The sequence below is a fragment of the Acinetobacter sp. P1(2023) genome (assembly GCF_028367635.1).
In the GTDB taxonomy this organism is placed as follows: Bacteria; Pseudomonadota; Gammaproteobacteria; order Pseudomonadales; family Moraxellaceae; genus Acinetobacter; species Acinetobacter pittii_E.
The window spans coordinates 57,672-288,357 of sequence record NZ_JAQNDD010000004.1 but is presented as its reverse complement, the minus strand read 5'-3'; the positions used below and the strand labels follow the sequence as shown (position 1 = coordinate 288,357).

At 37.4% G+C, this 230,686-nt stretch carries 224 protein-coding genes and 2 pseudogenes (1 of these 226 running past the window's edge); 132 read left to right on the top strand and 94 right to left on the bottom strand.

The window, feature by feature from the left end; all coding sequences use genetic code 11:
- Nucleotides 1-121: 121 nt before the first annotated feature.
- Nucleotides 122-1,006, bottom strand: coding sequence for a LysR family transcriptional regulator (locus POD11_RS08405; protein WP_262456920.1), 885 nt, complete (start codon nt 1,004-1,006; stop codon nt 122-124).
- Nucleotides 1,007-1,095: 89 nt separating this feature from the next.
- On the opposite strand from POD11_RS08405, the gene POD11_RS08400 reads away from it, so the two are divergent.
- Nucleotides 1,096-1,533 carry a PACE efflux transporter gene (locus POD11_RS08400; RefSeq protein WP_032053744.1) on the top strand — a complete coding sequence of 146 codons (438 nt, stop codon included), beginning with the start codon at nt 1,096-1,098 and terminating at the stop codon, nt 1,531-1,533.
- 60 nt (nt 1,534-1,593) lie between these two features.
- Here the strand turns inward: POD11_RS08400 and POD11_RS08395 are convergent, their stop codons facing one another.
- From POD11_RS08395 to POD11_RS08385, 3 genes are all read right to left on the bottom strand, one after another.
- Complete coding sequence (locus tag POD11_RS08395; protein WP_016141254.1) at nt 1,594-3,009, bottom strand: purine-cytosine permease family protein; 1,416 nt, start codon at nt 3,007-3,009, stop codon at nt 1,594-1,596.
- 238 nt (nt 3,010-3,247) lie between these two features.
- Nucleotides 3,248-3,712 (bottom strand): hypothetical protein, encoded by a 465-nt coding sequence (locus POD11_RS08390; RefSeq protein ID WP_262456919.1) that lies wholly within the window; start codon nt 3,710-3,712, stop codon nt 3,248-3,250.
- A 231-nt stretch (nt 3,713-3,943) separates the two neighbouring features.
- Nucleotides 3,944-4,873, bottom strand: a complete 930-nt coding sequence (locus POD11_RS08385; protein ID WP_262456918.1) for a DMT family transporter — start codon at nt 4,871-4,873, stop codon at nt 3,944-3,946.
- Nucleotides 4,874-4,967: 94 nt separating this feature from the next.
- Between POD11_RS08385 and POD11_RS08380 the strand changes: the two genes are divergently transcribed.
- Nucleotides 4,968-5,819 carry a LysR family transcriptional regulator gene (locus POD11_RS08380; RefSeq protein WP_239970390.1) on the top strand — a complete coding sequence of 284 codons (852 nt, stop codon included), beginning with the start codon at nt 4,968-4,970 and terminating at the stop codon, nt 5,817-5,819.
- Between the two features lie 64 nt (nt 5,820-5,883).
- On the opposite strand, the gene POD11_RS08375 is transcribed toward POD11_RS08380, so the two are convergent.
- The 7 genes from POD11_RS08375 to POD11_RS08345 form a co-directional block, all read right to left on the bottom strand.
- Nucleotides 5,884-6,510, bottom strand: coding sequence for a sterol desaturase family protein (locus tag POD11_RS08375; protein WP_262456917.1), 627 nt, complete (start codon nt 6,508-6,510; stop codon nt 5,884-5,886).
- A 103-nt stretch (nt 6,511-6,613) separates the two neighbouring features.
- Nucleotides 6,614-7,612, bottom strand: a complete 999-nt coding sequence (locus tag POD11_RS08370; protein ID WP_262456916.1) for an AraC family transcriptional regulator — start codon at nt 7,610-7,612, stop codon at nt 6,614-6,616.
- An 83-nt stretch (nt 7,613-7,695) separates the two neighbouring features.
- Nucleotides 7,696-7,875, bottom strand: coding sequence for a hypothetical protein (locus POD11_RS08365; protein ID WP_224991743.1), 180 nt, complete (start codon nt 7,873-7,875; stop codon nt 7,696-7,698).
- 564 nt (nt 7,876-8,439) lie between these two features.
- Entirely contained in the window at nt 8,440-9,459 is a 1,020-nt protein-coding gene (locus POD11_RS08360) for a fimbrial protein (RefSeq protein ID WP_262456915.1), read from the bottom strand.
- Complete coding sequence (locus POD11_RS08355) at nt 9,456-11,912, bottom strand: fimbria/pilus outer membrane usher protein (protein ID WP_262456998.1); 2,457 nt, start codon at nt 11,910-11,912, stop codon at nt 9,456-9,458. The genes POD11_RS08360 and POD11_RS08355 overlap by 4 nt, the downstream gene beginning before the upstream one ends.
- A gap of 140 nt (nt 11,913-12,052) precedes the next feature.
- On the bottom strand, nt 12,053-12,799 hold the full coding sequence (locus POD11_RS08350) for a fimbrial biogenesis chaperone (RefSeq protein ID WP_262456914.1): 747 nt from the start codon (nt 12,797-12,799) through the stop codon (nt 12,053-12,055).
- A 73-nt stretch (nt 12,800-12,872) separates the two neighbouring features.
- The gene (locus tag POD11_RS08345; protein ID WP_425306144.1) at nt 12,873-13,409 is read right to left on the bottom strand and encodes a fimbrial protein; all 537 of its coding nucleotides are present in this window, start codon (nt 13,407-13,409) and stop codon (nt 12,873-12,875) included.
- Between the two features lie 447 nt (nt 13,410-13,856).
- On the opposite strand from POD11_RS08345, the gene POD11_RS08340 reads away from it, so the two are divergent.
- Both POD11_RS08340 and POD11_RS08335 read left to right on the top strand, forming a co-directional pair.
- Nucleotides 13,857-14,207, top strand: a complete 351-nt coding sequence (locus POD11_RS08340; RefSeq protein WP_016141244.1) for a hypothetical protein — start codon at nt 13,857-13,859, stop codon at nt 14,205-14,207.
- Between the two features lie 63 nt (nt 14,208-14,270).
- Nucleotides 14,271-14,483 (top strand): hypothetical protein, encoded by a 213-nt coding sequence (locus POD11_RS08335; RefSeq protein ID WP_262456913.1) that lies wholly within the window; start codon nt 14,271-14,273, stop codon nt 14,481-14,483.
- A 49-nt stretch (nt 14,484-14,532) separates the two neighbouring features.
- Here POD11_RS08335 and bioB read toward each other — a convergent pair whose 3' ends face one another.
- Nucleotides 14,533-15,522, bottom strand: coding sequence for a biotin synthase BioB (gene bioB / locus POD11_RS08330; RefSeq protein WP_005069622.1), 990 nt, complete (start codon nt 15,520-15,522; stop codon nt 14,533-14,535).
- An 87-nt stretch (nt 15,523-15,609) separates the two neighbouring features.
- Nucleotides 15,610-16,710 (bottom strand): tRNA epoxyqueuosine(34) reductase QueG, encoded by a 1,101-nt coding sequence (queG, locus tag POD11_RS08325; protein WP_262456997.1) that lies wholly within the window; start codon nt 16,708-16,710, stop codon nt 15,610-15,612.
- A 26-nt stretch (nt 16,711-16,736) separates the two neighbouring features.
- Between queG and POD11_RS08320 the strand changes: the two genes are divergently transcribed.
- Entirely contained in the window at nt 16,737-18,197 is a 1,461-nt protein-coding gene (locus POD11_RS08320) for an NAD(P)H-hydrate dehydratase (RefSeq protein WP_262456912.1), read from the top strand.
- A 4-nt stretch (nt 18,198-18,201) separates the two neighbouring features.
- Here the strand turns inward: POD11_RS08320 and ruvC are convergent, their stop codons facing one another.
- Entirely contained in the window at nt 18,202-18,747 is a 546-nt protein-coding gene (gene ruvC, locus POD11_RS08315; protein WP_002121356.1) for a crossover junction endodeoxyribonuclease RuvC, read from the bottom strand.
- Between the two features lie 197 nt (nt 18,748-18,944).
- Between ruvC and POD11_RS08310 the strand changes: the two genes are divergently transcribed.
- Nucleotides 18,945-19,538: a helix-turn-helix domain-containing protein gene (locus POD11_RS08310; RefSeq protein WP_016141240.1), complete on the top strand. Its 594-nt coding sequence runs from the start codon at nt 18,945-18,947 to the stop codon at nt 19,536-19,538.
- Nucleotides 19,535-20,080, top strand: a complete 546-nt coding sequence (locus POD11_RS08305; protein WP_239968378.1) for a GNAT family N-acetyltransferase — start codon at nt 19,535-19,537, stop codon at nt 20,078-20,080. Before POD11_RS08310 ends, POD11_RS08305 begins: the two co-directional genes overlap by 4 nt.
- Nucleotides 20,081-20,159: 79 nt before the next feature.
- Here POD11_RS08305 and blaOXA read toward each other — a convergent pair whose 3' ends face one another.
- The gene (blaOXA, locus tag POD11_RS08300) at nt 20,160-20,981 is read right to left on the bottom strand and encodes an OXA-213 family carbapenem-hydrolyzing class D beta-lactamase (protein ID WP_262456911.1); all 822 of its coding nucleotides are present in this window, start codon (nt 20,979-20,981) and stop codon (nt 20,160-20,162) included.
- 393 nt (nt 20,982-21,374) lie between these two features.
- Between blaOXA and POD11_RS08295 the strand changes: the two genes are divergently transcribed.
- Entirely contained in the window at nt 21,375-21,941 is a 567-nt protein-coding gene (locus POD11_RS08295) for an FxsA family protein (protein ID WP_262456910.1), read from the top strand.
- Between the two features lie 66 nt (nt 21,942-22,007).
- On the opposite strand, the gene POD11_RS08290 is transcribed toward POD11_RS08295, so the two are convergent.
- Nucleotides 22,008-22,202 carry a hypothetical protein gene (locus tag POD11_RS08290; RefSeq protein ID WP_262456909.1) on the bottom strand — a complete coding sequence of 65 codons (195 nt, stop codon included), beginning with the start codon at nt 22,200-22,202 and terminating at the stop codon, nt 22,008-22,010.
- Nucleotides 22,203-22,461: 259 nt separating this feature from the next.
- On the opposite strand from POD11_RS08290, the gene POD11_RS08285 reads away from it, so the two are divergent.
- Nucleotides 22,462-22,710 carry a hypothetical protein gene (locus POD11_RS08285; RefSeq protein ID WP_002121448.1) on the top strand — a complete coding sequence of 83 codons (249 nt, stop codon included), beginning with the start codon at nt 22,462-22,464 and terminating at the stop codon, nt 22,708-22,710.
- Between the two features lie 125 nt (nt 22,711-22,835).
- On the opposite strand, the gene metK is transcribed toward POD11_RS08285, so the two are convergent.
- The gene (gene metK, locus POD11_RS08280) at nt 22,836-24,002 is read right to left on the bottom strand and encodes a methionine adenosyltransferase (protein ID WP_016141235.1); all 1,167 of its coding nucleotides are present in this window, start codon (nt 24,000-24,002) and stop codon (nt 22,836-22,838) included.
- Nucleotides 24,003-24,538: 536 nt separating this feature from the next.
- On the opposite strand from metK, the gene tkt reads away from it, so the two are divergent.
- The gene (gene tkt / locus POD11_RS08275; protein WP_262456908.1) at nt 24,539-26,527 is read left to right on the top strand and encodes a transketolase; all 1,989 of its coding nucleotides are present in this window, start codon (nt 24,539-24,541) and stop codon (nt 26,525-26,527) included.
- 55 nt (nt 26,528-26,582) lie between these two features.
- Here the strand turns inward: tkt and POD11_RS08270 are convergent, their stop codons facing one another.
- A complete protein-coding gene (locus POD11_RS08270) occupies nt 26,583-26,990 on the bottom strand; it encodes an OsmC family protein (RefSeq protein ID WP_262456907.1) in 408 nt (135 codons plus the stop codon).
- Nucleotides 26,991-27,205: 215 nt separating this feature from the next.
- Between POD11_RS08270 and POD11_RS08265 the strand changes: the two genes are divergently transcribed.
- Nucleotides 27,206-27,796: a YceI family protein gene (locus POD11_RS08265; RefSeq protein ID WP_262456906.1), complete on the top strand. Its 591-nt coding sequence runs from the start codon at nt 27,206-27,208 to the stop codon at nt 27,794-27,796.
- 48 nt (nt 27,797-27,844) lie between these two features.
- Here the strand turns inward: POD11_RS08265 and POD11_RS08260 are convergent, their stop codons facing one another.
- Complete coding sequence (locus tag POD11_RS08260) at nt 27,845-28,435, bottom strand: lecithin retinol acyltransferase family protein (protein ID WP_224991757.1); 591 nt, start codon at nt 28,433-28,435, stop codon at nt 27,845-27,847.
- A 193-nt stretch (nt 28,436-28,628) separates the two neighbouring features.
- On the opposite strand from POD11_RS08260, the gene POD11_RS08255 reads away from it, so the two are divergent.
- Nucleotides 28,629-29,375, top strand: coding sequence for a phosphodiester glycosidase family protein (locus tag POD11_RS08255; RefSeq protein WP_262456905.1), 747 nt, complete (start codon nt 28,629-28,631; stop codon nt 29,373-29,375).
- Between the two features lie 40 nt (nt 29,376-29,415).
- Here POD11_RS08255 and POD11_RS08250 read toward each other — a convergent pair whose 3' ends face one another.
- The 4 genes from POD11_RS08250 to putA all read right to left on the bottom strand — a co-directional run bounded on the left by POD11_RS08250 (nt 29,416) and on the right by putA (nt 35,417).
- Nucleotides 29,416-29,646, bottom strand: coding sequence for a hypothetical protein (locus POD11_RS08250; RefSeq protein WP_005069589.1), 231 nt, complete (start codon nt 29,644-29,646; stop codon nt 29,416-29,418).
- Between the two features lie 248 nt (nt 29,647-29,894).
- Nucleotides 29,895-30,980: a tRNA (uridine(54)-C5)-methyltransferase TrmA gene (trmA, locus tag POD11_RS08245; RefSeq protein ID WP_262456904.1), complete on the bottom strand. Its 1,086-nt coding sequence runs from the start codon at nt 30,978-30,980 to the stop codon at nt 29,895-29,897.
- Between the two features lie 106 nt (nt 30,981-31,086).
- Nucleotides 31,087-31,560, bottom strand: coding sequence for a GrpB family protein (locus tag POD11_RS08240; protein ID WP_262456903.1), 474 nt, complete (start codon nt 31,558-31,560; stop codon nt 31,087-31,089).
- Nucleotides 31,561-31,664: 104 nt separating this feature from the next.
- Nucleotides 31,665-35,417 (bottom strand): trifunctional transcriptional regulator/proline dehydrogenase/L-glutamate gamma-semialdehyde dehydrogenase, encoded by a 3,753-nt coding sequence (putA, locus tag POD11_RS08235; RefSeq protein ID WP_262456902.1) that lies wholly within the window; start codon nt 35,415-35,417, stop codon nt 31,665-31,667.
- 124 nt (nt 35,418-35,541) lie between these two features.
- Between putA and POD11_RS08230 the strand changes: the two genes are divergently transcribed.
- The gene (locus POD11_RS08230) at nt 35,542-36,030 is read left to right on the top strand and encodes an Lrp/AsnC ligand binding domain-containing protein (RefSeq protein WP_004792785.1); all 489 of its coding nucleotides are present in this window, start codon (nt 35,542-35,544) and stop codon (nt 36,028-36,030) included.
- Nucleotides 36,031-36,063: 33 nt separating this feature from the next.
- Here the strand turns inward: POD11_RS08230 and putP are convergent, their stop codons facing one another.
- The 14 genes from putP to POD11_RS08160 all read right to left on the bottom strand — a co-directional run bounded on the left by putP (nt 36,064) and on the right by POD11_RS08160 (nt 49,644).
- Entirely contained in the window at nt 36,064-37,554 is a 1,491-nt protein-coding gene (gene putP, locus POD11_RS08225; protein WP_239968357.1) for a sodium/proline symporter PutP, read from the bottom strand.
- Nucleotides 37,555-37,954: 400 nt separating this feature from the next.
- On the bottom strand, nt 37,955-38,662 hold the full coding sequence (locus tag POD11_RS08220; RefSeq protein ID WP_262445576.1) for an SIR2 family NAD-dependent protein deacylase: 708 nt from the start codon (nt 38,660-38,662) through the stop codon (nt 37,955-37,957).
- Nucleotides 38,663-38,752: 90 nt separating this feature from the next.
- Nucleotides 38,753-39,127, bottom strand: a complete 375-nt coding sequence (gene gcvH, locus POD11_RS08215; RefSeq protein ID WP_016145072.1) for a glycine cleavage system protein GcvH — start codon at nt 39,125-39,127, stop codon at nt 38,753-38,755.
- Between the two features lie 37 nt (nt 39,128-39,164).
- Complete coding sequence (locus POD11_RS08210) at nt 39,165-40,190, bottom strand: AraC family transcriptional regulator (RefSeq protein ID WP_016141223.1); 1,026 nt, start codon at nt 40,188-40,190, stop codon at nt 39,165-39,167.
- Between the two features lie 108 nt (nt 40,191-40,298).
- Nucleotides 40,299-40,739 carry a MaoC family dehydratase gene (locus POD11_RS08205; protein WP_002121358.1) on the bottom strand — a complete coding sequence of 147 codons (441 nt, stop codon included), beginning with the start codon at nt 40,737-40,739 and terminating at the stop codon, nt 40,299-40,301.
- Nucleotides 40,739-42,586, bottom strand: coding sequence for an ABC transporter ATP-binding protein (locus tag POD11_RS08200; protein ID WP_262456901.1), 1,848 nt, complete (start codon nt 42,584-42,586; stop codon nt 40,739-40,741). Before POD11_RS08200 ends, POD11_RS08205 begins: the two co-directional genes overlap by 1 nt.
- A gap of 364 nt (nt 42,587-42,950) precedes the next feature.
- Complete coding sequence (locus tag POD11_RS08195; protein WP_262456900.1) at nt 42,951-43,487, bottom strand: DUF2058 domain-containing protein; 537 nt, start codon at nt 43,485-43,487, stop codon at nt 42,951-42,953.
- 3 nt (nt 43,488-43,490) lie between these two features.
- The gene (locus POD11_RS08190) at nt 43,491-44,171 is read right to left on the bottom strand and encodes a YoaK family protein (protein ID WP_262456899.1); all 681 of its coding nucleotides are present in this window, start codon (nt 44,169-44,171) and stop codon (nt 43,491-43,493) included.
- 5 nt (nt 44,172-44,176) lie between these two features.
- Nucleotides 44,177-45,379 (bottom strand): serine/threonine transporter SstT, encoded by a 1,203-nt coding sequence (gene sstT / locus POD11_RS08185; RefSeq protein WP_239968349.1) that lies wholly within the window; start codon nt 45,377-45,379, stop codon nt 44,177-44,179.
- 408 nt (nt 45,380-45,787) lie between these two features.
- Entirely contained in the window at nt 45,788-46,099 is a 312-nt protein-coding gene (locus tag POD11_RS08180) for an ArsR/SmtB family transcription factor (RefSeq protein WP_002121379.1), read from the bottom strand.
- A 468-nt stretch (nt 46,100-46,567) separates the two neighbouring features.
- Entirely contained in the window at nt 46,568-47,131 is a 564-nt protein-coding gene (locus tag POD11_RS08175) for a TetR/AcrR family transcriptional regulator (protein ID WP_002121343.1), read from the bottom strand.
- Nucleotides 47,132-47,473: 342 nt separating this feature from the next.
- Entirely contained in the window at nt 47,474-48,637 is a 1,164-nt protein-coding gene (locus POD11_RS08170; RefSeq protein WP_262456898.1) for a ribosomal protein uL16 3-hydroxylase, read from the bottom strand.
- A 30-nt stretch (nt 48,638-48,667) separates the two neighbouring features.
- Complete coding sequence (locus POD11_RS08165) at nt 48,668-49,261, bottom strand: Maf family protein (RefSeq protein ID WP_262456996.1); 594 nt, start codon at nt 49,259-49,261, stop codon at nt 48,668-48,670.
- Nucleotides 49,261-49,644, bottom strand: a complete 384-nt coding sequence (locus POD11_RS08160) for a DUF2237 family protein (RefSeq protein ID WP_002121396.1) — start codon at nt 49,642-49,644, stop codon at nt 49,261-49,263. The genes POD11_RS08165 and POD11_RS08160 overlap by 1 nt, the downstream gene beginning before the upstream one ends.
- A gap of 138 nt (nt 49,645-49,782) precedes the next feature.
- On the opposite strand from POD11_RS08160, the gene POD11_RS08155 reads away from it, so the two are divergent.
- The 3 genes from POD11_RS08155 (at nt 49,783) to fba (ending at nt 52,498) form a co-directional block, all read left to right on the top strand.
- A complete protein-coding gene (locus POD11_RS08155; RefSeq protein ID WP_262456897.1) occupies nt 49,783-50,970 on the top strand; it encodes a phosphoglycerate kinase in 1,188 nt (395 codons plus the stop codon).
- A gap of 123 nt (nt 50,971-51,093) precedes the next feature.
- The gene (locus POD11_RS08150; RefSeq protein WP_262456896.1) at nt 51,094-51,339 is read left to right on the top strand and encodes a hypothetical protein; all 246 of its coding nucleotides are present in this window, start codon (nt 51,094-51,096) and stop codon (nt 51,337-51,339) included.
- A gap of 121 nt (nt 51,340-51,460) precedes the next feature.
- A complete protein-coding gene (fba, locus tag POD11_RS08145; RefSeq protein WP_004702014.1) occupies nt 51,461-52,498 on the top strand; it encodes a class II fructose-bisphosphate aldolase in 1,038 nt (345 codons plus the stop codon).
- A gap of 119 nt (nt 52,499-52,617) precedes the next feature.
- Here fba and POD11_RS08140 read toward each other — a convergent pair whose 3' ends face one another.
- Together POD11_RS08140 and POD11_RS08135 are read right to left on the bottom strand one after the other, a co-directional pair.
- A complete protein-coding gene (locus POD11_RS08140) occupies nt 52,618-53,928 on the bottom strand; it encodes a peptidylprolyl isomerase (protein WP_262456895.1) in 1,311 nt (436 codons plus the stop codon).
- Nucleotides 53,928-56,363 (bottom strand): LPS-assembly protein LptD, encoded by a 2,436-nt coding sequence (locus POD11_RS08135; protein ID WP_262456894.1) that lies wholly within the window; start codon nt 56,361-56,363, stop codon nt 53,928-53,930. Before POD11_RS08135 ends, POD11_RS08140 begins: the two co-directional genes overlap by 1 nt.
- Before the next feature lie 120 nt (nt 56,364-56,483).
- Between POD11_RS08135 and POD11_RS08130 the strand changes: the two genes are divergently transcribed.
- The 28 genes from POD11_RS08130 to pyrF all read left to right on the top strand — a co-directional run bounded on the left by POD11_RS08130 (nt 56,484) and on the right by pyrF (nt 78,538).
- A complete protein-coding gene (locus POD11_RS08130) occupies nt 56,484-57,497 on the top strand; it encodes an aminoglycoside phosphotransferase family protein (RefSeq protein ID WP_262456893.1) in 1,014 nt (337 codons plus the stop codon).
- Complete coding sequence (murU, locus tag POD11_RS08125; RefSeq protein ID WP_262456892.1) at nt 57,497-58,186, top strand: N-acetylmuramate alpha-1-phosphate uridylyltransferase MurU; 690 nt, start codon at nt 57,497-57,499, stop codon at nt 58,184-58,186. The genes POD11_RS08130 and murU overlap by 1 nt, the downstream gene beginning before the upstream one ends.
- Nucleotides 58,187-58,271: 85 nt before the next feature.
- Nucleotides 58,272-58,904 (top strand): 16S rRNA (guanine(527)-N(7))-methyltransferase RsmG, encoded by a 633-nt coding sequence (gene rsmG, locus POD11_RS08120; protein ID WP_224991771.1) that lies wholly within the window; start codon nt 58,272-58,274, stop codon nt 58,902-58,904.
- A gap of 21 nt (nt 58,905-58,925) precedes the next feature.
- The gene (locus POD11_RS08115) at nt 58,926-59,708 is read left to right on the top strand and encodes a ParA family protein (protein ID WP_002121458.1); all 783 of its coding nucleotides are present in this window, start codon (nt 58,926-58,928) and stop codon (nt 59,706-59,708) included.
- On the top strand, nt 59,705-60,592 hold the full coding sequence (locus tag POD11_RS08110; RefSeq protein WP_016141206.1) for a ParB/RepB/Spo0J family partition protein: 888 nt from the start codon (nt 59,705-59,707) through the stop codon (nt 60,590-60,592). Before POD11_RS08115 ends, POD11_RS08110 begins: the two co-directional genes overlap by 4 nt.
- Before the next feature lie 50 nt (nt 60,593-60,642).
- Nucleotides 60,643-61,278, top strand: a complete 636-nt coding sequence (locus POD11_RS08105) for a MotA/TolQ/ExbB proton channel family protein (protein WP_016141205.1) — start codon at nt 60,643-60,645, stop codon at nt 61,276-61,278.
- A gap of 15 nt (nt 61,279-61,293) precedes the next feature.
- Nucleotides 61,294-61,722: an ExbD/TolR family protein gene (locus POD11_RS08100; protein ID WP_016141204.1), complete on the top strand. Its 429-nt coding sequence runs from the start codon at nt 61,294-61,296 to the stop codon at nt 61,720-61,722.
- A complete protein-coding gene (gene msbA, locus POD11_RS08095; protein WP_262456891.1) occupies nt 61,719-63,446 on the top strand; it encodes a lipid A export permease/ATP-binding protein MsbA in 1,728 nt (575 codons plus the stop codon). The genes POD11_RS08100 and msbA overlap by 4 nt, the downstream gene beginning before the upstream one ends.
- Nucleotides 63,447-63,448: 2 nt before the next feature.
- The gene (gene lpxK, locus POD11_RS08090) at nt 63,449-64,459 is read left to right on the top strand and encodes a tetraacyldisaccharide 4'-kinase (RefSeq protein ID WP_262456890.1); all 1,011 of its coding nucleotides are present in this window, start codon (nt 63,449-63,451) and stop codon (nt 64,457-64,459) included.
- Nucleotides 64,460-64,468: 9 nt separating this feature from the next.
- Nucleotides 64,469-65,230 carry a 3-deoxy-manno-octulosonate cytidylyltransferase gene (kdsB, locus tag POD11_RS08085; RefSeq protein ID WP_016141201.1) on the top strand — a complete coding sequence of 254 codons (762 nt, stop codon included), beginning with the start codon at nt 64,469-64,471 and terminating at the stop codon, nt 65,228-65,230.
- A 13-nt stretch (nt 65,231-65,243) separates the two neighbouring features.
- Nucleotides 65,244-66,224 (top strand): DNA polymerase III subunit delta', encoded by a 981-nt coding sequence (locus POD11_RS08080; RefSeq protein ID WP_239968336.1) that lies wholly within the window; start codon nt 65,244-65,246, stop codon nt 66,222-66,224.
- 10 nt (nt 66,225-66,234) lie between these two features.
- On the top strand, nt 66,235-66,576 hold the full coding sequence (locus POD11_RS08075; protein ID WP_025470317.1) for a PilZ domain-containing protein: 342 nt from the start codon (nt 66,235-66,237) through the stop codon (nt 66,574-66,576).
- A gap of 17 nt (nt 66,577-66,593) precedes the next feature.
- Entirely contained in the window at nt 66,594-67,367 is a 774-nt protein-coding gene (locus POD11_RS08070; protein ID WP_224991778.1) for a TatD family hydrolase, read from the top strand.
- Nucleotides 67,368-67,403: 36 nt separating this feature from the next.
- Nucleotides 67,404-68,012, top strand: a complete 609-nt coding sequence (locus POD11_RS08065) for a TetR/AcrR family transcriptional regulator (protein WP_016141197.1) — start codon at nt 67,404-67,406, stop codon at nt 68,010-68,012.
- Between the two features lie 6 nt (nt 68,013-68,018).
- Nucleotides 68,019-68,570, top strand: coding sequence for a type II secretion system protein (locus POD11_RS08060; protein WP_239976061.1), 552 nt, complete (start codon nt 68,019-68,021; stop codon nt 68,568-68,570).
- Nucleotides 68,560-68,940, top strand: coding sequence for a type II secretion system minor pseudopilin GspI (gspI, locus tag POD11_RS08055; RefSeq protein ID WP_005069533.1), 381 nt, complete (start codon nt 68,560-68,562; stop codon nt 68,938-68,940). The genes POD11_RS08060 and gspI overlap by 11 nt, the downstream gene beginning before the upstream one ends.
- Entirely contained in the window at nt 68,940-69,641 is a 702-nt protein-coding gene (gspJ, locus tag POD11_RS08050; protein WP_262456889.1) for a type II secretion system minor pseudopilin GspJ, read from the top strand. The genes gspI and gspJ overlap by 1 nt, the downstream gene beginning before the upstream one ends.
- 1 nt (nt 69,642) lies before the next feature.
- Nucleotides 69,643-70,602: a type II secretion system minor pseudopilin GspK gene (gspK, locus tag POD11_RS08045; RefSeq protein WP_262456888.1), complete on the top strand. Its 960-nt coding sequence runs from the start codon at nt 69,643-69,645 to the stop codon at nt 70,600-70,602.
- 228 nt (nt 70,603-70,830) lie between these two features.
- Nucleotides 70,831-71,427, top strand: a complete 597-nt coding sequence (locus POD11_RS08040) for a 6-pyruvoyl trahydropterin synthase family protein (RefSeq protein WP_016141192.1) — start codon at nt 70,831-70,833, stop codon at nt 71,425-71,427.
- 52 nt (nt 71,428-71,479) lie between these two features.
- Nucleotides 71,480-72,193, top strand: a complete 714-nt coding sequence (gene ung, locus POD11_RS08035) for a uracil-DNA glycosylase (protein ID WP_016141191.1) — start codon at nt 71,480-71,482, stop codon at nt 72,191-72,193.
- Nucleotides 72,190-73,314: an enoyl-CoA hydratase/isomerase family protein gene (locus POD11_RS08030; RefSeq protein WP_080649467.1), complete on the top strand. Its 1,125-nt coding sequence runs from the start codon at nt 72,190-72,192 to the stop codon at nt 73,312-73,314. The genes ung and POD11_RS08030 overlap by 4 nt, the downstream gene beginning before the upstream one ends.
- A gap of 4 nt (nt 73,315-73,318) precedes the next feature.
- Complete coding sequence (gene tadA / locus POD11_RS08025) at nt 73,319-73,822, top strand: tRNA adenosine(34) deaminase TadA (RefSeq protein WP_224991782.1); 504 nt, start codon at nt 73,319-73,321, stop codon at nt 73,820-73,822.
- A gap of 70 nt (nt 73,823-73,892) precedes the next feature.
- Nucleotides 73,893-74,333: an SRPBCC family protein gene (locus POD11_RS08020; protein ID WP_239968327.1), complete on the top strand. Its 441-nt coding sequence runs from the start codon at nt 73,893-73,895 to the stop codon at nt 74,331-74,333.
- A 10-nt stretch (nt 74,334-74,343) separates the two neighbouring features.
- Nucleotides 74,344-75,024 carry a (d)CMP kinase gene (gene cmk / locus POD11_RS08015; protein WP_016141187.1) on the top strand — a complete coding sequence of 227 codons (681 nt, stop codon included), beginning with the start codon at nt 74,344-74,346 and terminating at the stop codon, nt 75,022-75,024.
- 111 nt (nt 75,025-75,135) lie between these two features.
- Nucleotides 75,136-76,809, top strand: coding sequence for a 30S ribosomal protein S1 (rpsA, locus tag POD11_RS08010; RefSeq protein WP_002121348.1), 1,674 nt, complete (start codon nt 75,136-75,138; stop codon nt 76,807-76,809).
- A 156-nt stretch (nt 76,810-76,965) separates the two neighbouring features.
- Entirely contained in the window at nt 76,966-77,268 is a 303-nt protein-coding gene (locus tag POD11_RS08005; RefSeq protein WP_002121337.1) for an integration host factor subunit beta, read from the top strand.
- A 25-nt stretch (nt 77,269-77,293) separates the two neighbouring features.
- The gene (locus POD11_RS08000; RefSeq protein ID WP_016141186.1) at nt 77,294-77,659 is read left to right on the top strand and encodes a lipopolysaccharide assembly protein LapA domain-containing protein; all 366 of its coding nucleotides are present in this window, start codon (nt 77,294-77,296) and stop codon (nt 77,657-77,659) included.
- Between the two features lie 180 nt (nt 77,660-77,839).
- Nucleotides 77,840-78,538, top strand: coding sequence for an orotidine-5'-phosphate decarboxylase (gene pyrF, locus POD11_RS07995; protein ID WP_262456995.1), 699 nt, complete (start codon nt 77,840-77,842; stop codon nt 78,536-78,538).
- Here the strand turns inward: pyrF and POD11_RS07990 are convergent.
- A complete protein-coding gene (locus POD11_RS07990; RefSeq protein WP_239968323.1) occupies nt 78,535-79,446 on the bottom strand; it encodes a lysine exporter LysO family protein in 912 nt (303 codons plus the stop codon). The genes pyrF and POD11_RS07990 overlap by 4 nt on opposite strands.
- A gap of 46 nt (nt 79,447-79,492) precedes the next feature.
- Nucleotides 79,493-81,040, bottom strand: coding sequence for a flavin-containing monooxygenase (locus POD11_RS07985; RefSeq protein WP_262456887.1), 1,548 nt, complete (start codon nt 81,038-81,040; stop codon nt 79,493-79,495).
- 121 nt (nt 81,041-81,161) lie between these two features.
- On the opposite strand from POD11_RS07985, the gene POD11_RS07980 reads away from it, so the two are divergent.
- From POD11_RS07980 to POD11_RS07970, 3 genes are all read left to right on the top strand, one after another.
- The gene (locus tag POD11_RS07980) at nt 81,162-82,184 is read left to right on the top strand and encodes an AraC family transcriptional regulator (RefSeq protein WP_262456886.1); all 1,023 of its coding nucleotides are present in this window, start codon (nt 81,162-81,164) and stop codon (nt 82,182-82,184) included.
- Nucleotides 82,185-82,261: 77 nt separating this feature from the next.
- Nucleotides 82,262-83,404, top strand: coding sequence for a cell division protein ZapE (gene zapE, locus POD11_RS07975; protein WP_057076148.1), 1,143 nt, complete (start codon nt 82,262-82,264; stop codon nt 83,402-83,404).
- A 367-nt stretch (nt 83,405-83,771) separates the two neighbouring features.
- Nucleotides 83,772-85,937, top strand: a complete 2,166-nt coding sequence (locus tag POD11_RS07970) for a malate synthase G (protein ID WP_262456885.1) — start codon at nt 83,772-83,774, stop codon at nt 85,935-85,937.
- Between the two features lie 69 nt (nt 85,938-86,006).
- Here the strand turns inward: POD11_RS07970 and POD11_RS07965 are convergent, their stop codons facing one another.
- The 6 genes and pseudogenes from POD11_RS07965 to POD11_RS07940 form a co-directional block, all read right to left on the bottom strand.
- The gene (locus POD11_RS07965) at nt 86,007-86,420 is read right to left on the bottom strand and encodes an ExbD/TolR family protein (RefSeq protein ID WP_262456884.1); all 414 of its coding nucleotides are present in this window, start codon (nt 86,418-86,420) and stop codon (nt 86,007-86,009) included.
- Between the two features lie 18 nt (nt 86,421-86,438).
- The gene (locus tag POD11_RS07960) at nt 86,439-86,861 is read right to left on the bottom strand and encodes an ExbD/TolR family protein (protein WP_262456883.1); all 423 of its coding nucleotides are present in this window, start codon (nt 86,859-86,861) and stop codon (nt 86,439-86,441) included.
- Nucleotides 86,862-86,876: 15 nt separating this feature from the next.
- Nucleotides 86,877-87,758 carry a MotA/TolQ/ExbB proton channel family protein gene (locus tag POD11_RS07955; protein ID WP_262456882.1) on the bottom strand — a complete coding sequence of 294 codons (882 nt, stop codon included), beginning with the start codon at nt 87,756-87,758 and terminating at the stop codon, nt 86,877-86,879.
- A 40-nt stretch (nt 87,759-87,798) separates the two neighbouring features.
- The gene (locus POD11_RS07950) at nt 87,799-88,515 is read right to left on the bottom strand and encodes an energy transducer TonB (RefSeq protein ID WP_262456881.1); all 717 of its coding nucleotides are present in this window, start codon (nt 88,513-88,515) and stop codon (nt 87,799-87,801) included.
- 109 nt (nt 88,516-88,624) lie between these two features.
- Nucleotides 88,625-91,339, bottom strand: a complete 2,715-nt coding sequence (locus POD11_RS07945; protein ID WP_262456880.1) for a TonB-dependent receptor — start codon at nt 91,337-91,339, stop codon at nt 88,625-88,627.
- A gap of 547 nt (nt 91,340-91,886) precedes the next feature.
- Nucleotides 91,887-91,955: pseudogene (locus POD11_RS07940) on the bottom strand (hypothetical protein); the annotation flags it as partial.
- Between the two features lie 159 nt (nt 91,956-92,114).
- On the opposite strand from POD11_RS07940, the gene POD11_RS07935 reads away from it, so the two are divergent.
- The 7 genes from POD11_RS07935 to POD11_RS07905 all read left to right on the top strand — a co-directional run bounded on the left by POD11_RS07935 (nt 92,115) and on the right by POD11_RS07905 (nt 102,392).
- The gene (locus POD11_RS07935) at nt 92,115-93,905 is read left to right on the top strand and encodes an ABC transporter substrate-binding protein (protein ID WP_262456879.1); all 1,791 of its coding nucleotides are present in this window, start codon (nt 92,115-92,117) and stop codon (nt 93,903-93,905) included.
- Between the two features lie 15 nt (nt 93,906-93,920).
- Nucleotides 93,921-95,744, top strand: a complete 1,824-nt coding sequence (locus POD11_RS07930) for an ABC transporter substrate-binding protein (protein WP_262456878.1) — start codon at nt 93,921-93,923, stop codon at nt 95,742-95,744.
- On the top strand, nt 95,745-97,778 hold the full coding sequence (locus POD11_RS07925) for a M3 family metallopeptidase (RefSeq protein ID WP_262456877.1): 2,034 nt from the start codon (nt 95,745-95,747) through the stop codon (nt 97,776-97,778).
- 12 nt (nt 97,779-97,790) lie between these two features.
- Nucleotides 97,791-98,729, top strand: a complete 939-nt coding sequence (locus POD11_RS07920; RefSeq protein WP_005304778.1) for an ABC transporter permease — start codon at nt 97,791-97,793, stop codon at nt 98,727-98,729.
- Between the two features lie 7 nt (nt 98,730-98,736).
- A complete protein-coding gene (locus POD11_RS07915) occupies nt 98,737-99,879 on the top strand; it encodes an ABC transporter permease (protein WP_262456876.1) in 1,143 nt (380 codons plus the stop codon).
- Nucleotides 99,880-99,891: 12 nt separating this feature from the next.
- Nucleotides 99,892-101,625: an ABC transporter ATP-binding protein gene (locus POD11_RS07910; RefSeq protein ID WP_262456875.1), complete on the top strand. Its 1,734-nt coding sequence runs from the start codon at nt 99,892-99,894 to the stop codon at nt 101,623-101,625.
- A 107-nt stretch (nt 101,626-101,732) separates the two neighbouring features.
- Nucleotides 101,733-102,392 (top strand): SOS response-associated peptidase, encoded by a 660-nt coding sequence (locus POD11_RS07905; RefSeq protein WP_262456874.1) that lies wholly within the window; start codon nt 101,733-101,735, stop codon nt 102,390-102,392.
- Nucleotides 102,393-102,450: 58 nt separating this feature from the next.
- Here the strand turns inward: POD11_RS07905 and POD11_RS07900 are convergent, their stop codons facing one another.
- The gene (locus POD11_RS07900; protein WP_016141167.1) at nt 102,451-102,819 is read right to left on the bottom strand and encodes a hypothetical protein; all 369 of its coding nucleotides are present in this window, start codon (nt 102,817-102,819) and stop codon (nt 102,451-102,453) included.
- A 297-nt stretch (nt 102,820-103,116) separates the two neighbouring features.
- On the opposite strand from POD11_RS07900, the gene POD11_RS07895 reads away from it, so the two are divergent.
- Nucleotides 103,117-103,974 (top strand): 3'(2'),5'-bisphosphate nucleotidase CysQ family protein, encoded by an 858-nt coding sequence (locus tag POD11_RS07895; RefSeq protein WP_262456873.1) that lies wholly within the window; start codon nt 103,117-103,119, stop codon nt 103,972-103,974.
- A 57-nt stretch (nt 103,975-104,031) separates the two neighbouring features.
- Nucleotides 104,032-104,766 carry a histidine phosphatase family protein gene (locus POD11_RS07890; protein ID WP_016141165.1) on the top strand — a complete coding sequence of 245 codons (735 nt, stop codon included), beginning with the start codon at nt 104,032-104,034 and terminating at the stop codon, nt 104,764-104,766.
- A 57-nt stretch (nt 104,767-104,823) separates the two neighbouring features.
- Here POD11_RS07890 and rpsT read toward each other — a convergent pair whose 3' ends face one another.
- Nucleotides 104,824-105,090: a 30S ribosomal protein S20 gene (gene rpsT / locus POD11_RS07885; RefSeq protein ID WP_002117906.1), complete on the bottom strand. Its 267-nt coding sequence runs from the start codon at nt 105,088-105,090 to the stop codon at nt 104,824-104,826.
- 212 nt (nt 105,091-105,302) lie between these two features.
- On the opposite strand from rpsT, the gene POD11_RS07880 reads away from it, so the two are divergent.
- From POD11_RS07880 to POD11_RS07845, 8 genes are all read left to right on the top strand, one after another.
- The gene (locus POD11_RS07880; protein ID WP_262456872.1) at nt 105,303-105,968 is read left to right on the top strand and encodes an NAD(P)H-binding protein; all 666 of its coding nucleotides are present in this window, start codon (nt 105,303-105,305) and stop codon (nt 105,966-105,968) included.
- 12 nt (nt 105,969-105,980) lie between these two features.
- Complete coding sequence (gene rraA, locus POD11_RS07875; RefSeq protein WP_262456871.1) at nt 105,981-106,487, top strand: ribonuclease E activity regulator RraA; 507 nt, start codon at nt 105,981-105,983, stop codon at nt 106,485-106,487.
- A 21-nt stretch (nt 106,488-106,508) separates the two neighbouring features.
- Nucleotides 106,509-107,291 carry a glutathione S-transferase N-terminal domain-containing protein gene (locus POD11_RS07870; RefSeq protein WP_262456870.1) on the top strand — a complete coding sequence of 261 codons (783 nt, stop codon included), beginning with the start codon at nt 106,509-106,511 and terminating at the stop codon, nt 107,289-107,291.
- 144 nt (nt 107,292-107,435) lie between these two features.
- Nucleotides 107,436-108,368, top strand: coding sequence for a Dyp-type peroxidase (locus tag POD11_RS07865; RefSeq protein WP_262456994.1), 933 nt, complete (start codon nt 107,436-107,438; stop codon nt 108,366-108,368).
- A gap of 86 nt (nt 108,369-108,454) precedes the next feature.
- Nucleotides 108,455-108,811: a hypothetical protein gene (locus tag POD11_RS07860; protein ID WP_262456869.1), complete on the top strand. Its 357-nt coding sequence runs from the start codon at nt 108,455-108,457 to the stop codon at nt 108,809-108,811.
- Between the two features lie 134 nt (nt 108,812-108,945).
- Nucleotides 108,946-112,407, top strand: coding sequence for a transcription-repair coupling factor (gene mfd / locus POD11_RS07855; protein ID WP_262456868.1), 3,462 nt, complete (start codon nt 108,946-108,948; stop codon nt 112,405-112,407).
- Nucleotides 112,408-112,608: 201 nt separating this feature from the next.
- Nucleotides 112,609-113,043, top strand: a complete 435-nt coding sequence (locus tag POD11_RS07850; protein WP_002117900.1) for an HIT domain-containing protein — start codon at nt 112,609-112,611, stop codon at nt 113,041-113,043.
- A 56-nt stretch (nt 113,044-113,099) separates the two neighbouring features.
- The gene (locus POD11_RS07845; RefSeq protein ID WP_262456867.1) at nt 113,100-114,566 is read left to right on the top strand and encodes an adenylate/guanylate cyclase domain-containing protein; all 1,467 of its coding nucleotides are present in this window, start codon (nt 113,100-113,102) and stop codon (nt 114,564-114,566) included.
- 53 nt (nt 114,567-114,619) lie between these two features.
- Here the strand turns inward: POD11_RS07845 and fdx are convergent, their stop codons facing one another.
- The 8 genes from fdx to POD11_RS07805 form a co-directional block, all read right to left on the bottom strand.
- Nucleotides 114,620-114,958 (bottom strand): ISC system 2Fe-2S type ferredoxin, encoded by a 339-nt coding sequence (gene fdx / locus POD11_RS07840; protein WP_009387062.1) that lies wholly within the window; start codon nt 114,956-114,958, stop codon nt 114,620-114,622.
- Nucleotides 114,959-114,975: 17 nt separating this feature from the next.
- The gene (gene hscA, locus POD11_RS07835; protein WP_016141157.1) at nt 114,976-116,835 is read right to left on the bottom strand and encodes a Fe-S protein assembly chaperone HscA; all 1,860 of its coding nucleotides are present in this window, start codon (nt 116,833-116,835) and stop codon (nt 114,976-114,978) included.
- 37 nt (nt 116,836-116,872) lie between these two features.
- Nucleotides 116,873-117,391, bottom strand: a complete 519-nt coding sequence (gene hscB, locus POD11_RS07830; protein ID WP_005076214.1) for a Fe-S protein assembly co-chaperone HscB — start codon at nt 117,389-117,391, stop codon at nt 116,873-116,875.
- 88 nt (nt 117,392-117,479) lie between these two features.
- Nucleotides 117,480-117,800 (bottom strand): iron-sulfur cluster assembly protein IscA, encoded by a 321-nt coding sequence (iscA, locus tag POD11_RS07825; protein ID WP_016141156.1) that lies wholly within the window; start codon nt 117,798-117,800, stop codon nt 117,480-117,482.
- 30 nt (nt 117,801-117,830) lie between these two features.
- Nucleotides 117,831-118,217: a Fe-S cluster assembly scaffold IscU gene (gene iscU, locus POD11_RS07820; RefSeq protein WP_002117907.1), complete on the bottom strand. Its 387-nt coding sequence runs from the start codon at nt 118,215-118,217 to the stop codon at nt 117,831-117,833.
- Between the two features lie 67 nt (nt 118,218-118,284).
- On the bottom strand, nt 118,285-119,502 hold the full coding sequence (locus POD11_RS07815) for an IscS subfamily cysteine desulfurase (RefSeq protein WP_016141155.1): 1,218 nt from the start codon (nt 119,500-119,502) through the stop codon (nt 118,285-118,287).
- A gap of 1 nt (nt 119,503) precedes the next feature.
- Complete coding sequence (locus POD11_RS07810) at nt 119,504-119,977, bottom strand: Rrf2 family transcriptional regulator (protein ID WP_002117915.1); 474 nt, start codon at nt 119,975-119,977, stop codon at nt 119,504-119,506.
- A 109-nt stretch (nt 119,978-120,086) separates the two neighbouring features.
- Nucleotides 120,087-120,734 (bottom strand): hypothetical protein, encoded by a 648-nt coding sequence (locus POD11_RS07805; protein ID WP_262456866.1) that lies wholly within the window; start codon nt 120,732-120,734, stop codon nt 120,087-120,089.
- Between the two features lie 208 nt (nt 120,735-120,942).
- Between POD11_RS07805 and POD11_RS07800 the strand changes: the two genes are divergently transcribed.
- From POD11_RS07800 to POD11_RS07790, 3 genes are all read left to right on the top strand, one after another.
- Nucleotides 120,943-121,398 (top strand): phasin family protein, encoded by a 456-nt coding sequence (locus POD11_RS07800; protein WP_016141153.1) that lies wholly within the window; start codon nt 120,943-120,945, stop codon nt 121,396-121,398.
- A 169-nt stretch (nt 121,399-121,567) separates the two neighbouring features.
- On the top strand, nt 121,568-121,840 hold the full coding sequence (locus POD11_RS07795; RefSeq protein WP_001043034.1) for an HU family DNA-binding protein: 273 nt from the start codon (nt 121,568-121,570) through the stop codon (nt 121,838-121,840).
- A gap of 131 nt (nt 121,841-121,971) precedes the next feature.
- Nucleotides 121,972-123,837, top strand: coding sequence for a SurA N-terminal domain-containing protein (locus POD11_RS07790; protein ID WP_262456865.1), 1,866 nt, complete (start codon nt 121,972-121,974; stop codon nt 123,835-123,837).
- Nucleotides 123,838-123,886: 49 nt separating this feature from the next.
- On the opposite strand, the gene POD11_RS07785 is transcribed toward POD11_RS07790, so the two are convergent.
- Nucleotides 123,887-124,831: an AraC family transcriptional regulator gene (locus POD11_RS07785; RefSeq protein WP_442866959.1), complete on the bottom strand. Its 945-nt coding sequence runs from the start codon at nt 124,829-124,831 to the stop codon at nt 123,887-123,889.
- A gap of 189 nt (nt 124,832-125,020) precedes the next feature.
- Between POD11_RS07785 and POD11_RS07780 the strand changes: the two genes are divergently transcribed.
- Entirely contained in the window at nt 125,021-126,244 is a 1,224-nt protein-coding gene (locus POD11_RS07780; RefSeq protein ID WP_239968644.1) for an alkane 1-monooxygenase, read from the top strand.
- A gap of 113 nt (nt 126,245-126,357) precedes the next feature.
- Here the strand turns inward: POD11_RS07780 and POD11_RS07775 are convergent, their stop codons facing one another.
- The 4 genes from POD11_RS07775 to POD11_RS07760 all read right to left on the bottom strand — a co-directional run bounded on the left by POD11_RS07775 (nt 126,358) and on the right by POD11_RS07760 (nt 131,008).
- Nucleotides 126,358-127,563 (bottom strand): acyl-CoA dehydrogenase family protein, encoded by a 1,206-nt coding sequence (locus POD11_RS07775; RefSeq protein WP_262456863.1) that lies wholly within the window; start codon nt 127,561-127,563, stop codon nt 126,358-126,360.
- Nucleotides 127,564-127,586: 23 nt separating this feature from the next.
- A complete protein-coding gene (locus tag POD11_RS07770; RefSeq protein WP_262456993.1) occupies nt 127,587-128,870 on the bottom strand; it encodes an acyl-CoA dehydrogenase family protein in 1,284 nt (427 codons plus the stop codon).
- Nucleotides 128,871-129,099: 229 nt separating this feature from the next.
- Complete coding sequence (locus POD11_RS07765) at nt 129,100-130,473, bottom strand: ABC1 kinase family protein (protein ID WP_016145145.1); 1,374 nt, start codon at nt 130,471-130,473, stop codon at nt 129,100-129,102.
- A gap of 232 nt (nt 130,474-130,705) precedes the next feature.
- Nucleotides 130,706-131,008 carry a hypothetical protein gene (locus tag POD11_RS07760; protein ID WP_262456862.1) on the bottom strand — a complete coding sequence of 101 codons (303 nt, stop codon included), beginning with the start codon at nt 131,006-131,008 and terminating at the stop codon, nt 130,706-130,708.
- 190 nt (nt 131,009-131,198) lie between these two features.
- Here POD11_RS07760 and ybaK point away from each other — a divergent pair, with 190 nt between their 5' ends.
- From ybaK to POD11_RS07715, 9 genes are all read left to right on the top strand, one after another.
- The gene (ybaK, locus tag POD11_RS07755) at nt 131,199-131,666 is read left to right on the top strand and encodes a Cys-tRNA(Pro) deacylase (RefSeq protein ID WP_016141145.1); all 468 of its coding nucleotides are present in this window, start codon (nt 131,199-131,201) and stop codon (nt 131,664-131,666) included.
- A 157-nt stretch (nt 131,667-131,823) separates the two neighbouring features.
- On the top strand, nt 131,824-134,055 hold the full coding sequence (locus tag POD11_RS07750; protein WP_262456861.1) for a TonB-dependent receptor: 2,232 nt from the start codon (nt 131,824-131,826) through the stop codon (nt 134,053-134,055).
- A 564-nt stretch (nt 134,056-134,619) separates the two neighbouring features.
- Nucleotides 134,620-136,767, top strand: a complete 2,148-nt coding sequence (gene mtlD, locus POD11_RS07745; protein WP_262456860.1) for a bifunctional mannitol-1-phosphate dehydrogenase/phosphatase — start codon at nt 134,620-134,622, stop codon at nt 136,765-136,767.
- A gap of 103 nt (nt 136,768-136,870) precedes the next feature.
- On the top strand, nt 136,871-137,497 hold the full coding sequence (locus POD11_RS07740) for a 2'-5' RNA ligase family protein (RefSeq protein WP_262456859.1): 627 nt from the start codon (nt 136,871-136,873) through the stop codon (nt 137,495-137,497).
- Entirely contained in the window at nt 137,485-138,003 is a 519-nt protein-coding gene (cobU, locus tag POD11_RS07735) for a bifunctional adenosylcobinamide kinase/adenosylcobinamide-phosphate guanylyltransferase (RefSeq protein ID WP_262456858.1), read from the top strand. Before POD11_RS07740 ends, cobU begins: the two co-directional genes overlap by 13 nt.
- Before the next feature lies 1 nt (nt 138,004).
- Nucleotides 138,005-139,066: a nicotinate-nucleotide--dimethylbenzimidazole phosphoribosyltransferase gene (gene cobT / locus POD11_RS07730; protein ID WP_262456857.1), complete on the top strand. Its 1,062-nt coding sequence runs from the start codon at nt 138,005-138,007 to the stop codon at nt 139,064-139,066.
- A complete protein-coding gene (locus POD11_RS07725) occupies nt 139,053-139,652 on the top strand; it encodes a histidine phosphatase family protein (protein WP_262456856.1) in 600 nt (199 codons plus the stop codon). The genes cobT and POD11_RS07725 overlap by 14 nt, the downstream gene beginning before the upstream one ends.
- Nucleotides 139,653-139,776: 124 nt before the next feature.
- Complete coding sequence (locus POD11_RS07720; protein WP_262456855.1) at nt 139,777-141,345, top strand: histidine-type phosphatase; 1,569 nt, start codon at nt 139,777-139,779, stop codon at nt 141,343-141,345.
- 106 nt (nt 141,346-141,451) lie between these two features.
- Entirely contained in the window at nt 141,452-142,195 is a 744-nt protein-coding gene (locus tag POD11_RS07715) for an adenosylcobinamide-GDP ribazoletransferase (RefSeq protein ID WP_262456854.1), read from the top strand.
- Nucleotides 142,196-142,266: 71 nt separating this feature from the next.
- Here the strand turns inward: POD11_RS07715 and POD11_RS07710 are convergent, their stop codons facing one another.
- Nucleotides 142,267-143,376 (bottom strand): 3-deoxy-7-phosphoheptulonate synthase, encoded by a 1,110-nt coding sequence (locus POD11_RS07710; RefSeq protein ID WP_271740980.1) that lies wholly within the window; start codon nt 143,374-143,376, stop codon nt 142,267-142,269.
- A gap of 96 nt (nt 143,377-143,472) precedes the next feature.
- Nucleotides 143,473-144,360, bottom strand: a complete 888-nt coding sequence (locus POD11_RS07705; protein WP_239968656.1) for a sulfite exporter TauE/SafE family protein — start codon at nt 144,358-144,360, stop codon at nt 143,473-143,475.
- A 61-nt stretch (nt 144,361-144,421) separates the two neighbouring features.
- Here POD11_RS07705 and POD11_RS07700 point away from each other — a divergent pair.
- Nucleotides 144,422-144,537 (top strand): annotated as a pseudogene (locus POD11_RS07700) (hypothetical protein).
- Here POD11_RS07700 and POD11_RS07695 read toward each other — a convergent pair.
- From POD11_RS07695 to POD11_RS07680, 4 genes are all read right to left on the bottom strand, one after another.
- The gene (locus tag POD11_RS07695) at nt 144,512-144,793 is read right to left on the bottom strand and encodes a DUF1634 domain-containing protein (RefSeq protein ID WP_239968658.1); all 282 of its coding nucleotides are present in this window, start codon (nt 144,791-144,793) and stop codon (nt 144,512-144,514) included. The pseudogene POD11_RS07700 and the gene POD11_RS07695 sit on opposite strands and share 26 nt — an antisense overlap.
- A complete protein-coding gene (locus POD11_RS07690; protein ID WP_239968660.1) occupies nt 144,790-146,346 on the bottom strand; it encodes a PepSY-associated TM helix domain-containing protein in 1,557 nt (518 codons plus the stop codon). Before POD11_RS07690 ends, POD11_RS07695 begins: the two co-directional genes overlap by 4 nt.
- Nucleotides 146,339-146,638: a hypothetical protein gene (locus POD11_RS07685; RefSeq protein WP_239968662.1), complete on the bottom strand. Its 300-nt coding sequence runs from the start codon at nt 146,636-146,638 to the stop codon at nt 146,339-146,341. Before POD11_RS07685 ends, POD11_RS07690 begins: the two co-directional genes overlap by 8 nt.
- 66 nt (nt 146,639-146,704) lie before the next feature.
- Entirely contained in the window at nt 146,705-148,840 is a 2,136-nt protein-coding gene (locus POD11_RS07680) for a TonB-dependent siderophore receptor (RefSeq protein ID WP_262456853.1), read from the bottom strand.
- A gap of 222 nt (nt 148,841-149,062) precedes the next feature.
- Between POD11_RS07680 and lpxB the strand changes: the two genes are divergently transcribed.
- Nucleotides 149,063-150,238, top strand: a complete 1,176-nt coding sequence (gene lpxB, locus POD11_RS07675; protein WP_239968666.1) for a lipid-A-disaccharide synthase — start codon at nt 149,063-149,065, stop codon at nt 150,236-150,238.
- A gap of 31 nt (nt 150,239-150,269) precedes the next feature.
- Here lpxB and POD11_RS07670 read toward each other — a convergent pair whose 3' ends face one another.
- Complete coding sequence (locus POD11_RS07670) at nt 150,270-151,139, bottom strand: DUF2797 domain-containing protein (protein WP_016141130.1); 870 nt, start codon at nt 151,137-151,139, stop codon at nt 150,270-150,272.
- A gap of 39 nt (nt 151,140-151,178) precedes the next feature.
- Between POD11_RS07670 and POD11_RS07665 the strand changes: the two genes are divergently transcribed.
- On the top strand, nt 151,179-151,640 hold the full coding sequence (locus POD11_RS07665; protein ID WP_239968669.1) for a DUF6231 family protein: 462 nt from the start codon (nt 151,179-151,181) through the stop codon (nt 151,638-151,640).
- Between the two features lie 99 nt (nt 151,641-151,739).
- Complete coding sequence (locus POD11_RS07660; protein WP_239968671.1) at nt 151,740-152,330, top strand: YidB family protein; 591 nt, start codon at nt 151,740-151,742, stop codon at nt 152,328-152,330.
- Between the two features lie 112 nt (nt 152,331-152,442).
- Here the strand turns inward: POD11_RS07660 and POD11_RS07655 are convergent, their stop codons facing one another.
- The 4 genes from POD11_RS07655 to POD11_RS07640 form a co-directional block, all read right to left on the bottom strand.
- A complete protein-coding gene (locus tag POD11_RS07655) occupies nt 152,443-153,549 on the bottom strand; it encodes a porin (RefSeq protein ID WP_239968673.1) in 1,107 nt (368 codons plus the stop codon).
- Nucleotides 153,550-153,804: 255 nt separating this feature from the next.
- The gene (locus POD11_RS07650; protein WP_016141126.1) at nt 153,805-154,218 is read right to left on the bottom strand and encodes an HIT family protein; all 414 of its coding nucleotides are present in this window, start codon (nt 154,216-154,218) and stop codon (nt 153,805-153,807) included.
- 17 nt (nt 154,219-154,235) lie between these two features.
- A complete protein-coding gene (locus tag POD11_RS07645; RefSeq protein ID WP_002122146.1) occupies nt 154,236-154,505 on the bottom strand; it encodes a YARHG domain-containing protein in 270 nt (89 codons plus the stop codon).
- Nucleotides 154,506-154,804: 299 nt separating this feature from the next.
- Nucleotides 154,805-155,890: an alpha/beta fold hydrolase gene (locus POD11_RS07640; protein ID WP_262456852.1), complete on the bottom strand. Its 1,086-nt coding sequence runs from the start codon at nt 155,888-155,890 to the stop codon at nt 154,805-154,807.
- A gap of 135 nt (nt 155,891-156,025) precedes the next feature.
- Between POD11_RS07640 and POD11_RS07635 the strand changes: the two genes are divergently transcribed.
- From POD11_RS07635 to POD11_RS07615, 5 genes are all read left to right on the top strand, one after another.
- The gene (locus tag POD11_RS07635; protein ID WP_262456851.1) at nt 156,026-157,213 is read left to right on the top strand and encodes an O-succinylhomoserine sulfhydrylase; all 1,188 of its coding nucleotides are present in this window, start codon (nt 156,026-156,028) and stop codon (nt 157,211-157,213) included.
- Nucleotides 157,214-157,400: 187 nt separating this feature from the next.
- Nucleotides 157,401-157,637 carry a hypothetical protein gene (locus tag POD11_RS07630; protein WP_239968679.1) on the top strand — a complete coding sequence of 79 codons (237 nt, stop codon included), beginning with the start codon at nt 157,401-157,403 and terminating at the stop codon, nt 157,635-157,637.
- A gap of 258 nt (nt 157,638-157,895) precedes the next feature.
- Nucleotides 157,896-158,225 carry a YbaB/EbfC family nucleoid-associated protein gene (locus POD11_RS07625; protein WP_016141121.1) on the top strand — a complete coding sequence of 110 codons (330 nt, stop codon included), beginning with the start codon at nt 157,896-157,898 and terminating at the stop codon, nt 158,223-158,225.
- A gap of 9 nt (nt 158,226-158,234) precedes the next feature.
- Nucleotides 158,235-158,831, top strand: coding sequence for a recombination mediator RecR (gene recR, locus POD11_RS07620; protein ID WP_032054989.1), 597 nt, complete (start codon nt 158,235-158,237; stop codon nt 158,829-158,831).
- A gap of 330 nt (nt 158,832-159,161) precedes the next feature.
- On the top strand, nt 159,162-160,286 hold the full coding sequence (locus tag POD11_RS07615; protein ID WP_262456850.1) for a ribonuclease D: 1,125 nt from the start codon (nt 159,162-159,164) through the stop codon (nt 160,284-160,286).
- 435 nt (nt 160,287-160,721) lie between these two features.
- Here the strand turns inward: POD11_RS07615 and POD11_RS07610 are convergent, their stop codons facing one another.
- Nucleotides 160,722-161,396 (bottom strand): FMN-dependent NADH-azoreductase, encoded by a 675-nt coding sequence (locus POD11_RS07610; RefSeq protein ID WP_262456849.1) that lies wholly within the window; start codon nt 161,394-161,396, stop codon nt 160,722-160,724.
- 117 nt (nt 161,397-161,513) lie between these two features.
- On the opposite strand from POD11_RS07610, the gene POD11_RS07605 reads away from it, so the two are divergent.
- The 3 genes from POD11_RS07605 to POD11_RS07595 all read left to right on the top strand — a co-directional run bounded on the left by POD11_RS07605 (nt 161,514) and on the right by POD11_RS07595 (nt 163,245).
- A complete protein-coding gene (locus tag POD11_RS07605) occupies nt 161,514-162,365 on the top strand; it encodes a LysR family transcriptional regulator (protein WP_262456848.1) in 852 nt (283 codons plus the stop codon).
- 97 nt (nt 162,366-162,462) lie between these two features.
- The gene (locus POD11_RS07600) at nt 162,463-162,729 is read left to right on the top strand and encodes a hypothetical protein (RefSeq protein WP_016141117.1); all 267 of its coding nucleotides are present in this window, start codon (nt 162,463-162,465) and stop codon (nt 162,727-162,729) included.
- A gap of 180 nt (nt 162,730-162,909) precedes the next feature.
- A complete protein-coding gene (locus POD11_RS07595; protein ID WP_262456847.1) occupies nt 162,910-163,245 on the top strand; it encodes a hypothetical protein in 336 nt (111 codons plus the stop codon).
- A 71-nt stretch (nt 163,246-163,316) separates the two neighbouring features.
- Here the strand turns inward: POD11_RS07595 and POD11_RS07590 are convergent, their stop codons facing one another.
- Nucleotides 163,317-163,481: a hypothetical protein gene (locus POD11_RS07590; RefSeq protein ID WP_016141115.1), complete on the bottom strand. Its 165-nt coding sequence runs from the start codon at nt 163,479-163,481 to the stop codon at nt 163,317-163,319.
- Nucleotides 163,482-163,945: 464 nt separating this feature from the next.
- Between POD11_RS07590 and POD11_RS07585 the strand changes: the two genes are divergently transcribed.
- The 8 genes from POD11_RS07585 to POD11_RS07550 all read left to right on the top strand — a co-directional run bounded on the left by POD11_RS07585 (nt 163,946) and on the right by POD11_RS07550 (nt 171,362).
- Nucleotides 163,946-164,251: a YcgL domain-containing protein gene (locus tag POD11_RS07585; protein ID WP_016141114.1), complete on the top strand. Its 306-nt coding sequence runs from the start codon at nt 163,946-163,948 to the stop codon at nt 164,249-164,251.
- Nucleotides 164,244-164,630, top strand: a complete 387-nt coding sequence (locus POD11_RS07580) for a hypothetical protein (RefSeq protein WP_025470307.1) — start codon at nt 164,244-164,246, stop codon at nt 164,628-164,630. The genes POD11_RS07585 and POD11_RS07580 overlap by 8 nt, the downstream gene beginning before the upstream one ends.
- 29 nt (nt 164,631-164,659) lie before the next feature.
- Entirely contained in the window at nt 164,660-165,511 is an 852-nt protein-coding gene (locus POD11_RS07575) for an AAA family ATPase (RefSeq protein ID WP_005069362.1), read from the top strand.
- A 15-nt stretch (nt 165,512-165,526) separates the two neighbouring features.
- Entirely contained in the window at nt 165,527-166,714 is a 1,188-nt protein-coding gene (locus POD11_RS07570; RefSeq protein ID WP_262456846.1) for a vWA domain-containing protein, read from the top strand.
- Between the two features lie 37 nt (nt 166,715-166,751).
- The gene (gene trpB, locus POD11_RS07565; protein WP_262456845.1) at nt 166,752-167,957 is read left to right on the top strand and encodes a tryptophan synthase subunit beta; all 1,206 of its coding nucleotides are present in this window, start codon (nt 166,752-166,754) and stop codon (nt 167,955-167,957) included.
- Nucleotides 167,958-168,193: 236 nt separating this feature from the next.
- Nucleotides 168,194-169,201, top strand: coding sequence for a 50S ribosomal protein L3 N(5)-glutamine methyltransferase (gene prmB / locus POD11_RS07560; protein WP_016141110.1), 1,008 nt, complete (start codon nt 168,194-168,196; stop codon nt 169,199-169,201).
- Between the two features lie 12 nt (nt 169,202-169,213).
- The gene (aroC, locus tag POD11_RS07555; protein WP_262456844.1) at nt 169,214-170,305 is read left to right on the top strand and encodes a chorismate synthase; all 1,092 of its coding nucleotides are present in this window, start codon (nt 169,214-169,216) and stop codon (nt 170,303-170,305) included.
- A gap of 331 nt (nt 170,306-170,636) precedes the next feature.
- Nucleotides 170,637-171,362 carry a hypothetical protein gene (locus tag POD11_RS07550; protein WP_262456843.1) on the top strand — a complete coding sequence of 242 codons (726 nt, stop codon included), beginning with the start codon at nt 170,637-170,639 and terminating at the stop codon, nt 171,360-171,362.
- A 186-nt stretch (nt 171,363-171,548) separates the two neighbouring features.
- Here POD11_RS07550 and POD11_RS07545 read toward each other — a convergent pair whose 3' ends face one another.
- Nucleotides 171,549-172,778, bottom strand: coding sequence for a GGDEF domain-containing protein (locus tag POD11_RS07545; protein WP_016141107.1), 1,230 nt, complete (start codon nt 172,776-172,778; stop codon nt 171,549-171,551).
- A gap of 320 nt (nt 172,779-173,098) precedes the next feature.
- On the opposite strand from POD11_RS07545, the gene POD11_RS07540 reads away from it, so the two are divergent.
- Nucleotides 173,099-173,851: a TenA family transcriptional regulator gene (locus POD11_RS07540; RefSeq protein WP_016141106.1), complete on the top strand. Its 753-nt coding sequence runs from the start codon at nt 173,099-173,101 to the stop codon at nt 173,849-173,851.
- A gap of 48 nt (nt 173,852-173,899) precedes the next feature.
- Here the strand turns inward: POD11_RS07540 and POD11_RS07535 are convergent, their stop codons facing one another.
- Nucleotides 173,900-175,039, bottom strand: a complete 1,140-nt coding sequence (locus tag POD11_RS07535; protein ID WP_031948247.1) for a hypothetical protein — start codon at nt 175,037-175,039, stop codon at nt 173,900-173,902.
- 156 nt (nt 175,040-175,195) lie between these two features.
- Nucleotides 175,196-176,182, bottom strand: a complete 987-nt coding sequence (gene lipA, locus POD11_RS07530) for a lipoyl synthase (protein ID WP_016141104.1) — start codon at nt 176,180-176,182, stop codon at nt 175,196-175,198.
- A gap of 361 nt (nt 176,183-176,543) precedes the next feature.
- Here lipA and POD11_RS07525 point away from each other — a divergent pair, with 361 nt between their 5' ends.
- From POD11_RS07525 to POD11_RS07500, 6 genes are read left to right on the top strand one after another with little or no spacing between them, the layout of a single operon-like run.
- Nucleotides 176,544-177,506 (top strand): thiamine pyrophosphate-dependent dehydrogenase E1 component subunit alpha, encoded by a 963-nt coding sequence (locus POD11_RS07525; RefSeq protein ID WP_031948248.1) that lies wholly within the window; start codon nt 176,544-176,546, stop codon nt 177,504-177,506.
- A 13-nt stretch (nt 177,507-177,519) separates the two neighbouring features.
- Nucleotides 177,520-178,539, top strand: a complete 1,020-nt coding sequence (locus POD11_RS07520; protein ID WP_001133051.1) for an alpha-ketoacid dehydrogenase subunit beta — start codon at nt 177,520-177,522, stop codon at nt 178,537-178,539.
- Nucleotide 178,540: 1 nt separating this feature from the next.
- Nucleotides 178,541-180,079, top strand: coding sequence for a 2-oxo acid dehydrogenase subunit E2 (locus POD11_RS07515; RefSeq protein WP_262456842.1), 1,539 nt, complete (start codon nt 178,541-178,543; stop codon nt 180,077-180,079).
- A 10-nt stretch (nt 180,080-180,089) separates the two neighbouring features.
- Nucleotides 180,090-181,493 (top strand): dihydrolipoyl dehydrogenase, encoded by a 1,404-nt coding sequence (gene lpdA, locus POD11_RS07510; protein ID WP_262456841.1) that lies wholly within the window; start codon nt 180,090-180,092, stop codon nt 181,491-181,493.
- Nucleotides 181,494-181,519: 26 nt separating this feature from the next.
- The gene (locus POD11_RS07505) at nt 181,520-182,305 is read left to right on the top strand and encodes an acetoin reductase (RefSeq protein WP_262456840.1); all 786 of its coding nucleotides are present in this window, start codon (nt 181,520-181,522) and stop codon (nt 182,303-182,305) included.
- 29 nt (nt 182,306-182,334) lie between these two features.
- Nucleotides 182,335-183,393: a 2,3-butanediol dehydrogenase gene (locus POD11_RS07500; RefSeq protein WP_262456839.1), complete on the top strand. Its 1,059-nt coding sequence runs from the start codon at nt 182,335-182,337 to the stop codon at nt 183,391-183,393.
- A 48-nt stretch (nt 183,394-183,441) separates the two neighbouring features.
- Here the strand turns inward: POD11_RS07500 and POD11_RS07495 are convergent, their stop codons facing one another.
- The gene (locus POD11_RS07495) at nt 183,442-184,353 is read right to left on the bottom strand and encodes a bestrophin family protein (RefSeq protein WP_000637009.1); all 912 of its coding nucleotides are present in this window, start codon (nt 184,351-184,353) and stop codon (nt 183,442-183,444) included.
- 69 nt (nt 184,354-184,422) lie between these two features.
- A complete protein-coding gene (locus tag POD11_RS07490) occupies nt 184,423-185,694 on the bottom strand; it encodes a sigma-54 interaction domain-containing protein (RefSeq protein WP_262456838.1) in 1,272 nt (423 codons plus the stop codon).
- Nucleotides 185,695-185,885: 191 nt separating this feature from the next.
- On the opposite strand from POD11_RS07490, the gene POD11_RS07485 reads away from it, so the two are divergent.
- The 4 genes from POD11_RS07485 to POD11_RS07465 all read left to right on the top strand — a co-directional run bounded on the left by POD11_RS07485 (nt 185,886) and on the right by POD11_RS07465 (nt 190,385).
- Entirely contained in the window at nt 185,886-186,581 is a 696-nt protein-coding gene (locus POD11_RS07485) for an MBL fold metallo-hydrolase (RefSeq protein WP_262456837.1), read from the top strand.
- A 9-nt stretch (nt 186,582-186,590) separates the two neighbouring features.
- Nucleotides 186,591-188,246 carry a TIGR01244 family sulfur transferase gene (locus POD11_RS07475; RefSeq protein WP_334311809.1) on the top strand — a complete coding sequence of 552 codons (1,656 nt, stop codon included), beginning with the start codon at nt 186,591-186,593 and terminating at the stop codon, nt 188,244-188,246.
- A 233-nt stretch (nt 188,247-188,479) separates the two neighbouring features.
- Complete coding sequence (locus tag POD11_RS07470) at nt 188,480-189,271, top strand: sulfite exporter TauE/SafE family protein (RefSeq protein WP_262456836.1); 792 nt, start codon at nt 188,480-188,482, stop codon at nt 189,269-189,271.
- Between the two features lie 109 nt (nt 189,272-189,380).
- A complete protein-coding gene (locus tag POD11_RS07465; protein WP_262456835.1) occupies nt 189,381-190,385 on the top strand; it encodes a homoserine dehydrogenase in 1,005 nt (334 codons plus the stop codon).
- Between the two features lie 30 nt (nt 190,386-190,415).
- Here POD11_RS07465 and POD11_RS07460 read toward each other — a convergent pair whose 3' ends face one another.
- On the bottom strand, nt 190,416-191,333 hold the full coding sequence (locus POD11_RS07460; protein WP_016141093.1) for a DMT family transporter: 918 nt from the start codon (nt 191,331-191,333) through the stop codon (nt 190,416-190,418).
- A 166-nt stretch (nt 191,334-191,499) separates the two neighbouring features.
- Between POD11_RS07460 and POD11_RS07455 the strand changes: the two genes are divergently transcribed.
- Nucleotides 191,500-192,354, top strand: a complete 855-nt coding sequence (locus POD11_RS07455) for a helix-turn-helix domain-containing protein (RefSeq protein WP_262456834.1) — start codon at nt 191,500-191,502, stop codon at nt 192,352-192,354.
- A gap of 5 nt (nt 192,355-192,359) precedes the next feature.
- Here POD11_RS07455 and POD11_RS07450 read toward each other — a convergent pair whose 3' ends face one another.
- On the bottom strand, nt 192,360-192,746 hold the full coding sequence (locus POD11_RS07450; RefSeq protein WP_262456833.1) for a winged helix-turn-helix transcriptional regulator: 387 nt from the start codon (nt 192,744-192,746) through the stop codon (nt 192,360-192,362).
- Nucleotides 192,747-192,841: 95 nt separating this feature from the next.
- Here POD11_RS07450 and POD11_RS07445 point away from each other — a divergent pair, with 95 nt between their 5' ends.
- Complete coding sequence (locus tag POD11_RS07445) at nt 192,842-193,450, top strand: FMN-dependent NADH-azoreductase (protein WP_262456832.1); 609 nt, start codon at nt 192,842-192,844, stop codon at nt 193,448-193,450.
- Nucleotides 193,451-193,527: 77 nt separating this feature from the next.
- Here the strand turns inward: POD11_RS07445 and chrA are convergent, their stop codons facing one another.
- Entirely contained in the window at nt 193,528-194,877 is a 1,350-nt protein-coding gene (chrA, locus tag POD11_RS07440; RefSeq protein WP_262456831.1) for a chromate efflux transporter, read from the bottom strand.
- A 242-nt stretch (nt 194,878-195,119) separates the two neighbouring features.
- On the opposite strand from chrA, the gene POD11_RS07435 reads away from it, so the two are divergent.
- The 8 genes from POD11_RS07435 to POD11_RS07400 are packed head-to-tail and all read left to right on the top strand — an operon-like array spanning nt 195,120 to nt 202,331.
- On the top strand, nt 195,120-195,863 hold the full coding sequence (locus POD11_RS07435; protein WP_144730384.1) for a GntR family transcriptional regulator: 744 nt from the start codon (nt 195,120-195,122) through the stop codon (nt 195,861-195,863).
- A gap of 28 nt (nt 195,864-195,891) precedes the next feature.
- Nucleotides 195,892-197,625 (top strand): fumarate reductase/succinate dehydrogenase flavoprotein subunit, encoded by a 1,734-nt coding sequence (locus tag POD11_RS07430; protein ID WP_262456830.1) that lies wholly within the window; start codon nt 195,892-195,894, stop codon nt 197,623-197,625.
- 20 nt (nt 197,626-197,645) lie between these two features.
- Complete coding sequence (locus POD11_RS07425) at nt 197,646-197,891, top strand: 4Fe-4S dicluster domain-containing protein (RefSeq protein WP_000864073.1); 246 nt, start codon at nt 197,646-197,648, stop codon at nt 197,889-197,891.
- Between the two features lie 19 nt (nt 197,892-197,910).
- Entirely contained in the window at nt 197,911-199,341 is a 1,431-nt protein-coding gene (locus tag POD11_RS07420; RefSeq protein ID WP_262456829.1) for an ABC transporter substrate-binding protein, read from the top strand.
- A 34-nt stretch (nt 199,342-199,375) separates the two neighbouring features.
- Nucleotides 199,376-200,230, top strand: coding sequence for an ABC transporter permease (locus POD11_RS07415; protein ID WP_262456828.1), 855 nt, complete (start codon nt 199,376-199,378; stop codon nt 200,228-200,230).
- Between the two features lies 1 nt (nt 200,231).
- Nucleotides 200,232-201,071 (top strand): ABC transporter ATP-binding protein, encoded by an 840-nt coding sequence (locus tag POD11_RS07410; protein ID WP_262456827.1) that lies wholly within the window; start codon nt 200,232-200,234, stop codon nt 201,069-201,071.
- Nucleotides 201,068-202,066 carry a HEAT repeat domain-containing protein gene (locus tag POD11_RS07405; RefSeq protein WP_262456826.1) on the top strand — a complete coding sequence of 333 codons (999 nt, stop codon included), beginning with the start codon at nt 201,068-201,070 and terminating at the stop codon, nt 202,064-202,066. Before POD11_RS07410 ends, POD11_RS07405 begins: the two co-directional genes overlap by 4 nt.
- A complete protein-coding gene (locus POD11_RS07400) occupies nt 202,050-202,331 on the top strand; it encodes a DUF971 domain-containing protein (RefSeq protein ID WP_262456825.1) in 282 nt (93 codons plus the stop codon). The genes POD11_RS07405 and POD11_RS07400 overlap by 17 nt, the downstream gene beginning before the upstream one ends.
- Nucleotides 202,332-202,370: 39 nt before the next feature.
- Here the strand turns inward: POD11_RS07400 and POD11_RS07395 are convergent, their stop codons facing one another.
- A complete protein-coding gene (locus tag POD11_RS07395) occupies nt 202,371-203,657 on the bottom strand; it encodes an MFS transporter (protein ID WP_262456824.1) in 1,287 nt (428 codons plus the stop codon).
- A gap of 516 nt (nt 203,658-204,173) precedes the next feature.
- Between POD11_RS07395 and POD11_RS07390 the strand changes: the two genes are divergently transcribed.
- Nucleotides 204,174-206,375, top strand: coding sequence for a TonB-dependent siderophore receptor (locus POD11_RS07390; RefSeq protein WP_262456823.1), 2,202 nt, complete (start codon nt 204,174-204,176; stop codon nt 206,373-206,375).
- A 54-nt stretch (nt 206,376-206,429) separates the two neighbouring features.
- Here the strand turns inward: POD11_RS07390 and POD11_RS07385 are convergent, their stop codons facing one another.
- Nucleotides 206,430-207,848 carry an aspartate ammonia-lyase gene (locus POD11_RS07385; protein WP_262456822.1) on the bottom strand — a complete coding sequence of 473 codons (1,419 nt, stop codon included), beginning with the start codon at nt 207,846-207,848 and terminating at the stop codon, nt 206,430-206,432.
- A gap of 414 nt (nt 207,849-208,262) precedes the next feature.
- Between POD11_RS07385 and POD11_RS07380 the strand changes: the two genes are divergently transcribed.
- The 4 genes from POD11_RS07380 to POD11_RS07365 all read left to right on the top strand — a co-directional run bounded on the left by POD11_RS07380 (nt 208,263) and on the right by POD11_RS07365 (nt 211,334).
- Nucleotides 208,263-208,445 carry a hypothetical protein gene (locus POD11_RS07380; RefSeq protein ID WP_016141085.1) on the top strand — a complete coding sequence of 61 codons (183 nt, stop codon included), beginning with the start codon at nt 208,263-208,265 and terminating at the stop codon, nt 208,443-208,445.
- 110 nt (nt 208,446-208,555) lie between these two features.
- Nucleotides 208,556-208,777, top strand: coding sequence for a hypothetical protein (locus POD11_RS07375; RefSeq protein ID WP_080649678.1), 222 nt, complete (start codon nt 208,556-208,558; stop codon nt 208,775-208,777).
- A gap of 536 nt (nt 208,778-209,313) precedes the next feature.
- On the top strand, nt 209,314-210,207 hold the full coding sequence (locus tag POD11_RS07370; protein ID WP_002113716.1) for a LysR substrate-binding domain-containing protein: 894 nt from the start codon (nt 209,314-209,316) through the stop codon (nt 210,205-210,207).
- Nucleotides 210,208-210,440: 233 nt separating this feature from the next.
- Nucleotides 210,441-211,334, top strand: a complete 894-nt coding sequence (locus tag POD11_RS07365) for a LysR family transcriptional regulator (protein WP_003651675.1) — start codon at nt 210,441-210,443, stop codon at nt 211,332-211,334.
- Nucleotides 211,335-211,384: 50 nt separating this feature from the next.
- Here the strand turns inward: POD11_RS07365 and POD11_RS07360 are convergent, their stop codons facing one another.
- The 6 genes from POD11_RS07360 to POD11_RS07335 form a co-directional block, all read right to left on the bottom strand.
- The gene (locus POD11_RS07360; RefSeq protein ID WP_262456821.1) at nt 211,385-212,557 is read right to left on the bottom strand and encodes a thiolase family protein; all 1,173 of its coding nucleotides are present in this window, start codon (nt 212,555-212,557) and stop codon (nt 211,385-211,387) included.
- 65 nt (nt 212,558-212,622) lie between these two features.
- Nucleotides 212,623-214,032, bottom strand: coding sequence for a short-chain fatty acid transporter (locus POD11_RS07355; RefSeq protein WP_046813340.1), 1,410 nt, complete (start codon nt 214,030-214,032; stop codon nt 212,623-212,625).
- Between the two features lie 116 nt (nt 214,033-214,148).
- Nucleotides 214,149-214,790 (bottom strand): 3-oxoacid CoA-transferase subunit B, encoded by a 642-nt coding sequence (locus POD11_RS07350; RefSeq protein ID WP_224991854.1) that lies wholly within the window; start codon nt 214,788-214,790, stop codon nt 214,149-214,151.
- Between the two features lies 1 nt (nt 214,791).
- The gene (locus POD11_RS07345) at nt 214,792-215,496 is read right to left on the bottom strand and encodes a CoA transferase subunit A (protein WP_262456820.1); all 705 of its coding nucleotides are present in this window, start codon (nt 215,494-215,496) and stop codon (nt 214,792-214,794) included.
- 246 nt (nt 215,497-215,742) lie between these two features.
- Nucleotides 215,743-216,624, bottom strand: coding sequence for a LysR family transcriptional regulator (locus POD11_RS07340; RefSeq protein ID WP_016145217.1), 882 nt, complete (start codon nt 216,622-216,624; stop codon nt 215,743-215,745).
- Nucleotides 216,625-216,740: 116 nt separating this feature from the next.
- Nucleotides 216,741-217,127, bottom strand: a complete 387-nt coding sequence (locus tag POD11_RS07335; protein ID WP_262456819.1) for a hypothetical protein — start codon at nt 217,125-217,127, stop codon at nt 216,741-216,743.
- Between the two features lie 152 nt (nt 217,128-217,279).
- Between POD11_RS07335 and POD11_RS07330 the strand changes: the two genes are divergently transcribed.
- The 4 genes from POD11_RS07330 to POD11_RS07315 all read left to right on the top strand — a co-directional run bounded on the left by POD11_RS07330 (nt 217,280) and on the right by POD11_RS07315 (nt 221,716).
- Nucleotides 217,280-217,696: a hypothetical protein gene (locus tag POD11_RS07330; protein ID WP_016145219.1), complete on the top strand. Its 417-nt coding sequence runs from the start codon at nt 217,280-217,282 to the stop codon at nt 217,694-217,696.
- A gap of 466 nt (nt 217,697-218,162) precedes the next feature.
- On the top strand, nt 218,163-219,584 hold the full coding sequence (locus POD11_RS07325) for a GntP family permease (RefSeq protein WP_174732120.1): 1,422 nt from the start codon (nt 218,163-218,165) through the stop codon (nt 219,582-219,584).
- Nucleotides 219,585-219,617: 33 nt separating this feature from the next.
- Entirely contained in the window at nt 219,618-220,403 is a 786-nt protein-coding gene (locus tag POD11_RS07320; RefSeq protein ID WP_262456818.1) for a 3-hydroxybutyrate dehydrogenase, read from the top strand.
- Between the two features lie 326 nt (nt 220,404-220,729).
- A complete protein-coding gene (locus tag POD11_RS07315; protein WP_262438005.1) occupies nt 220,730-221,716 on the top strand; it encodes an AraC family transcriptional regulator in 987 nt (328 codons plus the stop codon).
- 63 nt (nt 221,717-221,779) lie between these two features.
- Here POD11_RS07315 and POD11_RS07310 read toward each other — a convergent pair whose 3' ends face one another.
- A complete protein-coding gene (locus tag POD11_RS07310) occupies nt 221,780-223,123 on the bottom strand; it encodes an MFS transporter (protein WP_262456817.1) in 1,344 nt (447 codons plus the stop codon).
- A 329-nt stretch (nt 223,124-223,452) separates the two neighbouring features.
- Here POD11_RS07310 and POD11_RS07305 point away from each other — a divergent pair, with 329 nt between their 5' ends.
- From POD11_RS07305 to POD11_RS07285, 5 genes are read left to right on the top strand one after another with little or no spacing between them, the layout of a single operon-like run.
- Nucleotides 223,453-224,703 carry a dienelactone hydrolase family protein gene (locus POD11_RS07305; RefSeq protein WP_262456816.1) on the top strand — a complete coding sequence of 417 codons (1,251 nt, stop codon included), beginning with the start codon at nt 223,453-223,455 and terminating at the stop codon, nt 224,701-224,703.
- Nucleotides 224,704-224,715: 12 nt separating this feature from the next.
- Nucleotides 224,716-225,501, top strand: coding sequence for an SDR family oxidoreductase (locus POD11_RS07300; RefSeq protein WP_262456815.1), 786 nt, complete (start codon nt 224,716-224,718; stop codon nt 225,499-225,501).
- A gap of 43 nt (nt 225,502-225,544) precedes the next feature.
- Entirely contained in the window at nt 225,545-226,783 is a 1,239-nt protein-coding gene (locus tag POD11_RS07295) for a styrene monooxygenase/indole monooxygenase family protein (RefSeq protein WP_262456814.1), read from the top strand.
- Between the two features lie 28 nt (nt 226,784-226,811).
- Nucleotides 226,812-227,342 carry a flavin reductase family protein gene (locus POD11_RS07290; RefSeq protein ID WP_262456813.1) on the top strand — a complete coding sequence of 177 codons (531 nt, stop codon included), beginning with the start codon at nt 226,812-226,814 and terminating at the stop codon, nt 227,340-227,342.
- A 53-nt stretch (nt 227,343-227,395) separates the two neighbouring features.
- A complete protein-coding gene (locus tag POD11_RS07285) occupies nt 227,396-228,343 on the top strand; it encodes a SphA family protein (protein ID WP_262456812.1) in 948 nt (315 codons plus the stop codon).
- 55 nt (nt 228,344-228,398) lie between these two features.
- On the opposite strand, the gene POD11_RS07280 is transcribed toward POD11_RS07285, so the two are convergent.
- Complete coding sequence (locus POD11_RS07280; protein ID WP_262456811.1) at nt 228,399-229,457, bottom strand: AraC family transcriptional regulator; 1,059 nt, start codon at nt 229,455-229,457, stop codon at nt 228,399-228,401.
- Nucleotides 229,458-229,911: 454 nt separating this feature from the next.
- A protein-coding gene (gene antC / locus POD11_RS07275; protein ID WP_262456810.1) for an anthranilate 1,2-dioxygenase electron transfer component AntC crosses the window boundary here: on the bottom strand, nt 229,912-230,686 show its 3' portion. It continues 260 nt past the right edge of the window; only the last 775 of its 1,035 coding nucleotides appear in the window; the start codon falls outside the window, past its right edge; it ends in the stop codon at nt 229,912-229,914.

Genomic DNA, 230,686 nt, shown 5'->3' with positions numbered 1-230,686 from the left:
GCTTTTAACAATAGTGGTAAAAATAGTACAGAGTAATAAGCTCAAACTTTAAAAAAATAGATTTAGCAAGAATTGACCTCATAAAAATACCTATAAGTTTTTATGATTCACATATGAAAATTTATAAATTTTCTTGAATAATTTGAATTAGCTCGCGAGCTGCTTTAGATAAAGGGCGATCTTGAAGCCAAATTAAATAGATTGATAGGGGTAAATGATTTTTTGTATTTTTAAAATCTAAAAGCACTAAATAACCTTGATCGATTTTTTCTTGTACTAGAGATAAAGGAAAATTTCCCCAGCCAAGTCCTGCTTCAACCATATTAATTGCTGTTTGTAGACTATTCGTTTTCCAGTACATTGCACCAATAATTGAACGGGGATCTGTCATTTCATGTTCACTACTCGCCACAACAATTTGTCTAATATTGATTAACTCCTCAATAGAAAACTGCTTTGATTTTTCTTGTAGAAGAGTATGGCTAGACGAAATAGTAGCCACTACTGTTTCAGTCATTACCAATTGTAGATTCTCACGCATTTTTATATTGAGGTCTGAACCTGCTAAGCAAAGACTAATTTGCTCTGTATAAAGTAAATTAACGATGTCATCTTGAGGCCCAGTAATAACTTCTATATTCAGCAAGGGAAATTTATCAGCTAACTTTTTTATTGAATTAAATAATAATTTGGTATTTACGTCTGAGACCACACCAATCCGCAATTTACTTTCAAGTCCTAAAGAAAGTTCATGGGCGTGAGTACTAAATAGCCTAAGTTGTTCAGATATAATTCGTGCTTGAGGTTCCAAAGCTAATGCTGTGGCGGTTGGAATGACCTTACGAGGGGTACGCTCAAATAAGGTGTAACCCAATTCTGCCTCTAAATTAGCTACGGCCATACTTACTGCTGAGGGTACCCGATTTAGTTTACGGGCGGCTGCAGAGAAAGAACCTGTATCGAGTACGGTAATAAATAATTCAATATTTTCACTGTTAAAATTCATTTTGATATCAGTTGAACTGAAAGCTATTAACTTTATATATGATTTTGACTGAAATTAAAATATAAAGAATTAAGCAGAGTTTGTTGATTATGCAAGGTATAAAGCGTCGAATTGTATATGTATCTTCTTACGAAGTAATCGGAATGATTATTTCATCAGTAGGGTTAGCGATTTTGGCAGGTGATAGTGTTGAACATACAGGACCACTTTCTGTCATGATTACGACCATCGCTGTAACTTGGAACTTTATCTACAATATTTTATATGAGAAGTGGGAAGCCAAACAAAGCAGTAATGTCCGTACAGTTAAGCGTAGAGTGGGACATGCTATTGGTTTCCAACTTACCTTAGTCTTATTTTTGATCCCTCTTATTTCTTGGTGGATGGATATTTCTCTGGTTGCTGCTTTTTGGTTAGATGTGGCCTTTATTATCATTATTCCTATCTACACTTTTATATTTAATTGGAGCTTTGATAAGTTATTTGGATTGCCCATTTCGGCACAAGCCAAAGCTCTACAAGAATAGTCGCCAAATCACATTAATAAGCTATCAAGGTGATCAACTTTGATAGCTTATCTAGTTTAATTATTTGATTTGATCAATCACTAATTGTTTTGAAAATTTGATTTGAGCTTTTTTGGCGAAAATATAGTAAATCAAGGCAGTAGAGATAAGGCCTACTAGCCACGATAAATCGATTCCTCCTAACATTGCCGCAATTTGACCTGTATAGAATTTACTATCAATAAATGGCAGTTGAATCAAAATACCTAAAAAGTAGCAGGTAATCCCAATCCGATTCCAACGGCCATACTTGCCATTTGGATCATAGAGCGCATCTACATCACATTCTTCTTTAGAGATAAAGTAATAATCAACAAGATTAATGGCGCTCCATGGAATAAAAAAGGTAAGTAAAAATAAAATAAATGCTTTAAAAGCAGTTAAAAAAGTATGCTCACCTATAATTGCAATAAAGGTTGAAATTACAACCATAGCAAGGACTATGAGTAATCTGGTTATTTTTGAGATTTGATTCGTCGATTTGAAACTATTCCAAACCGTAGCAATACACATAAAACTACCATAGGCGTTTAAGGTCGTCAGAGTAACTTTTCCAAAAGCAATACTAAAATATAAAAAGGTAACAACTAGGGCAATTGGATTCATACCAACAACATATTGAACTTCATTTCCAACAAAATTGCCGTTTGCAACCTGAGCGATCAAAACACCTAAGCTCATAGAAATTTGTGAGCCAATTAAAGAACCTAAGCCGACAGCCCAAAAAACACGAGATGAAGATGTTTTAGTTGGAAGATAACGAGAATAATCTGCAACATATGGTCCAAAAGAGATTTGCCAAGAAGCAGAAAGTGAAACTGCTAACAAAAATGAAGACCAACTGAAATGACGTACGGCTAAGAGTTCAGAAAAATCAGAAAGTGCTAAGATTTGAGTCAGAATAATCACAAAAGCGATCAAACCAATAATACTAGCTACTTTGCCTACCAAATGAATTAAACGGTATCCAATCGTTGCGAATAAAATAATTAAACTTGCATAAATTAAGATGCCAGTTGTATTACTGACATGTGCTAGATGTGCAATTGCTTTACCGGCTAATACCTCTCCAGTTGCGGTAAAACCAATATACATGAGGCAAACGAGTATGATTGGAATACATGCACCATATACCCCAAATTGCACACGACTTGAAATCATTTGAGGGAGGCCAAGTTTAGGTCCTTGGGCAGCATGTAGCGCCATGACGGCAGCACCAAAACATTGTCCTACTAATAAACCAATAATAGACCAAAAAACATCTCCACCTAAAACAACGGCAAGAGCACCTGTCACAATGGCCGTGATTTGTAAGTTGGCACCGAACCATAGGGTGAATTGAGCAAAAACACCTCCATGTCTTTCATTTTCTGGAATAAAATCAATGCTTCGATTTTCTATGAAACTATTATTAGATTTCCCAGCCGATGAGTCCATTACACTCTCCTTATCCTTTAAGAGTCACTCTATTCTTATTTATTCATATCTGTATAATCAAATATACACATGTATATACAAGTAATTTAAAAAAGAATCAAACATTTTTTAAAGTTTGAGCAATTAAAATCGACTTAAATTATTCATAGTTAAAAGAAAAATATTCGTTTGAGATTATTTTTTAAATTTAAATAATAAAAAAACAATATATAAAAAGCCCTCTCTAGAGGGCTCAATTTTATACATTTGCATCTAAAACCAGCTGAAAATAAGTAGGTAGTTCAGAAAATTGTACCAGTTGGGTTTTATCTTCTTGTTTAAAATAATATTGATAATTTGGAGTTTCTAAATGGTTATCTAGATATTGGGTTGCATCAGTAAATTGTGCTTTTGCAATAGGCTTATCTTTTTTGCATTTAATAATAACGGGGTTTACAGAGTTTAGTTTTACAGGAACACCATTTTCAAATTTAGCAGTTTCAATTAATAAGGAAATTTTGAAATCTCCGAAGGTTACACAAAAGTGTCCTCCATTTTCTGTCTTAATTTCTCGGTCAGAAAAAAGATCCTTAAATAAATTCTTTAGAGATTCTCTATGTTTATCTAAGGCAACTTGAAATTCATGATCTCGTTGCTCGATCTTTTCTTGCTCTTCTTGTAGCAATTTTGCTTGCTTTTCAATTGTTGTAAAATCCAGCTTCATTTTAATATCTCCTTTGGTTGTTTTAAAACTATATATGGCAATCCTTTATTAAGTTTTAAAGAAACATACAGTATTTGTTACAACGGAATAATTAAGATGAGCTTTTGTATAAATCATTACCAAGGTAAGAATATATTTGAAAATATAAGAACTTAAAGAGATTATTGTTGTTTTATATTTGAAAATGCTGCTACATATTAATGATAGATTTTTAATGTAGCAGCATTTTTCTTATTTTGTACAGTGTTTAGCCATAAGTGGAGTAGTTTTAATTTTTAAAAAACCTCCACTACTCATTACACCAAGCATCACCAAAGCTGTTCCTACTAACTGCCAGATATTGAGGGACTGTCCAGTAAGTAGAGCGATTATCATACTGAACACAGGCACAAAGTTAAAAAAGACAGAAGCGCGACCAGCACCTAACTTTTGTATGCCATTAAACCAGAATAAATAAGCAATCATGGTTGAGCAGATCACGACATATCCCATCGCTAAATGTGCATTTACAGGTGCAGAGGCAATGGCTAAAAGAGGATCTTCAAATGTCATACTCAACAAAACCAGTGTTATTGCTCCAAACATCATAGAAAAAGTTGTTGTTTCTAGTGGGGTAGCATTCTTTACATAACGACGAGACAGCACATTTGCGAGACAGAATCCAAATGCGCCCAATAATATAAATAGATCTCCAATGTCTATTTTTAGGTGAAGTAAAGTTGTTATATGGCCCTGACTAATCACAAGTAAAACGCCACTTAAGCCGAATAAAACGCCTAAAAATTTACTAGTAGTCAGTTTTTCACCATCTAACATGATTGTCATTAATAGGGTCATTAATGGTGTAGTTGCCATAATTAGAGCCCCGTTCACGGCAGATGTCGTTTGCAATCCATAAAAACAGCCTATATTGAAGCCTGCAATTCCGATTATCCCTATAATCAGATAGATCACTAGATTCTGTTTTAAGGCTGTCCATCTAAGCTGTCCCGTTATTGAAAAAATTATAAGCAAACTTAGACTTGCAATCGAAAATCGTTCAGATGCAGCAGATAACGGAGGCATATGTTGAATAATATAAGACATTGCATTAAATGCTGAACCCCAAAAAAACATTGTTAAGACAATACCAGCATAGGCATAAGCCACCGTTCTGTTCATGGACAGGCTCCCATTAAGAAAGGTTTTATTCTGGGCAATTACATAAAGGTGTACAATTCCATATAAATACACTTCTAATGTGAAAATTTGCACAATGATTGATTGGGAAAATTTACACTACTTTTCAGTTTTTACCGAAGAAAAGTCATTGTCTGCGGCTGCACGAAAATTGGGAGTAGACCATGCCACTGTGTCTAGAAGAATTGCTCAGCTAGAACAGAATTTAAAACTCAAATTAGTTGATCGTAGACCGCGTACTTACATTCTAACTCCTGATGGCGAACGACTTGCACAGGTGGTCGCTCGTATGATGGAAGAAACTTTTTCTATCGAACGTTTAACCCAGGCGGGCCAGCAAGAAGTCATGGGAAGTGTTTCTATTAGTATGCCTCCCTTAACTGCAGCGCATCTGATCATGCCTCATCTGGGTAAATTTTATCGTGATTATCCGCAATTAAAATTGCGGGTGCTCGGCGACGTCCATTATGTTTCTTTGCAACATAGTGAAGCTGATATTGCGGTAAGGTTCGGACGTCCTAAAGATGAGAATTTAGTAGCGCGTAAAGTTGGTGAAATTCCTTTTGGAATATATGCGGGGCCAAATTATTTAGCTTCAACAGAGCCTGAAAATTACGAATGGATTAGTGTGGAAGTCGGAGGAGTACATGGTCAAAAACAGCAGAAGCTAAAGGAACATTTAAACTATAAAGACCCAATAATGGTTACTAATCATCCTGAGCTACAGTGGAGAGCTGCATGTGGCGAAGTCGGGTTAGCGGTTTTACCTGATTTTTTAGGCGCATTTAGCAATTTGGTTAGATTGCAAGATGATTATCCAATGAGTGCTGAAATCTGGTTAGTTACACACGAAGATTTACGACATAGTCCTGCTATACGAGTCGTATTAGATTTTCTTATGTCTTGCTTTGAGCCTTTTAAAGTCTAATCTGTGAACTATTTATTTATATAAAAGCTGCTGGAGTCCACAGCTTTTATATTGGGATAAATTTTCAAGCCAGACTGACTTCTATTCCTTTACGTAAATTAGATTGGTCCTGATTGGAGTTTAAATCAATCTTGGCATACGATTTGGCAAATATGCGTCGAGCAGCAAAATTAATCGGTTTTTCTAACAGCTTTGGTAATTTGATACCTAAGAGATTAGTTTCAGTCTGAGATACTTCAGTAGTGACCCGAGTTCCCATAATATAGTCAAACCAAGGTTTGGTAACACACCAGTTAGCATTTTGATTGCTTGTCATATGATGATCATAGTGCCAAGGAATACGTTTTTTTGCATATTCAGGGTCTAAATGAGCCTTTGAATGTACACGCCAATAATTCCACAAACCATAATAAAGCCCAGCTGTAAAAAAGGGTGCTACAGGTAAAAAAATAGTGGCGGCCCCAGCTAACCCAAGCAAAGCGGTTTTTTCGTTATACATTTCAGCATTTTTAAACATTGATTCAGCATAACCTTCATCTTGAAAGCCATTTAAACGAGCGCGCTTATGATGCGCAATATGGGTGAAAAATGGACTATTACGGTACTGACTTGGATATTCATGTAACCAAACTTTATGAAAGTACCATTCAAGACCATTTGCAACGAAAATACCTACAGGGAACCCGAGCATATTGACTACTTCTCATCAATTACAATTTAAAGCCATTGTAAAAGAAGGGAGATTTATCTCTTTGACCTAATAGGCAATAGAGTAATTGCCTTTAGAATCAATTTTACTGTTTCTGTTTGCGCTGGCGATATGCGCTTGGAGTTTCACCAGTCCAACGTTTAAAAGCCCGTGTAAATGCCGAGGGTTCAGAAAAACCAGTTAAATAAACAATCTGATCAATAGTTTCTTGCGTATGCGCAAGCAAGCGTCTAGCAAGCTTTTCTCGATGTTGGTTTAAAATTTTCTCGTAATTGGTGTTTATTGCTTGTAAATCAGCACGTAGGGTACGTGGGTTACGATTTAATTTCTCAGCAATAAATGTTTGATCGAATTCCCCCGATTCGAGTAACCCAGTGCTGAGTAAGCGCTCAATCGCATAAACAAGTTGATGTTTTTCTAAAGTTGATAGTTGTTGTTCAGCAATTGTTTCATGAATTTTTAATAATTCTGGTTCAGCTGCTGGTGATGTTTTATTTAATAATGCGCTAGGAAAAATTATAGCACCTTGTTTTTGATTTAAAATTACCGGGCAATTCCAAGCTTCTTGATAACTGTTAGCTGAAGCACCTTGTTGATACGGTAAGGTAATTTGACTAGGTCTAAACTCATCATTTGTAATATATTTAAAAAAATTAAGAAAAATACCAATTCCACATTCAAGGTAATGTCTTACAGGATGTTCAAAACCAACCAAAGTTGCTATATCTTTTTCAATAGTTAAAGAAAGGTGAAAGACATCGGTTAGAAGGGCCTGATACTTTAAAGCACGTTGTAAACCTTCACCAAAAGTAGAACTGCTTAAAAATAAATACTCAATAACTAATCCTCTGAAAGCAGGCATTTGGCTACCTACATGTAAGCCAATATCTGGGTCTTTACTTATTTGTTCAGCAGCTGTCCAGAACCTCTCTTGAGTAGAGTTATTTCTACGAATATTTTTATCTGGCGGTTGATTGGGTAAATTAACGCTTGCGAATATAGAAGCGGCATCTAACCCCATCTGTTGCATAGTCTGATAGGTCATCCATAAAAAAATTCCAGCATCAGAAGAACTTTTTGACATATTTTTATAGTAATTACCCAGTAAATTATAGGATGCATTCAACCATGATTTTATGGTTAATACGATATCTTTAGAATTTATAATTAAGCATCAGGAAAGATACCTGCATCTTCACGTGCTTGCTTTAAAGCTAGTATAAAAGATAGCAATAAAAGTAGACCTATGAAGAACAGAAAAAAATCAATTTTACTAATTGCACACCCTATGCTGAAGGCTCCTAGACTTAATAAAATAATACATAATATTTTCCAAAAAATGAGCATGTTACGTTCTAGTGAAAAGCCTAAGATCTTGTTTGTAATTGAAGGGGATTTCTAAATTTATTTATGTTTTTTTTCTTATAAATTATGTAATTCTTTATAATTATTATAAACATTAATTTTTAATATTTGGATTTAAGTTGTTGAAATTATATTAAATATTTTTAATCCACTTAAAAGCGGATCTTTTAAATTTTCTTAAAATTAAGTTTATATTAATTAATAGAATGATAATTCTTTAGAAACACTATAGAATAGCTATTTTGAAATTAAATATACTTTTTAAATTTATTTAAAACAATGGCTTATTTTAATTTTTTAACTCTTTAATAAAAAAAAGACTTGATTTTTGAGCTAGATTTTGGAATTATAGTCAGGCAAATTGTGATCTATTTCCCACAATTTGTATTTCAGGTTAAGTGGTTATCACTAATGCTCATTTGCTATTTTCGCTTATGAGCATTTTTTTATGGAATTTTTTAATATTACTACAAAGTATTAAAAAGTTAAAAATTTAAGTTTTTAGAAACCTCTAATTTTTACTTTAATAAATGGTATAGGGATGAATTAATCATATTGAATAGTCACCGTTGCTGTTGCGGTAACTATACCTGCGCTTACATTAGTTGCTGTTTGGTAGTAACGAGCCGTTAAGGGAATATCATATTCTATAGTTTGGTTAGAATTGACTGTGCCTATATTTTGTTTGGCTGTTTTTTGAATGGGGCTGTTAGCGCCATTCATATTCCATAGCAGTTCTACACCCACACCATTGGCTTTGTTTGAATTTGCAGCACTATTATTAATGACCTGATTATTGGTGGGGTCAGAGTTATAATCAAAACTTAAGCTGATCGTGTTGCTCGTAGCTATACCAGAATTATTCTCGCCGCCATTACATAAAATGGATAAGTTAAAACTCTGTTCACCTTGTGTTGAACCAATCGCTTTAAAACCTGACTTCATAACATTAGGAAGTTGCACAGGAGTATCTATTCCATTTTGAATTTCACATGATGAGGATGCGATTAGAATAGGGGCATTACTTAATACGGTAGTGGTTAGAAATGGGCGATTCTGTTGCCCCGATACATAATAAGTACTGTAACGGCCTGCTACTAAGGCGCCTGAACCTGTTGTCATCGCGGTTTTAATCACCTCCATAACAAAATACCCTGGAGAAAGCGTATAGGCTGTATTGGGTGTTAATGTACGTCTATATGGATAATATCCAGAAAAATCTGAAGCATCTGCAGCTTCACGATAAAGACGAATACCAATACCGGGAATATTGGTTGCATAGATATTATTACCTATTGAACTAATTGGATAGTTTAAGGGGAGAGCTGCAATAATTTGATCACTCGCACGACTACACGTTGCACTTGAGTTATTTGGAGAGATTGAAAAAGTATTCCTTTGTAATATAGTTCCTATAGGATCTGTCGGTTTTACAACGATTTTACCAATGTTCATTGGAATATCGACAGTGGTAAATCCTTTACTTAAAGTACAATTTGCATTTGTATGGTTATAAGCAAATAGACTCACCGCTAAAAATCCAATTTTTTTTAAAATATTATTCATTTACAGACTGCCTTTGTCATAATAATTGGTTGGTTGTTATGCTTTATTTGATCGGTTATATCGTATTCAAGTTCGCATTTTTCTGTACTCTTATCTCCCCATTTCACATATAAACGGTCATGGTTTAAGGGTGTTCTTAAATAAATACGACTGCCTTGTGCGACAATACCTATTACTTCGTTATTCTGGTTATATACCTGTGCGGCAAAAGGTAGATGTGAACCATCTAATGTTGTTGTACTAATAAAAAGTGCATAACCTTTTTTTGTTGTGAATTGAACTTTAGTGATTGAGCCCGCATAAGGTGCGATACGTAAGCTACTTTCAGCTAGCTCAACTTGTGTAGACATATTTTGTGGGTCAAGGCTAATGTCATTCATACGGTAGGGTGTAACATACGGAATAACGGCATACCCTTTTTTGTTAATGCTTAGCCCTGGCATATTCCCGACTTGTGCTCCTGTCGCATCTGGCGCGTAAACTAATACCATTGTTTGAGCTTGGTCTGTTCCAAATAGTAGTCCTTGGGAGTGTGCAACGATATTGCCACTTAAGTTAAGCATTTCTTGTTGATAGGAGTCGGCATAACTTATTGAAGCGCCTATGGTTGTGTAGTTTGTTTTATAGTTACCATTAATATTGAGATTCGTTTGCCCCTGATCTTGACTAGAAATTGATGCGCCGTAGTTCAAACGACTTCCCGTAAACCCGCTTAAGCTTAAAATTTGGCTATCTTCACTTAGAACACTATTCAAATTTAAAGAGGTTTTCTTAAAATCTAATGGAAAGGATAGGGACGCTAGGTATTGAGTATCTTGGCCAGCCCGTCCATCAGCTTGGGTAATTTCACTATTAATTGCAGATAAACTATAAGTTAAATCTTTAAATTGATTGCTATAACCTAATTGAAACTGCTTATTAGGAGTAGATTGATTCCAATAATTTGTCCACGAGCCTACTAAATAGAAATTTCCCCACTGATTTGGAAGGGCCTGATTCAAAGTAAGCTGGAATTCACTTTTTTGTTTGCCTACTGAAAAACTATCAATATTTTGTTGTTGTAAGTCTCGAATTAAAATTGCATTACGCAATTTGAGATAGTTTTCTGTTGAATAACGATAAGTTGCTAATGTTAAATTGGTATGCGTTGGAGAAAATAGCTTACTGTAACTTAAACGATAACTTTGCCCTGCCATTTTAGGCAGTTGAGCAAATTCGGCATTTGAGTGAGTAACATCAAAAGAAATAGCTCCAATTGGTGTTGAAAAAGCTGTACCTAATAATACAGAGAAATATTGTTGTGTTCCTTGAGCTGAACTATAAGCCGTGAGGTAATTATTAATTCCTCGTTGATATTTACCCTGGATTAACCATGGAGTTAATTTAACGTTTGAATCGCGAAATTGTCCTAAAGTGAGTGAATATCGACTCATTTGCGGGCGCAGCATTTCAATGACAGAAGCATAGGGAATAGCGAATTTCTGAATTACGCCATTAGATTCAATTACCGAAACTTGTAGCTCGCCTCCAAATCCTGTTGGATAGAGATCATTAATTTCAAAGTTTCCAGGCGGTACTGTTGTCTGATAGATTAAGTTACCTTGTTGTCTAACCTCGACTTTTGCATTGGTTTTTGCATAACCTCGGATTCTTGGAGCATAACCCACCATACTATTTGGAAGCATTCGGTCATCACTTGAAATATTTACGCCGCGATAGGGTAAGGAGTCGATAAAATCACTATTAGTAAAATAATCTCCTAAGGTCACAACACCATGAATTTGGGGAAAGGCCTTTTGTACATATGTATTTGTTGATGTATAAGAAGAATTATTGGATTGAGAGCTGGACTGGCTTTGCCATTTCCATTGTCCATTATGGCGAAACTGCCAACTTGCTAAATTCGCTCCAAGATTTGTTCCCATAAAAGCATATGTATTTTCACGCTGTTCATTCACTATTCGATATGCTGTTGCGTTATAAGTTAAAAAAGCCGCGTTAATACCGCGATCCCACAAGTGTGGATCGATATAGCCCTGCGCATTTTTTTCTAAGACTGCTTGCGGAATTGAAATATCAAGTCTTAAACGGGAACTATCAAATAAATAAAAAGCATTATCTATCCATGAAGCGAGAGCTTTGCACGAAGCCGATGAAGTAGAAGCTTTTTGACTCAAAACATCAGCTTTTACACCATATTCAAATAACATGGCTTCTGTAAAACATGTTTCAGCATTTGTGTTGGGAGTTAGGGCATTAAATTGCATGCGCCGCTTACCTAGCCATTGACCATTAACATAGACATCTAAGCTGTATTCACCAGGTAAGATCGGGTTTCCGTATTTGAAGCGAGCTATATCAATTTTTTGTGCGTTACCGACTAAGAAATTACTATCAAATTCGGCTTTTGAGAAATGTGAAACATCAGTATTGTTTTCAGCATATGCAGCCACAGACATGAATAACGTAATACTTGATACGATGTAACAAGTAAAAGGGCTTTTTAAACATATATAAGGTATAAACCATTTAGACATAGTTTTAGAGCCTATTCATGATAGGTAGTTAAATTTTCTTAAGTAATACAGTGAGGTTAGAACTTTATTTGGTGCTCAACTCGTCCACCGTAATCATTGATATATACAAAACTCATATCTGCTAAGTTTTTATTTTTTAGTTTTATTTTATCCTCTGAAAAAGGGGCAATCATTATACCTTGCTGTAATAAGTCTGTTTTATGACCTTCACTTGTTTGAAAAATTGAAGTAATAGTGAGGAAAAACGGCGTAGGATTTTTTATTGCTATATATTGATCATTTATTTTCCATTCGACTTTGTCACTGAGTTGATCAATATTTTCTTTTAGGTCTATAGGACGATAAAAGAATTTAATTCTTGAGCGAACAGCAAGTTGCAAAAAATTATTAGAGGTAGAAGTGGCTTGGTCTTTTTGTTGAGTTTTCCCTTCCGGTTTAGGAGGTATATCTAAAACATTAAGCCAAAAAATCGATTCTTGTTGCTGGCTAAGTTGAGATGAGGTTGGTAAAGCTGTAATTCTTAAGGTTTGTCCCTTAGTTGCTTCTACCCGCGAAATCGGTGGTGTAATAATGAAGGGGACATTTGCTTCATCGGGTGTTGACTTGGCATTTCCATCATCAATCCATGCTTGGACAAGAGACGGGGCAGTACCGTTATTACTCAGTTGTAATGTCATTTCACGTGCATTTGAAGGATAAATGACACGTGTACCATGTAAAACAATTTCAGCATGACCTGTAGTAGTTAGTACTGCCTGTAGGCAAACTAATCCCCAAAAAAATTTACGACCACGAAAAAGCATGAGTCATATTCTCAATAATAAATAATAGGTAGGAGATAGCTTCTATTCATGAATAGAAGCTTCAATTTTAATTTTATTGATAAATAATCGTGTATTTTACTTGCGATGTTACCGTACCAGCAGTAGAAGCACCTGTAGCATAATATTCAGCATAATAGTTAAGGTCAGCACTACCACCTGCTGAAACATTTACCCATTGTGAATTAGTCTGTGTTTCATTGGTGCTTGTAGCAAGTACAGGAATCACAGCATTATTACTGCCAAGTAATTGAATATTCACATTTGTTGCTGCACCAGAGGTGGCTTGGTTTAATAACCGACCTGTATTAAAGTCAACGGTAGCACCGGGTTCAAAATAAGTTGCAACCTTACCTGCAGCGGCACAGTTCGTTAAGTTAATTTGAAAAGGCGTACGACCAGCCACATCACCTGCATTCTTTAAGGTTTGAGATGAAACGGTAGGTAAATTGATTGTTAAATTTTTATCTCCAGTATCAATAGTACAAGTATTATCCGTAACAAGACCATTAATAGTAATTGTGCCATCTGCAGCTTGTGCATTTGCTATATTTAAGAGAGAAACAGCCGCCATAAAAATAAATTTTTTCATAAAATCCCCAGAATAGCCCTTTAAAATAAAATCCATTACTTTTCAGTAAGTTTATTCTGATTAAGTAAGGCAAAGGAAATATATCATTTTTCAATCAAAAAACAAGAAAAACATTATATTTATATATATTTTGATCAATTAATTTTTATTAAGAGCGAATGGGTGAGATATTTTTTATCATTTGGTAAAATAATTAACTACTATTTCATTAAAATAAAAATTAAAAACTTAAAATATTTAAGTGATTGTATTTTATTAAATTAATTTAAATTTAAAATATTTTTTTATTATAAAATTGCTAAATATGGTGTTAAGTTATTGTTTTTAAATATTAAATTTATTTTTTATTTAACTTGTGAAATAATTTATTTTTTTAAGAATTTTTTAAGATTCAATTCCTACTGTTTTAGTTGTAATTTAATAAAAGATAATCTGGAGTTCAGTTCCATGAATAGTATGAAGTATAGCTATAAACCTAATTACTTTTTCTTTGCTCATAAATTAGTTTTATTTTTAAAGGATTATCTCATTAAGCATCCGACGGAACAGCAAACAACCTTTAACTTGCAAACGATTTATGACATCTTTAGTCATGATCTTGCTTCGAGTACGACGAACCTTGAAGGTATTTTAAATATTGCAGATGAATATGTCTTTGAAACAGAAGATGGCTTACTTCCACTAATCAGTAAGCATTCAGTCAATCTCAAAAATCATGTGCTTTCTTTAGAATTTTCACCTCAAGCTTTGGCAAGTCTATTGTCGGGGCGTTCGTTGGTAAATCCTAAAGCAGCTTAGATTTTCTTTTAAGGTAGAGTGAACTCATATAAAATTCATAAAATTTATTTTTAAGAGTTATTTATGAGTAAAGACTTTAAAGCTTTAACTTATATTGCGGATGATAATATATCAGATACAGTAACTTGGCTCTTACACCATCAAGATGTTTTTGATTCTTTTAATTTTGATGTGTTGAGTCAAGAGTTCACAGTAACGCATGCGGCAGGCAGGGATATTATTCGAGTCGGAACTTTCCTGAATGCCACTTACGGGATATTAGTAACTTCTATATAAATGAAAAAAGCCCTGAATGATCAGGGCTTTTAAATTTTTAAGTGTTAAGTTAAGCACTCATTGCATCTACTGATAAATCGGCAACCGTTGGTTTTGGTTTTTCAGCAGTTAAACCTAATTTATTAAATAACGCTTGGTCTTTACCTTCACCAGCATTTGGTGTGGTCAGCAATTTATCGCCAGAGAATAATGAGTTTGCACCAGCCATAAATGCTAAGGCTTGGTCTGAATCACTTAATGATTCGCGCCCTGCAGAGAGACGGATATAACTATGTGGCATGATAATACGTGCAACAGCAATAGTACGGATCCATTCAATGACATCAAGCTTTTCAACATCGGCTAAAGGCGTTCCTTCAATAGGAACAAGCATGTTGATTGGCACAGATTCAGGGTGAATTGGTAGGGTAGCGAGTTCATGTAATAAACCAATTCGGTCTTCACGACTTTCGCCTAAACCTACAATACCGCCACTACAAACTTTCATACCAGCTTGACGAACATAATCAAGTGTATTTAAACGATCATCAAAAGTACGGGTACTAATGATGTGAGAATAATACTCGCGAGATGTATCTAGATTGTGGTTGTAATAATCTAAACCAGCAACTTTTAGGCGTTCTGCTTGAGATTGGTTAAGCATACCTAAAGTCATACAGGTTTCCATACCCAATGCTTTGACTTCGCGTACCATTTCTAAAACATAAGGCATATCGCGCTCATGTGGGTTACGCCAAGCAGCACCCATACAAAAACGTGAAGAACCTGAATCTTTGGCAGCTTTCGCTTCACTAATCACTTTTTCAACAGCAATACGTTTTTCTGCTTCTAATTTTGATTCGTAATGTGCCGATTGTGAGCAGTATTTGCAATCTTCAGGACATTTACCCGTTTTAATAGATAAAAGGGTACTGACCTGAATCGAATTGGCAGTGAAGTGCTCACGATGTACTTGCTGAGCCTTGAAAACTAAATCCAAAAAAGGTTGTTCATATAAAGCTTGGATTTCTTCACGATTCCAATCATTACGTAGAGTCATTGTCATATCCATGATGATGGCATTAATTCACTACACATAATCATACAGAATTCGTATTAAAGCTATAGGGCAAAAAACATCATTTTTTTAATTTGATGGCTGAACTTGGCTGAGTTGTTGTTCAATTGCCCAATCAATATGCACATTGACAATTTCGTCATGTAAATTCTTGCCATTTTGTAGCTGATCTACAATTTCTTTTGAATAAGGTGCGTTGCCTAAACCGATGGCAATATTACGTTTAAATGATTGATAACCTGTTCGGCGAATAGGGCTACCTTCTGTATTGGCTAAAAAAGTGGCTTCATCCCACTGCCAGATATCAAGCAGACTAATATGATCTAATCCATGTCTAGGGTTGAAATCGGTAATAGAAGCTTTTTTTGCAAAGCTGTTCCATGGGCAGATTAACTGACAGTCATCACAACCAAAAATTCGATTACCAATGCCTGCACGTAACTCTTCAGCAATAATTCCTTTATATTCGATAGTTAAGTATGCAATACAACGTCTGGCATCTAGCATATAAGGCTCGACAATCGCTTGTGTCGGGCAAATATCGATACACGCGCTACAAGAACCACAATGTGCTGTTGCCGGTGCGTCAAAAGGTAAGTCAAGGGATGTAAATAGCTCGCCTAATACAAAAAAAGACCCTGATTTTTTATGAATAAGTAAAGTATGTTTGCCTGTCCACCCCATTCCAGCACTTTCAGCTAATGATTTTTCAAAAATAGGCGCTGAGTCTGCAAAAGGACGAGATTCAAAATCTCCGACTTTTTCACGAATCCTTGTAGCTAAGGTTTTCAATCTACCACGCATGACTTTATGGTAGTCACGGCCACGTGCATAACGGGCGATAATGGCCGAGTTTGGTTCGAAAGGTACATATCGGGGTTTTGGAGATTCCACAAGATAATTCATACGGACACAAATAATACTTTTTGTGCCAGGAACTAATAATTTTGGATCAGCTCGCTTTTCTAGATTTTCTTCTAAATAGGTCATGTCTGCATGATAACCACGTTCTAGATACTCCAAAAAACGTGGCATTTGCTCTTGAGCATCTGGTTTGGCAATGACACAATCAGCAAAACCTAATTCTAATGCTTGAGCTTTGATCCATGCTTTTAATTCATGCGGATCAAGTTGTTGCACTGCAATGCGTGATGTGTCGGAAGATGTCATAAACCAAAATGCAAGAGGATAATAATATGCAGGCGGTAGTTTACCATAGCGATGATATTCGAGCATGGGAGCAGCGTTGGTTTGCTGCACAAAACTCTTCATTAGGGTTAATGCAACAAGCAGCTTGGTCAATTGCTCAGCAGCTTATTGAACTTTTTAAAGATCAGACTATCCCTAATATTGCTGTTTGGTGTGGACAGGGCAATAACGCGGGTGATGGTTACTTTATAGCAAGTTACCTTAAACAAGCTGGATTTCAGGTTGAAATATTTGCGGCTCAATTGGGCGAGTCAAATGATTTACATTGTGCAGCGCAATTCGCTAAAGAAATGAAAGTCCAAATTCATTCAAACTTTGATGTGGAAAGAACATTCGATTGCCATATTGATGCGTTATTTGGCATAGGGTTAAATCGCGAATTAAATAGTGATTGGCAACAAGCGATTCAAAAGTTTAATAAACAAGTAGGCCTAAAAATTTCGATTGATATACCGAGTGGTTTACAAGCAAATACAGGACAAGTCTTACCTTTCGCAGTGAGAGCTGATCATACCTTTACCGTTTTGGGGCTTAAAGCAGGATTATTCACAGGACTAGGTAAAGAATATGTTGGAAAAATTCATTTAATTAATCTAATTCCTATAGACCACGAGTTGAAACCTGTGGCTTATTTGGCTCCCACAAATATTAAACTTCCTCAGCGTATGGCATTCGGGCATAAGGGAAGTTACGGGCATATTTTAGTGATTGGTGGACATGAGCAAATGGGTGGAGCAGTCATTATGGCTGCTGAAGCTGCCTTTTATGCGGGTGCAGGAAAAGTGACGGTGGTTTGTCATCGTAATCATCATCAAGCTATTTTGTCGCGGGCGCCTAATATTATGCTTCGTGATATTAATAGTTTAAATGAAAACAATATTAAAGATATTTTATCTCAGGTCGATGCAGTATGTTTTGGAATGGGGTTAGGGCGTGATGAGTGGGCTAACCAAATCTATCAGCAATGGTTTAATTTGTTAAATCAAAGTACACACCTAGAAACTGTTTTAGATGCTGATGCTTTGTGGTTTCTAGCAAAACAACCTGAAAAATTGGGTGCGCATATTTATGCGACGCCTCATCCGGGAGAAGCTGCTACCTTACTTGGTTCTTCTACAGCGCAAATTGAAAATGACCGCATTGCTGCAATTTATGCATTACAACAAAAATATGCAGGCCAGTGGGTACTTAAAGGTGCAGGTAGCCTAATTTTAGAGAATAACTTGTATATTTGTACACAAGGTAATGCTGGAATGGGAACGGGTGGAATGGGTGATGTGTTAGCAGGAATGATTGCAAGCCTAAAAGCCCAGTTCCACCAAGATATTGCGTTACATGAGATTGTTACCCTTCATGCCCAAGCAGGAGATCTTTTAGCTAAAAATGGTATGCGTGGCTTGCAGGCTTTTGAAATGAATCAGGCAATTACTCAAGTGGTAAACCAATAAATTTTTAACGTCTGCGACTGCTAGAGCGGCTTCGCCCACGTGCCATACCACCTAAGGCATTTAAAACAGACAGTTTACTCATACTTCCCGATGCATGAGCATGGCAAATAGCGGCAGCAAGAGCATCGGCTGCATCGGATTGAGGCTTAATCGTCAAATTAAGTAATCGCATGACCATCATTTGAACTTGCTCTTTATCGGCAGCACCATAACCAACCACAGATTGTTTAATTTGACGTGCAGTATATTCTGCAACTTGTAAATCTAAATTAACTAATGCGGCTATGGCAGCACCACGAGCTTGCCCCAGTTTTAAGGCAGAGTCTGGGTTTTGAGCCATAAAGACTTGCTCAACCGCAGCTTCAGTAGGGCCATGAAATTTCACAATGCGCTCAACGCCAGCAAAAATACGTTTTAAGCGTTCTGGCATTTCTTGAGTTTCTGTTCGGATTGTACCGGCATCAACAAAACGCAGTTTGCTACCATCTTTTTCAATGATTCCATAACCTGTTAAGCGTGAACCTGGGTCAATTCCAATAATCAATGCCATGTGAAGACTTATATAAGTAATTTAGAGAGTATTGTTACATAGCCAAAACGGTTATGCATGAGTAATTTAAAGAAAGCCGTGATGAATGGTTATTTTTCGGTTTTTATCTTACCCATCTATATTGTTTAAAATCATTTGATGTAATTCTATTTTAATGGAATACTTATCTATAATTTTGGAATTTACGTCTATGGTAGATGGAAGATATAAATATACGCATTGCGCAGCAAGTACGTGAACTACGTCTAGCGCGTGGATATACGCTAGATGTTCTTGCTACCCGATGTCAGGTAAGCCGTTCTGCAATTTCACTCATTGAAAGAGGTGAGGCAAGTCCAACAGCGGTTGTCCTTGAAAAACTGGCAAATGGTTTAGAGGTTCCTTTAACTCAGCTATTCGCCACCTCACAAAATAATCAGTCACCACAACCTATAGTTCGACGTATTCAACAATCAGAATGGAAAGACCCTGAAACAGGATATATTCGCCGTCAAGTCTCTCCTCCAAATTGGAAGTCTCCATTTCAAATTGTTGAAATTGAATTTCCAGCTCATGCCCGAATTACTTATGAAATTAATGAAACCTATAATGTTGTACAGCAACAGCTTTGGGTAGTTGAAGGGCAAATTGATATTCAATTAGGTGAAGCTTGTTATGCTTTAAGTAAAGGGGATTGCTTAGCAATGCAACTCAACCAACCTGTTATATACACTAATAATTCAGCTCAAATCGCTCGCTATATCTTAGTCGTCTCTAGTCAACTCGTATCTGCCGTTAAGGAATCTTTATGATCTATTCCCTCAATTCTAATTTTCGTTTAATTGATTGTAATGAAGCAGAACATGCAGCGGCTATATTAGAGATACTGAATGAGGCAATTATTAATTCTACAGCACTGTATGATTATGTACCGCGCTCAATTGATTCAATGAAAACATGGTTTTCAGTCAAAAGAGAACATGGTTTTCCAGTGATTGGTATTGTGGATGAGACAAGCAAGTTATTGGGTTTTGCGAGTTGGGGAACCTTTAGAGCTTTTCCTGCCTATAAATATACTGTTGAACATAGTATTTATATTCATCATGAACATCGTGGCAGCGGATTAAGCAAAATTCTAATGCAAGAATTGATTAAGCGCGCTCAAGAGGCCGATCTACATGTATTGATAGGTTGTATCGATGCAACCAACCAAGCGAGTATCGGTTTACATGAAAAAATGGGCTTTATCCATGCAGGTACTTTTAAGCAAGTAGGTTTTAAATTTGGCCAATGGTTAGATGCTGCTTTCTATCAGTTAAATTTAAATACACCACATACGCCAGTTGACGGATAAATAATAAGGTTTTCAAATTTCAAGTTTTAAAATAACCCAGCTTATAAGGATGAGTATAAGCTGGGCTATAAAGTTCAAATTATAAAATACCTAGCTGTTCTAATCCTTTATAAGCAATTTCTTTTCGAATAGAACTAGGTGTTCCTTTTTTCATTTCTAAATTGAGTGAGAACGCTACAATTTCTCCTTGTGGTTGAACGACCCAGCCTGTTAACCAGCCCACTTGAGGCTCCACATCCCATCCCCAACCGCTTTTAGCGTAAATTTTACGTCCGTTTTTTTCTTCTACGAACACCATAGATTGAACTTGTTCTTGTACATTTTTGCTAAAGGGAAGAGTTTTATGTGCTAATTCATAAGCAAACTGTGCTTCCTGTTGAGGCGTAATTTTGAGTGGACCTACAAGCCAAAAATCATCTACTTTTGAACCAATATCAGCATTACCGAAACCAATACGCTTGACCTCTTTAGACATAAGATCAAGGCCAATTCGTCGAGCTAGTTCTTGATACACAGGAATAGCAGAAGCTTTCATGGCTTCACCTAGAGTCATATCCTTTTCCCAATCAGGAAATAAACGCTTTTGTCCATCCCATTTAAACACTTCAGTTGTTGTTGCTTTATGATGTTCAAGACCAATTAAAGCATTTAGCATTTTAAAGGTAGATGCAGGGACATATTCGGTTGATGCCCTTTTTAGATGATTGCCATAAAGTTCCTCTGTATTTCCGCGCTTAATAACCAAAACACCTGTGGTCTGTGCTTGATCAAACAGAGATTTTATTTCTTTTGAATTTTGATGAGTAGAAATAGCGTGTATTTGCTGCTGTTGTACTGTATTGAAAGAACATGCTGACAAAAATATGGTACTAATGGCAAAGAAAAGAGCTTGTTTAATCATAAGGCTATGTTGGTTTAAAAGTATTATTCTTTAATTTAACTTGAATAGCGGTGCTTTTAGATAGAGAAAGTGTAAGCTATTTGCGTGAGTCGTCACTTAAATATCATTTTTTAATCCTTTAAAAGCCATACATATTCAAAAAAGCTAAGACTTTTTATTTGACTAAAAACTGATTGTGAGAGAGCTATACTGTTTAAATAGAGTAAAAAAATTAAAATCTGATAAAAGTCGCACTTGATAAACCAGATAGAGCACTCATTAATAATAAAGCATGTTTGTTTTTATCGAGTTAAAATCAAATGTACTCTAGTATTGCAGACTCTGGCTGATTCGATAGGGTTGGGGCAAATAAAACTGCAATGAATTTTCTTTTTGAGATAGATAAAGTTTTACATGAATTTACTTCTTATTGTAGTTCTGGGCGCGATTGTTGAAATTGCCGTATGGATTGGCGTAGCACAGTTCATCAGTGGATGGTATGTGTTCTTTTGGTTCATTTTTGCTTTCTTTATTGGTTTGGGGCTTATTCGCAGAAGTACTGCTGGTATCATGCCTCAATTACAACAAATGCAAATGACAGGCCAGCTTGGTAATGATCCGGCAGTAACTAAAAAACTTGCTTATGCTTTTGCAGGTTTCTTATTAATGTTGCCAGGTCTTGTTTCTGATGTGTTAGCTGTTTTAATTCTGATCCCTGGTGTTCAAACTGCTTTCCGTAATATAGCAATGAAAACTCTTGCAAAGCGCCAACAAGCTATGATGGAAAAAATGATGGGTAGTATGGGCGGTAATATGGGCGGACAAAACCCATTTGCTGATTTAATGCGCCAAATGCAAGATATGCAGAATCAACAAGGTGGAAGTAGTCAAGGTCAATACCGTGATTCAAGCATTATTGATGGTGAAGCTAGAGAAGTTACTCCAGATCATAAGAAAATTGAACATAAAAATAAGGACTAATAGTTACCTTATTTAAAGGCCTAAACCTCCAGAGTTTAGGCCTTTTTTATTTTAAGTAGATATATATTATTTATTTAGAGACTCTTCAGTCCCGCTAAGATCTTTTTGAGCCAATTCAGTTTGCTCTTGTTGTGGTTTTGTTGGAGGTTGATATTTGTTGGAAGCTAAGGCAGTTTGCTTATTTTCTGATTGTTGATAACCTCGACTTCTGTTGGCTCTTTCGCGAAAGCCACCTTTATTAATGAGCTTTGTATGTGACATGCATTTGCCTCAAATGTGAGATTATTCGCTTATTTTAACAAATTAGACAAAATATCAAAATAAGAAAAATAGTCCTATAAAAATAATATTTAACTTATATTTTTGTTTTTATGAAATATTTTTTAATTGACTCAATTGTTCATCTAGATTGAATTATCTTTTCATTTCACATAGGATAAATATAAAGGATGTATAAATTAAAAAATGTAGCAAACCTATTAAAACAACAACGGTTGAAATGAGGGAAGGAGGGTTACCTATGCTATATCAATACCATTGTGCGTGTTGCGACAAAGTTGTGGCATCAACAGATAAATCATGCCCATACTGTGGCTCACAACATATTCGAAGTCCTTATGGCTTATGGATGTTTTGTGTGATGGCTTGTCTAGCGGTTGTCGTTGTATTTAAAGTTGTCCATATCTATATCCAGAACCATCAAGATACTCCTACGCAGTCAACATTACTTGATGTGTTAAATCAGGATGATAAAACGACAAGACAATAGACTTTGATTACAGCTATAAATGATATGGCGTCAAGGATGATTGCTAGAAGACCAAACCCTACATACTATAGAGTTTAAAATATAAAAAAGCCCGCTCAAACGCGGGCTTTTTTTATGACGGCAAATTAGAGGCCAGCAGCATCTTTAAGGGCATCAACTTTATCAGTTTTTTCCCAAGTAAATGCAGAGTCTGAACCTTCACGACCAAAGTGGCCATAAGCCGCAGTTTGTTTGTACATTGGTTGAATAAGGTTCAACATACGAGTAATACCAAACGGTCTTAAATCGAAGTGGTCACGTACAAGTTGAATAATCAACTCATCAGAAACTTTTGCTGTACCAAAGGTATTAATTGAAATCGAAGTAGGTTCTGCTACACCAATGGCATAACTCACTTGAATCTCACATTTGTCAGCAAGACCGGCAGCTACAATATTTTTTGCAACATAACGACCTGCATAAGCAGCAGAACGGTCAACTTTAGATGGGTCTTTACCAGAGAAAGCACCACCGCCGTGACGAGCCATACCACCGTATGTATCAACAATAATTTTACGACCTGTTAAACCACAGTCACCTACAGGTCCGCCAATTACGAACATACCTGTTGGGTTAATATGGAATTTAGTTGCTGCATGGAACATTTCAGCAGGGATGATCGGTTTGATAATTTCTTCGATAACCGCTTCTTTAAGCTGGCTTTGAGTAATTTCAGGATCGTGCTGAGTAGATAAAACAACAGCATCTAAACGTACAGGCTTGCCATTTTCATATGCAAAAGTAACTTGGCTTTTTGCATCTGGACGTAACCATGGAAGTGCACCTGAACGGCGAAGTTCAGCTTGACGCTCCATTAAACGGTGAGCATAAGAAATCGGCGCAGGCATAAGCACGTCTGTTTCACGGCTTGCATAACCGAACATTAGACCTTGGTCACCAGCACCTTGGTCTTCAGGTTTTTGACGGTCTACACCTTGAGCAATTTCAGGTGATTGTTTACCGATCATATTGATTACAGCACACGTTGATCCATCAAAGCCAAGATCAGAGTGGTGGTAACCAATACCGTTAACAGTATTACGAACAACAGCTTCAACATCAATATTAGCAGTCGTTGTCACTTCACCTGCAAGTACAACAGCGCCTGTTTTTACCAGTGTTTCACAAGCAACACGTGCGTATGGGTCTTCTTTTAAGATTGCATCCAAAATAGCGTCGCTAATTTGGTCGGCCATTTTATCGGGATGACCTTCGCTTACAGATTCCGAGGTAAAAACAGCGTACTCGCGCATGAAAGTCCTATCTTGGTTATTTCAAAAGACATAATATGTTACATCGACTTGAGCTTGAGGACCAGTTCATACTGACTAAAAAGCATGAATTTATTTCATTTATAGTGTGTTTTAATTGATAAGTGTATTAGTAAAATTGATATAGAGGGTTATAATTTAAAGTATTTATATTTTAACAACTTGTTGCTAGTGTGTTTTTTAGACATGTAAATCAATAAAAAGATTCTATCTGAAAATTTGGACTTTAAAGAAAACTAATACGATCAGCTTATGCAAGATGAGGGGAAGATTTTAACTATATATCAAAAACTAACAGGGGAAATACTTTGAAATTTGAGCACTCTGCAGAGAAATAAGCATTGTTTTATATAACTTAAGGATTCAAATGTTTTTTGTGTAACCAAGAAATGGTTAAAAATAAAGAAATATACCATGTTGGGGTTTACCCTCAGCCTTTTTTTTAAGACAATATAGCGGCATTGAATGGTTATTCATCTTCTTCTTTTCATCAATCTATTAAAATTGGATTCTGATCTATGACGACCCCTTTAAACGAACGTCGTATTGCAAATGCAATTCGTGTATTGGCAATGGATGCTGTGCAACAGGCAAACTCAGGGCATCCAGGTGCTCCAATGGGGATGGCAGATATTGCTGACGTCGTCTGGCGTGAGTTTTTAAATCACAACCCAACAAATCCACAATGGGCAAACCGTGACCGTTTCGTTTTATCAAATGGCCATGGGTCAATGTTGCAATACGCTTTGCTTCATTTAACAGGTTATGATCTTTCAATTGAAGATTTAAAACAGTTCCGTCAATTGCATTCTAGAACTCCTGGTCACCCTGAATATGGCTATGCACCGGGTGTAGAGACGACAACTGGTCCTTTAGGTCAAGGTATTGCTAATGCTGTTGGTTTTGCTTTAGCAGAAAAAACATTGGCTGCTCAATTTAATAAAGATGATTTAAAAGTTGTTGACCATTTCACTTACTGTTTCTTAGGTGATGGCTGTTTAATGGAAGGTATTTCTCATGAAGTATGTTCTTTAGCTGGCACATTACAACTTGGTAAATTGATTGCTTATTATGATGATAATGGTATTTCAATTGATGGTGAAGTAGAAGGCTGGTTCAGTGATGATACAGAAGAGCGTTTCAAAGCCTATGGTTGGCAAGTTCTTCGTGTAGATGGTCATGACGCTGATGCGATTCGTCAAGCGACAATCGAAGCAAAAGCTGAAACTCAAAAACCAACAATCATTATGTGTAAAACCATTATTGGTTTAGGTTCACCAAATAAACAAGGTAAAGAAGACTGTCATGGTGCGCCATTAGGTAAAGATGAGATTACTTTAACTCGTGAAGCATTAGGCTGGAACGAAGAAGCATTTGTTATTCCTGCTGATGTATATGCTGCATGGGATGCGAAAGCAAAAGGTAGCGAGTCTGAAGCGGCTTGGAATGCGGTATTTGCACAATATCAAGCAAAATATCCAACTGAAGCAGCTGAGTTACTTCGTCGTATTAGTGGTGATTTACCAGCAGAATTTGCAGCGCAAGCAGATGCTTTCATTCGTGAAACAAATGCGAAAGGCGAGACAATCGCAACACGTAAAGCAAGCCAAAATACATTACAAGCATTTGGTCCTTTATTACCTGAATTGTTAGGTGGTTCGGCTGACTTAGCTGGTTCTAACCTAACACTTTGGAAAGGTTGCCAAGGTATTCAAGAAAACCCAGCGGGTAACTATGTATACTATGGCGTACGTGAATTTGGTATGACTGCAATCGCTAATGGCGTTGCATTACATGGTGGTTTCGTTCCTTACGTTGCAACATTCTTAATGTTTATGGAATATGCACGTAATGCAGTACGTATGTCTGCATTAATGAAACAACGTGTAATTCATGTTTATACACATGACTCAATTGGTCTAGGTGAAGATGGTCCAACTCACCAACCGATTGAACAAATTGCTTCATTACGTGGTACACCTAACTTAAATACATGGCGTCCTGCAGATACTGTAGAAACTGCAATTGCTTGGAAATCTGCTTTAGAACGCAAAGACGGTCCTACAGCACTTATTTTCTCTCGTCAAAACTTACCATTCCAAACACGTTCTGAAGAGCAAATTCAAAACGCTGCAAAAGGTGGTTATGTACTTGCTCAAGAAAAAGGCGAATTAAAAGCAATTATTATTGCAACTGGTTCTGAAATTTCTTTAGCAATGGAAGCTTATGCACAACTTGATGGTGTGCGTGTAGTTTCTATGCCATGTGCAGAAGAATTTATGAAACAAGATGCTGCATATCGTGAAGCAGTATTACCAGCTCATATTCGTGCGCGTGTTGCTGTTGAAGCGGCTCATGTTGATTACTGGTGGAAGTTTGTTGGTCTTGATGGCAAAGTAATTGGTATGACAACTTATGGTGAATCTGCACCAGCAAAAGATTTGTTCCAATTCTTTGGTATTACAACTGAAGCTGTTGTTGCAGCAGTAAAAGAATTAACTGCTTAAATATTAAAGTAGTGTAAAAAAGCGCTCCTAGTGGAGCGCTTTTTTATTTAAGATTTTAAATGCTAAGTTCTGTTTGGATATTAATCTGAGAGGTTAATAATTTATGAATAGGGCTGTTCTCGGCAACTTTTAATAAGCGCTTGTGTTGATCTTCAGTAAAATCACCTTTGAGTATGATTTTTCGTTCAATATTATTTTGGCCTGCTTGTGGGTCACCATTGGGGTTTAATGCTAAATCCACTTGAACATGATCTAGCTTAATACCTTTATGGTTTGCATACATTTCTAATGTAATGGTGGTACAAGCACCTAAAGCAGATAATAAAATCTGAACTGGGTTTGGAGCAGTATCTAGGCCACCTTTATCAGTTGGTTCATCTGCAAACCATTGATGACCTGAAGGATCGGTGAGAGTTACTCGATATGGGGTAGAAGTACTTTGTGCTTGAGCAGTATTAGCCATGTTTTACCTTATTATGAATTAATAAATTTGAAGTAAAAATGAAATTCTTGAGTTCGAACACGGTATGACAGTACCGCCACTTTATAATATTAGTTTTAAATAATAACTGTAACGCTTTTATTGTTGCATGGATGAAACATATCGTTTTATAAAGAATAGTGAATTAAATTACTTGATGTATACACTAACGACTATATCAATAAAGGATACGAAAAATGCATCTTAAAACATTAAGCTTCGGTTTGGCAGCAGCATTAGCTAGTTCAGTTACTTTAGCTGCACCAGTAGACTACAAAATTGACCCAACACATACAGCTACTGTTTTCTCATGGAATCACTTTGGTTTCTCTACTCCAAGTGCTAACTTCTCGGATATTCAAGGTGTAATTAAAGTTGATAATGCAAAACCAGCAAATTCGTCTGTAAACGTAACTATTCCTTTAAGCAGCGTAAATACAAACGTGCCTGCTTTAGATAAAGAATTCCAAGAAGAAGCTTGGTTTAATGCGGCTAAATATCCAAACATTACTTTTAAAAGTACTAAAGTTGAAACCAAAGACAAAAAGCACTTTAAAATTACGGGTGACTTAACTGTTAAGGGTGTAACTAAGCCTGTTGTACTTGACGCTGTTTTAAACAAGCAGGGCGAACACCCAATGGCGAAAGTTCCAGCGATTGGCTTTAATGCTACAACTTCATTCAAGCGTTCTGACTTCGGTTTAGGTAACTATGTCCCTAATGTAGGCGATAAGATCACTGTAAATATTACGACTGAAGCAACTGCTGCTAGTGCAACTAAAAAATAAGTTATAAGTTTTCTAAAAAAAGCTCTCAAATATGAGGGCTTTTTTTATTTAGGCTGATTCTTTTTTATCCGGATCTATAAATACTAAAGGCGCTGAAGGATCGATATTTCTTTTCTGAGATTTTTCTCTTAAAAATTGATAAGTAGGGACTTTCCTTTTTGCCTGATCACGTAATTTCTTTTTAATATAAAGCACCAGAGCAAAACACGTGGTGGCTACGGTCAGCATCATGCCATTCATATAACTCATGATTGAGCTTACATAACCAATGGTCGTTAAACGATGCATCATCCGTTCAACTTGGGTACTACTTTCAATGCCGGTAATTGCCCAGCTACATAGATGTTCACAGTTATTAATAATGAGATGGTAGTGATTTTCGTGCATACGCGAACGCATGCGGCGAACCACAATTTTCCCTTTATAACGTGGTCTGTCATATGAACGGACGTGTATTGTTTTTCCATGTGAGAATGCATCTATTGAGGTGATTTCAATTGGACGTTTTTTGATGAAATGAGCTAATCCAGAATAATGGATAACTCGACCTCTCCCTGCATATATACCATGATGGCTATAGCCGAGATGCTTTACGATGAGGTGAGCCCCTAAAGGGTAGCGTTTATTCGGTTGTTGCATGTTTACGCTGATCCAATAAAGTGTAAATGGCTTTTATTGAAAAGCTACTAAACATTATAACCAATATCAGCAATTTGGAGTGTATTGATTACGTCGAATGAATGAGTTTGATGCATATCCAATCTATTCATATTTCTTGTATATAATTTAGTTACTTAATATGAAGGAAAAATGTCATGTCAGGTGTTATTCAATGAAATGGGTAGTTGGGTGCTTCGCTTTGTATGGGCTTTTGTTTCAGGCCGCATATGCTATAGATTACCAGCAGGTTCAAACGGTAGAAGGTGATCAATACGAGGTAGTTTCGATCAACGATTTTAAAGCATTGCGCTTATTTTTAAAAAACCCTCATAATCACCAATATTACAAAAGCTTTAACACTATTCAGGAACAATTAAAACAATGTGAGCAACTTAGCTTCGCAATGAATGCAGGAATGTTTCATTTAGGGTTTTCTCCAGTAGGGTTGTATGTTGAACAGAGTAAGGTGATTCAGCCCCTAAATAAGAATAAAGGATTTGGAAATTTCTTTTTACAGCCGAATGGTGTGTTGGCTTGGAATAAAAAACAGGCCTTTGTTTTAACTACACAACAATATAGCCGAAAAAAATTGAAAGTTGATTATGCAACTCAATCAGGTCCGATGTTAATTATTGATGGAAAGATAAATTCCCTTTTTTTACCAGATTCCCAATCAAAGAAAATTCGTAATGGTATTGGTATTCGAGATAATAAACTCTACTTTGTAATATCGAAGAATAGCGTGAGTTTCTACAATTTTGCCGAGTTCTTCCAAAGAAACCTTAAAGTAGAGCAGGCTTTATATCTGGATGGCTCTATTTCTAGTTTATATGTGCAAATGAACAAGCGGAATGATGACCAATTTGAATTGGGTCCAATGGTGGGCTGGGTAGATCAATCGAGTTGTGGAATAAAGTGAAATGAAACGTAAAAAAGCCAGTACAAGACTGGCTTTTTAATTAATGAATAGATGGTTTTTGAGTGACTTCATTTAACTCTTTTCGGCTATAACCACGGGAAATAAGAACTCTTTTAATTCCCTTAATGACATCTTCATCTGTTGCTTGTGCTAGTGCACTTAGAAGTTGTTCATTAGTTTTACATGAGCAGTCATTTTCAACACAAGCAGTCTGGTTTTTATGCTCGTTATGCTGTTGATCTGCTAAGAACAGCTTTTGCCAAAAACTCATAGAGCCTTCATATACAACCTAACATAGCTCGAAATATAGCCAATTTAAAATAAAATACAAGACTCTATAAGTGATAAATCCACCAGTTGAACTCGAGAATTTTCGATAGGAATGCTTGAGTTAAACGAAATTATGACACACAGATGACTTGATATTTTTTGAAAATTTAAATACTTAAATAAAAAAACTTTAAAAAATAAGGAGGTATATAACCTCCTTATTTAAAAATTTACAATGAAAGATTTTGTTTAAATCTTCTCAAGTAAAACACCAGACTCTACATGATGTGTATAAGGGAACTGATCAAATAAAGCGAATTTAGTCACTCGATGAGTTTGACTTAGTGTTTTTAAATTTTCATATAAAGTGTCAGGGTTACATGAAATGTAGATAATACTTTCAAAACCTTGTAAAAGTTTTAAAGTCTCATCGTCAATTCCTGCGCGTGGAGGATCTACAAATACCGTATCAAAGTCATAACTTTGAATATCAATATTTGCTTCTTGTAGACGACGGAATTCTCGTTCACCTTGATAAGCCTGAGTAAACTCTTCAGCAGATAGACGTGCTACCTGAATATTATCAATCTGGTTCTGTTCGATATTCCATTGAGCTGCATAAACAGATGATTTTGCAAGTTCAGTAGCCAGTACTCGTTCAAATTTTAAAGACAGTGGAAGGGTAAAATTACCATTACCACAATAGAGTTCTAATAAGTGTTTTTTCGATCCTTCAGCTGCATCACATGCCCATTGCAGCATTTTTTTGCAAACTTGAGCATTAGGCTGGGTAAAGCTACTTTCGATTTGTTTATATTTAAAAGAACGATTTAAAATTTCAAATTCTTCAACGACGAAATCATCGCCAATAGTAATTTTCTGGCCACGACTACGGCCCATAATTTTAATATCTAATTTTTCAGCAAGCGCTTTAGCGGCTTGTTCCCATTCCTGATCCAGTTTACGGTGATAGATTAAGGTAACTAACATTTCTCCGCTAAGAGTTGCGAGAAAATCAGCTTCAAATAAACGATTAGAAAGCTTAGGTTCAGTTTTAAGTTCTTCCAAAAGTTTTGGCATTAAATTATTGATGCTTTGATCTGCAATAGGAAATTCATCAATACGTACAACAGTTTTTTGCTTGTCGTCATCATTACGCTCAAACATGGCATAGAACATATCATTTTCTGTGTGCCAGATACGAAATTCAGCACGCATACGGAAATGTTGTTCAGGTGATTCAAACACTTCTAATGTAGGTGGTGTAAATTCAGAAAATTGAGTAGTAATGCGGTCAATTTTAGCTTGAAGTTGTTGACGATAAGAAGAGGTCATAGACAATGAAAATTTAGACAGAATCAAATAGTGAATGGTATCAAAAAAATTGAACTTGCAGGAGCCAATTTTAACCAGATATTTATAAGAGAAAGGAATGCTGAGACTAGGGTTGATTTAAAACGCGATTAATAAAATCTGATTTTACTGCTCTGTATTGATCGTGATCTAAATGGCTACACTGTAATTTTAATTGATTATATTCATTGACCAATATGGGTGACTCTATAAGTTTATTTTTAAATGTTAAGAAAAATGTGTATATTGAATCTGATACTACAATTTGAAAAGCAACGTCATCGTTGTTGAGTGACTCGAGCATACAAAGCTCATGTGTTCTTAGAGTATTTGGCTTTTCGATAAAGTTGAGTGTTTTTAGGCGTTCAATTGCGCATTCAAATTGCTCAGGCATAACTTCAATATAAATATCTAGATCACCTTTGGAAATTGCATTTGGAATAGCGGATGAACCAATATGCTCAATTTTGGCAAATGGTAGAAGGGCGCAAATAGCTTTGTGATATGAATTAAAAAGTTGAGCGCATCTTTGTTGATATTTTTCTGGTTCTAAAAAGACCATTATTAGAATCTCGAATTGATAAAGTTTATATATTTAATAATAGATTAGTTGATTAAATAAAAAAGCCCAAATACTGAGATTTGGGCTTTTTAGAAAGTTAGGTATTAATCAGTCATTGTCATTAAGCTTGCGTTACCACCAGCCGCAGCTGTATTCACACTAATTGCACGTTCAATCACTAAGCGCTCAAGTGGAATAGTTTCATTCGGCTCAACATGGGTAATACCAACAATTGCACCAGAACGAGTAGCAATCTCTTGCTGTAATGAGAAGATCTCTTCGCGATTACCATGATGTAAAACTGCATCAAAATCATCTGATGAGATGTTTTTAACTGTAGTAATTGCAGCAAGCACATCTTTTGGCAATGTTTGTTTGTATTTTGCCAACAATGGACTATTTGGCATTACGGCCGCTTGGCTACCCACTGCAAAAATTGCGAGCAACTGATGCAATTGATTTTGTTCTGTATCAGCGATTGAAAGAACACGATGACGCGGCAAAATAATATATTGGTTACTTTCCCCAGTAGGGCCTTGTAACTCATAGAATTTGCCAACACCAAATGGTTCGATATCACGATTAGCTTGCGGTAAATGCTGTTTCGCCCAATTTTGTAAGCTCTGATAAACCTCACGGTTAAAGCCTTCAAAAGCAGTTTGCTCAGTCTTCATGGCAAATGGTGTTGCCAATACTTTGTTTGAACAATGTTGCATTAAACGATACATGTAAAGCGGACCGCCAGCTTTTGGACCTGTACCAGATAGACCTTCACCACCAAATGGTTGAACACCAACAACAGCCCCAACAATATTGCGGTTGATATAAAGGTTACCCACTTCAGCATGCTGAATGACTGTTTGGATGGTTTCATCAATACGGGTATGTAGACCCATTGTTAAACCATAGCCTTTGGCATTAATTCGTGAAATGAGTTGTTCAAGCTCACCATACTTATAGGTAATGATGTGTAAAACTGGACCAAAAACTTCGCGTTGTAAGTCATCAAGATTAGGAAGTTCAATCGCTGTTGGTACAACAAAAGTTCCTTTATCTAATTCATTCTGGCTTGTTGCACCGAACATCAACTGATGTACCGGATAGCCTTTAGTCTTCATTTTTTGAATGTGCTGGTCAATCGTTTGTTTTGCTTCGTCATCAATAACAGGACCAATGTCAGTTTTTAAAATTGCAGGGTTACCTACGATCAACTGTTGCATTGCACCTTTAAGCATTTTAATCACGGTCGCAGCACTGTCTTCTTGTACACATAAAATACGTAAAGCAGAGCAACGTTGACCCGCGCTATCAAAAGCAGAACTTACAACATCGAGTACGACTTGTTCAGTTAATGCTGATGAGTCCACAATCATTGCATTTTGACCGCCAGTCTCTGCAATGAGAGGAATAGATTGGCCATTATCAGATAAACGTTTCGCAACAGTCTTCTGCAAAATTTTTGCAACTTCAGTCGAACCTGTAAACATGATGCCATCGATACGGCTATCTTGGCTAAGCTGAGCACCGACTGTCTCACCGCGACCAGGAAGTAGCTGTACAGCACCATGTGGAATACCGGCTTCGCATAAAATCTGAACTGCTTGAGCTGCGATTAATGGCGTTTGTTCAGCAGGTTTAGCAATAACACAGTTACCACTCACTAATGCTGCAGCAATTTGGCCAGAGAAAATTGCAAGAGGGAAGTTCCATGGGCTAATACAAAGTACCGTACCTAGAGGCTGAATAGCTGTATTTGCTGGTAGGTTTTCAACTTGAGTTGCGTAGTAACGTAAGAAGTCTACAGCTTCGCGAACTTCTGCAATCGCATTGGCATAAGTTTTACCGCTTTCACGGCAGAGTAAAACCATCAATTCTTGAATGCGGCTTTCCATAAGGTCAGCTGCACGTTTTAAGTATTCAGCACGCTGCTCTTTAGGTGTATTTGACCATTCAGATTGTGCTTGTTCCGCTGAGCTAAGTGCAATTTCGACATGCTTAAGATCAGCTTCTTGTACATAACCAACAATTTCATCATTTTGTGCTGGGTTTGTAATTGCAACATAATGACCTTGCTCTAATGAATCGTTATTTGCCAATAATGGATGGCTTTGCCAAACACGATTACGTAATTCTTGAGCTGTGCTATCTAGAGCTGCAAGTGGAGCATCATTTGCTAAATCATAGCCTTTAGAGTTTTTACGAAGTGTTCCGTACATATCTAAAGGTAGAGGAATTGATGGATGTTTTAAACCAATCGAACCTTCAAGTTTAGCTGCATTACGAATATCGTAAATTGGAGACTGAATAAGATCATCAACTTTAAGCGTTTTATCGGCAATACGGTTAACGAATGAAGTATTCGCGCCATTTTCAAGTAAACGACGAACTAAATAAGCCAACAAAGTTTCATGATTACCAACAGGAGCATAAATACGGCATGGCACGCCTAATTTATTTTGTTCACGTGGGCCCACAACTTGTTCATAAAGCGGTTCCCCCATGCCATGTAAACATTGGAACTCATATTGACCAGCATAATATTTGCTTGGATCAGCTAAATGATAGATTGTTGCCAATGTTTGAGCATTGTGAGTTGCAAATTGCGGATAGATAAATTCTGGCGCAGCAAGCAATTTTTTAGCACAAGCGATATAAGATAAATCTGTATGTACTTTACGAGTGAAGACAGGGTAGTCATCCATACCTTCGATTTGCGCTTTTTTAATTTCACTATCCCAATACGCACCTTTTACAAGACGGATCATGAGACGCTTTTGGCTGCGTTTAGCAAGGTCAATAATGTAATCAACCACGAAGAAACAGCGTTTTTGGTAAGCTTGAATAACGAAACCAATGCCTTTCCAATTTGCAAGTTCCGGCTCAAAGCAAAGACGTTCAAGTAACTCAAGAGAAATTTCTAAACGTTCAGATTCTTCTGCATCAATATTTAAACCAATATTGTATTTTTTAGCCAAAAGAGCGAGTTCAAATACTTTGCCGTAGAGTTCTTTATGAACACGTTCAATCTGCGCACGTTGATAGCGAGGATGTAAAGCAGAAAGCTTAATTGAAATACCCGGGCCATCATATACACCTTTGCCATTAGATGCTTTACCAATTGCATGAATGGCTTGTGTGTAATCGTTAAAGTAACGTTCAGCATCATGTTCGGTTAAAGCTGCTTCACCCAACATGTCATAAGAATAGCGGAACCCTTTATCTTCAAGCACTTTGGCATGGTCTACTGCTTCTTCAATGGTTTCACCAGTCACAAACTGTTCACCCATCATACGCATTGCAACATCAACGGCTTTACGAATAATACCACGACCACTACGTGCTAAAAGGCCAGTAAGTACACTTGAAAGACTAGTTTGCTTTGGAGTTTCCATCAGCTTACCAGTTAACATGAGACCCCATGCTGCAGCATTTACAAACATTAAGCTGCTTTGGCCAACGTGTTCTTTCCAGTTACCTTGATTGATCTTATCTCGAATAAGCAAATCACGTGTTGCTGAATCTGGAATACGAAGCAAAGCTTCAGCAAGACACATGAGTGCCACGCCTTCTTGTGAAGAAAGAGAAAATTCTTGTAATAACCCTTGAACAATACCTGCTTTACCCGAAGAGGTTTTACGTTCACGTAAATTATTGGCAAGATTAAAAGCAAGGTCATAAATTTTATGATCTAAATCATCAGATACCGCAGCAGCTTGTAATAGCTCTTCTACAGCTTCTGGTTCAGCACGTCGCCAAGCTGTATTGATGCGTTGTTCAAACTCACTTTTATCGTTGAATTCGGTGATATAGCCTTGGTGAGATTTATCCATTTGATGAAAAGTATCCATTGTGTTCATATCTGTTTCCGTCAACCAGCTCTCGTAAACTCATCTTGAGTAGAGAGGTTTAGATAATTTATCATTACAGAAGAAACACCGAATAACTCACTATATTTATCCCATTTTTTAGAGGAAAATTCAGATGAATGGCCCAATTTTAAGCCTTGACCGCACTGATTTAAAAATTTTGGATATTCTTCAAACAGATGGGCGAATTTCTAATAGTAAATTGGCGGAACTTGTTAACTTGTCACCAACAGCGGTGATGGCCCGAGTTCAGAAATTAACGAAAGATGAATTCATCTTAGGATATGAAGCTAAATTAAATCCGGTTAAGTTGAACGCAAATTTTTTGGTGTTCGTTGAGGTGTTATTAGATAAAACGACACCTAACGTTTTAGATGAGTTTATTGATGCTGTGGTTCACTATCCAGAAATTGTTGAATGTCATATGGTAAGTGGTGGTTTTGATTTTTTAATTAAATTACGTAGTGGCAGTATGGAGGAGTTTAGACGCATTGCAGGGCAGGTGCTGTGGCAATTGCCAGGGGTAAAAGAGACTCGTAGTTATCCAGTCATGCAAGTTGTAAAAGATACTTCAAAAATTAAAATTAAAACCAAAAATAAATAAAGGGGCCGAAGCCCCTTGATCTATTTCAATGAATTATACGCTTTCTTTGTAGAGTTCATCTGCTTTTTCGAAGCGTCCAGTTACTGTTGTATTTGGCGCTTTAGTTAAAAGACTCACTACAATGATACTGATAAATGCAAGGATAAAGCCTGGAATAATCTCGTAAACACCAGTGTCTGCGAAAAGGTTTTTCCAGCCAATAACTACTACTGCACCAACGATCATACCCGCTAAAGCGCCTTGTAAATTCATACGTTTCCAGAATAATGACAAGATAATAAGCGGACCAAACGCTGCACCGAAACCAGCCCATGCATAAGCAACGAGACCAAGAACTTTACTGTCTGGGTTTCCAGCAAGAACAATCGCAAGAATAGCAATCGCAAGAACCATAACACGGCCAACCCATACAAGCTCTTTTTGAGATGCATTTTTACGGATGAAACCTTTGTACAAATCTTCAGTTAACGCACTTGAACATACTAAAAGCTGACAGCTCAATGTACTCATCACGGCAGCCAAGATAGCAGCCAGAATGATACCTACAAGCCATGGATTGAATAAAATTTTAGTCAATTCCATAAATACAGTTTCAGGATTTTTGCTTACAACTGCTGCAAGTTCAGGGTGTTGTTGGAAATACGCAATACCAAAGAAACCAGCACCTACTGCACCGACTAAGCATAAAATCATCCACGTCATGCCAATACGGCGAGCAGCAGGAATTGATTTTACAGAGTCAGCAGCCATGAAACGCACAAGAATATGCGGTTGGCCAAAGTAACCTAGACCCCATGCCATTGAGGAGAGAACCGCCACTACACTTAAATCTGAGATGATATTAAACGCATGTGGACGAGCCGTTTCAATGAGCGTAACGAAATGGGTCGTATCTCCGATCGCAAGGTAAGTCACAATTGGAGTTAATAACAGGGCAAAAATCATTAAGCCAGCTTGGAAGGTATCGGTCCAGCTAATTGCTAAGAATCCACCAATACAAACATAACTGATGGTTGCAATAGCACTGAGCCAAATAGCTGTGTTGTAAGACATACCGAATAAATTTTCAAATAGACGGGCGCCCGCTACCATGCCTGAAGCACAGTAAATTGCAAAGAAAACCAAGATGATAACAGCAGAGAAAATACGAAGTACTTTTTTCTGATCGTCAAAACGGCTTGTAAAATAATCTGGCAAAGTCAGTGCATTATTTTGGATTTCAGTATGAACGCGTAATCGACCAGCAACCAGTAGCCAGTTAAGCCAAGCACCGATAATAAGACCAATTGCAATCCACGCTTCAGATAAACCAGAAAGATAAATCGCACCTGGTAAGCCCATGAGTAGCCAACCACTCATGTCTGATGCGCCTGCGGATAATGCAGTAACGAAACTGCCTAAACTACGACCACCGAGAATATAATCTGAGAAGTCGCTTGTAGCACGGTAGGCAAATAAGCCAATAAGTACCATTGCTACGATGTACACCATAAACATGATGAGGGTGGGATCAAAATAACTCATGATGGATGTGTGTCCTTATATCCATAATCCGTGATTGTAACCTAATCCAGGTCGCTGTTTTCTTGTACGGCATTCAAGAGGTTGAGATTCAACCACAAAAGATTTTTTTTGCTCTGTTATTTTTATATTGAACTTTTGTATCTTTGTGTAAGTAAAAATAAGTGGGTTTTTAAAAAGAAAAATTATAATATTAATCATTAACTTATAATTTTTTAATATTTATTTTTTAAAGATTTTATTGAAAATAAAAATATTTAAAAAAAAATAACTCTAAATTTAGTTACAACGTGCTTAGGTGATAAAGTTTTGTTGAGCAAAATTAGAACAATGTTAAAAAATTTTATCTAAAAAATAGTAATTTTTATTCAAATTAAATTTATTTAGTCCTTAAAAATAGCAATTAATTGGTTAAATTTTCAAAAAGTTCATGCATTCCTTGAGTCGCTGACATCTTTAATAATTCGTATTGTTGAGGAACACGTCCATGATCTGCATTTGGATCTATATAGTAGGCTTTACATTGATCTGAAATTTCATGTACTAAAGCCGCAACCGGATATACACTTAATGTGGACCCAATTACTATAAAAATATCTGCACTTTGCACTAATTTAATTGCTTCTTCATAAGCAGGTACAGCTTCACCAAACCAGACAACATGTGGACGCAACGGATAGCCATCTGGGCAGAAATCGTGTTCTAAATCTAGTTTCCAGCTATTAATTTCATAAAATTGAGTGGTAAATTGTGCATTCGGCCCCGAACTTTTTGCTAAACGAATATTTCCATGCAAATGTAAAACGTTAAAACTACCAGCTCTTTCATGTAAATCATCAATATTCTGAGTAATTACTTGTACGTCAAAATAATCTTGTAGTTTAGCAATATATTGATGAGCTTCGTTCGGCTGGGCTTCTAAAATATTTTTACGTCGCTCATTATAAAAGCGTTGAACTAGAGCAGGGTTCTTTTGCCATGCTTCAGGTGTGGCAACTTGTTGGATGTCGTAATTTTCCCATAAACCATTACTATCACGAAAAGTGCTGATTCCACTTTCGGCACTCATGCCTGCGCCTGAAAATACAACAAGTTTTGTCATAGAAGTCACCTATTCATACCACTAATTTTAAATAGATAAAGAAAAACCAGCTTAAGACTAAACTGGTTTTTATCAAATATTGAAAACGATGCCTATCTTTTATAAGCCAGCTTCATATTCTGAATTTGTTAAAAGTTTTTCAACATCTGCAATATTGTCTGGTTTAATTTTATAAATCCAGCCTTTACCATATGGGTCTTCATTTACAAAGTCAGGATCATCTTCAAGATCAGTATTCACTTCTACTACTGTACCTGACACCGGGGCGTGAATATCAGATGCAGTTTTAACTGATTCAACCACACCAGCTTGTTCGCCCGCGGTAACTTGGCTTCCAACTTCTGGAGTTTCAACGTAAACCAAATCGCCAAGTTCATCTTGTGCATGATCGGTAATCCCTGTAATAACAAGATCACCCTCAATCTTTACCCACTCGTGTGTACGTGCATACTTCAGTTCCGAAGGATGATTCATGGTAACTCCTTAAGCTTGTGTCCAATAGTTTTAAACATTATAAGTATGGGTCTTTACGCCAGTTGCTCGGGCTGCGGCCACTCCAGCGTTTAAAAGCACGGCTAAAATTTGCAACGTCCGAATAGCCAAGTTCATCTGCAATTTGTTCAAGACTATAGTCTGTACGTGAAAGCAAAGAAGTTGCGTGCCGATAGCGCACTTCATCAACCAATGTAGAAAAGGAAGTTCCTTCAGCCGCTAATTGACGCTTGAGCGTCCGATCTGACATATGTAGACATTCAGCTACATTTTCGATGCTTAAATAATGTTGTTCAGAATTACTTAAAATATCACGAACACGCATTGCTAAACGGCGGCGTTCACCTAAAGCAGAAAGTTCAGCTTCACATTGATTAATGGCAACTTGACTGGCGATTGGATCTGAATTGATTAATTTAAGTCCTAAGTATTTTTTATCAAAACTTGAAATTAAATGGGGTTGATTAAAGCGAATTGTGCTGCTTAATTTATTTCTATACTTTTCAAAGCCTTCTGGTTCAGGAAAGTCTAAATCTACATCGCCGGCTAAGTCTTCAATACCCGTAATCGCTTTGGCCATACTCATAATACCAATGGTCAAGCCTAAAACGATTTCTGTACGTAAGGGCTCAAGTTCAATATCACATTGTAATTGTAAGGTCGCTTTGGGGCCAAACGTTGAAAAATAGAGTTGTAAAAAGGGTAAGCGTAGTTGAATAAAGCGTGCTGCAAGAGCAATTGCTTCTGTAATATCCTTGGCTGTCATAATTGCATAGCCAATGAAGCCATGAATCGAAATACGCATTTGAGTACCAAGATGATAACCCAACGTAGTTTCACCAGTTAAATTAAGTGCATGTTTAACCAGTTCATTTGCTACAGGTGTAGAAATACGATAATCAGGATCGGCCAGTTGTTCACTAGTAAGATTAAATGGAGCAAATAATGTTTCATCGTTATATCCCCAACGTGAAACAACATCTAATAGCAATAAGCCATAGACTCCTGGAATACCCTGATCTTGACGAGCTGAGGTAATTTTCATATGCGTTCCATTGCTCTCATCAATTTGTCACATGCATTTCTTACACATCTTGTCATGAAATATAATCTGAGTTTATAAAAACTGTTAGACAATCATATCAACCATGTTTTAAACATTCTTTTTAAAGACAACAATTTTTGTTGTTGAAATAAGTAATACGTCACCATTTTGATTTAAGGCTTGCGTAACGTAACTTACAATACCACGATCCAATTTTGTTTTGGATGGTGTGATCGCTGAAATTTCAGCTTCAACATGAATTTTATCACCCGGTCGAGTAGGGCGTGGCCACCGTAAACTTGATTCCGAACCGATTAAGCCACCGTGAATCGGCATACATTCTGTCCATAACCGCATAGTAATTGCAGAAGTATGCCAACCACTAGCAGCGATCCCCTGAAAAATTGGATCGTGCTTAGCTTGCTCTTCATCTATATGGAAGGGTTGAGGGTCATATGAGCTTGCGAATTTTTTGATTTCATCTAAGGTAATTTCATATTCACGGCTAATGAAACGATCACCAATTTTCAAATCTTCTAAATAAAGCATTAATCTTGACCCTGTAATACTTTTTGCTCAATTAAGAAACCACCTGTTTGTCGCTTCCATAATTGTGCGTATATACCATTCTGCGCAATTAACTCTTCATGAGTTCCTTGTTCAGCAATTCGACCTTCATCAAGAACGATTAAACGGTCCATTTGTGCAATAGTAGATAAACGGTGAGCAATTGCAATAACGGTTTTATCAACCATCAGGTCATTTAAACTTGCCTGAATTGCTGCTTCAACTTCCGAATCTAATGCACTGGTTGCTTCATCTAAAATGAGAATAGGAGCATCTTTTAAGAATACTCGTGCAATAGCAATACGTTGTCTTTGACCACCAGAAAGTTTTACACCACGTTCACCTACCTGAGCGTTATAACCATTACGTCCTTTTAAATCAACTAATTGCGGTATAAATTCAGCAGCTTTGGCTTTATTTACAGCATTTTCCATATCTGCATCAGACGCATCTGGACGACCATACTTAATATTTTCTGCAACTGAGCGATGTAATAAAGAGGTATCTTGAGTAACTAAAGCAATATTGGCTCTTAGACTATCTTGAGTTACATCTTCAATATTTTGACCATCAATTAAAATTGCACCTTGTTTAAGATGGTAAAAATGTAAAAGTAACTGAATTAACGTCGACTTTCCTGCACCGGAACGTCCAACAATACCTATTTTTTCGCCTGCTTTAATATGTAAGTTGAAGTGATCAATTACATTTTTATTGTTATAAGCAAAGCTTACATCTTTAAATACAATCTCGCCTTTGGTGACGTTCAGTGATTTTGCGTCCGGTTTATCTTGAATATTGATTTTTTTACCTAATGTTTGCATACCATCTTGAATGGTGCCGACATTTTCAAATAAGGCTGACATATGCCACATCATGAATTCAGCCATACTATTAAGTTTTAAAATCATTGCAGTCGTTGCCGCGATAACACCTAATGCCGCTAAACCTTGAGTCCATAACCAAACAGAGGTACCAATTACACCTACAAACAAAACAGCAGACAACATATTAATGCTGACTTCAAAGAGAGTGCCTAAACGCATTTGAGCATAGACTGTAGTCATAAACTCTTTCATTGATGCTTTTGCATATTGGCTTTCACGACCAGCATGAGCAAATAATTTTACAGTTTGAATATTAGTGTACGCATCTGTTACGCGGCCAGTCATGATCGCTCTAGCATCGGCTTGTTGCTGAGAAACTTTACTTAAGCGAGGGATAAAGAACCATGCGCTTAATAAAAATAGACTTAACCAAACTAAAAGAGGAATAAGCAAAATTGGCGAAATTGCACCAAGAACAATACTGACCGTAATAAAGTAAATGCTGACATAAGCCAACATGTCACCCAAAATAATCCAGAACTCACGGATAGCTAATGCTGTTTGCATAACCTTGGCAGAAAGTCGGCCTGCAAAGTCATTATGGAAAAAGTCCAGACTCTGTTTCAATAAAAGATTATGGAAACGCCAACGCAAACGCATTGGAAAAGTACTATATAAAATCTGATGTTTGATAATAGATTGTATATTTACAAAAAAGATATTAGTAAATAAAACACCAATCAAAATGAGTAAATCAGTAGCATGCTGAGTTAAAAAGCTTTCAGGATGACTTTTACTTAACCAATCTACGAGTTGTCCAATTTTTGAAAAAAGTAAGGCTTCAAAGCTTGCAGCACCTGCTGTAAAAAGAATAAGTAAAAATAAATAAGGGCGTACACCTTCCGTAGCTTGCCAAACAAATGGGAAAAAACGAGTCGGTAAAGGCTCATCCAAACCTTTAGTTGGGTAGGGATCTACAAGTTTTTCAAACCACTTCAGCATGAATTACTACCTTTGAGACAAAAGCCACTTAATTAAATCTTTGCAATTTAATTTGCAAAAAGTCAGTTAGATCAATATCACTTAGGGTTTCGATCTTGTGAGTATGTGCAAATACACATGAACTGATTATGTTATACGTCTTTAATTGATAGATGACGCAAATATTGGAGACCTGAAGAAATCTTCAAGAACGTCGCGAGGACTAAAATATTATTCATTATATCGAGATTAATAGATAAAGGGTGAACGAATTTATTCTTTAGGTATTTTTTCTTCGTATTTTGAACATTTGTTAAATTGCTAGTGTCATACATAGAACTGAAAAAGGCCTTTAGATTAGTATCATAAAGGCCAAATTATGGTATTACCACATTAAGTCATCTGGAATAACATATGCTGCATATGGATCTTCTTCATTGGTAGCTTGTTCATTTTTCTCAGCATTATTAATTAAAATGAAACCCTGCATTTTTTGATCAATTTTTTCAGCTAACGCTTTCGGAAGATAGGCGTATTGATCTTGATCTTTAGCAATGACTAAACTGCCAGCAACAAGTGCGTTATAAACCTGCTGAGATAGATAAACTTTTTTGATTTTATTTTCATCAATAAATTGATAAGCCACATCGCCAGCAAAATCAGTAATTTTATGTTGTTTAATCATCTGAATGATTGAAGCTTTAAGTGCTTTTTCTTCAAGCTGTTTCTGTTTTTCTAAATTTAAAGCCTGATCTTTAGCTAATTTTTCTTGTTGAGCTTTTTCAATATTTGCTTTAATTTCAGCCTCATCACTGAGTCCAAGACGTTGTTCGTGATGAGCTTGTTTAGTTAATTTTTTTGCTTTTTTATTATCAACTAAACCAGCTTTGAGTAGCTGTGCTTGTAAGGCATTTTTAACCATGTCTTAATCCTTCTGTGAAGTTGAAGTGCTATAAAGATAAACTACCCAGTAAGAGATACTTAAGGCTAAGCTTAAAATTGCCGGCAATAAAAATGATTGTAGTTTCAAATATGGATGTACTACAGCGGCAAGAATTCCACCCAGTAAAAAGCCAGCAAAAATAAGTAAATGTAAAATAATACGTCGCTTTTCTACAATTAAGCCTCTGGCTTTATATCCAAGCGCTAAACCAATATCTGTCAATACACCGGATAGATGGGTAGTGCGGATGATTGTTCCTTTATAGTGGCTTACCATCGCATTTTGTAAACCCATTGCTGTACATGCCCATAATAATCCATAGCGCGGAAAATAAGGAAGTAATAGCCAGCAAAGAAAAATAAAGAAGGCTACAAGGCTCAAAGGTAAACCGTAACGACGATCTAGTCGAAAATGACTGTTGCCTAAAATAAAACCACTATAAAATGAACCGCAAACATAACAAATAATCACCAGAAGCAAAAAAATAATATGTTCTGGTTGCCACTCTACCAAACTCATCGCTAGCATACTAACGTTGCCAGTCATATGTGAAATCGATTGATGTAAAAGGGTAATTAACCCTAATACATTAATCATTCCAGCATTAAATGCTAGTAAAAAGGCTCCAAGTTGGAACCAGTTTGGTAGGCGCTGAAATGGCATTTCGTTTATGAAGTTTGCTTAGAGCGGATATCTACAGCTGCGGTAAATAAAACATCTGTAGAAGAGTTAAGCGCTGTTTCTGTAGAGTCTTGCAATACACTAATAATCATACCAATAGCTACAACTTGCATAGCAATTTCTGTCGAAATACCAAATAGACTGCAAGCGACTGGAATCAGAAGTAAAGAACCACCTGCAACGCCAGAAGCACCACATGCTGAAATAGTAGCAACAACTGATAGGATAAGCATTGTTGCAAAATCAACATGAATTCCAAGTGTATGTACAGTTGCGAGTGTAAGGACCGTAATTGTCACTGCTGCGCCTGCCATATTTACTGTTGCACCTAAAGGAATAGACACACTTGCTGTAGATGGATTAACACCTAAACGCTCTGCCAAATCTAAGTTAACCGGAATATTGGCTGCTGAGCTACGTGTAAAGAATGCAGTAATTCCACTTTCTTTTAGACATTTAAATACGAGAGGGTAAGGATTCCCGCGTATAGTAAGTGCAACAAGAATAGGATTAATAACTAAAGCAACAAAGAACATAGTACCTAACAGTACTGCTAATAATTGTGCGTAGCTCTCAAGGGTTGCAAGACCAGCATCGGCAAAAGTTACTGCAACTAATCCAAAAATACCAACTGGTGCAAAAGCAATTACTTTATGGATAATGGCACTTACAGCATTTGAAACATCATGCATTACTTGTTTGGTCGTGTCTGAACTATGGCGCATAGCTAAACCTAGGCCAATTGCCCAAGCTAAAATACCAATAAAGTTAGCTTCACTAATTGCTTGAACAGGGTTTGCAATAAAGCTTAAAAGCAAATTTTTTAATATATCTGCGAGACTACCAGGCGCTTGTAAATCATTATGTGAAATTGTATTGAGGAATAACGTGCTTGGAAAAGAAAGGCTAACAATCACAGCTGTGAAAGCAGCAAGCAACATACCGACCACATATAAAATCATAATTGGTCGTAAGTTCGCACTATGACCTACTTGAAAGTTGGCAATAGAGGAAAGCACCAATACAAAGACTAAAATAGGAGCAACCGATTTTAAGGCTTTAATGAAAAGCTCACCAAATAAACTTAAGTAAGGCGTAACGTTCGGAAATAGTAATGCAACGCCTATCCCTAGAATAATGGCGATAATAATCTTAGTGACTAAGCTTAATCGAGAAAAGAATGCAAGCATATAAAGGCCTTATTAACCTAATCATGGCTAAAGGTTGAACAAGCGGAGTATTTTATACTTAAGTGATGTGAATCTTAAGCTTTTTTATAATAACAATAAGTTTTTATAGTTGATGGTAATATTAAACTATTGTTTTTATTGTTCTTAATTTTAAATCTTAATTTTTCTACTTGGTGGTTTTGTTTGTTAATTGTTCATCAAAAAACTAGTGATATCAAAAAGCTGTGAAAGTACTAAACTGCTTAAAGAAGAATAGACTGACAAAAGATTTATCGTGGTTACGATTTTAGAAAAGCTACGCGAATTTTCAAAACTTTGTGCTTGGATTGGACTCTAAGCTTTCAAGCTGAAAAATCGCATATTTCAGGAAGTTACTACTATTATTATAAATTTATAATTTAGAAAATATTATTTACTTGCACAGTACAGCTGATGAAGCGTATTTAAAATTGAATGCATATTGTCATCCTTAATTGAATAAAAAATTTGCTTACCATCACGACGGGTTGATACAACATCACTTTTGCGTAGCATCATAAGTTGTTGTGAAAGAGTGGGCTGGGTAATTTGGGTTTTCTCTTCAATTTGAGAAACATTTAACTCCTCATAAGCTAAGTGACATAAAATTAATAAACGATCTGTATTAGCCAAAGATTTAAGAATTCCAACGACTGAATCAGCCGCATTTTTCATTTCTTCGATTTGGAGTCCATCTTTCATACTTTATACCTATATCAATATAGCGGGCATAGTATAGATTGATCTTATGAAAATGAATGTAGCAAAACTAATCAATCCAATTGTTTTTGTTGAAAAGCAATATAAGGGGAATTGATAAATAAGTAGTCTTTCTAATTAAAAACAACTATTTGTATTTCTTTTGTGTCTAAAATGTTGCTTTGTGTTATAAGTGTAATTGTTAAGTATAAGTGAAACGAAGTCAACCTAAAACAATTCCAATTTGCTTTCAATAAATAGTTAAATCTAATTTATCTTGAGACAAATCATAAAAAAGGATTGAGTTTTTATTTTTTAAATATATAATCTGTTTTGTACAGACAGGTCTGTATATTTTGGTTCAGTAAAGTCGAAAAAAACGTCTAATTGTGAACCAAAATGACTTTCAGACGCAGCGTGATACATAAGAAGAATCATTAAATATAAGAAGAAGAATATCACGCTTTATTTTTATGCTGCTCTTTCGAAATCGATTAATTTTTCTACTCGAGTCCAGTAATCATTAATTTTTATTGAACCATGTTCGACTTGAGCCTGTATGGTCATACCTTCCAAAATATTAACGAGTAGTAAAGATAGGGGAACTGGCTCTTTTACATCATACTGGTTAAGAAGATTTTGCATGAGTTGGGTCAACCAAGCTTTATACAAAGTGGCAGGTTGATGTGTTGAAGGATATTGTTTTAAAACCTCTTCCAAGGCTTTTTGAAACATGCAGCCATTAAAATCTTCACTATTAAACCAGTCGGAATACCATAAAAATACTGCTTTAATTCTCGCAAGAGGATCTAACTCATCATGTTTTGATAAGGCAGAAGTAAGAGAGTTTTGTAGAAGCGTATTTCGAAGAAGTAGACACTCTTCAATTAATTTTTCTTTTGATGGAAAATGCTTATAGAAAGTCATTTTTGCAACGCCAGATTCATTAATGATGCGATCTACACCTATAGAATTATAGCTATACGAGTTAAAAAGTCTTAATGCGGTGTTAATAATGTCATCTTTTTTCGACATATTTTAGCCTCTCACAAATGAATTGCTATTAGCTTGAACGGTGATCTTTATCAATGAGAATCTAGATGGCTTAATTTTACAAGGTATTGTTGGCTATTGATAGAAAAAAGATATTATTTTTTTAAACGCTAAAGTTTTACTTTTTAAGGAAAGAGTAAATAATTTCTGGGATATATTTTTAAATAATTTAGCTTTTAAATTTTCTAAATTCCATTTCAAACTTCTTGAAGTTAATCATTTTTTACATACGTTTATTTAAAATTTTAAAACAATATTGACAAATAATCTATTTAGAAAGATGGACTTTTTATTTCCATAAAAAGTCCATTTTCGTAAAGCTTACTATTCTGAAGGTGGTAATAACATCAGAATAGATTCATTGAGTAAGTAAGCAACATTCTCTAGGATTTCAAGATCATTAAACTCGCTATTGAAAGCTAGGTTTTCTCCATTAGCGATAGCTTTTAATTTTGGTGCAAAATTTTCCGCTATACATAATGCTTCACCATTTCCCCAAAAGTTTAATGCCTCATCTTTTTCCGTATAGAGTAAGCGGGAGGCTGGCTCTAATAAAACTTCATAACCCTCGTGTAAAATCTCTTTAAGATCATCAGCTTCGATTTCATCAGGTTCAGGAATGTTATCTGGATATTTAGGTTCACTCATGTAAGACATGATTGCTGCATCAAGAGCTGAGGAATCTTGTAACTGTGCTAAAACTAAGTCTTTGAGGTAGCTCAGTTCAGTTGCATTCATTTCGCCAATTTGGCTCATTTGTTTGCGTGCGATATCTATAACAGGGTTTTGCAATAAAGTATTAGCTGAAAACTGATCACTAATACGCTCCATCATTCCTGCAATGTTTGGCATGCGAAAGCCAAAAGAGAAAGTTAAACAATCATCTTCAGCAACGCCATAATGTGCCATTCCGGGTGGAACATAGAGTAAATCGCCTGGTGCTAAAACCTCATCAAATTGCACATCTATTTCTGGTAGAAGTTTTAAAGGTTGATTTGGCACAAATGCAGTATTTACATCACACATTTGCCCTAACTGCCAGCGACGGTGTCCGTGACCTTGAACTAGAAACACATCATAAAAATCAAAATGTTTTCCAACTGAACCACCTTTTGGTGCATATGACACCATAATATCGTCACGGCGCCATTGAGGAATAAAAGGAAATTTTTTCCACAGTTCAGAAAGATCGAAAGAGTAGTGATCTACTGCCTGTACTAAAAGAGTCCATAATTTTGGTAGCTTTTGAAAGTCACCTTTGGTTAAAGGTGAAGACTTTACGTGCCATTCATTTGGATTTCTATCTTTTTGGCGAATGAGACGGGCACTTGCATGTTCTTCTAAAGCAAGTTCTTGCACATCTTGGGGTTCTAAAAGACCTACAATCTCTGGCAATCCGTTACGTACCAACAAAGGTTTTTTTTGCCAATATTCTGCTAAGAATTGTTCGGCAGTAATACCGCCTAAAACTGTTAAAGGCTCTGTCATGGAAATAACCTATTTATAAAACATCTAAAATTAAGGAATATGTAGCTCAAGCTGCCTTAAAATATGGCAAAGTTGAATCATAGGAAGCCCCATAAGTGTTGTCTGGTCTTGACCTATCATTTTTTCAAACAAACTAATTCCTAAGCTTTCACACTTAAAGCTACCAGCACAATGGAGTGGCTGATCTAATAGGACATATCGTTCAATTTCAGCTTGGTTCAGGGTTCGAAATTTAACTTGATAATGTTCAACGAGCGTTTGTTCAAAATTTCTATCGAGCCATTGCACGCTAAGGGCCGTGCTAAAAAAGACAGTTCGACCAGAATTATTGGCGAGTTGTGCTTTAGCATTTTCAATAGTCATCGGTTTGCCAATAAAGTCATGCGGAGCATGTTCTCGCCAAGCAACTTGATCTGAACCAATAACAATCGCATTGGGATTTTGTGCAGCAATCACTTGGGCTTTTGTGAAAGCGAGTCTTTTCGCAAGTTCATCGGCATGGGTTTCACCACGAGGACTTTCATCAATATCCGGACTTACACAGATATAATTAATTCCAAGACGATTCATTAAGTCTTTGCGAGTTTGACTACTGGATGCCAAAATAATTTGTGGCTGTACCATCACACTGCAAATTCCATTAAAACATCTAAGGGTACATAGCTTAATACAGCTTGATGACATGCATGTATTTTAATAGGAGGGGCTTCACCAGCTTGATAAGCCTCTACCCAGCGCGTTACACAGATACACCAGAAATCACCTGGTTTTAGACCTGGGAAACCTACTTCTGGTAAAGGCGTGATGAGATCATTGCCAATTTTTTGAGAAAAATTTAAGAAATCAGAGGTCATTTGTGCACAGACAGTGTGTTGACCAAGGTCTGTTACTGCAGTGTGGCAAAAACCATTTCTAAAATAGCCTGTAATAGGGTCAAAGCAACAACTTGCTAAAGGTTCCCCTAAAACATTTAAGCGATTGATTTGCGGATCTGGATGAATAGACATAATGGGTGAAATATCAAATAACTACCTCTATCATAATCAAAACTGGGGCTTTCTACAGCTTTTATGCAAAAAAACTAACCTTTTTTGATGTAATCATTTAAAATTGGCGCGTTTTTAAAATCATAAAGAGAGCTTTACATGAATTTTCAGCGTATGACTGACCTAAACTTAACAGGCAAACGTGTCCTTATTCGTGAAGATTTAAACGTTCCTGTCAAAAATGGTGTGATTACTAGCGATGCTCGCTTACGTGCAGCATTACCAACGATTAAAGCTGCTTTAGATAAAGGCGCAGCAGTGATGGTATTTTCACATTTAGGTCGTCCTGTTGAAGGTGAACCAAAGCCAGAACAATCACTTGCACCAGTCGCTGCTTATTTAACAGAAGTCTTGGGTCAAGAAGTTAAATTATTAACAGATTATCTTGATGGTGTTGAAGTTGAAGCTGGCAAAGTCGTATTGCTTGAGAATGTACGCTTTAACCATGGCGAAAAGAAAAATAATCCAGAGCTTGCTCAAAAATATGCTGCATTATGTGATGTATTTGTTATGGATGCATTTGGTACTGCTCATCGTGCAGAAGCATCTACGGAAGGTGTAGCTCGTTTCGCTCCTGTAGCAGCAGCTGGTCCTTTGTTGGCTGCTGAATTAGATGCGCTAGGTCGTGCAATGCAAACTCCTGAAAAACCAATGGTTGCAATTGTTGCTGGTTCTAAAGTTTCGACTAAGCTTGATGTTTTAAATTCACTTTCTAGTATCTGTGATCAACTGATTGTTGGTGGCGGTATTGCAAATACATTCTTGGCGGCTGCTGGTTTTAACGTTGGTAAATCATTATATGAAGCTGACTTGGTTGAAACTGCAAAACAAATTGCTGCTAAAGTAAGCGTTCCGCTTCCTACAGATGTTGTAGTTGCTGATGCATCACAAATTAATTTTGAAGATTTCTTAGGTTCTTTAGCAGCAGCTCAAGCTGTTGTGAAGAAAGTAGAAGATGTGACTGCAAATGACATGATTTTAGACGTGGGTCCTGAAACTGCTAAAGCATTTGCTAATATTTTAACAACATCAAAAACGATTCTTTGGAACGGCCCAGTGGGCGTATTTGAAGTAGATCAATTTGGTGAGGGTACAAAAGCACTTTCCCTTGCGGTTGCACAATCTGAAGGATTCTCGATCGCTGGTGGTGGTGACACATTGGCAGCGATTGATAAATATAATGTAGCTGATCAAATTGGTTATATTTCTACAGGTGGTGGTGCGTTCCTTGAGTTTGTTGAAGGAAAAACATTGCCAGCCGTGGCTGTTCTGCTTGAACGTGCTTAATACTGTTATATAAAAATAAGAAGGGATTGGGTGACCAATCCCTTTTTCATTGATAAGTCATTAAATTGTCATATATCTGCAATAAAATAATGAGTATTAAATCACCAACTGTGGACAATAGTGATGAATTTAAAGCTTACATTTGCTGCTGTGTTAATTGTACCGATGATGTTGACTGCTTGTGCTAAGAAAGATGAAGCCTCTCAAGCTGGACAAGAATCGGCAGCTTCTACTGCTGTTTCTGAAAAAGTAACGCCTGAGCAACAAGCAGCAATTGATGCGATTGATAAGCCAGTGCTAGATGAAAAGAATACAGATGTAGCTGAAGGGAGTGCGTCAAGTGAGGCCGCTGCTTCAGAAACACATTAATTTGTTGTTTTTTGTTAAAAAATCCCTGCAAATGCGGGGATTTTTTTTGAAATACTGTGATTTGTTGCTGAATTGAAATAAATGACAGGGTAGAATAAGCCGCACTACCTGGGAGGATATTATGGCACTCATTTCAATGCGCCAGCTCTTGGATCACGCTGCTGAACATAACTACGGCGTACCAGCATTTAACGTAAATAACTTAGAACAAATGCGTGCAATTATGCTTGCCGCAGATGCAACCAATTCACCAGTAATTGTTCAAGCATCAGCTGGAGCTCGCAAATATGCAGGCGCTCCATTCTTACGCCATCTTATTTTGGCTGCAATTGAAGAATGGCCGCATATTCCAGTGGTAATGCATCAAGACCATGGAACAAGCCCAGAAATTTGTCAGCGTTCAATTCAGCTTGGCTTTAGCTCAGTGATGATGGACGGTTCATTAGGTACAGATGGTAAAACACCTACATCGTACGAATATAATGTTGATGTAACTCGTAATGTTGTTGCTTTAGCACACGCTTGCGGTGTTTCTGTTGAAGGTGAAATTGGCTGTTTAGGTAGCCTTGAAACTGGTATGGCTGGCGAAGAAGATGGTGTTGGTGCTGAAGGTGTACTTGATCACTCACAACTTCTTACTTCTGTTGAAGAAGCGACTCAGTTTGTTGCTGATACTAATGTAGACGCATTGGCGATTGCTGTAGGTACTTCACATGGTGCTTACAAATTCACTCGTCCACCTACAGGCGATATCTTGGCGATTGACCGTATTAAAGAAATTCATGCGGCATTACCAAATACTCATCTTGTTATGCATGGTTCAAGTTCTGTGCCACAAGAATGGTTGAAAGTAATCAATGAGTTCGGTGGCGATATTAAAGAGACTTATGGCGTACCTGTTGAACAGCTTGTAGAAGCAATTAAACATGGTGTTCGTAAGATCAATATCGATACTGACTTACGTTTAGCATCTACTGGTGCAATTCGCCAGTTTATGGCTGAAAACCCAGCTGAGTTCGATCCACGTAAATACTTTGCTAAAACTGTAGATTCAATGAAGCAAATTTGTATTGATCGTTATGAAGCATTTGGTACAGCTGGAAATGCTGACAAGATTCGTCCAATTTCTTTAGAGAAAATGGTTGATCGTTATAAATAATTCCCATTAGGGTCTAATTTATAGAAACCGGTTATTTATATAACCGGTTTTTTTATTGGGTAAATTTTATTCATAAAAAAACCTGTGATAAACACAGGTTTTGATGACAATAGAAGAACTTACTTTTGTAAGTTCTTTTTATCTAGACTTGGATCTTTGATTTCTACATATGCATTTGCACGTACTTCACGTAACCAGCTATCAATTTCGGTGTTAAATTGACGTTCACCTAAAATCTGACGTGCCATACGCTCTTGATATTCATGAGTCATATCTTTTTCGCGTTTGTCTGTTACTTGTAAGATATGCCAACCAAATTGAGTTTGGAATGGTTCACTAATCTGACCTACAGGAATCTCCTGCATTTTTTTATCAAATTCAGGTACCATCATTCCTGGTGTTACCCAACCTAAACTTCCGCCATCACGAGCGGAGCCTGTATCATTTGAATAGGTTGCAGCTAATGTTGCAAAATCTTCACCAGCTTTTAAGCGTTTATAGATGTTATCAATAATTTGCTTGGCATTCTCAAGACTCACTACTTCAGATGGTTGAATAAGAATGTGGCGAGTTTGAAATTGAGGTACTAAAGCTTTTTGCTCATTTTGTTTACGTTCAAGAAGCTTTAAAACATGCACACCATCACGTACCGATACTAAGTCAGTTGTTTGACCATCTTGTAATGGAGTAATGCGTGCAGCAAGTTCCGCAGGAATATCAGACAGTGGACGGAAACCCATGTCAGCACCTTCAACTTTTACATTTGCGGTTGAAAGTTTCTTTAATGCATTTATATCGTTACTTTGTGCAAGTTTTGAACGAACTTCTTGAGCTACAGATTGAACTTCCTGTGCATTATCACCAGAAATACGCATATGGATCACATGTGCTTGATTGCCTAACGCAGCTTGTCCCTGAGGAGATTTTAAGAAGTTTTCTACATCTTGATCACTGATTTTAATACGAGACATGACTTGTTGTTGACGTAAACGGCTAATCGCTAGATCTTCAGCGATTCGACTACGTAAACTTTCATAAGTCCCAGGAGCCATAGCGTCTAGTTTTTGCTGGAAAGCTTCTAAACTTTTAGACCCAGATTGACTAGCTACTTTGAGTACAGCTTCATTTAAGCTCTTTTCATCAGGTTTGATGCCATATTTTTTAACTTGCTCAAGCTGTGCTTGACGCAAGATTAATTGATCCAATACCTGAAACTGTAAATATTGCTGAGGTGGAACCTCTTTTTTTTGTGCTTGCAGTTCATGAGCTGCTTCAGCCATACCTTGTTGAAGATCGCTTTTTAAAATTACGCTATTGTCCACAATTGCCACAACTTCATCAGCGGGTTGGGCAAAACTATGCATTGATGAAGAGATTAGGGCAGCAAGTGTAGTTGCTTTAAAAAACTGTTTAAGATGCTTTGTCTTCATTAACGTTGTGTCCAAGATTGATTAATTTTGTTAAAACCTAAAACGCGATTTTCAAGTAAAGACGCGAGTTTATTGTTTAAACCACCTAAACCTTTTAGTGTAACTTCAGCCATGATCGCGCGCTTTTCACTAACATCTGAAGTTTTCGGATCATCTAGATCGTTATAGTACGAGCGGCCGTAGACAGAAATACCCCAGCAACATGACTCATAGTTAACTCCTAGTAAGAGTTCGCGGGCAACATCATTGTCCATGTCATATTGTACGTGGCCCATAATACGCCAATTGTCTTTAATTGGTTGTATAAAGGATGCAACAACTTGGTCGTAAGTATCTTGACGGCCAGGAATATCTTTACGATAGAAATAGCCTAAGTTGTATAGATTTCCTTTATCACCTGTATAGTAAACTTGGAAGTCACGTTGAGCATTGTCGCCATTCGACATCCATGCTGAGTTAGCAGCAATGGTAAAGTTTTGATTAAGTTGGCTTGATAGACTTATAACGGGGCCAGTGTTACGCTCGGTGTCAAATTCATCTTGACCTTGTTTTAAAGTGACACGACGGTCTTCGAAATAGTAACTTTGACCTACGCTTGCACGTAAACGCTCTAAACCTACTGTATCGAAGAGGCTATAACTTACACCTAATGATAAGAAGTTATTATCTTCAAGGCGGTCATGACCATAGAATCGGTAAGGGTTAAATAATTGATCATAACTTATTGATGCAGTAGTTGAGTCAAAGTTAGGGTAACCATCTTGATTTTTGTATGGTGCATATGCGTAGAAAGCACGTGGTGTAAGTGTTTGTAAGTACTTACCATCACGTTCAAAGTTTAGTCCAGTGTCTAAAGTAAACTGAGGTACAACGACTGATTTATTTTCAGAACCGCCAGGGTTATTTAACTGAGTGTCTTTATCATAAAATGTTTGAATAGAACGTACTGAAACTTCAGGAATCACAAAAGCTGCCGGTGTGCGGTAGTTATAACGTGTTGCGAACTGGTTATAAATACGTGTACCGCTACTTTCCTGAGCAGAGTCATCATTAATCGATTTCTTAAAGTAAGCGGTATCGTTGTTAAATTCGTACTGTAAGCCTAATGGATTACCTGTGACATAATTCAACAAGAATTGCGGCAAACGTGCATAAGGTTTGTCTGCATCTGCAACTTCTGGATCAAGTGTCTGGAAATCTTCGACTTTAAGCTGTGCTTTTAAACCTGGAATACCGTGTTGATAGTTAAGTTCCCATGCTCTGCGTAAGTTAAGATCTGTTTTAGAGTTAGGGCTACTATCTAAGTCAGAGAAATAATCTTTATCTGATGCATAGTTATATTCAAGATTGGTAGACCACTGATCGTTAATTTCCCAGTTATGTAAAAAATGGAAATCTTTACGATCTTTATCGTCATAACCTTTGTCAGATGGCAAGATGCCACCCCACATTTCACCAGCGCCAAAGCCATCGGTTAAATAACGGAAGTCACCTTTTAACATTGCACCACGATCTGCTAAATAACGTGGCGTAAGTGTTAGGTCATAGTTAGGGGCAAGGTTTAAATAGACCGGAACAGAAAGTTCAACACCACCATCATTTGAGAAACCAAACTGTGGGTTGAGAATACCAGTAGTACGGCGGTCGTCAATTGGGAAGTTAAAGTAGGGAACAGCTAGAACCGGGACATCTTTAACATATAGTTTTGTCCCGCGAGTTACACCGCGTCCAGTTTCCTGATTTAACTCAATTTTATTTGCTTGGATTTTCCAGCCCGGTTTTTGGCCTGGTGGACATGTTGTATAGGTTGCATCATTAAGAACCATAACATTTGGTGAGGTTCTTTCGATTTTTCCTGCATGACCATGGGCGTGTTGTTGCTCAGAAATATAAAAACTATTATCTAAATTCCCGGTTTGGGTTTTTAGGTTGTAATTAATTTCATCACTCTGTGAAAGTAACCCGCCTTGAGCTAACTGTACTCGACCTTGTGCATGTGCAAAGGTTTGGGTTTTATCAATCGTTACCTTGTCAGCGCGAACGGTGCGTCCTTCCTGATCAATAACGACATCACCTTCTAAAACAGAATCACCCGCTGGATTGTAATGTCCGTAGTTAGCCGTAACGACAGAAGTCGCTTTGTCGGCATCTAAAGCTTTTGTCTCAGGGTTAATCGGTGTAACCCATGTACCTTGGCAAAATGCCGAGCTTAAATATTTATTGTCACGAAGCTGAGCTTCAGGTGCAGATTTATCAACATAGTATTGCTGAAAAAACTCTTGGCCTGGGTAAGCTTCCTTGATGCTCGCTTTAAGTTGATTATTGTCTATATTGGAGACAACATCAGTTGACTCAGCATAACTTGATTGTATGGAGCCACATAAGAGCGTAAAAATAGCTGTCGCTAAAGGATTAAATTTAAACTGATGCTTCATTGTCTCATTAACCAAGTATGCTAATTCACAATTAATTATTGTCGCATCATAGAGAAAAAGTTTATAAGTGGCTACACTTAACCCTTCAAAAATCTCAGCTTGTTTTAGATTTTATTGCAAATGAATACACAACGTGAACAATTGATATATACATGGCTTACATCTGTTCTGGAAAATGATCAATTTAAGATCGCTTTTTTAGCAGGTGATGCAAGCTTCCGCCGTTATGCGCGTATCGAGTTACAAAATAAAACGTATATGCTCATGGACGCCCCTCCAGAAAAAGAAGACTGTGTTCCGTTTGTGACCATTGACGAATTTTTTGCAGGTCATGGTGTGCGTGTACCTCAGATCATCGCAAAAGATTTGACTCAAGGTTTTCTGTTATTGGAAGACTTTGGTGATGTACTTTTATCGACACTATTAACTGACGAAACAGTTGATAAATATTATGAACAAAGTTTCAAACAGCTTATTCAGTTGCAGTCTATAGATGGTGCTAGTCAGTTCCCATCGTATTCCTACGAAAAATTAATGTCGGAAATGCAGCTACTCACAGATTGGATGCTGCCATCGCTTGCTATTGAGCCGACTGTTGAGCAGAAAAAAACGATTGATGATGCGTTTGATTTCTTAGCTCGTGCCGCGTTAGCCCAACCGCAAGTGATCGTACATCGAGATTTTCATAGCCGTAATTTGATGAAAATTACCAATGAGCAAGAGTTGGGGGTTATCGACTTTCAGGATGCTGTTATTGGTGCTGATACATATGACTTAATTTCGATTACTCGTGATGCATATGTTCAATGGAATGCTGAACGTGTTTATCAATGGTTTAAAGTGTTTTATGACCTATTACCAGAGTCGACTAAACAAAATCGCAGTTTTGATCAATTTAAACGTGATGCAGATTTAATGGCTATTCAACGCCATATTAAAATTTTAGGCATCTTCGTTCGTTTATTTGAACGTGATGGTAAGTCTGGTTATTTGAAGGATTTGCCACGTGTCATGTGGTATTTACTTGAAGAAAGTCGTGGTTACGCTGAACTTGAAGAGTTTATGGTGTTTATGAATAACATAGTGATGCCTAAATTTATCGAGAAATATGGTAGCTATGAGGTAGCAGCATAATGAAAGCAATGATTCTTGCTGCTGGCTTGGGCAATCGTATGCGTCCTTTGACTTTACATACGCCTAAGCCTTTACTTGAAGTAGGTGGTAAACCATTAATCGTATGGCATATTGAAAAGTTACAAAAAATTGGTGTAACTGAAATCGTTATTAATACTGCATGGTTAGGTGAAAAACTTGCTTCAACATTGGGTGATGGTTCTCAATTTGGGGTCAAAATTTTATGGTCTCATGAAGGTGAAGGCCTAGAGACGGCTGGCGGAATTATCAATGCATTACCTCTTTTAGGAAACGATCCATTTATTTTGGTGAATGGAGATGTTTGGACTACGATGGATTTTGCTCCTCTTTTAAATGTTCAATTAGGTGATAAATTAGGCCATTTAGTATTGGTTGATAATCCTCCTCAGCATTTGAAAGGTGATTTTGTTCTGTCTAATGGTTTAGCTTATACCTTTGAGCAAGAACAAAATGGAGCTGCTTTTACCTATAGTGGTATTGCAATTCTTTCTCCAGACATGTTCTTAGGGCTCGAAAATGGTAAGCGTCCACTTGCGTCTTTGTTAAAACAAGCCATGTTGGAACATCGGATTAGTGCTGAGAAAATGCATGCAAATTGGGTTGATGTGGGAACGCCTGAGCGTTTAAATCAACTAGATCAGCAAATTAAGCAGGGCTTATACGATTAACTGAATAATCGCTAAGCGGTAAATACTGTGCCGATTTATAGAAATCGGTATACTTTGGCAAATTTTTTTGAGATGACTTGCAGCTATGCATCCTTTTTTCCAAGAATTAAAGCAAGGTAGTCAGGCATTAGGCCTGAACTTAAGCGACGAAGCATTGACGCTCTTGTTGAAGTATCAGGATGCATTAGTGCTTTGGAACAAAGCATATAATCTGACAGCAATTCGCGATCCGAAAGAAATGTTAGTGAAGCATTTGTTGGATAGCTTAAGTATTTTGAAAGATTTGCCAGAAGGTCGATTACTCGATGTTGGTACTGGTGGTGGTATGCCAGGCATGATCATTGCATTATGTCAGCCAGAACGTAACTGTGTGCTACTTGACTCAAATGGTAAAAAAATTCGTTTTTTGAAACAATTTATTGCTGATCTTAAATTGAGCAATGTTGTGGCAGTACAAACACGTGTTGAGAATCAAGATACAATTGATGAGCTTGGACAGTTTGATGTCATCACAAGCCGTGCTTTTGCTTCTTTAACGGATTTTGTAGATGCAGCTCAGCCATACTTACATCAGGGCAGTATTATTGCAGCAATGAAAGGAGTTGTGCCGGTTGAGGAAATTGAGCAGCTTAAGCCAGACTTTTCATGTAAAGTGATTGAGCTGAATGTACCAAGACTTGATGAACAACGTCATTTACTTTTACTTCAACGTATTTAAATAAAAAGTATTAGGGTTACCATGGCTCAAATTATTGCGATTGCAAACCAAAAGGGTGGTGTTGGTAAAACAACGACTGCAGTAAATCTTGCAGCGTCTCTAGCTGTATTAAAGAAACGTGTATTACTTGTAGATATGGATTCACAGGGTAATGCTACGATGGGGTCCGGTATTCAAAAGAACGATCTTTTGTATTCAATTACGGATGTACTACTTGGTGAAGTGCCAATTGAAACAGCTATTCAAAAAGCTGAAGTTGGATATAAAGTTTTAGGTTCTAATCGTGAGCTTTCAGGTGTTGAACTTGCTATTGCAGAGCAAGAGGGCCGTGAGTTCATTTTAAAAAATGCTTTGAATGAAATTAGAAACTCATTTGATTTTATTATTGTGGATTGTGCTCCAAGCTTGAGTTTAATTACAGTCAATGCTTTAGCGGCTGTAGATAGTGTAATTATTCCAATGCAGTGCGAATATTATGCGCTAGAGGGTTTAGCTGATTTAACCCAGACCATTGATCGAATTCAAAAAGCATTAAATCCTGATTTAGAAATTATTGGTGTATTACGTACAATGTACGATGCACGAAATGCCTTAACACGTGATGTATCTGCAGAGCTAGAACAGTATTTCGGCAAAAAACTTTATGATACTGTTGTTCCACGTAATGTCCGCTTAGCAGAAGCGCCAGCACATGGTTTACCTGTGATCTATTTTGAGAAAAGTTCTAAAGGTGCAGTTGCATACTTAAATCTTGCGGCTGAGATGTTAAAGAAAAGTAAAGTGAAGAAAGGAAGTAAAGTATGAGCATCAAAAAACGCGGATTGGCTAAAGGACGTGGTTTAGATGCATTACTTGGTTCAATTCAAAAAGAAAAATTACAACTTGAAGCACAGGCACTTGACCACGGACAGTTGAAGCAAATTGATGTAAATTTATTAAAACGTGGTGAATATCAGCCGCGTCGTTTTATTCATGAGCATGATTTACAAGAATTGGCATCTTCTATTGAAAAACATGGGGTGATGCAACCTATTGTCATTCGCCCAGTGGATGATGAAGTACATCCGTACGAAATCATTGCTGGTGAGCGTCGTTGGCGTGCTGCACAACTTGCAGGTTTATCTGAAATTCCTGCAATTGTTCGTGATTTAAATGATCAAGTTGCTATTGCTTTAGCACTCATTGAGAATATTCAACGTCAAGATTTAAACCCGATTGATCAAGCAATAGCTTTACAACGCTTCCATGATGAATTTGGCTTAAGCCACCAAGAAATTGCTGATACGGTAGGAAAAGCACGTACTACAGTAAGTAATTTACTACGTTTGTTAAGTTTGGCGGATGAAATTAAAGACTTCATGCAGCAAGGCCTACTTGATATGGGGCATGCTCGAGCTATCTTGACGTTAAAAGGTAAAGATCAATTAGACGTTGCTAAAATTGTAATTGAAAAAGGTTTATCTGTTCGTCAAACAGAGCAATTGGTGCGTGATAGAAGTGAACCTAAACAGGAGAAGGAAAAAGCACCTGTAGCACCAGATATTGAGCAATTAACGCAAAAATTATCAGAGCGTTTTGGCGCTAATGTAAAAATTGATCACAATCAAAAAGGTAAGGGTAAGCTTGTTATCCATTATCATACCTTAGATGAGTTGGATGGTATTTTAAATATTTGTTTGCCTGATTAATTTGCATTTGGGTCATATATTTCTAATTTTATATTCTTGGGGAAGAAGATATGTGGGAACTTGTGAGAGCGGGTGGTTGGTTAATGCTGCCTTTAATTCTATGCTCGATTTTAACTGTTGCGATCAGTATTGAGCGTTTTGTTCGGTTAAGACGTTCACAAGTTCTACCCAAAGCATTAATTGATGATAGTTCTTTAAGAACTGAAGATATTGTGGAAAATTTGGAACAAAATGTAGAAGTGCAAAACAGCGCATTGGCTCACATTTTAAAAGCAGGTTTTGATCATCGTGAGCATGGTGAGCAATTTGCACGTGCCCAAATGGAAGTGGCAGCTTCTCAAGAAATTTCTTATTTAGAAAAAAATATTAATTTCTTAGGAACTTTGAGTGCAGTGGCACCTTTACTCGGGTTATTGGGTACGGTAGTTGGGATTATTGAATCATTCCTTGTGATTGATTTTGGATCGGCTGGTAGTCCAAGCTTAATGATTCCGGGTATCTCTAAAGCGCTTATTACCACAGCTGTGGGAATGTTAATTGCAATTCCAGCTTTAATCGCGTATCGCTATTTCCAGAGAGTGGTGCAAGATTATGTGGCTGAACTCGAACAGCAATCGACTTTATTTCATGCCTCATTATTCTATAAACGTTCATCGTCTATAGTAGAACACCGTCGTGTTGGGTAATGGGTGAATAACCAGATGAAATTTAAACGTTCTCAGGTCGAAGACATTCATATCAATTTAACGCCCATGATTGATTGTTTGCTGTTCATTTTGGTTTTTTTATTACTTTCGACTACTTTTAATCAGCCAAGTCGCATTAATTTAACATTACCAGATGCACAAGGTGTTCCACCAAAACAGTACGATCAGAAAATTGAAGTCGTGGTAGACTCTGCTGGTCATTATGCTGTAAATGGTCAGGCACTTTCGTCTAAAGAGGTTGCTGATCTGAGTACTGCGATTAAGCAAGTTGCTCAAGAGCGCCGTGATTTTATGTTCATCATTGCTGCGGATGCTAAAGCGTCTCATCAGGATGTAATTCGCGTTATGGATGTAGCAGGACAACTCGGTTTTGTTAACATCAATATTAGTACCAAAGTTCCTTCTAGAGGTTTTTCTGAGTGAATCAAGATTTTAAGGTTTATTTGCGTCTCATTGCCTATTTAAAACCTTATTGGGGCGTGGCCTTATTAGTTCTTATCGGGTTCGGTATTAACTCAGCAACAGAAGTTTCCGTTGCTAAATTGATTAAATTTATTATTGATGCAATCCAACACAGTAGCAGAGCTGATTTGGATTGGTTCCCATTATTAATCATTTTATTAGTTTTTTTCCGTGGTTTAGGCCTTTTTATGGGCGGTTACTATACTGCGGTGATTTCACGTAGTCTGGTTTTTAGTATTCGACAAGAAGTTTATGCCAAGCTTTTAAGATTACCTGCACAATATTACTTAGATAATTCATCTGGTCATATTACTGCCAAGATTATGTATAACGTTGAGCAGCTAACAGCAGCTTCTTCGGAATCATTAAGAACCATCGTTAGGGATGGAATGATTACCCTTGGGCTATTAGGTTATCTGTTTTATACCAATTGGCGCCTTACGTTATGTATTTTTGTATTTTTACCAGTCATTGGCATATTGGTACGTAAAGCCTCAAAACGAATGCGAAAGCTTTCTTTACAAGTCCAAGATACGATGGGCGATGTGAACCATGTTGTCCAAGAAAGTATTAATGGTAATGCGGTAGTAAAAAGTTTTGCAGGTGAGGAATCTGAACAAGCACGATTCTATAAGTCATCGGAAGAAAACTTAAAGCGTGGTCTGAAGATGGTAATTGTGCAAAACCTGAATAGTCCAGTGGTTCAGGTGGTGATGGCTTGTGCTATGGCCCTTATTGTATGGTTAGCTTTACGTCCACAAATTTTGGGTAGTACGAGTGCTGGTGAGTTTGTAGCTTACATTACAGCAGCTGGTTTGTTAGCAAAGCCAGTTAAAAACTTGACTGATGTTAATGAAAAGTTACAACGCGGTTTAGCGGCAGCTCACTCTGTTTTTGAATTATTAGATTTGCCTGAAGAGCAAAATAATGGTCATTTAAAACCTAAATTAAATGGTGCGATTCGTTTTGATCATGTGGCATTAAATTATGCTGATGGCGTACAAGCAATTAAAGATTTCTCTCTAGATATTCTTCCTGGTCAAACTGTAGCGTTAGTTGGTCGTTCAGGTGCTGGTAAAAGCTCATTGGTTAACATGTTGGTACGTTTTCAAGAGGTATCAAGTGGGCAAATTTATTTAGATGGTGTGCCAATTAATGACATTGATCTTTCTTGTCTGCGTACACAAATCGCAATGGTAAATCAGCAAGTTGTATTGTTTAACCGTACTGTTCGTGAAAATATTGCTTATGGTCAGTTGCAGAGTGCCTCAGATGAGGAAATTTATGCTGCTGCAAAAGCTGCATATGCACATGACTTTATTATGAATTTACCAAATGGTTATGATACTGTCTTGGGTGCACAAGGCCTAAACTTATCAGGTGGACAACGTCAGCGAATTGCTATTGCTCGAGCTATTTTAAAGAATGCTCCAATTTTAATTTTAGATGAAGCTACAAGCGCTTTAGATAATGAATCTGAACATTTTATTCAGCAAGCATTTGATGAAGCGATGCAAGACCGTACAACTATTGTTATTGCTCACCGTTTATCAACAATTGAAAATGCTGATCGTATTGTAGTGATGGATCAAGGGCAAATTGTTGAACAAGGTACTCACCAAGAACTCCTCACAAAACATGGTGCTTATTATCAATTACATCAACGTAATTTCGAGGATAACTAAGCATGTCATTAGCCCAGTTGATCCAAAATGCATGGAATAAGCAATCAAGTTGGTTGGTTGCTTTACGTCCATTATCTTGCTTGTATCGTGCTGGGTTTCTATTCAATCGTAATCTTTATCATTCAGGTTTTAAGTCGGTTTATAAAGCACCCGTGCCTGTGATGGTTATAGGTAATATTACAGTGGGAGGTAGTGGGAAGACTCCATTATTAATACAACTGGTGAATTATCTACAGCAGCATAATGTAAAAGTTGGGGTAATTAGTCGGGGGTACGGGGGTAGTGGTCCTTTTCCCATGTTAGTTACCTCAGGTGCACAAGTCGCTCAGGTTGGAGATGAGCCTGCATTAATTGTTCAGGCTACAAGTGTGCCAATGGCGGTGGGTCCTAATCGGCAGGCTGCAATAGAGCTATTGCTTAAGTCATCACAAATAGATTTGATTATCAGTGATGATGGGCTACAGCATTGGGCATTAGGACGGCAAATAGAGTGGATTGTACTCGATCAAAATCGTGGTCTAGGTAATAAAAAATTATTACCTGAAGGCTATCTACGCGAACCTGTTGAGCGTTTAGAAACAGGAACGGTGATTGAGCATACTTATAAACCTGCTACAGAATTAAATATGCACCTCGAGGTAGGACAGCCATATTTACTCAATCCTTTGTCTAGTTCTAAACCCAATTTCAATCCTGAGAATAGTTATCACGCTCTAGTCGGTATTGGCTTTCCTCAACGCTTTTATCAAACACTTAAAGATTTGGGCCTGAAACAATTTCAAGAACACGCATTTCGTGACCATCATGATTACACAATTAATGATTTGATTTTTAATGATGACCTGCCGCTTGTTACAACTGAAAAAGATGCGGTTAAATTATTAGCATTACTTGAAAAGCATCCTGAATTTAAACAGTCTATTTGGGTGGTTCCTGTTAAAGCCGTCCTGTCTCCACAGTGTTATCAGGTTTTAAAACAGCAATTGCAAGAACTTGATATTCAATTATCTTAGGTAGAAAAAATGAAACACATCGTCATTCCAGCACGCTTCTCAAGTTCGCGTTTGCCAGGTAAACCATTGTTGCTTATTCATAACCGTCCTATGATTTTACGTGTAGTGGATCAGGCAAAAAAAGTCGAAGGTTTTGATGATCTGTGTGTGGCAACAGATGACGAGCGTATTGCTGAGATTTGCCGTGCAGATGGAGTTGATGTGGTTCTTACGAGTCCGGATCATCCTTCAGGAACAGACCGTTTAAGTGAAGTTGCTCGTATTAAAGGCTGGGATGCAGACGATATTATTGTAAATGTTCAAGGTGATGAACCTTTGTTGCCAGCTCAACTTGTCCAACAAGTTGCGAAACTTTTGGTAGATAAACCAAATTGTTCAATGTCTACGTTGTGTGAGCCGATTCATACCTTAGATGAGTTTCAGCGGGACAGTATTGTAAAAGTAGTCATGTCTAAACAAAATGAAGCATTATATTTTAGCCGTGCAACTATTCCTTATGATCGAGATGGGGCTAAGCATGCTGAACCGACTTTACATACACAAGCATTTCGTCATTTAGGTTTGTATGCTTATCGAGTGAACTTATTACAAGAATATGTAACATGGGATATGGGTAAACTTGAAAAGCTTGAGAGTCTTGAACAATTACGTGTTTTAGAAAATGGTCATCGAATTGCAATCGCTGTAGCCGAAGCAAATTTACCACCTGGTGTGGATACACAAGCTGATCTTGATCGCTTAAATAATATGCCTGTTGAATCTTTTGAATAAGCGTTAATTTTTAATGAATCCGAATGTAACTTCAAAGGTTTATCCTTGGCAGCAAACAACATGGGATACCTTGACTACAAGGTTTCCCAATATTGGCCATGGTCTCTTATTTTACGGCAAGCAAGGGTGTGGGAAACATGCTTTTGCTAAGCATTTTTTAGCATGGGTGCTTTGTTTAAATAAGCAGGCGCAAGGCCCTTGTGGGGAATGTAGCAGTTGCCAATGGCTAAAATCAGACACTCATCCCAATTATGTTCATATCACAACGGATGAAGAAAATAAAAAGCAGAATGCAAAAATTAAAATAGAAAAGATACGTGACTTACTACCTTTCGTACAACAAACGGGAGAAGGTTGGCGCGTTATTGTGATTGAACCTGCTGAGGCGCTTAATTTGGCATCCTCAAATGCTTTACTAAAGACTTTAGAAGAGCCGGGGGAGCGTGTTGTTTTAATTTTATTGGCTGATCACTACCTTAAATTACCTGCCACTATTCGTAGCCGTTTACAGCATTTTGCTTTGGATCGTATCTCCTACGAGCAAGCTACATCCTATTTGAATGAACATTTATCTGAGATTGCAGAAGTACAACCAGATTTATTACTTGGTTTATCCAATGATATGCCTTTACAAGCAATAGAAATTGCTAAAAGTGACTGGTTTGCGAAAAGGCAGATTTTCTTAAATGACTGGCTTAAGATTGTTGCTCAAAAAGATATGCCTCTATTTTTCTCTGGCAAATGGCAAAAAGAATTAAGTTTTAGTGATTTTATAATGCTTTTTGAATACTTGTTGGGTGATTTAATTTGTGTCAAGCTAAATCAACCACAGAAAAATACTGATTTAGATTTTGATCAGTTAAGCTCATATTATGATTTAGAAAGCTTATTTAATATTTATAATGAATTACAACAAGCAAAAAAGCTTGTTGAGCAAAATGTACAAAGTCAACTAATTATAGATCAGTTGTTTATAACGTTAATGAATATCTAAGGGGAAGATGATGCAGCCGCAAATGGGGGGGATTATTCAGGTAAATATTCCTGATAAAGCTACTTTACAAGCAAGTTATATGGGGTATGTGCAAGGTGGAGGTCTATTCGTACCATCAAAACAAAAGGTAAAGATGGGACAAGAAATTTTCATTTTGGCAACTTTGCCTGAGCAGTCTCAAAAAATTCCTCTAACAGGTAAAGTAATCTGGATCTCCCATAAGCAAAGTGGATTTAAACCTCAAGGTTTTGCTATTCAGTTGAGTGGAGATAAGGGAATTTACTATAAAAACGAGGCAGAACGAGTTTTGGCTGGTAGTATGTCTCTAGACCGCCCAAGTTATACCATGTAATTAAATAGGAAAGAAAAGTGTTTGTTGATACGCATTGCCATTTAACGATGTTGGATTTAACGCCTTATAACGGTGATCTGGATCTTGCGCTTGCAGCAGCGCGAGCAGAAGGAGTGTCTAAGTTTATGGCAATTTCCGTAGATCTAGATGACCATATTGCACTAGCAGAAATTGCAAAAAAACATGAAGACGTTGGTTATACGGTCGGCGTACATCCTTGTGAAGATGTAGATACTATGGCACGCGCAACAACCGAATATTTAGTTGACTTAGCTCAATCAGAAAAAGTATGGGCTTTAGGTGAAACTGGACTGGATTATTATCACAGTACAGATTTTATTGAGGAGCAAAAGGCATGTTTTGCAAGACATATCCAAGCTTCAAAAATTGTAAAAAAACCAGTTGTCGTTCATACCCGTTCAGCAAAGCATGATACGGTAGATATTATTCGTGCTGAACACTCAACACATGGAATTCTGCATTGTTTTACTGAGGATTGGGAAACGGCTAAAGCTGTGCTGGATTGTGGTTATTATATTTCTTTTTCCGGCATTGTGTCATTTAAGAACGCGCAAGATCTAAGAGATGTAGCTAAGCAGGTTCCCCTAGATCGTCTTTTAATTGAAACAGATAGTCCATATTTAGCCCCTGTTCCATATCGTGGTAAAACAAATGAGCCAAAATATGTGCCTTATGTAGCCAAAGCGCTCAGTGATGTATATGATAAATCGGTTGAGGAAATTGCAATGATCACCTCACAAAATTTTGAGAACTTGTTAAAAGCAATTTAGGTTATAGAAACTATATAAGAGAGTAATTGCGTGAAGATGGATCGTCAGGCTCAGTTCCGAGCAAGAGAAGTATTAATATTTCAGGTTGCGGAACAATTATTGCTAGAAAATGGCGAAGCTGGAATGACACTTGATGTCCTGGCTGCTGAGCTTGATTTAGCAAAAGGAACTTTGTACAAACACTTTCAAAGTAAAGATGAGTTGTACATGCTGTTGATTATTCGTAATGAGCGTATGTTACTTGAAATGGTTCAAGATACTGAAAAGGCCTTTCCAGAACATTTAGCTTTTTTTATGTTGCACCATTTACATCATCCTGAGCGAACAGTTTTATTTCACCAAATTGAAGAAAAACTCTCAATCACTGCTCAAGGTGTCCATCATCTTTTTCATGAGCTTTATCAGGTCCGTAAACAGCGATTGCGAATTATCATTCGTATGACAGATCATTATTTAGAATCTATTCAAAGTAATATGACAACTCGTGATTATTTGGCTTCTATTTGGTCATTAACTCATGGTGCAGCAGCTATTCTCAATTCAAGTTTTTACCAACGGTATTTAGGTTCAAGAGACACTTTGAGAGTGGCTTATATTGATCAGGCATTAGCCTTACCTAAACAAGCTGTTGAGCAATATGCTTAGGTCGATATGAAAACTCAATCACCTAAATCCCAAAAAGGTTTTACGCTTATTGAAGTGATGGTGGTGATTGTTATTATGACGATTATGACTTCACTCGTCGTACTTAACATTGGTGGGGTTGACCAAAAGAAAGCAATGCAAGCAAGAGAGCTATTTTTGCTTGATATACATAAAATTGGTAAAGAGTCGCTTGATCAATCTCGTGTTCTAGCTTTATCCACTCTCAGCGAAACCGACGTTTCACCATTTTCTTATGAACTGTATGAATATCACGACCAGAGTAAATTACAGGTTCAAGATATAAAAAATCGCTGGCAAAAATATTCAGAATTTACTACGCGGCAACTGCCTAAACATGTATCGTTTACAGTACAACCTTTAGATACGCAAAACTATTCAAAAGCTACGAATACCGATTTAATTGGAGGGCAAGCTCCTCAGTTAATCTGGTTTGGCAATGGTGAAGCTAAAACCGTTAAAATCCAGTTCTACTTTGAGCAAAAACCAATTGGTTCAGAAATACAAATTGATCATTTGGGTAAAATAAATGAAATCTAAAGGCTTTACTCTATTAGAAGTGATGGTTGCTTTAGCAATTTTTGCAGTGGCGGCTGTCGCGTTAACTAAAGTAGCCATGCAATATACTCAATCTACCTCAAATGCAATTCTTAGAACAAAAGCACAGTTTGTTGCAATGAATGAAGTTGCTTTAATGGAAATAAATCAGGAATGGCTCGAAGGTACACAAAGTAAGCAAGTGACTTCTCAAGGCGAGACTTGGCAGATTGATAAATCTGCGCAATCTACAATTAGTCCAAATGTTCAAAAAGTAGATGTACAAGTTAGTTTATATGATTCTGATAAGGGGAAAGTTCAAAATGGTATTACTCACTTGGTATTTTTTAATTACCCAATGAAAGCGAAATAATGATAAAAAATAAATATTTTTGCTCTCAAAGCACAGCTCCTCGTCTTGCGGCACGATCGAGCAGTGCTCGATTAATTCGTGCCTCAGGATTTACTTTAGTTGAGCTTTTAGTTTCGATTGCAATTTTTGCTATTTTGTCTCTGTTGGGTTGGAAGGTTTTTGATTATTTACTAAAGGTCCGAGATCGTAATACTCAACATGAAGTGCAGTTGTTTGAATTACAAGATGCTTATCAACAAGTTTTGCGCGATACGTTGCAGATTATACCTTTGTCAGCAAATCAAGGCGGGCAATTACATCCAGCTCTAGAGCTTAATAATCAAGTTCTTCGTTTTAGTAAGGCAGGTGTTACTGACCCTTTAAAGCAAGGATTATCACCTTTTGAGCGTATTGAATATCAATATGACCCTGACCAAAAAAAGCTTTATCGTCTTAAATATAGTAATTTAAATACTTCAAATAGAGAGCAGCCCCTATCAAGTACACTGTTGAGCCAAGTTGAACAATTTCAAATTATGGTGTTGACACCGCAAGAAGTGACAAAGTGGCCAGAAATTAATCTTGACCCTACAAAACCTGAAGAATTTAGAAAGTTACCGAAAGGTATAAAAATACAACTCACGGTTGCAGGTGTAAGTTATGAGTGGGTTTATAGTTTGAATCAAGGGGTTTCATCGCTCTCCAAAGAAGGAGGAGGGTGATATGTTGCACTATAAAAAAAATCAGCAAGGTGTAGCGTTACTCACAATTTTGATAATGGTTGCTTTAGCTACAATTTTAGCTGCCTCTATCGCAAAGCATCAAACTAATACCATGGAAAATACGGGTTATTTGATGCGTCAAAATCAGTCATTACTTTATGCAAAAAGTGCAGAAGCTTTTTTTTCTGAGTTATTAATTCAAGATACTAATAATGTTGGTGGTATTGATCATTTAAAGGAAAGCTGGGCACAACCGATGCCACCTTTCCCAATAGAAGATGGAATCGTATCGGGACGTTTACTAGATGAATCAGGTAAATTTAATCTGAACAATTTAACGACCAATGAAGGTACGGTAAACGAAGCTGCTAAAAACTGGTTTGAGCGGTTGCTTGTGCGTGTGGGTTTGCCGGCAGAGTTAAGCCAAGCAGTTATTGATTGGCAAGATTCAGATGACGAACCATCTGGACCTATGGGAGCAGAAAGTAACTATTATGAAGGCCTTGATCCTGGCTATTTGGCTTCAAATGCTAAATTTCATCGTATTGAAGAGTTGAAGTCGGTAAGAGGTTTTGAAGGGAAAAAATATGATTTAATTGCCCCATACATATCGGCATTACCTGAAAATACAAAAGTGAATATTAATACTGCATCACCATTAGTATTAGCGAGTATTGATCAAAAATTAGATTTAGGGACTATAGAAAAAGAACTTCAATCACGCCAACAAAATTTAAAATTCTTTCAAAATATTGATGAATTATGGCAATTGAATGCTTTTTCAGCAGTTGATACACAAAAGAAAACTGAAGTTAATAGCCTTTTAGATGTGAAGTCGAGCTTTTTTCAGGCACAAATTGAGGTTGTGTTGAATAATAGAAAAAGACAGTTTACAAGTGCACTAATGCGCAGCGATAAGCAGGTTTATGTATATTCTAGAAATATGGCGCCTTTTAACTAATTGAAAATTTATGAGTTATTCGTCTTTGGTGGAATATCGATGTTTGTAATTATAAATTTTTCTCGGGTACATATTGGAATAAATCTAAATTTTTTATATGCGTAGCTTCAATGTTTCTTCACAAGTCTTATCATACTTTTTGCTAATTGTTTCTAATTGAAAAGTGGTGCGAAATTTTCGTCTTTTGCTTTATAATAATGTTCTTAGAAGGAATGATCGATTTGGCACATGTTAATTCGTAAGTTATTTAAGTTTGAAAATGCACATGTTGTACGTAACTGTACATCGGATCGTTGTAAGCGATCAATTCATGGACATAGCTATAAAGTTGAATTATTGCTTAAAGCTTCGAAATTAGATCATGGGCAAATGGTTTATGATTTTGGACTCCTAAAGGGAGTAATCAAAGATCTTTTCGATAGCTTTGACCATGCAATCTGTTTTTGGGAAAAAGATGATCCCCAATATATTGATGCATGCCAGACTTTTAGTGCTCGTTGGATTTCTTTACCAGTTTCACCGTCGGCTGAACAGTTTTCACGTATATTCTTTTATCTAGCTCAGCAAGTTTTGCAATCAACAGTCACTCAAAATGGGGAAGGTGATGTTGAAGTATATTCTGTTATTGTTCATGAGACTGATACTGGATATGCTCAAAGCTTTATTGAAGATATTCAAAACGAACAAATGGGTATTTTAAGTCTCGATAGAATTGTTTTTTCAGAACAAATTCAGATAGAGTGGGCAAATCCACGCATGTATGAAGACTTGAAAACAGGGATTAAATTTAATAATCCTCAAGTTGATTTACAAGTCGAAGTATAAATCGAATTACTTACATAGTTGTAGAATTGAAAATTGATCTAGGATGACATTAATGCAATTAACTGAGCAGCAGCAAGATAAACTCAGTAAAGTTCAATTAGAAGAAAGTTGGAAAAGATCTTTAGCACCTTTTCTATTAAGTCCTCAGATGGATAACTTGCGCGATTTCTTATTTCAACAGAAACAAGCTCAAAAAATAATATATCCACCGAGTAAGCAAATTTTTAATGCTTTAAATACAACACCATTGGCTGAAGTGAAAGTTGTGATTTTAGGGCAAGACCCATATCACGGTCCAAATCAAGCCAATGGATTAAGTTTCTCTGTTCAAAAAGGTATTGCATTACCGCCATCTTTACGCAATATTTTTCATGAATTACATACAGATTTAGGTATTCCAGCTCCTCGCCATGGCGACTTAACAAAATGGGCTAAACAAGGTGTACTCTTGCTCAATAGCGTACTTACAGTTGAAGCTGGACAGCCGACTTCGCATCAAAAGCAGGGTTGGGAAGCCTTTACTGATGAAGTTATTGATGTTTTAAATGAGCAAAGAGAACATGTAGTATTTATTTTGTGGGGTGCTTATGCGCAGCGCAAAGGACAACGTATAAATAGAGATAAACACTTGGTTTTAACAGCCGCTCATCCATCACCTCTTGCTGCAAATAGAGGGGGGTTTTTCGGGTGCAAAGTGTTTTCAAAAACAAATCAATATTTGAAACAACATGGCATTGAGCCCATAGACTGGCAATTGGACGCATGATGAACTCTCCCAATGTAAATAACTATCACCCGGACTTGGTGGTTGAAGAAGCAAAAAATGGCTGGCGTATAGTACGTTTGAATCGTCCTAAATCATTACATGCTTTAGATGAATCAATCGTAACGGCATTATTGCGTGTATTTGAAGATTTCCGTGATGATGAGCGTGTTAAAGCAATTTGGTTAGACTCAACTACACCAAAAGCTTTTTGTGCAGGTGGCGACGTTAGAAAATTACGTCAACTTGTTATAAATCAAGAAGTAGATACTGCAAATAAGTTCTTCCAACAGGAATATGCTTTAGATCTACTCTTACATAATTATGCTAAACCAGTCGTTGTTTGGGGTGAAGGCTATGTGATGGGCGGTGGTTTAGGCTTGTTTATGGCTGCGCCATTTCGTCTAGTAACACCATATTCACGCTTAGCAATGCCTGAAATTAATATTGGTTTATATCCAGATGTTGGGGCGAGCCGTTTCTTGGCTGATCGTGGTCCAATAGGTTTGTTTACCGGTTTAACTGGTTCAATCATGACCGCAGCCGGAGCATATAGCATCGGTTGGGCAACACATATTTGTGAAGCACAGCGTGATAATGTTTTGCAAAAAGTTTTAAATATTAATTGGGCTCATTATCCTGCAGGGGATTTTAGAGCAATTGATGATACTTTAAATAGCTTGCACCGTCCTGTTGCAGCAGGTCCATTGCAAAACTCACTTGATGTAATTCATAGCGTTTGCCGTGGTTTCAATTTTGAACAAGATTATCAAGCGATTGTTAGTTTGCGTGATGCGAGTAGCGATTGGTTACGCCAAGCGAGTGAAAACTTGCAAAAAGGTTCTCCTAGTACAGCGGCAATTACTTGGTTGCTATGGCAATGGGGCAAACAAATACATTCATGGGATGAGGTCTTTGATTTAGAAGCTCAGATTTCTGAGTGGAAAATACGTCATCCTGACTTTGTGGAAGGTGTTCGTGCGCGCTTGGTGGATAAAGACTTATCACCAGAATGGAAGCAATGTGATGATCTAAGCCTAAGAGGTATTTTGGCTGATTGTCCACCGGTCACTTCAATAGATAGCTGGAATGCCTTACTTAGACAGCATGGTGTGATCACCTAAAATAATGACTGAATATAGTGATGAATACTGGATGCAGCTTGCTTACGAGCAAGCTGAATTAGCTGCTCAACAGGGAGAGATTCCAGTTGGAGCTGTTTTGGTGAGTGAAAATCGAGTGATTGGAGCAGGTTATAATGCTCCCATTACTTTGTTAGATCCAACTGCACATGCAGAAATTCAAGCTATTCGGGCAGCATGTTCCTCATTAGAAAATTATCGATTACCTGAAGATACAACTTTATATGTCACTCTTGAACCGTGCACGATGTGTGTAGGTGCATTAGTACATGCGAGAATCAAACATGTAGTTTTTGGCACACCCGAACCTAAAGCAGGTTCCTTGGTAAGTGCACGCCAGTTATTGCAGCAAGGTTATTATAATCACAGGTTTACATTTCAGAATGGCTGTCTGCAAGAAAAATGTGCTCAGCAACTTAGTCATTTTTTTAAACAAAGACGTGAGCAAAAGAGACAAGAGAAACTACAAAAAACGTCCTTAAATGATTAAAAAATAACATGCGCTTATGGCAAACTAACGCGGTTTTAATGCCATGATTCTATTTAATAAGGACTATTCAATGCGTAATGTAATTACCGTAAAAAAAGAATTTAATGCCCCTCTTAGTGATGTATTTAATTTGCTCTCTAAGCATTCAACTTATAATACTGCTTTTGCACCTTTACAAGTTGTGCGTGTAAAAGACTCGGCTGATTCTAAAAGACCTGATGGTTTAGGCTCAGTTCGACGCATGGGCTTTGGTCCAATCAAGCCCCTTAAAGAAGAAATTACATTGCTTGAAGAAAATAAAAGTATTGAATATAAATTAATAGATAATCCTTTGATTAAACATCATTTAGGTAGAATCGAGTTTTCTGAAATTACCCCATATATTACTTTAGTTACATACCGCATCGAGTTAACGGCAAAAGCGCCAGTGGTAAGTAAATTAATCCTTGCACAGCTAAAACTAGCCATTACACTAGGCTTTTCGAGATTAGCTAAAGCAGTTGCTTCTTAGTGAGAGTTCAATGACAGTTCAAATTATTACTATTGATGGTCCGAGTGGTTCGGGTAAAGGAACATTGGCTGCAAAACTTGCAGCACATTATCAATATCATTTACTTGATTCGGGTGCGTTATATCGTTTGTTAGGGTTGTCATTACATAAACACGATTTATTAGAGAAATTAGATAGTCAGCTTGATGAATGTATTCAATATGCACGTCAACTTGATATTAAATTTGAGACTTCTGCATCAGGGATTTTGGTTTTCTTGGATGGCGAAGATGTATCTCAAACAATTCGTACAGAACGAGTTGGTGAGTACGCATCAAAAGTTGCAGTGGTTCCAGAGCTTAGACAGGCGTTATTTGAAAGACAAAGAGCTTTTGCGCAAAATCCTGGTTTAGTTGCAGATGGCCGTGATATGGCAACATCTATCTTTCCTGAAGCAAATGCTAAAATTTATCTGACAGCTTCGGCTGAATCGCGTGCTGAGCGAAGAGTAAAACAGTTGCAGGGTATGGGGCTAGATGCTAAAATAAACGACATTTTAGCTAATATACAGGCGCGTGACAAAAGAGATATGGAGCGAGAAGTTGCTCCGCTCAAGCCAGCCAAAGATGCTTATATCATTGATAGTTCGGAATTAACGATCGATCAGGTATTTAAGTTAATGGTTGATTATGTCGATAGCCGTACTATTTAGTAAATAGAATTATCAGTTGAAGCATAGCTTGATCAGTCTATAAAGACTATGTTGATACTTAACTAAACCGGCCTTGTCTGATCCAAGACCGCTGAATTTATCAGGTATATCATGACCGAATCTTTTGCAGCCCTCTTTGAAGAAAGTGAATTAAACCTCAACGTTGAAAAGGGTGCAGTCATCCAAGGTGTTGTTGTAAACATCGATAGCGACTGGGTAACTGTTGACACTGGCCTAAAGTCTGAAGGCATTGTTGACCGTGCTGAATTTTTAAATGAACAACGTGAACTTGAAGTTCAGGTTGGTGATACTGTTGACGTAGTTGTTGAAGCTCTTGACAACGGTATGGGTCAAACAGTTTTATCACGTGAAAAAGCTAAGCGTGCTGAAACTTGGACTAAACTTGAAAAAATCTTTGAAGATGGCGAAATCGTTACTGGTGTTATCTCTGGTAAAGTTAAAGGCGGTTTCACTGTTGACATCGGTCCTGTTCGTGCATTCTTACCAGGTTCATTAGTTGACACTCGTCCTATCCGTGACACTACTCACCTTGAAGGTAAAGAGTTAGAGTTCAAAGTAATCAAACTTGATGCTAAACGTAATAACGTTGTTGTATCTCGTCGTGCTGTTATGGAAGCTGAATCTTCAGCTGACCGTGAAGCATTACTTGCTCAACTTGAAGAAGGTCAAACAGTTACAGGTACTATCAAAAACCTTACTGATTACGGTGCATTCGTTGATCTTGGCGGTATTGATGGTCTTCTACATATCACAGATATGGCTTGGAAGCGTATCAAGCACCCTTCAGAAGTTGTTGAAGTTGGTCAAGAAGTTACTGTTAAAGTACTTAAATTTGACCGTGAACGTAACCGCGTATCTTTAGGCCTTAAACAATTAGGCGAAGATCCATGGTTAGCGATCATGAGCCGTTACCCTAAAGGTTCTATCGTTAAAGCTCGCGTAACTAACTTAACTGACTACGGCTGTTTCGCTGAAATCGCTGAAGGCGTTGAAGGTTTAGTTCACGTTTCTGAAATGGACCACACTAACAAAAACATCCACCCATCTAAAGTTGTTCAGATTGGTGATGAAGTTGACGTTATGGTTCTTGAAGTTGATGAAGAACGTCGTCGTATCAGCCTTGGTATCAAACAAACTCGTGCTAACCCATGGGAAGAGTTTGCTAAAGCTCATGAGAAAGGCGAAAAAGTATCTGGTACTATCAAGTCTATCACTGACTTTGGTATCTTCATTGGCTTGAACGGCGGTATCGACGGTTTAGTACACTTGTCTGATATCTCTTGGAACGAGCAAGGTGAAGAAGCTATTCGTCGTTACAAGAAAGGTGACACTGTTGAAGCTGTTATCTTGTCTGTAGACGCTGAAGGTAACCGTATCAGCCTTGGTATCAAGCAATTGAACAGCGATCCGTTCAATGACTTCTTAGCTGCTAACGAACGTGGTGCTTTAGTTAAAGGTACTGTAACTGCAGTTGATGCTCGTGGCGCAACTGTTAAGTTAGCTGACGAAGTTGAAGCAACTCTTAAAGCTTCTGAAATCAACCGTGACCGCGTAGAAGATGCGACTAAATTCTTAGAAGTTGGTCAAGAAGTTGAAGCGAAGATCATTAACGTTGATCGTAAATCTCGCTCTATCAACTTGTCTATCAAAGCGAAAGACGAAGCTGAAGAGAAAGAAGCAGTTGCTAGCTTGCGTACAGCAACAACAAGTCAAGACAATGGTCCTAAGACTATTGGTGACTTGATCAAAGCACAAATGAAGTAATAAGTTAACAAAGTACAGTTTCATGTAACGGAATTGTACTTTTTATACAAATTACTGTAAACGGTAGCCTAGTATTCAACATACTGCGCTACCGTTTTGTATTTAAACAGGTTATTATCGAACGACATAGAGTAGCAATAAATAACGAGGTCGTAGATGACTACTGAAGCTCTTAATAAGTCTGATTTGATTGAACGCATTGCGCTAAAAAACCCACACTTAGCTGAACCTTTGGTGGAAGAGGCGGTTAAAATTATGATTGATCAAATGATAGAAGCACTATCAACTGATAATCGAATTGAAATCCGTGGTTTTGGTAGCTTTGCTTTACACCACCGTGATCCAAGAGTTGGTCGCAATCCTAAAACAGGAAAATCAGTTGAAGTTGCAGCTAAAGCTGTTCCACATTTCAAACCCGGAAAAGCCCTTCGTGATGCTGTAAACGAATCTGGGAAATAAATAAAATTTATAAGTCGGGGTGCCTATGCGTTATATTTTAATTGCATTGCTTATTGTTGTATTTGGCTATTCTTTAGCACTTGTTTTGCAAAATCCAACAGAGCTTTCTGTTGATTTGTTGTTTACTCAAGTTCCTGCTATGCGTTTAGGCTTATTATTGCTACTCACATTAGTACTAGGAACAGTGGTCGGTCTTTTACTAGGTGTACAGGTTTTCAGAGTATTCCAAAAAGGTTGGGAAATTAAACGCCTGCGTAAAGATATTGAACATTTAAGAAAAGAACAAATCCAAAGTGCTCAATTAGCAGCAGCAGAAGCAGCTGCAAATGTAAGACATGAAAAAACCGTTGTAGATATTTATCCGCAAGATAAAAATTCTACTCCGCTATAATCCCCGTACTACTCTTTATTGATGAGTAAAGAGTAGTATCTCTCTAATTTAATCCGTTCTTCTTTTATTCTTCTAAATATAAACTCTTTTAGTCTTATCGCTTTTAAATTTGGAAAGCGAGCATCTACATTCCTTTATTCCTTCATGATTTGTCTATTATAATAACGCTGATTTTATATGATGGAAGAAAGTCTCTTGAGTATCATTGTTGCGTTAGATGCAAAAAGCCAATATGACGCTTTAAAAATTGTTGAACAGCTTGACCCTACTTTGTGCCGTGTAAAAGTAGGTAAAGAGCTTTTTACTCATGAAGGCCCATCTGTTGTAAAAAAACTGCAAGAACAAAATTTTGAAGTTTTCCTAGACCTTAAATTTCACGATATTCCTAATACTACAGCTCAAGCTGTTTGTGCGGCAGCTGATTTAGGCGTATGGATGGTAAATGTTCATGCTTCAGGTGGTCGTAAAATGATGGAAACCTGTGTTGAACGTTTAAAAGCAGGTAACTATCAAACTCAACTTATTGCTGTGACAGTACTCACATCAATGGGCCGTGAAGATTTAAAAGATATTGGTTTAGATATTGAACCTGTAGAGCATGTGAAGCGCTTAGCTCAATTAACTAAAGAAAGTGGCTTGGATGGGGTGGTTTGTTCTGCTCAAGAAGCTAAGATTCTTCGTGAATTGATCGGGCAAGACTTCTCTTTGGTAACACCAGGAATTCGCCCAGAGGGTTCTAATGCAGACGACCAAAAACGTATTGTGACTCCAAAGCAAGCTATGCTTGATGGTTCTACACATCTGGTTATTGGTCGACCGATTACTAAAGCAGAAAACCCAACAGAAATGTTGAAATCTATTTTGGCTTCAATTGCCTAAAGATTTAGGAATAAGCTAATTAACAACGGGGCGAGTAGGCTTAATAATAAGCCACTCATCATGGCATGTGGTACATAATGTGTACCGCATGACTGTTTTACCATTGCTAAGGTAACATCCATTGACGTTGCGCCAGCGCTTGAGATAGCAGGGCGTGGAAAACGCCAACCCATGGTATACATTAGAAAAATAGCAACAATTTCTCTAAATAAGTCAGTTAATAAGGCGATTCCACCCAACTCTGCTGAATGTAATTGCGTAAATAAGATCCCTGACATTGAATACCAGCCATAACCTTGTGCTAAAGCTAAAGTTTCATTAAGTGTAAAATGCTTGTGAAGTAAATAGTAATTCAAAAAGCCCGCTATACATGACCCTAGAAAAGCAGCTAAAGGTACAATTAAAATTTTCCAGCTTAACCATGTACGGTTAAAATGAGTGAAGGCAAGTTCAATACCAATTAAGAAAATAAATAGTAATAATAAATACCAACTATTAAATGCCATATGTGAGTTGAATTGAGTGGCAATAGCTCCCAATAAAACACCTATCCCTAATGCAAAAAAAGCTTTTGCAATATTTTTTAAAGCATTTACAAAAAGCTGAAGTGAGATTTTCCCTTTAACACTTTGTTTATCAAAAATTGTATAGGCCAATAAACAGGTAAAGAAAGAACCGAAAGATGTTGTAAGAGCAATAATAATCGCTGGTGGGAGTATGGCAGAAGGATTCTCAATTTGGTCAAGGGCCAATGTTAATTCTAAAGCTACACTCGCTAAGAGAATATAAGAAAAATAGGGAAGTATTTTAAATATGAAGTGTCGGATATTTAGAGATAGTTTTGGAGCTAAAAAATAACCGGAAGCAAGTGCTAAAAATATTTGAATGATGAGATAAAAGGATTGCATATAATAGATAGATTGTTATCAACCTACCTATTATGTCTTGAATATTTTAAGCTGCATAGCTCTGTGAATTTTTATTTAAAAGTAAGTAATCTTTGGACTTAACTTTACGTGTTTCTAACCAATACTTCCATGTGTAAGTTGGCCATAGAGAAAAGTTCTTTCCATCGGCAGATTGATACCAGCTACTACAACCACCAGCTTGCCATACAGTTCCTTGAAGCTGCTTTTGAACACGTTCATTAAAAGCGTCTTGAACTTCTGGTTTAATCTCAATTGCTTGTTGACCAGATTTTTTTACAAGTTGAATAAGCTGTAAAATGTAATTTACTTGAGATTCAATCATAAAAATAATCGAATTATGACCTAAAACAGTATTTGGCCCGACGAGTTGGAATAGGTTAGGAAAATTCTTGGTCATTATTCCATAATAACTTTCTGCACCATCTTTCCAAGCTTGTTTTAGCTCGATTTGATTGCGTCCAATACAGGTGAAATGTTTTAAATAAATACGTGGGTCAGTAATAAAACCTGTACCGTAAATTAAACAATCAATAGGTCGTTCTTTACCATCTTTAGTAATAATACTGTTTTCTTTAATCTCTTGAATGCTATCAGTGACTAACTCAACATTTTTTCGGTTAAAGGTAGGAAAGTATTTATTTGAGATAAGAATACGTTTACATCCCATGACGAAGTCAGGTGTGAGTTTTTTCGCTAGCTCTTTATCTTTGACTTGAAAACGTATGAATGCTTCTGCCAATTTTTGGCCATATTTCATGATTTGAGGTTGAACAATTGGCACAACGCGAGATTCATTACTCCAGTAAAGACGACTACGATGAATTTGGCGATAAATATTTGAAGATTTGAATAATGCTTTACTTAAGCTTGAATATTTGCGCTCATCTCGCGGTATGACCCACGCAGCCGTTCTTTGAAATACATAAAGTTGTTTAACATCTTTAGCTATTTCAGGAATATATTGTATCGCACTGCCGCCCGTACCAATAGATGCGACTGACTTGCCGTTCAAGTTATAGTCGTATTCCCATTGTGAGGAATGAAATACTTTCCCTTTGAATTTTTCGATTCCTTTGATAGGAGGAATTTGGGGAATGTGTAAGGGACCTGAGGCAAAAACTACAAATTGAGCTTCTATAGAAGGCTGGTCCTTAAAATCTAGAGTCCACACATGACGTGTTTCATTATATTGGACATGAGTTACGTCATGCTTAAACTTACAGTAATTTTTAATTTTATATTTTTCTGTAATATTCTGAATATATTCAAAAATTTCTGGACCTTCAGCATAGCGTTTGGTCCAATCGGTCTTTGGTGCAAAAGACAAGGAATACATATGAGATTGAACATCACACGCTGCACCTGGATAGCGATTTTCTCGCCAAGTTCCACCAACATCATTTGATTTTTCTAAAATAACAAAGTCATGCTGTTGATTTTGTAGTAAACGGATTGCCATTGCTAGGCCACCAAATCCAGCCCCAATAATAGCGATTTTAGTTTTTTGAATAGCATCTTGCTTTGCGTTTAGCATTGGAAACCCTGCATAAGCTGAAAAGAGGATTGCACGCAAGACTAACGTTTTTTGATCAGTTTAAACATGATTGTATCGACGTGAAAATTGATAGATTAGGCAATTAATTTTCTTGCTTCTTTATAGTAAAACATTTCAGTCTAGGGAAATTGATAGAAGAATGAAACGGTCGATACTTGGTTTAATCTATTTAATTCAAGGAATGCGCAACGCTGGCATTGATGTCGACTCACGTTTGGCCGATATAGGTATTAAAGTTGATGCTTTAGACCCAAGTTCTACAATTCATGATCGTCTTGAATGGGATATTCAACAAATTATTAGTAAAAATGTTGAGCCTGAAAAGGGGTTGTTTATTGGACAGCATTACGCTTTAGCAGGGTATGGACCCTTGCTTATGTTGCTTGTTACAAGTCATGATATTCAAACTGCTTTAAATAAAGGTATAAAATATCAAAAACTTACTCACTTATTTGGTAGCTTAGGTTTATACGAAACTGATGAGCGCACCATTCTAAATTATTTGCCTGTTGATTTGAAAACTGAAATTGGTCAGTTACGGGCACAATGCGAAGTCTCGGGGACTTATAAGTTTATTCAAGATATTTATACGATGATGGGATTACAAATGCCTACGATGCGTATAGAACTTCCATTTGAAAAACCAACTGACTCAGATACTCTATCTCGCTATTTTGCATATTATGGCGAAGATGTGCATTTTAATGGTAAATATGCGGCGTTTAGCCTAAGTAAGGATGTACTTGAAATCAAGATTCCTTCTGCCGATATCATTACACATCGTATTTATGAATCAAAATGTATTGCAGAGATAACAAGATTAAGTCAACAAGATCATCAAACACCACATATCATACAATGTGTACAAGATTATCTTGAGTTGCAACAAGGAATTATCCCGAGCATGGCAGAAACGGCTTTTGCATTGAAAATGCCTGAAAGGACATTAAGGCATCAATTGCAACAGCTAAATACGAGTTATAAGCAAATTCGTGAACAAATTATCAAGAATAAGGCATTGAAGCTTATGGAATATAGGGAATACTCAATAGAGGTCGTTGCCGAATTACTCGGCTATTCTGAACCAGCGGCATTTAATCATGCTTTTAAACGATGGTTTGGACAGAGTCCTCGACAATATGCAAAAGAGTCATCGTCGTAACTCTTGATGCTAAAAGCTAATGTGGTTGAACAAAATGTTCGCTATACTCTCATCAGTTAAAATTGAAATAAAACGATATGTTAAATTTAAAATCTTCTCATAGTACTGCATTCACTCCTTCTTCCCCAGCAGAACGCTATGCTGAGGCTTTAGCTTCAGGCCAATTTATGGCAGATGAAGCGCAAGCACAGGCAGTGCAAGAATTAGATCGCGTATGGAAGGAACTTTTAAACCGTTATAAAGCCTCTAAAAAAGCTTTCCGTCGTTTTCGTCGCCAAACTTCACCTAAGGGTGTATATATGTGGGGCGGAGTAGGTCGTGGAAAAACTTGGCTGATGGATCAATTTTACGAGTCTGTGCCATTTCGCCGTAAAACGCGTATGCATTTTCATCATTTCATGCAACATGTTCATAAAGAGCTAAATAAGCTTTCAGGCCAACGTAATCCGCTTGAAATTGTAGCTGACCAAATTTATAAAGATGCTGTTGTTATCTGTTTTGATGAATTCTTTGTATCAAACGTAACAGATGCAATGATCTTGAGTGATTTATTCCAAAAATTATTTGTCCGCGGTGTGACATTAATTGCAACATCAAATATTGCCCCAGATGGCTTATATAAAAACGGTATTCATCGCGATCGCTTCTTACCAACAATTGAAATGGTTAAAAAGAACTGTGCTGTTTTAAATGTAGATGCGGGCGTGGACTATCGTCTACGTGTACTAAAACAGGCTCAATTATTTAAATCACCATTAAGTAATGAAGCACAAAACTGGATGTCAGAGCGCTTTAATGCATTAACTCATACACAAGCTCATTCTCAAGAGCCGATTGTGATTAATAACCGTGTTGTTGAGACACTCGGACATACAGAAGACGTGTTGTGGTGTGAGTTTTCTGAACTCTGCTTTAAACCACGTAGCCCAGCAGATTTTATTGAAATTGCAAATATTTATAATACGGTTCTAGTCAGTAATGTTCCTCATTTGACAGATTTCTTGTCAGAAGGTACACGTCGTTTTATTTACCTAGTCGATGAATTCTATGATCGAGGTGTGAAATTACTTTTAACGTCTCAAGATAGTATTATTGATATTTATCAGGGTGAAAAATTAGCATTTGAAATTGAGCGTACGCGTTCACGGTTACTCGAAATGCAATCTGACGAATATTTACATTCTGAACATCGTCATATTGATGATACTAAAAACGCATAAAAAAATAGATATAAAAAGCGCTCTAAACAGGGCGCTTTTTTTACAACAAAAATTGATAAATTTAGTTAAATAGTGCTTTTTCGCACTGTAAAGTTTGATATAACTAAATACGCTTTAGAAAAACAAGATAGTGAAATTTTTTGTCTGTTAACAAAAAGTCTAGTTTCAGTATCTTTAAATATTGAATAAATTGTTGGGAATCCTAGTTAGAATTTTAATATTTCCTTTATAGAAAAATTTATCTTTGTCAATAGTTTTACAAGGGAAAATGCTTACTATTTAGGAATGTGATATTAGTATTCAGCTTAATTTAAATCGGTATACTAGGATTCTCTTGGTATAAAAAGTAGCAACTTCAGGAAAGACAATGACTGCACGTATTCAAAAAGGCAAGTTAGCGATTGCTAAAGAACTTTACGATTTTATCGAAAATGAAGCTTTACCAGGTTCTGGTTTAGATAGTGAAACTTACTGGAAGAACTTTGAGCAAGTTGTTGTCGATCTTAGCCCAAAAAATAAAGCATTATTGGCTAAGCGTGATGAATTACAAGCAAAAATTGATGAATGGCACCGTAACAACAAATTTGAATTAGGTGCTTATAAAGCGTTCTTAACTGAAATTGGTTATTTATTACCGGAAGTTGAAGACTTCCAAATCACAACTGAAAATGTTGATGAAGAAATTGCGTTGTTGGCAGGGCCACAGTTAGTTGTACCTGTACGTAATGCACGTTATTGCTTAAATGCAGCAAATGCTCGTTGGGGTTCTTTATATGATGCACTTTACGGCTTCGATGTAATTTCTGAAGAAGGTGGAGCTGAAAAAGGCAAAGGATATAACCCTGTACGCGGTGCAAAAGTTATTGAGTTTGCTAAAAATTTCTTAAATGAAGTTTTCCCACTTGCGCAAGGCTCACATGCAGACGCAACAAAATATGCGATTGAGCAAAATAAACTTGTTGTAACTTTGAAAGATGGTTCAAAAACAGGTTTAGCTCATGAAGCTCAGTTCGTTGGTTTCAACGGTGAAGAAGCAAATCCTTCAGAAGTCGTACTATTAAGCAATGGTCTTCATGTCATTATTGAAATCGACCCATCTAGCCCAATTGGACAAACTGATTTAGCGGGTGTTAAAGATTTAACATTTGAAGCGGCAGTAACCACAATTCAAGATTTGGAAGATTCCGTTGCGGCTGTGGATGCAGAAGAAAAAGTTGAAGGTTACCGTAACTGGTTAGGTTTAATGAAGGGTACGCTTCAAGAATCTATCGAAAAGAATGGTAAAACGATTGTTCGTGATTTAAATAAAGATCGCGAAATTAAAAACTTAATTGGTGGAACTACAAAACTTCATGGTCGTTCACTTATGTTACTTCGTAACGTAGGTCACTTAATGACTAACCCAGCTATTTTAGTAGATGGCGAAGAGATTTTTGAAGGTATTATGGATGCATTGGTAACGCCATTGTTATCAATTGCTGATATCCGTAGTACAAACGAAAATAAGAACTCACGCAAAGGTTCTATGTATATTGTTAAGCCAAAAATGCATGGACCAGAAGAAGTTGCGTTTGCTGTAGAGCTATTTGAACGTGCTGAACAGGCGATTGGGTTGCCACCTAAATCGTTAAAAATCGGTATTATGGATGAAGAGCGCCGTACATCTGTAAACTTGAAAAACTGTATTGCTGCTGCTAAAGACCGTACGATCTTTATTAATACTGGTTTCATGGACCGTACAGGTGATGAAATCCATACTTCTATGGAAGCTGCGCCGGTTGTTCGTAAAGAAGCTGTCAAAACACAAAAATGGATTGCTGCTTACGAAAACCGTAACGTTGCAATTGGTTTGAAATGTGGTTTACAAGGTAAAGCACAGATTGGTAAAGGCATGTGGCCAAAACCAGATAGCATGAAAGATATGTTGGCAACTAAAGCTGCACATCCAAATGCGGGTGCTTCATGTGCTTGGGTTCCATCACCAACTGGTGCAGTACTTCATGCGATGCATTACCATCAAGTGAATGTAAAAGCACGTCAAGATCAGTTAAAAGCTGAAGAAATGTTGTCATTAGATGACTTGTTAACTCCTCCATTTGCACCAGAAACAAACTGGTCAGCAGAAGAGATTAACAATGAGCTTGAAAATAACTGCCAAGGTATTTTAGGTTATGTTGTTCGTTGGGTTGACTTAGGTGTGGGTTGTTCAAAAGTTCCTGATATTAACAACGTGGGCTTAATGGAAGACCGAGCAACATTACGTATTTCTTCCCAACACGTTGCGAACTGGTTACGTCACGGTATTGTGACTCGTGAACAAGTTGAAGAAGTGCTGAAACGTATGGCAAAAATTGTTGATGAGCAAAATGCGAATGACCCATTGTATAAACCAATGGCAGCTAACTTTGAAACGAATATTGCTTTCCAAGCAGCTTCTGACCTTATCTTTAAAGGTTGTGAACAACCTTCAGGTTATACTGAACCGTTACTACACGCTGCTCGTTTGAAGTTAAAAGGTTATACAGGTGACTAATTTTAACCTGTTATAAAAAAAGCCTCTTCGGAGGCTTTTTTATTTGAAAGAATAAATTAAATGTATGACTTAATTATTACTCACAATTCCAATTTTAGTGACACCTAAACGCTGTGCTGTAGCCATGACCATCGCTACATTTTTATATTCAACCATCTGGTCTGGTTTGAGTTTGATCTGGTCTTGATCTTTTTTGGCAACAACACCTTGAAATAAAGTCTCTAGAGCCTTGCGGTCAGAAACCTCTTGGTTATTCCAAAATACTTTGCCTGCTGCATCAATTCTTACATCAATCACTTCAGGTGGCTTTTCATTTGTTGGTGGCGGTGTGCCGTTTGGCAAATTAATATTAATCGCGTTGTTTGGTGCAGGTATAGTAATAATAAACATAATAATAAGTACCAGCATGACATCAATAAGCGGTGTCATATTGACTTCCAACATTACATCGTCATCATTATTTGAACCGACATTCATACCCATAAAATTCTCCTTAAATAATTACTGGGAGGCTGGAGGGGTAGTAACAAATGCAATTTTGCCAATACCAGCTTGTTTGGTCGTACTAATGACCTGATCTATCGCTTCAAAATGGGTAAGCTGATCTCCTCGAATATGCACCTCAGGCTGTGGTCTTTTTTGTGCCACGGCTTGTAATTTTGCCAACAATATTTCTTTATTCTGTACATAACTTTCGTTCCAGAAAATATCTCCTGTCTTATTGACTGAGAGTTGAATATTTTCAGGCGTGGTTGCGTACGGAGTATTTTTTTCTTCTGGTAGTTTCACTGGAACCGTGTGTGTAACTACTGGAATAGTAATAAGAAAAATAATAAGTAAAACCAACATGACATCTACCAGAGGTGTCGTGTTAATTGTTCCAATCATTTCGTCATCGTCTTCAGAACCAAGACTTATACCCATAATGTTTGCTCCTGATTATTTAATATTACGGTTAACTGAATTATTGGTATTAATTTCTCCACTTAATAAAACCGCGTGTAAATCTGAGCCAAATGAACGGACATTTTCCATAACAGCTTTATTGCGGCGAGTAAGCCAGTTGTATCCCAGTACAGCAGGTACTGCGACTGCAAGACCAATAGCCGTCATAATTAAAGCTTCACCGACAGGTCCTGCAACTTTATCAATAGACGCCTGACCTGAAATCCCGATAGCTGTTAAAGCATGATAGATTCCCCAGACTGTTCCGAATAGGCCCACGAAAGGTGCCGTAGAACCTACAGTTGCTAAAAAGGCTAAACCACCACCTAAATGATTTTGTATTTTTTCAATTGCGCGTTGGATAGAAATGCTTACCCATGTATTAAAATCGATTCGTTCAAGTAAAGAACCGCCGTGTGATTTAGTTGAATTAATGCCTTTTTCTGCAATAAAGCGATAAGCACTACTTTGTTCTAAACCTTCTGCCGCATTATCAAGGGAAGTAGCCTCCCAGAAATGTTTTTCAGCTTCTTTGCCTTGGCGTTTGACTTTACCTTGCTGCAATAGTTTAGAAATGATGATGTACCAAGTTCCAATCGACATGAGTACTAAAATAAATAATGTAGACTTAGCAACTAAGTCACCTTCACGCCAAAGGGCTTCTAGACCATAAGGATTTTTAACAGTTTCACTCGTTGCGGGCTTCGGTGGTGGGGTTGGAGTATTTGTATTTGATGTGGCTTCAGTGGTTGCTGTGGCTACAGGTGCATTGCTTGTTTCTTCTGCGAAAACTGAACTTAATGGAAATAACGAGCAAGCTGCGATTAGACCTGCAGAAGCGAAACGAACTAAAGGTTGAGTTGATTTTTTCATCATATATCTCCAATATTTTTTAATTTCTTACTAATTCAATTGTTTATTCAATTACGAATGGATATTCAATTTCATACCAATCTTGTTGAGGCACACCATCTTTCATTGCTGGTTTGAACGTACATAAGCTGTAAGCTTTAGTTGCCGCCTTATCTAAAATTTTGCTACCACTCGATTTTTTTACTTTGGCATCAATGACTTTGCCGGATGTATCAACCAAAACACGTATACGCACTGTACCTTGTTCTTCATTCATCAGTGCTTCACGGGGATATTCCGGTTTTTCACAGCCAGCAGAGCCTTCCGAAACTCCACGACTTACACCAGCTGGTTTTGGTGCCGGCGCAGCAGCCACTGGAGTAGGTGCAGCAACAGGGCTTGGAGATGGAGTGCTAGGTGCCGCAGCAACTGGGGTAGCCACTTTAGTCGGTTGAGCCACTGGTGTCGTTTTTTGTACCGGTGTTGCTACTTTCTCTACTTGTTTAGGCGGCTCTGGAACCTTGGCAACTTTTTCTACCATTTTGGGTGGCTCAGGTGGTTTTTCCTTTGGTTTAGGCTCTTCCGGTTTTGGTGGAGGAGGCGGCGGCTTAATATCCTGAATAATTTGTAATTCCACAGGTTTTTCTGCTGGTTTTTGAATATTGTTTGCTAAACCTGACATCAGAATATAGGCAACAAGAAGATGCAGAAAAATGACTGCTGCAATACCAATTAGGCGTTTGGCAGATTTATTTTCTATGTCTGTAAAAGTCATGCCCATAGTTACTCCTGAAACTGTAGACAAACAATTTTTTAAATGACTGTTTGGCTAAGAATGAGTATTTGTTCTGCAAACTAACTGTTGAGAGTTATATTTGCAGAACAGCCATTTAGAACTTATATGTACCTCGTACAAAGTAGGTACGTCCTAAAGGATCTGCGTAACGTGGGTCATATCCCATTTGGAAGTTATCACCAACATTTGAAGCAGGAGGGTCTTCATCAAAGATATTCTTAATACCTGCTGTAACTTCTAGATTTTTAAGGCCTTTGTATGTGCCTGAAATATTATAAATTGTATAGTCGCTTACTTTATGATCGCGATAACCTTCCGCAACAGAAGAACTTGAATTTTGGTCATCGTAACCACGAGTGAATTGTTGTTGGAAATTTACACCCCAGTTTTGGTAATTCCAATATAAATTAGCAGTATGTTTCCAACGAATAATTGGAGCATCTCCAATATATGCTCCTAAACTACTAATCCATTCCCCATCTTTTTCATTTTGATATTTATATTTAATGACATAAGTTCCATCAATTCCAAAACCAAATCGACCTGTTGCTGTCATTGGTGTTATATAGTTTAAACTTACATCAACTCCTGAAGTTTTTAAGTCACCCATATTGTCTTGAGTTGTAATGATATGATTAAGTGTTCCATCTGGATTACGTACGAACTTATCGGCATATTTTGTTGGATTGTTAAAAATATCACCTTCAGGTAATGCTGCTATTTGGTTTTCAACTTCAATATTAAAGTAGTCTAAAGTTAGAACTAAATTCTTAATTGGTTCTAGAACCAAACCAGCTGTAAACGATTTTGATTCCTCAGGATCAAGATCTTTATTTCCTCCATTTTTGCGGTCAAATTGGGTTTCGCAATCACGGCTGGCAACACCACCAGGTGGAAGAGTATCTCCTGGATTTTTAGGAGGGCCATTCGGACAAAGTACAGGATCATTATAGTAAGCTGAAGTATTTGTTATAGAGTTAGGAGCATTTACTTCCCATAAAGTTGGTGCTCTAAATCCTGTGCTATAAGAGGTACGAAACATTAATTGTTTAATTGGTTCCCAGCGAAGTGCGAATTTAGGATTAAACGTATCTCCGAAATCACTATAATCATCGTAACGGGCTGCAAGTTGAGCCTCTAATGTTTTATGTAATGGAATATGCAGTTCAGTAAAGACTGCTTTAATATCTCTTTTTCCTTTATTTGTAGGTTCATCAGGATCAACCCCTGTACTTGGTGCTTGACTAGCCACTTCAGAAACCACGTTTGAGGTCCATTCATCATGGCGATAGCTAGCTCCTACTGCAAAACCAACGTCACCTGCTGGTAATGTAAATATAGGTCGACTAGCAGTGAAATCAACAGTAGTTGAATCAACATCTGCTTTTAAATAAGTACCAGTTACGCCCAGTGTATCCCATAAACCCGCATCTTCTGGTGCTTGTGGTCCAAAAGGGTTTAAAATCCCATTATTTAAAGCTTCTTGAGTTTTTTTGTAGTTAAGATATCCACTGTTTAGCCGGTCTTCTGCTTCGCTATGAGCATAAGTAATACCGGTATTGATATCCCAACCATAAGCTTCGCCTTCTAAACCACCGAATATTCGATGTGACTCATTAATACTAGAACTAACACGATTACCAGCTTGAGAACGAATATAAAGTTCAAGTGGGCCACTGACTTTATTCATAGCAGGTGTAATTCCATTACCTGGATAATATTTACTATCAGGATTCAATGTTAAATCGAAGAAAACGTCTGGAGCGACAGAAGTAGTAATTTCATTGCGTGCGTAAACATATTCTGCTACAGCATTTAAATTGTCATTTAGCTTAAAAGTAGCGCGTCCCAATGCTGAGATATCTTCAGTTTTTGGAACAATTCCAATCACTGCTTGACTGTTATAGCGGCAGAATCCACCTTGAGCGTACACGAGCGGGTTATTCCCGCATCCAGTTGCTGCATATGGGTTTCCTTCGGTACCAGTTTTTGTGTCATAAAAGTTAGCAGGAAAACTACCACTACTACCTTTTGTAATACCTAACTCTGGCAATAATCCTCCGCGTTTACTAACTTTACGATCTTTAGCCATAACATCGTTGCCATGTCGATAATCAACGACACCAAAGATATTGAAGCCATTTTCATCAAGATCACCATAACCACCAAATACGCTTACATCTTGTGTATCCCCCCCATTTTGCTCTGGTTGTGTCAAACCTCCACTGATGTTTAAACCAGTAAATTGTTTTTTAGTAATGAAGTTGATTACACCACCAATCGCATCTGTACCATAAATTGCTGATGCTCCATCTCGTAAGACCTCAATGCGATCTAACATAGCGAGTGGAATAATATTTAAGTTTGTGACGCCGCTATCATATGCATTTGCAGCCAACCGACGACCATTAAGTAAGATTAAGGTTTTATTGGCACCAATTCCTCGGAGATCTGCTGCTGACCCTACAGTTCCACTAGCGCCTACATTTTGCGCAGTAACAAAACTTGATTGATTTGCACTGATTTTTGCTAAGGCCTCTTCGGTTGTTGTCACCCCTTGTTTTAAAATTTCGTCAACTTTTACGATAGTAATGGGCGAAGCACTTTGTGCTGCAACCCCTTTAATTGAAGAACCTGTCACCGCAACTTTTACGACTTTTGTTGGTTTTTCATCGGTACTTGATTGTTCTGTTTCTGCTGCTTGTGCCATGGTAAGACACATCATGCTTAAACTAAGGGTGCTTAATTTAAGAATTGTTTTGCCAATCTTGGGGGTTACCTGAGATCGAACATTGTATTTTTTTTTCATCGTGGATTTGATCCCTTTTTGTTGTCGTTAGCGATATTGCTGGAAAGTTTTTAAGCAAAGCAAGTGCCAACTATATATTTTTCTTTTTTTAGTTTATGCAAAATATTGATATATATTGATTTTATTGTGATTGAGTAGGGTGCTTTAGCTTTTTTGAGATAAAAATAAATTTTCCATTTGGAAAAAAAATTGATGGTGGCGAAAAGTTTCAAATTTATTTGTGTAAAAAATATACATTACTAGACTCTTCACATGCTTATTAAATAAAAATGTATCGTTTTAGAGCTTTTCAATAGGTAATGTTATAATATCTATAGTTATGTGGTTTAATTATAATTTAATTATTAATCAATAAATTATTTAAAAATTATGTGTAAAGTAAGCTGGTTCTAATGTGGATCATAATTAATTTTTAATGTATTTTATTTGTGCATCTAAGGTATGAGGTGATTAACTTATATGAATATAATATTTGGCAAAAAGTTACTTTTATTTATATAGTTCAAATGTTTTTAAGTATCTAATAAAAATATGAATTTTTAATATTTTAAAATATTTTAAGATGGATATTAATAAATGGCATGAAATTCGCTTTATATTCAATAGTTATAAAACTCTAGGTATTTGAGTTTATTTTTCCATTTGATCAAATAAAAAGATGATAAAGGAAAGTGAATTTTAAAACCTAAATAGGCCTATCTGTCGAAAAAGAACTTTTCTTATGCAGATTTAGATGTTACTCAAAAGGATAATATCTTTTAAAAAAACTAATTACGTGGGTATGAACTTGAAATTAAAATTTTTTAAGCTCGCCATTTTAAGTCTGGCTATTACATCAGTCCCTTGTGCTTACGCAATTACGCCAGCACAACCAAACAAAATTTTGCACGTTGCCTATGAAGCCCCAGATGATGGTTTCGATATGGTCAAGACTACTAATTTCTATAGCGCGAGTATTGCTGAAGCCATATTTGAGCCTTTACTCAAATATGATTATTTAGCAAGCCCATTACAGTTAGTCCCTTATACGGCTGAAAGCCTGCCTAAAGTTGAACAAGAGGGAAAAGTTTATACTTTTAAAATTAAACCCCGTATTTATTTTACTGCGGACCCTGCTTTTAAAGGTAAGCGCCGTGAGCTTGTGGCAGAAGACTATGTATATGCAATTAAACGGATTCTAGACCCGAAAAATAGAGCACCTTCTGTTTCTTTTCTGGATGGAAAACTGGTAGGGGCCGATGCAGTTGTAGCTCAAGCAAAGAAAACTGGAAAATTTGATTACGCTGCGCCCATTGCAGGGCTTAAAGCGCTTGATCGATATACTTTACGATTTACCTTAACTCGCCAAGACTATAATTTTCCTTATATTCTTGCCTATATTACTTTTGGCGGAGTTGCTAAAGAGGTTGTCGATTATTACGGTGACCGTATTGGTATGCATCCCGTAGGTACTGGTCCTTACATGTTAAGTAAATATGTTCCAAGAAGTAAGGTCGAGTTGGTTGCCAATCCAGATTATCGTGGTTTTGTTTGGAACTTTAAGTCGACAGGAACACCTTGGGATAACCAGCTTGTTAAGGAAATGTCTGGAAAGAACATGCCACAAATTGGAAAGGTGGTAGTCAGTATTATTGAAGAACAACAGTCACGATGGTTAGCTTTTCAGTCTGGTCAATTAGATTTTGATAGACTTACAGCAGATGCTGTTCCGCAAGCTTTAGATGGAAATCAACTTAAGACTTCTTTTCAGAAAAGAGGAATTAAGCACTTCCCATATAAGGAACCCGAAATGACCTATACGATGATGAACATGCGTGATCCGGTCATTGGTGGTTTTAACCCGGAAAAGATAGCTCTGCGTAGAGCAATTACTTTATCGTACAATCAAAAAGAAAGTATAAAACAGGCTTATAAAGGGCAAGCAGTTAGAGCAGAAATTTTTATACCTGAAGGTGTAAATGGCTATAACCCTAAATATAAAAGTAGCGTAGGGTACAATCCATTATTGGCAAATAAATTACTTGATTATTATGGTTATAAAAAAGGTGCTGATGGTTATAGAACCCAGCCAAACGGGAAACCTTTAATTTTAAAAATTAATACAGAAAATAGCTCGGCCTCAGTTATCCACTCCGAACTCTGGAAAAAGAATTTAGATGCGATTGGCATTCGAGCTGACTTTAAGGTGAGTAATTTTGCAGATAACTTAAAAGCCGCAACTCAATGTAAATATATGATTTGGAGTGGCGCATGGATTGCTGACTATCCTGAGGGAGATAATTTTGCACAATTACTGTATGGACCCAATGCAGGTCAGGGAAATCATGCTTGTTATCAGTCTAAAACATATGATGCGCTTTATACTCAGGCCATCCACTTGCCGCCTCAACAACGCTTACCATATTACGAAAAGCTTAATCGCCAGATTGAAGCTGATAATCCATGGATTATTCATGTAACCCGTATTCGTAACTGGTTAGTACGGCCACAAGTTCAGGGTTTTAAACCCCATCCTATGATGAATACAAACTGGCAATATCTTGATATTACTCCTATTAAAAAATAATTTTAGATAAAGATCATGATGACTGAAAATTTAAAACAAAAGCTCAAGCATTGTAGTATCAGCTTGTTATTCGCTAGTATGGCCTTAACGGGATCTACAAGTATTTTTGCGAAAAGCCCAGCAGATCCGAATAAAGTTTTACGTTATGTATTTCCAACAGCTGAGACAGGTTTCGACCCAGCTTATATCCATGATTTATATTCGGCGCATGTAACCACATCGATATTTGAAACTTTATATACCTATGATTATTTAGCAAGGCCGGCAAAGCTTATTCCGCAAATAGCAACCGCTATGCCAGAAATCAGTGCTGATGGTCTGACCTATACCATTCGCATTAAAAAGGGAATTTATTTTACGCCAGACCCTGTTTTTAAAGGCAAACCTAGAGAATTAACAGCCAATGATTATGCGTATTCTTTTAAGCGTTTATTGGACCCGAATCTACGCTCTCCAAATAGCTGGTTATTAGAAAACAAAATTGAAGGTATGGAGGCGTTAGTCAAAGCAGCCAATAAATCCGGAAAATTTAACTATGATCAAAAGGTAAGTGGCTTACAAACACCTGATAAGTACACTTTGGTGATTCGTTTAGTTAAACCCGATTATAACTTTCCTTTATTATTGGCTCATGATCCGACAGGTGCTGTGGCACGCGAAGTTATCGAAAAATATAAAGACAAAGCTGGTTATGTAATGGGTCATCCTGTGGGTACAGGTCCTTATGTACTGAGCAAGTGGGTACCAGCATCGCGCATTGTTTTAAAGGCAAATCCTGATTATCGTGGCTTTACTTGGAACTTTACTGCCAGTAGCCCTGAAGATCAGGCAATTGTAAAACGCCTTAAAGGTAAAAAAATGCCTCAAATAGGCACAATTGATATTCAGGTGATGGAAGAAAACCAATCACGATGGCTAGCATTTCAGCGTGGTGAGGTTGATATATTTCAGCTTGAAGGGCAACTAGTCGCAAAAGCGGTTAAAGACGGTAAGTTAAGACCTGAGCTTGCTAAAGAAGGTGTGCAGCTATCTCGTATTGTTGATCCTGAAATTAGCTATATCTATTGGAACCTTAAAAATCCGGTCGTTGGCGGAATGAGTAAAGAAAAGATTGCCTTACGCCGTGCAATAGCAATGTCTCGTTCAATAGATCAAGAAATTAAATTAGTAAGAAATGATGATGCAGAGCGTCTACATTTTCCAGTTCCACCAGGGGTAGTGGGTAACGATCCACAGTATAGAAGTAGCACGCCATATTCTGTGAAAGCAGCAAATTTACTATTAGATCGATATCACTATAAAAAAGATGCATCAGGTTGGCGGACACAACCAAATGGTAAACCTCTTGTTATTGAGTATATGGCGCGTAGCGACAGTATTGGGCAACAAAGTGCTGAGCTTTGGAAAAAGAACTTAGATAGTTTGAACATTCGAATGGTCTTTAAACCCATGCTTTTTGCAGATCTCATTCGCGCGCAAAAACAATGTGAAGGGATGTTTGGGTCTTCTGCGTGGATAGCCGATTATCCAGATGGCGATAATTTTATGCAGAATTTTTATGGACCTAATACACACATGACGAACTGGTCTTGTGGTTCTACACCAGAATTTGATCCGTTGTATCGCCAAACCCAACAAATGCAAGCAGGTCCTGAAAGAGATGCGCTCTATCGCAAAATGACACGTCTACTAGAAGTATATATGCCCGCTCAAATATCTTATGCACGTTACCGAAATATGCTGGCTCAACCCAAAATCATTGGATATAAAAAACATCCAATTTTGCATGCTGAGTGGATGTATTTCGATATTGATACAAATACTAAATCTAATCATTAAGTGAAAAAAATTGGAGATAAAATGAAAAACAATGCACTGAAAATGATAACTTTATCTATGTTGACTATGGGTGTAAGTCAGTTTGTAACGGCAGAGACAACACGTCCTACTTTGCCATTACTGAAAGCACAACAACTTCCAGCATGGTGTGATGCAAATTTAAAAAAGATTCAACAGCAGATTACAGTTTTTGAAAAAACGCCTGTTACAAATAATGCAGCAGCGGCACCTATATTGGCAAAATGGGATAAAATCTTTGCCCATTTTGAAGATTTTTCAGGTCCGATAAGTCTCTATAGTAATGTAGATCCAGATGCAAAATTGCGTAAGGCCGCAGAGGACTGCGAAATCAAAATTAATCAATTTCATACTGATATATTTCAAAACCCAAAGCTCTATAATTTAATTAAAAATACGCAAGCAACAGATCCAATTGACCAAAAATATCGCCAAGATATTCTCAGTCAATTTGAAGATACTGGTGTTCAATTAGAACCAGCAAAACGTGCACGAATGAAGGCTATTCTGGATGAGTTGACCAAACTCGAACAAGAATATGCACGTAATGTCCGAGATAATCCGGAAAAACTTGAGTTTACTACTGAAGAGATGAAAGGGTTGCCTCAAAGTTATATTTCAGCATTGAAGAAAAATGCTAAAGGCAACTATTTATTAGGTTTCGAATATCCGGAATATCGTCCATTTATGGAGCTCGCGGATAATGATGATGCCCGAAAAAGATATCAAATTGCCTTTACGCGACGTGGTACTGAACAAAATTTAAAACTACTTAAACAGGCAATAGATTTGCGTTATGAGCTTGCACAGTTATTTGGAAAAGCAAGTTATGCAGATTGGGTTTTAAAAGACCGTATGGCTAAAACACCTGACGCCGTAAATCAGTTTTTGGCAGAAGTACAAAAAACTGTAGCTCCACTTGAGCGCAAAGAAGTAGAAGAACTGCGCGCATTTAAAGCGCAAACATTAAAAACGCCATTAGAAAAAACCGAGATCACCCGTTGGAGCGAAGCTTACTGGAGTGAAAAACTTCGTAAGAGTAAATATCAGATTGATCAGGAAAAACTTCGTGACTATTTTCCGACTTTAGCTGCTCAAAAATGGTTATTTGCTATTTCATCTGACCTTTATGGTATTGATTTTAAACCTGTCAAAGTGAAAGCATGGCAAAACGAAGTTGAATATTACGATGTAGTTGACAAAAAGACAGGAAAGCTTCTTGGCGGTCTGTATATGGATAAATTCCCTCGTGAAGGGAAATATGGTCATGCTGCGGTTTGGGGAGTATACGGTGGCAGCACTTTAACCAATCGATTACCAGTTTCAGCATTAGTCACCAATTTTAACCGTAAAGGTTTAAACAGTGATGAGCTAGAAACTTTTGTTCATGAATTTGGCCATGCTTTACATGGCATATTATCAAATACACGTTATACCAGTCAGTCGGGAACATCCGTAGAGCGTGATTTTGTAGAAGCACCGTCTCAAATGTATGAAGAGTGGGCACGCCGTAAAGAGACTTTATCTAAAGTGGCTGATTATTGTGACCCGGCATGTCCACGTGTTGATGACGAACTCATTGCTCGTTTAAAAGCAGTACATAACTATGGACGCGGCTTACGTTATGCGCGTCAGACTCTTTATGCACAGTACGATATGTCATTGCATACTGCTGATGCCTTAAAAGTAAAACCTTTAGAAAATTGGCAAAAAATGGAAGCTGCTACAGCTTTAGGTTATGTACCAACAACAGAGTTTCCTGGGCAGTTTGGGCATTTGATGGGTGGTTATCAAGCCGGTTATTACGGCTATATGTGGTCTGAGGTTTTAGCTTTAGACATGCTTTCTGCGTATGGGGATAACCTTAATAACCCGCAAGTGGGACAACGTTACCGTCAAACCATTTTGTCACAAGGTAGTCAAAAGCCGGCTGCTGAATTAGTTAAAGATTTCCTTGGCCGTGAACCTGATAACAAAGCGTTTTTTAATGAAATTACCGGACAACGGGTTAAATAAGGAATTATCACTATGCTGGCATATGTTATTCGGCGTTTATGGCAGATGATTCCAACTATGTTGGGGGTAGTCTTACTTATTTTTATTCTTTTTAACTGGGTAGGCGGCGATCCTGCTTATATTTTAGCTGGCAAGATGTCTAATCCTGAGCAGATCGAAAACATTCGTAAGCAGCTTGGTGTCGATCAGCCTTATTACGTTCAGCTATGGATTTTTATTAAGCAGATTCTCACTTTTGATTATGGAGCGAGTTGGAGTACGGGTGAACCTGTTTCCCAAATTATTTTAACCCGATTAGGACCGTCGCTTACGCTTCTAATTCCACTGACTATTTTACAGACCGTTATTTCAATTATTTTAGCTTTGGCTGTTGCAGCGGTACGTGGTTCTCTAACCGACCGTATGGTCATGATGCTATGTACTATCGGCATGTCGATCAGCATCTTAGTTTACATTATCGTTTTTCAATATGTTTTGGCGTATCAGCTAAGTTGGTTCCCAGTACAAGGCTGGAGCGATAGCTTTACTGACAATTTATTTAAGTTTGCCTTACTGCCGATTCTCATCATGCTGGTGGTGAGTATTGCACCGACTTTGCGTTTATATCGTAGCTTTGTGCTTGATGAAATTAATCAGGACTATGTTCGAACAGCACGTGCTAAAGGTGTAGGTGAAAGCCGAATCTTAGGTGTACATGTACTGCGGAACGCTTCAATTCCCATTATTACCGACGTGATGTCAACTTTACCTGCATTACTCATAGGCGCATTTTTAATTGAACGTTTTTTTGGTATTCCCGGGATTGGTCGAGAGGTAATTATTGCAGTTGAGCGGAGTGATTTTCCTGTTATTAAAGCAATTACAGTTTACATCGCAGCTGCAACCATGATTTTTAACTTGATTGCCGATTTGGTCTACAAAGTGGTTGATCCACGTGTACAGTTGAAGTAGGTGGGCTATGCTGAGCGTTTTATCAAAAAGAAAACAACAAACAAAAGCGGAAGCTCATTCATCTGGTCTGTGGAAACTTGCCATGCACCGTCTTCGGGCCGACAAGATTGCAATGTCATCGCTAGTGATTGTATTGCTTTATTTTATTATTCTGGTTCTATCAATGACAGGTGTGATTGCATCTGACTGGAATAAAGAGGTTGCAGTAAGTTATGCACCACCTACATTTATAGGCGCAGATAAGACAACAGGTGCAGGGCAAAATGCTGCGGTGGTTGATGAGGAATTACCAGAAAATCCTGTCGATCCCTTAAAAGATGTAATTCATCAACTTAAGGCTGAAATTAAACAAGAAAAGAGTGCTGGAAGTGCGATTGATTATTATGGTGTAGTGGACCCTTTAGCTGATGATATGAAGGCGATTGATCAGCAACTTGGAGGACACTTACTGGACCAGCAGAGTGAACTTAAAAGCACACTTATATTTGGAGCTGACAAATGGGGACAAGACGTCCTTAAAAAGACCATTAAAGGTGCTGAAACTTCAATCATTGTTGGGGTGATATCCGCTTTACTTGCGGTAGGCATTGGTACACTTTTAGGCGCAATTTCTGGATATTTCGGTGGTTGGGTGGATGATATTCTCAACTGGTTTTATAACATTTTTACCTCAATTCCATATTTATTATTAGTTCTCGCTATTGCTGCTGTACTTCAACAAAAAGGCATTTTATCTATTGTTCTAATTTTAGGTTTAACTGGGTGGACGGGGGTTTATCGTTTAATTCGTGCCGAATATATGAAACATACTGCACGTGAGTACGTTCTTGCTGCTAAAGCAATTGGCGTTGGACACTTCCGCCGTATGTTCATTCATATTTTCCCTAATGTCAGCCATATTGCTTTGGTCCAAATGTCAATTCTGGTGGTGTCTTTCATTAAATCTGAGGTCATTTTAAGTTTCTTAGGTTTTGGTGTGCCTGTAGGCGTAGTGTCTTGGGGGAGTATGTTAAATGAAGCACAAAGTGAACTTCTTTTAGGTAAGTGGTGGCAGCTTGTCGCAGCCTCTGTCGCGATGGCTGTTTTGGTAACGGCATTTTCAATGTTTACTGATGCACTTCGTGATGCATTAGATCCAAAACTAAAATAAGAGGAAATCCTAATGTCAGAACATGAAAATCAGAATGCGCCGTTGCTGCATGTTAAAAATTTACGAGTGAGTTTTAAAGGTGAAGATAAACAATATATTGAAACCGTGAAGGGAATTAGTTTTGATATTCCTGCAAACACCACGGTTGCTTTAGTAGGTGAGTCGGGTAGCGGCAAATCGGTTACTTCTTTGGCAACTATGGGTTTACTGCCCGTAGGTCAGAGTAAAATTGATGAGCAAAGTAAAATTATATTTGAAGGTAAAGATTTACTGAGCTTATCTCGTACAGAGATGCGTAAAATTTGTGGCAAAGATATTGCCATGATTTTTCAGGAGCCGATGTCATCATTAAATCCTGTTTTTACGGTTGGCAATCAAATTGCGGAAGTGTTGTGTTTGCATATGGGGGTGAGCCGTAAACAGGCCCGAAAACGCGTTTTAGAATTACTTAAAGAAGTCGGTATTCCTTCACCTGAAACTAAAATTGATGCTTATCCAAATCAACTTTCGGGTGGTCAGCAGCAACGTGTCATGATTGCTATGGCGATTGCGTGTGAGCCTAAACTGCTGATTGCCGATGAGCCGACTACAGCACTTGATGTCACGATCCAAAAACAGATTATTGATTTACTTGAGTCATTGCGTAAGCGCCGTCAAATGTCGATGCTTTTTATTACTCATGATTTGGCATTGGTCGGTGAAATTGCAGATAAAGTCATTGTGATGCGTCATGGTGAAATTAGAGAGCAAGGCGTGGCTGAACAGGTTCTAGAACAACCTAAAGATGTATATACGAGAGCGTTACTTTACTGTCGTCCTGAAATGTCACAACGACCTTATCGTTTGCCTGTGACCAGCGATTTTATGCGTCAAGAAGACAATATATTGGTCGAACAAAGTTTTGACGTTTCACAAATTCCCCAGCGCAAACGGGGTTTAAATGGTAATGAGCAAATTATCTTAGAAGTAAAGGATCTGAAAAAAAGCTTTTATAGTCGTAAAGGTCTATTTGGCAAAGAAGAGTTTCAGGCCGTAAAAGGCGTTTCTTTTAAACTTGCTAAAGGAAAAACTTTAGGTTTAGTCGGTGAGTCAGGTTCAGGTAAAACGACCGTTGGGTTGTTACTCATGCGCTTACATCAAGCCTCTGGAGGGCAGGCTTTCATCGATGGTAAAGATATTCTTTCATTAACTGAAAAAGAGTTTGCTAAATATCAACGAAAGATTCAGATCATTTTTCAAAACCCATATGCCTCTCTTAATCCACGTTTTACCATTGGGCAGATATTATTAGAGCCTATGCAAATTCATGGTATTGGTAAAGATGACGCTGAACGTAAACAGATTGCCCTTGGACTGCTTGAGCGAGTGAATTTACCTGAGCAAGCTTATTATCGTTATCCGCATGAGTTCTCAGGTGGGCAACGCCAACGTATTGCCATTGCACGGTGTTTAACGCTAAAGCCTGAAATTTTGATTTGTGATGAATCGGTTTCGGCCTTGGATGTTTCAGTTCAAGCACAAGTACTTAACTTATTACAAGACTTACAAGATGAGTTTGGGCTTAGTTATATCTTTATTTCACATGATTTATCGGTTGTGAAGTACATCTCTGATCAGGTGATGGTCATGAATCATGGTGAGGTTGTTGAAATCGCTAACTCAGATGAGCTCTATGCACATCCTCAACATGACTATACTAAACGATTATTGCAGGCCATTCCTCAAGGAATTCAGCACATCTCATAAGCGTAAAGTTATGTCGTTAAAGGCACTTTCTAGTGCCTTTTTATTTGGTTTATAGGGCAAATGCTTATAAAATATAAAAAGTAAATATAGAGTATTTTATTCTTGCTATGTGCGCTAACTTTAAACCTTTAACGCTCGCTCAATTACAGCAACTTCAGTTACCTGAAGTTGGCTTTAGCTATGCCGAGGAGGTTTATCCTGCTGGAACAATGCCATTATTATTTAAATCATCGCAAGGCCTTGAATGGCGTGAAGTGATGTTTGGATTGGTTCCAAAATGGGCTGAAGATACCAATATAGCAAAACATACTTATAACGCTCGTCATGAAACAATTTTCCAAAAACCGAGTTTTCAAGAAGCTGCGCTTAAATGTAAGTTCGGTGTGATTCCAGTGACTGAGTTTTATGAAAGTAAATATATAAATGATAAGCCAGAGCGGTGGGGTGTGCGCCGTAAAGATGGGCAGGCTTTTTTTATTGCAGCGATCTATGAAATTTGCAAAATAAATGAAACGATTATTCGTTCTGCAAGCATGTTGACCATGGATGCTATAGACCATCCAATGATGAAAGACTTTCACGAACCAGGTGACGTTAAACGATCAGTGATTGTAATTCCACATGATCGTTTGGAAGAGTGGTTAAGTTTAGAATCGCCTGACATTTCAAGTTTTATTGAGGGCTTTCCCGTCAAAGAATTTGAATGCTCTCATGTACCAAAAGAAAAAATTATAAAACCTACACTACAGTTAAGTATGTTTGACTAACTTGCTTAAAACTAAGAGGAGATTATTGATCTCAATTTGAATCAATAACCTCTATGTCTTATTCAATATTTTTACTTAATGTTTGTACTTCAGAATCTTCAGCTAGATAGGTCAATTCAATAGGCGAAATCACAAAAGTCGTATTATCTGAGGTCTGTTTAAATACGAAGCCATATTCAAAAGATTGGCTATTTTTACTTGGTAACCAGAATAGATAAGGACAACCTGTATAACTCCCATCCCAACCCATTTCTCTAGCTAAAGCCAAGGCCGTATCAGATTTCGCTATGATTTCTTTAAGTGATTCTTTATCTCGTTGAGAGACGTCACCATCATCATCTGCAAAGGTTTGTAGAAACTCAGTTAAGGGCTTAAGGTCTTCCCAGTTATGTTCTATTGTAGAGAAATGATATCCATATAGCATCATGTGCACTTTCTTCCATCTTGTTATTGTGTCTTTGAACATACCAAGAAATATATGAAAAGGAAATGGATAAATCTGATTTAAGTTGTTTATTTTTCATAACTTATAGATTGTTTTTTGTACGGAATAAAAGCTTTTATAAACATTATAATTACTCATATTAACTATATAGCGTACGCTCAAAGCAGTGCTCGCCTAATGATTAAGATAGATTACTATTTTAGTAAATCAAACTGTTGGCGAATATTGAATTGTTCATAATTCACCTATAATAGAATTGAAACTATATAGAGCATATTTATGTTTATAACAACTACACGCCCACAAGATAATTTAATTAATCAACTTCTGCCTATTTTGGAACAGGCGAGCCAAATTTTATTAGAAGAATATCAAAACTATTCTGCGGGTTATGAGTTTACTATTCATGAAAAACAAGATGATTCACCTGTAACCCAAGCAGATCTAAAGGTAAATAGATTTTTACTAAAACATCTTGCAGAAATTACTCCAGATTTGCCTGTTTTGTCTGAAGAAAGTGATTATAGTGCCCGTCATGACTGGTCTACTTGTTGGATGTTAGACCCACTCGATGGAACCAAAGAATTTATACATGAACGTGATGAATTTACGATTAATTTAAGCTTGATTAAGGGTAAAGAAACCGTTTTTTCGGTTATTGCTGTGCCATGCGAACAAGTTGTGTACTTAGGATATTTGCAAGATTTACCTTTTAAATATAGTTTTAGCCAAAAACAATGGTATCAATATCAGGTTAGTTCAACTCCGCTAAATGCACCTATACAAATAGGATTGAGTCACGGTAGTAAAAATCCAAAATACCAAAAATTTATTCAACCTATAGAAAAAGAACATCGCATTATTCGACGAGAAGCTGGGAGTGCCTACAAATTTTGTATGATGCTAGAAGGTGAAATAGATATTTATCCACGCTTCCATCCCACTTCTGAATGGGACACAAGTTCAGGTCAAGGACTATTAGAAAGTATAGGCGGCGGTTTACTTACTCTGGATGGTAAGCCTTTTGAATATAACCAAAGAAACACGGTTTTAAATAAGGGCTTTATCGCTTTTCGTGATGAGGAAAGTAAAAAAATAGCATTTGAAGCTTTAGCCCAATCAGGTGTTATAGATTGAGAGTTATGCCAGACATGTTATAGTGGCAAAGTATTGAAAAAAGATGACAAGATAAAAATGGCACTCGATTTATTGCCTAAAAGTATGTTTGAAGCAATTGATTTATTGCCCGATGCTTCAACTCCTGTAACCTTATTTACGCGCCATTCTTTAAGAGAACTTGTAGATGGGCAGGGCTTGGCTGGATATGATCTCCAACTTACTCCTCAGGGGCGTGAGCTTGCACAGGCGTGGGGTAATTATTTAATCAAAAATACAGATCGTGTTATTCAGCATTGTATTTCAAGTCCAATACAGCGCTGTGTCGATACGGCTGCGCTCATGATTGAAGGGGCTGACGATGTAAGCCCTCAATCTAATACTCATACGATTGAGATTATTGAGCAAGGTCTACTTGTTGAACCAGGTAGTTTTGTTTTGGATATAAAACAAGCTGCTCCTTATTTCAAAAAGCAAGGCGCGTTAGGTTTTATTAATAGTTTTGTAAATAATGCATTGCCTGGCATGAAACATCCAATTACTGGGGTTTTAGATGTACTAGAGCTTATTTACCGAACTCATCCTAAAACTCAAGGTGGCCTTAGTTTAGCCGTCAGTCATGACACGATTATTGCTGCCATTGTTGCTGTAATCTCAGGTGAGAATAAAATTAAGAAAGAAGATTGGCCTGAAATGATGGAAGGGTTATTTGTATGGTTTGAAGGTGAAGAGTTTCCAAATTGTAAATTAAAGTGGATTTGGAGAGGAAAGGCCTACGAACTGAATGTGGCTAAATTTCATAAAGTACTATAAGCTCAAAAATGATAGATAATAAAAAAAGCCCTATTGGGCTTTTTTTACATGTTCAAATTAGTTAGCTAACGCTTTAACTTGAGCATTTAAACGGCTCTTATGACGAGCAGCTTTATTTTTGTGGATGATGCCTTTATCAGCCATGCGGTCGATTACAGGAACAGCTTTTTTGTAAGCTTCTGTAGCAACAGCATAATCACCACCAGCGATTGCACTTAAAGTACGTTTGATGTAGGTACGAACCATAGAACGCAAGCTTGCGTTGTGTTTACGCGCTGTAACGTTTTGACGCGCACGTTTTTTAGCTTGAGCAGAGTTTGCCACTCTTGCACTCCTTGAAAATAAGTTGGTCTGGGCGGGCTGTGGTCAATTCAGTAAACTGATGTAACCATCACCAGCCCGTAAACAAGTGCCATATTGTGATGAATCAACACCGTGAAGTCAAGCCTTGCGAGCATTTTAAGCGGTTTTAGGGGCTGCTAAAACGGTAAGAAAAGGTTAAATTTGATACAAACTTAAAGAGGGTTGGATAAAAAATGACTATAAGTGCTAAAAAAGCAATTGTGATAGGTGCTACTGGACTTGTGGGTTTAGCTCTTGTTGAACAGCTTGAGCAAACACCCGAATTTGAAGAGATTACAGTAGTCGTGAGAAAAGAATCACAACTACTTAATACATATAAAAAAGTTACTCAAATCGTTATAGAAGATTTTTTATTGCTCAATGACGAAGATGTGAGTGGACATACTCATGCATTTAGCTGTTTAGGAACAACATTAAAAATCGCTGGTTCAAAACAGGCCTTTTACTCCGTGGATTATGAAATCAATGCTCATTTAGCAGACCTAGTGCAAGACAAGCACATTCATTTACTGCTAGTGAGTGCTCTTGGCGCAAATGCAAACTCTCTAATTTTCTATAATAAAGTGAAAGGACAGTTAGAAGATTATATTGAAAGTTTAGAAATCGAAAAATTATCTATTTTTAGACCGTCTTTACTGATTGGTAAACGTAGTGATGTACGGTTTATTGAAGACATAGGGCAAAGTCTTTTTAAGTTTATTGAGAATAAATTACAAAAACCATTCAAATATAAGCCTGTAACTGCAGAGCAATTGGCTCATATGATGGTCGTAGCGGCGCTAACGCAAATTGAAGCTTTTAAACGATATGATAATCTGAGCATACAACAAACTCGATAATGGAGTATTTAAGTGTCGACAATACCATTTGTAACTTGTGATTTATTAGATGATAACCCTGAAAAAAACTTGCAGGTCGTAATTCCATCAATGGATGGAAAGTTCTTTCAAAGTTATGGGGCGCGTAAAACATTTGGGGGGCAGGTTGTAACCGTAAAGTGCTTTGAAGATAACTCACGAGTAAAAGAGTTATTAGCAACAGATGGTACAGATAAAGTATTAGTGGTAGATGGTGGTGCCTCTATGCGTTGTGCGCTTATGGGTGACATGATTGCTGAATCAGCGGTTAAAAATAATTGGAATGGTGTGGTGATTTACGGTTGTGTACGCGATGTTGATGCACTTGCAACTTTGGATTTAGGCGTACATGCATTGGCTGCAATTCCCCAAAAAAGTAATCGTAAAGGCATTGGTGAAATAGATATTCCTTTATATTTTGGTGGAGTCACAATCCAATCTGGTGATTTTATCTATGCTGATAATAATGGAATTGTGATTGCAAAAGAAAAATTAGTCTAATTCTCTCATACAAAGGAACGCATGATGGTGATTCATCAAATTAAAGTACTTCAAGCAGTTGTATCTGCAATTGCCGAAGGTGGTAGAGGTGTTACAGGAACGGCATTTCCACAGCAACCTGTAAAAGCTTTAAAACTATATGAATTTGAAGGTTCACCATTTTGCCGTCGCGTTCGTGAAGTGATTACACTTTTGAATTTGGACGTGGAAATTTATCCATGTCCTAAGGGAGGAAAAAAGTATAGATCAGTTGTAAAAGAAAAAGGCGGCAAATTACAATTTCCTTTTTTAATTGATGAAAATACTGGTGATCAGCTATATGAATCACAAGATATTATTCATCATTTATTTAAACACTATGGTAAGACAGGGAAAACACCTCAGAAATTTTCGAGTTACCCAAACATGCCTTATGTTGCAGTTGCAGGGACTATCTTAAATGGTGCTCGTGGAGTTTGGATAAATAAAAAAATTATTGATAGAGCTGCGCCTGAGCAAAAACTTGAGTTATGGAGTTTTGAGGCGAGTCCGTATTCACGAATTGTAAGAAGTCTACTCTCTGAACTTGAACTTCCATATATTTTGCATAATGTGGCGAAAGAAAGATGGCAAGATATGGGACCTGCTATCCTTCGCTTAAAACCAGGGAAATATATACCTTTAAAAGATGGGAAAAGAGAAAAGCTATTGCCTATTATGCAAGGTAAAATGCAAGTGCCATATTTGGTAGATCCAAATACGGGAGTGAAGATGTTTGAATCTGCTCAAATCGTAAAATATTTAAAAAAGCAGTACGGACATTAATTTAAGGTTAGTTTGAGCAAGAGTTTAAGGCATTTTACTTAAACTCTTATGAATATTAGATTTTATGAAGGTATGTATGAAAAGAAAGTGAATATGCTAAATTAACGAGGTTAAATACCTAAAAAGGCATATTTTATGGAATGTATGAGAATTCAACCTGTAACGAGTGCTCCTGGTGAAAATGCATTATTTATTGTGTTGGGGCTGGCTCAAGGTGATTCTGTAATAGAAAAAGTAAAAGATTTTGCTGCTAATTTTTCAGCATTAACTCGAAGTCTCTTTAATCGTTATCCGGATAGTAAATTTAATGCTACTTTAGGTTTTAGCTCAAATGCATGGGATATTTTATTTCCAGAGAAAGCAAAGCCCCAAGAGTTACAACCATTTCAAGAAATTAGAGGTCCGAAATATACGGCTGTTTCAACTCCAGGGGATTTATTTTTTCATATTCGTGCTGATCGCCAGACTTTATGTTATGAGCTGGGTAATATAATTAATCAACAGCTTGGTAAAGTAACGTATCCAATTGATGAAGTTCATGGCTTCCGTTATTTTGATGGACGGGCAATTATTGGCTTTGTGGATGGGACTGAGAACCCTGAACCCGTTATTGCAGCACAGTGGGCATTGGTCGGTGATGAAGATCCTAATTTTATCGGGGGAAGTTATGCTTTTATCCAAAAATATACGCATGATATGGATAAATGGCGTTCATTAACTGACGAAGAGCAAGAAAAAGTGATTGGCCGTAAAAAGTTCAATGATGTTGAGCTCAGCGATGATGAAAAACCTTTAACTGCTCATAATGTTGTAAGTAAAGCTCACGATGCAGAAGGCAATGAACTTAAAATTATGCGAGCTAATATGCCTTTTTCGAATCCTTCTAGAAATGAATATGGCACATTCTTTATCGGCTACTCGCGTAAATTTAGTACAACCCGACAAATGCTTGAAAATATGTTCTTAGGAAATGAGCAAGGTAATCTTGACCGATTACTTGATTTTAGTACTGCCCAAACTGGAACTCTATTTTTCGTACCAACTGTGGATTTTCTGGATGATTTAGGTGATGAGTAATCATTAAAAATAAGCTTTAATCTTTAATGGTGGAGGTGAATAGATTACCTCCACTATGTACATTGAAATTAATATGATGTGATGAAATGTTTAAAAAGTTAACACAACTCTTCCAAGGCTCGAAAGAGACACCTGAGCAAATTTATTTACAAGAGAACCAACTCAGGTTTGATTCCGAACACGGCCCGGTGATTAAAGATGTCGTAATTAATGAAAAGTGGTTAGAGCATCTTGAGTATTTTTCAAATCGTAAACTACAGAATTTTGATAATCTACCTAAACTATTTCAAATTACGCCACAAATTAATGAAAAAATTGATTTAGAGATTGCAACGCAACGCTATGTAGAAAGGTTAGGAAATACAGAACAAAAGTTACTTGAACTTAAATCCGTTATACAAATATTAAATCAATATTACGTTTTGTTTTTGCGTGATAAATAATCATAGTTGATTGATTAAAAAATATAAAAATTAGAGCGAAGTAGTAGTTTGATTTTCAAAAAAATAACTCATTTCACTAAAAACATCATGCTACTATTGAGCTCATATCTTCTTAGCTGATAAAAGCCATATACATGTTTCAACAAGAAATCTCTCAATTGAATTTACAACAGCTCAAAGCCGGTGAAAAGCGTTGGGTAGGGTCGTTATTAGGTTCATCTGCTGCATTATTATTCAAAGAAATTGCTATTCAGCATTCATCTTTGCTCGTGGTGGTGGCTCGAAATAACCAACATGTTGCTCAGTTAGAAAGTGAACTTGAATTTTATGGTATAAAACCGACAATTTTCCCTGATTGGGAGATTTTGCCGTATGATCGTTTGTCACCTCATCAAGATATTGTTTCGGAACGTCTCGCAATTTTATCTAATATGCCGCAAAAGGGTGTCTTACTCATTTCAGCGAGTACTTTAGCCCAGAGAGTTGCACCATATTCTTGGGTTTTAGGTGAGCATTTTGATATTCATGTGGGGCAAAAATTTGATTTAGAACAACAGAAGTTACGGTTAGTACAAGCAGGCTATCATTTAGTAGACACGGTTTATGATCACGGTGAATTTGCTGTACGTGGCAGCATTATGGATATTTTTGCATCTGGTCAGAATGCGCCTATCCGTATTGACCTGTTTGATGATGAAATTGATACATTAAAATTCTTTGATCCAGAAACGCAAAGAACCACCACAACTTTAAAAAGTTTTACAGTTCTTCCAGCGAAAGAGTTCCCTTTAAAAGAAGCTCGTTCGATTTTCAGAGACCGTTACTCTGAACTTTTTCCGACTGCAAATCCTAAGAAAAACCCCATTTATCAAGATGTTCTTGATGGAATTGCATCTCCAGGAATTGAGTTTTATTTACCTTTATTTTTTGATAAAGCTCAAATGCCAGCTCAAAGTACACTGACAACGTATTTGCCAAAGAATTGCATTGTAATTACAACTAATGATGTGGACACTGATTTAACCAGTTTTTGGAAAGAAGTTTTCCGCAGGTATGAAGATAGACGTCATAACGCAGATCAGCCAATTCTACCTCCTGATGAATTATTTATTGCGCCAAACCACTTGCTTAGTGCCTTAAATCAGTTCCCACGTATGCTTGTGAGTGCTGAGCTAGTTGAAGAAAAAGCTGGAGCTTTAAATCTCAAAGTTGAGCAACCTCCTAAGCTGGCAGTTGACCCGAAGAAAGAAAAACCATTTGCGGTAGTTAAAAAATATATTGATGAAGCGAACCATCCAGTTTTATTAGTTGCAGAAAGTGCTGGTCGTCGTGAAAGTTTAAGAGATGGTTTGCGTGCCAGCCTGGGAGATATTCCTAGCGTAGATAGTTTTGAGCAGTTTCAGAAAAGTCAGTTCGCGATTGCGATTACTAATGCGCCATTGGACCGTGGGTTGCTTTTAACCGATCAATTGTCTGTTATTTCAGAAAATCAGTTATATGAGCACCGGGTAGTCCAACGTCGTCGTAAACGTCAGCAAGAAGTTTCAGAAGAGTTCTTAATTCGTAGTTTGACCGAATTAAGTATTGGCGCTCCTGTTGTTCATATTGACCATGGTGTAGGGCGTTATGCTGGGTTAATTACTTTAGCAATTGAAGGGCAAGATTATGAATTCTTGCAATTAGACTATGCTGAAGAGGCAAAAGTTTATGTACCTGTGACGAATTTGCATCTTATTAGCCGTTACAGTGGTGGAGATCCGGACTTAGCACCATTACATAAAATTGGAACTGATGCGTGGAGTAAAGCAAAACGTAAAGCTTTAGAACAAATTCATGATGTTGCAGCAGAGTTGTTACATATACAAGCCCGTCGTCAGTCAAAACCTGGTTTTGGCTTTGAAATAGATCAGTCACTTTATATGCAATTCGCGAGTGGATTTGCGTATGAAGAAACCCTTGATCAGGCCAATGCTATTGAAGCGACGCTTTATGATATGCAACAAGCTAAACCGATGGATCGACTTGTTTGTGGGGATGTTGGTTTTGGTAAAACTGAAGTTGCGATGCGTGCAGCATTTGTTGCGGTGCAAAATGGTAAACAGGTTGCTGTTTTAGTACCGACGACATTGCTTGCTCAACAGCATTATGAGTCTTTTAAAGACCGTTTTGCTGACTGGCCTGTTCGTATTGAAGTGCTCTCACGCTTTGGTTCAAATAAAACGCATACGAAAAATATTGAAGACCTTGCTGAGGGCAAAGTTGATATTGTGGTAGGTACCCATAAACTTTTACAAGAAAATGTATATTTTAAAGATCTAGGCTTAATGGTGGTCGACGAAGAACATCGTTTTGGAGTGCGTGATAAAGAGCGTATTAAAGCATTACGCGCAGATGTAGATATGTTGACGCTTACAGCTACACCAATTCCACGAACTTTAAATATGGCTTTTTCGGGAATGCGTGATTTATCTATCATTGCTACACCGCCAGCCCGTCGTTTAGCTGTTAAAACCTTTGTACAAGAGCATACCGAAGCATCTATTAAAGAAGCGATTTTGCGTGAATTACTGCGTGGTGGCCAAGTATATTTCTTGCACAATGAAGTTGATACGATTGAAAGAGCTGCTGAAAATATTCGTGTGCTTGTTCCGGAAGCTCGTGTAGCAGTGGCTCACGGACAAATGAGGGAAAGAGAACTTGAGCAAGTCATGCAACAGTTCTATCACAAAGAATACAATGTATTGGTATGCTCAACCATTATTGAAACCGGTATTGATGTTCCAAATGCCAACACCATTTTGATCGAAAGGGCTGACAAACTTGGACTAGCTCAATTACATCAACTGCGTGGTCGTGTGGGGCGTTCACATCACCAAGCTTATGCTTATTTATTAGTTCCTTCGATAAAGCATCTAAAAGGTGATGCTGAAAAACGCCTTGATGCAATCCAAAGAGCTTCAACTCTGGGTGCTGGTTTCATGTTGGCTACAGAAGATTTAGAAATTCGAGGCGCAGGAGAGCTTTTAGGCGAGCAGCAAAGTGGCTCAATGCAGGCAATTGGTTATAGCTTGTATATGGAAATGCTTGAAAAAGCCACTAAGGCAATTCAACAAGGAAAAACGCCGAATTTCGATGCACCTTTATCATTAACAGCAGAAATTAATTTGCACATTCCTGCACTGATTCCAGATGATTATTTAGGTGATGTGCATCAGCGTTTATTATTCTATAAGCGTATTAGTAATACAGATACCCAAGAAAAACTCGACAATATCCGTATGGAACTGATTGACCGTTTTGGAGTTCCACCGCAATCAGTTAAACACTTATTTAGTGTTCACCAAATTCGACTGAAAGCTGAACAGCTAGGTATTACTAAAATCGATATTAATACCCAAGGTGGCAATATTGAATTCTCGCCTGATACACCTGTTCAGGCCATTAGTATTATTCAACTCATGCAAAAGCATCCAACCTATTATCGTATGGAAGGTGGTCAGCGCTTAAAAGTGATGGTTCAGCTTGAAGAACAGGAAAAACGAATTCAATTTATTAATGATTTGTTAGCGAAATTATTGAATGAATTACATGCTTAAATCGTGTTTTAAATTGATTTCAACTCAACAAGAATCTTTTGTATGTTAATAACAGAATTTTATGCACGATTTCTTGGTCTATTCGGGGAATAAGTGCATAAAATCATTGTTATTTGTAATCAAACCAGACACTAGCAATACTCACATTAAAACTGATGTGATAGTATTAGCCATTATTGTTTATTGTCATTTATAAAAGATATGTTTAGTTTGCATCCACAACTTGCTCAAGATACTTTTTTTGTAGGCGATTTTCCGCTTTCAACATGTCGTTTAATGAATGATATGCAATTCCCTTGGCTGATTTTAATCCCTCGTGTGCCGGGAATCACAGAATTATATGAGTTGAGCCAAGCTGACCAAGAACAGTTTTTGCGCGAATCAAGTTGGTTATCTAGCCAGCTATCTCGTGTATTCCGTGCTGATAAAATGAATGTTGCAGCTTTAGGGAATATGGTGCCTCAATTGCATTTTCATCATGTTGTACGTTATCAGAATGATGTTGCATGGCCTAAACCAGTTTGGGGTACACCAGCTGTTCCATATACAAATGATGTGCTGGCTCATATGCGTCAAACCCTTATGCTTGCGCTACGTGGTCAAGGCGACATGCCTTTTGATTGGCGCATGGACTAAATCAATGCAATGCCACATTTATATGAATGTGGCTACATTGAGGTGTGGAGGATAGGGTGCAATTAGAGAGGTTTATCGATAGAGAGCCTAAGCAGTTTGCATATTTTCATCGTTTGATGGGATATTCAATTCTGTCATTAATTTTAGTGATCTACGCTTTTACCTCACCGAATACAAATTACCAGATCTATGTTCCACCTTTTTTCCTATTTCTGCTTTTTATTAGCTCGAAATTAGAACACTGGCTTCAGTACCAATTCGATAAAAAAACTCAAAAAAGTGTTTTCTTTGCAATCGATGCAATTGTTGTAGCCGTTACTTTGGCAGGACTGCATCTTAATTTAGTGCCTACATTTATTGCACTTTTTGCATTGTTTTATTCCGCAATTAATAGTCGTATTTCTTTCGCAGTCATTTGTTTAACGAGTTTGTTAGGCGCGATTATTTTTTATTTAAGTACTTTTTTCCTATTTGGTTTTTATACATATTTTGAGCCTACTAGCCAAGAGTTGACAGTAATAACACTCCTTGGTTTGGTTATGTTTATTACCATTGGAAATTATTACCAGCATCGCTGGGTTAAAAAAATCAGTCAGCAGCGTCAACATTACTATGACCAAATGACCCGTTATATTGCTTTTGCTAATCAGCTAAGCCGTTATGCGCCACTACAGTTGTGGCAGTCTATTATGCGCGGCGAGGCTGAAGCAAAGATTGAATATAAGCGTAAAAAAATGACGGTGTTTTTTTCTGATATTCAGGGTTTTACAGAGTTATCAGAAACTTTAATTCCAGATGATTTAGCATTTTTGCTTAATGATTATTTAAGTCATATGACTGAAATTGCTAAACAGTATGAGGCTACTGTCGATAAATTTATGGGGGATGCCATCCTCATATTTTTTGGTGATCCAAATTCACAAGGTGTAGAACAAGATGCTAAAGCTTGTGTAGAAATGGCAATTGCTATGCGTCAGCAAATGAAATTGCTACGTGAGCGCTGGAAAAAAATGGGTTACTCAGCCTTGCATATCCGAATGGGGATTAGTACTGGTTATTGTCACGTAGGGAATTATGGGGCAACACATCGCATGGCTTATACGATCGTTGGTCGTGATGTGAATTTAGCGGCTCGTTTGCAGTATGCTGCTGAAATAGATGAGATTTTAATTTCAGATGATACTTATCAATTAATTAAGAGTGATTTCCTCTGTGCTCCTAAAACACCGATTTACCTAAAAGGTATTCAAGGTGCGGTAAAAACATGGCAAGTAATGGAGAAATATACAGGGAATAAGTCGGATCATCAGCAATGGTTTGACTATGAGTATAAAGGCTTCCATTTGGTACTTAATTTAGAAGAAGTACAAAACTATGAATATCCTGAATTGGTAGAAGTACTTGAGAAGATGATTCAACGAATTAAAGTTCAACAAACTCTAGTAAATACTCAAGGTATTGCACAGTTAAGACTTGAAGATGAGGTTAAACCTTTAGAGATAGATTCGCAAGACCAAGTTTAGAGTTTATAAAACATAAAAAAGCTGCTTTAAAAGCAGCTTTTTTAATGACTCGATTAATGATTTTCTGAAGCGTGGTTGATTGTATATTTAGGGATCTCAATTTCTAAATCTTCATCAACAATTTTTACTTGGCACGAGAGGCGAGAATCTGGTTCAAGACCCCAAGCGCGATCTAAAAGATCTGCTTCAACATCATCCATTTCTTCTAGGCTATCAAAACCTTTACGAACTACTACGTGACAGGTAGTGCAAGCACATGACATGTCACATGCGTGTTCGATTTTAATTCCTCGATCAAGCAAACTTTGGCAAAGATTTGCATTTTGTTCAACTTCAAATTCTGCACCTTCAGGACAAAATTGAGCGTGAGGAAGTACTTTAATACGGGGCATATTGATCACCTATACCTTTAGTTTGAATTTGACCAATCTTCAAGTTTTGTACCTTTTAAGGCGTGGTCAATATGTCGATTCATACGTAGTGCAGCAAAAGCATCACTATGTACTTTAAGTTGTTCTACAGCTTTTTCAATTGCTTGAATATCATTGCCTTCAAGTTGTACTTTAAGCGAATTTTCAGCGGCTTTAAGTGCTTCGAGTTGCTCATTATTGAGTAAATCCGCATCCACTTTCAGAGCTTGTTCTAGTGCTTCAAGCTCACGTTGGGCCTCAACTTTGGTTTCTTTTAAATGACGCAGATTTTTATCTTCTTCCGCGTGCTGGAAACCTTCAATTAATAAGCGTTCAGTGTCAGACTCTGATAAACCATAAGATGGTTTTATATCAATTTGAGCTTGGACACCTGAAGTTGTTTCACGAGCTGAAACCGTGAGTAAGCCATCTGCATCTACTTGAAAGGTAACTTCAATACGTGCTTGACCAGCAGTCATTGGAGGAATGCCATGAAGAACAAATCTTCCTAATGAACGACAATGCTCGACTAAATCTCGCTCACCTTGAACTACATGAATAAGCATGGCTGTTTGGCCATCTTGATAAGTAGTAAATTCCTGACGACGAGCAACTGGAATAGCTGTATTACGTGAAATAAGACGCTCCACTAATCCACCCATGGTTTCTAAGCCAAGAGAAAGAGGAGTGACATCCAAAAGTAATGAACCGTCTTGGCTGTTTCCAATTAACTGATTAGCTGTAATGGAAGCACCAATTGCAACTACTTCATCAGGGTTAATTGTACAAAGTGGTTCTTGATTAAACACATTGCGAACTGCTTGTTGAACAGCATAAGAACGGGTAGAGCCACCTACTAAAACAACGTTTTGAATATCTGATAATTCAAGTTTTGCATCACGTAAAACACGTTTGCAAACACTGATTGTTTTATCTAAAGCAACTTGAATGATGCTTTCAAAGGTTGAACGATCAAGTGTTAGTTCATTTTCAAGTAGTTTTAACTGAACCGATTCTTGTGTAGACAATTGTTCTTTTGCTTGACGAGCAGCCACAATAAATACGGCATAGTTTTCATCGCTTAGCGTATCAATGTTTAGCTGTTTTTTAGCCCATTTAACAATAAGACGGTCTAAGTCATCACCACCTAAAGCAGTATGGCCACCAGTAGCTAATACTTCAAAGACACCTTGTGAGAAACGTAGGATTGATACGTCGAAAGTACCACCACCTAAGTCATAAATCACATAATTGTGATCTGTGGCTAAATTTGTTTCCTGATCTAAACCATAAGCCACAGCAGCAGCTGTTGGTTCATTTAGAAGACGTAATACATTTAAACCAGCGAGCTGTGCAGCATCACGTGTCGCTTGGCGCTGAGCTTCATCAAAGTAAGCTGGAACAGTAATTACAGCACCATTTACTGGATTTTGTAAGCTAGATTCAGCGCGTTCTTTTAGCTGTTTTAAAATTTCAGCTGAAATTTCAACAGGCGTTTTGCGGCCAGAACGTGTCTCGAAAGCTGGCATCTCATTTTCAGAACCCACTAACTCATAAGGGTGTTGAAATTTGATATCTGCTTTTGAGCGTCCCATAAAACGTTTTACAGAAACGATTGTATTTTTTGGATCAGCAATAATGAAAGGCTTTGCTTCTTCACCATAGTGAGTGATATCACTTCCATAGTGCACAATAGAGGGTAGAAGTCTTCTTTCTTTTTCGTCGTTGAGGACTTTTGGTTTGCCTGATAACACTGTCGCAACTAGAGAATGTGTTGTTCCTAGGTCGATACCAATCGCAATGCGGTGTTGATGTGGGGCACTGGATTGACCCGGTTCAGCAATTTGCAAAAGTGCCATGAGTTAAATCCTTTGAATATAAATTGAAAAAAGCAAATTAAAAATCGTCATCTAAATCAAAGTTGTCTTCATCATCCAACAATTGATCTTCTGCTTTTTCAATATCGTTAAGAACGCGCTGAAAGAAACGTAATTTACGTACAGTATCTCGAGCTTCACCCCAGTCTTCATCTGAGTAATCAATTTTAAACTCGCGAACTAAACCCTCAATCCACTGAAACACTTCTTGTTTAAGAGTGCTTAAATGCTCTTGTGAAGTTGCTTCATCAAGTTGTTCACGAAGTTCTAGAGCTGATTGCAGAAACTCAAAATCACTAATAGATTGATCTAGGTGATGATCTTGCTTTTTTAATGCAAGAAGATAAGCAGCGCGGCTATCTACTTGCGATAGAACTTTAAAAGCTTGATTGATTTCACTTGATTTGATCAACGCCTGATCTTTATCTTCTGCTTTATCTGGATGATATTGCTGCTGCAAGCTTAAGAAACTAGATTTTAAGCTCGCCAAATCGATATCGAGTTCTACGGGTAAATTGAACAACTCAAAATGATTCATTAGAAAGGAGGTCCACGTTAATTAAATACATTAAAACAGTGCTATAAAAAGACACTGTTTTAATGAAAAGGATGGAAGGAGAAGTGGGTTATACAGTGAAAGACTCACCGCAACCACATTCACCTTTCTTATTAGGATTGTTAAATTCGAACCCTTCATTAAGGCCGTTCTTAACGTAGTCCATTTCTAAGCCTTCTAAATAGACTAAGCTTTTTGGATCTACAACAACCTTAACGCCAAATTGTTCGAAAACTTGGTCATGCTCATCGATAGAATCAACAAATTCGAGAACATAAGCCAACCCAGAACAACCAGAAGTTTTCACACCCACGCGAATGCCTTCACCCTTACCTCGGTTTTTAAGGTAATTGCTAATATGAGTCGCAGCATTTTCAGTTAAATGAATCATGAAAACTCCAACGTTTACAATGGTAACAAATTAAGCTTTAGATTTTTTACTGCGGTAATCATCAATCGCAGCTTTAATTGCATCTTCAGCTAGTACAGAGCAGTGAACTTTTACTGGTGGAAGTGCAAGCTCAGTTGCGATATCAATATTTTTGATCGCTTGAGCTTCATCAAGAGTTTTACCTTTTAACCACTCAGTTACAAGGGAACTTGATGCAATTGCAGAACCACAGCCATAAGTTTTAAAGCGTGCTTCTTCAATCACGCCGCTATCGTTTACTTGAATTTGTAAACGCATCACGTCGCCACATGCAGGTGCACCCACCATGCCTGTACCTACATTTTCAGAGTTTTTATCTAAAACACCAACATTACGAGGGTTTTCGTAATGATCAATTACCTTTTCGCTATAAGCCATTTCGCTTCTCCAAACCTCGGGGTCAGCCTAATATTAATATGAGGGTAAAAATACTAATTTCAATAAATTAGTGTTCAGCCCATTCAACTGTAGAAAGATCGATACCTTCTTTATACATATCCCAAAGCGGAGAAAGTTCACGTAATTTCTCAACAGCGGCTTTGGTAATTGTAAGCACGTGATCAATATCTTCTTCAGTTGTGTATTTACCAAAACTAAAGCGGATTGAACTGTGTGCAAGCTCATCAGATAAACCTAATGCGCGAAGAACATATGAAGGCTCTAAGGTTGCAGAAGTACAAGCAGAACCACTTGATACCGCAGCATCTTTAAGAGACATCATTAAAGATTCACCTTCAACAAAGTTAAAGCTGACATTTAAATAGTTAGCAACGTTTTGAGTTGGGTGGCCATTCAAGAAAACTTGTTCAAGATCTTGTAAACCATTCCAAAGCTTGTCGCGAAGCTTACGGATGCGCTCTTGTTCTGCTTGCATTGTTTTGCCAGCAATTTCAAAAGCTTCACCCATACCTACAATTTGGTGAGTCGCTAAAGTACCAGAACGCATACCACGCTCATGACCACCGCCATGAATTTGTGCTTTTAAGCGCACACGTGGACTACGACGTACATATAATGCACCGATACCTTTTGGACCATAAATTTTATGAGCAGAGAAACTCATAAGATCAATTTTCATAGTAGATAAATCAATTTCGACTTTACCAGCCGCTTGTGCTGCATCTACATGGAAGAATGTTTTATTGGCACGTGTTAATTCACCAATCGCTGCTACATCTGTAACTGTACCAATTTCATTGTTCACCATCATCAGTGAAACAAGAATAGTATCTGGGCGAAGGGCAGCCTTAACCATTTCAGGAGTAATTAAACCTGTTTGTGGCTCTGGCTCTAAATAAGTAATTTCAAAACCTTGTTCTTCTAATTCACGACAAGGATCTAGAACAGCTTTATGTTCAATTTTACTTGTAATGATATGTTTGCCTTTAGATGCATAGAACTGAGCTACACCTTTAAGGGCAAGGTTGTCTGACTCAGTTGCACCAGAAGTCCAAACGATTTCACGTGGATCAGCTTTAATTAAATTTGCTACTTGCTCACGTGCATATTCAACTTTTTCTTCTGCCTGCCAGCCATAAGCGTGGGAACGAGACGCAGCATTACCAAAGGTACCGTCGAAAGTTAAACACTCCATCATACGTTCTGCAACTTGCGGATCTACTGGAGTGGTTGCTGCGTAATCAAGATAAATTGGACGTTTCATATCAAATACCTGTACCCGATAAAAGAGCTGAATCTGTGCCAGTCACATTTTGGCGTAATGCAACAGTTTGAACGTTGTCTCGGCTAATGAGATCGGCAAGAGAGATTTTTGCTAAATAGTCGGCAATATGATGAGAGAGTTCTTGCCATAAATCGTGAGTGAGACACATTGCACCATTCTGGCAGTTACCTTTGTGGTCACAACGTGTTGCATCAACGGTTTCATTTACGGCTTCAATAATTTCTAACACAGTAATTTCATCAGCATTTCGAGCCAAATGATAACCACCATTTGCACCACGAACACTAGAAACTAACCCATGACGCTTAAGTTTTGCGAATAACTGTTCTAAATAAGCAACTGAAATGGATTGGCGTGCGGCAATTTCGGCGAGCGTGATCGTTTGTTCAGTTGGCTGCAAAGCTAAATCAAGTAGAGCAGTCACTGCGTAGCGACCGCGAGTTGTAAGGCGCATGATTCGATACACATGTTAAGACTAGATAATAGGATTTTATGAATCCCGACTAAAATAGTCAAGTTTTTTTATTTTTAATTCAAGTATAGGAACAAAATGGAAAAATAAATTAAACGACCCACAAATTATATATGAAATAAGCAATAAATATTAGGCTAATTATACCAAAGGAGAGGTTAATGTTTCGTTGGCGTCGCTGTAAACGGGTAATTCGATTTTGATATTGTTTTATTTCCACATGAAGTGAATTGATTTCTGATCGTTGTTGATCAATTTTTTCAAGTAAAGGTGCAATCTTTTTATGCGAAGCAAGTGTTTCAGCTTCATCATCAGTTGCATTGAACCATTGTTTCCAGTCTGCAAGTAACTTAGGTAGTGTTAAGTGAGAAATTAAATCTAGAAGTTCCTTTTTAGTTTCTTCATCTCCATCAATACGCATATTGTTAAGACTGCGCTGATTTGAAAAACCGAAAATTTTAATGAGGTCAACGAGAGTACTATTAATTTCAAGATCAATACGTCTGTCAAAAGAGTGGATATCGAATAACAAGCCTTTCTCTGTAAATTGAACATAGAAGTCAAAAAAAGGCAGATAGCTGTTAATGCGAATTGTTGTTTTGTTTAAGATAAACTTTTTCGCTTGCAAGCGAAGAGCACCATCGTGGGTGAGAATAAATGAAAAGAAAGTTTCTAAAATAATTAGAACAATATTCAGCAACAGACGCGGATGTTTTTGTCTTTGTTGCGTTTCACTCATAAAAGTTTATCCTTACAAATAGCAATTAATTGAAGAATGGGACATCCTATCCCAAACTTAACACAATGTCGTGTTAAATATATTTACATGACTTAATTGCTTTGTAGAACAGTTTTGTAAATGGATCAAGTCTTTACTTTGATATTATAGAAATATTTTGTGGTCAAATCAGTCATCATTTCTCTCATCTGATTAGGAGTTTAGATTAATGGATAATGCAAATATAGATAACCATACAGAAGAGTCAGAAGAAAAAAATAAATTAAAATCAAGAGGTTCAAGAAAATCAGCATTGGATTTTAGAAAGTATACTAAGCAAATTTGGTTGGCGGGACTAGGGGCATTTTCACGTGCGGAAGAAGAGGGCAACAAACTCTTTGATTCCTTGGTCAAAGTTGGTGAAGAGTTAGAGTCAAAAACTGGGGACTTGGCTGATAATACTGTAGGTAAAGTTACAGAAAAAGCTAAAGAATCTGTATCTGAAACAAAAGATAAGGTAGAGAAGATTCTTGATACGAGTGTTAATCATTCTTTAAACCGAATAGGACTAGTCACTCCGAAGGATTTACAACACATTGAACAGCTGCTTGTACAACTGCATATTAAGGTGGATGCTTTAATAGAAGAAAACCAGCAGTTGAAAGCAAAATTGAATAAAAAGTAAAAAAATGTTGGGATTTAGCAAATATATAACAGTTTTTTAGCATTTATTTTTGCTAAAAGCCCTGCTCTAGTATTGCGTTTTCCCCTAAAGCATTGCTATAAAGGCGTCATGGCCTTTTAAACTATAGCCTTGGACCTTAAACAAACGATATTAAGAGGATGTTTTATTCATGAATAAATCAGAATTAATCGATGCAATTGCTGAAAAAGGGGGAGTATCTAAGACTGATGCAGGCAAGGCACTCGATGCGACAATTGCGTCAATTACTGAAGCACTTAAAAAAGGTGACACAGTAACTTTAGTTGGTTTTGGTACTTTCAGTGTTAAAGAACGTGCTGCACGTACTGGTCGTAACCCTAAAACTGGTGAAGAGCTTCAAATTAAAGCAACAAAAGTACCAAGCTTCAAAGCTGGTAAAGGTCTTAAAGATTCAGTAGCTTAATCTTTTAAGATGAATAAACGCGCCAATATAGGCGCGTTTTTTATTAAAAATCTGAATTGACCAATATTGCTCATTCATTGATTGTGGTTTTTCAGTTAAAATTCTCCTCGAAATAAAATATTGGAATACTTATGGAATCGTTTCGTACAGTCATTAAGGGTTGGCTCGGCAAAGTCCTTCTAATTTTGTTTTTGACCCCTTTAGCACTTGTAGGTATTGAAGGATATTTTAATAGGGGAAACAAGGCTGATGTTGCAAAGACAGTAAACGGCCAAGAAATATCTAAAAAAGACCTTGAAACTTTAACTCAGTCTTACAAACAACAATATTTAGCTGCTGTTAAAGGTGATGAGAGTTTACTTAATTTGCCTGTCATTCAGGCTAAGGCACTTGATATTTTAGTGTCGCGTAATTTATTGATTCAGCAAGCGGAAAAATTAGGTATTTCTTTGAGTGATACTCAAATTGAGCAAATGTTAGCTCAACAGCCTAGTTTGCAAGAGAATGGTCAATTCTCACAAAAACTCTATGAAAATTATTTACGTTCGATCGGCATGACAAGCCAAGGTTTAATTTCAAGCCTACGTCAAGATCATGCTTTAAAAATGTTAACTTCTACATTTGCTGATTACTCTCTAGTAAGTAAAGTTGATCTTATGCAAATTGCGAATTTGCAAACTGAACAGCGTACTTTGCACTTAGCTAGTATTAAATTAGATAGTTACAAAACAGGTTTAACTGCCTCTAATCAAGAAGCTACAGATTATTACAACAAGCATCAAAATGAATTTAAGCAACAAGCTTCGGTTGATGTGGATTATGTTGTGTTATCTCCTTCAATGGTAGCTAAACCAGCTCCTGCAACTGAAGCTGAACTTCAGCAGGCTTATGCAAAGTTTGTTGAAACTCAGAAAAAAGATGCCAAGCGAACCGTGAAGCATATTTTAATTACTACTGATGCTCGCGATGATGCAGCAGCTCAAAAGCTTGCAAAAGAAGTGTATGCAAAAATTCAGGGCGGACTTTCATTTGCTCAGGCTGCATCTCAGTTTTCTGAAGATCCTGGTTCTAAAGCAAAAGGTGGTTTAGTAGAAGCATATGCACCAGGTGTTTTCTCAGATGCATTTGATAAAACTGTCTTAAGTTTGAAAAATGGGCAAGTTTCACAGCCAGTAAAAACACAATATGGTTACCATATTATTGAAGCAGAAACGCAAGCGAACCAAATCCCTTCATTTGAAGCTGAGAAGGCACGTTTAACTGCTGAGGTTGAAAAGAATAAAGTTGCGACTGTTTATTCAGATACCGTAAATAGTTTGAATGAAACGATTGTTGGCAATGATTCATTAGAAGCAGTTGTACAAGAAGTAAAAGGTACAAAAGTTGAGTCATTAAATGGTGTAACTTTAGCTACTCAAAATCCATATTTAAGCGATCCAAGCGTCAAAGTTAAATTATTTAATGATGATGTGAAGAATGGTGACCGTAATACTTCCTCTAATATTCAGTTGGCGAATGGTGATACGGTATGGGTTAAAGTACGTGATTACCACGCAGCTGGTGTAAAACCATTAGCACAAGCGATGAATGAAGCGAAAGCAAAAGTTATCGATGAAAAAGCGCGTAAAGCTGCTCAAGCAAAAATTGCTACTATGTTGACTGAGTTTAAAACTCAACCTGCAGACCAAGTGGTTGCTAAAAATAAAGTCACATTTGAGTCAGCTGGTGTATTTACTCGATCACAAGGTTTAAAACGCGAAATTGAACGTGCTGCATTTAGCTTAGCTACACCTAAGCCAGGTATGTGGTCTGTTACAACAGCAAACTTACCAAATGAGCTTGTAGTCGTTGCCGTTTCAAATGTAAATTCATCAGCTGTAAATGCTATTCCTGCTGATCAGTTACAACAGTTAAAACAACTTTATCGCCAATCACGTGGCCAACAAATATTGGAAGATTACAGCCAATATCTAAAATCACATGCAAAGATTAAATAGATAATTTAATCAAATAAAAAAAGCGCTTCGGCGCTTTTTTTATTTTCTACTAATCGAGAGATTGTTCGATATATTGCTGTCGATATTGTTTAGGTGATAAATCAAAACTTCGTTTAAATGCTTGACTAAAAGCAGTTTCAGATGAGTAGCCAACTTTATTTGATATTTGCTGAATTGATAAGTTACTTGTACGTAAATATTGGCTAGCTAAACGAAAGCGATAATGTTGCAAATAAGTTAGAGGGGGTTCACCAATAATACTGCTAAATAGATTTGCGAATTTGGAACGTGACATACAGCATTGTTCTGCTAAAGATTCAACGGTCCAAGCCATTTCTGGTTGGCTATGAATAGCAGATAGGGCATTACTCAATTCAGGGTGAGTTAAGGCACTTAGCCAGTTTTGTTGATCAGTCATTTGTTGAACGTGATCACGTATACATTCAATAAGAAGAATACTGACTAGATGATCAATAATTTTGTCATGACCCGGCCTGATTTTTTGAGTTTCAATTGCTAAAAAATAAAGTCCAATTTGTAGCCATTCAGGTGGGTTGGTTTGATTTTCATGTTGAATATGCATAATACATGGCAATGCATTAATCAAAGGACCTGCCATATGAGTATCAATCTGACAGCGTAAACATAGCAATAATGTTTTATCCGGAGAAGAAGTGCCAAACTCGATCGCGTCTTGTCTATGTCCGTTAAAAAGTGAAGTAATATCTAGAGAATCTACTAATTTACTGGCTGTTGATTTTGAATCAGTGGCACTATGTGCTTTTCCTGAAGGAATTAAAATAATATCACCAGCTGTCGCAATTATTTTTTCTGACGCATTAAGTTGAATATATACTGAACCAGTTAAAACAATATAGGCAAGTAAAGCAGATTGATCTTGTGTTTTAAAAGCCCATTCTCCTTGTGCTTTTAAATAGATGTATTCAGACTTATTAAGGTGAATATCATCAAAAAACTTACTTAGTGCATCCATCTTTAAATGATCAATCATTATTTTAATAAAATTATAGTGAGCTATAAGAATAGATCAACATGTGTTTTTAGGACAAAAAAGTGGAAGAAAATGCCAAAGACTTTAACATAGGTTTTTTGGACGGTTACTACTGTTAAGTAAACACTATTTCTTTAACTATATAGATATATAGAAAAAGGAAATATGACTATGAATGCACCAGTGAATGTTCAGCAAGAACTTATGCCAGTGCCTGCGTCTATGCGTGAGATAGATCGTAAACGCTTTTTATGGATGATTAGTCCCGCTTTACCTGTAATTGGTTTAGGTATTTTAGCTGGTTACCATGTTGGTCCACGCCCATTAAAAAAAGTTTTCGCTTTAGGTGGCCCACTTTTATTACATGTTGTGATTCCCGCAATTGATACTGTTATTGGGAAAGATGCACGTAATCCGACTGATGAAGAAATTAAGCTTTTAGAAAAAGATCCATATTATTCACGCCTTGTAAAAAGTTTTATTCCTTTACAGTATGCCGCAAACGCTTATGCATGTTATTTAACAAGCCGTAAAACCACGTCATTTATTGATAAGATTTTACTCGGTGTTTCGATGGGTGCGATTAATGGTATTGCCATTAATACCGCACATGAGTTAAGTCATAAACATGATCGTATTGATCATATCTTATCGCACTTGGCGTTGGTTCCGACAGGTTATAACCATTTCCGTATTGAGCATCCATATGGCCATCATAAACGTGCAGCAACGCCTGAAGATCCAGCTTCTTCACGTATGGGCGAAACATTTTATGAATTCTGGCCACGTACAGTTGTAGGGTCTTTTAAATCTGCCATTGAAATTGAGAAAAATCGCTTAAAACGTAAAGGTAAAGAATTCTGGTCAGGTGATAATGAATTATTACAGGGTTGGGGAATGAGTGCGGCTTTCCATGCTTCTATGATAGGAATTTTTGGTAAAAGCACAATTCCATATTTAGCGACACAAGCATTTTATGGCATTAGTCTTTTTGAAATTATTAACTATATTGAACATTATGGCTTGCTGCGCCAGAAAAAAGAAAATGGTCAGTATGAGCGTACAATGCCCGAGCATAGCTGGAACAATAATAACGTCGTAACAAACTTATTCTTGTATCAGTTGCAGCGTCATTCAGATCACCATGCTTATCCGACTCGTCCATTCCAAGCGCTACGTCATTTTGATGAAGCTCCAGAATTACCAAGTGGTTATGCAAGTATGTTATTACCAGCATTGATCCCTTCATTGTGGTTTAAAATAATGGATAAGCGAGTTTTTGATCACTATAAAGGTGATTTAAACAAAGCAAATATTTCTTCAAAACGTCGTGCAAAAATCTTCAAAAAATTTGGAGTAGTAGACCAATCATTAGAACCAACAACTGCTAAATAAATAAAAACTTAAGTCCTGAAATATGAAAACCCTCTTATTATTCTTAATGAGAGGGTTTTTAGCTTCTAAAATTTGGAAATAGGTAAGGGAATACTGAAATTCCCTTTACTCTATTATTTTAGTTCACTCGATGATTTACCAAGTTCACGACGTGCAATAATTAATTGTTGTATTTGCTGAGTACCTTCAAAAATATCAAGAATTTTTGAATCACGCGCCCATTTCTCAAGCAACTCATCTTCGTTATAGCCAACACTTGCTGCTAATTCGACACATTTTAAAGTGATTTCATTCCCAACACGACCTGCTTTTGCTTTTGCAATAGAAGCCTCTTTAGAGTTTGGCTTTTTATTATCTGCCATCCATGTCGCTTTTAACATGAGTAGGCGAGCAGCTTCCCATTCAGCTTCCATACGGTAGATCTGTGCTGCCAGGTTAGAAGCATGTAGGTAAGGGGTAGAATAGTCAGGATCTAGCTGATCTTTAAAAATCTCTTTAATACGCTCTAAAGAAGCTTTTGCGCATCCAATTGCCATTGCTGCAACTAAGGGGCGAGTATTGTCAAAAGTTTCCATTACTCCCGCAAAGCCTTTGGCAACGTCGACTTCGGCATTACCTAAAAGATTTTCGGCTGGTACGCGGCAGTCAATAAAACTAATCACGGCTGTATCTGAAGCTTTAATTCCCAATTTATGTTCGAGACGTTCAACCTTCATTCCGGGCGTACCTTTAGGTACGACAAATGATTTAATTGCTGCACGTCCAAGTTTACGATCGAGCGTAGCCCAAACAACGACAGAATCTGCACGTTCGCCTGAAGTTACAAAAATTTTTTCACCATTTAGAATGTAGTCATCGCCATCTTTAGTTGCTGTGGTACGGATAGCTGCAGAGTCAGACCCGCAACCAGGTTCGGTAATGGCCATGGCTGCCCATGTTCCTTTGAACCGTTCTAATTGCTCATCATTTGCGACAGCGGCAATTGCTGAGTTTCCAAGACCCTGACGAGGCATACTCAGTAATAAACCCGTATCGCCATAACACATCTCAATAATGCCAAGAGCGGTCGACATGTTGGTTCCATTACGAATACCTTCATTGTCTGTATCACCACGCTTTCCAGCACCCGCAGCTCCAGCATTAATCCCTTCGCCGCCTTCATTCATACCGTCAATGAGAGAAGCGAGCATATCAAGTTCTTTTGGATATGCATGCTCAGCTTTGTCATATTTACGTGAAATAGGGCGTAAAACATTGATCGCAACATCACGTGCTTGATCAATCATCATTTTGAATTTTTTAGGATTTTGTAAATTCATTAAAGTATCCTCTGATTGATCATTTAAGCATGTAAGCCAGATTGTAAAATTGCAGTAGCCCGTAAATCGCGGTACCAACGTTCAACAGGATGTTCTTTTGTAAAACCATGTCCACCAAGAATTTGCACACCATCTGTACCGATTTTCATGGATTTCTCAGCACAAAGTAGATGAGCTAAGTAAGCTTCGCGGTGAAATGGTTTGCCAGACTCTGCAAGGCTTGCAGCATTTAGAATCAACATACGCATTGCATCAATTTCAATAGCCATATCAGCAATCATGAAAGCGACACTTTGACGATGAGAAATAGGTTCACCGAATGCAGTTCGTTCATTGGCATATTTAATACAATAAGCTTTTACAGCTTCACATGTACCTACAGCCATTGCACACCACATTAAGTTGCCTAAATCTAAAAAGGCGGTGTAATCAAAATCTGTTGCGCCTAGTCGTAGAGCCGGGGTGTGATTAAAGCGAAGAGTTGCTGTTTCCGTCGCTTTAAGGCCCATGGCCGGAGTGTTTTTAATAGAAATAGTTTCGTTACTCTGTACGACAAACATATCGGGTTTACCGTTAAAGTCTGCACTTACCAAAAACACATCAGCCAAATCACCTAAAATGACTAAGGTTTTTTCACCATCTATAAAATATTGATCATTTTCAAAAGAAGCTTGTGTTTTTAAAGCATAAGCATTAAATGCTGGAGTAGCTTCTTGTACTGCAAAGGTTGCGGTAATGTCTGCGTCTTCTGCAAAACATGGCAAATACATTGATTGAACTTCAACAGAACCCCAACGTGTGATTGCATTAATAACGCTAAAGGTACTGAGTAATCCTGCTGTAAGGCTAAAATCACCTTCAGCTAATTTTTCAGCAATTAATAAGTTACTAACAATATTTTGTTCGGTCGCTACACCACCTAATGCTTCTGGAAGTGCATAGTAATTGAGTCCTAAATCTTCAACATATTGCCAAAGACTTTCAGGAAACTGAGCGGCCTGATCAGCCTCATGAGCCAACCCCAATAAGACTTCTTGAGCAAATTGAGACATTGCCTCAGAAGTCATTTGTTGTTCTTCGGTTAGACTTAAATCAAATAGATTTTTTTGTTGAAGAGGCAAACGTTGTTGAGAAATTTGTTTGGGTTTAAATGCTTTTTGAGTCTGTGTTAATGCTCTAAAACCAGCTTTTGAACCTTGATAAAGAGATTTTTCAACAAATTTACGCAACTTGAGTTGATCAAGTACATCGCTTCCAGCCAATCTAGTGATCAGCGATAAACCCAAACCCTGAGCTTTATTGATCATACTTGTCATGATTATGGTGTCCTAACACATTGTTATTGTTTTATGCTGACACGCCTCATAGTAAAAAACTATGTCGTTACTGACATTCGAAAAATGAGTAGATAAAAGGTAAATAAAAATTAATTAAGTCTTAATATACTGATTTTATTTGTTTAAATTGGTTTTAATATTGGGTGAGTTGAGTGGAATTGACTAGAATGACATAGAATCATTCTAGTCTTTCACTAAATCAAGCAAAGTTACGAATCATACGTCGTACATTAGTTTTTGCATCAATTACCGTCATAAACGTATAGGCTCCGATAAATTTACGGCTAATAAACATAAATTCTTTTGGAGGAACCGAAAAATAACGAGATGCCATTGATTTACTCGCTTGCTGCATAACACGGCTGTGGAGCTGGCTTTTCTTCCAGTCATAACGTTCGTGTTCATCCATAAGGCCAGCAGGCATATCTGGATTATTTGCAGGAGTACTAAATGCCTCTGTCGCGAGTAAGAATACATCAGCCATACCTGGTTTAATACTTTCAGGCATTGCATCAAAAAACTCGTAACCAGTCATGGCTTTCACCATTGCATCTTTATTATGCTGATAACCTGCCTGAATGAGTTGACGTGCAACTGTTAGCAAGTGTTCATCAAACTGACGAATCGCACCAAAATCTAATAATACAATTTTGTCTTGAACATCTTGTCCATTACCTAAACGTACTAGGTAATTACCAAAGTTAGGGTCAGTTTGCATTTCACCCCATTCAAAAATTTCACGAACCGCAATTTCTAGCGAAGCTTCACCAAGTTGATTGCGACGTTCTTGAGGTAATGACAGCATAACCGGGCTGTTAATTGGCACGCCACGTTCAAAAGTCATGCAGAGTACTTGATTGGTACAATATTCATCTACAATTGTTGGAACAATATAGCGCTCATCATCTTTTAAACGTTCACCAAAACGACGAGTAGTGGCAGCTTCAACACCATAGTCAACTTCACGATGCATCATTTCACGTACTTCATCAAACCACTGATCAAATTCACGGGTTTGTGGAACCATACGTGTCAGTTTAAGCATGTTTTTAAACAAGCTCATATCGGAGTCAATTGCATTTGCAACGCCAGGATATTGAATCTTTAAAACTAACTCTAAGCCATCTGATTTGCGCGTTGCACGGTGTACTTGCGCGAGAGAAGCAGTACCGATTGGCTCATGATCAATAGTTAAATCATTTAATTTAGCGCCCAGTTGCTCTTGAAGATGTGGCTTAATTGCAGGCCAATCTAATGCAACTGTCTGGTTATTTAAGGTATTTAACGCTTGCGTAATTTCTTCAGGTAAAAAATGTTCACCATAAAGGGCCATCATTTGGCCAATTTTAACAATAGAACCCTTAAGTTTACCTATTTCAGAAACCAGATAATTAGCTTGTTCGCTCATCGCTTTTTTACGTTTCTTTTCTTTTTCTTCCTCATTAGAAAATATAGAAGAGGCACTTGCAGTTGCCCAACGTGTTCCTGCAAGTAAAGAAGCTTTCGCGATTGATAAGCGTCGATCCATGGAAGAAGTTTTTAAACTCTTAAGCTTATCTTTCTGATTTGACATGAAAATAGAATCCTATGCGCATCATGCAGCCAAACGCTGGTGATCTAAAATTGTAACGAATATTACATGTTTTGAGCGTATTAAAATAGTTCTCTCAGACTGAATGATCAGTCGAAATGGCTATCTTTATTTCAATAATTTTAAAATAGCCTAAGCAATTTTAAAATTGAAGAAACTTACAGCGTTCAGATGAGTAAAAATAGGGTAAACGGATCTTTTATAATCACTTAGATTACATTTTAAATTGGATCTTAAATTCAGACTTTTGCATCAAGTGAAGACGATTAGCCTGAATATGCTGTAACAACATTTGTTTGACGGAATCATGCATAAAACCAAGTGCATGAGCTTTTACAATAATAATGCTAGGCAAGGTATAGAAAAAATATTTAACATCGTCGAGTGTGGCGTTATTAAAAACACCTTGTTCAACTAACGTCTGTTGCAAAAACTGCTTTTCATTTAATACATAATCTGAAGATTCATCCCAAAAACGGTGACGCATAGCCATCAGATTGTTGTGTTTATAACTCATAAAATTGTTAGCTCAGACTTCAACTATAAATAAAATATATGGAGTCGAGTCCTGAATATCAAGTTGAGATTATTTTTTATTCAGTTGCTCTTTGATTTTTTATGTAATTCTTGTAAATAGCCTAAGCAAATTTAAAAATTTTTTTAAAAAAACTATAATCGAAACAATTTCATCTCTAACACTACTTATTATGACTCCTGCATGTAGACTGTTAAAAAGTAATAAAATTGAATTTTCAATCCATGAATATGAACATGATTCAAATGCTAAAAGTTTTGGACTAGAAGCCGCAGAAAAACTAAATTTAGACGTAAGGGAAGTATTCAAAACCTTAATGGTAAGCGACGATAAGAATTATTTTGTCGCAGTATTGCCAGTTAATCATCAATTAAATTTGAAAAAAGTAGCTACGGCGTTTGGCTGTAAAAAATTGCAGATGGCGAACCCTAAAGATGCTGAGCGTCTAACAGGGTATTTAGTCGGAGGAATCAGTCCTTTAGGTCAAAAGAAACGTTTAAAAACTGTTATTGATGCATCTGCACAAGAGTTCAGCAAAATTTATGTAAGTGGCGGGAAACGGGGATTAGATATTGGCTTAAATCCTAAAGATTTAGCACAACTCTTAAACGCTCAATTTGTTGATGTAATTGATGAGTAAAATCAATCTCTTTCTTATCTCATCTAATTAATTAATTTCCCGATAATATAAGTAAGATTTATTTAATAAAAACAATTCTCATTATTATTTATATTTAGTATTATTCCGAGCTTTATAAAACTTAACTAATAATTTTTGGGCTAGGAGAAAGGGAAAAATGTATCCATATAAAAAGGTTGGGACAAACTCAAATCATCTAATGCGTGCTGAATCACAATATTTTAAATTAAAACCTTGCTGTCTTGCTCTAACAGCAATATTTACACAACAGGTTTATGCAAATACAAATATTCAAGAAGAATCCATTAATAATCAAACGACACAAAAGCCTGTAGCCCAATTGCAAAAAATTATAGTGACGGCGACAAGAACACCCAAAAATATTGCTGAAATTGCAAGTACAGTTCAAACGATTGAAAAGCAGCAAATTGAACAACAGGCTACAGCTGGACGAAAAATTGCCGATATTCTAGCTCAGTTAGTTCCATCACTAGGCGTGAGTAGTGGAACAACTACTAACTATGGGCAAACAATGCGCGGTCGCGATGTCATGATCATGATTGACGGAGTATCGCAAAATGGATCACGCGATGTCGCTCGACAGTTAAATAGTATTAGCCCAGGCATGATTGAACGTATTGAAGTCCTTGCTGGAGCTACGAGTATTTATGGATCTGGTTCTACCGGTGGGATCATTAATATTATTACGAAACGTGCTGATTCGACTAAACCTGTAAGTTTTGAGACCAAACTTGGTATTACATCTTCTGATACATTTCGTGGAGATAGCCTAGCTTATGAAATTGGCCAATCTATTTCATTTAATAAAGATAATATAAATGGTTTCTTGGGAGCTAATTTTACTAGCCGTGGATCTCAGGTTGATAGTCATGGTGATCGTATTGCTATAGCACCTATGCAGGGAAGCCGCCCTGACACCGATACAGTTGATATTAACAGTCGTCTAAATATAGATTTAACCGATAACCAATCACTAAGTTTGGGTGCACAGTACTATAAAGATGAACAGGATACGAATTATGGTCCAGATTATGGAAAAAATTATATTTATGGGGGAGCGCCGAACTCCTATATTGGAAAAAAGGGATTAGAAATAACCAATCAACCTTTTACAGAGCGCTATGCATTTAATACTCAATATCAAAATAAAGATATTTTAGGTCAGATCCTAAATCTCGAAGGATATTACCGTAAAGAAAGTGCTCGTTTCTTTCCAGTCTTTTTAGGAGGAGAAGGCACAGAAGCAAAACAGTCTCAATCTGAAATCGAAGTTACTGGTCTGCGCTCAACGTTACAAACTGATCTGAATATTATGAATCGTGATCTTAATTTAACTTATGGTTTAGATTATGAACATGAAAAAGATCATCAACATTATGAGCACTTCACAGCATTTAATACAGGTTTGATATATCAACCTACTGGTAAAACTTCCGATGCTGGCCCAAATACAACAATTCAAAGTGCTGGCGTTTTTCTACAAGCTGATTACTCTTTAACAGAGCGCATGAACGTACAAGCTGGTACTCGTTATCAATATATTAAAGCTGAAACCGAACGATATTCGACTAAAAATGGAATACAGCCAAGCGGATCTGTAAATGACGATGCTGTTTTATTCAATTTGGGAGCGATATATAAATTAACAGATGAGCAGCAAATATTTGCTAATTTCTCTCAAGGTTTTAGTTTTCCAGATGTACAACGGATGATGCGTGATGCATTTAATATTTCAACAGCTAATATCCAACCTATTAGTGTAAACAGCTACGAACTAGGCTGGCGTTTACAAGGGGAGCAGAGCCTAAATCTAGGTATAACAGGTTTCTATAATACCTCAGACAAAGTGGTTCAGTTCTACAAGAATAGTAATAAAGAAACTGTTGCTGAAGTTATGGACAAAGACCAGCGTGTATATGGTGCTGAACTAACGGCGACCTACCCATTTATGGATGAGTTTAAAGTTGGGGGGACGCTTGGTTATACGCGAGGTCAATATAAAGATACGGATGGTAAATGGAAAGAGTTAAATGCTTTTCAGGTTTCACCAATAAAAGGTACTGTTTTTGCTGAATGGAACAGTGATGAGGGATATGGCACTCGTGTGCAAATGCTTGCTATAAAAGGTACAAATGAAGCCGTAAAAGATGGCTCACTTTCAGCTGTAAAAATTAAAGGCTATAGCACGATGGATGTGTTGGCACATTTTCCAGCATGGAAAGGACGTATAGATTTTGGTGTATATAATGTTTGGAATAGAGACTATCGAACTGTCTATAGTCAACAAGCAGAAAAAGTATATGGGCTTGTAGAAAGTATTCCAGCTGAAGGACGTACTTACGGTCTTAGTTATACATTTAATTATTAATGTGAAGGAATATAGGGAATATCTATAAATTATAGGTATTCCTTAATAAATATAAAAAAATAGCAAAATAAACTTGCATCAATAAATGAAAATGATTATCATTATCCTTATTGAGAGTTAAGGAGGGTTCTAAAAAATTAATTATAGTACGTACCACTCTAACGTTAAGTTTTTAGTCGATTTAAAGTTATACCAGCGACTCCAATAACAATAATGCTGAAAGATGAGTTGATTTCTGGTATGTGAGCGCCTGCAAGATATTATAACAACAGGCAGGTTCAACTAGCGGTAAATGGAACTAATAAAAATAAACATTATCAGCGCAACAAAAAGAACTAAACAAAAGCAGCAGGCGAGGAAGGCTTGCTGCTTTTGTATTTAAGGTTAATTTCATAGTTATTCATATATTTCAACTGTTTTAGACTTTTAACTCTACTGAGTAACAGATGGATTATATTTTTGATTAAAAAATAACCACTAATGTTTCATTTATTAACATCCTACCTTTTTAGGCATTTTTTTGTATACCCTGAATAAAACATGATCAAAAAAAGAGGTAAAAACGTGCTTATTTTTCATGGAAAACCTGTTCATGGAGCTATCTTCGATATGGATGGGACAATGTTTGACACTGAGCGATTACGGTTTCAAACATTGCAACAGGCATCTCAAGAACTTATTGGGCAGGAGTTTTCTCACGAATATTTAATGCAATGTTTAGGTTTAAGTGCAACTACTGCTGAGCAATTAGCTCAACGGTTATATGGTGTAAATGTTCCCTATAAAGAAATTCGAAAAAGAGCTGATGAGATGGAACTCGAACATATTCGAAAACACGGCGTGCCTATCAAAAAGGGTTTAGTTCAGGTTCTAGAACGTTTACGAAAATCTGGGTTAAGAATGGCTGTTGCCACATCAAGCCGTAGAGCAATTGCCGAAGAATATTTAATTAATGCCAATGTATATAAATTTTTTGATGTAATTACCTGTGGTGATGAAGTAGAACAAGGAAAGCCACATCCAGAAATCTTTTTGAAAGCTGCTAGCCAACTTCACTTAGACGCTAATCAGTGTCTTATGTTTGAAGATTCTGAAAATGGTTTAACCTCAGCTCACACTTCAAAAGGTCTAACGATTTTATTAAAAGATATTAAAGAGCCTAATGATGAAATGCTGGAAAAAGCGCATTTTTATTATGACCAGATGTATGACTTCTTAACAGATCTCGACCAATTTATTCCTGTTATGGATATGCCTGAAATACAGGAACCTTTTCCTCAAAGTTTGAATCTATTGACAGTTGGGATACATGGTTTTGGTGCTATTGGTGGTGGTTACATAGCGCAAATCTTGTCACATTGGGATGGATACACAAAACCAAAGAGAATTATTGCTTCTACACGGAATAGTCTTTTTCGCGAAGCTGTAAATGCATTTGGAACCTATAGTATTCGCTATGGACAATTTTCTTATGATGAACGTATTGAGAATATGACCATTGTTGATTCTGAAAATGAACAACAAATGTTAGAGATGTATACTCATTCCAGTTTGATTGCACTTTGTTTACCTGAGCAAGCTATTGAAGCTGAATCAAAAATAATTGCAAAAGGGCTGTATGCACGTTTTAACTCGCCACTTGAAACATGTATTGAACCGCTAACTTTTCTAATTATTTTAAATAAAGTCAGTGCGAAATATTTGGTTATGAAGCATCTTAGAGAAGCTCTACTAGAGTTAACAAACGATGAAGATGTTACTGAGCATATTTTAAAAGAACATTACTTTTGCGACACCGTTGTAAACCGCATGGTTTCAAAGCTATCTAATCAGAGTTTATATCGCCAACTTCGTATTAAGCACCATTTTCTTGAACAGCATTTATCTGATGTGGAGCATGAAGAACAGGTCGAAATTGAAGAGTGCAATAAATTGACCCAAGATCAGCAAAATCAGGCTTCCGTATATATTGATAACATGCGCCGTAATTTCCAGCCAGGGCATATTTTACAAAGTATGGACTTAATTCTGTTTCATAGCGAAACGGATATACCAATTTATGTAGAGAAAGGCAGTCCTTTACTTGAAAAGCTGCGTCAAGTTGTCTTGGTTAGTCAGATTACAGACATCCAATTAATCAAAAATCGTCTCTGGAACGGCGTACATGCCATGCTTGCCTGGTATGCCTCATTAATGGGGTACGAATCTATTGGCGTTGCAATGGGAGATCATTCGGTTAAAGCATTCGCAGAGAACTTAATTAGAGAAGTAAAGCAGGGGCTTGCAATAGCCTTACCTAATTATGCAAAAGATCTAGATCGAATAGCACAAAGCTTTTTAGACTCATGCGAATATGCATTTAAAGACCCTTGTCAACGAGTGGCGAGAGATCCACTACGAAAATTAACTCATAATGAAAGAGTAATTGCATCAATTGAGGTAAATATGAGCCATGATTTGCCTTATAAAAATCTATTAAAAGGGGCTGCTTTAGGTTATGCCTATGCGATTCAATTTTTAGAAATTGAAGAGACTGATGCAATTAAACATTTACACCAGCAAATTCAGAAATTGGATATGAGTACGACTCAAAAAAGCCAACTTGAAGCTGAGTTAACGGAATTAGTCCAATATTTATTTTCTGAACAAGGCAAACAACCTTTGGAAATGAATATGATCAACTCTAAAACTACACGCACTCAATATGCTTAAGTTCTTTTAAGTAATTAATCCCACAACTAAAAGGCAAACATGCTTTAATACGAAATATAAATGATTTTGAATTAAAGCTGTGCTGCTAAAACCTTCGACTTTCATGGTGCCAACATCTATACAGGATTATCCTGAATGGCACCTTGGGCGTCAAAATTATGCTTTATGGTATTTAGAAATTAATGATCAAAAATTAGTTAATTATCTAGATACTTTACGTGCGCATTTTTCAGAGTTCTTATTAGAACCCAATCTCCGTCAATTTCATGTCACATTGTTTATATGTGGATTTTTAACTAACGAGGCTAGAACTTATAGTGATGACTTTAGTTTCAGTGAATTTAAACAGCAAAGCGAAATTTTAAAAAAAGAAGATATTGCACCATTTCGATTAAAAATTGGCTTAGTTGATAGTTTTACTAGTGCTTTATTTGTAGAAATCCAAGACACTGAAAATATCTTATCTCATATACGCCAAAAACTAGGCCTAGTTTCTAATGAAATTGCAGCTTTAGATTATTGTCCGCACATCACATTAGGCTTATATAAAAAAGATTATAGTAGTGAGTTGATTTTGCAAAAAAAAATTCAATTACCTGTACAATACAAAAGAGCTGAATTTGACCTTAAAGTTGAGCATTTAACGTTTGGTTATTATCAGGCTCAATCTTTACAAGGTAAATTATATCCATATCAGCATTTGTTTTTAGGTGATTCATGTTGCAATTGATTTTAGGTGGTGCCCGTTCTGGTAAAAGCCGACTGGCTGAACAAACGGCAATATCTATGCAATTAGCTGTCACTTATGTAGCGACGGCGCAAGCGCTTGATCCAGAAATGCAAAACCGAATTGTACATCATCAAAATCAGCGTCCTGCTCACTGGTTTTTGGTTGAAGAACCATTATTTTTAGCAAAAACTCTGCAACGAATTGATCGACCTAACCAAATTATTTTAGTGGATTGTTTAACGCTTTGGCTAACCAATTTGCTAATGTTAGAAGATCAGAATGTTCAACAATTTGAGTGTGAGCAGCTGTTAAAAGTTTTACCCACACTTCAGTCAGAAATCATTTTAGTAAGTAATGAAACTGGGTTGGGGGTGGTGCCACTTGGTGAGATTAGTCGCCGTTTTGTAGATGAAGCAGGAAGGCTACATCAAGCATTAGGACAAATTGCAGATAAAGTTGTGTTTTGTGTGGCTGGTTTTCCAATGATTTTAAAAGGTGAGAAATAAAATGAACTGGTGGTTAGAATCTATAAAGCAACCTAATTTAGATGCAAAACAACAAGCTGAGCACCACCAACTCCAACTCACTAAACCTACTGGTGCCTTAGGTGATTTAGAACTGATAGCAGTTAAACTTGCCAGTTTACAGTCAAATGCATATCCACAAGTTAGCCACCCATGGATTACAATCTTTGCAGGCGATCATGGGGTGGTTGAAGAGAATATCTCTGCATATCCTCAAGCAGTAACTCGTCAAATGCTGCAAAATTTCACGACTGGTGGTGCAGCAATTAGTGTCATTGCCAAATATCATCAAGCTCATTTGCAGGTCATTGATTGCGGTACAGTCGGTGAGGCATATGAATATGCAGGCGTTGAATGCCATTGTATCCGTGCTGGTACTGCAAATTTTGCTAAACACGCTGCAATGAATGCTGACGAATGTCGTGCTGCTTTAGAGTTAGGTAAAAAAAGCGTAGATATGGCTAAGGCCGACGGCGCAGACATTTATATCGCAGGTGAAATGGGAATTGGAAATACCTGTTCTGCCTCTGCTTTAGCATGCCTTTTATTAAATGATACTGCTGAACAATTGACTGGAGTTGGTACAGGAATTGGCGCTGATCAGTTAAGACATAAAATTGAAGTAATTGAACAAGCAATCGAGCTTCATCATAAACATGTTATTGGTGATGTTTTCAAAACATTGTGCGCAGTTGGTGGTTTAGAAATTGCAGCAATCGTCGGTGCTTACATTCGCTGTGCGCAAGTGGGGTTACCTATCATTGTTGATGGTTTTATTAGTTCTGTAGCAGCTTTATGTGCAGTACGAATGAATTCTAAAGTACGTGACTGGATGTTATTTGGTCATCAATCGGCAGAATATGGCCATCAGCGTATTTTACAAGAACTCAATGCTGACCCAATTTTAAAGATGAATTTGCGTTTAGGTGAAGGGAGTGGTGCAGGTGCTGCTTTGGCATTAGTCAAAATGGCATGCGTATTACACAACCAAATGGCTACCTTTGCCCAAGCTGCTGTAAGCGGGGATAAAATTGAGCAAATTTAAAATTGATTTGCTTAGACATGGTGAAAGTCAATATAGCCATACTTTACGTGGACATTTGGATGATGAGTTAACGGCAAAAGGTTGGCAGCAGATGCAGTCAACCATTGAGCAAGTTGCAAGTCAATCATGGGATGTCATTATAAGTTCCTCATTAAAGCGTTGCGCTTGTTTTGCTGAGCAACTTGCGAAGCCAACTCAGCTACCCTTACTTTTAAATCATGACTTAAAAGAAATGTATTTTGGAGATTGGGAAGGCGTCTCAACTCAGCAAATTTATGACACCTCACCAGAATTACTGGCAAATTTTTGGCAAAAGCCAAGTCAATATTGTCCACCTCGCGCAGAAACATTGATGGAGTTTCAAACAAGGGTTCTTAAAGGCTTTCAGGAACTACTTGTAGAGATGCGAAACCAAAACTGGCAACATGCATTGGTTGTTACCCACGGCGGTGTGATTAAGCTATTGGCTTGTTTAGCCACGCAACAACCTTTAGATGATTTACTAAAAATGCCGGCAGAGCTTGGAAAATTATATTCATTCGAATTTTCTGAAACAGATGGTCAATTAACTTTCATGTTGAGATAGCAAATTTATATTTCTATACATATGTAAGTTATTATTTTTATAAAGATATTTGAGTATTTGTAATAGAACTGTCATTGCTAAAAATTAAGCTATTGGCATTTCTTATTAATCACTCATCTGACTTATGAATATTTTATTTAAAACGACTGTGCTTGCAGTATCATTATTACTCGTGGCTTGTAACAATAATGATGATCAAGACATTCAAACAACTGCTCCAATAAACTCATCAAAATATTATCAAACAAAAACACCTTACCAACCCCAACAAGAAATAAAAAACTACGAACAAGTACCCACTGGGTTCCAGCCAGTTTTTACAGAGTTAGTGGCACGTCACGGTTCAAGAGGTCTCTCAAGTCTGAAATATGATTTGGCACTTTATAATTTATGGAAACAGGCAAAAGCAGAAAATGCTTTAACAACGTTAGGTGAACAATTGGGTGCCGATTTAGAAGCAATGATGAAAGCCAATATCTTATTAGGCTATGGTGTGGAAGGAATCCGCCAATATGGTTATGGAAACGAAACCATGACTGGTATTTTAGAACACCGTGGCATTGCAGATCGTTTATTACAACGCTTACCAACTCTTTTAAATTCTCAAGCCTCTATATTAGTACAGAGTTCTGGTGTAGATCGTGCGGTTGATAGTGCTAAATTTTTTACTGCTGAACTCATCAAACAACAGCCTCAGCTTAAAGAAAAAATTGTTCCGGCGACTTATACTAATTTAACGAGTGAAAGTGTACCAAGCGTTGAAGATGGTGGCGTTGATCGTTTTAAACTTTACTTCCATAGTTTGAATGCAGGTGAGGACTTAAATCAACCACTGAGTGCTAGTCAGCAGAAAATTTATGATGCTAGTCAGGCCTATCAAGATTTTGAAGAAAACAATAAAGATTTAGCCCAAAAGTTGGATGAGTTATCAAAGAATACTCAAGCTGAAAAAATTGCTCAAACAGTACTGAACCCGATTTTTAAAGCAGAATTTATTAAAAAACTTGGTACAACAGGTTATAACTTTAGCAATACTGGATCTTTTACAGTAACTTCGCCTAAAGGTGAGCAAATTACAGAAAAAGGTAAGGGTAAAAATACAATTGCAAGTGCAGTTGATGCAGCAGCTTATGTTTATGAACTCTATTCAATTTCTGGCGGTATGAAAGAAGAGTTAAAAGGTGTTGATTTTGATAAATATATACCGTTAGAAGCCGCAAAGTTTTATGCTGAATTTAATGATGCCAATGATTTTTATGAAAAAGGCCCAAGTTTTACAGAGTCAAATCAAGTCACCCGTGAAATCGCCCAAGGTTTAAAACAAGATCTATTCCAACAAGTTGATGCTGTGGTGAATAAAGCCCAGCCTTATAAAGCCGTTTTACGTTTTGCCCATGCTGAAATTATTATTCCTTTGGCGACCAGCTTAGATTTGCATAATATGATGCAACCTTTGCCACTTCGCCAGACTTATAATTATTCAACAAGTACATGGCGTGGTGAAGTAGTTTCACCTATGGCGGCAAATGTACAGTGGGATATTTATCAAAATAGCCAAGGCAATACTTTGGTCAAAATGCTTTATAACGAAAAAGAGACTTTATTTAAATCTGCTTGTAACTATGCACGTTACACACCAACCAGTTTTTACTACGACTACATTAAATTGAAACAGTGCTATCAAATGCAATAGATTTTCAGTTTTTGAAGTCTTTAATGGGAATAGGGATTGCTATTCCCATTTTTATTTCTTCATAATTCTATTTGTTTTTAAATATAGATCAGTTAGAGACTTGGATATGACACCTTTTTGGATTGCATTGCAATTTTTAACTGTTCTGCCTATTGAACTAAAGACAATACCGACGGCGCAACAAAATGGTCGGGCTATTTTATTCTATCCGCTGGTTGGGCTGATTATTGGTGGCATACTTTTTATTGTGGCCTGCCTTTTAGCCAAGTTACCTATTCTTTTAGTTGCTGCAATCATACTCACTTTATGGATTTGGCTGACAGGTGGATTGCATTTAGATGGGCTAGCAGATACTGCAGATGCGTGGGTAGGTGGTTTTGGCGACAAACTGCGTACTTTACAAATCATGAAGGATCCATGTTGTGGCCCAATTGGAGTACTCAGTTTAGTTATTATTTGTTTACTAAAATTTGCACTGATTTATGTGTTGATTGAACAGCATCAAACGTTATTTTTAGTCTTTGTTCCCATCCTTGGACGCGTAGTACCATCTATTTTGTTTTTAACTACGCCATATGTTCGTGAAAAAGGTTTAGGTCGTTCTTTGACAGACCATTTACCCAAAACTGCTTCATGGGTAATAATTGTGTTTATTCAGCTGCTACTTTTGTATTGGGAGTGGCAGGGGCTTATTGCCATCATTGGTTTTTTAATCAGTCTTGTTTACTTAAGGCATCTGTTTATAAAAAGAATTGGTGGTATTACGGGGGATACTGTCGGGGCAGCGATTGAGTTAAGTGAAACGGTACTGCTTTTTGCTTTTGTTGTGAGTTATTTTTATTTAGTTTGATTTTGAATTTCACTCAAAAATAAAAAAGCCCTCAAGAATGAGGGCTTAATTTTCAATCTTAAAAAGATGAATTAACGGTTTGGTAAAACGTCTTTTAAAGCTTCATGCATTTCAAGCAATGTCTTCTCTGTAGTTTCCCAGTCAATACAGCCATCAGTTACTGATTTACCATATTCAAGATCACAAAGATTTTCAGGAATATCTTGGCGACCACCTTTTAAGTGACTTTCAACCATAATACCGACGATTGACTTATTACCATCTAAAATTTGTTCAGTAATATTTTTAAGAACAAGCGGTTGTAAGTACGGGTCTTTATTTGAGTTGGCGTGACTCGCATCGATCATGATTTTATTGCTAACTTTAGCTTTTGCTAAAGCATTTTCTGCTTCTGCAACCGAGCCTGCGTCATAGTTTGGTTTACCATTACCACCACGTAATACAACGTGTGCATAAGGGTTACCACTGGTATTGATAATTGAAACTTGTCCATCTTCGTTCAAGCCTAAGAAACTATGGCCATATTTAACAGATTGCATCGCGTTGGTTGCAACAGTTAAACCACCATCTGTACCATTTTTAAAACCTACTGGTGAAGATAGACCAGAAGACATTTCACGATGAGTTTGACTTTCGGTTGTACGTGCACCAATCGCAGACCATGAAATTAAGTCTTGGTAATACTGTGGTGAGTTAGGATCAAGTGCTTCAGTTGCACATGGTAAACCTTTTTCATTTAATTCGAGCAACAGCTTACGACCAATACGTAAACCTTTTTCGATGTTAAATGAGTCATTCATATCTGGGTCATTGATTAGACCTTTCCAACCAATTGTTGTACGTGGTTTTTCAAAATAAACACGCATAACTAGATATAGAGTATCTTTAACCTTTTCGCTTAGCGCTTTTAAGCGATCAGCATATTCGTGAGCAGCTTTTGGATCATGAATAGAGCAAGGACCAATAACGACAAACAGACGCTTATCTGAACCATCTAAAATATTACGAATAGTTTCGCGGCCTTTTAGAACAGTTTGTGAAGCAACATCAGATAGAGGAAGTTCTGACTTAAGCTCATTTGGTGTTACAAGAGTTTGAATGCTTTTAATATTAACGTCGTCGATATCTGGCTTTGAAACGGAATTTAAATGTGTAGTCATTGCTGTCACTGGTTCGATCATACTAAAGGTTGTTTTGTGTACTGAATATACCATGAAATAATTATGAAAATACTACATCGCATGGTATTTCAGTTTGGAAAAATCCTATTGATTTTGCTATCTTTCAGTCGGGTTGCTTGTTTTTTCGGCAACCACGGCTTGTTGTTGTACCACAGGTGCTTTCGGTTTTGCTTTGACTGGGTGAACCATAAAGTTAACACCGAGGGCAAATAGGGTAATCCCTAAAATTTTTCGGATTAAACGTTCCGGCATACGAGAGCTAATTAATGTGCCAATGATAATTGCCGGAATCGAACCCACTAATAACCACATTAGAAGGTTAAAGTCGACGTTACCCGCACTCATGTGTCCTAGGCCAGCGACTAAGGTGAGCAATACAGCATGTACAACATCTGATCCGATAATACGAATCATTGGTAAGTTCGGGAACATGATCACGAGTGCCATAATCCCAAATGCACCGGCACCAACCGAGGAAAGCGTTACGAATACGCCTAAAATGATGCCCATAATCACGATAAAGCTACGTTTTTTATGGATTGCTAACTGCTCATTTTCAGTTTGGATGGTTTCTTTATTACGGAATTTATTAAAGAACTTCTCAATACGAGAACGGAAAATAATAGACACACCTGTTAAAGTCAGCATAAAGCCTAACACCATGGTTAACACAGACTTATAGTGTGTAGACTGACTTAAATAGTGTTCAAGTACCCACGCAGTACCGAAAGATGCAGGAATACTACCTACTGCTAACCATAAAACAATTGGCCAGACAATATTGAGCTTTCTAGCATGAACCATTGATCCACAAAATTTTGAAATTGCGGCATAAAGTAAATCGGTACCAATTGCGATATGTGGTTCAATTCTAAAAAGACTAATTAAAATTGGCGTCATTAATGATCCACCACCAACTCCTGTAATCCCTACACAGAAACCAACTAACATACCCGCTAAGATAAATTCAAAAGCACCAGACATCTTTATCGCCACTTATCACGAAACGCAGATATCTTATTCCTTTTAGAGATAAACAGTTGTCATGAATAATGATTTACTTATGCAAAAAAAAGCTAAGCAATGAAAATTTTGCTCAGCTTGTACTATTTTTCATCATTTTTAAAGAAAATGATTATTTTGATGACTTTAATGGATTAACTAAAAGTATAAAAATAAAAGTTAATGGCGTTGCGAAGATCCACCAACTCACAAAACCAATTGAAAATTTATATTGGTGAATAAGAATAAATGCACATAAACCAAATAATATGAATGCAGCGACTTTAAAGTGTCGGTAATACTTTTGAGCCAAAGATTTGAAATGTCCTGTTGATTTTGGCGATCTATATTTCTCGCTCGCCATAAATAGCAAATACATTCCTAATAAAATTAAGATGAAAGCTATAATAATCATGAGCTCACCTCAGTATTTAATTTATTCAGTTTTTTTTGAATTTTTTCTACAGCCTTATGCTGAATAGGTTGAATTTTGCAGAATATAAAAATGGCTAATGCTGCAAATATCCACAAAAACACATCTACACGTGCAAAAGTCAAATAATCACTGAAATTTTGTACATAATCATGTTTGACCAAATAACTTAGATTTAAGATTGGAAGTGCAATACTGAGCATAATAAAAAAGCAAAGTTGAGTTCGCCATAAATGCTGCTTTTTAGTGATTAGTGCAGTGATTAAGCTGATTAGCCAAACCAAGAAAAAGCTATAAACTTCATAATTGATCGTGGTTGAAGTGACTGTAAATAACCGATTAGCGCTTAAATAGGCGACAGTTGCACATGGCAATCCAACAAATGCCGCAACATTTAAACGGTCAACTAAATAATGTCCGAAATGAAACTTACTATTTTTATTTTGAATTTGGCGTTTAAGACTCCAAAGTAACAAACCAGAGGCAATCATTACACAGCCTAAAATGCCTGAGAAAAAGAATCCTAAGCGAAGTAAAGGTTGAGCAAATGTCGCCATGTGTAAGCCATAAATACCCGCATTTAGCGTTGCAATAGGACTATTATTACGTGTATCTGCCAAGACTTTGCCTGTTGAAGCATTTAATATAATTTGAGCCTGATTACGAGTGATGGAGTGATCTTCTTTTTGAAGAAAAGTAATTTGAGCTTGATTAGTATTTGGGTTTTTTACACTAATCGTTGATAAAGGTTGATTACCCCAACTTTGTTGAACTTGGTTTAATAACTTTTCAATCGCTAAGTTTTGAGCAGGCTGAATCGATTGATTCTCAAGTACAGTCTTTGTGCGAATCTCAGTAAAATACTGATAAGGGTTTTGGGGGTAAATTTTTTGCATTCCCCAAGGCAGATATAAATAAAAGAAAATAGCTAAGCCTGTAAAAGTAATGGTTAAAAAGAAGGGTAGTGCAACGACTGAAGAAATATTATGAAAGTCTAACCATGAACGCTGAGACTTAAATGTACGTAAAGTAAAAAAGTCGGTGAATATTTTTTTGTGGGTAATAATGCCTGAAATCAAGGCAATCAGCATAATAAATGCGGCAAGACACACTACTAATCGTCCAACTATGATTGGAATACCAAAAAGTTGATAATGGAAACGGTAAAAAAAATCGCCGCCTAAGGTCGCCGAAAGTTGAAGTTCTTTACCTGTGTTAGCATCAAGCGTGGCATTGCCATAACCGCCGTCAGCTTTTTCCCAGTACATAGTGTTGACGGGACTTTCTTGGGTTGCAACAGTTAAATACCAAGATTTGGCGTCTGGAGCGTTTTTTTGTAAATATTGATATGCTGTTTTAATAGCAATATCTTGCTTTACTTCATATTGTGCAAGTGCAGGTTGCATCCATAAATTAATTTCGTGGCGGTAATAAGATAGGCTACCCATTAAGAAAATGGCAAACACGAGCCATCCAAAAATTAAGCCAGTCCATGAGTGTAGCCATGCCATAGATTGACGTATACCCTTATGCATAACCCACCATATGTGACACAGAAAAGAAAAGGGCGCACAAAATGATCGACAGCCCAGTGAGTTTCAAAAGTGATTGAATGCAGAAACCAGCAATTACAAAGACGACGTAAAATAAAATCGCTATAAATGCCGCGAGATATATAGCTTCAGCTTTGTCGAGGGACAAAAGGAAAATTCCAGTGAGTCCAAGACTTAAAAAGGCCATACAGGCAAAGCCCATACCGAAAACTAGCAAGAATCGATAGAAAACTTTTATACGATATGACACTGGGAGATTTACAGTTTTGGACATCTTGACTGACACATACACAAAGAATAATAAGTAAAGCCAATCCCTAAATTGGGATTGGCTACGATATTAATATTTAAACTTTACAGCAACTGTATAGTTGGCAGAAGGACCATAAAAAGCTTGGCCATCTGGAAAACTATTTAAATATTTTTTGTCAAAAATATTATTACCATTTGCTTGAAGCGTAATATGATCGTTGACTTCATAGCTCGCCATTAGATTGACTAAAGCATATGCATCTTGTTTGATCGTACTGTTAACAGTTGAATCATATAACTTTATCCCATCTTGCCACTGTAAGCCTGCACCGACTTTCAGCTTCGGTAAAACTGGAGGTGTGTAGGTAGTTAGCAGGTTAAGTGTCTGGTTTGGATTATAGGTTCTTGCCTCGCCACCATTCTTAATATCTTTAATACTAAATTGGGCATAGCCGAAAGAAAGATTCACGTTATCTGTGATTTGCCCCGACAGACCGACTTCTACCCCTTGCGACTCTAAATCACTCGTTGGTACTTTTCGATTAAGTGGATTTCCATCCGAGCTGCGTAAAGGGTAATTATTTTGTTCAGTTTTAAATACTGAAAGTGTTCCTGTTAATCGGTCATCTAGCCATGAGCTTTTTACGCCCATTTCATAGCTTTTACCCTCAATAGGTTTTAAAGCTTGATTGGTATCTTTATCAATACCAGTTTGAGGACGGAAAATTGAGGTGTAACTCATATAACCCGTATATTCAGGTGTAAAGTTATAGGTTAGTCCAACATATGGCGAGACTTTACTTTCACGATATGACATTGGAGAGCTATAACTCTCGCCTTTACTTTCAGCTTGAACATAGTTTGCGCCAAGTAAAAGTTTTAAATCTTCATTGAGATGTAAACGTGTCGCCGCATAGATTGAGTTAATATTCTGCTTATAGTTCGCGGCTTCCGTAAAATCTGACCACGTTATAGATTGTGGTGTCCAGCTTGCCCAATCCGTAGTGGTTGCTTTTATAACATTACTATCGTTAATTGTTCCTGTAGATTGTTTGTCTTGCTGATGATTACGTACATAGCTGTAGCCTAGAGTTGCCTCATGTTCTCGGTTAAATAGTCTGTAGCTGCCTTCGAGATTAAAATCTACGGCATGTTTTTCTTGATGTTCTTGACCACCCCAAGGAGTTAGAGAAACACCTGAACCGTCAGCTTTTGGATAACCATAATAATAAAGAAGACGGCTATTATGCTTCGTATCAAGATAGTTGTAAGTTAGCTTAGCCGTCCATAGGTCATTAATTTTTTGTTTTAATTCAACAAAAGCATTTTGTGTTTCATTATCCCAGTGCGCCCAGTCAGGGTTTGGATTATATGAGCGATCATATGAAATTTGTTTACCATTGGCATCTAATAAAGGCAAAGAACCCCAGTTATTTGCATTAGGTTTATTTTGTTCTTGGCTATAACCTGCGGTAAGTAAAGTGCTATCTGTCAAATCAGCTTCAATAATACCTGCAAAACCATTTTTCTCAGAAGAATAACGGTCAAGGTAAGAATCACCAGTTTGCTCATAGCCCATAATACGGCCACGTACTTTTCCACTCGGTATTATTGCGCCAGAAACATCAGCTTCATAGCGCTGCGTATCCCAAGAACCATAACTTACACCAGCATTTGCTTGGAATTCTTGAGTCGGGCGTTTTCTAATATTGTTAATTGTTGCGCTTGGATCACCAAATGCGTTAGTTAAAGAGTCAGCTCCTTTAACTACTTCTACACGATCATAAAAATAAGTATCAGGATTTGTATTGCTATAGTTATAACCTGAGAGGGGAAAGCCTACGCCGTCAGTTAATATATTTGAAATTTCAAAACCACGAGCCATATAAGTAGTCCGCTCGGTCTCTTGATTAGATACGGTTACCCCAGGCGTGTTCCTTAAAACATCTCGGGTACTTGTAAGGCCAAAATCTTCAATTTGCTGACGAGTAACGACATTAATGGTTTGAGGAGTTTCTTTAGCCTCAATATTAAGCTTAGTTGCGCTACTCGAGTTTTTAACATTATATGCTTTAGTTTGTTCCGAAGACTGCTCAGCATCTGATGCTTTAATTTGAATTGTCTGTAAAGCTTGTACCTCTGAGTCTTGAGCATAAGAGAGGTTCGCATAACAAATCGCGCAGGCGATTACGGTAAGCTTAAATGGTCGAGGTGGGATATTCATAAGATTAAGGATAATGTAAATAATTCTCATTTATTTTATTGTTTGTAAATGTAAGCTACAATTCAAATAACATTGTTAATTTAGATTAAAAAGTAGATGATGAGTGTAATTTTAGATAGTAATAATCCATGTATTACTTTTAATACCGAGATTTCTTTCGAGTTCAAGATTGGGAAACCTATATGTTAGAATGCGTTATTTCAAATTCTTGGATAATTCGCCTTGGCAAATCGAAAACTTAAAATAGGCATTGTAGTTGGGGAAGTTTCTGGAGATACGCTGGGTGTGAAACTTATGCGTAGTTTCCGAGAACAAGGAATCGATGCCGAATTTGAGGGAATCGGTGGTCCTCAAATGATTGCTGAAGGTTTTAATAGTTATTACCCGATGGAAACTCTATCTGTAATGGGGATTGTTGAGGTATTAAAAGACTTAAAAAAGCTATTCGCCGTGAGGGATGGTCTAATCAGTCAATGGACTCAAAACCCAGTTGATATTTTTATTGGAATTGATGCACCTGACTTTAACCTCAGACTTTCAAAAAGTATTAAGGAAAAGAATCTTCCAATAAAAACTGTTCAATATGTGAGTCCTTCGGTTTGGGCATGGCGCCAAGGACGTGTTCACGGCATCAAACAAAGTATCGATTTAGTACTGTGCTTATTTCCTTTTGAAAAAGCCTTCTATGAACGATATGAAGTTCCAGCAGCATTCGTAGGGCATCCATTAGCTAAACAATTACCAGTTGAGAACCCGATTCAAATTGCCAAACAACAATTAGGCGTTGATGAAAATCAGAAACATATTGCTTTATTACCAGGTAGCCGAAAAGGAGAAGTGGAACGACTTCTTCCTATGCTGCTGGGTGCTGCTAATATTTTGAATACGAAACATCCAGACCTTCAATTTTTGATTCCCGCTATTAATGATGCTCGTAAACAACAGATCACGCAGGGTGTCGAACAATTAGCACCTCAGTTAAAAGCAAAAATTCATATTTTAGAAAATACGGATAGTGAATCTAAAATTGGCCGTATGGTCATGAATGCGAGTGATATTATCGCTTTAGCATCTGGAACGGCGACATTAGAAGCAATGTTAATGCATCGACCGATGGTCACTTTCTATAAGTTGCATTGGTTAACTTACTTAATTGCCAAGTTTTTAGTGAAAATTCCTTATTATTCTTTACCTAATATTATTGCGGGTAAAAAAGTAATTGAAGAACTTATTCAAGCCGATGCAACACCAGAAAATTTAGCAGCTGAAATAGAAAAACTGATGAATGTGGAAACTGCTCAAATTCAAGTGATGCAGCATTTAACTATGCATAAACAGCTTATTTCTGGAAATACGGAAGATCCGGTTCAAGTCATCTTAAATGTCCTTGAAAAATAAAAAAAGGCATTCTTATGAATGCCTTTTCTATTTATGCACGTACGATGAGCTCGTAACCCGTATATTTACGAATGTTGATAACACCAATGTCAAAAATTAAATATTGGCCTTTAATACCTTGTAATACACCGCGAATTTTTGGTGTTTTATCCAGATTTAGAGACTTAATTTTTTCAGGATATTGTTCAACAGGGTAAACAAACTCACGTGGTAATTCGTTTTCTAATAATTCAACAGTTTCGTTAAATTCAAGGTTTTGACTGAATTCCTCACGAATAGATTGAATTTTAGGTGCAAACTCTTCAATTAATTGATCACGCTGTTCAATCATATTTAAAGGCTCAGCTTCACCTTTAAGAAGTTTACGCCAATCTGTCTTATCAGCAATTAAAGAGCCAAACATGGTTTCAAGTTGACCAGATAAACGGCGTGATCCAACTTTTAAAATAGGTAAGGCTTGAGTTGCGCCTTGATCTAACCAACGACCTGGCATATGGCTAACGCGGGTAATTCCCACTTTTAAAGCACTAGAGTTTGCCAAATATACAATATGAGGCTGGAAACAAACATTATGGGCAAAATCATCTTCACGACATGTGCCTAAATGATAGTGACATGTTTCAGGTTTCATAATGCAAAGGTCACATTCCGCTTTGGTTTTAAAACATTTAAAGCAGTGACCTTGAGAATAAGATTTCGGTGTTTTAGTGCCACAAGAAGTGCAATAAATATTACCTGTCCATTCGATTTCTAGTTCTTGTCCTAAATTAAAAGGAAGATCAATTTCTGAACGGTCTAATACAAATTTGTATTCAACATTTGCCTTGGTTGTCTGTTGATCAGTTACACTAGCATCTTTTAGGCCTGCATGCATTTTATGGCAAATGCCTTGTAGTTCCATAAAGTTTAAACTCACATCTTTCAATTAAGGGTTGCAGTTATGGCTGAACAAAATGTCATCACTTCTATGCTAGACGATTTATCAAACGAACAGCCCATTCATACTGCACTTTGTATTGGCCAGAAAATTGACCAGAATAACGCAATTCAATGGCACTATTTTACCGTAACTGAGCTTTTAAGTCTGCCTTTTACTCAGCGTTATGATTTGGGTTTTGTATTGTTTGATACAGATGAAATGCAGAACATAACTGAAGTACAAAAGTCACAATTGTTAGTGAAGCTAAGAGATTTATTAGCAAAACGCATTGTTGTCGTGAGCAAGCGCAGTGATGAACAGTTATTACGTTCTTTAGGTTTTACACAACTCATTGATAAAACTTTACATGATAGTGATTTTGCTTTATGGCAATTTAACATTTTGACCTATAAACATGTGCCAGATTGGTTTAATTCAAAATTTTGGGCAAATCCAGAAAACTGGAATAAATTCCGTTGGTAAAAGAGCACTAAATCTCTTTCAAAATTTAACAATTTGGCTTTTGCTGTCCTAATAAGAATCCGCGTATGCTCATGTATAAACCATACATAAGAGTTACACATGACAAATTTAAGCAACATTGTAGAAGTTTTGGCTAAGCAAGCTTTAGGTGGGAATCAGCAAGCAGCAGGTCAAGGTGGTTTAGGTGGAATTTTAGGTTCAGTACTCGGACAAATGGGCGGTAATACCTCATCTGGTACTCAAGGCGGTCTGGGAGGCGTATTAGGTTCTGTATTAGGACAAGTCACTGGCAATAACAACACACCTCAAGCAGGCGGTGGTGTCCAAAGTTTATTAATTGCAGTTGTGCCTTTAATCTTGGGTTGGGTGCAGCAACAAGGTGGTTTACAGGCTGCATTAGAAAAGTTGAAAGGTGCGGGTTTGGGAAGTCAGGTGCAAAGCTGGGTTGATCCAAATCAAAGTAATAGCGAAGTCCCGACTCAGCAATTACAGAGTTTATTTAATCCAGCCGATATTGAACAAGTTGCCGAGCAAGCCCAAGCACCAAAAGAGCAAGTTTACGGAGCAATTGCTTCAGTCTTACCTCAGGTTATTGATTCATTAACACCTCAGGGTGACAGTACAGATCATCAAGAAGCAAATCAAGATATCCAAAACGTTATGAACCTTGTAAGTGGTTTCTTAAAATAAGGTATAAACTTCAAAAAAGCCGATAACTTTTATATCGGCTTTTTTATATTTAGTACCATAAAATAAAAGGGCATGAGCCCTTTTATTTTAGATATGAATCAAACATAACTGATTAGAAGTTATATTCGATACCAGTACCTACAACAGTTTGCTTGTCGTCATCATTCAGCCAGTCGCGTTTTTGTTGAGCAACAATGCCGTAGAAGCGAGCTTGTTTATTGATTTGGTAATCAAGACCTAAACCGTACAAGTCGATTTTACGATCCGCTTGACCACTTACTTGTGTTTCAGCTGAAGCATATTCTGCTTTCACTTTAAGTTTAGTGTTAGGAATTTTATAAGCAGCTGTTACTGCATATGCTTCTTCCTCTAAACCACGGTAAGCTTTACCAGCTTTATCGATTGAACCATCTGATTTATATGATTGACCGTATGCAGTTAAGTCATCAGTAGGTTCAGCATGTTGCCATAAAGCACCTACCACAAAACCAGATTTTGCGATGTCATAAGAACCAGTTACACGGTAAGCATCTGTATAGACATCTTTTAGGCCATAAGCAGCATATTTACCTTTAATACCGAAGTCACCCGCGGCAGCAATTGCTAAACCAAGATCTTTGTTTTCATAGCCAAGCGCAGTTGATACAGAGTCGAAACTATCATTTTTGCTATCTTTACCAGTTTCACCTGGTTTGCTATCAGAAGTGCTTTCACCAGTTTGAGCCATGATGTTGAATGTTAAACCAGCTAATAATTTAGGGTCTAATTCAAAACCGATCACATTGTCTAAACGGTTTTCACCATACATGATATTAGTAATATCTAAACGTGTATCGTCATTAAAGATGTCTTGATTACCGCCAGCAGCAGTTTTGAAGTAAGAGTCATACTTACCAACTTTTAATGTACCAACACCTTCAGTTTTTAAACCAATAAAACGGTTACGTGCGCTAAGGTCAGTATCAGAACCTGAACCATCAGTAGAAATTGCCCACTCGGCTAAATAAACAGCAGATAATTTGTCAGTTAATTTCTCTTCGCCTTTGACCCCAATACGAGAAGAGTTTGAGTTAATTTCGGTAACGTCACTTTTTCCATCGAAATTTTTATTATCAACTTGGTTAATAGAAACATTTAGTTTGCCATACAAAGTTGGCGCTGCTTGCACCGCGTTTATGCTCAAAGTTGCAACTGCGGCAGCGAGTAGCAATTTCTTCATTGAGATTTCTCCAAAAGGTATTTAAAAAGGGCGTATGCCTAGCTAACTATTTATTTTGTAGTTGACTTGTGTACAAAAAGTTACAAAAGCTCACCAACTTGCTAAGCAGTATCGGCAAATTTTGTGACAGGGAAGTGAAGAATAAATGACAGTTTTATGACGCTTAAAATTTAGAAATAAATTAGTTTTTTCTTTTTTTATAATTCTTAAAACGAAAAAAAGCGGAGTCTAAACTCCGCTTTAATAATTGAAAAATCAAAGAGCTGCTTTAATTTTTTCCGCTAATTCTTTAATTTTTTCTTGATCACCTAACTCTACAGCATGGCGTCCAAGTTGATGCACATTTGTTGGAATAAGGTGAAAATGAACATGGGGGACAGTTTGTCCCGCCGCTGCTCCAGAAAGTTGCATTAAGACAATACCTTCTAAATTGAGCGCTTTTTCCATTGCCTTAGCAATCTTTTGGACAATTTGTATAGTATATGCCGCTGCTTCAGGAGGTAAATCTAAGAGTGTTACAGCAGGTGTTTTTGGAATAACTAATGTATGACCATCGGCTTGAGGCATAATATCCATAAAAGCTAGAACTTGATCATCTTCATAGACTTTTATCGCAGGAAGTTCTCCACGTAAAATTTTTGCGAAGATATTTTGATCATCATATGCCATGTATTATTCCTTTAAAATTATTTACATTTCAATTCTTTCTGACGTTCTTTAATAGCGTCAAGACGTTGCTGCTCTTTGTCAGAAAACTTTGGTTTTGTCGTATGACAGTTTTCATTACCATATTTCTCTTTTGCATCAGGATCTTTAAAACAAAAGCCTTTTGATGCATAAATCAAATTGTAATCGTCTTGCAATTTTTGACATTCTTGCTCAGGTGTTGCAGCTTGTACGCCTAAACTAGCAATGCTCACCATGCCAGTAAAGACTGCAACCATAAATTTATTCATGAGCTTTTCCTCAGTTAAAGGTATGAACCTGTACTCAATATAAGGTTTATTGCCAAGATTTCAATGACTATTAATTACTCAAGTGTCATTTTGGTCTATAAATTGTTCAAATAATAAATAAAATTATTAGATATCAATAACTTGAAAATATTAAATAAAAACATAAACTTAACTAAAAAATTATATGTTTTTCCATAATCTAATGGTTGTTGAACGTCTTATAATCGTTAGTGATGAGCAAAAAGAATACTTAAATAGATCTACTAATAAATCCCATAGATTGAATCCTGATCTTATCCTTAAATTTTTGTTGAGCGTTCGGTCAGCCATTTCGCTAGTTGTGGCCAGAACTCAAGAGCACTTGCCTGACTCGACATTAAGCCTAAATGACCGCCAGGGATAAGCGTAAACGTAACATCTTGGCTGCTTGTCAACTCACTTAATGGAGATGCAGCATCAGCAGTTACCAACTGATCACTACGGCCAGCACCAACCAAGAGAGAGCAATCTATATTTTTTAATTCAATTTTCTGATCTTTTAGCTGAATAAAGCCGTGTTTCAATGGATTTTGTAACCACACATTAAACAACATGTCCTGATTAATTCCACCCGGATAATCAATCATATTATTTAAAAAGTTACTGAGGGTAGCATGCTCTTGTACAAATTGCAGGTCGTCAAGATTTTTTAATAGTTGAACATGGCCATCGAACCAACCTTTAGGATCAAGAATTTTGAAACCTAATGAATTTAAAATTCCTGGGCTATGAATCAAACGTTTTGGTAATCCGGCATAAACACGGTCCTGAATTTTTTTATTGCGACCAATAAAATGATTCATGGTTCGATAGAGCTTCCCAATATAACCAGAGGCATAACTGTCTATTGGACTACCAAGTACAATAAGATTTTTAACATGATTAGGTTGATTGAGAGCGGTGTATAAAGTAACGAATATACCAGCCATACTCCATCCATGTAGCGAGATTTGTTCACTTCCTGAATGTGCTCGAACAAGTTCTATTGCTTTAGGAATAAAATCTTTAATAAATGATAAAAAGTTAAGGTGTCTATCTTTAAACTTTAAACGCCCCCAATCAACTAAATAGACATCAAAGCCTGCATTTTGGAAGTATTTGATAAGAGAACGATAAGGGTATAAATCATAAATTGCCATATTGATGGCTAAAGGAGCTACAAATACTAAAGGCTCTTTAAATTGTTTATTGGTCGCAGCGTAATAGCGAATCCGGGTTTGATTGAACTCCCCAATCACTTCAAAGGGAGTGCTTTGTGATAGTACCAATGATTTTGGATGAAATAGTCGGGTAGAAAGGTGCTTGATTTGACTTTGTTCAGAAACAAGGGACTTTAAGCGTTTCATCTTGCTTTACCAACTATTTACTAAAGTTGAATAAAGTCTAAGCGATAATTTTAAGGTTTACCTTGACCTTAAATACCTTAGACACTCAAAATGATGATAGTTTTTTAGTACATGACCAGTAAAGGCGCACATTTAATGAACCAGTCTGATGATTTAGAATACCAACTTGATACTTTAGCCATTCGTACCGGACATACTCGTAGTTTTGAGGGTGAGCATGGCGAACCGATTTTTTTGACTTCATCATTTGTATATGAAAACGCAGCTGAAGCTGCAGCAAAATTTTCTGGTCAGGTTCAAGGAAATATCTATTCTCGTTTTACTAATCCGACTGTATCGATGTTCGAAAAACGCCTAGCAGCTTTGGACGGCGCTGAGCGAGCTGTTGCAACAAGCTCGGGAATGGGCGCGATTTTGTCAGTTGCTATGGCATATTTAAAAGCTGGTGATCATGTTATTTGCTCAAGAGCAGTTTTTGGCTCAGTTGTTGCCTTATTTGAAAAATATATTGCCAAGTTTGGTGTTGATATTACATTTGTTGATTTATGTGATTTGGACGCATGGAAAAACGCTGTACGTCCCGAAACTAAACTTTTTTTTGTTGAGTCGCCGTCTAACCCTCTAGCTGAGATCGCAGATATTCAGGCGCTTGCAGATATTGCTCATGCAAATGGTGCCTTACTTGCAGTTGATAACAGTTTCTGTACACCTGTTTTGCAGCAACCATTAAAGTTCGGGGCAGACCTTGTAATTTACTCGGCAACTAAATATTTAGATGGGCAAGGGCGCGCTTTAGGTGGCGCGGTTGTGGGTAATCATCAGTTATTAGAAGAAGTTTTTGGTGTTGTTCGTACACTTGGACCATCAATGAGTCCATTTAATGCATGGGTTTTCTTAAAAGGCTTAGAAACTTTACGCTTGCGTATGAAAGCACACTGTGAAAGTGCTCAAATTCTTGCAGAATGGTTATCTAACCATGAAAAAGTAGAGAAGGTTTACTATGCCGGTTTACCAAATCATGTCGGTTATGAACTTGCTGCACAACAGCAAAAGGGTTTCGGTGGGATTGTATCCTTCGTTGTTAAAGGCGAGCGTGAAGGTGCTTGGAAGGTTATTGATAATACCAAGTTTATTTCGATTACAGGTAACTTAGGTGATGTGAAGTCAACAATTACACATCCGGCAACTACGACACATGGCAAACTTTCTGTTGAAGCAAAAGAAGCAGCAGGTATTCAAGAAGGTTTAATTCGCGTATCTGTAGGTCTAGAAGATATTAATGACATCATTGGTGATATTTCACGTGGGTTAGATCTCATCTAATTATTTTAAAATTTTTATCGAAACTATTTTAGTTGCTTAAAAGCCATCTCATGAGTTGAGGTGGTTTTTATCTAAAGTTACTTAATTTTTACAATTGCAATAAAAAAACTACATTTTATTTAAATCGTAATGCCGAGCAAAGGTTATAAAGACTTTAAATCAAACTAAAATAAATGTGAGTTTTAAAATGCTTAAGCCTATTGCTATTGTTGTTGTGGTGGGGGTAGTTGGTGTCATTGGATACAAATTATTAACTAAACCTACGCAAAGCCCCGCATCAAATGAAACGACATTGTTAATCAGCAATGCTGAGAAATCAGTACAAGAAGCAGATGAGTCTATTGAAAAAGCGAATAACTCTTTCAAAAAAGTTCCTTTAAGCGAATATAAAACAATCAAAGAAGGTTTGCAGGCGTCTCAATAATCCTCTAAAGCACTTTAATTCTAAAGAAATGGCAGCTAATTTTGCTTTTGCCATGTATGTGGCTGCGTCAAATAGAGCTAGAGATACCGATAGAAAACATTACTTTATTGTGTCAGAATTACGGATTAATTTGAGTTCAATGTACTAGCCTACATAGATTTTGATCAATAAGGCTAGCTCAATGAGATTAAGTTTTTATAAAGTATTGGCAGAAATGAATAATACTTTAAAGATTTGATAGAGATACGGAGTAAGGTTATGAATATCAATATGCTCATGCAGCAAGCGCAGCGCATGCAAAAAGATATGGAAACAAATATAAAAAAGGCTAAAGAAGAGCTTGCTCAAACTGAAGTTCAAGCAGAAGCTGGCGGTGGTTTGGTTAAAGTAACAATGACTGGCCGTTATATCGTAAAACGTATCGAAATTAATCCAGAATTACTTCAAGATGAGCCAGACATGATTGAAGATTTAATCGCTGCTGCGGTTAATGATGCTGTGCGTCAAGCAGAAGTGATTTCTGAAGAAAAAATGCAAAAAGCAAATTCCGGTATGGGCTTGCCACCTGGCTTAGCGGGCATGTTCTAAGGAAATTCAGTGTTTAGTGATAGATTTGAACAACTCGTTCAAGCTTTACGTATATTGCCTAGCGTTGGTCCGAAATCGGCTCAACGTATGGCTTTACATCTTTTGATGAAAAATCGAGAAGGTGCATTTGCATTAGCTCATGCTTTACATGAAGCTTCAAGTTATATACATGAATGTAGTGTTTGTCATTCTCTGACTGAACATGAAATTTGTGATATTTGTGCCTCAACAGACAGAGATGATCAATTATTATGTGTAGTTGAATCACCAGCAGATGTGATGGCGATTGAGCAAAGCGGTAGCTTTCGTGGCAAATACCATGTTTTAGGTGGACATCTTTCCCCATTAGATGGTATTGGGCCTGAAGAAATTGGTATTCCTTATCTGATTCAGCGTTTAAGCCAAGGCAAGATTGAAGAAGTGATTTTGGCAACGAATGCAACTGTAGAAGGACAGGCAACGGCTCATTATTTGGTAGAGGCGACTAAGCACTTACCAATACAAATGACACGTATTGCTCAGGGCGTACCTCAAGGTGGTGAACTCGAGTATGTCGATAGCCATACCTTAAGTCAGGCAGTGCATAACCGTATGAGAATGAAATAAGCATTGCGATGCTTATTTCATTAATACAATATCAATTTAATTGAAAAACTTCTGAATTGAATTCAACTATTAAACATAAATATTATTTTGTTTTTATAATAGTAGAAAGTTTAAATAGAATATGAATATAAGCATGAAAAAGATCTTATAAATTTTATAGAAGGGGTATTTGGAGATAAATTTAAAAATATAAATAAAAGCTCAAAAAATTATCTATTTTCGAAAAATTGTTCAAAAATAGAGTATTCATAAAGGTTTAAGTGGCATTTTTCTGCTTCTATGTTATATATACCAGAGTTTAAAGCACTCTTTGCATTTACTTGAGAAAGCATGTTTCAATTTATCCAACAGCAAACCGAATTGGTTGATGTTCTTCAAAAAATGGATCAATGTTCAATATATGGACTTGATACAGAATTTATTAAGGTTGACACACTCTGGCCGAAACTTGGAGTATGCCAAGTCAATGTAAATGGCAATGTCTATCTGTTGGATGGTGTTTCATTAGATCTAAGTCAGTTTTGGAAAAAGATCTTTCTCGCACAGCAAAATATTTTTCATGCATGTGGAGAGGACATCGATTTAATCTACCATTATGCAGATCAAGAAGATTTGCTTAAAGTGTTTGATACTCAGGTAGGGCTTTCTTTCTTAGGCCATGGCTTGCAAGTGAGTTACCAAGGTGCTTTAAAACTTTGCCTTGATATTGACATTGAAAAAGATCAAACAAGATCTGATTGGTTAGCTCGACCTCTATCGCCTCAGCAACTTTGTTATGCAGCTAATGATGTTTTATATCTAATGAAGTTAGCTCATCATATTCAAGAACAGCTTAAGCAAAAAGGGCTTTATGACTATGTTCTTGAGGATTGTAGTAGCTTAACTAAAGAAATTATTAGTGAAACTCCGACAGAATTACTCTATACCGATGTCGGCAATTATCGCCACTCACGTCGTCAGCTAATGCAGTTACAAAATTTAAGTGAATGGCGCGAATACATTGTAAAAGTAACAAACCAGCCACGTAGTTTTATTCTTAGAAACTCAACTATGATTGATATGGTTGAAAAGAACCCGCGTAATAGCTTTCAACTTTCGCAAGTGAAAGATATTCGTCCAAATGTGGTTCGTGAATATGGTAAAACTATTTTAGAATTACTTAAAGATCTACCTATCGAAAGTCAGTGGCCATCGAAAATTGCAAAACCTTTTAAAGTAACGTCTAAAGAGACTCTACATAAAATGGATATGGTGCTTGCTCATGCAATAAATGAAACTTCTATTCCCAAAGAAGTATTGCTGAGAAAAAAATGGTTAAATGCTATTCATCAACATGTTCTTTCGCAAGGTGATGAACAAGATTTACCTGATTATTTATTAGGTTGGCGTTATGAGTTATTAACCCAACCATTAATCCAATTGTTTCAAGAAGAAAAACAAAGTCTATCGATTTAATATCCAACTCTATTTAAATTTAAAAGGCTCATCATGTGATGGGCCTTTTTATTCAATAAATGGCCCATACATTAAGATTTTAATTAATGAGATCTTATTTAAAAATCACTTAATTAAATATTAAAATTATAAAAATGAGTTTTCTGTAGATTATCTAAATAATTATTTTGCCTTATAAAATTCATAAAACAATTTAAAATTCCAATAATGAATTAAATTAACTTATAAAATGAGAAAAATTCAATTGCTTAAACATACAGGTCTGTATATTCTTGGTTTTAAGAAAAACAATTTCAACATATATAATATATAACTATAAGTTTGTTTCGGTGCAGAAATGAAAAGCCTACCCAATAGGGTAGGCTTATTTATTTTTATTGGTCTAATATTAATCTAACTTAATTTTAAAATTTAAGTATTAATATCCTTTAAATTCTACGTAAATGAATGAGCAATTTCGGACACAACTTTTTCAGCTTTGTGATAAGCATTTTCTAGTGACGATATATGCCGATGATCACCAAACTCTTGATATTCAGAGGTAATTTCGTAGATTTTCTCTACACCTAAATATTTACTGAGTGTACGAATATGAGGTAAAAGATGACTCATGTTGTTTCTGATACCATCCTCCTCAAAACCAAACTCTCCGCTCGAAGTGATAATAATTAATGTTTTACCAGACAAAAGAGGTTGTAAAGGAAAGTCTCCTCGAGCAAGGTCAAAATCAAAAGTTTTATTAATCCGAATAATTTGATCAAACCATGCTTTAAGCTGTGCAGGCATACCGTAATTGTACATAGGTGAAGAAATTACAAGGATGTCTGAATTTGAAACTTCTGCTATTAATTGATCTGATATAGATAAAACATCGTGTTGAGTTTGTGTTCTGCTAGTTTCAGGAGTGAATACAGCAGCGATCCATTCTTGAGTAATAAATGGTGGAGGATTCATTCCCACATCACGATAGATATATTCATCTATAGGCAGCTGTTTTTTCCATGAATTGATCAATCGAGTAGCAATATTTTTAGAAATCGAATCATGGTTTGGATTAGGGTTCATTGCAGCTCTTACACTAGCGTCTATATGTAATATTTTACTCATCATTAGTTCCATAAAAATTAAGATTTAATTTATTTTGAGTTTTAAAAGATAAGTAGACAAACGAGAAAATTACATTTATAGATGAGTTTGGTTCACCTATAAGTATTATTGGGAGAAAGTATGCAAGTTTCTTTGCAGGCCCTTAAAGCATTTGAATCAGCAGCTCGATTGGGTAGTTTTAAGTTAGCCGCTGAAGAACTTTCGCTCACACCAACTGCAATTTCGCATCATGTTACAAATCTAGAAAGCAGATTAAATGTGGATTTATTTCACCGACAAGTAAGAAAAATAACGCTTACAACAACAGGAGAAAGACTGGCTGGTGCAATTTCCGAAGGATTTCGTAAAATTGAAGATGCCTTAGATGAAATAACGGTAAATGGAAATGTATTGATAGTGGCGAGTACGTCCTCACTCGCTGCAATGTTGTTAATTCCTTCAATAAATGAATTTTATCAATTGCATCCCGATATCTCAGTGGAATTTTCTACAGGTGAAGCTTTAGACAATCATTTATATACCTTACCTATCCGATATGGCGAGGTAGCTTTAGTCAACTCTCAAGATATTGTTAAATATGATTCTTTTAATGTATTTGGTTCATCCAAACTTGATCCACTTAGATGCCCGAGTGAGCCAATAACTTTATTTACAACAGAATGGAAAAACAAGGCATTACCAAGTACACCTCTAGAGGCTTGGCTTAAGGCAAATGCATGGGATCAAAAGAGGGTAACAATTAAGAAATTTGATCAGGAGATTTTTGGGATACATGAAGCCTTAGCTGCCAATGGATTAGTATTTTGCTCTGATACACTGGCCCATAGGTTTGTTAAAGCGAATCTTTTACAAGAGTTTGAAACTAAACCAGTTCAATCAAAGCTATGTTACTACATACCAAATAAGGAAGGTTTTAAGAATAGAAATGCTAGAAAATTTATCGAGTGGGTAGAAAATTTATTCAATCAATAAACTTGTATCTTTAAATGAATTTAACTACATAACACTAAAACTTATATCGCTTTTTTATGTTATAAAATTAGATAAATTAATAATTAGAGAGATAAATATGCTTAATAACTTTAATGCTGAACAAGCTCGCCAAAATGCTAAAAATTTTAAAATAAATCAAGATGTCATATTGGAAAAAATTTTAACTGGTACTGAGTCAGAGTCTAAGGAGGGGAAGCGAAAAGCAAATTTTTGGTTTCCTGTTGATGCCATAAGTCCTGATCATCTTACATTGGTTGAAGAGGAGCTTAAAAGTAGAGGTTTTAATGTCTCAACTGATATTGAACATTCAGGTACCACGATCACAATTGAAATAAGCTTCTAATCATTGATAGGCTTTAACTAAACCATTCTTAAAGCAAGAGTGGTTTTTTTATTGCATGATTTTTAGTGATCTACAAGAAGTACATATAAAATTATTTACAATTAAACTTATATTAATCAGGTTTTTATTTGACAGCTTCCATCTTCTTCTGTAGCTTTATTTTTTGAGTGGAATATGGATATGAACTTCCAAACAATACTTTTAAACTTCAAAAATCAATCTACTGGTACAGATGCATTTAAAGATTTAAAAAATGCTTGTGAACAGTCTCTTAAAGAATCTCAAAATACAAAAGAAAAAGCAGCCATTTACCTAATCTATGGTTTTGCCCGTAGTTATGTACTCTTATATGAAGATGAAGCAGTACCCACTGAATTTTCACATACCTCTAAAAATCAGCTTATTGCCTATATGGAAAGACTTAATCAGGCTTTATTAAGCCATGAGGATAGCGCTATTTTGAATGCTTTAAATCAAGTAAGCGATGACTATATAAAAAGCTCACGAGTCTTCTAGAGCAAATGAACAAGTGCTTAGATAAAAATACTTCTTTAGTTTGAGCTAAAGAAGTATTTTATTTTTATATATTAATGAGACTTTTTCTTACCGCCACCATCTTGTTTATTGACGGTAGACCATGCAATTCGTTCGGCTTCTTCTTCAGAATGACCTCTATCTACTTCACTCTCAACAATATGTTTGGCCTGACGTTTTTGCTTGGCTGTATAAGCAGTTTTATCACCACGAGGCATAATTTTGTCCTCCATATCTATGAACAAGATACTTATTATTGAAACATATCTCGCTATCAAACGAGTTAAATAATGTCTGGTGATGTGTATTGAAGTAGTTAAAAGTTTTACTCAAGTGTATATTCTTACATAAGTAAAAAAGAAATTTATTATTTTTAATAGCTTAAGTATAAATCTTATAAGAATGCTATCAACAAGTATTCAATAATGAATGCTTTTTTGCCGGTCCTAAAACTGATTTTATTTTAGTAAAATAGATTTTTAATTTATTTTTTTAAATCATGTGGTTATGTAAATTTGGTAAAATACCATTCGTGTTTACAACAAAGTAATTATCGACCTTAATCAATGTTGTAGGTTAATATTTCTCAAGAATAAAAAAAACGACTGATGCGTAAACAAACCTGCGTGTGTGTGTCGTTTTTTTTCATGTATGCTGTCCTTAGTTCAAGAGTTGATTTGAAATGCACTGTGATATTTATAGATCGAGCAAAAAAGATGAAATGTACATGTATATTGCTCGTCCAAACTATCCTGACGATGCGGAGCAAGCTGATCCGTTTGAAAATGTTCCTGAAGCTGTTTTACAAGCGTTTGGTCGTGCAACGTTTGTCATGCATTTAGAGTTAGCTCCAACACGTAAATTGGCGCGTGTTAACGTTTTACATGTTTTAGACTCATTACAAACAAAAGGTTTCTTTATTCAGATGCCGCCAGAAGGGTTAATTAACCCAAATGCAGTTGAACCAGAGGGCTTACGTGGTGCGTGAAGATCAAACTGGAATAATGAATCAATTATTTTCTTTTTTGGATGTTGTTCCTGAAGGTGTTATTGCTTTAACAGCTTATGGAATAGGCGCTATTATTGCTTTGTGGTGTTGGTGGCGATTAATGCGCCGTCTTCCTACAACTCTTGGTGCAATTAGCTGGCTTGTGGTATTTGCTATTTTAGTCACACCAACAGTGTCTGAGGGGCCGAATGCATCTGTGGCACCTGCTATTTTTGGACTCCTTTTTGGTGTTTTAACTAAAGATAGCCCGTTAATTTGGTCAAATTTATCTTTAATTCTGTTTGTAGTTGGTCTAGGTTTGGTGATTGGATATTGTTGGTCAAAATATTCAACTAACAAAAACATGCGTTCCATCTAACCATTGAAATAGAAAAATAAGGTCTTTACATGTCTGCTGATACCCAACATTTTACTGGTACAGATCAATATATCGCGACTGATAGTCTTAAGCTTGCTGTAAAAGCAGCTCGTGCTTTGCAAAAGCCTTTACTGATTAAGGGTGAACCTGGCACGGGGAAAACTTTACTTGCTGAACAAGTAGCAGAAAGCTTAGGTTTAAAACTGATTACTTGGCATATCAAATCTACAACTAAAGCGCAGCAAGGGTTGTATGAATATGATGCAGTTTCTCGTTTACGAGACAGCCAGTTAGGTGATGACCGAGTTTACGATATTAAGAACTATATTAAGCCCGGTAAATTGTGGGAAGCTTTCACGAGTGAAGAGCGCTGCGTATTATTAATTGATGAAATTGATAAAGCTGATATCGAGTTCCCAAATGACTTGCTGCATGAACTCGATAAAATGTCTTTTTATGTTTACGAAACGAATGAAACAATTACCGCAACACAACGTCCAATTGTAATTATTACTTCGAATAATGAAAAAGAATTACCCGATGCTTTCTTGCGTCGTTGTTTCTTCCACTACATTGAGTTTCCAGATGAAGCGACCATGCGAGAAATCATTGCGGTTCATTTCCCCAATATCTCTGCAACATTGGTGAACGAAGCTTTACAGGTGTTCTTTAAACTACGTGAAATTCCTAATTTGAAGAAACCGCCATCGACTTCTGAGTTAATTGATTGGTTAAGTTTACTTATGGCAGATGATATGCCAGAAGATGTATTACGTAATCGAGATACATCTAAAGCGATTCCACCTTTATATGGTGCTCTCATCAAAAACGAGCAGGATGTACAACTTCTCGAACGCTTGGCTTTCATGTCTCGACGTTAAGGGAGGGAGTAACCCATGTTTGTGCGGTTATTTTACACCTTACGTAAATATGGTGTTCCAGTTACTACTCGTGAACTCATTGATTTAAACCGTGCAGTGAGGGAAGGCTTAGTTTTTGCCGATCAAGAAGAGTTTTATCAGCTTGCTAAAACTATTTTAGTTAAAGATGAACGCTTTTTTGACAAGTTTGATCGTGCCATGAAAGATTACTTTGATGGTATTGAAACTTTTGATATCGATGAGTTACTTAAGCAAGTTCATAAATTACCAAAAGACTGGTTCGATTTAGAACTTCTCGAAAAGCACTTAACACCAGAGCAAAGAGCTGAACTCCAAAAAGCAGGTTCTTTAGAAGAATTGATGAAAATGCTGGAAGAGCGATTACGCGAACAGCATAAGAAACACCAAGGTGGTAACCGTATGGTTGGCACAGGTGGAACTTCACCTTTTGGAGCTTTTGGTGACCATCCAGAAGGCGTACGAATTGGTGGGCCGGGCCGTAAACGTTCGGCGGTTAAAGTCTGGGAACAGCGTAAATACCAAAATCTAGATGATGACCAAGTTCTTGGTACTCGTCAGATGCAAATTGCTTTACGCCGTTTACGCAAATTTGCTCGCCAAGGGGCAGCTGAAGAGTTAGACGTTGACGGAACTATTCGAGAAACAGCCAAACAAGGTATTTTGGATGTTCAGATGGTGCCAGAGCGTCGTAATCGAATCAAAGTACTCATGTTGTTTGATGTGGGCGGTTCGATGGATGCGCACATTGCTCAATGTGAGAAACTTTTTAGCGCAGCTAAAACTGAATTTAAAACACTCGAATACTTTTATTTCCATAACTGTCTTTATGACTATGTCTGGAAAGATAATTACCGAAGAACAGCGACCCGCATGAATACGTGGGATTTGTTTCATACCTACGGACGCGACTACCGTGTAATTGTGGTAGGTGATGCTAGTATGGCACCGTATGAGCTGAAATCAGTGGGTGGTTCGGTTGAATATATGAATGATGAGACAGGTGAGGTTTGGTTACGTCGCTTACGTCAACATTTTGATAAAACAGCGTGGTTAAACCCTGAAACTGAAGGGTATTGGCATTACACTCAAACCATTGGTTGGATTAAAGAGATTTTTGAAAATCATATGTATCCAATGACGCTAAAAGGCATTGAGGATTTAACGCGCTACCTTTCTCGATAAACTTGATAACTTTAATAATTTAAAAAAGAGGGATGATATGCAACATCAAATTAATGGTATTGCTTTACCGAATGAACAAGGATTTTTTGGTGAATATGGCGGTCAATTCATTCCGCCGCATTTAAAAGAAGCAATGGATGAAATTAATGTTGCTTATGAAGAAATCCGCCATACAGCGGAATTTCAAAATGAACTATCTGATCTCTTTTCAAATTATGTAGGCCGTCCAAGCCCTTTATTTCATGCTAAGCGTCTGTCAGAACAGTTAGGCGGTGCGCAAATTTATTTAAAGCGTGAAGATTTAAATCACACAGGTGCCCACAAAATTAATCACTGCTTGGGTGAGGCCTTACTTGCTAAATATATGGGCAAAAAGAAGGTTATTGCTGAAACAGGTGCGGGTCAGCATGGGGTCGCTTTAGCAACAGCTTGTGCTTTAGTGGGTATTCCATGTGAAATCCACATGGGGCAAGTAGATATCGAAAAAGAGCATCCTAATGTGGTCAAAATGGAAATTTTGGGTGCTCATTTGGTAGCAGTTACACGTGGTACAGCAACTTTAAAAGATGCTGTAGATAGTGCATTTGAAGAATATTTAAAAGATCCTAAAAACTTTATATATGCAATTGGTTCTGTAGTTGGACCACATCCATTTCCAAAAATGGTACGAGATTTTCAATCGATTATTGGTAATGAAATTAAAGAGCAGACGCATCATCGTTTTGGAAAAAATCCGGATTATGTCGTGGCATGTGTAGGGGGCGGTTCAAATGCGATTGGTGCTTTTACCGCATTTTTAAATGATTCGGATGTGAAATTAGTCGGGGTTGAACCAGCTGGACATGGGTTAGAGACCAATATGCATTCAGCAACACTAACTTTAGGTAAGCCAAGTCAAATTCATGGTATGGCGTGTTATGTGCTTGAAAATGAGGCTGGTGAACCTTTACCGGTGCATTCTATTGCTTCAGGATTGGACTATCCGGGTGTTGGGCCACAACATAGTTTCTTAAAAGATTTAGGACGTGTTGAATATAGCACTGCAACTGACCAAGAATGTTTAGAGACTTTTATGACCTTATCTCGTGTTGAGGGCATTGTTCCTGCACTTGAAAGTTCACATGCGGTCGCTTGGGTAATTCGTGAAGCGCCAAAGCTGTCGAAAGAAACCATGATTGTGGTTAATCTCTCTGGACGTGGAGATAAAGACTCTGATTATGTAGCAGAGAAGCTTAAGCTTTAAGCCAACTCAAGACGAAAAGCGGTCAATATTTAAAGACCGCTTTTTTATTTTAGAAATTAAATTTATGGCTACTTAAAACTTCACTATTTCTTAATTAAAACAAAGTATTCTAATTTTAAGCTGTGATTGTTAGAGATAGGTGTGTAAAACACTGGTTCACAAGGCAAAGCGTTGCGTTGCTTGGTCTCACTCAGTAGAATAGTCACTTTGCAAAATTTGCCTTTGGAGACGCCTAAGTGGAGCGACCGACGATTAGCCCTGAACATTTACAGGAAGCTGCTGAAAATTTATCAACAATTCGAGATTTTATTCGTTTTGGGGTATCAGCATTACGTCAACATGATGCACATTTAGGACAAGGTACTGAAGATTATTTTGCAGAAAGTTCTGCACTAGTTTTACAAACCTTATCTCTTGAATGGTCAGCGGACGCAGAAATTCTAGATGCCAAGTTATTACCAAGTGAAAAAGCAGAATTTTTAAGTTTGTTAGAACGTCGTATTAATGATCGTATTCCAACTTCTTATTTATTAAATTTAGCTTACTTCTTTAATAAGCCATTTTATGTAGATGAGCGTGTACTTATTCCACGTTCACCAATTGCAGAGTTAATTGAGCAACGTTTTGCACCTTATTGCTTAGATGAAAATGGTCAAATGCGCGAAGCTCTCAATAACTTACCAGAAAATGCAAAGCCTAAGACACCACAACGTATTTTAGATATGTGCACAGGCTCTGGTTGTATTGCTGTAGCTTTAGCTTATGCTTACCCAGATGCTGAAGTGGATGCAACAGACATTTCTAAAGAAGCCTTAGAAGTAGCTTCGATTAATGTTGAACACCACAATAAACAATATCAAGTTGCGTTACTTGAATCTGATTTATTTGCCAAGATTCCAGCTGAAAATCAGTATGATTTGATTGTAAGTAACCCTCCGTATGTTGATGCCGAAGATATGGCTGACTTACCAGAAGAGTTTTTACATGAACCTGAACTTGCTTTGGCAGCAGGCCAAGATGGTTTAGACCTCGTGCGTAAAATGCTTGCTCAAGCAGCAGATTATTTAACTGAAGATGGTCTTATTGTTATTGAAGTTGGTAACTCTGAATGGGCTATGCGTCAGAACTTCAATACTATTGATTTCAACTGGCTTACTTTCCAAAAAGGTGGTTCTGGCATTTTTGCTTTAACCGCAGAACAATGTCGTCGTTATAGAAAACTATTTGAACAGCAACAAGCATAAGGAGTTGTACATATGGCAGGGAACAGTATTGGACAACTCTTTCGTGTAACGACATGTGGTGAGTCTCATGGCGTTGGCCTCATGGCAATTGTTGATGGCGTGCCACCTGGTCTTGAGCTAAACGAAGAAGATCTACAACAAGATCTAGACCGCCGTAAGCCAGGTACATCGAAATTTGCAACTCAGCGCAAAGAGCCTGATCAAGTTGAAATTATTTCTGGTGTGTTTGAGGGTAAAACCACCGGTACACCAATCGGTTTACTCATTCGCAATACTGACCAAAAATCTAAAGATTACGGCAATATCGCGCAAACCTTTAGACCGGGACATGCGGACTACACCTATACACAAAAGTATGGTTTCCGTGATTACCGCGGTGGTGGACGTTCTAGTGCTCGTGAAACTGCTATGCGTGTTGCAGCGGGTGCTATTGCTAAAAAATATTTAGCAGAAAAGTTCGGCGTTTCGATTCGCGGCCATGTCACCCAAATTGGTAATGAAGTTGCTGAAAAACTGGATTGGAATGAAGTTCCGAATAATCCATTTTTCTGTGGTGATGTCGATGCTGTTCCCCGTTTTGAAGCATTGGTGACATCTTTGCGTGAACAAGGTACCAGCTGTGGTGCCAAGCTAGAAATTTTAGCTGAAAAAGTTCCTGTAGGTTGGGGTGAACCTGTTTTTGATCGTCTTGATGCTGATATTGCTCATGCCATGATGAGTATTAATGCGGTTAAAGGGGTAGAAATTGGTGACGGTTTCGCAGTTGCCGGGCAATTTGGTCATGAAACACGTGATGAGTTGACGAGTAATGGCTTCTTGGCGAACCATGCAGGCGGTATTTTAGGGGGTATCTCAAGTGGTCAAACCATTCGAGTCGCTATTGCATTAAAGCCTACTGCAAGTATTACAACGCCAGGGAAAACGATTAATTTAAATCGTGAAGATACTGACGTATTGACTAAAGGTCGTCATGACCCATGTGTAGGTGTACGAGCGACTCCAATTGCAGAAGCAATGTTGGCTATTGTCCTCATGGACCATTTCTTGCGCCATCGTGCCCAAAATGCAGATGTTATTCCACCATTTGCGCCAATTGAACCATAGTTATAATTTTTGACTATATTAAATAAAACCCCATATTTAACCTAAATATGGGGTTTTTAATTTTTATTAGATTAGAATTTATTAAATTTTAAATTATTTCTTGTCTTATAATTTCTATACAAATATAATGCCGTGCGATTTATTTTTGAATATATTTATCTTTTAATATTGGGAATTAAAGTTTCTTAATTTACTGAGAGGACTCAATATCTATATTTATTCCTAGAAGCTAATTTCACTAAACTGCTTCTATATAAGCTTATTACATATTTAAATTTTATTACTTTAAACAAATTATTTTGAAGTCATCATTGAAATTGGGGAAATATCAATGAATCAATGCACATATAGAATTGGCTGTATGTCAAAGGATAAACTATTGCCAAAAAACTTACAGGCAATGATAAAAGTTATTCATGAATTATCTTTATCTTCTCAGCTATGTGAAAACTGGATATATAGTGATGATAACCCAGATATATATATTATTGATTTAGATAGTGGCTATACCAATATCCTTATTCCTAAAAAAATTAAAATCGTATTAAGTAATAATCCTGAGCTTTTAAAAGGTTACCAATATGGGCTGAAGAGACCAATACGGTATCAGGAACTTTTGAATATATTGAAAGAAGTGGAAAATAACGAGTATTTCCAAAAGACTCATCAAGAGCGTATAGCAAGTAACAAAAATATAGCTTCTAAAGAATTTGAGGAAACAAAAATCTTATATAAACTCGTTTGTTATCCAAACTTTAAAAACATTCATGCGGAGCAGATTGTTAATGTAACTAGAGTTTGTGCTTTATTGTCTATAGAATCAAAAACAGCACAAGAGATTAAGAAGTTTTTGAACTTATCTGTAGATGAAATACAAAAAATTATAGAAATTATTAGAAAAGAAGCCTATCCAAACGATGAAACAATACATGAGAACATTGTTTCAATATTACCATTTTCAAATAAGACTATTCCCAATACACCCCAAAGAATACAACAAAATCTTCTATTTTACTTTTTTAGTAAAATCTGGAGAAAGTTGAGGAGGGATTTCTAATAAACTAAAGTATTTCTAAAGTAGAGTAATTAAATTTGATAATTTTTTTATAAATTATCTTTAGCTTTTGCCACGGATGGAAAAGCTAATATTGATTTCTTATCATTTTGAATCGAATCAAGGAGTGCAAAACAGTAAATTATATATTTATTAATCAAAAAATATTCTCAATATTATTCTGACTCTTTAAGTTAAATCTACAATTTGTTCTTCATTTACAGCAATCTTATATTGATTACGTCCATTCGTTTTTGCTTTATATAATGCATGGTCAGCTCGTGCAACAAAAGCAGAAATTGAGTCATTTAGTCGTGGAATTGTGGTTGCGACTCCAACGCTAATGGTGACATAGGGTGAAACATCACTACATGGATGCTTAATCGCAATCTTACTAATTGCATTCATTAAACGCTCGACCTGTATTAAAGCTTGTTGGGCATTTGTCATTGGGAATAATAGTAAGAACTCTTCGCCACCATAACGAGCAACTAAGTCACCACTACGAGCTGCAATAGAAGAAATTGCAACTGCAATTTCTTTTAAACATTCATCACCTTTTATATGTCCTAGTGTGTCATTGTAAGATTTAAAATAATCAATATCGACCATCATGATGGTGAGTGGTGTTTCATGGCGTAATGCGCGTCGCCATTCATTATCAAGAGTCTCATCTAAATAGCGGCGATTGGCTAAACCTGTAAGTGCATCTTGCTGCGAAAGTAAAGAAAGTTGCTGTGCTTGTTGCATGAGCTCAATACGGTTTAGCTCGATCATGCAGTTTTGTAAATAGTTTTCACGGTGCTGACGGTCAGTTGCATAGGCGAGAGTCATTCCTAGAAAACTACTAAAGGTATAAGTGCGGTTCAGAAAAGTCCAGTCGATTACACCATTTAAGTAGTTACTTACTAAAATTCCAGCTAGTCCTCCTATCCATCCAGCAAATATGGCGGTATAGAAACGCATACCAACAGCACCATAAATAATGACGATTGCATACATCATCGCTGCATGAAAAAGAACATTTTCTTGTCCATTTTCTATAACGTTAATTAAAATAAAAGTAATTGCTACCGCTAAAGCTGAGCCAATTCCTACATAATAATCAAAATACTGATTTAATTTTTTAATAAATGATAAAATCCAAGCAATAAAAATAATTACACCGACCCAAGAATAATAGTTAAACCAGGGTAAAACTTGCTCAGTTGGCAATACTTGATATATACCAAAACTTAAAAATATATATAATATTAAAATAATAGGCGCTCTATAGCGGAACTCATAGGCAGCACCGTTTTGGTATTGAAAACGATAAATCGTTTCAAGCTGCTTTGGAAACCATACGAAATTTAAACCTCGCGTGGTTAATAAATCTATTTGTTCCTGTCCCAATATATTGGAACCCTGCAACTTCATAATTAATGCTCTCTATATTGGAAGTTGTCATAAAATGAGACTTATTTTAAGTAAAGTTCCATCTAAAAATATTGATTATATAATGTGTGGTTTATAGAAAATAATAATACAGTTTTTTTAAAAAAGTAATGATTTTTATCTATGTTAAATGTGATAAAAATCACGACATTTCAATGATTAGCGGAACAATTATCTAAAGATCCACAATCCATCGAAAAAAGTTACAAATGGTCGATTAACGATTGTATCTTTATCATTTTCGGATAGACTTATAGCGTGAAATACAGATGATTGCTGTCATATAAATAGGAAAATTAGCAATGACTGCTCTAAATCAATATGGAATGAATTTAGAAATTACACCGCATAATGAATGGTCACAACGGTTCTGGGACGACCTGTTACCAGCGAAAGAACGGGTGAGTAAACATCCGTTTTTTACGGAAATGGCCAATGGGGGATTGAGCCTAGATAGTTTCCGTTATGCTTTACTTAATTTCTATCCATTAGTCGCCCATTTCCCGTCGTATATGGCTGGAGCATTAGGCAAAGCAACAGGTTTTTCTGAACCTGGAGTTACAGAAGCAAGAGATTGGTTAATCCAAAATATCAAGGTAGAAGAGCGACACTTAAAATGGTATCGCGATTGGGCTGGAGGTTTTGGTTTAACTGTCGATGAGCTTGATCATGTACGTCCACCAGCTGCAATGAATGCGGTAAACCATTTTCTATGGAATATGAGTTATCGTGGAAATTTGGCAGAATGTCTTGCTGCAACAAATTTGGCGATTGAATGGGCAACTGGAGATTGGTCAATTCAGGTGTATAAAGGTATTCATACCTATACTAATCATCCTGAAGTCACGATTGATAAACGTTCTTTAGCTTGGCTGCGCGCTCATGCCCATTATGATGATCTTCATCCATATGAAGCTATGGAGCTGATTAAGCGCTTATGTAATGACCGTCCTGACTGGCAGCAAAAAGCATTTCATGCTGCCGAAGAAGGGCTGCGGTATTATGAATTAGCCCTAGACGACTGCTATAAAGTACAGCTTCAGGCTTCTGCTTGATCTCACTTAAAAAAGGGAGAATATCGTATGGATATTCTCCCTTTTATTTTATTCAAGCAATTTTAAAAGCTTAGTTCGATAAGGTGTTTCTTCGGGTAATAATTCAAGCAAACGTTCAACGGCATCTACACGGTCCGGAACACGGCTGACTACTCGTAATAGTTGGTCAATATCTTCAATTTGATAAATCACATGACTCAAGCGAGCATCAAAGCAATCTCTCCATGCACATAAAAATGGACTTTCTGATTTAGATAAAAAACTTCCTCTATAGAGTGTAAGGGTGGTCGATGTGAAACCAAGATTTAATGCTTGTTCTGCCATTAAAAAATCACATTGAATTTCACAGTTAAGTCGATAAGGCCGTGACTCAATGACACCTGGAATTAAATTTCTAAGTTGAGAAAGTTCTGCTTTTAACGTGGTGGTACTTACAGGCCGGTCACCATATAAAGCATAGTGAAGTTCTTCAAGATTAATCCCTTCGGGACAAAGGGTTAAAATACATAGAATTTCAATCTGGCGTTGAGTCAATGTAAGGCTGTGTTGGTTATATTGAACTTTGGGCGTTCCAAAGGCCTTAATATACAAAATATTTTTTTGATGTAGCTGAATTGCTTGTTTAACAATATCTGCACATCTTTCAACGGCTAAAAGACCAAGAGAATTATGCTTATGAGATTTAGTCGATAAATTCATAATCCCATAAAATTGACCAGTATGTGTATCGGTAATCGGTGCGGCATAACACACCCAATCCCTGACACTATTCATCTGGTTTTCATGTGAGTAAACGCAGTTCGGTGAGTGAGTATTCAATGCTAAACCAATTGCATTTTGTCCTACAGCCTGAGTAGACCACTGACCACCTTCAACAAAGTGTACTTGCTCGGCTGATGAGCGCATTGGATGGCTACTCCATGTCCAAAGTAGAGTGCCATGAGGATCAGTCACACCAATTGCCATATCGGCATCTTCGGCAATATGCATTAAATTGCGATGACACTCATGAATCGAACGACCAAATAATGAATGTTCCCATTCTTCATTAAGATCAAAAATAGGGGCTGCATCAAGGTCAAGAGATGGTTTCTTTCCTAATTTTTGAGAATGGGATGAAGATTCCGGCCGAAATAAGGACGGAGTAGTGTCTATAAAAGGCGATGATAATTGTTCTGACATATCCATATCGAAATTCCTTTATCATTGAAATGGCGTATCCGTAGCCGCTCAACTGTTATAACTTTTTTATTGTGACTATTTCCTAGTTATCTCCTTACCTTAAATAATTTTATAGGTCTTGACCATTAGCCTATTGGATAAGTTTTGTTAATTGCCTATTCCTTACGATAAGACATCTTGTCGGCTGAAAGGTTTTGGTGCTGCTTCTCCAAAATATTGTCGATCGGCAAAATAGCTAGAACGGACCATCGGTGCACTCCAGATATTTTTAAAACCTAATCGTTTACCATGTCGAGTATATCGTTCAAATTCTTGTAAATTTACAAACCGATGAATAGGTGCATGTGATTTTGAAGGCTGAAGATATTGACCAATCGTGACAAGATCTACTTGATAATCTTTTAAGTCATTAAGTAGAGCAAGTACTTCTGCCTCAATTTCTCCTAACCCAACCATTAGACCAGATTTGGTTTTGATATCGGGACAATACGCTTTAAAGCGTTTTAGCAGCTCTAGTGAATGTTGATAGTCTGACCCAGGGCGCATCGCTTTATATAAACGAGGCACTGTCTCAATATTATGATTAAACACATCTGGTGGAGATAAACTCAAAGTTGAAAGCGCTGTTTCTAAACGTCCACGAAAATCTGGTACTAAAATCTCAATTAATGTCTCTGGACAACGCTTTCTGATCTCTTCAATACATTTTACAAAATGTGCAGCTCCACCGTCATGTAGATCGTCGCGGTCAACAGAGGTAATCACGACATATTTTAAGTTTAGGTTTGCGACTGTTTCTGCCAAGTGTTTAGGTTCATCTTCGTCTAAAGCTTTTGGGCGACCATGAGCGACATCACAAAAAGGGCAGCGTCTAGTACAGATGTCTCCCATAATCATAAATGTAGCTGTACCTCCACCAAAACATTCGGGTAAGTTTGGACAGGCTGCTTCTTCGCAAACGCTATGCAACTTTTGTTGGCGTAGCAAATTTTTTATCCGTTTGATTTCTTCAAAATCGGTTATTTTTGCTCTAATCCAATCCGGTTTAGTGGGTAACTCTTCTGTAGGTAAAATTTTAATAGGAATGCGAGCGACTTTATCTGCTCCTCTTAATTTAATACCAGTTTCTGCTTGTCTTTTAAAATCCATATTAATAATTCCATTTTGTTTAAAAATTATTTAAACTCCTGTTTTTTTAATTTAACAACTTATTTAAATCATATTAATAAGTCGCAATTAATTAAATACACAGGGTGTGGCGAGTATTATAAAATAAGAAAGGTTGGTTAAAGGTTTGTTTTGCAACATAATGAAAATTATAAAAATTTTTTTAAATTATTTTTATGGGTTAAGTTTTTGAAATTAAAAAATTAATTAAGTTTATTTTAAATAAAAACTTTTTAGTCTAATAGATTAATTCTTGATTTTAGATTTAAGTATTTATGGCGAATTAGATTTTCGCTTGAAACTTGGTTGAACTTTTAAAATCAAGATAATAAAGGAAAAGGATATGCAATTAACGGAAGAGCAATTACTCGCAGCATATAAACGCATGCGTGATATTCGTGAATTTGAGGATCGACTTCACGAAGAAAATACCAATGGTGATATTCCAGGTTTTATTCACCTATACAGTGGAGAAGAAGCTGTTGCAGTTGGTATTTGTGAAAACCTAACCGACAAAGACTATATCACTTCAACCCATCGTGGACATGGGCACTGTATTGCAAAAGGTTGTGACATTCACGCCATGATGCTGGAAATTTTCGGTAAAGATGACGGACTGTGCCGTGGAAAAGGCGGTTCTATGCATATTGCCGATTTGGATAAAGGTATGCTCGGTGCCAACGGAATTGTGGGCGGCGGGCCTCCATTAGCAATTGGTGCAGCGTTGACAGCAAAAACCTTAAAAACTGGTGGCGTTGGACTGTCTTTTACAGGTGATGGCGGCTCAAACCAAGGCTTGACCTTTGAAGCAATGAACATGGCTGTTGTTCTTAAACTTCCAGTCATTTTTGTTTTCGAAAATAACGGTTTTGGTGAAGGAACGGGCCATGATTACGCGGTAGGAAGTAAGGATATTGCGGGTCGTGCAGCTGGTTTTGGTTTACCAGCAGTTAAAGTTGATGGTACCGATTTCTTTGCAGTTTATGAAGCGGCCCAAACTGCTATTGAACGTGCACGTCGTGGTGAAGGTCCAAGTGTGATTGAAACCATTACGAACCGCTTTTATGGCCACTTTGAAGGTGACCCGGGCTTGATTCGCTCTAAAGAAGAAGTCGAATTCATCAAAGAAAATAAAGATCCTTTGAAAATTTTCCGAGAAAAAGTCAAAGGCAAAATTGATGAAGCCAAACTAGACGAGATTGATGCAGCATCTAAAGCAAATGTTGATGATGCTGTTGCTAAAGCTCGTGCTGCGGCATACCCACAACCAGAACAACTCCTTACTGACGTCTATGTCTCTTACTAAAGGAATAGTAAAGATGCCAAATAAAAGTTTTCGTAATGCGATTAAAGAAGCCATTGAATCAGAAATGCGCCGCGACCCAACTGTTTTTGTGGTTGGTGAAGATGTACGCGGAGGCCATGGCGGCAAAAATACCGAAGAGAACGAGCTTGAAGGCTTCGGTGGTGTACTTGGTGTAACCAAAGGTTTATGGACGGAATTTGGTTCAGAACGTGTTATTGATACCCCAATTACCGAATCAGCGATTATTGGTATGGCCGCTGGTGCTGCGGCTACAGGTTTACGTCCTGTTGCTGACTTAATGTTTATGGATTTCTATGGCGTGTGTCATGACATGCTCTATAACCAAGCCGCTAAGTTCCGTTATATGTTCGGCGGAAAAGCAAAAGCACCAATGGTTGTACGCGGCATGATTGGCGCAGGTTTTTCTGCGGCAGCTCAGCATTCTCAGTCACCATATAACGTATTTGCTGCGGTTCCGGGCTTAAAAGTTGTAGTTCCATCTAGCCCATATGATGTGAAAGGGCTATTAATTCAGGCTATTCGAGATGACGACCCTGTGGTGTTCTGTGAGCATAAAATGCTTTATGACATTAAAGGTGAAGTTCCAGATGATGCCTATACCATTCCATTTGGTGTAGCAAATTACACCCGTGAAGGGACAGATGTGACCATTATTGCTTTAGGGTTAATGGTACACCGTGCCAATGAAGTAGCGGATAAATTGGCAAAAGATGGTATTTCAGTTGAAGTGGTAGACCCTCGTACAATTTCACCTCTGGATGAAGAAGGAATTTTAGAGTCTGTTGCATCGACTGGACGTGTGGTTATTGTGGACGAATCAGCGGCACGCTGTGGCTTTGGGCATGATGTTGCTGCACTGATCGCACAAAAAGGTTTCCACTATTTAAAAGCACCTGTTGAACTCGTAACGCCACCACATACGCCTGTTCCATTCTCTCCGGTTTTAGAAAAAGAATGGATTCCAAGTGTAGAGCGTATTGAGCAAGCTGTGCGAAAAACATTGGAGGCTTAGGATGAGCGAAATTAAAACGTTGGAGATCCCGAAATGGGGATTATCCATGGAAGAAGGCACGATTGCCCAATGGTTGATTAAAGAAGGTGATAGCTTTAATAAAGGCGATGAAATTTGTGAAATTGAAACCACAAAAATCGTCAATGTATTAGAAGCGCCTTTTGCAGGAACGCTCCGTAAAATTTTAGCAAAAGATGGTGAGACTTTACCGGTCGGTGGGCTTATTGCGGTATGTGCTGAAAGTGAAGTTTCTGATGCAGAAATTGAAACGTTTATTGCATCACTAGGTGGTTCAGCAGCTAAAGCCCCTGAAGCATCTTCGGAACAGAGTAAAGCGGAAACATCTGCACCTGTTGCTGAAAAAGCAGAACAACCACAGTCTATAGCTGCAAGTGCTCCAGTTCCAGTAAAGGCTGCTAAAGGTGACTACGCTGTACCCGAGTTATTACAAGGTTATCAAACATCTGATGAGTTGTTTACAACACCGCATGCGTTAAAACTTGCTGAAAAGTATAATGTGAACTTAGCGAAAGTCACAGGTTCTGGCCGTGAAGGACGTATTAGTGTTCAAGACATCCAGAAAGCTGTGCAGGCTGCTGGAGGTCAGTGGCCTGATATTAAACAGCAAACTCAAGCTAAAGTAGTTAAATCTACTGCCGACGATAGCCGAGTTTCAGCGACGCCTGTAGCACGTCGTTTAGCAAAACAATGGGGCATTAACTTAAATGACTGCCGTGTTTCAGGTACTCGTGGCCGAGTTTGTAAAGAAGATGTTGAAGCAGTTTATTATCGCAATAACCCAACGTCGGTAAATGAACAATCTGCTCAATGTGCTGTTGCTCAGCCACAGTCGACCGTTACAACTGTGGCGATGAATGGTATGCGTAAAGCGATTGCTTCACGGTTACAGGCTGCAAAACGTAATGCACCGCATTTCCGCCTAGTAGTCGATCTAAACGTAGAAGCTATGCAAAAACTACGTAAGCAAATTAATGAAACTGTGCCACAGGTGAAGCTTTCTATTAATGACATGTTAATTAAGGCAGCTGCAGCAGCACTCATTAAAGTACCTGAGGTGAATGTTCAATTTGATGAGGCGACTCAATCAATTTTACAGTTTTCTCAAGCAGATATTTCAGTAGCTGTGGCAATTCCAAACGGTTTAATTACACCCATTGTGAAAGCGGCGAATCAAAAATCGTTGGCACAAATTTCCGATGACATGCGTGATTTGGCAACGCGTGCCAAGACTGGCAAGTTACAACCTGATGAGTTTCAAGGCGGCAGCTTTAGCATTTCAAATTTAGGAATGTTAGGCATTAAACAGTTCGATGCCATTATTAACCCACCGCAAGGTGCAATTATGGCATTAGGTGCTTCTGAATCTCGCGCTGTTGTTGAAAATGGCAATGTAGTGGTTCGTGAGATTGTCACAGCGACTTTGTCATGCGATCACCGAGTCATTGATGGTGCAGTTGGGGCGAAATTCTTGGCCAGCTTTAAGCAGTTTGTTGAAAACCCTGCTTTAATTTTGGTGTAGGAGAACCCGCATGTCAGAAGCTCAATTTGATTTAATTGTGATTGGCGCGGGACCGGGTGGGTATGTGGCTGCAATTCGTGCAGCCCAGCTCGGGTTAAAAACCGCAATTGTAGAAGAACAACATTTAGGCGGAATTTGCCTAAACTGGGGCTGTATTCCAACTAAAGCTTTGCTTGCAGGGGCAGAGCTTGCAACTCAGTTTAAACATGCCGGACAGTTTGGGTTTCAGGTATCCCAGCTCGATTTTGATATTCAAAAGCTTGTGCAACATAGCCGCCAAGTATCAGCTCAGTTAGTACAAGGCATTGATTACTTGCTTAAAAAGAATCAAGTAACTGTGTTTAATGGTCGTGCTCAGCTTACGGCTAAAGAAAAAATTGAAGTGACCGATGCTCAAGGTAAAAGCCAGGCTTTGAGTGCACCCCATATTATTTTGGCAACTGGAGCTAAAGCTCGACATGTTCCTCAGCTTCCTGTCGATGGAACGTACGTGTGGAGCTATAAAGAAGCGCTTGTGCCAGAGCAGTTACCAAAAAGCTTACTGGTTGTGGGTTCGGGTGCAATTGGTAGCGAGTTTGCTAGCCTTTATCAAGACTTGGGTTGTCAGGTCACGCTTATTGATTTAGCCAAGCAGATTTTACCAACTGAAGATGCGGAAGTTGCCCAATTTGTCAGAAAACAATTTGAACAAAAAGGTATGAAAGTCTTAACCGATGCTGTCGTTCAAAGCATTCAAATTGAAAATGGTCAAGTTCACTGTGTAGTTGAAACGGCAAATGATGTTCAAACGCTTGTTTTTGACCGTGTACTTTCGGCAATTGGTGTACAGCCTAATACTACGGGGCTAGGGCTGGAACGTTTAGGTGTGGAACTCAATCCACAAGGTTTTGTGGCAATTGATGACTATTGTAAAACCAACGTAGCAGGACTTTATGCCATTGGGGATGTTGCTGGAGCACCGTGTCTTGCCCACAAAGCAAGCCATGAAGCCATGATATGTGTCGAGAAAATTGCTGGTGTAGCAAACGTCCATTCACTCGATCGTAGCCAAATCCCGGGTTGTATTTTTACGCATCCACAAGTGGCGAGTATTGGTTTAACTGAAAATGCAGCAAAAGCTAAGAATTTGCCTATACGAACTGGCAAGTTTTCTTTAACTGCGAATGGCAAAGCTTTGGCAATTGGAGATGCGTCAGGTTTCGTTAAAACGGTGATACATGCAGAGACGGGCGAACTACTTGGTGCACATATGGTAGGCCATGAAGTGACTGAACACATTCAAGGCTTTGCAATTGCTAAATATCTAGAAGCAACTGATGAAAGCTTAGCTCAAGTGATTTTCCCGCATCCAACATTATCAGAAGCCATGCATGAGTCCATTCTGGCTTCAATGCAACGAGCGATTCATATGTAGAAATTCTGCATTTACAGGAGTTGAACATGGTTAAGGGATTAAAAAATAAGGTCGCTTTAGTCACAGGGGCAGCTCAAGGCATTGGCCGTGGGATTGCCCTGCGCTTGGCGCAAGAAGGGGCACATATTGCATTAGTTGATATGAAACAAGATCGATTGAATGATGTGCAGCAGGAAATTCAGGCTTTAGGTGTAAATGCGAGCACATTTATTGCTGATGTCAGTGACCGCGAGCAAGTGTATGCTGCTATAAATCATGCTGAGCAGGCCCTTGGTGGATTTGATATCATGATTAATAATGCTGGAATTGCACAAGTTCAAGCGATTGCGGATATCACACCTGATGAATTTCAAAAAATTGTTGATATCAATATTGGTGGAGTACTGTGGGGCATACAGGCTGCAGCTGCGAAATTTAAGCAACGCCTACATAAAGGTAAAATCATTAATGCTTGTTCAATTGCTGGGCATGATGGGTTTGCTTTACTCGGTATTTACTCGGCAACCAAATTTGCAGTACGAGCACTTACCCAAGCCGCGGCTAAAGAATATGCCAGTCACGGTATTACGGTAAATGGATATTGCCCCGGAATTGTCGGAACGGACATGTGGGTTGAAATCGATAAACGTTTTGCTGAAATTACGGGTGCTGCAATTGGTGAAACTTATAAAAAATATGTGGAAGGTATTGCCTTAGGTAGAGCCCAAACACCAGATGATGTAGCCGCTTTAGTTGCTTTTCTGGCGAGCGAAGATTCGGACTATATTACGGGTCAATCCATTTTAACGGACGGCGGCATTGTCTATCGCTAAAACAACATCCTGATTTGAGGGAGATAATAATGAAAGCAGCGCGTTTTTATGACAGAGGCGATATTCGCATTGAAGATATCCCTGAACCAGAAGTCACTGCCGGCACTGTAGGCATTGAGGTAGCTTGGTGTGGAATTTGTGGTACAGATTTACATGAGTTTATGGAAGGGCCAATTTTTATTCCACCTTGTAGACATCCGCATCCTATTTCAGGTGAATCTGCACCGATTACTATGGGACATGAATTTTCAGGTGTGGTCTATGCTGTAGGTGAAGGTGTTGATGACATTGAAATTGGTCAACATGTCGTCGTAGAGCCTTATATTGTGGCCGATGATGTGCCGACTGGACCGGGCGATAATTATCATCTTTCCAAAAATATGAACTTTATTGGTTTAGGTGGTCGTGGTGGTGGTTTATCGGAAAAAATTGCGGTTAAACGCCGTTGGGTGCATCCAATTTCCAATAAAATTCCGCTCGATCAGGCAGCCTTAATTGAACCTTTGTCGGTTGGTCATCATGCCTATGTGCGTAGTGGTGCAAAGGCTGGTGATATTGCACTGGTAGGTGGTGCGGGCCCAATTGGTTTGCTGCTTTCAGCAATTTTAAAAGCGAAAGGTCTTAAGGTCATCATTACCGAGCTGAGTACAAAACGTAAAGAAAAGGCCAAAGATTCGGGAGTCGCAGATTATATTTTAGACCCGTCAGAAGTTGATGTTGTTTCTGAGGTCATGAAAATTACTAATGGCGATGGCGTCGATGTCGCGTTTGAATGTAGTAGTGTTAACAAAGTATTAGATACTTTGGTTGCAGCAGTCAAACCAACCGGCGTTATTGTTATTGTTTCGATTTGGAGCCACCCAGCATCAATTAATGTGCATAGTGTGGTGATGAAAGAGCTTGATGTACGCGGCACAATTGCCTATGTAAATGACCATCAAGAAACGATTAAACTGGTTGAAGAAGGTAAAATAAATCTTGAACCTTTTATTACACAGCGTATTCAACTTGATGATTTGATTTCACAAGGTTTTGAAACCTTAATTCATAACAATGAGTCAGCCGTTAAGATTATCGTACAGCCCTAAATAGATACTTAAACCTATAAAAAAGAGCGATGATTCGCTCTTTTTTTATTAAAGTAAATTATTGTCTTGGGCTTCAATAATAGGCGGTAATGGCTGCCCTAAAGAGCTTAGAGACTCTCGCTCAATCAAACGTACAATTGAATCGAGCGGTAAATCATTTTCTTGCAAACCAAAGGGTTCTTCAATTTGAGCACTTAAGGCATCTAAACCTAAAAACATATAAGCGATTAAGCCGACAATAAGTGGTGTCCAAATACCTAAAGCTGCTTCAAGGCTAAACGGTAATATGAAACAGAAGCAGTAAACGGCACGGTGCAAGAGTACTGAATATGAATAGGGTAAAGGTGTCCCAGCAATTCGGTCACAACCTGCTTGGATATTGCCTAACTCAACAATATGTCGATTTAAAGTGCTATAGATAATGTCACTAATTTCACCATCTTTGAGTATTTTAACTAAATCTTTTTGAATATTTTCAAGTACAAACTGAGGGGCATTAATATGCTCATTTAAATAATTAAGTGAAGAATTATTTAAATAAGCATGTTCAAGAAATTTTGTGGGTTCGACTGTTTGTTGACGCAGTCGATCACGCAATAAATTACTAAAAATTAAGACCTGGTGAATTAAATGTTCACGTTGTTCATTAGATAGAACATGACTATCTCTAACAATATGTCTGGCATTGGCAATTAAAGCACCCCAAAGTTTGCGGCCTTCCCACCATCGGTCATAACACGCATTATTTCTAAAACCTGTACAAATTGACAGAATCACACCAAATATTGTAAATCCAATCGCGGGTACGGTAGGAATTTGAATCCAATGATAATAAGAAAGCCAGACCACACAGGCTGAAATAAGTACAACAAAACTCAGTGCTGGCAAGACCTTCGGTAAAATTGTTCCTTTCCAAGCAAATAAAAGTTTAAATACATTGCTTTTATCACGAACAATCATATAAAGCCTTTGAACTAACGAACCTAACCAAGTGCAATATGATACGCCTTAGACGAGCTAAATACCTAGCTAAAGCTTATGCTTTTGTCTATAGCGCCAAAGCGTTGTACGGCTAATACCAAAAATATTCGCGACCATATTCAGGTTATGGTTATATTTTTCTAAAGCAGCTTGTACATTTTCAGGGGTAAGTTCTGTATTTGTCTCAGGCAATTTAACGTAATCTTCAGCATTTAAGAGTTCATTTGGTAAGTCTTCGACTTCAATTTCATCCTTACCATTTGCCATGGTTAACGCATAAAGCAGGGTGTTTTTTAGCTCACGAACATTTCCCGGCCAGTCATAATTCAATAAAACTTGCATGGCTTTTTGATTAACATGACGAGGCATTGTGTCGAGTTGAGTGGAGCTTTCTTTTAAAATTTGATCGACAATCAGTGGAATATCAACTTTTCGCTCTCTGAGTGGTGGTATAAAAATTGGAATCACACGCAAACGGTAGAGCAAATCATGACGGAAACGCCCAGCTTTGGCTTCTTCGCGTAAAGCTTTATGTGTTGCGGTAATAATTCGGACATTGGCTTGAATCGGTTTTTCACCACCTACAGGCGTAAATTCACCTGTTTCTAATACCCGTAATAATTTAGCTTGAAGCTCTAAAGGAATCTCGGCAATTTCATCCAGAAACAGCGTTCCACCAGCGGCACGTTCAAACACACCTTTATGGTCACGAATTGCTCCCGTAAAAGCACCTTTCACATGCCCAAAGAGTTCACTTTCTAAAATATTAGAATTTAAAGCTGCACAGTTAATCACTACAAAAATCTTATTTTTACGTTGGCTATAATCATGAATTGCCTGTGCCACCAGTTCTTTGCCGCTACCAGATTCACCGCGAACAAGCACTGGAAACTCAGTAATAGCGACTCTTTGAATTATTGAAAACATACGAGCCATTTCTGGTGAGCAACTATTGAAAACTTTAGCCAAGTCTTTTAATTGCCCTGTTATTTCTAACGGTTCTGCAAGGTCATTTTCATTGCTAATCGGCTGTAAAATATGTAGCTTTCCAATAATATGATGCTCCGCAATATAAATATCATGTTCTTGATAGATAAATCGCTTTCTCATTTTAGGAGTATTGATTTCAAGATATTGATTGTGATGGTCTTGAGCAAGCGCTGCCATGCTCTCAACAGAAATGTCATCCGTATTAAATTTATAATGAATTGCTTGAGTCGTTGTGTCTGCTAAAAACAGACTCGCATTTGGAAATAAAGCTTTTAATTGCTCAAATAAAATAAAAAAATCTTGTTCTGACTTAAAATTTAGCTTTGCCATTTCATGTGTTTCACAATTGTTTCATTGAAACATACTTGAGTTTCAAGGGAACATCAAGCTGCGTTTGTTTTCTAACTTTAATTTCATTGATTGATTTAATTGTTTGATTTTTATATTTATTATTAAATTTTAAATAATTGGCACCTTATTTGCAAAATATAGGAAAGAAATAAATTATTAAGGTATAAATCATGTTCTTTAAGCAATTTTTTGAGCAGGAAAGTTCGACTTATACATATATGCTTGGGTGTGAAGAAACACGAGAGGCTATTTTAATTGATCCAGTCGCTTCAGACATAGAGATCTATGCAAAAGAATTAGAGCAGCATCAATTTACGCTCATCTATACCTTAGATACTCATGTTCATGCAGACCATATTACTGCTGCGAATTTGCTTCGTGAACGTTTCCATTGCAAATCAGTTTTACACCGAAACTCAGATGTAAGTTGTGGAGATATTTTAATCACAAATGGTTGCATGCTTAAAGTCGGTAACCTCAGTATTGAAGCGCGTTATACACCAGGTCATACCAATGCTTGTACGAGTTATTTAGTTGAAAACATGGTTTTCACGGGCGATGCATTATTAATTGATGGTTGCGGTCGAACTGATTTCCAACAAGGTAATGCAGGCACACTTTATGACAGTATTCATAAACAACTTTTCAGCCTGCCTGACGACACTATTGTGTATCCGGGCCATGATTATAAAGGTCGTTTATCTTCAACAATTGGTTATGAACGTTTAAATAACTCACGCCTAGGTCAAAACCGCTCGCGCGAAGATTTTATTAAATTGATGAATAACCTAAATCTGCCATATCCAAAACAAATTGATAAAGCACTTCCTGCCAATCAGGCTTGTGGCTCAATCTCACAATCATAAGGTGGCAATATGGAACTTAAACAAGTTAATCAAGATTTTTATGTTGCTGGCCAGATTACTGCCGATGAGGTCGAAAAAATTGTAGAGCAGGGAGTAAAAACTCTGATATGTAATCGACCAGATGGAGAAGGTGCAGACCAACCCAATATAATTGAAATTGAAGAAGCAGCTCAGCGATATGGCCTAAATGTAATCTATCAGCCTGTTACCAGTGGAAAAATTACTGATCAGCAAGTTGCCGAGTTTAAGCAACTTTATCAGAATGCCCAAAAACCTGTTTTAGCTTATTGCCGTTCTGGTATGCGTGCAATTAGTTTATGGGCTTTGGCCGAAGTTGCTCCACAAGATGCAGCATTGTTAGTTGAAGCGGGTAATAAGCTTGGATTTAACTTAAAAGGCCTAGTGCCACGTATTTTAAAACGTGACCACGAACCAGCCACTATTCCTTGTTATAGCGTTGTGATTGTGGGTGCTGGGGCTGCAGGAATTTCTGTTGCATCGAGCTTACTGTCTCGTGAACCTCATTTAGATATTGTCATTATTGATCCGGCCGATACTCATTATTATCAACCCGGCTGGACCATGGTAGGGGCTGGTATTTTTAAACCACAAGTAACCGCACGCTCTATGGCAAGTGTGATTCCTTCAAAAGTGAAATGGATGAAAGCTGCCGTTGCTGGATTCGACCCTGAGCATAGTCAGGTTATTTTGGAAGGATGCCAACCCATTCAATATAAGGCACTGGTCATCTGTCCCGGTTTAAAACTGAATTGGCATGGAATTGAAGGTTTAGTTGAAACCTTAGGTAAGAATGGGGTGACGTCTAACTATCGTTATGATTTAGCGCCGTACACCTGGGAACTGGTGCAACAGCTAAACGATGGAAAGGCGATTTTCACCCAGCCGCCTATGCCAATTAAATGCGCCGGTGCTCCTCAAAAAGCAATGTACCTTTCAGCCGACCACTGGTTAAAGCAAGGCAAACTCAAAGATATCTCTCTTCATTTTTATAACAGCGGCGGTGTTTTATTTGGTGTGAAGGAGTATGTACCTGCACTAATGCAATATGTCGAAAAATATGGTTCTGAACTGCACTTTAACCATCAACTTGTCAAAGTAGATGGGCCTGCAAAAAAAGCATGGTTTAAGGTAGTGAACGATGAAAATGCAGCATTGGTCGAAACAGATTTTGACATGCTGCATGTTGTTCCACCGCAACAAGCTCCGGACTTTATTCGTGCCAGCACACTTACTGATGAAGCAGGCTGGGTCAGTGTGAATCCTCAAACTTTACAACACACAGAACATACCAATATTTTTGCATTAGGCGACGTGATGAATGCGCCTAATGCCAAAACTGCTGCTGCGGCACGAGCACAAGCTCCAATCGTTGCTGTAAATGTGATCGCCCAGCTCAAAGGTGAGCAGAACTTCTGTGAATACAATGGCTATGGCTCATGTCCACTTACCGTAGAGCGTGGAAAAATCGTTCTAGCTGAGTTTGGTTACGGCGGCAAACTACTTCCTAGTTTTCCGAAATGGGTGATTGATGGGCAAAAACCATCTCGTTTGGCTTGGTTGCTTAAAGAGCAAATTTTACCGCCGATTTATTGGCAAGGCATGCTCAAAGGCCGCGAATGGATGGTCAAACCTGAGCGAGGATAAGTAAAGCAACGCTTTACCCGAGCGCAAGACGAGAACTATGTTCGAGTTAAGAGGATAAGTAAAGCAACGCTTTGTACGAGCGCAAGGCGAAAGCTTTGCTTGAGCGGAAGAGGATAAATAAAGCAACCTTTACCCTAACAAGCGGTTGAAGCTTCGCAAGAAGACGAGAACTTACTCCCCCATTAACCAGCAGTCTACTGCAAATGATGTATATGCAATTTTAGGCTTTTGATATGTTATTACTTGTCGTTGAAGGCATCGTGATTGGCTTTTTACTTGGTCTCACTGGTGCAGGTGGCGGTATTCTTGCCGTACCTGCGCTCATGACCAGTCAAGGTTGGAGTGTAGCTCAAGCTGCGCCGATTGGATTGTTGGCAGTTGCACTATCTACACTCATTGGCACCATTGAAGGTTTATTTAAAAAGATAGTTCGTTATCGTGCTGCAATCTGGATTGCCATAATTGGTGCTCCTATGGCACATATTGGCATTTTAATAGCCAACGCGATTTCACCTGTTTGGCTCATGTTAATGTTTAGCTTGGTCATGTTTACAGTAGGTTATCGACTTATTAGTAACAGAGTATCAGACTTTCATAACCCGCCGTGTCAGGTCAACCCAAGTACAGGACGATTTATCTGGAATTTTAAAACGGGAAGCGTTCTTGCAAGTATCGGAATTATTGCTGGGCTTTTAACTGGAATGTTAGGAGTTGGTGGTGGCTTTGTAATTGTGCCAGCGCTTAGAAAAGTCACAAATTTGGATATGCATAGCATTGTTGCAACCTCACTTATGATTATTTTTCTCATTAGTGGGATAAGCATTGTGATGCATATTGCAGAGGGTTTTCACTATCCAGTAGCCATTACCAGTGCGTTTGCACTCGCATGTGCATTTGGTATGTTATTAGGACGCAGAGCTATTCGTTTTATTCCGTCTGCAATCGTGCAAAAAGTCTTTGCTTTAATGGTTTTTGCTGTCGCAATTTATATGGTCATTAAGATTGTTAATCTAACAAATATCTAAACAATATAGTATTTTAACCTTCTCTATAAATAGCAATTTTCCAAAGATGAGATGTTAAAATTATCTTTGGAAATTTGGTTTAAACCATATAAATTTTTGAGAAAGCGATATGAAGCGAATTAACGTGGCAATTTGTGGTTTTGGACGGATTGGGCAACAAATTGCAGAGCTTCTTTTAAATCGATCGACATACTATCAACAAAAATATCAAATTGATGTCCGTTTAGTGGGTGTCTGCAACTCATCATCAGGCTTAATTGATCAAGAAGGTTTACAAGCTGCCAAGGGGCTAGATAAAACACAGTATCAAGCAGGCCTAACTGAGCAAAAGTTTTTACAACAGGTTCAAGCAGATGTCATTATTGAGACAGGGCCAAGTGACTATGTGACAGGTGGAAAAGGACTATTTTATTTAAATTATGCTTTAACACATAACATGAATGCGATTGCAGTATCTAAAGGTGCTCTAGTCGTAGATGGTAAAAAATTAATTAACTTGGCACATCAGCACAATAAAAAACTATTTTTTAGTGGTGCCACTGCTGCGGCTTTACCAACTGTTGATTTATTTGAATATAACTTGGCTGGCTGTCAAATTTTAGAAATAGAAGGTGTCTTTACCGGAACCACAAATTTTATTTTAAATGATATGTTGCAACATGAATGTGCGTTTGCAGAATCTCTTGGAAAAGCTCAAGCAAAAGGGATTGCAGAACCTGACAGCTCTTTCGATGTAGATGGATGGGATACCGCTGCCAAAATTACGATATTGGCAAATACTGTTTTGGGAGCTGATGTAAAAATTCAAGATATTCCAAGACAAGGAATTAGCCATGTGACTGCCGATCATATTCGTGATTGGAAAAAAGAAAATCTAATTCCTCGTTTGGTGGGTTTTATTCATAATAAAAATCTGCAAATTCAAACAGGTGTTGAATTAAGGTTAGTTCCGGTAAATCATTCTTTTGCTCATCTGCAAGGTTCTAATAAATGCATTCGAGTGTTAACTCAAGAAATGGGTGAGCTTGTTGTAAGTGGAGGAGCATCTGCACCATTAGCTACAGCCGCCGCGGCTTTAAAAGATTTCGAGTTGATGCTAAAAATGAGCTGCTAAAATTAATTATGATTTATAAAAAGCAGGCTTTTATGCCTGCTTCTCACAATTTTTTTGACTATTAAATAACTTTTTTCCAATTTCAAACTTACTAAACATTAGGTAGTTGCCAAGTAAGATTAATAAAATTCCAAATACAGCATTTAAGGTCCACTCATATCCTTCAAAGAAGGTAGAAACAGTTAGAGCAACTAAAGGGAAGAGCAACGTGCTATATGCTGCTTTTGAAGCACCAATTCTCCCAACCAGAGAAAAATAAGCAGAGAACCCAATAACTGTGCCAAATACAGCCAAGTAAAGTACCGAACTTAAAAATGGAAAATTCATTGGAGGCATTAAATCTTGGCCAGTAAATAAAGCTAAACTTAACATCACTAACGATCCATACGTCATGGCATAACAGTTTGTTGAAAAGATATTTAGACCACGTTTTTGATGCCTAACACTGATCATATTTCCTAGAGAAAAACCATAAGTGCCTATAGCACATAGCCCAATACCTATTAATAACTGAGCATTAAACTGGCTATTTATGAGATCATGCCAAAAGAGTAAAACGATGCCACCTAAACCTAAAAGTGCAGCTGGACCAAAATTTGGTGAAGGTTTTTGCTTAAAAAAGATAAGCGCATTAATGGCATTAAAGAAAACAGCCATCGAAAAAATGACAGACTCTAAACCGCTGTTTACATATTTCACGGCGGTATAAAAACAAATAAAGTTTAGGCCGAAAACACATAGACCTTGCAGCATACAAAACAAATGATCTTTTAAAGCAATTCGCTGTAATTTTCCTGAAAATAGTAAAACAACCCACAGTAATAAGGCTGAAATAGCAAAACGCCATAAAATTGCGACGACGGGTGTTGCATAATGGCTCTGAACGGCAATTCCAATCCATGTTGTTCCCCAAATCAACACCACCGCAACATAGAGTAAAATATTCATAAGTTCATCCTCGATTACCAAACTTAAGTATCTAGGAATGCTTCATTTTTCACGTATATATTCTTGTGTTGTACATGCAAGATCTTGCGTTTTTTATATAACTGAACTAGCTGAATTTTGCTGAATATGGTTAACTTAAGCTCAATAATATTCGTTTTAATTTTGCATGGCCTATCAAACTTTAGAACAGCTACAGCAATCTAAAGCCAAGCTTCACGAAACTGTGGTGCTTGATGAAAATATGCAACTTGCATTTTGGTCTAATGAGCAAGATCGTGTAAGTGTCTGTAGCGATCACCACACTTTAAGTCTGTATATTCAAGATGGCTATGAAAGCTATCAAAAAACACCTGCGGGCTGGAAAAATGGCGGTGGGCCGGGTCGTTTTTGCTTATTGCCTGAACATCAGGAGTCGACTTGGGATATACGAGGCGGACTTAAATTTGTTCACTTGTATTATACCGACCAACATTTGCGTGATGTCGCTGAAAAAATATGGGACAAAGAACCCAATCAAATTGAACTAAATGAAGTGGTGTTCAATGACGATGAGCGGATTCGAGCGTTATATCAGTTTTTCCTATTAGATTGTGATTGGAAAGATTCAGCAAACCATTTACAGATGAGTACCACTGCTAGCTTATTGCTCAATCATTTAATTCGAAGATATAGCAATGTGAAGTGGCAGCAACCCGTCATTAAAGGTGGGCTGGCGCCTCATAAACTTAAATATATTCAAGACTGGATTGAAGGGCATCTAGACCAAGCACTGACTTTGTCTGACTTAGCAAATGTTGTGAATTTAAGCGAATATCATTTTGCCCATATGTTTAAACAATCTATGAATATGGCGCCTCACCAGTATGTCATGCAAAGGCGCTTAACTAAGGCAAAAGGTTTAATTCAGTCATCTCAACTTTCTTTACAAGATGTTGCTCTTGTATGTGGTTTTAGTTCAGCGAGCCATTTAAGCCATCGCTTTAAACAGTTTTATGGCATAAGTCCTTCACAATTACGTTAAGCATCTCATGTAATTGGTTTATCTTGAGTTGCATCAAATGCAGCCCTTGCCGCATCAATATCCGTGATATGCTGCTGTGCCCATTGGCCTAAAGCAATTACAGGCTCTGTAAGTGAATGGCCCAAAGGTGTTAATTCATATTCAACATGCGGTGGAACTACAGGATAGACCGTACGTTTAACCAATCCATCTCTTTCTAAACCACGCAAACACAAGGTGAGCATACGCTGTGATATTCCATTGATATTTCTCTTTATTTCAGAAAATCGATGAGGGCGTGATGCAAGTGTCATTACAATAAGAATGCTCCATTTTTCACCAACTCTAGCCAGAACTTGGCTGACTCTTTGACAATCTGAGCTTTGTAAATCATGAGGTATGGTTACAGTCATATTACTTGGTTCCCTAAATGTGCCTTCTTGTGCATAAGAATAATAGTAGTAACATAATTAGTTCAAGTAACAATTTTATACTGTAGGTATAAACGATGAAACTACTTCAAATTGACACAAGTATTTTGGGTGAGCAATCTGTTAGCCGCCAACTCACCTCATCTGTTATTCGTCAGCTCAGCACAGCTTATCCAGATGCAGAAATTATTCATCATGATTTTGCTTTAGAGTCAATTCCTCACTTGTCTGATGCCGAGTTTTTAGCATGGCAAGGGGTAGAACCTAATAATGAAACAGCGCAACAACGTGTTGCACAAAACAGCCAATATTTGGATGAGTTTTTATCGTCAGATATCGTTGTGATTGGTGCACCTATGTATAACTTTAGCTTCCCATCACAATTAAAAGCGTGGCTTGACCGCCTATCTATTGCTGGAAAAACATTCCGTTATACAGAAAATGGTCCAGAAGGTTTAGTAAAGGGGAAACGTATTATTATTGCTTCTTCGCGTGGTGGTGTGTATTCAGAAGGTTCACCAGCCCAAGTTTTAGATTATCAAGAAACTTATATTAAAGCTTTTTTCAATTTTATTGGTGTGACTGATATTACTTTTGTACGTGCAGAAGGTATTGGTTTGGGGCAGGAAGCACGCCAAGCAGCATTAGATAATGCAGCAGCACAAATTGCACAGTTAGCGGGCTAAAAACATAAACAGCCGAGCAGTAATATCATTGTTCGGCTGCGTCTATGGATAATTAAAAAAGCTAACTCAATAAAGGACTAAAAGAAAGTGACGGCTAGTCCAACCAGCGCTGATGCAAAAATGACATATAGCACATTAATATTAAAGCGGAATAAAGCAATGAATGCAGCCACAGTAATGATGGCTGCGACAGCATCAAAGTGTCCTGAAAAACCCTCTGGCCATAACACGTGATAACTAAAAAATAATGCCAGATTTAAAATGACACCAACCACAGCAGCGGTAATGGCAGTAAGTGGCGCCGTAAACTTAATTTCATTATGGGTAGATTCAATAATGGGTGCACCAGCAAAAATAAAGACAAATGAGAAAAGGAAAGTAAACCAAGTCACAATGACTGCACCGAATGCTCCAGCAAAAAATAGATGCTCGGGCCCAAGTAATGAATGATTAACACCCCCTAAAAAACCAACAAAGGCAACCACCATAATGAGTGGGCCAGGTGTAGTTTCACCTAAAGCGAGTCCATCAATCATTTGAGTTGGTGAAAGCCATCCAAAATGATTTACAGCACCTTGATAAACGTAAGGTAAAACAGCGTATGCACCTCCAAATGTGAGCAGTGCAGCTTTAGTAAAAAACCAAGCCATTTGGGTATAAGAGTGATACCACCCAAAATAGGCGCCTAGAGCTAAAATTGACAATAACCATAAAACGATTGCCACAAAAATAAGTTTAGCTAACCGCAACCAATGGAATTTAGCATGCTCTGGCGTTGGGGTATCATCATCAATAAATGCTCGGCCATAATCTTTTTGGCTGGCTTTATGTCCAGCGACTGAAGAAAAAAGTTCTGGATACTTTTTACTCGCTAAATAGCCGGCAATACCAGCTGATAGCACAATAAGGGGGAAAGGAAGCTTTAAGACAAAAATGGCAAAAAACGCAGCAATTGCGACGAACCATAAAAATTTATTTTTAAGTGAACGGCTACCTATACGGTATGTTGCATGAAAGACAATTGCGGTAACGGCAGGCTTGATCCCGTAAAAAATACCTGCAATAACAGGAACATCTCCGAATTTTATATAGACCCAAGATAGCCCAATTAAAATAAATAAAGAGGGCAATACAAATAAAATCCCTGCAACTAATCCTCCCGCAGTTCTATGCATAAGCCAACCAATGTAGGTTGCTAATTGCTGAGCTTCAGGACCAGGTAACAACATGCAGTAGTTCAGGGCATGCAAAAACCTTTTTTCGGATATCCAGCGCTTTTGTTCAACCAGTTCCTGATGCATCACAGCGATTTGTCCAGCTGGTCCACCAAAACTAATAAAGCCAAGCTTGAGCCAAAATAATAAAGCTTGCCAGAAGGTAACCTGTTTTACTGAGTCATCAGGGGTACTTTGTTGTTTTTGTTGCATATTATCCCCTAAAAAAATAATAGTAATTTTTACGTTTATGGCATAACGGAGTATGTTTTATAGCATACCAAACACAAATGTATTTTTTATGATAACCATTCAACTTTTATAGATAACTATTTATTAATTTATTGATATTCATTGAAATTATTTTTTTAACTAAAGTTATCGCTTTAAATTATTTCCAAAGCTGAAACATTTTAAACATTATTTGCTCAAGTTGTTATAACAGGTTGTAAGCCGTGAGCCAGCTGCCCCAAGATCCCAAAAATCACAAGCCTCTTTATGATCAGTTAAGGGAACTCATCCTTAACAAAATTGTAAATGGTGAATATGCCGTGCTGAGTCAAATTCCATCTGAAAATGAGTTTGCTGAACAGTTTGGTGTAAGTCGAATTACAGTTCGCCAAGCGCTCAATCAATTACAGCTGGAAGGCTATATTTTTAAAGTGCCGGGTAAAGGGACTTTTGTAAGTAAACCAAAAACTTTCCAGAACATTTCAAATTTGCAGGGTTTTGCAGAAGCAATGTCATCTGCTGGTCACGAAATTTTAAACCGCGTCATCTCGGCCGAGCTTAAGCAGATCCCGATGCACGTCGTACCTAAATTAAAGTTACCTGTTAAAGCCAATGTGTATGAAATTCAACGTGTTCGTTTACTCAACCGTCAGCCAGTGTCTTATGAGTTGACTTATTTGCCAGAACATATTGGTTTGAAACTTAAAGAGAAAGCGATTGATTTACGTACAACTGATATTTTCAAGGCCTTAGAGCAAGAGTGCGATATTCCTTTGGGACATGCGGATTTAAGCATTGATGCCACGGTAGCGGATGAAGAATTAGCGGCCTTATTGCAAGTCGAAATCGGAACTCCGGTATTACGGGTTGAGCGTTTGACTCATGACGCAAATGGCCAACCGATTGACTATGAATATCTCTATTTCTCGGGCGATACCTTCCAGTACCGTTTACGTATCCATCGTTAATCACTCAGGTAAAAATAAGGAATATTCAATGGAAACTAAATATCTTGAGTTTGATATTGTCGTTATTGGTGGCGGAACTGCTGGGCCAATGGCTGCGATTAAAGCAAAACAAGAAAACCCCAATTTAAAAGTCTTACTCATTGAAAAAGCGAATGTAAAACGCAGTGGGGCAATTTCAATGGGAATGGACGGTCTGAATAATGCCATTATTCCGGGCTATGCAACACCTGAGCAATACACCAAAGAAATTACGATTGCTAATGATGGAGTGGTTAACCAAACCACCGTATATGCATATGCAAAGCATAGTTTCAAAACCATTCAACAGCTCGATCAATGGGGCATTAAGTTTGAAAAAGATGAGACAGGCGAATTTGCAGTAAAAAAAGTACATCACATGGGGGCATATGTTTTACCAATGCCTGAAGGGCATGACGTTAAAAAAGTTTTATACCGTCAGTTAAAGCGTGCTCAAGTCAAAATTAATAATCGGATTGTCACCACAAAGCTTTTAAAAAATGAAGAAGGTGCAATCAATGGGGTACTTGGTTTTGACTGTCGTAGTGGTGATTTTTATGTCATTAAAACCAAAGCAGCCATTTTATGTTGTGGCGCTGCAGGGCGTTTAGGTTTGCCAGCTTCTGGCTACTTAATGGGTACTTATGAAAACCCAACCAATGCGGGTGATGGCTATGCAATGGCATACCATGCAGGTGCTGAACTTGCCAACTTAGAATGCTTCCAGATTAATCCACTGATTAAAGACTATAACGGCCCAGCTTGTGCCTATGTGACTGGTCCTTTAGGAGGTTATACCGCCAATAGTAAGGGTGAACGCTTCATTGAATGTGACTACTGGAGTGGTCAAATGATGTGGGAGTTTTACCAAGAATTAGAAAGTGGTAATGGTCCTGTTTATTTAAAAGTAGATCATCTGGCCGAAGAAACAATTCAAACTATTGAAGAAATCTTGCATACCAATGAGCGCCCAAGCCGTGGTCGTTTCCATGAGGGTAGAGGAACCAATTATCGTCAAGATATGGTGGAAATGCATATTTCAGAAATTGGTTTCTGTAGTGGGCACAGTGCTTCTGGTGTATGGGTCAATGAAAAAGCCGAGACTTCGGTTAAAGGTTTATACAGTGCAGGCGATATGGCGGCTGTACCTCACAACTATATGCTTGGTGCCTTTACCTATGGCTGGTTTGCGGGCGTAAATGCGGCGCAATATGTGAATGTAGTTGAAGATAGCGAATTAAACCAAAATGAAATAGAAGCAGAAAAAGCACGAATATTTGCACCACTGGATTGCTCAGAAGGTTTACCTCCAGAACAAGTGGAATATAAGCTGCGCCGTTTTGTAAATGACTATTTGCAGCCCCCTAAAACACGCCAAAAAATGGAAATTGGGCTCAAGCGTTTTGAAGAAATCAAACAAGATATTAAGCGAATTTCTGCAAGAAACCCGCATGAGCTGATGCGTGCCGCTGAAGTTTCTTTTATCCGAGACTGTGCAGAAATGGCAGCGAGAGCTTCATTGTTTAGGGAAGAAAGCCGTTGGGGCTTGTACCACTATAGAGCAGATTTCCCTCAAAAAAATAACTCGGATTGGTTCTGCCACGCGCATTTGAAAAAAGATGAACAGGGCAACATGGTCAGTTTCAAAAAAACAGTTGAGCCCTATGTAGTTCCGATTAACCAAGATGAAGCTGTGTCGTATGACCGTTTACGCATTCAAAAAGATGTTGCTCTAGCAGACTAAATAAATCAGGAATTCAAATCATGGCTTTTATTTTTAAAGAAGTACAGCACCGTACTGTCGCACCCGTCATTATCGATGAAGATAAATGTATTGCTGATAAAGGATGCACAGTCTGCGTAGATGTTTGTCCAATGGATTTATTGGCAATCGATCCCACAACCCAAAAAGCTTTCATGCAATTTGATGAATGCTGGTACTGCATGCCTTGTGAAAAGGACTGCCCAACGGATGCAGTCAAAGTAAATATCCCATACTTACTCAAATAATTAATTTGGAATACTCAACATGAGACAAAATAAATTGATCAATAAAAAACTATTACTTAGTAGCTTAATTGGTGTCATTGTACTTGGCACTTGGGGGTGCGGCAGTAAAACAGAAACTGTGCGTGTAGCCATTGGTACGCAAGACACGACCATTAACTGTGCAACAGGTGGGTTGTTAGTTCGTGAATTGAATTTATTACCAAAATATTTGCCAAAAGATGGTAAATACAAACACGTTAAATATGACATTCAATGGAAAAATTTTACCTCTGGTGCACCACTTACCAGTGAGATGGTGGCTGGCCGGCTAGATTTGGGAGCAATGGCTGACTTTCCTGCTGTTAATAATTTAGCGGCATTTAAAAAAGCTGGAAAAGAAAGCATATTTTTAGCGCCTTTGTCAGGCAGTATTAATGGTAGTGGGAATGCGATTGTTGTCCCAATTGACTCAAAAGTAACTTCACTTAAAGAACTAAAAGGGCAAACCATTTCTGTACCTTTTGCCTCAACTGCTCACGGACTATTATTGCGAGCGATTCAGGCAGAAGGTTGGCAACTTGATAAAGATATTAAAGTGATTGCTCAGGCTCCAGAAGTGGCAGGGCCTGCATTAAAAAGCCATAAGATTGCTGCGCATGCTGACTTCGTACCGTTTGGTGAGTTATTTGCTTACCAAGGTTTTGCTAAAAAAATCTATGATGGTTCACAAGCAAAATCACCGACATTTCATGGTTCACTTGCCAGCAAGGATTATGCACAGCAGCATCCGGAAGTCATAAAAGCTTATTTACAAGCCTCCATTGAAGCAAATCGATTGATTCGGGAACAACCAGAAAAATACAGTGAACTTATTGCTGAAAAAACAGGTATTCCTGCCGAAGTAGTTTATCTGTTTCATGGTCCATTAGGTCTACAAACTCGTGACTTAACGTGGAAACCTGAATATCGAAAAGCGACTCAAATTGCGATAGATACCTTAAAAGTTCTAGGCAAAAACGACGGTACGCTTGATGTAAATAAATTTATTGATGACCAATACATTAAGGATGCATTTCAGGCATCTGGACTTAATTACAGCCAGCAATTGGCTGACTATGCAAAATCACCTTTGGTTGCCAATGACGCTTTAACGGGCCAATCCATCAAAACATTTGATCGGGTGACTCAAATTTGGGTAAAGGGTGAAGAAAAAGTTCGTAGCTACGAAACGCCGGAGCATGCTTTTTCTGATTTAAAGAAAATACAAGCCGATGGAAAAACAGTGCGTGTGGTTTATAGCCAAGATCATCAGTCCGACATTAAGTTACTTGCCAATCTGGCATGGTATGCCACAGACAAAGCAGGACAAATTCAGGCCTTTTTATTAAAAGATGATGCTGAAAAATGGGCTAAACAACAAGGCGGAAAAGTATATGACTTTAAAGCTATTCAGCTTGTAACACAGAGCTGATGTGTTGACTTACCGAATGAACAGGAGGTGACAAATGAGTAGTTTAGCCCAGACAAAACTTAATAACCGAAGTACATTTTTGACTAAATTTTTTCAGCAGTTGAGATCATATTCAGTGCGTTTAAAAAGCTATGTCATTGCTTTTACATCGATAGCTTTTTGGTTAGTCATTTGGCAAGGACTAGCTCAGTTTAAAATAAATTTAGGCATTGTGAACTTTAGCAATGTCCCGACACCTTTAGATGTCATTCATGCGCTGTGGAATTTTTTTCAACTCAGCACTGCATTTGAACATGTTCAATCTAGTGTGTTTCGCGTAGTGATTGGTTTTGTACTCGCGGCTTTAATTGGTGTAGGTATTGGTTTGTTAGCAGGACGTTATCAAAAACTTGCTGCATTTCTAATGCCGCCATTAGAAGTATTACGGCCAATTCCAGCAGTTGCATGGATTCCTTTAGCGATTCTGATTTTTCCATCCTCAGAAGCTTCTATGATTTTTATTACCTTTATTGGAGCTTTATTTCCAATTTTATTAAACACGGTACATGGCGTTGGTGCAGTTGACCCAAGACTCGTTGCGTCAGCGAAAAGTCTAGGTGCTTCTGATCTCGCCATTATTCATGAAGTCATTATTCCGGGGGCGTTGCCGAACATTATTACGGGGTTATCAATTGGAATGGGCACTTGCTGGTTCTGTTTAGTGACGGCCGAAATGATTTCGGGCCAACACGGAATTGGATACTTCACGTGGGAGTCTTTTACCTTGCAAAACTATAGCAATATTGTGGTTGGCATGGTGTTGATCGGAGCCTTGGGTATGTTTAGCAGTACTTTAGTGCGCGTGATTGGAAACCGATTTACCCCATGGTATCAATTGAGGAAGTCTTAAAATGTCAATTACACAAGGCCATGTGCGTATTCAAAATCTGTCACTACATTTAGGGCAAGCTAAAAATCGTTTTCAGGCATTAGATCGAGTTAATTTCGAAATACAACCGGGTGAGTTTATATGTCTACTTGGCCCATCTGGTTGCGGTAAATCAACATTATTAGGTGCTTTAGCAGGGCACTTACCGATTAGTTCTGGGACTTTAACGGTCGATAATGAATCGATATTTGAACCGCATCCAGACAGAGGTTTGGTGTTTCAGCAACATACCTTATTTCCATGGAAAAGCGTGCTTGAAAATATTGCATTTGGTTTAAAAATGAAAGGCATCGCCAAACAAAAGCGTATTGAACAAGCTCAGAAAATGATTGATCTGGTCGGACTTAAAGGCTTTGAACATAAATTTCCAGCCGAGCTTTCTGGTGGCATGCAGCAACGAGTTGAAATTGCGAGAGTACTTATTAATCAACCTCGCATTTTATTAATGGATGAGCCGTTTGGTGCGTTAGATGCTCAAACTCGTTTAAAAATGCAAATGCTATTACTCGAAATTTGGCAAGAAATTCAAACGTCGGTTTTATTTATTACCCACGATATTGATGAGGCACTTTTTTTAGCCGATCGAGTGTTGATTATGAGCCATCGACCAGGGCGAATTATTGAAGAAATTTCGCTTAAGTTTGAGCGTCCACGAGATGTTGAGCTTGTAACGAGTAGTGAATTTACTGCCATTAAAAAACATTGCATCCAGACTTTAAAAGAAGCCACCCAGCAAGAAGAGTTAAGCCGTTTAAATCCATTAGGGCTTGGAAAGAAATCACAAATTAAGGAATACGAATGAGTTTTTATTATCAAGCTTTAGATGACTTCGATGAATATAATCAGGAATTTCTTGCACAGCTCAATGATCCAGATGAAAAGATTCGCTTTGTCGCTTTAATGAATATTAGTGATGAAGAAAATCCGGATTTACTTCCTTGGTTGCATGCAGCACTACAACACGACACTTCTGCTTTAGTTCGTGAAGAGGCGGCAAAAAAACTAGAAAGTTGGGAAGATCTAACTAGCTTACAAGTATTGGCGCAAGCCTTATTTGATGTTGATCTGAATGTGAGACAAGCTGCTAGCCAGAGCTTAAGTGAAGTCAAAAATGCGGCATCCGCCCAGATCCTTGCACCATATTTAAAGCATACGGATACTTTCGCTCTTAGTGCAATTCTGCGTGCTTTAAAACCTTTACGACCACACCAATTATTTGAAGAGATATCCGCTTTGGTACACCATGAAGATGTTCATGTGCGCCGTGAGGCAGTCAGTGCATTAAGTTGGTTACAACAAGATCAAGCAATTACGATATTGGCAAAAACTGCCGAAAATGACTTGGATGATGAAGTCCGCCGCATTGCAACGGGTGGTTTGGCTTATAGTCAGAGTATATCCGCAGAGGTCATCCAAGCGCTTCAACATTCTTTAACCTCGGAAAGTTGGCAACTAAGAGTCGAAGCAGCATTGACGATTGGAAAATTACGTATTGTTCAGCTCGAAACTCCATTAATTCATGCTGTATCAGACTTGTATTGGCAAGTACGTATTGCAGCAGTAAGGAGCTTGGGACTACTCAAATCATATCCGGCAGTTGCTCATCTTTCTGATAATTTTAAACATGAAATTAGCAATTTACGTAAAGAAGTCGCTTTAGCACTCGGTGAAATTGGTACAGCAGAAGCTCAGACGTTATTGGAACAACATCAAAATGACTCCGACCCAGAAGTACGAAAAGCGATTCGTATTGGATTAAATCAAATTGGTGAGGTGAAGTATGCAAATCAGACCTGATATTCGTGTCGACACTATAAATAAGCAGGTTCACTTTATATGGACCGATGGCTCAAGCGTATGTCTGAGTCATCAAAATTTAAGGGAAATTTGCCCATGTGGCTTTTGCCGAGCGAAGCGAATTAAACAAATTAAAATAGAACACCAAAATGTTGAAGTGACAGCAATGTTCGATCAAGGATATGGTGCCCAAATTTGTTTTAGTGATGGGCATGATAAAGGGATTTTTCCGTGGGCTTTTTTAAAAGAATTTAATAAGAGCTAAAAAATGCCTTCTGCTTGGGACAGAAGGCATCTTATTTAATTAATGGTCATGTTCTAAATAATCGGGTTTTTTAGGAAGCGCAAGGCTACACAAGAAACAGATAATCAGCATGACAATCACATAAATAAAGAAGGTGTTTTCAATTCCGGCAGCTTTAAACTGTAAGGCAACCGAAGGTGCAGAACCACCAAACAGCGCATTACCTACCGCATAAGAAAACCCCACACCTAAAGCTCGCACATGAGGTGGGAACATTTCAGCTTTTACCAAACCACTAATAGAGGTATAGAAACTCAGAATCATCATCATAAAAATGAGTAGTAAAGCAATAATAATCGGCGAATCTATATAATTAGGCATCCCAATGGCCATGACTGGATAGATAAAAATCGCAGATAATAAGCTAAATGCTAGCATTGAAGCACGTCGCCCAATACGATCTGAAATTGAGCCAAATACAGGTTGAGCACACATATAGACAAATAGTGCGAAGGTCATGATATAACCAACGGTTTTTCCGTCCATTCCTAAATTGGTTAAATAGGTTTTTGAATAAACAGTTTCTACATAAAACGTTAATGAACCAGCCGAGGTATAACCCACCACCAATAAAAAAGTTTTCCAATGCTTTTTAAAGAGCTCTCTTAAGCTACCAGATTCTTTTCGTTCGCTATCTTGATGTGAAAGTGTTTCTTCTAAGCGGCTACGTGCAAGTAAAGATAAAATTGCGGCAATACCACCAATAACAAACGGAATACGCCAACCGCCATCATGTAATTGTTGCTCACTTAAAAACGTTAATAAAATAACGCCAAGTAAGCTGGCAAGTAATTGACCACCAGAGAGGGTGACATATTGGAAAGACGAGTAAAAACCACGTTGGCCTTTTAAACCCAATTCACTCATATATGTTGCTACGGCGCCATATTCACCCCCAACTGATAAGCCTTGAAGTAAACGTACTACCAGTAAAAGAAATGGGGCAAATAAGCCAACTTGGTCATAAGTGGGTAGGGCTGCAAATAAAAAAGAACTCAAAGCCATAAGACAAATTGAGATGACCATCGATTTTTTTCGACCATGCCGGTCTGCAATACGCCCAAATACCCAACTACCAATAGGACGCATAAAAAAGCTTGCAGCGAATACCCCCCACACATAGATAGATTTAGTCGTACTATCCATATCTGGTGCAGTTAGAGCTTGAGTAAAGTAGGCAGCAAATACTGCATAGATATAAAAGTCGAACCATTCAACTAAATTACCAGAGGCTGCGCCTACAATCCCACGTATTCTGCTACGTTTTTCTTCCTGAGTGTATGTCATATTTCTTCCATCATTTTGCAGACAAAAACGAGGAATTTTTAGATATGCTGGATAGAAAATAGAATGAAAATTTAAATATCAATCAATCCTGAGCATGTCCTTAAATTCCTAACCCTTCATTTTTTCTAATTTTAAAATTCGATTCTAGTGAGATTACGTCCTTTTGTTCGATTTAATGATATTTTTACCGATGATCGAACACTTCCTTTGTCTTAACTTAATAATTAATAGTATTTAAAATCAGTAAGCTAATTTAACAACATTATTTTCCTGTTCTATTTCTCCTGTTGAGTACCATTTTTAGCTTAAGTTTATTTTGAATATTTGGTAATGCTTAAAAAGTTATAGTGCCAATTTCTAAGAAAATACATGAAATTTATATAATGATAAGCCCATAAAAGTTGTATCACATTCACTTAATCGAAAAAATACAGAATAAGTTGTTTCTCAATATATGTAGCGGTATTCTTGCGTGGCTAAAAATAGGCTCAGTAGTTACTTCTAGCGCTTCAAATTATGCACGGTATGGCAGGTAGTTATTCAATGGAAAGACGTTCGTTAAATCTTCACTTCATGACATGCTCTAAAACAGCATTGGCTTCATCTATTGCACTCATAACATCTGTCGTTTATGCAAATGAAGCGGAGGTTTCCCAGCTCCCAACCATTACTGTGAACGCCACCCAAAATAATGATGCGCTATACACATCAAAGAAAGTTAATTTATCCGGTTTTCAAACTGGCGATGTAAAGAAGGTTCCGGCATCTATTACAACCATTACATCTGAACGCATAGCAGATCAACATGCAAAAACCCTAACCGATGTGGTTAAAAATGATTCGTCATTGGGAGATGGTTACGCTGCTATCGGCTACTATCCAAACTTTGTAGCACGAGGTTTTGCACTCGATTTAGGTTCAAGTTATCTCATTAACGGTCACACCATACGTGGTGAGCAAAATATTGGTTTAGAAAATAAAGAACAAGTTGAAATCTTAAAAGGCATTTCTGCAATTCAAAGTGGAATGTCGACTCCGGGCGGCGTTGTTAACTATGTAACCAAAAGACCTGCCAATGTTAAAAACATTACTGTAGATGCAAATTCGGAAGGTGGCTATACACTGGCAACAGATGTTGGCGGCTTTGTTAATGATAGTTTCGGTTATCGAATCAATTTATCACATGAAAGTATTCATCCAAATGTTGACCATGCAAATGGTAAGCGTGAGTTTGGTTCAGTAGCTTTAGACTGGAAAATTAATGATCGCTCTAAACTACTGTTTGACATTGAAGCTCAGCACAAAAGCCAACGCTCCGTACCGGGTTATCAACTGCTTGATGGACAAGTACCAACTAATGTAGATCAAGATCGTTTGTTGGGTTATCAGTCTTGGAGTAAACCTGTTGTAAATAACAGTGTAAATGCGAGTTTAAAATATCAATACGCATTTAATGAGCAATGGAATGGTAGCTTAAGTGCATCACAAAGTCGTGTTGTGATTGATGATAATAGTGCTTTCCCGTGGGGATGTTATAGCGATATTTGTGAAGTTACTGGCTTAGGTAATTCTTTTAATAAACACGGTAACTATGACATTTATGACTTCCGCAGCCCAGATGACACACGTATTACTAACCAGTTTACTGCTGGGTTAAATGGTCAATTTAATACTGGCAATATTCAGCATCAAGTTGCTTTTGAATTACAACGTACTTATAAAACCTTAAAGCGCCATACACCACTTAATATATTGGTAGGAACAGGTAACATCTATCAAGATACGATTGACTACAGTCCGGCATCGGAAAGTTTAGGCGATCGTTACAAAGCTTTAGAAAGCGATCAGACTGCTTTTACCATATCTGACCGAGTTCAATTTAATGATCAATGGTCAACGTTACTAGGTGGAAAACTTATTCATCTTGATGAACAAGCTTATGATCCAGAGGGGCAGCAAAGCCGAGATACGGATTTAAATAAGTTTTTACCGCAATTAGCGCTCATGTATAGCCCAACTACTACGACTAATCTTTATGCTTCATATGCCAAAGGATTATCTGATGGTGGAGAGGCTCCGTGGTTTGCTAATAATGCCTTAGAAGTTCTTGCTCCTAAAAATTCTGAACAATATGAAATTGGTGTTAAACAACAAATTCGAAACTTCTTGTTAACAGCAGCTATTTTTGATTTAAAGCAAGACAATCAATACAGTAAAGTAAATGCAGATGGATCTTTTGATTTTGTTGAACAAGGCGAACAACACAATCAAGGTATTGAGTTAGGTTTAACGGGCGCTTTAACAGATACACTCGACGTAAGCTCTGGCATTACCTATACCAAATCTCGTCTTGTTGATATTGATAGTGACAGCTACAAAGGTCATCAAACTCAGAATGTACCGAAAGTACGCGCAACTGCACAGTTATCTTATAAAGTACCTTCAGTTGAAGGATTAAGATTACTGAGTGGTATGCAATACAGTAGCAGTAAATATGCAAACAAAGAGGGAACGGCAAAAGTAGGCGGGTACAGTGTCTTTAATATTGGTGCTGCTTATAAAACAAATTTTGCTGGGCATGACACGACCTTCAGATTCAATATTGATAACTTATTTAATAAGAAATATTGGCGTGATGTAGGTGCATTTATGGGTGATGACTATTTATTCTTAGGTAATCCACGTGCAGCTCAGTTCTCTACAACTTTTAGTTTTTAAAATAAAAAACAAATAAGAAAGGAGCTTATAAAAGCTCCTTTTTTATTTCAGGAATTAAGCCGACATTTTGGGTTTAACCATATTATTAATCGACAAGATATCATCAAGCACTTGTGCTGATAATAAGCCTTCATTCTGAACTAGAGCCAATATGCTTTGTCCAGTTTCGTTTGCGGTTTTAGCAATACGAGTTGTCGTTTCATAACCTAGGTAAGGGTTAAGTGCAGTCACAATACCAATTGAGTTTTCAACTAAAGCTTTACAGTGTTCAGGGTTCGCCGTAATCGTATCAATACATTTACTTTGGAACATGGCCATTGCTTTACCAAGCAAGTCCATAGATTCAAACAGTTTGAATGCAATAAGTGTTTCCATTGCATTTAACTGTAATTGACCAGCTTCAGCAGCTAAAGTTACAGCCAAATCATTTGCAATGATCTGGAAGCAAGCAAGGTTCATCGCTTCAGGAATAACTGGGTTCACTTTACCTGGCATGATCGAACTACCCGGTTGACGTGCTTCTAAGTTAATTTCATTAATGCCAGTACGCGGACCACTTGAAAGTAAACGCAAGTCATTGGCAATTTTTGAAAGTTTAGTTGCGGTACGTTTTAATAAACCCGATAAAAGAACAAAGTCGCCCATATCTGAAGTTGCTTCGATTAGATCAGGAGCGGACTTAATTTTCTTACCAGAAATTTTTGCAAGTGCCTGAATCGCAAGTTCACGGTAACTATATTCAGTAGTAATTCCCGTACCAATCGCTGTACCGCCAAGGTTCATATAGGCTAAAACATTTGGAATAAGCGTATTAATTTGCTCAAGGTCTTTTTGTAAAGTTACCGCAAAAGCGCCAAACTCTTGACCTAATGTCATTGGCACAGCGTCTTGTAACTGTGTACGACCCATTTTTAAAATATGAGCAAATTCTTGAGATTTATTGCGGAAACTTAAAATCAAGTTATTAAAAGGAAGATTTAGTTCATCTAAACTTAATAACAAACCTAAGCGAATCGCAGTAGGGTACACGTCATTTGTTGACTGCGACATATTAATGTCGTTATTAGGATGAAGATATTGATATTGACCCTTAGAATGTCCCATATATTCTAAAGCCACATTTGCCAATACTTCATTTGCATTCATATTGGTTGAAGTACCAGCACCGCCTTGCATCATATCAATCGGGAACTGGTCGTGAAAATTCCCACGAATAAGTTGATTACAGCTGTATTCAATCGCTTCAAATTTAGTTTGATCTAAGCTTTTAAGATTATAGTTCGCCTCAGCACAAGCAAGCTTTACCATGGCTAAAGCTTTAATAAGGTGAGGGAAATTTCCGACCTTGCTTTGAGTTAAATTAAAGTTTTCTAGAGCACGTAATGTTTGAACTCCGTAGTAGTCGTTATTATTGATCTCTCTATAACCAATAAGATCCTTCTCAATACGGGTGGTAATTTCAGCGTTCATCATTAAACTTCGAATTAGTAAAGAAGATAATTCATATTAGATTTCGAAATGCTTCACTTCTAATGCATTTATCAAGTTAATTATGCATTTTTTGCATATCAAATTTTTAATTTTACAATGAATGCATTAGGAGATTCCGTTTTTAGCCATCAATTCATATGGAATTTTTCTATTCAAATTAAATACTTAATATTAAGATAAATTTAATTTTATAATTTTTTTATAAAGTGAAGAATGATCTAATTTTTTGAAATAATCCTTTAAAAAATATAACACTGATTAATTTAAGTGAAATATCAACTTAATTATCTATATTATCTACTTTTAAAGTGAAGTCTATCTAACAAATTTATATAAAAATGTGATGCATTTCACATAAAAAGCACTATAATACGAAAAAATTTTAGTTTTAAGTTTATGTTAAAAATCACAGCCACATTAATTATCTTGGGAAGTTTTACATACTATGTACTTTTCCATGGTGAAGAGAAAAGTGAGTCTAAAACTTCTCGTCTGCTTAAAGAAGCAGAGCAATCTATCGCTTCTGCTGAAACCTCTGTAAATAAGGCCAATAGTATTGTACCCATATCTTATAAGTAGCCGCAGTTGTTAGGTTAACCTTTTATATCATCCATCAAAATATTGTTTTACTTAAACTTTCTTAAAATTTTAGGTAAAAGATTGTATGTATAGAGACAAAATTCATGAGAATGAAGTTTATCGCCTATGATCCCAATTCTGGGGAAAAATTAAACTTAAAAGAGCATATTCACCATATGGATAAATACACCACCTATATCTTTTTTAGCGATGAAAAAGACAATATGGTGTTCAATCCCCAGAAAAAGCAAGTTTTTGAAATTACTCAATATACTTCTAATATGATGGTTGAAATTTCAAGAAAGTTATATTATCTCATTGGTGAATATTAGAAATTCAGTCTTAGATTAAATACTTTAGTAGAATAGTCAGGTTTTTTTGGTTGAGCTATACTGCAAACATATCTTCTGATTTAAATGAATTTATTAGGTCAGAGAGCTTAAATCCTGAAATAAGCAAGATATTAATTTTTCTGTTTTACAGTCCGTATTCTTCCCCAAGGTGCGGACTTTTTTTATTAAAAATAAAACTTGAGTAAATCTTGGGATTATTTCTGTTTTTTATTAAGGCGAAATTTGTTATTTACTTGAATTATATTAACCTTAGTTTTTGATTTAAAATAATTTTTAGAGTAATAATTTTATCTTTTTATGAGTTGTTGAGTTAAATCAAAGTCTTTTATTCTCTTACGCTCGTTTCTATGTCAGAATTATTCAATACCTATTTTTATTGTTTGGCTTTGCCAATCCTCCATCGCATTTTTGCAGGTACTCCCATGTTTTATAGTTTTTATTCATCTATTCAGCTATTTCTTCAGCTTCCCAACCAGACAAATTAAGGACATAAATATAAAAAGGGAATGCATAAAATGAACTTAGAAGTACGTTGGGTAGAAGACCTTTTAACATTAGAGCGTGAGCGTTCTATTTCAAAAGCAGCCGAAAAACGATTTATTAGTCAATCCGCGTTTACACGTAGAATTCAGCAAATAGAAGAGATGATTGGAGCTGAAGTTATTATTCGAAATAATAAAAATAATATTGAATTTACCGACATTGGGCGAATTATGTTGGTCATGTCTAAAAATATTGAGAAGCAGGTAGAAGAAACAGCCAAGCTGATTAAAAATATCAAAAATGAAACCGAATCAACGATTCGTTTCTGTGTTGTCCACTCATTAGCATCAGGTTTTTTGACTACTTTTTTAAAAAAATTCCCAACATTTATGCGTGATTTAAAAATTGAAATTGTCGCGACGAATAGTGGTGAAGGCTTATCTCTTTTAAAGGAAGGCGCCTGTGATTTTATGATTTGTTATGCAGATCGATCTAATATTAATCGGGTTGGTGATGATATTTTAAGTGGCATCAAGATTGCCGAAACAGAGATTGTTCCAGTATCAGCTACCGAGGCCGACCATACGCCTAAGCATACAATTCAGAGTAATTTTTCATTACTTGCTTATAGTAAGCATGCATATTTACGAAAATTGGTAGATCAACTGATCGAAGGCAAACTGATCTATAAAACTTTATATGAAACTGACAATGCCACCAATTTGAAAGAACTTGTACTACAAGGTCTAGGTGTCGCATGGATTCCAAAAATTAATGTAGAGGAAGATCTCGCTACCGGAAAATTGGTCATGTTGGACCATAATGAGTATTGTCTGCCACAAGATATTTATATTTTTAAAAATAACTTGAGTGATAACAAATCAGTTCAGCAAATCTGGAAGGGCTTCCAAACTCAGCATGATTAAAATTTATAATGATATGTGATGTATTCAACATATTTACATACAAAGTAATCAATTAAAGAGTTCATATCTTTGTCTTTGTGATGAAAGGCTTTATAAAGCATTGCTCATGGTCTAGATTCTTTGTTAATTTAGACCATATATCAATAATTCAGAAATTGAGTGGGTATTTTTATATATGCTGTACTTGATTTCATTCCTTTTGAATGGATTATTTGATCCAGACGGAGACAATTTTGTTTGATCTAGATAGTAGATTACTAAATATTTTTTATCATATTTATCGGTTTAAAAGCGTTTCAATGGCTGCCGATGCTATTGGCCTTACACAACCGAGTGTTAGTAATGGACTGAACAAAATCCGTCAGCATTTTAATGATCCACTTTTTATTCGTGTTGGAAATGAAATGATTCCAACCGAATTGGCTAAAGAAATCTTTCCGCTCATTAGTGAGGTGATTGATAAAGTTGAAAGCATTAATAACTTTAGTGTGAACTTTGATCCGCTAACTTCAGATCAGCTTTTTACAATTGCCATGACAGATGTCTCTCATCTGGTTTTATTACCGCAATTAACCAACTATTTGAAAGAAAAAGCGCCTTTAATTCGCTTAAATATTAGGCCGATTACGCCAGAAACCAGCTACCAAATGGCAAATGGTGAAATTGACCTCGCAATTGGCTTTTTACCCCAATTAGAAGAAGGCTTTTACCAACAAAAGTTTTTTAAACAGCATTATGTTGTGATTAGCTCTAAAAGCCATCCTCGTTTAGATCCAAATAATTTCACTTTAGATGATTATATGCGCGAATATCATATTGATATTGATGCAGGAATCGGGCATTACCATATTAAAAATGAATTACAGAACAAAGGATTGGATCGAAATATTTTAATTCGATTACCAAGTTATTTAGGTGTAGGATTAGTTGTTCAAGAAACAGATGCAATCGCAACGGTGCCGTATTATTTAAGCCAAGTCTTATTGGTGAGAGAAAATCTACAGATTTTACCGGCGCCTCTAGACTTCCCAACTTATGATGTTAAACAACACTGGCATATGTCGTGCCATCATAAAAGTAGCCATAAATGGTTCCGACAAACCTGTTATGAACTTTTTAAAGTCTAAAAAAAAGAAGGTGTAAGAAAAACGCTTACACCTTCTGTGTGGTTTGATTTTTAGATTTCAATTGCGACAGCTGTAGCTTCACCACCACCAATACATAATGCGGCAACACCTTTCTTTTTACCTAGTCGTTTTAAAGCATAGATAAGAGAAAGAATAATTCTTGAGCCTGTTGCGCCAATTGGATGGCCTAAAGCACAAGCGCCACCATGTACGTTAACTTTTGCTTCATCAATACCGAGTTCATGAATTGGTGCCATTGCCACCATTGCAAAAGCTTCATTAATTTCCCAAGCATCTACCTCGTCAACTGACCAACCAGCGCGCTCTAGCACTTTTTGAATTGCACTAATCGGAGCAATGGTAAATTCACTTGGATGCTGTGAGTGAGTAGAAGTTGCAACAATTTTCGCTAAAGTATTTAAGCCATGGCTTTGAGCATATTCTTCAGTGGTGAGTACTAACGCAGCAGCACCATCAGAAATTGAGCTTGAGTTTGCAGCAGTAATTGTTCCATCTTTACTAAAAGCTGGGCGTAATGTTGGGATCTTCTCAAGATTGGCTTTTAATGGTTGTTCATCTTGATCGATAACTTCAACACCTTTACGTGTTTTTACTTCAACAGGAACAATTTCTTCTTTGAAATAACCTTCGGTAATCGCAGTTTGCGCTTTTTTAAGTGAAGAAATTGCAAAGTTATCCATTTGCTCACGTGTAAAGCCTTTAGTGTTTGCCATGTCTTGCGCAAACGAACCCATTAAACGACCTGTTTCAGCATCTTCAAGACCATCTAAGAACATATGGTCCTTAATTTCACCGTGTCCCATACGGTAACCACCGCGAGCTTTCGGCAGAATATAAGGAGCATTGGTCATAGATTCCATGCCACCTGCAACAATAATATTGGCACTGCCTGCTTTTAAAGTGTCTGATGCCATTAGCACCGCTTTCATGGCAGAGCCACACAGTTTATTAATGGTGACTGCACCGACATGATCAGGTACACCAGCTTTACGCATCGCCTGACGAGCAGGACCTTGGCCAATACCCGCACTTAATACGCAACCAAAAATAACTTCATCTATTTGTTCAGGAGCAATGCCTGCACGTTGAATCGATTCACGAATGACAGCAGCACCAAGATCTGGTGCAGTTAAAGCAGATAGGCTACCTTGAAAACCGCCCATTGCAGTGCGGCTACCTGAAACTATAACAATTGAACTCATCTTAATATCTCTTATTGATGTATTTGCTAAATTTGCCTTTAGTCGAAACTAAAGGCGCCAGTAAATTAAAAAGTGGGTGGGGTGTAGCTAAGTGTTCTTCCAAAGAACCACAATAAAAATAAAACTAATGGAAAATGCACAACGAGCTGAGTGACTGTAAAACCAATCACATCTTTTGCTTTTAGTTTTAAAATGCCTAACATTGGAAGCATGAAGAATGGATTGATTAAGTTCGGTAAAGCTTCGGCTGCATTATAAATTTGTACAGACCAGCCTAAATGAACTTTCAAATCATTTGCTGCTTGCATGACATATGGGGCTTCAATAATCCATTTTCCACCGCCAGATGGCACGAAGAACCCAAGGATGGCAGAGTAAATTCCCATCACAATTGCAAAGGTTTCTTTTGAGGCGATTGAAACGAAAAACTCGGCTATATAATGCGACAGTGATAAATCCTGACTATTTAAAGCTTGCGTCATAATAAAAGCGATGCTTCCATAAAGTGGAAACTGAATTAAGATTCCTGATACAGCAGGAACTGCCTTTGAAACAGCATTTAAAAAGTTTCTTGGCGTTCCATGCAACGCTAACCCAAGCATTAAAAACACAAAGTTGTATGTGTTTAAACTTGAAATAGCGATGATTGGATTACTTTTTGAAAATTCAAAAAACATCCAGATTAAGCCTAATGCAACCACAATAATCGTTAAAATAGGCGAGTTTTCTAACCAGTCGCCTGGGCGTGTTGATTTTTCCTCGTGTGGTTTGTCTTCTTCAAACTGCACATCAAAACTGTCAATTGTTTTAACATTATTACCTTTTGGAGCTGACCAGTAAGCAATTGCAATTGAAACAATCACCAAAATAATAGTCATCGCAATAGATTGCCAAAGGAAAATCGTTTCAGTAAATGGAATAACACCAGTTAGGTTGTAAATTGACTCAGGTAAACTAGTTTTATTCGCTTGAAGCTGTGCTGCCGAAGAGCTAATTCCAAGTGCCCATGTTGCTCCCATACCAATAATTGCCGCCGCTGCCGCTGCACGGTAATCCATATTCAGCTCTTTACGTTTTGCTAATGCAATCACTAAAAGTGCTGTAAGAATCGTGCTTACTGCCCAATTGACCAAAGAAATTAATAAGCTGACAGTTGCCACCAAAACAATTGCACCACGACCAGAATTTGGAATACGCGCCATTTTTTGAATCAGAAACTTTACGGGCTTAGATACAGAGACGACATAACCTACAATAATGAGCATAGTCATTTGCAGAGTAAAGGGAATAAGACTCCAGAAGCCATTACCAAATGAAGTCGCTACATCATGTATCGGCGCACCAATACCTAATGCGGCAACAGAAACAATAATGACGCCAAGTAGAGCAAAAATATATGAATCAGGAAACCATTTTTCAGACCAGTCACTAATCCGAAGAGCAAATCTTTCAAAAATTCCTTGCTGTTTTTCCATAGCTGAAAAAATCCTTCTCGTTCTTATTTATAGACAGCACATCCGGTGCTTAAAAGGGTTAAGACTTAAGCTCACCTACTAACTTAAGTCTTATCTCGCTAACTAAAAATTAAAATTTACGCGACTAATGTTTTGTGAAACTCAACACCTGTAGCAGCTTGAATCTGTTCAAGCGTAACATCTTTAGCTAGTTCAATGAGTTCTACGCCTTGGGGGGTAATGTCCATTACGCCTAAGTCAGTAATTACGCGATGAACCACGCCTTTACCTGTTAAAGGTAAACTGCAGTTTTTCACGATTTTTGGCGTGCCATCTTTAGCACAGTGTTCCATAAGCACAACAACTTTTTGAACACCTACAACCAAGTCCATTGCACCGCCCATACCTTTGACTTTTTTACCCGGAATCATCCAGTTAGCTAAGTCACCATTTTCAGAAACTTCCATTGCACCTAAAATCGCAATGTTGACATGGCCACCACGGATCATGGCAAAAGATTCTGAGCTTGAGAAAAAGGCAGCGCCGGGACGTGCAGTAACTGTTTGTTTACCGGCATTAATTAAATCAGCATCAACAGTTTCTTCAGTTGGAAACTCACCAATACCTAAAAGGCCATTTTCAGATTGAAGCCAAACATTAATATTTTCAGGAATATAGTTAGCCACTAGGGTCGGTAAGCCAATACCCAAATTGACATAAAAACCGTCTTCTAGTTCTTGTGCAGCACGTTGTGCCATTTCATTACGTGACCAAGCCATTTTATACTGCCTCCGTGCGTATGGTTTTTTGTTCAATGCGCTTTTCTGGCGTGGCATTGAGAATGATTCGGTTGACATAAATACCTGGTAAATGAATCTCATCCGGATCCAATTCACCAATTTCAACAACCTGTTCAACTTCTGCGATAGTAATTTTTCCAGCCATCGCACATTCAGGATTAAAATTTTGAGCAGTTTTACGGAATACTAAATTACCCGCTTTATCTGCCTTATACGCTTTAACTAGAGCAACATCTGCAGTTAAAGATTCTTCTAAAATGTAGTTTTTGCCGTTAAAGGTACGTTCTTCTTTACCTTCAGCAATGAGTGTACCGACACCAGTTTGTGTGTAAAAGGCAGGAATTCCAGCACCACCCGCACGTAACTTTTCTGCTAGAGTGCCTTGTGGGGTAAGTTCTACATCAAGTTCACCATTTAAATATTGGCGCTCGAATTCTTTGTTTTCACCCACATATGAAGAAATCATTTTTTTGATTTGTTTGGTTTGAAGCAAAATACCTAAACCGAAATCATCTACACCTGCGTTATTTGAAATACAAGTGAGACCAGTCACGCCACTTTGCTTAACTGCAACAATCAGTTTTTCAGGAATTCCGCATAAACCGAAACCGCCTACCGCAAGTGTTTGGTTGTCAGCAATAACGTCTTTCAGTGCTGTCTCTGCATTGGCATAAACTTTATTCATTCTATTGTTATCCTATATCCCTTAGTAATCTTAGTTTTAGCATCACATTTTATGTTATAGAAGTTAATTTTTTTAAAGGATTAATAAGTATAATCAATGAATGGTATCAAATTACCGACAAAAGATCAGAAGTATATAAAGCAAAATACTTTTAAAAAACATTTTATATCATTGAAAATTATAATAATTAATAAATTTAGCTTAAGCGTAGGATTAGCTCACCATAAAAATGCAGTGTTTAATTTTTTAAAATTTATATTGAACTAAAGCCTCAATAAATTGGGCAGAAATATTTGAAATTTCAAAGTTCTTTTTATAAACAATTCCTACAGTCTTATGAATAGCTTCATCTTTTAACTCAATCAAAACATTATGTTCTTTATCAATGTGTTTAGCAAAGTGTCTAGGAATAGCACTTACTCCAATTCCATAAGCCACAAAACTTGAAAGTGATGAAATTTGATGACATTCAACTTTTAAGTCGAGCGTTATATTATTTCGCAAACAATTTTGCTCAACTAAATATCGAACAATTGAAGGTTTTTGTAAGGTCACGAATGGATTTGAACAAAGCTCGTGCCATGTGATAGAAGACGATTGAGCAAGAGGGTGAGTCTTAGGTAATAGAGCCAAGAAGTCTTCTTCAAACAGAGGTTTAAACTCTAAGCCTTCGGTGAGATCAGGTTCGAAGCAGATGCCAAGCTCGAAGATACCATCTTGTACTTTTTCTATAATGGTTTCATTTGGAATATCGTGAATTGAAAAATTCAGGTTGGGGTGAAGCTCTAAAAATTGATGAATCACTTCAGGCAAAATTGCATGAGTCACGAAGGGCATTGAGGCGATACTTAAAGTTCCACGATTAAGCTTAAAACGTTGTTTGACATCGTTTTCCATTTCGTCCCAATTGGCGAGTAATTTTTTAGCATATGGAATAAGGGATTTACCTTCTTGGGTAAGCTCGACACGGCGTGTATTACGATTAAACAACTTTCCGCCTAATTCTTCTTCTAGGCTTTTGATGGTGAGGCTTAAAGCAGACTGGCTTAAATGTAGCTCTAGTGATGCATTGGCATAGTTGAGGGTGCGTGCAAGAGCTAAAAAAGCTTTTAATTGTTTAAGCGTCATTTCATTCCTTTAAATTGCTCAGCTCACCTAGAAGGGTAATTTATACGAAAATTTGTCTAATATGATGTTTTTTGAAAAAAAATTATGAAAAATAAACCAGAGAACATTAGGATGATCTACTTTAGTAAGTTATCCAAGCAGAATTCATCAGTGTTATTTGCAAAATATAGAGCCATTCCAACGACATGAAAAAATAAATAACCTAACCAAATTGCTTGAGGAGCAACTTTTAAGCCTTCTAATAAAATAGTTGTTGAATAAATTGCTACTAAAAAAGTGAATAAGATGATGTATGTAATACTCGCTATAAACTTATATTTTGGTGCTAATTGAGGAACTTTATAACCAATCAAAATTTGCATACCGCAATTTATGATCAGTGCAAGTATAGCTACAAGTATTTGTGGCGCATTTAAAAATTCTAAAGAAAGCTGTTCAATGATGAAAATGATTTGCCACAGCACAAACAGGCCCAGAGGGTACAATATAAATTTAAGCCACATAGTTTTTCATTTTCTTATAGAAATTTATGCCGGCATTCTATTGAATAACGAAGATAAAATAAATACTTTTTTCAAAAACTTAAACTACTGACGGGGGATTTGTATTATCCTTAACTTTTTAAATTTAAATCATTATTAAAGTGGATAATGTCATGAAAAATTTTATTTTTTTAGCATTAGTTTTGAGTTTAATAGGGTGTTCAACAGCCCCAGTTGTTTCAAATACAGCAAAACCAATACCTAATGAGAGAGTGTACAATCAGAACTATTTAAAGAAACAGACTCCTGAACAAGCAAAAGTTACTTTTTTAAGAGATAAAGGTTTTCTAGGATCTGGCTGTACTCATGATATTTATGTAAATAACGAAAAAGTATTTTCAATTCGTTCAAATGAAATAGCTACGATTTATCTTGAGCCTAAATATTATATCTTTAGATTAGAAACTGGTGGGGGAATGTGCCCTAATATTGCAACTTCCCAAGAAACAGAAGTCAAATCAGGAGCAGAGATAGAATATCGAATTTTACTTCCATCTGACTTTAATTTAAGACTAACTCGAATGAAATAAGAGAGTAAGATCTTTTGTCTAAGGTAAATAAGTAATATTAGATTTTAATTAAACCCACTCGTCATTAAGTGGGTTTTTCTTAATTGCCAATAGATTATTAATCTCAGCTAAGAAAATATTTATCAAATTAATTTAAAAAATATATTATTTAATTGTCTTTATTAAATAATATATAAATATTAATTAAATTTACTCAATAATTAATAAGTTTTATCAAACAATAATAATTTTTAAATATTTGAATTTTACCAACCATACAATATAAGTATCTGTATTTTATGTATATTATAAAATTTAAATAAATTACATTGTTTTTAAATATTTTAGTGATATTTTATTTTTAAGCTCATTTACCTATTGCCACACATAGATATTGTGATTTTTATCATTTTAGGTTTGGGATAACCTAAATATCTTTTGGTAATTTTATTGAACCTAATATCTATTCTTTAGGGAGAAAGAATATATGTGGGAATTATTTGTAATTCTACTTTCGCTTGGGCTGTTAATGTATACAGCTTATAAGGGCTTTTCAGTCATTCTCATGGCACCAATTTGTGCCTTACTTGCTGTTCTACTCATTAATCCAGCCAATGTTTTACCGTTTTATTCGGGTGTCTTTATGCCCAAAATGGTGAACTTTATTAAAGATTACTTTCTTGTGTTTTTGCTGGGGGCAATTTTCGGTAAAGTCGTTGAAATGTCAGGAATTGCTGAGTCTATTGCTCGAACCATTGTAAGATGGATTGGGGCGAAAAAGGCAATTTTAACCGTTGTGCTTTTAGGTGCAATTTTAACCTATAGCGGTGTAAGTTTATTTGTTGCTGTATTTGCCATTTATCCATTTGCAAACCAGCTATTTAGACAAGCGAATATTCCAAAACGTTTAATCCCGGGAACCATCGCGCTTGGGGCATTTACCTTTACCATGGATGCATTGCCGGGTACGCCACAAATCCAAAACGTAATTCCAACCACATTCTTTGGCACCAATATTTATGCCGCACCATTTCTAGGAATTATTGGTGCCATTTTTGTTTTATGTATGGGTTTGGCTTACTTGGAATGGCGTCGACGCGCTGCTGCAAAAGCAGGTGAAGGCTACTCTGGCTTTGGAGTAGACAATACCTCGTCTCAAGAAATTGAAGCCGATATGAACTTGCAAAATAATGGAAGTACGGCGCGTCAGTTCTTAGCTTTTGTACCTCTTATTCTTGTTGCTGTAATGAACAAATATTTGTCTAAAGCAATCAAAGAGTGGTATCCAAATGGATTTGATTTTGCCACTGTTGGTCTAGCGGATTACACCGTAGATGTTGCGAAAACTGGTGCTATCTGGGCAGTAGGCCTTGCACTTATTGTCGGGATTATTTCTGCAATTTTATTTGATTATCAACGTGTAGTGACGAATTTCAAAGAGGGCATTAATGCCAGTATTGGTGGCTCACTTTTAGCGGTGATGAATACAGCTTCTGAATATGGTTTCGGGGCAATTATTGCGTCATTACCGGGCTTTGCTCTGATTAGCCATGCAATGAGTAGTACCTTTACAAATCCTTTAGTGAATGGGGCTGTGACCACAACCGTTTTAGCAGGTATTACCGGTTCAGCTTCTGGTGGTATGAGTATCGCTTTAAGTGCGATGGCTGAACATTATAACGCCGCGATTTTAGCCGCTGGCATTCCACCAGAAGTTATGCACCGTGTGGTTGCGATGGCATCGGGTGGTATGGATACACTTCCGCATAATGGTGCTGTTATTACTTTACTCGCTGTTACTGGGTTAACCCATAAACAGTCGTATAAAGATATTTTTGCAGTCACGGTAATTAAAACGTTAGCGGTATTTGTGGTGATTACGGTCTTTACCGTAACGGGTATTGTTTAAATCAGCGCGTTATAAGTATTAAGGAGTAAATAAATGACAAAACTTTTAGACGGTAAGGTCGCTTTTATTACAGGTTCTGCAAGTGGTATCGGTCTAGAGATTGCTAAGAAATTTGCTCAAGAAGGTGCCAAAGTTGTTATTTCTGATATGAATGCTGAAAAGTGTCAAGAAACGGCGAACTCACTTAAAGATCAAGGTTTTGAGGCATTATCTGCGCCATGTGATGTAACCGATGAAGAAGCTTATAAACAAGCCATTGAGCTTACTCAAAAGACCTTTGTTACGGTTGATATCTTAATTAATAATGCTGGCTTCCAACACGTTTCATCTATTGAAGAGTTTCCAACGGCGGTTTTTCAAAAGTTAGTTCAAGTCATGTTAACTGGAGCGTTTATTGGTATTAAACATGTTTTTCCAATCATGAAAGCTCAGAAATATGGTCGTATTATTAATATGGCTTCAATTAATGGCCTAATTGGTTTCGCCGGAAAGGCAGGTTATAACAGTGCTAAACATGGCGTAATTGGCCTAACAAAAGTTGCGGCATTAGAATGTGCACGTGATGGCATTACGGTAAATGCCTTATGCCCAGGTTATGTAGATACACCATTGGTTCGCGGTCAAATTGCAGATTTGGCTAAAACGCGTAATGTGAGTTTAGACAGCGCACTAGAAGATGTAATTTTGGCAATGGTTCCTCAAAAACGTTTGTTATCTGTTGAAGAGATAGCTGACTATGCAATTTTCCTTGCGAGTAGTAAAGCGGGTGGAGTAACAGGTCAAGCTGTGGTTATGGATGGTGGTTATACCGCCCAATAATTTAAGTATTTTATAAAAGCCGCTTATTTTAAATAGGCGGTTTTTTATGCGTTAAAATTTACCATAGTCTACTGTTCAAAATTATGATTTAGCTCTATTATATTGGCTTATAAAAAATCTAATAAAATAAGTTTGTTAAGGTATAAAATTATACTTTAAAGGTATTTAACTTATTTCCATTTTTAAAATCTAATAGAGTGTGAGAAAGTAATCTTTACTCTCTTTCTTGATTAGATATTTTTCAGGAAAACTCGCCAATTTACGGATATTAATTGGCATACAAGTTGCTTTTTTAGCAATAAGTTATTTAGCTAGGTGAAAAGGATATGATATCACTCAGCCAACAGATGGAACTCAATCATTATTCACGCAAAGCTGAATTTGCGCAGAATTTGATGTCCACGATTTGTGGTGAACACCGTCTAGATACAATTTACAAAGACACTCTCGATTTTCACTATGACGGAATGCGTTTGCCTAATAAAAAAATGGCAATCGGTACAATCAGTTATGGTGCAAATGTTGCCATAAACATCTCAAATTTAAAGGCTTATAGTATTAGTTTGCCGATACAAGGTCGACAAGCTCTCAACATTCGTGGCGCTCACTATCAATCTGATGAAAATAGAGGCCTTATTGTTTCAAATAACGATCAACAAGATTTGATTATCGATAAAGATTGCAGAAAATTTCAGGTGGTTATTCCTGAGCGGAGTATGCAAATTGTCCTTGCAGATCTACTAAATAAACCTATAGAAACGCCTATTATTTTTAACCCAGAAATGCATCTGGACTCGGAGCAACTGATTGGTGCATGGTGGAAGAACATTCAAAATTTTGTACAGTTAAAATCGCAATATAGCAATTTTTATGGTTTGCAGATGTTGTCTGAAGACTACGAAAATTTTGTCATTAAAGCATTGTTGTTGTCTCAAGAAAATAATTACTCTGAAGCCTTAAAGTCTCTTTCACATCAAGATGAGCCAGCATATATCCGTAAGGTCCGTAATTTTATTATTGAACATGCCCATGAAGAAATCTGTGCAGAAGACTTGCAGCGTCTGGCTGGGGTTTCAAAATCAAAATTGTATGATGAATTTCAACAGTACTACGGCACCAGCCCAATGTCATATTTGAAAAAATATCGACTCCAACAAATTTATAAGATATTGAGTACAACAGGAGCAGATAGAAAGGTTTCTATTTCAAAGCTCGCCTATGACTGGGGCTTTAACCATTTAAGTCGTTTTTCTCAAGAATATCGCGAAGAATTTGGCGAAAATCCAAGTGAGACCAAAGGTAAAATTTTCTAATATTTTCCAAATAAAAAAACTGATCTAGTCACCTAAATCAGTTTTTTATTTATTGCCTAATATTTATAAACTTTCTTCGAGCTTTAACACTTGTTTATTTTTAGATTTCTCATAAATCACTTTCAGGCTAAGTGCAATAAATGAGATGAAAGTTGGTAAAGCGAGAATAAAGAAAATACCACTTAAGCTTAGGTTAAAAGTAAAAATGAGCGAGCCAAAGAAAGCACCTAAAATTGCACCGATACGACCAATACCATGCATCCATGAAACACCAACCGCGCGGCACACTGCCGGATAGAATATAGCAGCAAGTGGCAGCAATGAAGATTGTGCACCAGCGAGTAAGGCACCAATTAAGAAAATAGTAAGACCCAATAAGAAGATATTTGAGCTCACCAGACCAGCAACAATGAATAGTCCGAAAGCAATAAGATATGAATATTTAATGACTGTAGTTGGGTTTAGTTTATCCATGTACCATCCCATAATGGTTGCACCAATCACACCACCAAAAGGAAAAATCGCGGCGATTAAACTAAACTGTTGAGTACTGAAACCTGCTGTTTTTAAAATTGTTGGCATCCAGCTTGTTAAAAGATAGAACACCAAAAGACTAGTAAAACAGCAGAGCCAAAGCATGCTTGAACCCCACAGATATTTTCCTAGAACTACTTTAACTGGATTTTCATCTGATACAGTTTCTGATTGAGTTAAGACAAGTTTTACTGGCTCTTGAAAAGAATGGCCTTGAATATTTTCTAAAATACGCTGTGCTTTGTCTTGTTGATGACGTGTAATTAAATATTGAGTTGATTCAGGTAATTTAAGCAATAAAGCAACCACTAAAATGAGGGGAATGCTTCCGCCAATAATAATCACTTTGGCCCAGCCATAGCTTTCTAATAGATAAGCTGATAGCACACCACCACAAGAAATGCCCAGCATAAAACCACAGCCAGCAAGGCCTGTAAGGAATGCTTTACGTTTTACAGGCATATATTCTGAGACAATCGTACTGATGTTGGGCATGGCTGCTCCTAACCCAACACCTGTAATAAAGCGATAAATCATTAAATCTTGGGTTGAATTGGCAAAGCCACACAAAATCGTAAATATGGAAAACAAAAGGCTGGTAAAAACAATAACGCCTTTACGGCCAAATTTATCGGCTAAGGGTCCCGAAATGATTGCACCAATTGACATGCCGACTAAAGCTGCACTTAAAACGGGAGCAAGTTGAGGTTTGGTAATTCCCCAGTCATCCAGTAATGCAGGAGCGACAAAACCAATAATTCCTGTGTCTAGACCATCACAGAAGAAGACAAAAAAGCCTAGGATAAAAACCATCCACTGTAATGGAGACAGTTTTTCGCGGTTGATAATCGTGTTTGCATCTATCGTTTTCATACGTATTCCTTTTTTAAAATTTTTTGTTCCCTGAGTAATTCAATGCATTCGTTACACAACATGTGTTCTTGATTGAACTATTTTTAGCCAATAGCCACTATCCAATAAGTCCTAATCTTCATCCATTTTTTCCAAATTAGATAAAAAGTATTAATTTTATTTTTAGTTTAAAGTTATGAAATTTATTATTTTTCTTGTTTTTAGTGATTTATCCAGTTTGATGAGTTTTGATAATTGCGCAGAGATTGGATAATGCTTGCAGCTTTTGGACAGTCTAAAAAAATATTCGGATAGAAGATAAAGCCATAACAATGTCAGGAGTTGACACTATGGCTGGTCAAACCATTCAAATTAAAACTGCATCTGGAAAGCAGTTCAGTGCATATCTAGCAACACCAGAAACGGGAAAAGGACCGGGTGTGGTGCTTTGTCAGGAAATCTTTGGAGTGAATGCAGCAATGCGGGAAAAGGCAGATTTTCTTGCCGAAGAAGGCTATACCGTTTTAGTACCTGATTTATTTTGGCGTGTAGCACCTAATATTGAACTGGGTTACACACCAGAAGATTTTCAAAAAGCTTTTGAACTTTATCAACAATATGACGAAAACCTCGGTGTTGAAGATATTCAAGACAGCTTAGCTTTTTTAAAGACACGACCAGAATGTGATACCTCTACAGGTCTCGGCGTAGTGGGCTATTGTTTAGGTGGAAAGCTAGCTTACTTGGCAGGCTGTCGACTTTCGGAAGTGGCATGTGCCGTAGGTTATTATGGTGTAGGCATTGAAAAAGCGTTAGATGAGTTAGCCAACGTAAAAGGGCGCTTGGTTTTACATATTGCAGAACTGGACCAATTTACACCGCCAGATGCGAGACAAGCGATTGTCGATGCAGCCAACCAATATTCAAATGTACAAGCTTATGTTTATGAAGGTGTTGATCATGCCTTTGCACGACCAAAAAGCAACCATTACCACAAACCTTCAGCACGCTTTGCTCACGAGCGTACAGTAACAGCACTACACGACACGATTGGGCCGAAATATGACTTAGTTGCATTATGGGAAGAGCATATCCGTCATGAGTTCGATACGCGTGACGTACCCGCAACCATGGCAACAATGGTTGCTGAACCTTATGTCAACCATATTCCAACTTTGACTGGCGGTGTAGGCCAAAGCCAGCTTGCTCGTTTTTATCAATATCACTTTGTTCATCAAAACCCAAAAGATATGAAGATCACTTCGATCTCTCGTACGGTTGGCTCAACGCAAGTGGTAGACGAGTTCATTATGAGCTTTACACACGAGGCTGAAATTGATTGGTTATTACCGGGTGTAAAACCGACTGGTAAATACGTCGAAATTCCAATGTTAGGTGTAATTCAGTTTAGAGGTTCAAAGCTGTGCCATGAGCATATTTACTGGGACCAAGCGTCGGTGCTCGTTCAAATTGGTTTATTAGACCCAACAGGCTTACCAGTTGCAGGTGTCGAAACAGCACGAAAACTTCTTGATGAAGATCTTCCTTCAAATACGTTGATGCCATCTTGGTCAAGTAGCGAAGGCAAGCCAGTCAATTAAGGAGTATTTGCAATGAATATAAATTTAAAAGGAAAAGTCGCTGTGGTGAGCGGCGGCGCAACACTCATTGGTAAAGCAGTTGTGCAAGCCTTAGTTAGTTCAGGTGCTCATGTCGCTATTTTAGATATTCATGCTAAAGGAAAGGCGATTGCCGAAAGCTTTAATCATGACGTGATGTTTATTCAAACCGATTTAACCAGCGATGCAGCTATTCAACAAGCTGTGGCGGATATTCACCAACATTTAGGTGAAGTGAGTTACTTGGTCAATCTAGCATGTACATATTTAGATGAAGGTTTCAAATCTTCACGTCAAGACTGGTTACAAGCACTCGATATTAATTTGGTCTCTACAGTTGAACTGAGCCGTGCTTTATACCATGACCTAAAAAAACAGCAAGGTTCAATCGTTAATTTTACTTCAATCTCGGCCAAAGTGGCACAAACAGGGCGCTGGTTATATCCAGTGTCTAAAGCCGCGATACGTCAACTCACACAAAGCATGGCAATGGATTTTGCTGCCGATGGTATTCGCGTCAACTCCGTTTCACCGGGTTGGACATGGTCTCGAGTCATTGCAGAAGTCAGCGGTAATAACCGTGAAAAGGCCGATCGCGTGGCAGCCGATTATCACTTGCTAGGCCGATTGGGTCATCCCGAAGAAGTCGCCAATGTTGTTTTGTTTTTATTGTCACCCGCTGCGAGTTTTGTCACCGGAGCTGATTATGCGGTCGATGGCGGATATTCAGTGATGGGCCCTGAAGGATCACAGCCCGCTATTCCACGTTTAGCCGAATAGCACAGCGTTTTAAAAGCACATTTAGAAAATTATGGAGAATATTATGCGCCGTATTGCAATTGTTGGAGCAGGGCAGTCTGGTTTACAGCTTGGTTTGGGTTTATTAGATACAGGCTATGACGTGACCATGATTACCAACCGTACTGCCGATGAAATCCGTCAAGGTAAAGTTATGTCAAGCCAGTGTATGTTTCATACCGCTTTACAAACTGAACGTGACTTAGATTTAAATTTTTGGGAAGAACAATGTCCAGCGGTAGAAGGTATCGGGCTAGCTTTAGTTAACCCTGAAAATGGTGGTAAAGCATTTGAATGGAGTGCTCGTCTTGAACGCTACGCACAATCGGTCGATCAGCGCGTCAAAATGCCATATTGGATGGAAGAATTTGAACGCCGTGGAGGTCAATTAGTAATTCAGGATGCGGGAATAGCAGAGTTAGAACAACTCGCAAACGACTACGAGCTTGTATTACTCGCGGCTGGTAAAGGTGAAGTTGTTAAGCAATTTGAGCGTGATGATGCACGTAGTGTTTTTGATAAACCACAGCGCGCTTTGGCATTGACCTATGTCAAGAACATGAAGCCAATTTCACCTTATTCACGTGTGACTTTTAATATTATTCCTGAAGTCGGTGAGTACTTTTCATTTCCAGCACTTACCGTGAATGGTCCTTGCGACATTATGGTGTTTGAAGGAATTCCAAATGGGCCAATGGACTGCTGGCAAGATGTCAAAACACCAGAACAGCATTTGCAGTGTAGTTTGGACTTACTCAAGAAATTTGTGCCTTGGGAATATGAACGCTGCACAAATGTTGAGTTGACCGATGCTGGGGGTTATTTGGCAGGGCGTTTCCCCCCGACCGTACGTAAACCCGTTTTAACCTTACCGTCTGGCAAGAAGATTTTTGGTATGGCCGATGCCTTAGTGGTCAATGATCCAATTACTGGTCAAGGCTCAAACAACGCTGCTAAGTGTAGCAAAATCTATTTCGATGCCATTTTAGCCAATGATAATCAAGGTTTTAGCGAGCAATGGATGGTTCAAACTTTTGAACGTTATTGGGCTTATGCAGAAAAAGTCGTGGCTTGGACCAATAGCCTATTAGTACCACCACAGCCCCACGTCGTTGAACTATTAGCAGCCGCAAGCCAAAACCAGAGCATTGCTTCAATTATGGCCAATAACTTTGATGACCCGCGCGCCTTTGCCCCTTGGTGGTTTGATGCAAATCAGGCTCAAGCATTCTTGGCTTCAAAAACCGCAGCAAAAGTGGCTTAAGGGCAAAACAGCAAAGGGAGAATTAAAAATGGACACAATTGAAACTTTAGCTTTACAAGCGATTAATACTGAAAACCCAAGAGAAATTCGTAATTTACTTGGGCAATTCGCAACGGGTGTTACTGTGATTACCACACGTGGTAAAGATGGCCGGAAAATAGGTATGACCGCCAACTCTTTTTCTTCACTATCTTTAGATCCACCATTAATTTTGTGGAGCCTTTCAAAAACGGCACCAAGTTTGTCTGATTTTGTAGAAGCTGAATATTTTGCCATCCACATGTTGGCACAAGAGCATCATCAGCTTTCAGGACATTTCGCTCGAGGTGCTGAAGACAAATTTGCCGGCGTTGCACATCAACAATGCAATGCAGGCGTTCCAATTTTGTCCGACGCACTCGCAACCTTGGTTTGCCGCAATGTCAATCAATATGAAGGGGGAGATCACCTGATTTTTATTGGTCAAATTGAACAATACCAACAACGCCAAGGTGAACCATTGGTATTCCACGCAGGAAAGTATCGCATCGCCGCTGAGCATCCAGAATTAGCACATTAATTCACCACAATCACGATCAATCCGGTCGTGATTTTTTTATAGGAAATAAGAAGATGAAAAGCACTTTAATTAAACATGGCTTTTTAGCAGGGACGTTGTTGGGTTTGCCATTGGTTTCGCATGCCTATGATTTACCGACTGTAAACTTAGGTATGACCAGCTTTCTCGATGGCGGCTTACCCGCAGGGCCCGGCTGGTATGCTCAAACCTATTTTCAAAATTACGATAGCAATAAATTGGTCGATGCCAATGGACAAAAACTCGGTTTACCTAAAACTGATTTAAATTATCAAGTACTGGTTGAACAGATTAGTTATTTATCGAATGTCCGGGTAAAAGATAAAGCCAGCCTAGGCATGAATTTTTTAATTCCTTTTGTCAGTAAAATGGACATGGATGATGGCTTGAATAATGCTGCAATTAAGGCTCAAAGTGGCTTTGGAGACCTTATGATTGGGCCTTTTATTCAGTTCGATCCAGTCATGGGTGCACAAGGGCCGAAGTTTGTACATCGTTTTGAGTTTCAGGTGAATTTACCTACTGGCGAATACGATCAACAAAAAGATATTAACCCAAGTAATAACGCTGTTTCATTCGATCCTTATTGGGCTGCAACGTATTGGTTTAATCCCAAGTGGACCGCTTCAACACGTATTCATTATCTCTATAACTTTAAAAATGATGACCCTAGCTATGCATTTGCTGGAGCAAATGATATGCAAGCTGGGCAAGCAATTCATGCAAACTTTGCAACAGACTATGCCATTACTGAACAATTCCGCCTAGGACTAAATGGTTATTGGCTCAAACAAGTCACTGACACTGAAGTTGATGGTGAAAAAGTCAAAGGTCGACGTGAGCAAGTCTGGGCAATTGGTCCGGGGGCGATGTATAGTTTTTCTAAAAATGATCACTTGGTTGCAAATGCTTATTTTGAGCAAGATGCTGAAAATCGTCCAGAAGGTACGCGACTACAAGTTCGTTATGTTCATCATTTTTAAGTCATAAAAAAAGCCTTTTATATTTATTGATATAAAAGGCTTTTCTTTATTTGTTTTAAGAAAAAATTGAAGTAATTAAGCCTGAGCCTTCACTTTGACCAGAACGGCGAGTAGAAGAGGGTAACTCACCATAACGGCGTTTGTACTCTTGAGAAAAACGGCCTAAATGAGTAAATCCCCATTTAAATGCAACATCAGTGACCGATAGATTTTCATTATGCATGAGTTCTAAATGAGCTTGTTCAAAGCGTAATTCTTTTAGGTAGGACATTGGGGTTGTCCCCAAATAATTTTTAAAGCCAGTAAATAGTGTTCTCACACTGACACCCGCATGTTCAGCCAAAATTTCGACATTCAGCGGCTCATGTAAATGTTCTTTAATATAGGCTTCTGTACGCTTCACGAAATAAGGTGAGACGGTTTTTTCTTTATAATGATCAAGCTTATGTAATGCATTATTGGGTTGACCATAAATAAGTGCATTAAATAGATTTGACTCAAATTGTTTAAAGGCTAAAGGGTGATGGAGTGGGTGTTGATCACATGCTAACGCGTCCATCAATGTTCTAACGAGCTGTAAAAAGTAGGCTCCACTTTGTGTAGCAAAGTCTAATTTAGGATCAAAAACGAGTAAGTTATTTTCAGAATCAGCAATGTGCTGACGGCAATGGTAAGTAAAATCATCCTTTGAAACTTTTAGAATGAGCTGTGGTGAGTTCGCATGCCAACGCATACGTAAAGATTGCTGAGGTGAAATAAGAGAAGCAACTTGAGAATAAGAAATAAATTTTTGTGAACCAAACTCGATTTCTGCATAGCCCTGAGTTGGAATCTGAATTAAGTAAAAGTTATCAAGGTGATCTGGTTCAATAATGACATCCGCGCCATATTCTAAGCGGCTAATAGACAATGCGCCTGTTTTAACATGGTGCATGGTTGCACTGAAATCTCGCTTCTGATGAGAGATTTTAAGATCATGCGGTTTAAAAATTTGCCCGACATTTCGGCAAGTTTCATTTAAATCGTGATGATCAAACACCAAATTATGATTGGTAAAGATAGACTCATTTTGAAAATGACGTCCACTGAGTTCGGGGGAGTTGGCTTGGTTCATATTTATCCCTTTTGGCTCACTCCTGTATTTACTTCTGTTGTAAAAGCTTTAAAACTTAACTGTACAGCAAGTAAATACGGCACTTAAAAAAATTAAGTTACTCGCAAATTACAATGAGATATAAGCAATATATAGACCAATTTATCCGCTAATTAATGTGATTTTCTCAAATTTTTAATTCGGATTTCGTCCATTAATTTAATAAATTCGAGAAATAAAATAGAGGGGCATAAAAGGCGCTATAACTTAATCTCATCATGATCTTATTCCTTAAGATCTATCAAAATTTATAGCAAATCCTAGCGAACTGGTCAATTTATTTTGTCGGAATCTATTATTTTATATTGTTGATATATAATAGTTTTTAATTTAAAAAAACAAAAATTCAATATACCCGTTATAAGAGTATATTGAATCATCCCAGGTTTGAATGGTTTTTAAGCTATTTATATTTTTAACGTGATGTATTGCTCTGTAAAAACTTCTCGCTGTAAATACGGTAGTTTTGCAAAGCTTGTTCATCTAACCAATTTTTCACGGCTTCAATCATTGGTGGTGGGCCACACAAATACATATCAAAAGCCTGTTCAGCCAGCTGATCTTTATTTAAGTGCTCGTGAATATAACCCGCTTTGCCGTGCCAAGCTTCGGTTGCCTTAGTCACAATCGGGTGATAACTAAAGTTCGGAAGCTGTTCTGCGTAGGCATGTAAACGCTGTTGTTCACATAAGTCAGTTTCACTATTTACGCCGTAATATAACTGAACCGCAGGTGAGTCCGGTTGATCCACCAAGTTATCAAGCATTCCTAAAAATGCAGATAAACCTGTTCCACCAGCTACAAAAACCAGTGGTCGCTGTACTTCACGTAAATAGAAACTACCAAGCGGTGCTTCAATAAGTAGGGTTTGTCCAACCTGACAGCGATCACGCAAGTAATTGCTCATCACACCGTCTGGCAAAAGACGAATTAAAAATTGCAATTGATTGGTTGCGTTTGGTCTATTGGCAAAAGAATAAGAGCGCCAGTCTTCAGTATCGGGAATTTGCAAACGAGCATATTGACCCGGCAAAAACTGAAGTTGTCCAGCATGACTGCTCGCATCAAGATGTAAAATTGCTGTTGTTTCAGAAACCAGCTCAACCGCAGTTACTTTGGTTTCAATTTTTAAAGTATCACCAGCGTTACAGATAGCAGAATCATGATCAAAATAAAAAGCTGCATCTGAT

What these genes read in the sequence shown, in the direction of transcription:
- zapE (WP_057076148.1), top strand. Translation starts at nt 82,262, where the DNA reads ATGTTAAATTTAAAATCTTCTCATAGTACTGCATTCACTCCTTCTTCC.
- POD11_RS08065 (WP_016141197.1), top strand. Translation starts at nt 67,404, where the DNA reads ATGGATCGTCAGGCTCAGTTCCGAGCAAGAGAAGTATTAATATTTCAG.
- aroC (WP_262456844.1), top strand. Translation starts at nt 169,214, where the DNA reads ATGGCAGGGAACAGTATTGGACAACTCTTTCGTGTAACGACATGTGGT.
- POD11_RS07470 (WP_262456836.1), top strand. Translation starts at nt 188,480, where the DNA reads ATGTTATTACTTGTCGTTGAAGGCATCGTGATTGGCTTTTTACTTGGT.
- POD11_RS07550 (WP_262456843.1), top strand. Translation starts at nt 170,637, where the DNA reads ATGAATCAATGCACATATAGAATTGGCTGTATGTCAAAGGATAAACTA.
- POD11_RS07585 (WP_016141114.1), top strand. Translation starts at nt 163,946, where the DNA reads ATGCACTGTGATATTTATAGATCGAGCAAAAAAGATGAAATGTACATG.
- POD11_RS08075 (WP_025470317.1), top strand. Translation starts at nt 66,235, where the DNA reads ATGCAGCCGCAAATGGGGGGGATTATTCAGGTAAATATTCCTGATAAA.
- putA (WP_262456902.1), bottom strand. Translation starts at nt 35,417, where the DNA reads ATGAACACAATGGATACTTTTCATCAAATGGATAAATCTCACCAAGGC.
- POD11_RS07375 (WP_080649678.1), top strand. Translation starts at nt 208,556, where the DNA reads ATGAAGTTTATCGCCTATGATCCCAATTCTGGGGAAAAATTAAACTTA.
- POD11_RS07370 (WP_002113716.1), top strand. Translation starts at nt 209,314, where the DNA reads ATGAACTTAGAAGTACGTTGGGTAGAAGACCTTTTAACATTAGAGCGT.
- POD11_RS07460 (WP_016141093.1), bottom strand. Translation starts at nt 191,333, where the DNA reads ATGAATATTTTACTCTATGTTGCGGTGGTGTTGATTTGGGGAACAACA.
- POD11_RS07540 (WP_016141106.1), top strand. Translation starts at nt 173,099, where the DNA reads ATGACTGCTCTAAATCAATATGGAATGAATTTAGAAATTACACCGCAT.
- POD11_RS07295 (WP_262456814.1), top strand. Translation starts at nt 225,545, where the DNA reads ATGCGCCGTATTGCAATTGTTGGAGCAGGGCAGTCTGGTTTACAGCTT.
- ruvC (WP_002121356.1), bottom strand. Translation starts at nt 18,747, where the DNA reads ATGGCATTGATTATTGGAATTGACCCAGGTTCACGCTTAACAGGTTAT.
- POD11_RS08295 (WP_262456910.1), top strand. Translation starts at nt 21,375, where the DNA reads ATGAATTTACTTCTTATTGTAGTTCTGGGCGCGATTGTTGAAATTGCC.
- POD11_RS08270 (WP_262456907.1), bottom strand. Translation starts at nt 26,990, where the DNA reads ATGGCTAATACTGCTCAAGCACAAAGTACTTCTACCCCATATCGAGTA.
- POD11_RS07395 (WP_262456824.1), bottom strand. Translation starts at nt 203,657, where the DNA reads ATGACATACACTCAGGAAGAAAAACGTAGCAGAATACGTGGGATTGTA.
- POD11_RS07475 (WP_334311809.1), top strand. Translation starts at nt 186,591, where the DNA reads ATGGAACTTAAACAAGTTAATCAAGATTTTTATGTTGCTGGCCAGATT.
- POD11_RS07800 (WP_016141153.1), top strand. Translation starts at nt 120,943, where the DNA reads ATGGATAATGCAAATATAGATAACCATACAGAAGAGTCAGAAGAAAAA.
- POD11_RS07655 (WP_239968673.1), bottom strand. Translation starts at nt 153,549, where the DNA reads ATGAAGAAATTGCTACTCGCTGCCGCAGTTGCAACTTTGAGCATAAAC.
- POD11_RS07515 (WP_262456842.1), top strand. Translation starts at nt 178,541, where the DNA reads ATGAGCGAAATTAAAACGTTGGAGATCCCGAAATGGGGATTATCCATG.
- POD11_RS07795 (WP_001043034.1), top strand. Translation starts at nt 121,568, where the DNA reads ATGAATAAATCAGAATTAATCGATGCAATTGCTGAAAAAGGGGGAGTA.
- POD11_RS07350 (WP_224991854.1), bottom strand. Translation starts at nt 214,790, where the DNA reads ATGGCTTGGTCACGTAATGAAATGGCACAACGTGCTGCACAAGAACTA.
- POD11_RS07360 (WP_262456821.1), bottom strand. Translation starts at nt 212,557, where the DNA reads ATGAGTTCAATTGTTATAGTTTCAGGTAGCCGCACTGCAATGGGCGGT.
- POD11_RS07775 (WP_262456863.1), bottom strand. Translation starts at nt 127,563, where the DNA reads ATGAATTTACAAAATCCTAAAAAATTCAAAATGATGATTGATCAAGCA.
- POD11_RS07910 (WP_262456875.1), top strand. Translation starts at nt 99,892, where the DNA reads ATGTCAGAACATGAAAATCAGAATGCGCCGTTGCTGCATGTTAAAAAT.
- POD11_RS07450 (WP_262456833.1), bottom strand. Translation starts at nt 192,746, where the DNA reads ATGACTGTAACCATACCTCATGATTTACAAAGCTCAGATTGTCAAAGA.
- POD11_RS08200 (WP_262456901.1), bottom strand. Translation starts at nt 42,586, where the DNA reads ATGCTGAAGTGGTTTGAAAAACTTGTAGATCCCTACCCAACTAAAGGT.
- POD11_RS08190 (WP_262456899.1), bottom strand. Translation starts at nt 44,171, where the DNA reads ATGCCATTTCAGCGCCTACCAAACTGGTTCCAACTTGGAGCCTTTTTA.
- tadA (WP_224991782.1), top strand. Translation starts at nt 73,319, where the DNA reads ATGACTGAATATAGTGATGAATACTGGATGCAGCTTGCTTACGAGCAA.
- POD11_RS07605 (WP_262456848.1), top strand. Translation starts at nt 161,514, where the DNA reads ATGCAAGTTTCTTTGCAGGCCCTTAAAGCATTTGAATCAGCAGCTCGA.
- POD11_RS07970 (WP_262456885.1), top strand. Translation starts at nt 83,772, where the DNA reads ATGACTGCACGTATTCAAAAAGGCAAGTTAGCGATTGCTAAAGAACTT.
- POD11_RS07635 (WP_262456851.1), top strand. Translation starts at nt 156,026, where the DNA reads ATGAACCAGTCTGATGATTTAGAATACCAACTTGATACTTTAGCCATT.
- ybaK (WP_016141145.1), top strand. Translation starts at nt 131,199, where the DNA reads ATGACTCCTGCATGTAGACTGTTAAAAAGTAATAAAATTGAATTTTCA.
- gspK (WP_262456888.1), top strand. Translation starts at nt 69,643, where the DNA reads ATGTTGCACTATAAAAAAAATCAGCAAGGTGTAGCGTTACTCACAATT.
- POD11_RS08400 (WP_032053744.1), top strand. Translation starts at nt 1,096, where the DNA reads ATGCAAGGTATAAAGCGTCGAATTGTATATGTATCTTCTTACGAAGTA.
- POD11_RS08040 (WP_016141192.1), top strand. Translation starts at nt 70,831, where the DNA reads ATGTTAATTCGTAAGTTATTTAAGTTTGAAAATGCACATGTTGTACGT.
- POD11_RS08110 (WP_016141206.1), top strand. Translation starts at nt 59,705, where the DNA reads ATGAGCATCAAAAAACGCGGATTGGCTAAAGGACGTGGTTTAGATGCA.
- POD11_RS08115 (WP_002121458.1), top strand. Translation starts at nt 58,926, where the DNA reads ATGGCTCAAATTATTGCGATTGCAAACCAAAAGGGTGGTGTTGGTAAA.
- POD11_RS08360 (WP_262456915.1), bottom strand. Translation starts at nt 9,459, where the DNA reads ATGAATAATATTTTAAAAAAAATTGGATTTTTAGCGGTGAGTCTATTT.
- POD11_RS07525 (WP_031948248.1), top strand. Translation starts at nt 176,544, where the DNA reads ATGCAATTAACGGAAGAGCAATTACTCGCAGCATATAAACGCATGCGT.
- POD11_RS07310 (WP_262456817.1), bottom strand. Translation starts at nt 223,123, where the DNA reads ATGAAAACGATAGATGCAAACACGATTATCAACCGCGAAAAACTGTCT.
- POD11_RS07335 (WP_262456819.1), bottom strand. Translation starts at nt 217,127, where the DNA reads ATGTGGCTTAAATTTATATTGTACCCTCTGGGCCTGTTTGTGCTGTGG.
- POD11_RS08155 (WP_262456897.1), top strand. Translation starts at nt 49,783, where the DNA reads ATGAATTTTCAGCGTATGACTGACCTAAACTTAACAGGCAAACGTGTC.
- POD11_RS08175 (WP_002121343.1), bottom strand. Translation starts at nt 47,131, where the DNA reads ATGTCGAAAAAAGATGACATTATTAACACCGCATTAAGACTTTTTAAC.
- POD11_RS07770 (WP_262456993.1), bottom strand. Translation starts at nt 128,870, where the DNA reads ATGATCAATAAAGCTCAGGGTTTGGGTTTATCGCTGATCACTAGATTG.
- gspJ (WP_262456889.1), top strand. Translation starts at nt 68,940, where the DNA reads ATGATAAAAAATAAATATTTTTGCTCTCAAAGCACAGCTCCTCGTCTT.
- POD11_RS08305 (WP_239968378.1), top strand. Translation starts at nt 19,535, where the DNA reads ATGATCTATTCCCTCAATTCTAATTTTCGTTTAATTGATTGTAATGAA.
- POD11_RS08290 (WP_262456909.1), bottom strand. Translation starts at nt 22,202, where the DNA reads ATGTCACATACAAAGCTCATTAATAAAGGTGGCTTTCGCGAAAGAGCC.
- POD11_RS07490 (WP_262456838.1), bottom strand. Translation starts at nt 185,694, where the DNA reads ATGGCAAAGCTAAATTTTAAGTCAGAACAAGATTTTTTTATTTTATTT.
- POD11_RS08135 (WP_262456894.1), bottom strand. Translation starts at nt 56,363, where the DNA reads ATGAAGCATCAGTTTAAATTTAATCCTTTAGCGACAGCTATTTTTACG.
- trpB (WP_262456845.1), top strand. Translation starts at nt 166,752, where the DNA reads ATGCAACATCAAATTAATGGTATTGCTTTACCGAATGAACAAGGATTT.
- POD11_RS07660 (WP_239968671.1), top strand. Translation starts at nt 151,740, where the DNA reads ATGACAAATTTAAGCAACATTGTAGAAGTTTTGGCTAAGCAAGCTTTA.
- POD11_RS07405 (WP_262456826.1), top strand. Translation starts at nt 201,068, where the DNA reads ATGAGTTTTTATTATCAAGCTTTAGATGACTTCGATGAATATAATCAG.
- POD11_RS07680 (WP_262456853.1), bottom strand. Translation starts at nt 148,840, where the DNA reads ATGAATATCCCACCTCGACCATTTAAGCTTACCGTAATCGCCTGCGCG.
- POD11_RS07430 (WP_262456830.1), top strand. Translation starts at nt 195,892, where the DNA reads ATGGAAACTAAATATCTTGAGTTTGATATTGTCGTTATTGGTGGCGGA.
- POD11_RS08320 (WP_262456912.1), top strand. Translation starts at nt 16,737, where the DNA reads ATGCAGGCGGTAGTTTACCATAGCGATGATATTCGAGCATGGGAGCAG.
- queG (WP_262456997.1), bottom strand. Translation starts at nt 16,710, where the DNA reads ATGACATCTTCCGACACATCACGCATTGCAGTGCAACAACTTGATCCG.
- POD11_RS07945 (WP_262456880.1), bottom strand. Translation starts at nt 91,339, where the DNA reads ATGAAAAAAAAATACAATGTTCGATCTCAGGTAACCCCCAAGATTGGC.
- rsmG (WP_224991771.1), top strand. Translation starts at nt 58,272, where the DNA reads ATGCATCCTTTTTTCCAAGAATTAAAGCAAGGTAGTCAGGCATTAGGC.
- POD11_RS07665 (WP_239968669.1), top strand. Translation starts at nt 151,179, where the DNA reads ATGGCTGAACAAAATGTCATCACTTCTATGCTAGACGATTTATCAAAC.
- POD11_RS07790 (WP_262456865.1), top strand. Translation starts at nt 121,972, where the DNA reads ATGGAATCGTTTCGTACAGTCATTAAGGGTTGGCTCGGCAAAGTCCTT.
- POD11_RS07570 (WP_262456846.1), top strand. Translation starts at nt 165,527, where the DNA reads ATGTTTGTGCGGTTATTTTACACCTTACGTAAATATGGTGTTCCAGTT.
- iscU (WP_002117907.1), bottom strand. Translation starts at nt 118,217, where the DNA reads ATGGCTTATAGCGAAAAGGTAATTGATCATTACGAAAACCCTCGTAAT.
- POD11_RS08405 (WP_262456920.1), bottom strand. Translation starts at nt 1,006, where the DNA reads ATGAATTTTAACAGTGAAAATATTGAATTATTTATTACCGTACTCGAT.
- POD11_RS07330 (WP_016145219.1), top strand. Translation starts at nt 217,280, where the DNA reads ATGAAAAATTTTATTTTTTTAGCATTAGTTTTGAGTTTAATAGGGTGT.
- POD11_RS07535 (WP_031948247.1), bottom strand. Translation starts at nt 175,039, where the DNA reads ATGGATATGTCAGAACAATTATCATCGCCTTTTATAGACACTACTCCG.
- POD11_RS08105 (WP_016141205.1), top strand. Translation starts at nt 60,643, where the DNA reads ATGTGGGAACTTGTGAGAGCGGGTGGTTGGTTAATGCTGCCTTTAATT.
- POD11_RS08150 (WP_262456896.1), top strand. Translation starts at nt 51,094, where the DNA reads ATGAATTTAAAGCTTACATTTGCTGCTGTGTTAATTGTACCGATGATG.
- POD11_RS07650 (WP_016141126.1), bottom strand. Translation starts at nt 154,218, where the DNA reads ATGGCATATGATGATCAAAATATCTTCGCAAAAATTTTACGTGGAGAA.
- metK (WP_016141235.1), bottom strand. Translation starts at nt 24,002, where the DNA reads ATGCGCGAGTACGCTGTTTTTACCTCGGAATCTGTAAGCGAAGGTCAT.
- POD11_RS07695 (WP_239968658.1), bottom strand. Translation starts at nt 144,793, where the DNA reads ATGATTATTATAGCTTTCATCTTAATTTTATTAGGAATGTATTTGCTA.
- POD11_RS07710 (WP_271740980.1), bottom strand. Translation starts at nt 143,376, where the DNA reads ATGATCGAACCAGTGACAGCAATGACTACACATTTAAATTCCGTTTCA.
- POD11_RS07915 (WP_262456876.1), top strand. Translation starts at nt 98,737, where the DNA reads ATGCTGAGCGTTTTATCAAAAAGAAAACAACAAACAAAAGCGGAAGCT.
- POD11_RS07905 (WP_262456874.1), top strand. Translation starts at nt 101,733, where the DNA reads ATGTGCGCTAACTTTAAACCTTTAACGCTCGCTCAATTACAGCAACTT.
- POD11_RS07305 (WP_262456816.1), top strand. Translation starts at nt 223,453, where the DNA reads ATGGCTGGTCAAACCATTCAAATTAAAACTGCATCTGGAAAGCAGTTC.
- lpdA (WP_262456841.1), top strand. Translation starts at nt 180,090, where the DNA reads ATGTCAGAAGCTCAATTTGATTTAATTGTGATTGGCGCGGGACCGGGT.
- POD11_RS08060 (WP_239976061.1), top strand. Translation starts at nt 68,019, where the DNA reads ATGAAAACTCAATCACCTAAATCCCAAAAAGGTTTTACGCTTATTGAA.
- POD11_RS07965 (WP_262456884.1), bottom strand. Translation starts at nt 86,420, where the DNA reads ATGGGTATGAATGTCGGTTCAAATAATGATGACGATGTAATGTTGGAA.
- POD11_RS08345 (WP_425306144.1), bottom strand. Translation starts at nt 13,409, where the DNA reads ATGAAAAAATTTATTTTTATGGCGGCTGTTTCTCTCTTAAATATAGCA.
- POD11_RS07705 (WP_239968656.1), bottom strand. Translation starts at nt 144,360, where the DNA reads ATGTCTGGTGCTTTTGAATTTATCTTAGCGGGTATGTTAGTTGGTTTC.
- POD11_RS07595 (WP_262456847.1), top strand. Translation starts at nt 162,910, where the DNA reads ATGAACTTCCAAACAATACTTTTAAACTTCAAAAATCAATCTACTGGT.
- POD11_RS08165 (WP_262456996.1), bottom strand. Translation starts at nt 49,261, where the DNA reads ATGGTACAGCCACAAATTATTTTGGCATCCAGTAGTCAAACTCGCAAA.
- POD11_RS07410 (WP_262456827.1), top strand. Translation starts at nt 200,232, where the DNA reads ATGTCAATTACACAAGGCCATGTGCGTATTCAAAATCTGTCACTACAT.
- POD11_RS07785 (WP_442866959.1), bottom strand. Translation starts at nt 124,831, where the DNA reads ATGGATGCACTAAGTAAGTTTTTTGATGATATTCACCTTAATAAGTCT.
- POD11_RS07325 (WP_174732120.1), top strand. Translation starts at nt 218,163, where the DNA reads ATGTGGGAATTATTTGTAATTCTACTTTCGCTTGGGCTGTTAATGTAT.
- POD11_RS08395 (WP_016141254.1), bottom strand. Translation starts at nt 3,009, where the DNA reads ATGGACTCATCGGCTGGGAAATCTAATAATAGTTTCATAGAAAATCGA.
- cmk (WP_016141187.1), top strand. Translation starts at nt 74,344, where the DNA reads ATGACAGTTCAAATTATTACTATTGATGGTCCGAGTGGTTCGGGTAAA.
- POD11_RS07400 (WP_262456825.1), top strand. Translation starts at nt 202,050, where the DNA reads ATGCAAATCAGACCTGATATTCGTGTCGACACTATAAATAAGCAGGTT.
- POD11_RS07425 (WP_000864073.1), top strand. Translation starts at nt 197,646, where the DNA reads ATGGCTTTTATTTTTAAAGAAGTACAGCACCGTACTGTCGCACCCGTC.
- POD11_RS07345 (WP_262456820.1), bottom strand. Translation starts at nt 215,496, where the DNA reads ATGAATAAAGTTTATGCCAATGCAGAGACAGCACTGAAAGACGTTATT.
- POD11_RS08375 (WP_262456917.1), bottom strand. Translation starts at nt 6,510, where the DNA reads ATGCTCGGGTTCCCTGTAGGTATTTTCGTTGCAAATGGTCTTGAATGG.
- POD11_RS08100 (WP_016141204.1), top strand. Translation starts at nt 61,294, where the DNA reads ATGAAATTTAAACGTTCTCAGGTCGAAGACATTCATATCAATTTAACG.
- POD11_RS07865 (WP_262456994.1), top strand. Translation starts at nt 107,436, where the DNA reads ATGAGAATTCAACCTGTAACGAGTGCTCCTGGTGAAAATGCATTATTT.
- cobU (WP_262456858.1), top strand. Translation starts at nt 137,485, where the DNA reads ATGTTGCAATTGATTTTAGGTGGTGCCCGTTCTGGTAAAAGCCGACTG.
- ung (WP_016141191.1), top strand. Translation starts at nt 71,480, where the DNA reads ATGCAATTAACTGAGCAGCAGCAAGATAAACTCAGTAAAGTTCAATTA.
- POD11_RS08340 (WP_016141244.1), top strand. Translation starts at nt 13,857, where the DNA reads ATGAATAGTATGAAGTATAGCTATAAACCTAATTACTTTTTCTTTGCT.
- POD11_RS07670 (WP_016141130.1), bottom strand. Translation starts at nt 151,139, where the DNA reads ATGGAACTACAAGGCATTTGCCATAAAATGCATGCAGGCCTAAAAGAT.
- POD11_RS07760 (WP_262456862.1), bottom strand. Translation starts at nt 131,008, where the DNA reads ATGAGTTATAAACACAACAATCTGATGGCTATGCGTCACCGTTTTTGG.
- POD11_RS08030 (WP_080649467.1), top strand. Translation starts at nt 72,190, where the DNA reads ATGATGAACTCTCCCAATGTAAATAACTATCACCCGGACTTGGTGGTT.
- POD11_RS07960 (WP_262456883.1), bottom strand. Translation starts at nt 86,861, where the DNA reads ATGGGTATAAGTCTTGGTTCTGAAGACGATGACGAAATGATTGGAACA.
- POD11_RS07740 (WP_262456859.1), top strand. Translation starts at nt 136,871, where the DNA reads ATGGTGCCAACATCTATACAGGATTATCCTGAATGGCACCTTGGGCGT.
- POD11_RS08000 (WP_016141186.1), top strand. Translation starts at nt 77,294, where the DNA reads ATGCGTTATATTTTAATTGCATTGCTTATTGTTGTATTTGGCTATTCT.
- sstT (WP_239968349.1), bottom strand. Translation starts at nt 45,379, where the DNA reads ATGCTTGCATTCTTTTCTCGATTAAGCTTAGTCACTAAGATTATTATC.
- POD11_RS07315 (WP_262438005.1), top strand. Translation starts at nt 220,730, where the DNA reads ATGATATCACTCAGCCAACAGATGGAACTCAATCATTATTCACGCAAA.
- POD11_RS07980 (WP_262456886.1), top strand. Translation starts at nt 81,162, where the DNA reads ATGAAACGGTCGATACTTGGTTTAATCTATTTAATTCAAGGAATGCGC.
- POD11_RS07280 (WP_262456811.1), bottom strand. Translation starts at nt 229,457, where the DNA reads ATGAACCAAGCCAACTCCCCCGAACTCAGTGGACGTCATTTTCAAAAT.
- POD11_RS08350 (WP_262456914.1), bottom strand. Translation starts at nt 12,799, where the DNA reads ATGCTTTTTCGTGGTCGTAAATTTTTTTGGGGATTAGTTTGCCTACAG.
- POD11_RS08260 (WP_224991757.1), bottom strand. Translation starts at nt 28,435, where the DNA reads ATGCAACAACCGAATAAACGCTACCCTTTAGGGGCTCACCTCATCGTA.
- POD11_RS08335 (WP_262456913.1), top strand. Translation starts at nt 14,271, where the DNA reads ATGAGTAAAGACTTTAAAGCTTTAACTTATATTGCGGATGATAATATA.
- POD11_RS07445 (WP_262456832.1), top strand. Translation starts at nt 192,842, where the DNA reads ATGAAACTACTTCAAATTGACACAAGTATTTTGGGTGAGCAATCTGTT.
- POD11_RS07545 (WP_016141107.1), bottom strand. Translation starts at nt 172,778, where the DNA reads ATGAAGTTGCAGGGTTCCAATATATTGGGACAGGAACAAATAGATTTA.
- POD11_RS07390 (WP_262456823.1), top strand. Translation starts at nt 204,174, where the DNA reads ATGCACGGTATGGCAGGTAGTTATTCAATGGAAAGACGTTCGTTAAAT.
- POD11_RS07870 (WP_262456870.1), top strand. Translation starts at nt 106,509, where the DNA reads ATGATGGTGATTCATCAAATTAAAGTACTTCAAGCAGTTGTATCTGCA.
- POD11_RS07640 (WP_262456852.1), bottom strand. Translation starts at nt 155,890, where the DNA reads ATGAAACGCTTAAAGTCCCTTGTTTCTGAACAAAGTCAAATCAAGCAC.
- POD11_RS08080 (WP_239968336.1), top strand. Translation starts at nt 65,244, where the DNA reads ATGAATCCGAATGTAACTTCAAAGGTTTATCCTTGGCAGCAAACAACA.
- POD11_RS07575 (WP_005069362.1), top strand. Translation starts at nt 164,660, where the DNA reads ATGTCTGCTGATACCCAACATTTTACTGGTACAGATCAATATATCGCG.
- POD11_RS08210 (WP_016141223.1), bottom strand. Translation starts at nt 40,190, where the DNA reads ATGAAAATTACCTCAGCTCGTCAAGATCAGGGTATTCCAGGAGTCTAT.
- murU (WP_262456892.1), top strand. Translation starts at nt 57,497, where the DNA reads ATGAAAGCAATGATTCTTGCTGCTGGCTTGGGCAATCGTATGCGTCCT.
- POD11_RS08370 (WP_262456916.1), bottom strand. Translation starts at nt 7,612, where the DNA reads ATGTCAAAAAGTTCTTCTGATGCTGGAATTTTTTTATGGATGACCTAT.
- POD11_RS07900 (WP_016141167.1), bottom strand. Translation starts at nt 102,819, where the DNA reads ATGATGCTATATGGATATCATTTCTCTACAATAGAACATAACTGGGAA.
- POD11_RS07505 (WP_262456840.1), top strand. Translation starts at nt 181,520, where the DNA reads ATGGTTAAGGGATTAAAAAATAAGGTCGCTTTAGTCACAGGGGCAGCT.
- POD11_RS08310 (WP_016141240.1), top strand. Translation starts at nt 18,945, where the DNA reads ATGGAAGATATAAATATACGCATTGCGCAGCAAGTACGTGAACTACGT.
- POD11_RS07380 (WP_016141085.1), top strand. Translation starts at nt 208,263, where the DNA reads ATGTTAAAAATCACAGCCACATTAATTATCTTGGGAAGTTTTACATAC.
- POD11_RS07880 (WP_262456872.1), top strand. Translation starts at nt 105,303, where the DNA reads ATGACTATAAGTGCTAAAAAAGCAATTGTGATAGGTGCTACTGGACTT.
- POD11_RS07285 (WP_262456812.1), top strand. Translation starts at nt 227,396, where the DNA reads ATGAAAAGCACTTTAATTAAACATGGCTTTTTAGCAGGGACGTTGTTG.
- POD11_RS08250 (WP_005069589.1), bottom strand. Translation starts at nt 29,646, where the DNA reads ATGAGTTTTTGGCAAAAGCTGTTCTTAGCAGATCAACAGCATAACGAG.
- POD11_RS08390 (WP_262456919.1), bottom strand. Translation starts at nt 3,712, where the DNA reads ATGAAGCTGGATTTTACAACAATTGAAAAGCAAGCAAAATTGCTACAA.
- POD11_RS07630 (WP_239968679.1), top strand. Translation starts at nt 157,401, where the DNA reads ATGCTTAAGCCTATTGCTATTGTTGTTGTGGTGGGGGTAGTTGGTGTC.
- POD11_RS07895 (WP_262456873.1), top strand. Translation starts at nt 103,117, where the DNA reads ATGTTTATAACAACTACACGCCCACAAGATAATTTAATTAATCAACTT.
- POD11_RS07355 (WP_046813340.1), bottom strand. Translation starts at nt 214,032, where the DNA reads ATGGAAAAACAGCAAGGAATTTTTGAAAGATTTGCTCTTCGGATTAGT.
- POD11_RS07485 (WP_262456837.1), top strand. Translation starts at nt 185,886, where the DNA reads ATGTTCTTTAAGCAATTTTTTGAGCAGGAAAGTTCGACTTATACATAT.
- POD11_RS07615 (WP_262456850.1), top strand. Translation starts at nt 159,162, where the DNA reads ATGTTTCAATTTATCCAACAGCAAACCGAATTGGTTGATGTTCTTCAA.
- iscA (WP_016141156.1), bottom strand. Translation starts at nt 117,800, where the DNA reads ATGATTCATTTAACTGAAAATGCTGCGACTCATATTAGCAATTACCTT.
- POD11_RS07805 (WP_262456866.1), bottom strand. Translation starts at nt 120,734, where the DNA reads ATGAGTGAAACGCAACAAAGACAAAAACATCCGCGTCTGTTGCTGAAT.
- POD11_RS07500 (WP_262456839.1), top strand. Translation starts at nt 182,335, where the DNA reads ATGAAAGCAGCGCGTTTTTATGACAGAGGCGATATTCGCATTGAAGAT.
- POD11_RS08195 (WP_262456900.1), bottom strand. Translation starts at nt 43,487, where the DNA reads ATGGTTAAAAATGCCTTACAAGCACAGCTACTCAAAGCTGGTTTAGTT.
- lipA (WP_016141104.1), bottom strand. Translation starts at nt 176,182, where the DNA reads ATGGATTTTAAAAGACAAGCAGAAACTGGTATTAAATTAAGAGGAGCA.
- POD11_RS07690 (WP_239968660.1), bottom strand. Translation starts at nt 146,346, where the DNA reads ATGCATAAGGGTATACGTCAATCTATGGCATGGCTACACTCATGGACT.
- kdsB (WP_016141201.1), top strand. Translation starts at nt 64,469, where the DNA reads ATGAAACACATCGTCATTCCAGCACGCTTCTCAAGTTCGCGTTTGCCA.
- chrA (WP_262456831.1), bottom strand. Translation starts at nt 194,877, where the DNA reads ATGCAACAAAAACAACAAAGTACCCCTGATGACTCAGTAAAACAGGTT.
- POD11_RS07340 (WP_016145217.1), bottom strand. Translation starts at nt 216,624, where the DNA reads ATGACGCTTAAACAATTAAAAGCTTTTTTAGCTCTTGCACGCACCCTC.
- POD11_RS08255 (WP_262456905.1), top strand. Translation starts at nt 28,629, where the DNA reads ATGAAATGGGTAGTTGGGTGCTTCGCTTTGTATGGGCTTTTGTTTCAG.
- POD11_RS07815 (WP_016141155.1), bottom strand. Translation starts at nt 119,502, where the DNA reads ATGAAACGTCCAATTTATCTTGATTACGCAGCAACCACTCCAGTAGAT.
- POD11_RS07720 (WP_262456855.1), top strand. Translation starts at nt 139,777, where the DNA reads ATGAATATTTTATTTAAAACGACTGTGCTTGCAGTATCATTATTACTC.
- POD11_RS08170 (WP_262456898.1), bottom strand. Translation starts at nt 48,637, where the DNA reads ATGACAGAGCCTTTAACAGTTTTAGGCGGTATTACTGCCGAACAATTC.
- POD11_RS07610 (WP_262456849.1), bottom strand. Translation starts at nt 161,396, where the DNA reads ATGATGAGTAAAATATTACATATAGACGCTAGTGTAAGAGCTGCAATG.
- POD11_RS07320 (WP_262456818.1), top strand. Translation starts at nt 219,618, where the DNA reads ATGACAAAACTTTTAGACGGTAAGGTCGCTTTTATTACAGGTTCTGCA.
- POD11_RS08180 (WP_002121379.1), bottom strand. Translation starts at nt 46,099, where the DNA reads ATGAAAGATGGACTCCAAATCGAAGAAATGAAAAATGCGGCTGATTCA.
- POD11_RS07930 (WP_262456878.1), top strand. Translation starts at nt 93,921, where the DNA reads ATGATGACTGAAAATTTAAAACAAAAGCTCAAGCATTGTAGTATCAGC.
- POD11_RS07625 (WP_016141121.1), top strand. Translation starts at nt 157,896, where the DNA reads ATGAATATCAATATGCTCATGCAGCAAGCGCAGCGCATGCAAAAAGAT.
- POD11_RS07715 (WP_262456854.1), top strand. Translation starts at nt 141,452, where the DNA reads ATGACACCTTTTTGGATTGCATTGCAATTTTTAACTGTTCTGCCTATT.
- fba (WP_004702014.1), top strand. Translation starts at nt 51,461, where the DNA reads ATGGCACTCATTTCAATGCGCCAGCTCTTGGATCACGCTGCTGAACAT.
- POD11_RS07890 (WP_016141165.1), top strand. Translation starts at nt 104,032, where the DNA reads ATGGCACTCGATTTATTGCCTAAAAGTATGTTTGAAGCAATTGATTTA.
- POD11_RS07455 (WP_262456834.1), top strand. Translation starts at nt 191,500, where the DNA reads ATGGCCTATCAAACTTTAGAACAGCTACAGCAATCTAAAGCCAAGCTT.
- gspI (WP_005069533.1), top strand. Translation starts at nt 68,560, where the DNA reads ATGAAATCTAAAGGCTTTACTCTATTAGAAGTGATGGTTGCTTTAGCA.
- POD11_RS08285 (WP_002121448.1), top strand. Translation starts at nt 22,462, where the DNA reads ATGCTATATCAATACCATTGTGCGTGTTGCGACAAAGTTGTGGCATCA.
- POD11_RS07950 (WP_262456881.1), bottom strand. Translation starts at nt 88,515, where the DNA reads ATGGGCATGACTTTTACAGACATAGAAAATAAATCTGCCAAACGCCTA.
- tkt (WP_262456908.1), top strand. Translation starts at nt 24,539, where the DNA reads ATGACGACCCCTTTAAACGAACGTCGTATTGCAAATGCAATTCGTGTA.
- rpsA (WP_002121348.1), top strand. Translation starts at nt 75,136, where the DNA reads ATGACCGAATCTTTTGCAGCCCTCTTTGAAGAAAGTGAATTAAACCTC.
- gcvH (WP_016145072.1), bottom strand. Translation starts at nt 39,127, where the DNA reads ATGAATCATCCTTCGGAACTGAAGTATGCACGTACACACGAGTGGGTA.
- putP (WP_239968357.1), bottom strand. Translation starts at nt 37,554, where the DNA reads ATGAGTTATTTTGATCCCACCCTCATCATGTTTATGGTGTACATCGTA.
- POD11_RS07645 (WP_002122146.1), bottom strand. Translation starts at nt 154,505, where the DNA reads ATGAATAAATTTATGGTTGCAGTCTTTACTGGCATGGTGAGCATTGCT.
- POD11_RS07750 (WP_262456861.1), top strand. Translation starts at nt 131,824, where the DNA reads ATGTATCCATATAAAAAGGTTGGGACAAACTCAAATCATCTAATGCGT.
- POD11_RS07850 (WP_002117900.1), top strand. Translation starts at nt 112,609, where the DNA reads ATGTTTAGTTTGCATCCACAACTTGCTCAAGATACTTTTTTTGTAGGC.
- lpxK (WP_262456890.1), top strand. Translation starts at nt 63,449, where the DNA reads ATGTCATTAGCCCAGTTGATCCAAAATGCATGGAATAAGCAATCAAGT.
- blaOXA (WP_262456911.1), bottom strand. Translation starts at nt 20,981, where the DNA reads ATGATTAAACAAGCTCTTTTCTTTGCCATTAGTACCATATTTTTGTCA.
- POD11_RS08265 (WP_262456906.1), top strand. Translation starts at nt 27,206, where the DNA reads ATGCATCTTAAAACATTAAGCTTCGGTTTGGCAGCAGCATTAGCTAGT.
- POD11_RS07290 (WP_262456813.1), top strand. Translation starts at nt 226,812, where the DNA reads ATGGACACAATTGAAACTTTAGCTTTACAAGCGATTAATACTGAAAAC.
- POD11_RS07685 (WP_239968662.1), bottom strand. Translation starts at nt 146,638, where the DNA reads ATGTCCAAAACTGTAAATCTCCCAGTGTCATATCGTATAAAAGTTTTC.
- POD11_RS07415 (WP_262456828.1), top strand. Translation starts at nt 199,376, where the DNA reads ATGAGTAGTTTAGCCCAGACAAAACTTAATAACCGAAGTACATTTTTG.
- POD11_RS07600 (WP_016141117.1), top strand. Translation starts at nt 162,463, where the DNA reads ATGCTTAATAACTTTAATGCTGAACAAGCTCGCCAAAATGCTAAAAAT.
- POD11_RS07520 (WP_001133051.1), top strand. Translation starts at nt 177,520, where the DNA reads ATGCCAAATAAAAGTTTTCGTAATGCGATTAAAGAAGCCATTGAATCA.
- POD11_RS08140 (WP_262456895.1), bottom strand. Translation starts at nt 53,928, where the DNA reads ATGAAGACAAAGCATCTTAAACAGTTTTTTAAAGCAACTACACTTGCT.
- hscA (WP_016141157.1), bottom strand. Translation starts at nt 116,835, where the DNA reads ATGGCACTTTTGCAAATTGCTGAACCGGGTCAATCCAGTGCCCCACAT.
- POD11_RS07765 (WP_016145145.1), bottom strand. Translation starts at nt 130,473, where the DNA reads ATGTCAAATCAGAAAGATAAGCTTAAGAGTTTAAAAACTTCTTCCATG.
- POD11_RS07300 (WP_262456815.1), top strand. Translation starts at nt 224,716, where the DNA reads ATGAATATAAATTTAAAAGGAAAAGTCGCTGTGGTGAGCGGCGGCGCA.
- fdx (WP_009387062.1), bottom strand. Translation starts at nt 114,958, where the DNA reads ATGCCCCGTATTAAAGTACTTCCTCACGCTCAATTTTGTCCTGAAGGT.
- POD11_RS07420 (WP_262456829.1), top strand. Translation starts at nt 197,911, where the DNA reads ATGAGACAAAATAAATTGATCAATAAAAAACTATTACTTAGTAGCTTA.
- POD11_RS08205 (WP_002121358.1), bottom strand. Translation starts at nt 40,739, where the DNA reads ATGCTTTATTTAGAAGATTTGAAAATTGGTGATCGTTTCATTAGCCGT.
- POD11_RS07990 (WP_239968323.1), bottom strand. Translation starts at nt 79,446, where the DNA reads ATGCAATCCTTTTATCTCATCATTCAAATATTTTTAGCACTTGCTTCC.
- POD11_RS08380 (WP_239970390.1), top strand. Translation starts at nt 4,968, where the DNA reads ATGATTGATTGGGAAAATTTACACTACTTTTCAGTTTTTACCGAAGAA.
- POD11_RS07780 (WP_239968644.1), top strand. Translation starts at nt 125,021, where the DNA reads ATGAATGCACCAGTGAATGTTCAGCAAGAACTTATGCCAGTGCCTGCG.
- POD11_RS08005 (WP_002121337.1), top strand. Translation starts at nt 76,966, where the DNA reads ATGACTACTGAAGCTCTTAATAAGTCTGATTTGATTGAACGCATTGCG.
- POD11_RS07465 (WP_262456835.1), top strand. Translation starts at nt 189,381, where the DNA reads ATGAAGCGAATTAACGTGGCAATTTGTGGTTTTGGACGGATTGGGCAA.
- bioB (WP_005069622.1), bottom strand. Translation starts at nt 15,522, where the DNA reads ATGACTCTACGTAATGATTGGAATCGTGAAGAAATCCAAGCTTTATAT.
- mfd (WP_262456868.1), top strand. Translation starts at nt 108,946, where the DNA reads ATGTTTCAACAAGAAATCTCTCAATTGAATTTACAACAGCTCAAAGCC.
- POD11_RS07590 (WP_016141115.1), bottom strand. Translation starts at nt 163,481, where the DNA reads ATGCCTCGTGGTGATAAAACTGCTTATACAGCCAAGCAAAAACGTCAG.
- POD11_RS07385 (WP_262456822.1), bottom strand. Translation starts at nt 207,848, where the DNA reads ATGATGAACGCTGAAATTACCACCCGTATTGAGAAGGATCTTATTGGT.
- POD11_RS08130 (WP_262456893.1), top strand. Translation starts at nt 56,484, where the DNA reads ATGAATACACAACGTGAACAATTGATATATACATGGCTTACATCTGTT.
- cobT (WP_262456857.1), top strand. Translation starts at nt 138,005, where the DNA reads ATGAACTGGTGGTTAGAATCTATAAAGCAACCTAATTTAGATGCAAAA.
- POD11_RS08365 (WP_224991743.1), bottom strand. Translation starts at nt 7,875, where the DNA reads ATGCTCATTTTTTGGAAAATATTATGTATTATTTTATTAAGTCTAGGA.
- POD11_RS07920 (WP_005304778.1), top strand. Translation starts at nt 97,791, where the DNA reads ATGCTGGCATATGTTATTCGGCGTTTATGGCAGATGATTCCAACTATG.
- trmA (WP_262456904.1), bottom strand. Translation starts at nt 30,980, where the DNA reads ATGACCTCTTCTTATCGTCAACAACTTCAAGCTAAAATTGACCGCATT.
- POD11_RS08230 (WP_004792785.1), top strand. Translation starts at nt 35,542, where the DNA reads ATGAATGGCCCAATTTTAAGCCTTGACCGCACTGATTTAAAAATTTTG.
- POD11_RS08160 (WP_002121396.1), bottom strand. Translation starts at nt 49,644, where the DNA reads ATGTCTATTCATCCAGATCCGCAAATCAATCGCTTAAATGTTTTAGGG.
- POD11_RS08240 (WP_262456903.1), bottom strand. Translation starts at nt 31,560, where the DNA reads ATGGTCTTTTTAGAACCAGAAAAATATCAACAAAGATGCGCTCAACTT.
- POD11_RS08020 (WP_239968327.1), top strand. Translation starts at nt 73,893, where the DNA reads ATGCGTAATGTAATTACCGTAAAAAAAGAATTTAATGCCCCTCTTAGT.
- POD11_RS07860 (WP_262456869.1), top strand. Translation starts at nt 108,455, where the DNA reads ATGTTTAAAAAGTTAACACAACTCTTCCAAGGCTCGAAAGAGACACCT.
- POD11_RS07495 (WP_000637009.1), bottom strand. Translation starts at nt 184,353, where the DNA reads ATGATTGTTCGTGATAAAAGCAATGTATTTAAACTTTTATTTGCTTGG.
- POD11_RS08385 (WP_262456918.1), bottom strand. Translation starts at nt 4,873, where the DNA reads ATGAACAGAACGGTGGCTTATGCCTATGCTGGTATTGTCTTAACAATG.
- pyrF (WP_262456995.1), top strand. Translation starts at nt 77,840, where the DNA reads ATGGAAGAAAGTCTCTTGAGTATCATTGTTGCGTTAGATGCAAAAAGC.
- POD11_RS07810 (WP_002117915.1), bottom strand. Translation starts at nt 119,977, where the DNA reads ATGCGCCTTACAACTCGCGGTCGCTACGCAGTGACTGCTCTACTTGAT.
- POD11_RS07955 (WP_262456882.1), bottom strand. Translation starts at nt 87,758, where the DNA reads ATGATGAAAAAATCAACTCAACCTTTAGTTCGTTTCGCTTCTGCAGGT.
- hscB (WP_005076214.1), bottom strand. Translation starts at nt 117,391, where the DNA reads ATGAATCATTTTGAGTTGTTCAATTTACCCGTAGAACTCGATATCGAT.